The organism is Micromonospora sp. LZ37, assembly GCF_059359015.1.
Genome location: NZ_JCADBL010000007.1, coordinates 113,131 through 319,146, shown reverse-complemented (window position 1 = coordinate 319,146; position 206,016 = coordinate 113,131). Strand labels below are relative to the sequence as shown.

Genomic DNA, 206,016 nt, shown 5'->3' with positions numbered 1-206,016 from the left:
CCAGTCCGGGGTATAAATCATAATTGGCACTGGCTTATCTAGCACCCTGTTGAGTTCTCAAAGAACAACCACACACCGCCGAGAAACCCCACACCGTGGAGCCCCCGTCCGGGGCATTTCCGCTCTGTCGTGACCGCCGCTTCCCGCGCCGGGCACTTTTACTACGTTACCCGCCGGTCTCCGCCGTGTCAAACCGCCCTATCAGCGATCCGCACCACATCCACCTAATTGCAGGCACCACAATTCCACCGGCCTACGCCGACGTCCTCATGGAATTCGACAGGCCGGCCGTCCGCGGTCACCCGCGACACCGTCCGTTTCCCTGCCGGCGATGAACCATACCCGGTCGGCTCCGCCTCACCAAATCCGCCTCACAGCGAATCCGGGGCACCACCCGGTCCAAGCTCACATGGGACTCAACCCACCCGACCCTGGAGTCATTCCCGGCACCCCCGGCCTGCCTTCACAGACCTAGAGGAGCCCGGTCCCAAGCTCGTACCCGATGACAACCGAGCCGCGCCTCAGACCATTCCCGCGCTCCGGCCTCGCAAGCATTCGCCTGTTTCGTCCGTTCCGCGCTGGCAGAGAGAAAGTTACGCGCCACGCGAGTTGATCGTCAAATCCGCTGGGAGCGTCCCCCGTCACATCCCCCGCTGACCGCTGGCGCCGTGCCCACGGGCGCCACCCGAAGGTCCGGGAGCGGTCGGAAGGAAGGCAGGAAGGCGTCGTGCCCGTCGTCCGACTCAACCCCGGGCGCCGCCAGCGGAAGGCACAACGGCGCGCCGCCAATGCCTCGCGCGTCGGGGGTCACCGCCACCGGCTCACTCGCCCCAGAAGGCGAGCCCGGGAGAGCAGCACAGGAGAGGCTCGGAAGGACCAGCTCGGGGTAAGCCCGGAAGCAGCCCCGGATGGGCAGAGGGAGGCGGAGCCGACGGGTTTCGACGACAGCAGCGGCGGTGCCCGAGCAGCGGCGGTGCCCGAGCGGGTTGCCACCTTTCCCGTGCCTCCGCGGACGTCCAAGCCCTTCACCGAGCTGAACGCGCGCAGTTGGCTGTCGCGCCCACCCAGCAAGCCAGGCCGCGAGTGCGCGCGCCCGGCGGGCCGAACTACCCGCTGTGCCGCCAGCGCCAGGCCGACGCAGCACGTCACGACGTCAGACGCGTGTTGAGGAGCCGTGGGCCGCCGTGGCACACCGACCGGGAAGGTACTACCCGACGGTCGGCGCACCGGGAGCCGACGGGGCGCCGAGGTCCCACACCGTCCACTGCGGCGGGCCCACGCCCTTGTCTCGCCGCTTCAAGGGACGGCCGACCTGACGCCGGCGGCAGCGGGTCATCCCCGCCCGCTGGGCAGCCGGGCCTGGAGACAGCACCGACGTCCCGGGTGCGGAGTCGCCACCGGGACCCGTCCCGATCGCCGGGGCGGCTCTATTGCCCACGGCGCGACGGCGGTAGCGTTGCGCCACACCATGGCCCGTGGACGATCGACCGCGTGGCGCTCGCACAGTACGGAGGGTGCTGCAATGTCCAACGGCGACGAGCCGTTCGCGCTGCGTGACGACGCGGCCGGGCGGCCGCATTTCGAGACCGGCCTGCGCGGCTACGACAAGCGGCAGGTGGACCGGTACGTCGAGCAGACCGGCAGCCGGCTCGCCTCGTTGACCGGTGAGTGCGCACAGTCGGCCGGGCAGATCCAGGGCCTGACCGCGCACATCCAGCGGCTGCAGGCGGAGCTGACCGAGCTGCGCCAGCGTCCGGCGCAGGTGGAGCGGGCGTCGTTCCGCGACCTGGGGCCGGTGGTGGACCAGATCCTGGCCCTGGCCGAGAAGCAGGCCGGGATGATCACCGATACGGCGACGCAGCGGGCGGCCGGCCTACAGGGCGAGGCGGAGAAGCTGCTGGCGGAGGCGCGGGAACGAACCGCCCAGGCGCTGCGCGACCTGGACGAGGAGCTGACCGCCCGGCGTACCGAGCAGGAGAAGGCGTACGAGGAGCGGCGGGCCGCGGTCGACAAGGAGCTGACCGAGGTCCGCGAGCGGGCGGAGAAGCTACGGGCCGAGGGCGAGGCGGCGCACGAGCGCGCCCAGCAGGAGGCGAAGCGGATCAGTGAGCAGACCGCCAAGCAGATCACGCAGACCCGGGCCGCGGCCGAGGCGCTGACCAAGGCCGCCCGTACCCAGATCCAGCAGGAGATCCAGGCGGCGCGGACGCAGAGCCAGCAGGAGCTGGCCCAGTGGCAGGCCAACGCCGAGAAGGAGATCGCCGAGCGGCGGGCCGCCGCCGAGCAGGAGCTGGCCGAGCACCGGTCGGCGGCCGAGCAGGAGCTCACCAACCAGCACAGCGCCGCCGAGCAGCAGATCCAGGCGCTGATCGCGGAGGCGCAGCAGTACGCGACCGAGGTGCGCCAGCGCGCGGACGAGCAGGTGGCCGCGCACCAGGAGCAGCTCGCCTCGGTGCAGCGGGAGATCGCCGAAGGGCAGCAGCTCCTGGCGCAGGTCAACGAGGAGCTGGCCACCGCACGCGACCAGCTCGCCGACATCCAGCAGGAAGGGGACACCGCCGAGCGGGACCTCGTCCAGACGCAGCGGCGGCTGGAGGAGGTTCGTCGCAACCTCACGGCCGAGACCAAACGGTTGGACGAGGCGCGGCAGGCGGCGGATTCGGTGGAGCGGCACGCCAAGGACGTGCGGGTGCGGGTCCAGCGCGAGGCCAAGCGGGTGGCGGACCTGGCGGCTGCCGCGGTCATGGCGGCCGCGGCCGGTGGCGGGGAGACCGCCGAGTATCCGATGCTCGCCGTCCGGCCGGAGCGGCCGGCGGAGGAGGCGCCGAAGCAGCCCGCCGCCGAGCGGCCCGCCCCGGAGCCCTTCGTCCCAAACCGGTCGGCCTCAGACCGGTCCGAGGCCGACCGGTCCGTCCCGGAGCAGTACGCCCCGGAGCAGTACATCCCGGAGCAGTACGCCCCGGAGCGGCCCGCCCCCGAGCCGTACGTTCCGGCGGCGGCGCACCGTCCCGAGGCGGTGGCGAGCAGCTGACCGGACGGGTCGCTGACGCCTCAGCGACCGGCAGGACCGGCTACGGCGAGGACGTTCTTGCCGCGGGCGTGGCCGCCCCACACGTGCAGCAGGGCGGCGGCCGCGTCGGCGAGCGGCCAGGTGCGGTCGAGGACGGGTCGCAGCCGACCGGCGTCGACCAGCGCGGCCAGCGCCGCCAGGTTCTCGCTGCTCTCCCTGGCCACCAGCGGGACCAGCCGCTGACCGACCAGCGGGGAGAGCAGCAGCGCGCGGAGCTGCCGATCGAAACCCTGGAGCCACCGTCCGGTGGCGGCCTCGCCGCCGACCAGCACGAGTGTCCCCTTCCGGGTGAGGGCGCGGCGTAGCGACGACAGCGGGCGGTTGCCGGCGGTGTCGACGATGACGTCGTAGCGGATCCCCCGGTCGGTGATCTCCTCGTGGGTGTGGTCGACCACCTCGTCCGCGCCGATCGACCGGACCAGGTCGAGTTTGGTGGGGCCGCAGACGCCGGTGACGTGGGCGCCGGCCGCGGCGGCGAGCTGCACGGCGAAGCAGCCCACGCCGCCGCCGGCGCCGATGACGAGGACGCGCTGGCCGGGACGGACCTTCGCGGCGTCGCGGACGGCGGTGAGCGCGGTCTGCCCGGAGACCGGCACCGCGGCGGCCTCCTCGAAGGTCAGCGCGGCGGGTTTCGAGGCGAGCTTCCCCTCGGGGGCGAGGGCGTACTCGGCGTAGCTGCCGGTGCCGGTGCCGAAGACCTCGTCGCCGGGGGCGAACCGGGTGACGTCCTGGCCGACCGCCTCGACCACGCCGGCCAGGTCCATGCCGGGGACCCGGTGGCGCGGGCGGCGCAGGCCGTAACCGAGGCGGACCGGGTAGGGCAGCCCGGTGGTCAGGTGCCACACCCCCGGGTCGACGCCGGCCGCCCGTACCCGGACCAGGACGTCGGTGTCGCCGACCGTGGGAACGTCGACGTCGCGCAGTTCGAGCACCTGGGGTGGGCCGTAGCCGTCCTGGGCGATGGCTTTCATGATTCCTCCTGCGGGTAGTGGAAGACCTCGGTGAGGGGTACGCCGAAGACCGTGGCGATCTGGAAGGCCATCTCCAGCGACGGCGAGTAGCGGCCCTGCTCGATGGCGATGACGGTCTGCCGGGTCACGCCCACCCGCCGGGCCAGCTCGGCCTGGGTCATGTCGTCGTGCTCGGCGCGCAGGGCCCGGATGCTGTTGGTGACCCGGGTCGGCTTCACCATGACTGGAAGCCCCGGCGGTAGGCGACGATCTTGGCGGTGGAGCCGACCACGGCGGAGAGCACGAAGCAGAGGTAGACGACGTTGGCGATCCAGAAGTGGTCCCAGCGGGCCAGGGCCATGGCGAGTGCGGCGACCCCGCCGACGACGACGAACGACTGGCCGATGTGGTCGCCGAGCCGGTGGATCTCCCGGTCCCGCTGGTCGGCCTGGTTGGCGCCCTCGGGCTGGACGATCGAGATGACGATGTGCAGGCCGATCGAGGTGAGGATGGCCGCGCCGATGGTCCAGAGCAGGGCAGCGACGTACGGGACGTCGACCAGGGCGACGCCGTCGGCGCGGCCGAGGATGACGGCGGCGTAGGTGGCGTAGGCGGCGACGGCGACCAGCGCCATGGTCCAGGCGCGTTTCTCCTCGAAGGCCACGATCACTCCTCGTCATGTAAAGAATTCTTGACACGCCGACGGTAGGCCGGGGCGGGGACCGCTGTCAAGAATTCTTTACATGCCCGGAGGCCGACAGCCGCTACCCGTGGTCGTACACCGTGACGGGGACGTCCCGGTCGCAGAGGGCGCGGGTGATCAGCGGCTCCACCCGGTGCCAGCTGCCGCCGGCGAGGCCGCACCCGATCCGCGGCATGTGCACCGACGCGCCCAGCGCCCGCGCCTCGTCGCCGAGCGAGGTCAGGCACCGCGCCAACGCGTCGTAACGGATGGGCGGACCGCCGCTGCCCGTCCTGATCCCCCGCTGGCCGATCATGTTCGCCACCCACAGGTCGTCGGCGACCCGTACCAGGCGGACCGCGCCGAGCCCGAAGTCGTTGCGCGCCCGGTGCCGGTGCCAGTCGCGGTAGTCCCGTTCCGGCTCCGGCCAGCGCCGGGAGACGGCCAGCACGAAGCCCTTGCCCCAGCCGCCGAGGTCGTTGCAGACGTGCGCGATCACCTTCCGGCCCTTGGCCTGTGGGCTGGTCGCGTCGCCCTTGATGATCACCAGCGGGGTCATGCGGTCATGATGACCGTCGGGTACGACCGTCCGACAGCCGATTACGGCCAGCCGTCAGCCGTCGGCCGCGATCTCGCTGAGCACCTGCCGCTGGAAGGCCCGCGCCTCGGCGCCGCTGGGCGGGGTGCCGCCGGCGCGGGCGGCGACGCAGCGGCGGATCAGCTCCGGCCGGTAGCCGGCGGCGGCGAGCCGGTTACCCGCGGCGACCTTCGAGAGCCACACCCCGTCCCGGACGCGGACCAGGGAGCGACAGGCGCCGAGCACCGCGTCCTCGGCGCCGGGCGCGGGGGCGTCGTCGGCGGGCGTCGGCAGGTCGAGCCACCAACGCAGGGCGGTGACGATCAGCCGCCGCAGGTCGTCCGGGGAGGGATCGGCGAAGACCTCGGCGGCCGGGGCGCCGAGCAGGGCGTACCCGTGCTGGTGCAGGATGCTGCGGTCCAGGGCGTACCAGAACCGGCCGTCCTCGACGGGCCGCTCCCCGGCCGCCCAGGTCACCCGGAACGGCATCCGCGCCCCGGTGTTCAGCTCCACCTCGAAGCCCGGGTCGGGGGTGCCCGAAGCGGCGACCGCGGCGGTGTAGACGACCAGTTCCAGGCCGCGCGCCGGGCACGGCAGCGCCTCGTGCCGCAGCCGGGCCACCAGGTCACGCTTGGTGTGTTCGGGCAGGGCGTGGGCGCAGACCAGCGCCACGTCCACGTCGCTGCGGCCGGGCTGGTAGGCGTCCAGCGCCACCGAACCGGCCGCGTACGCGCCGACGAGATCCTCACCGAGGACGTCCCGGGCGGCGGCGACCAGGTCGGCGAGATAGCGGCGTACGACAGGATCCATGCCGCCATCCTGCCAAGGCCGGAATTCAGCCCGCGTCCCGGATGATCGCGTCGCCCTTCACCAGCCAGGCGACGCCGAAGGCGAGGACCGCGACCATCTCGCACCAGAAGACCGGCCTCGTGGCGTCCCGTACGGATTCGGGGAGCAGCGTGCTGACCGGCGCGAGCGCGACGGCGGTGACGATGACCGCGCCGCAGGCCCGGTAGACCCGGTTGCGGACCAGCTTGCGCGGGGTGACCGGGCCGGCGGCCGGGTCGGTCCGGGTGAACAGGAAGAGGCAGAACCCGGCCAGGAGCAGGAACAGGGTGGCGGCGCAGACCTGGTGGACCCGGCCGACCAGGACGTCGGTGGCGCTGACCGGGCCGTCCTGGGCGCCCGAGGCGGTGGGGAACAGCGCCACCGCGATCGCCAGGGCGCCCGCGAAGCTGCTCAGCACGTCGTCAACCCGGCGGTAGCGGTAGCAGACGAGGAAGACGCCGATGGCGCACATGCTGCCGACGAAGACGTCCCGCATCCCCGTGTGGTACGCGCCGCTGATCGAGTCCAGCAGGACGAGGCGCCCGACGAACAGGGCGTTGCCGAGGGTCACCACGAACGGCAGGGCGATGCCGACCACACCGATGCCGAGGCGCAGGCGGCGCACCGTCACCACGTCCTGTGCCGGCCTCATCCGCCCTCCCCCGGGTGCGACGGGCTCGCCGCTCAACTCTGCGGCTTCGGGCAGCAGACCGTCAACGCCCCCGGCGCCACCCGGACCTTCATCCGGGTGGTCCGCGTCCGCGCGCCGCCGTCCAGCTCGTACGTCCTCGGCGCGGCGAAGCGGACCTTCACCCGGCGTCCCCGGGTGATCCGGACGAACGGCGAGTCCTCCGAGCGGCCCGCGGCCATCCGGCCCAGGGTGCGCGCCCAGTCGACCGCGCCGCTGGCGGTGGAGACGCCGATCTCCAGGGCGCCGTCGTCGGGACGGGCGTCGTCGAAGGCGGGCACGCCCCCGGTGATCGTGCCGACGTTGCCGAAGAGCACGCAGCTGGCCTCGCCGTCGAACCAGTCCGCGCCGTCGACCCGGATCCGGGTGTGCACCAGCTCACCCCGAACGTGGCGCAGGCCCGTCCAGAGGTACGCGACCCGGCCGAGCCGGCCCTTGAGCTTGCGGTCGGCCTCCCGGATCAGGTCGCCGTCGAAACCGGCGCCGGCCATCACCGCGAAGTGTTCGCCGTTGAGCCTGCCGAGGTCGAGCTTGCGGCGGCGGCCGTGCAGGCCGATCCGCACCGCCTCGGCGAGGTCGGTGGGGATGCCGAGGTTGGCGGCGAAGAGGTTGGCGGTGCCGGCCGGCAGGATGGCCATCGCCGCGTCCGCGCCGGCCATCGCGTCCGCGCAGCGCTGCACCATGCCGTCGCCGCCCCACACGAAGATCAGCTCGGCGCCCTTCTTCATCGCCTTACGGGCCTTCTTGGGCGCCTTGCGGCTCTTGGGCACCTCGTACCAGAGGAGGTGCTCCACCCCGGCGGCCACCAGCGTGGCGCGTAGCTGGTCGAGGCCGCCGCCCAGGGTCTTCTTCCGGTGGGCGACGACCGCGACGGTGCCGGGCGGCGCGGCGCGGTCACGGTCGGGGCGGGCGACGGTGCTGCTGCTCATGGGCGGGGGTGTTACCCACCCGCCCGCGGGTCCACGCACCGGGTGACGGCCGCCCCCACACCGGCCGGTTCGCGGGTGGGGACCGCCGCTGGCGCACGGGCGGTCGGTCAGACAGACTTGAGGCCCGACACGGCAGGGACGGGGGCATGGGCGGCTCCACACAGGACGGCGCGGCCGAGGCGTTCGTACGGGAACTCACCCACTGGCGCCACCAGCGGGGACTGTCCAAGAAGGAACTCGCCGAGCGCACCGGCTTCGACCCGTCGTACGTCAGCCACATCGAGAACGGCCGGCACCAGCCCACGGAGGAGTTCGCCCGACGGGTCGAGGTGGTCCTCGACAGCGGCAACCGCATCTGGCAGCGCTTCGTGGCCTTCGCCGGCACCCGGGGCCAGGGCGGGCGGTTCGCCAGCCTCGGCCCGACCGCGGTGCCCCCACCCACCGGGTCGCACCTGGTGATCGACGACGAGACGGCGCAGCTCGCACTGCGCGACGGCGCGTACGAGTGCCGGTTCCGGCGCGTGCTGCACAGCGTCGGCACCGAGCCGATCACCCGGCACACCGTGCAGATCGACATCGACCGGTTCCCCGACGACCCGGCCCGCTCCACCGCGTTCCACGGCCGCCATCCGCTCACCCTCGACGAGGTCGGCTTCCGGGCCACGATCGGCGGCGAACCGATGCGGTGGCGGGTCACCCGGGCGCGGGACGCCTTCCTGAAGATCGTCCTGATGTTCGAGACCGGCGACACCCCGGTGCCCCTCTACCCCGGCCAGCGCACCGTCGTCGACTACGGCTACCGGGTGCCGGTGTGGAAGTTCGGCGACTGGTTGCAGCGCGACATCCGGCTGCCGACCCGGCGCCTCGCCATCCGGCTGGAACTGCCCGCCGCGGCGGGACCCACGGTGTGGGGCAGCGAGACCTCCTTCACCTCCGAGAGCACCGCCGAGGTCACTCCCCGGCGGCGGGACCGCGCCGGCACGGTGGCGTACGACTGGGAGGTGCCCCGCCCCCGGCTGCGGGCGCAGTACCGGGTGACCTGGCGCTTCGGAGACCCCTCCGCGATCGGGGCCGGGGCGGGCGCGGCGGAGGACGCCGCGCCGTGGCCGGTGGGCGGCGGATCGCCGGCGGCCCGGTGACCCCCGAACCCCCGCGCCGACGCCCGGCGGGCCGCCGGACGGAAGTTCCGCCCGGTGTGGCCGGACGGTGTCGTTTCCGACAGATCCGGCCGGTTGTCGATCCGGTCCATAGCGACGGGAGGGGCTCGACCGTTAGGCTCGAATGCTGAGTGGGGCAGCCGGGCCAGCGCCTCCACTCGATGCCGGGTTACGGATATTGGCTGGTGGTGGCACCGGAAAGCAGGCTGCAGTGACCCGAGACGGCGAGCCGGGGATCGAATTCGCCCACCGCGCGGACCACAAACGCGTGGCCTTCGAGGTGACCGGCGCGCCCGACGGGTTTCCCGTCTTCCTCATGCACGGCACACCCGGAAGCCGACGGGGCCCGAAGCCCCGCAGCATCGTGCTGTACCGGATGGGGGTGCGGCTCATCGCGTACGACCGCCCCGGGTACGGCGACTCCGAACGGTTCGAGGGGCGCGACGTCGCGGACGCCGCCCGCGACGTCGAGGCGATCGCCGACCAGCTGGGGCTGCGGCGGTTCGCGGTCGCCGGGCGGTCCGGCGGGGGCCCGCACGCCCTGGCCTGCGCCGCCGACGAGCGGCTACGCGGCCGGGTGACCCGGGTGGCGGTGCTGGTCAGCCTCGCCCCGTCGGACGCGATGACCCTGGACTGGTTCGCCGGCATGAACGCCGACAACATGCGCGGGTTCGGCTCCGGCAGACCGGACACCCAGTCGGTGGTCGAGGAGATCCGCCAGCGCGCCGAGCGGGCGATCGGGGACCCGCGCCTGCTGCTGGAGGACCTGATCACGCACATGGGGCCGCCGGACCGACGGGCGATCAACGACGCGGCGCTGCGCCGGCTGATCACCGACACCTACGAGGAGGCGCTGAGCGCCGGGCCGTACGGGTGGATCGACGACGTCCTGGCGCTGCGACGCAGCTGGAAGTTCGACCTCGGCGCGATCGACACCGCGGCCACGCCGGTACGCCTCTGGCACGGCGCGGAGGACACCTTCGCCCCGGCCAGCCACGGCCGCTGGCTCGCCGCGCAGATCCCGGGCGCCCAGATCGAGGTGCAGGCCGGCGCGGCGCACTTCGACGCGATGGGGCAGCTGCCCCGCATCCTGAGCTGGCTCACCGCCGCCGACGACGAGGCGACCAGCCGGGACCTGCTCATCGGCGCGCGCCCCGGTCAGTAGGGGTGCGGGTCGAGCACCCGGCGGACGAACCGCCCGTCGCGTAGCACGACGACGCTGGGGTGGTGCTGCCCGATCCGGTTGGCGAGCCGGTCGGCGATGCGCATCCGCCCGATGCTCACCACTCCCCCGGACGCCATCTGGTTGGCCAGCTCCAGGTTGCCCAGGCCGCGCAGGGTGTCGGGATGCTCGGGGCCGAGCACCTCGGCCAGCCGCGCCACCACCGCCCGCAGCCGCTCGTGGCCCTCCCCCGGGTCGCCGGCGAGGATGGTGAAGACGGCGATGTTGTTCGCCGCGCCCATGGTGAACGGGTGGGCGTCGCCCAGGACGTCGCGCAGCGACCCGGCGGTGGCGTCGGCCAGCGCCGCGGCGTCGGCGGTGTCACCGGCGTCCCACAGCGCCACCGCCAGGTTGTTGCGGGAGACCAGCGTGTACGGGTGCTCCGCGCCGAACACCCGGACGAGCATCTGCTCCACCTCGGCCAGCTCCGCCCGGGCCCGGACGCCCTGCCCCTGCAACATCAGGTTCGCGGTACGGCTGAGCCAGGCGAACAGGGTGTCCGGGTTCTCCGGGCCGAGGCTGGCCCGCAGCCGCTCGTACGCGTCGTCGAGCAGCTGCGCGGCCCGGACCACCTCGCCGGTGCTGCGCAGCGACACGGCGAGGTTGGCCTGGGCGGTGAGCACGTCGCGGGACTGGTCGCCGAAGAGGTTGCGGTAGCCGTCGACCACGTCGTGCAGCAGCGCCACCGAGCCCTCGTAGTCGCCGGTCTCGCGCAGGTCCCGGGCCAGGTTGTTGGCCGAGACCAGGGTGCGCGGGTGGTCGGGGCCGAGCACCACCCGCAGCCGGCGGTAGGTGTTCTCGTCACCGTCGAGGGCCTTGCCGAACAGGCCCATCAACCGGTACGACGCGGCGAGGTTGTTCGCCGAGTTCAGGGTGCGGCGGTGGTCCTCCCCGAACACCTCCACGGAGGCCGCGTAGGTCGTCAGGTCCCGCTGGAGCGCCTCGGCGTAGCGGCCCAGGGCGCGCAGGTCCGCGGCGTACCCGCCGGCGGTCATCAGGGTGTACGGGTGGCTGTCCCCGATCAGCTCCTCCTGCTGGCGCAGGGTGTCCGCGTCGAGCTGGCGGGCCTGCTCGAACCGGCCCAGGCTGCGCAGCAGGTTGGCCCAGTTGAACCGCAGGTGCAGCAGCTGGACCCGCAGGGCGCGGTGCGCGGCGCCGTCGGCCGGGAGGTCGGCCAGCAGGGCCGACCAGATGGCGTCGGTCTGCCGCGCGTACTGCTCGCCCTGCTCGTAGCCGCCGTTGAGGTAGATGTAGCGAATCCGGTCGATGACCAGCTGCCGGACGTTGTCGTCCTGGCAGGAGATCGCGTCGGAGCCGTCCAGGTGCGGCCAGAGGATCCGGAAGCGCTGCTGGTTGGCCGGGTCCTCCACCTCGCCGGGCGGCCGGGACCCGGCGAGGATCCGGTGCACGTCGTGCTTGGCCTCGGCCAGCTCACGCTCGGACATCCGGGCCCGCAGGGCCGCCTGGAGCAGCCGGTGCACCTGCACCCGCTGGGCGTGCGGGTCCAGCTTGATCAGGGCCAGCTTGTTGATCCGCTGCACCAGCGCGGCGGCGATGTCGCGCTCGGAGACCCGGTCGGCGACCCGCGCGGCGACCACCGGGTCGTGCGGCGCGATCACCCGGGCCACCTGGTCGCCGTAGAGCAGGTCGAGGGAGATCTCCGGGGCCAGCACCGAGGCCAGCTGGAGCAGCCGGTACGCGCCGGCGGAGCCTTCCCGCAGCCGTTGCAGGGAGAGGTCCCAGATGTCGGCGCCCAGGCCGGTGCGGCCGAGCCCGGCCAGGTAGTCGGCGACCGGGGTGCGGGTGTCGGCCAGCCAGGCGCCGGCCATCGCCACGAAGATCGGCATGTTCTCCACCGCGTCGGCGACCCGCTCGGCCTCGGCGACGCTCATCAGGTGCTCGCCGATGCGGGCCCGCAGGTGCGTGACGCTCTCCGCCCGCTGGAACGCCTCCACGTCCAGCGTCCGCGCGACGTCGGCCCAGTCCGGGTTGCGGGTGGTGACCAGGACGTGCCCGTTGCCCTGCGGCAGGAAGGGGCGCACGTGCTCGTACTGGTCGGCGTTGTCGAAGATGAGCAGCCAGTGCGGCGGCGGGCTGCCGTCGGGGCGGCGCTCGGTCTGGCCGAGCCGCTGCCGGACCGCCCGGGTCGTCTCCGGGATGGTGGCCTGGGTCGGCAGGCCGAGCTCCTCGCTGAGCTCCACCATCGCCACGTCGACGAACTGCGGCGGGTCGGCCGGGATCCACCAGACGATGTCGTAGGCGCCGCGGAAGCGGTGCGCGTACTCGATGGCGAGCTGGGTCTTGCCGAGGCCGGGACCGCCGCGCAGCGCGACCGGGGTCCGCTCACCGCCCCCCGCCTTCAGCTCCTCGCGGAGCCGGCCCAGCAGCTCCTCCCGTCCGGTGAAGCGGGCGTTGCGGCCCGGCGGGTTGAACACCCCCGCGGTGACGCCCGGGTAGCGGGCGACGCGCAGGCCGGGCCCGCCCTCCACGGCCGACCGCCCGACCAGCTTGAGCAGCTGCGCGGCGGCGTCCTCGGCGGTGAGCTCGTGCACCGAGGCCCAGCTGCCGATCGGGACGTCCGGCGCCGGTGGGGTGTCGTCCACGTGCAGCGCCAGCCAGTCCGCGCCGCCCCGGCCCGCGTCCAGGCCGTGCCGGGCCCGCCGGGCGGCCAGCCAGGCCCGGGAGACCAGCCGCAGCTCCCGGGACGCCGTGCCGCCCGGCACGGGCGCCGCACCGCCCGCCGGCACGGTCACCACCCGCAGGTCGGCGGCGCTGAGCACGGACTGCACCCACTCCGCCCAGACCTGGTCCTCGGGTACGTGGCGCAGCACGATCAGCTCGTCGACGATCACCGGCTTGCGCTCGAAGCGCTGGACGGTCTGCCGGCGCAGCGCCTCGTCGACCCGGGGCAGGGCGGCGATCCGCCCGTTGGTGATGTGGCTGGTCAACGTCTCGTACGCGGAGAGCAGGCTGGTCCGGCTGCCCGGCTCGTCGCCGAACGTGGCCAGCGTCTCCTCGTAGGCGTAGTACGCCCGGTAGGGCACCTCGACGGTGAGCCAGTACTCCTGGCGCTCGGCGTCGGTCATGCCGCCCGGCAGCCCGGCGAACCGCTGCATGGCCAGCGCCCGGCCGGCGTCCCGCTTGCTCTTCTCCCCCTCGTCGACCCGCATCGGCACCGGCAGGACCCGCCGCGCCCGCCGCCCCTCGTAGCCGCGGACCCGGGCGGCGACCGCCGCCGCGCCGTCGATGCCCTGGTCGCTCAGGGTGAAGCAGTCGACCAGGACGTCCGGCAGGTGGATGGTGCAGATCTCGGCGACGTCGCTGATCCCGGTGCGGCTGTCGATCAGGGTGTAGTCGTAGTGCCGCTTCATGTCCTCGCGCAGCGCGTCGAAGAACTGGGCGCCGCCGAGCCGGTTGTAGAAGTTGTCCCAGTTGAGCCCGGTGACGCTGGTGGCGTAGTCGGGGTTGTGCCGGCCGGCCAGCAGCAGGTCCAGACTGCCGCCGCCGGGGAACTCCCAGCTCACCGAGAAGGCGTACTTGTGCACCCGGGCGAACTCGCGGTGCCAGTCGCCGGGGCGCCGGACCGGGTCCGCGCCCTCCTTGCGCCGCCGCGCGTTCTCCCACTCGTACTCCAGGATCAGGTCCATCACCCCGCCGGTGGAGGCGACCTGGTCGGGGTCGAGGAACGGCGCGTAGAACCGGTGCAGGCCGGGTGACTCCAGGTCCCAGTCGGCGACGAGCACCCGCTGGCCGTTGGCCGCCAGGATCCAGGCGGTGTTGGCCAGGGCCATGGTGCGGCCGGTGCCGCCCTTGTAGGAGTAGAAGGTGACGACCTGGCCGTCGCGCGGTGCCGTCATCGCTCGTCCTTCCCTCGCCGTACGTCGGATTCCCCGGGCTGTCGCAGGCTCGGTCTCGGGGTGGGTGGGCCCTCCGGCGGATCGACCGGACCGTGCCGGAGGAACTGCTTGCGGGCCTCGGTCACCAGCAGCGGCGTGCAGCGTTCGAACTCGTCGATGCCGCGCACCGGCAGCACCCGGGGGAACCCGGCGTCCTGCAACGTACCGGCGATCGTCTCGGGGGTCTGCTCGCCGCGATCGTGGTCGGCGGCGATCACCAGCGGGACGACCCACTGCGGCAGGCCGTGCAGGGCGGCCCGCGCGGCGGCCCCGCCGACGGCCGCGTCGACCAGCACCACGGTGGGGCTCTCCGGGACCCGGTCCCGGGCCCGGTCCAGTTCGACGACGGCGGTGGGCAGGCCGAGCCGCTCCGCGGTGGCGGCGACGTAGTCGGCCACCGTGAGCTCGTGCTGGTCGCCGTACGGGCGCCAGCGGGCGCCGTGCGGGGTGAGGGTGGCGACCACCAGCGCGGGGCCGCCGGCGTCGGTGACCGGGCTGCCGGTCAGGGGCGCGGCCCGGGACCGGGGCAGTGGTTCGGTCTCGGCCACGGTGACGATCCGCTCGGCCAGCGCGGTGAGGACGCTGCGGTACTGCCGCCGGTAGGCGCTCAGCTTGCACAGCGCGCGCAGCCCGTTCTCGGCGTAGTCGGCACGGTCGCCGCCGTCGCGGACCAGCTCCAGGGCGGGGGCCGTCTCCGACCGGTCGCTCCACGACGGCAACGGCATCCAGAGCACCGGCAGGATGTGCCGGGCGGCCCGGGACGGCGACAACCGGCTGAGCCGGCTGCGGAACGAGTCCCGCTCCCCCACCGCCCAGGCGTTGCGGAAGTAGTTGGGCGAGTACAGCGGCACGAAGACGTGGGCGAGGCTGAGCGCCTCGGTCAGCGTCTGCTTCAGGTCCGCGCCCGGGTTGACCAGGCCGTCGAAGAACCCGACGTCCATCTCGCCGGTCCGGCTCGCGCCGTCGCGTACCGCCGTGCCCAGGTCCTGGAAGAACCGGGTGACCCAGAAGTCGGTGTCCGGGCGGGCCGCCGCCGACAGCGGCACCGAGTGGGCGTAGCTGAGGAAGAAGTAGGTCTCCCGCCCGGCGACCGCGCTGGTCGAGGAAGCGTCAGCCCAGTTCATGCCCGGCCTCCTCGAAGCTGTCGCGCAGCTCGCGTACGTCGTCCGGGACCCGGGCGGCGACCCAGTGGGTCTGGTACGCCTTGGCGATGCGCTGCGCCAGGCGCCACACCACCGCGTCGTAGGCGTCCTTGCCGTTCTTGCCGAGGCTCAGCAGCCCGTAGATGCCCTCGTCGTGGTACTGGGGGGCGATCTCCGAGGGTAGCCGGGTGGGGCTGAACATCTGCCGCTGCGACACGACCGGAGGCACCCGCCGGCGCTCCACCACCGACCAGTTGACCGGGATCAGCGGCGTCTCCCCGGCCGACGCCTCCGCGCCCGGCCGCAGCAGGACCGGCCGCCGGGAGAACGCGTCCCACTCGCGGGCGCACCACTCGCTGCGCAGGTACTGGGGGGAGATCAACGGGATGAAGACCTGGCAGTGGCCGGCGGCGAAGGCCAGATCCTCCGTCCACAGTTGACCGCCGTCGAGCACCCGGTCCATGAAGCCGGCCGTCCGGCCCGGGCGCAGACCCAGCAGCTCGACGACGTGGTCGGAGAGGTCGACGAAGAGCTGGAAGACCTTGCTGTTGGTGTCTCGCGGGGGCGCGGCGACCCGGTTGCGGGTCCGGGCGTAGCTGAGGAAGAACACGGGGGCGCTCTCGTCCACCCGGAACTCGTCCTCCGCCACCTACCGCTCCTGCCCGGCGCAGCCACCCTGGGCCGCCCACAGTATCGACATCCGCCAACCGCCGGCTGCCCCGCTCACGGCCGCCGGTGCTCATCCATCCACCCACGGGCGAAGTCCACGGCCGGCCGCAGCCGGACCAGCCGGCCCACCGCCGCGCCCACCGGCCCGGTACGCACCGGCACCGATCCCTCCAGCGCGGCGCCGATCACCGCGAAGTCCGTGTCGTCCAGGTGCGGGGCCCGGAAGTCGCGCCGCAGCCGGCGACCGTCGGCCCCGCGCACGTAGCAGCGGTAGGCCCGCTCCGGGGTGGGGCGGCGCAACCGGTACTCGGCGAGGTGGAACGCGGTGCACACCGACCAGTCCACTCCGAGCAGCAGCACGACGGCGTCGGCCGCGTGCAGGGCGCCCAGCGGTGACCGCTCGCCCAGGTGGCAGTCGAGGTCGTGCACGGCCGTCACGGTGGCCGCGCCGGGGCCGACGGCGGCGAAGGACGCCTGCGGGTGGTGGCTGCGCCGCGCCGCGGCCTGACGGCGGACGTGCTCGGCGAAGGCGCCCGTCCCCTCCGCCGGGCTGTGCTCCGGGTCGAACGGCGCGATCGCCGCCTCCGCCGCCGCGACCTGGGCGGGGCTCATCCCGGCGGTGGCGGCCCGGAACGCCCGGGAGGTGACCGAGTTGCCCGGGGTCTGGGTGCCCACGACCACGGTGCCCTCCGGGCCGAGCACGTCGCGCAGCGCGGCGAGCAGGGTCGCGGGCCCGTGCCCGACCCGGGACAGGGCGCTGTGCACCAGCACCGTCGCCCCGGCGGGCAGCCCCAACCCGCGCAGCTGCGCCGCCAGCGTCTCCCGGCCCGCGGTCAGCTCCACCCGTCCACCGTCTCCCGCATCCGCCGGACGAAGCGGTCGCCGGTGGGGGTCAGCGCGCCGAGGCCGAGCAGGGCCTCAAGCGCCCCGACGGTCCAGTCCCGGTAGCGGCGGTGGTGGGCGGCGGCAGCCGGGCCGGGTCGGGTGCGCCACACATCGGCAACCGCCAGGTGGGCGTAGACGCCGTGCAGGGCGCCCTCGACGGGACGGGGGTCGTCGCGCCACGGCACGGTCAGCGTCCGGGGGTCGGCCCGGTCGAACAGGTCTCCGACGTCCAGCACCGCGTCCAGCTTGAGGTGCTGCACCTCGTGGACGAGCAGCACCGCGAGGGCGGCGTCGTCGGGGGTCGGCGTGACGGCCACCGCGCCGAAGGCGGCCCCGGCGGCGGCGCTGCGCTGCCGGCCCGTCTCCTCCGGGCGCAGCGGCACCACGGCCCGCAGCAGCGCGCGCAGGCCGGGGGCGTACCCCGCCGACTCGGTGCCGACCCGGTGGACCGCCCGCTCCAGCCGCCGCGTCCACCGCCCGGCGGTCACCCGGTCCAGCCGCGGCGCGACCGGCAGCCCGTAGCAGTCCCGGTACGGGTCGGTGTCCTCCAGCAGCAGGTGGTGCCCGCCGAGGGGCAGCCGGCGTACCGGCCGCCAACCGGGCGGGTCGGCGGCGCCGCCGGGTCGTACGGCGACGCGCTGCCGCCCGGCGCGCACCGCGAAGCCATCGGTGGTGACGGAGATCGACGCGTCGCCGTCGGCGGTGTCGAGGGCGACGGCGCCGAGGGTCGGCAGGTTGACCAGGCCGTGGCGGACGGGCACGACGAGTTCGGCCTCGACGCCGGCGTGCACCGCGGCGGCGGCGGCCACGCAGCCGAGGTACGCCAGATCGACCTCGGCGCCGTCCCGGCAGGACCGCGCCCACCGGCGGACGAAGGGATGGGCGAGGACCGTCCGCACGGCGTCGGGCGCGGTGACGTCGAGAGCGGCCAGCAGCTCCCAGCCCGGCGCGGCGACCGGGTCGGCGGCCGCCTCGGGGCTCAGCGCGACCAGCAGCGCCCGGACCATCGCCTGGTGGACGGCGGCCAGCTGGCGCACCGAGTCCTCGCTGCCGTGACCGGTGCCGAGGTCGTCGAGGACCGCCGGGCCCAGCGCGTCCGCCGGCGGGTCGGGTGGCTCGGCGGCCGGCACGCTCACCGCGTCGATCAGCTCGCGCAGGTCAGCGCAGTAGACGGAGGGGTTGTCGAAGCCGTTGCCGGAGCGGTACCGGTGGGCGAAGAGCCCGCCGCCGCACCGGTGGACCACCGGGCAGGCGCGGCACGTCGCGCAGAGCCCCTCCAGGCCGGTCTGCCGGACGGCGATCATCGGGTGCGCCGCCGCGTCGTCCACCCGGTGGCGGAAGACGTCCAGCCCGGTGGCGGCCGCGCCGTCGAAGGCGGACTTGAGGGAGTCGACCTGTTCGAAGGTGCCGTCGGTCTCGACGACGACCAGGTCGGCCGGGCCGAGTCCGACCGCCTCCGTCCGGCTGGCGCCCCCGGCGGCGGTGGCGAGCAGGGACTCCAGCAGCCGGATCGGCACCGGACGCCCGTCGGCCAGCCAGCGCCGGTGCACCGCCAGCAGCCAGTCGGCGTACGGGGTGGCGGTGCCGTCACCCCGCTCGGGTGGACGGTCCCAGTTGGCGTGCGGCAGCAGGAAGTCGACGTGCGGGGGCTGCTCGGCCAGCACCGCCTCGTACACCCGGACGGGATCGTTGGCGAGGTCGACGGTGCAGAGGATGCCGGCGTAGCTGGGGCGGTATTCCGGGCGGCGCAGCAGAGCCAGCGCGCGGCGCACCGCGGCGTGGCTGCTGGCCCCGTTGGCGTGGCGGCGGTGCCGGTCGTTGGCGGCCAGGTCGCCGTCGAGGGAGATGCCCACCTTGACGTCGTGGGCGACCAGCACGTCGGCGATCGCCGGGGTGAGCAGCACACCGTTGGACTGCATGCGCAGGTCGAGCCGGGCCACCGGCTCGATCCGCCGGCGCAGCTCGGCGGCGGTCGCGTCGAGTCGGTCGGCGCCGGCGAGCAGCGGTTCACCGCCGTGCAGGACGACCCGGACGGCGCCGAGCCGGTGCGCCGCCGCGTGCTCGGCGATGCGCCGCGCGGTGGCGGAGACGGTCGAGGGGGCCATGACGTGCGGTTGCCGCCGCCAGGACTGGTCCGGGTGCTGGTAGACGTAGCAGTGGTCGCAGGCGAGGTCGCAGCGGCTGGTCAGCTTCAGCACGTACTGACTCAGCGGGGCGACCCGACCGGTCCGGTCGCGACCCGGCGTGTCAGGCTCAGATCGAAGAAGAGAAGGCGGCGACATCGACACGGGCCGGCTGGTCCGCCCGGCGGTCGGTGACCCGGACGACGGCCCGGGCCCGGTCGAGCGGGATCTGGCCGAGCGGCGTGTGCCGCAGGTCGTCCAGCGGCGGCGGGGTCGGGCCCGGCTGGCGAGCGATGAGATCCACGGAGGCTCCCCCATCTGAGTCGAAGGTGGACGGACCTCCACCCACGGCGACGGTCAGTGACCACTATCGACGATGCTATATGCCACAGCCGGTGATGTCACTGCTGCGCTGCGCCATCGAGCTCGATCATCCGGGCCATCCACCCCTCGTTGGAGAGCGAGATGATCCGCTCGGCCTCCGCCACGACCGCGTCGTCGTCGGTCCAGCCCTGACCGGCGGCGCGGACGGCCAGCAGCCGGGTGAGCTGGTCGGCCGTGCGGGCGTACTCGATCTGCTGGTGCTCGTAGCGCTGGGCGGCCCCGTAGCCGACCAGCGCAGTGGTGACGGTGGCGGTGACGCCGATCCAGGCGGTCAGCCCCAGCGGGTCGCCGAGCACGGCCACCGTCGCGGAGAGCAGCGCGCCGGCGACGGTCACCGCGGTCGCGGCGCGCCCGACCCGCTCGGACCGGGTCGCCATCCGGCGCGCCATCGGCAGGTAGTACCCCTCGACCTGCCCGCGGACCCGGGCCGTCAGGTAGCTCCGCACGTCCGACACCGCGGGCAACGGCCGCGCGTCCGGCGCCGGGTCGACGACGTGCCCCATCAGGTCGCTCACGTCGTCCATCAGGGCGTCCAGGCGACGCAGCAGCACGGCGTCCCGGTCGGCGCCGGCGAACGGCGCGACACCGGCCAGGCGGCGGTGCACGTCGGCCTTCAACGCCTCGGAGACCGACCGCAGCCGGGTCCAGGCCTGCACCGACTCCCGGGACGCCGCCCGGGCCACGATCGGCACCAGCAGCAGCGCGGCGGCCGCGACGACGGCGAGCACCCGGGCGGGCATGGTCTCCCCGATCCCCGCGGCGGCGGTGCCGGCGACCGCGGCGCCGATGGTGAGCCCGGCGACGGCGCGGCGGGCGGCGACGATCCGCCGTTTCGCGTCGCCGGCCGCCCGGGACCAGACGCCCTGGCGTCGCCAGACCAGGTCGACGGCGGCTTCCGCATCGAAGGTCGTCACGCCAGGCATGGTAGCCAGCGTCGCCCACCCGCCACCGGCGGCGCTGCCGCACCTGCGGCCGTTTTCCCCACCGTCCCCTCCGGTACGCGGGCACTTCGCTCCCTTCCGCCACGCAGATGCGGCCCGCTAGGGTGACCGGGTGAGCGTCTTCCGGATCAGCGAGGCCGCCGAGCTGCTCGGCGTCAGCACCGACACGGTGCGCCGCTGGGTGGACGCCGGCCGGCTCGCCGCCACCCGCGACGCGCAGGGCCACCGGCTGATCGACGGCGTCGACCTGGCCGGCTTCGTCCGCGCGCAGGCCGCCGAGCCGGACCGGGCGGAGTTCTCCTCGGCCCGCAACCGGCTGCGCGGCATCGTCACCGCGGTCGTCCGGGACACCGTGATGGCGCAGGTCGACATCCAGGCCGGACCGTTCCGGGTGGTCTCGCTGATGAGCCGGGAGGCGGTCGACGAGCTGGACCTGCGGGTCGGCTCGGTGGCCGTCGCCGTGATCAAGTCGACCACCGTCGTGGTGGAGCGCGTCGCCCCCGGTGGCGGCAGGGGGAGGAGTTCGTGACCGCACGGTGGATCCGGTCCGCCCTGGCCGCGCTCGCGGCCCTGGCCGTCGTCGGCGGCACCGCCTGCGGCAGCGGGGCCGAGGACCGGCGAGCGGCCGGCGGCGGGAGCGCGGTCACCGGCACCCTGACGGTGTTCGCGGCGGCGTCGCTGACCGAGTCGTTCACCGCCCTGGGCAGGGCGTTCGAGGCCGCCCACCCCGGCGCCGAGGTGAGCTTCAACTTCGCCGGCAGCTCCGCCCTGGCCGCCCAGATCAACCAGGGCGCGCCCGCCGACGTGTTCGCCTCCGCCGCTGCGAAGAACATGGCCACGGTGACCGAGGCCGGCAACGGCGCGGGCACCCCGACCACCTTCGCCCGCAACCAGTTGGTCATCGCCGTGCCGAAGGGCAACGCCAGGAAGATCACCGGGCTGGCCGACCTGGCCGGACCCGGGATCAAGGTGGCGCTCTGCGCCGAGCAGGTGCCCTGCGGGGCGGCGGGCACCCGGGCCCTCGCCGCGGCGAAGGTGACGCTCACACCGGTCACCCTGGAGCAGGACGTCAAGGGCGCCCTGGCGAAGGTGAGGCTGGGCGAGGTCGACGCCGCGCTGGTCTACCGCACCGACGCCAGGGCCGCCGCCGACGCCGTCGACAGCATCGAGTTCCCCGAGTCCGCGAGCGCGATCAACGACTATCCGATCATCGTGCTCCGGGGAGCCCCGAACCCGGCCGGCGCCCGGGCCTTCGTGGCGTACGTGCTCTCCGCGGCGGGCCGGACCGCGCTCACCGACGCCGGCTTCCAGCCGCCAGCCGGATCATGACGCCCCCGCTCGTCGAGGAGCCCGCCGCCGCGGTCCGGCGACCGCGCGGGCCCGGCCGACGGGTGCCGGTGGCGCTGCTCGTACCCGCCGGCCTCGGGCTGCTGTTCCTGGTGCTGCCGCTGGCCGGGCTGCTGGTCCGGACGCCGTGGGCGACCCTGCCGCAGCGGCTGACCGCGCCGGGGGTGCTCACCGCGCTGCGCCTGTCGGTGCAGTGCGCCACCCTGGCCACCCTGCTCTGCCTGCTGCTCGGCGTACCCCTGGCCTGGTTGCTGGCTCGGGCGGAGTTTCCCGGCCGGCGGCTGGTACGGGCGCTGGTCACCGTGCCGCTGGTCCTCCCGCCGGTGGTCGGCGGCGTGGCGCTGCTGCTGGTGTTCGGCCGCAACGGGCTGCTCGGCCGGTGGCTCGACGCCGCCTTCGGCGTCACCCTGCCGTTCACCACCACCGGCGTGGTGCTCGCCGAGGCGTTCGTGGCGATGCCGTTCCTGATCATCGCCGTGGAGGGGGCACTGCGCGGCGCGGACCACCGCTACGAGGAGGCCGCCGCCACCCTGGGCGCGAGCCGTTGGACCACCTTCACCCACGTCACCCTGCCGCTGGTCGCTCCCGGGGTCGCCGCCGGCGCGGTGCTCTGCTGGGCCCGGGCGCTGGGCGAGTTCGGCGCCACCATCACCTTCGCCGGGAACTATCCCGGACGCACCCAGACCATGCCGCTCGCGGTCTACCTGGCCCTGGAGACGGACGTGGAGGCCGCGATCGTGCTCAGCCTGATCCTGCTCACCGTCTCGGTGGCGATCCTCGCCGGGCTCCGCGACCGCTGGATCACCGGCCCGTGACCGCGCCGCTGCTGGACGGTCACCTCGTCGTCGACCGGGGCGCGTTCCGCCTCGACATCCGGATGCGGGTGGCCGCCGGCGAGGTGGTCGCCCTGCTGGGCCCGAACGGCGCCGGCAAGACCACCGCGCTGCGGGCCCTGGCCGGGCTTCGACCGCTGACCGGCGGACACCTCCGGCTCGACGGCGTCGACCTGGACCGGCCCGACCGGGGACACTGGGTCCCGCCGGAGCGCCGACGGATCGGCGTGGTCTTCCAGGACTACCTGCTCTTCCCGCACCTGAGCACCCTGGACAACGTCGCGTTCGGCCCGCGCCGGCAGGGCCTCGACCGGCGGGCCGCCCGCCAGCGGGCCGCCGGCTGGCTGGACCGGGTCGGGCTCGCCGGGTACGCGGAGCGCCGGCCACGGCAGCTCTCCGGCGGCCAGGCCCAGCGCGTCGCCCTCGCCCGCGCGCTCGCCGTACAGCCGAGGTTGCTGCTGCTCGACGAGCCGCTCGCGGCGCTGGACGCGCGGACCCGGCTGGACACCCGGGCGCAGCTGCACCGGCACCTGGCCGACCACGACGGGGCGACCCTGCTGGTCACCCACGACCCGCTCGACGCGCTGGCGCTGGCCGACCGGCTCGTCATCGTCGAGGACGGCCGGGTGGTCCAGGACGGCGACGCGGCGACGGTCACCGCCCGGCCGCGCACCGACTACGTCGCCCGGCTGGTCGGCCTCAACCTCTACCGGGGCCGCGCAGACGGCCACCGGGTACGCCTCGGCGACGGCTTCGTCCTCACCACCGCCGAACGGCTCGACGGCGACGCCTTCGTGGTGTTCCCCCCGGCCGCGGTGGCCCTGCACCCGCACCCGCCCGAGGGCGACCCCCGCAACACCTGGCCGGCCACGGTCTCCGGCGTCCAGCGGCACGGGGACAACCTGCGGGTGCAGCTCGGTGGGCCGGTCCCCGTCGCCGCCGACGTCACCCCGGCCGCCGCCGCGCGGCTGCGCCTGGGACCGGGCCAGCAGGTCTGGGCGGCGGTGCGGGCCAGCGAGACCCGGGCGTACCCGGCCGGGTCGGCGTAGCGGTCGAGGCGCTCTGCCCGGCCGCGCTACCTCGGGCCGGCCTGGTCGTCACCGGCGGGGCGGGGCTCGACCGCCTCGCCGCGCGGTCCCGACGGCGCCATCGGCCGGCGGGCCCCCCGGACCCGGCGCAGCACGCCGTACCAGGCCGGGGCCTCCCGGGCCTCGTCGAAGGCCCGGGCGATCACGACGTCGGTGGAGGAGTGCGCCAGGATCGAGACGACGATGGTCAGGGCCACCAGGTGGAACACCTCGTCCCCGGCGGGGATGCCGGACTCCAGCACCAGCAGTCCGTAGACCACCGAGGCGAACCCCTTCGGGCCGAACCACATGGCGGCGGCCTGCTCCCGGAGGCTCAGCCCGGAGCGCAGGAAGGAGATCCACAGCGCGACCGGACGGGCGACCACGATCGCCAGGACCGCGAAGACCCAGCCGGTCCAGCTGATCTCGCCGAGGAACTCCACCGAGATCAGCGCGCCGAAGACCAGCAACGCGGCCAGCTTCAGCAGCTCGGCGACGTTCTCCCCGAGGTGCTCGAACGCCGCCCGCTCCCGCGGCCCGAACGTCGCCACGGTGATGCCGGCGGCGAACGCGGCGAGGAACAGGTTCCCGTGGGTCGCCTTGCCCAGGGCCAGCACCAGCAGGCCGATCGCCACCCCGTTCAACGGGGCGTACGCCACCGACGCGGCGAACCAGCGGGTCCGCTCCAACGCGATCGCCAGCAGCGGCACCAGCACACCGATCAGCAGCCCGAGTGCGAGCTCGGTGGCCAGCTCCGCCAGGTGCAGGTCGGAGCCGGCTGCGACGGCCAGCAGGAGCACCACGAACGGCAGGGCCAGGCCGTCGTTGACGCCGGACTCGACGTTGAGCAGGTGCCGCAGCCGGGCCGGCACCTTGTCGTTGCCGACCAGCGCGGCGGCGAACACCGGGTCGGTGGGGGCCAGGATCGCCCCGACCAGCAGAGCCTCCGGCCAGTCCAACCCGGCCACGTAGTGCGCCAGCACCGCGGTCACCAGCAGCGTCAGCGGCAGACCCCAGCCAAGCGCCCGGCCGGGCAGCCGCCACGCCGAACGCAGGTCGGCCCAGCCCACCCGCATCCCGTCGGTGAAGAGCACCGCGAACAGCGCCAGCTCCGCCAACTGCGCCACGATCGGGGAGTCCGCGCGCAGGTGCAGCACCCCGGTGGTGTCCTCGCCGAGCACGAAACCGGCGACCAGGAACAGTGCCGCCGTGGAGAGGATGGTGCGATGCGCCAGGGCCGACACGAGCACGGCGGCCAGGAGGACGGCGGCGAAGGAGAGCAGCAGCACGGGTCAGCCTCCAGGGGCAGGGGTCAGCACGTGCCGACCAGACTTCCCGGCGCTCCACGGTTCCCGGTGATCATAACGGTCCGGGCACCCCCGACCGTCGCGATGGCCGGACGGACCTCGCCCGTCCGGCCATCGCCGTGCTCACCGACCGGTGGACCGGTCGGCCTCGGACTCGTAGACGTCCGGCACGCCGTCCTGGTCGAGGTCGACCCGCTCGGCCTCGTGGACCCGGCGGTAGACGCGGCTACGGGCGCGGAGGATGACGGTCGCCAGGAGCGCCGACAGCAGCGACCCGGTGAGCACGGCGACCTTGACGTGGTCGTCACGTTCGCTGCCCAGGCCGAAGGCCAGCTCGCCGATCAGCAGCGACACCGTGAAACCGATGCCGCCGAGCAGTGCCAGGCCCAGCACGTCGAGCCAGTTGAGGCCCTCGTCGGGGGCGGCACGGGTGAACCGGGACACCAGCCAGGTGGCCACCAGGATGCCGATCGGCTTGCCCACGACCAGGCCGACCACGATGCCGATCGCGACCCGGTCGCTCAGCGAGGTGACCAGACCGGAGAGACCGCCGACGGTGACGCCGGCGGAGAGGAACGCGAAGATCGGTACGGCGAACCCGGCGGAGATCGGCCGGAACAGGTGCTCGAAGTGCTCGGCCAGGCCGGGGCCGGCGGCCGGGCCACCGGCGTCCGCGCTGCGGATCACCGGGACGGTGAAGGCCAGCAGCACTCCCGCCACGGTGGCGTGCACCCCGGACTCGTGCACCAGCGTCCAGGTCACCGCCGCCAGCGGCAGCAGCAGCCACCACGAGTGGACCCGGCGCTGCACCAGCAGGGCGAAGATCACCAGCGGCACCAGCGCGCCCAGCAACGGGGCCACCGAGAGGTCGGCGGTGTAGAAGACGGCGATGATGACGATCGCCATCAGATCGTCGACGACGGCGAGGGTGAGCAGGAAGGTGCGCAGCGCCGACGGGAGGCACCGGCCGACCACGGCGAGCACGGCGAGGGCGAACGCGATGTCGGTGGCGGTGGGGATGGCCCAGCCCCTGCCGGCGCCGGGGCCCGCGCCGGCGGTGATCAGGTAGTACAGCACGGCGGGTACGACCACCCCGCCCGCGGCGGCGGCGACCGGCACGGCGGCGCGGCGCGGATCGCGCAGGTCACCGGCGACGAACTCCCGCTTGAGTTCGAGCCCGGCGACGAAGAAGAAGATGGCGAGCAGGCCGTCGGCCGCCCAGGTGGCGAGGCTGAGGTCGAGGTGCAGCGCGGACGGGCCGACCGTGAGGTCGCGCACCCACCGGTAGCCCTCCGCCCAGGGCGAATTCGACCAGATCAACGCAAGCAGCGCCCCGATGAGGAGCAGCGCGCCGCCCACGGTCTCCTTCCGGAGGATGGCGGAGATGCGGCTGGTCTCGCCCCACGAGTGTCGGGCGAACAGGCTGGTACGGCGCCGGGTGGCGTCGGTCACGGAAACTCCTCGTCGGCAGGGGTCGCGTCATCCATCGCCGACCAGACTTCCCGGCACACCTCGGCCAACCCTATCCGCCACCGCGGCGGACACATCGACCGTCGCGACGACCCGCGCTCGTGGTCGGGCGCGGTGACTCCCCTGGTACCCGGCGGCCGCCCGGCGAACCATGCCGGAACCTGGTCCATCCCCCGACCGGGGGCGGCGGCTTACCCGGGGGCGAGTCGGGTATGCCCCCGCGTGGGCCAGTGGTGGGTGCTCCTCGTGGTGGTGGTCTGGCTGGCGACCGGGCTGCTGACCGCGGCCGTCTTCGTCACCCGAGGCGGGCACCGCAACCTGCTCTGGTACCTGGTCGGGGGGCTGCTCGGGCCGATCTTCGTACCCATCGCTCTGGAACGTGGCCGGGCGGGCATTCGGCGGGTCGAGGTGCGGTCCCGGCCGCCCGCGCCGACCGGGACGGGGTTGCGGGTCCTCGTCGGCCTGGACGGCTCCCCGGACTCCGACCGGGCCCTGCGCGCCGTGGTGCGCACGCTGAGCGGCACCGCCAGCGAGCTGGTGCTCGTCGCGGTGACCAGCCCGGACCTGGTCGACGCCGAGGCGACCGACGAGGAACGGCGGGCCCGCCGGATGCTCGACGAGCGGGCGGACGGACTGCCGGCGGAGTTGCCGCGGCCGAGCATCGAGGTGGTCGTCGGTCATCCCGCGGACGGGCTGCTGGCGGTGGCCGACTCCCGCGACGTTGACCTGCTTGTCGTGGGTCGGGGCGGTCACGGGCTCGGGGAGCGACTGCTGGGCAGCGTCGCGGAGGACCTGGCACACCGTTCTCCCCGCGCCGTGCTGCTCGGCAGTCTGCCCGACCGGGCGGCGTCGTCTCCGCCTCGGGAGGGGTGAACGGGCGCGCGACGGGCACCCGGCGGCGAGGCGTTGCCGGGCCGGCGCGGAAGCGTCAGCGCCCGGCCGCGGGCGGCGGCCGGGCGCTGACGTGTTCGGGTGTCACCTGCCCGTCCGGTCCCCTGCGGGGCCGGACGGGACGGGATCAGAGGGCGAGCTTCTGACCCGGGAAGATCAGGCCCGGGTCGGCCCCGACGATCCCCCTGTTGCGCTCGTACAGCGCGCGCCAGCCACCGGTCAGGTCCCGGGCGTCGGCGATCTTCGCCAGGGTGTCGCCCGGCTTGACGACGTGGACCTTGCCCGTGCCGGCCGGTGCGCTGCGCCGCTGGCTGCGGCTGCTGGGCTGTTCCCCACGCGAGGAGCGCTCCTTGGTGGCGGCTCGCGTGGCGCGCCGCTCCGACTTCTGCGACTTCTCCGAGGCGGCGTAGCTCCGGGTCGAGCCGCCCTTCTTGCCGCAGGTCGGCCAGGCGCCGATGCCCTGGCCGTCGAGCACCTTCTCGGCGATGGCGATCTGCTCGCCACGGCTGGCCAGGTCGGCGCGGGCGGCGTACTTCTTGCCGCCGTAGCCGGCCCAGGTGCTCTGCGAGAACTGCAGGCCACCGTAGTAGCCGTTCCCGGTGTTGATGTGCCAGTTGCCGCTGGACTCGCACTGGGCGATCGCGTCCCAGTTGACGCCGGCGGCGCTGGCCGGGGAGGCCGGGGCGAGGATGGCCGCGACCCCGGTGACCGCGCCGACGGCGAGCGTGCCGACGGCGATGCGGCGCGAGCTGACCCGTCGGTGACGGGCGGTGTATTCAGTTGCCATGTGGATTCCTCCACGCCGACGAGGTGAGCTGTCGGGTTCGGGCCGAGGAGCCCGGCCGCCGCTGGCGGCTTCACCCCGAGGTGACGTGCACCGAGGAACTAGTGGGTCCCCCGCTCCATGCCTGGTGACAGGGTCGCGCGGCCAGCGGCATGGATTAGGCGTTACCGACCGTGGTGTCCGCGATCGCGGACCAGAACGACGTTAGGGAGAGTTTCGGCCGATTGCCCACTTCTTGTGAAGTTCTTCACCCGGTCAGGCGAAGGGCCCCCGCGCCGGGCTGCGGACCGTGCGGGCGTGTCGACAATGCCCCGCCGTAGCGGCCGGGGATGAGCGACGTCACCGGGTCCCCGAACCGACCGAGGTGGCAGCGGGTGTCAGGATGGGTAGGAACGCCGGCAGGGTCGACCGGCCCGGGAACTGGAGGGCCGAATGGGGTTCGGTCACAGGTGAGCGCGCCTACGGGGGACCTGTTCGCCGCCGGTGGCGACACCGGGCGGTTGATGGCTCGCCTCGACTGGTCCGGCACCCCCCTGGGGGCCGTCGACGGCTGGTCGCAGAGCCTGCGCGCGGCGGTGCGGATGGTGCTGTCGTCCCGGTACCCGATGCTGCTGCTCTGGGGTGACCGCTTCACCCAGCTCTACAACGACGCGTACTCGGCGCTGATCGGGGACAAGCATCCCGCCGCGCTCGGCGACGACGTCCGGATCACCCTCGCCGAGGGCTGGGACGTGCTGCGGCCCCTCATCGAGGAGGCGATGGCGACCGGCGTGGCGAGCTGGGTTCCCGCCCTGCGGCTGCTGCTCGACCGGGCCGGCTACCGCGAGGAGGCGTACTTCAGCGTCTCCCACGCGCCCGCGCGTGACGACGACGGCCGCACCGTGGGCATCCTCACCGTGTGCAGCGAGGTCACCGAGCAGGTGGTCGGCGAGCGCCGGCTGCGCCTGCTGCGGGACCTGTCCGTGCACGGCGGCGGGCAGACCGTCGACACGGGGGCCACCTGCGCCGGTCTGGTGGAGGCGATCGCCGGGCATCCGCTCGACGTCCCGTTCGCGGCGATCTACCTGCGCGAGGACGGCCGGCTGCGGCGGGTCGCGCACGCCGGCGCGGCCGTGGTCGGCGCCACGCTTCCCGCCGTGGTCGAGGCCGCCGGCGACACCGGCGGGTGGGGGCTGCCGGCCGCCGCGTCGGGTACGACCACCGAGGTCACCGACGTCGCCACGCGGATGCCGCTGCCGGCCGGGGCGTTCGACGATCCGGTCCGGGTGGCGCTGGCCCTGCCGCTGCCCTCGGCCGAGTTGGACCAGCCACTCGGGGTGCTGCTGGTCGGGGTGAGCCCCAGCCGCGGCCTCGACGAGGCTTACCGGTCGTTCTTCCAGCTGCTCGCCCAGCAGGTCTCCTTGGCGGTACGCAACGCCCGGGCGTACGAGGAGGAGCGGCGGCGGGCCGAGGCGCTGGCCGAGCTCGACCGGGTCAAGACCACCTTCTTCACCAACGTCAGCCACGAGTTCCGCACGCCGCTGACGCTGATGCTCGGTCCGCTCGGTGACGCCCTCGCCGACACCGACGAGCCGCTGCCGCCCGCGCAGCGCGAGCGGATCGACCTCGCCCGGCGTAACGCCGGCCGGTTGCTCACCCTGGTCAACAGCCTGCTGACCTTCTCCACCCTGGAGGCGGGGCAGGCCCGGGCCGTCGCCCGCGAGGTCGACCTGGCCGCCGTCACCGGGGAGTTCGCCAGTGTCTTCCGGGCGGCCGTGGAGCGGGCCGGGCTGCGGTTGGTGGTGCAGTGCCCGCCGCTGCCCCGCCCGGTCGCGGTCGACCCGGCGCTCTGGGAGCAGATCGTCACGAACCTGCTGTCCAACGCGTTGAAGTACACCTTCGTCGGGCGGATCCGGGTGGCGTTGGAGCACGACGAGCGCGAGGTCCGGTTCACCGTCTCCGACACCGGTATCGGGATTTCCGAGGAAGACCTGCCCCGGCTCTTCGAACGCTTCCACCGGGTGCACGGGGCCCGCTCCCGCAGCCACGAGGGCACCGGCATCGGGTTGGCGCTGGTCCGCGAGCTGACCCGGTTGCAGGGCGGCGAGGTGCGGGTGGCCAGCGCCACCGGCGTCGGTACGACCTTCACCGTCGCCCTGCCCTGGACGGCGCTCACCGCGCCGGCCACCCCGCCCGCCGGGCCCGAACCGGCCGGGCTCGGCGAGGTCGCGCAGGTCGCCGCCCAGGCGGCGTTCGGTTGGCTCGCCGGATCCACGGACGGGCCGGCCCCGGCCGAGCTCGACGGGTCGGCGGCGGGGGCACCGAGCGGTGCGGCGCGGTCGACGCCGGCCGGCGAACCCGTCCCGCCCGGTGCCGGCCCGGCGGGCGACGAGCCGCGCGAGGCGCGGATCCTGGTGGCCGACGACAACAGCGACATGCGCGGCTACCTGGCTCGGCTGCTGGCCGCACAGGGCTGGCGGGTACGGACGGTCGGTGACGGTCGCCAGGCCCTCGACGAGATCCGCCGGAACCCGCCGGATCTGCTGCTCACCGACGTGATGATGCCCGGGCTGGACGGCTTCGAGCTGGTCCGCGCGCTGCGCCGCGAGGAGGCCACCCAGGCACTGCCGGTGGTGGTGCTGTCGGCCCGGGCCGGCGGTGAGGCCAGCGTCGAGGGGTTGGACCTGGGCGCCGACGACTACGTGGTGAAACCGTTCACCGCCGCGGATCTGGTGGCCCGGGTCCGCGTCCTCCTGCGCCGGGCCGGGCTGCGCACCCACCCCGACGAGCCGGCCACCGGACCGCCGACCGGGGAGTCCGCGCCGTCGGCCCTGCCGACCGGTCCGGGAAGCACCGGCGGGGGCGCGGTGGCCGCCCCACCCCGGCCGACGAACGGCACCGTCCGGCCGAGGAGCGCGGCCCCGGAGGACGGCCCCCCGCCCGCGCCCGCGGAGCCACCCAGCCGTCCGTCCGCGGTACCCGATGTCGACCTCGGCTGGACGTACCTGTCGGATCCCACCGCGGCGCAGGCCATGCGCCGCGACCTGCGGGTGGTCCTCGACCACCCGCAGGTCGACCCGGACGTGGTGCAGGACCTCCTGGTGGCCGCGTCGGAGGCGGTCAACAACGCGGTGGAGCACGCCCAGCGACCGAGCCGCCCGGAGGTGCGGGTCCGGCTGGAGGTCGACGCCGGCACCGTCCGGATCTCCGTGCGGGACTTCGGGACGTGGCGCGACCGGCGGCCGGCGATGGACCGGGGACGCGGCGCGATGTTGATGGACGCGTACGCGCAGGTGCGGATGTCCTCCACCGACGAGGGCACCACCGTGGTGATCGAGCGGCGGTTGACCGACCCGGTCGGCGGCCCGCCGGTCGACTGACCGACGGGCCGCCGGGCCGATGGCCTAGAGGGTCCTAGCCAGTCGCTCGGCCAGCACCCGGGCGAACCGGGCCGGGTCGGCCAGGTCGCCGCCCTCGGCGAGCAGCGCCATGCCGTACAGCAGCTCCGCCGTCTCGGTGAGGGCCGGCTCGTCGTCGCCGCGCTCGTGGGCGGCGCGCAGGCCGGTGACCAGCGGGTGGGTCGGGTTGAGTTCGAGGATCCGCTTGACCGGCGGCACCTGCTGGCCCATCGCCCGGTACATCTTCTCCAGCGTCGGGGTGATGTCGTGCGCGTCGCCGACGACGCAGGCCGGCGAGGTGGTCAGCCGGGAGGAGAGGCGGACCTCCTTGACGGTGTCGGCGAGCGCGCCGCCGAGGAAGGCGAGCAGGTCGGCGTACTCCTTGGCCTGCCGCTCCCGCTCCTGCCCGGCGTCGGAGCCCTCCGTCGCGGCGTCGAGGTCCACCTGGCCCTTGGCGATCGAGCGCAGCGGCCGGCCGTCGAACTGGCCGACCCGCTCCACCCACACCTCGTCGACGGGGTCGGTGAGCAGCAGCACCTCGTAGCCCCGGGCCCGGAACGCCTCCATGTGCGGCGAGTTCTCCAGCGTCGCCCGGGTCTCACCGGTGGCGTAGTAGATCTCGCTCTGGCCGTCCTTCATCCGCTCCACGTAGTCGCGCAGCGTGGTGAGTTCGGCGGCGTCGTGGGTGGAGGCGACGGAGACGACGTCGAGGATCGCCTCGGCGTTGTCCGGGTCCTCGATCAGCCCTTCCTTGACCACCCGGCCGAACTCCGACCAGAAGGTGCGGTACCGCTCGGCCTGCGCGGTGCGCATCTCCTTGAGCGTGGCGAGCACCTTGCGGACCAGCCGGCGGCGCACGACCTGGATCTGGCGGTCCTGCTGGAGGATCTCCCGGGAGATGTTCAACGACAGGTCGTGGGCGTCCACCACGCCCTTGACGAAACGCAGGTAGTTCGGCATGAGCGCCGCGCAGTCGTCCATCACGAAGACCCGCTTGACGTACAGCTGGACGCCGCGCCGGGCGTCGGCCATGAACAGGTCGAAGGGGGCGTGCGAGGGGATGAAGAGCAGCGCCTCGTACTCGAAGACGCCCTCACCGCGCATGTGGATGGTCTCCAGCGGGTCGGCCCAGTCGTGGGCGACGTGCCGGTAGAAGTCGCGGTACTCCTCCTCGGCGACCTCGTCGCGCGGCCGGGCCCAGAGCGCCTTCATCGAGTTGAGGACGGCGGGCTCGCCGTCCGGGGTCGCCAGGCGGATCGGCCAGGCGATGAAGTCGGAGTACTTCTTGACGATCTCCCGGATCTTGCCGGGGTCGGTGTAGTCGTGCAGGTTGTCCTCGCTGTCGACCGGCTTGAGGTGCACGGTCACCGAGGTGCCCTGGGGCGCGTCGTCCACCGTCTCGACGACGTAGGTGCCCTCACCGGTGGACTCCCAGCGGGTGCCCTCGGTCTGGCCGGCGCGGCGGGTCAGCAGGCTCACCCGGTCGGCGACCATGAACGTCGAGTAGAAGCCGACCCCGAACTGGCCGATCAGGTCCTGGCTCGCGGCCTCCCGGGACTCCTTCAGCTTGCGCAGCAGCTCGGCGGTGCCGGAGCGGGCGATGGTGCCGATCAGGGAGACGACGTCCTCGCGGGACATGCCGATGCCGTTGTCCCGGACGGTCAGGGTGCGGGCCTCGGGGTCGGCCTCGACCGCGATGTGCAGGTCACCGGTGTCGACGTCGAGGTCCTTCTCGACCAGCGCCGCCAACCGCAGCTTGTCCAGCGCGTCGGAGGCGTTGGAGACGAGTTCGCGCAGGAAGACGTCCTTGTCCGAGTAGATGGAGTGCACCATCAGCTGCAACAGCTGACGGGTCTCCGCCTGGAACTCCAACGTCTCGGTCCGGGTGCTCACACCAACCTCCTCATCCGTTCGCTGCCGATCCACCACAAGGATCCGCCGGATGAGGATACGAGCCGCGGTGGCCGCCCGGTCACGGGCGGTCGCCGACCCGACGGGCCATCAGGTACGCCTGCGGCGTCGGTTCGAGCTGGCCGGCGTGCGGCTCCGGTTCCCGCCGCATCTGCGCGTGCACGGCGAGCCCGGCGGCGCGCAACAGCTCCGCCACCGCCTCGGGGCGGCGGCGGTGGAAGGTCAGCGAGACCGGCAGGCCCGAGGCGTCGGTGCGGTGGACCGGTTCGTCGCCGAGCTGGAAGGCGAGCAGCACGTGCCCGCCCGGGGCGAGCACCCGGTGGAACTCGGCGAAGGCGTCGGGCAGCCGGTCGTCGGGGAGGTGGATCACCGAGTACCAGGCGACCAGGCCGGCGAGCGTGCCGTCGGCGGTCGGCAGCTCCAGCATGGAGCCCTCCGTGAAGCGCAGGTCCGGGTGATCGCGGCGGGCCCGGGCCACCATCTGCGGGGACAGATCGAGACCGGAGACGTCCAGGCCGAGGTCGCTCAGGTGCCGGCTGATCCGGCCCGGGCCGCAGCCCACGTCGAGGACGGGGCCGCCCCCGCTGGTCCGGACCAGCTCGGCGAAGGCGGCCAGCATCGCCCGGTCCAGCGGGCGGGCGGCGAGCTCGTCGCCGACGTACTCGACGTAGAGGTCGACGATCGTGTCGTACGAGGTGCGGGTGTCGGTGAGGAAGGCGGGTTCGGTCACCGCGGCACCCTACCCGCAGCGACCCCAGCCCACGGCCGCGTCGATCATGCAGTCGTGGTGGGCGATTCGGAGGATCTCGCGGCTTTCATCCACCACCACAACTGCATGATCACGAAAGGTGAGCCGGGGCGGCGGGGCGGGAGACGTCGTGGACGTGGTGCGCGATGTCGTGCAGGAAGTAGACGGCGAAGGTGCGCACCGTGAACCGGGAGCCGTTGCCGCGCCGGCCCGGCCGTTCCCACTGCTCGGGGCGGACCGCGTCGAAGGCCGCCGCGGTCGCCTCCGCCTCGCCGGCCAACTGGTCGGCCACCGCCTTCGGTGCCTGGTGGAAGTAGTCCTCCGCGACGGCGGTGGCGTCCTGGTCCCAGTTCGGGAAGACCGGATCGTCGTGGCCCAGCATCAGCTCCAGCCGCCCCCGGAAGATCCGGCAGGCGTCGCGGACGTGGCAGGCGTACTCGACCGGCGACCAGACCGTCGGCGCCGGCCGGGTGGTGGCGTCGGGGCGCGAGAGCCGCTCCCGCCAGGTCGGCACGGTGGCGCGCAGCCGCGCGCCGGTGGTGGTGACGTCCTGCGGGGAGAAGCCGCACTCCGCGCAGCCGTCCTCGATGACGAACGTCCAGTCCATGTCCTCGGGCGGGATCGCCGGCGGCCGCTGCTGCATGGCCCGAGTCTGCCACCGGCGCGCGCCCCGGCCTGGATAGGGTGTACGCCGTCGAGCAGGTGGCCGGGGTCGTCGGGAGGTGGTCGTGTCCAGGGACACGGAGCGCAAGCTGATCGCCGCCAACAAGAAGGCCCGTCACGACTACACGGTCCTCAAGACGTACGAGGCGGGGATCGTGCTGGCGGGCACGGAGGTCAAGTCGCTGCGGGAGGGACGGGTGTCGCTGGTCGACGCGTTCGCCCAGGAGCGCGACGGCGAGATCATGCTGTACGGCCTGCACATCGCCGAGTACGGCTACGGCACCTGGACCAACCACCAGCCGCGCCGGACCCGCAAGCTGCTGCTGCACCGGGTGGAGATCGCCCGGATCCTGGAGAAGCTGCGTGACGGCGGGATCACGCTGGTGCCGCTGTCGATGTACTTCAGCAACGGCTGGGCCAAGGTCGAGATCGGCCTGGCCCGCGGCAGGAAGTCGTACGACAAGCGGCAGGCGCTCGCCGAGCGGGACGCCAACCGGGAGATCGCCCGTGAGCTGGGCCGCCGCCTGAAGGGCCGCCGCCCCGCCTGAGCCCCAGCCCGCCCGGGGTGGTGGCTGATGACGCCCATATCTACAACGTCTCTTGTACATCATGTCTTGTGCTTCTAGTCTGTCGACATGACGGAGCAGCCCACCACCGTCCACCTGACCGATCCGGGCGCCATGCGCGCGCTCGCCCACCCGACCCGGCTACGCCTCCTCGGCGAGCTGCGCCGGCGTGGTCCGCAGACCGTCGGCATGCTCAGCGACGTCATGGACGAGGCGGTCGGCTCGGTCAGCTACCACCTCCGCCGGCTCGCCGAGCACGGCTTCGTGACCGAGGCCCCCGAGCGCGCCCGGGACCGGCGGGAACGATGGTGGCGGGCGGCCCACGAGCGCACCTCCTGGAACCTGGTCGAGGCGCTCGAGGACCCGGAGCGCCAGGCCGCCTCCACTCTGCTGCGCCGAGCGGTCCTCGAACGGTACGTGGAGCGGCTGCGGGCGTACCTCGACGCCGAGGCGACCCTGGAGCCGCGGTGGGTGCGCGGCACCGCCAGCAGCGACTCCTGGCTGCATCTGACCAGCGACGAACTGGTCGAGCTGCGCGCCGACCTGGAGGCGCTGGCCGAGCGCTGGCGGGCCCGCAGCGACCCGGACCGGCCCGACGCCGGCACCGTCACCCTGATGTACCACGCCTTCCGGGACCCGCGGTGACCCCGCCGGCACGCCGCCGGGCGCCGCTGACCGGGCTGCTCCTCGGCCACGCGGTCTCCCTCACCGGCAACATGCTCACCCTCATCGCGCTGCCGCTCTACGTCCTGGCCGAGACCAGCTCCCCCACCGCCACCGGCCTCACCGCGGCGTTCGCCACCGCCCCGATGGTGCTCGGCGGCGCCCTGGGCGGGGTGGTCGTCGACCGGATCGGCTACCGCCGGGCCAGCGTCCTGGCCGACCTGATCTCCTGCGGGACCGTCGCCGCCGTCCCCCTCCTCGACGCCACGGTCGGCCTGCCGTTCTGGGCGCTGCTCGGCCTGGTCTTCACCAGCGGTTTGCTCGACACCCCCGGGCAGACCGCGCGGATCGCCCTGCTGCCCGAGGCGGCGACCGCCGCCGGCGTGCCGGTGGAGCGGGCGATCGGCTGGTTCGAGGCCACCGAGCGGGGTGCCCGTCTGGTCGGCGCGCCGGTGGCCGGCCTGCTGGTCGCCGCGTTCGGGGCACTGCCCGTGCTCGCCGTCGACGCGGCCACCTTCGCGCTCTCCGCGCTGGTCGTCGCCGCCCTGGTCCCCCGGGCGATGCGCCCGGCCCGGACCGCCGGCGAGGAGTCCCACGGCTACTGGCACGACCTCGCCGCCGGGCTGCGCTTCCTGGTCCGCGAACCCCTGCTGCGTGCGATGGTCCTGCTGATCCTGGTCACCAACCTCTTCGACGCCACCAAGAGCAGTGTGCTGCTGCCCGTGGTGGCCGAGCGGGAACTCGGCGGCGCCACCGCGTTCGGGCTGCTGGTCGGCGCGATGGGCGGCGGCGCGATGGTCGGGGCGCTGCTGTTCAGCGCCGTGGGGCACCGGCTCCCGCGCCGCGCCACCTTCGTCACCAGCTTCGCCGTCGCCGGCGCCCCGCCCTTCTGGGCGCTGGCCGCCGCGCCGCCGCTGCCGGTGCTTCTCGCGGTCTTCGCGGTCTCCGGCCTCGCCGCCGGCGCCATCAACCCGCTGGTCGGCACGGTCGAGTTGGAACGGGTGCCGGCCACCATGCGGGCCCGGGTGTACGGCGTGATCGGCGCGGCCTGCTGGGCGGCCATGCCGCTGGGCGCCCTCGGCGCCGGCCTGGCCGTCGACCGGTTCGGCACCACGACCACCCTGCTCACCGTGGGCGGCTGCTACCTGCTGGTGGTGCTCACCCCGCTGGCCGGCGGCCCCTGGCGGACGATGTCCCGCCTCCCGGCCCCGCCACCACAGGAGGCGAAGCTGACCCCGACCACGACCTGAGCCGCCGGGGGCACGCGCGGATCCCGCCCGCCCTTCGGGCCGGCATAGACTGCACGCATGGGGCTGCCAGCGTGACCAGCGGATCGACGTCGCCGCGCCACGTCTGCTGGACCTACGACGACCGGGCGGCCTTCACGGCGCGGGCCCGGGACTTCCTCCTCGCCGGGCTCGCCGCCGGCGAGCGGGTCCGGCACACCTCGACCGAGCCGCCCGAGGCCGTCGCCGCGCGATGGCAGGACGTCCCCCGGCTGCGCGAGGCGTTGCGTACCGGCGCCGCCGAGATCGTGCCGATCTCGGACGCGTACGGCCACGGCCTCGTCGACGCCGAGGCGCAGGTCGCGCGGTACGGCGCGGCGACCGCGGCGGCGCTCGCCGACGGCCACGCCGGGCTGCGGGTGGTGGCCGACGCCACCACACTGGTCCGGACCGCCGCGCAGCGCGCGGCCTTCGCCCGCTACGAGCACCTGGTCGACCGGTTCCTGCGGGCCCACCCCATGACCGCCGCCTGCGCGTACGACCGGGGCCTCCTCGGCGACCGCGCCGTCGAGGAGTTGGCGTGCCTGCACCCGGCGGCCGACCCCGACGTCGTCCTGTTCCACCTCTACGGGGGTGACCCGGGCGAGCTGGTGCTCACCGGCGAGCTGGACGCGTCCAACGAGGACGGCTTCGCCGCCGCCCTGGAGCGGGTCGACGTCGCCCAGGGCGAGCTGGTGGTCCGCGCCGACGAGCTGCGGTTCATCGACTACCGCGCCCTGACGCACCTGCACCGGCACGCCGCCCGTCGCGACGCGACGGTGGTGCTGCGGACCAGCCTGGCACCCGCCGCCCGACTGGTCGCGATGCTGGGCCTGTCCCGGGTCCGGATCGAGGCGCCCCGATGAGGACCGGAGCGGCCGCCGGGCACCACGGCTACTACCACGAGGCGATCGTCTACGACTCCGACGAGGAGCTGCTCGCCGTCGTGCTGCCCTTCCTGCGGGGCGGGGTCGCGGCGGGCGAGCCGACGATGGTGGCGTTCGGCGACGAGCACGCCGCGCTGGTCCGGGCGGCGCTGCCCGCCGACAGCGGGGTGGTGTTCCTCGGCGGCGGCGAGGTGTACGCCCGACCGGCGGGGGCGATCCGGGCGTACCGCGAGCTGCTGGCCGAGCACACGGCCGCCGGCGCGACGCAGATCCGGATCGTCGGCGAGCTGCCCCCGGCCGTGTTCGGCCCGACCTGGGACTGGTGGGCCCGCTACGAGTCGGCGATCAACCACGCGTACGACGAGTGGCCGCTGTGGAGCATGTGCGCCTACGACCGCCGGACCACCCCGGCCCGGGTGCTCGCCGACGTCGCCCGCACCCACCCGCGTACGGCCACCGCGGACGGCCGGCACCTGCCGAACGAGGCGTACACCGAGCCGCGTGCGTACCTGCGGGAGAACCGCCCGATGGTCGTCGACCCGCTCGAGCGCACCACCCCGGCGGTGGAGCTGACCGACCCGACCCCGGTCGAGGCCCGCCAGGCCGTCCACCGGGTGGGCTCCGACCGGCTGCCGATGGACGACGTCGACGACCTCGCGGTGGCGGTCAGCGAGATCGTGACCAACGCGCTGCGGCACGGGTTGCCGCCGGCACGGTTCCGGCTGTGGGCGGACACCGACCGGGTGGTGGTGACGGTCAGCGACGGTGGCGCCGGCCCGAGCGACCCGTTCGCGGGTCTGCTGCCGGCGGACGGCGCGACGTCCGGCGGGCTCGGGCTCTGGATCACCCACCAGTCCTGCGACCACGTGGCGATGCGCCGCGCACCGGACGGCTTCACCCTGCGGCTGACCGCCGGGAACCCGCACTTCACGGGCTGACCCGCTCCGGCCGGGACGCCGCCGGGTCAGTCGCGCAGCAGGTCGGTGTGGGCGGCGCGCAGCCGGTCCAGCTCCCGGTCGGTGCCCGGCGGGACGCGGCGGTCCAGCTCCGCCCACGCCTCGGCGAGGGCGTCGGTGAGCACCCTCAGCTCGGCGGCGTGCCGGCGGGCGCCCTGCCGGTGCGACTCCTCGAGGCGGCGGGCCCAGCCGGCGGTGACGGCGGCGAGCCGGTCGGCGTCGGCCCGCGCCTGGGCGGCGCTGCGCGCGCCGCCGACCGGCACGAGCGCGGCGACCGGGCGGGGATCGCCGTCGCGGGTGACCAGGGTGACGGTGTCGGTCAGCTCGGCCATCGCGATCAGCTGGGTGAGCCGCGTGCGCAGCTCGCGCAGCGGCACGGAACGGGGTTGACCACTGTGGTGGGTCAGGGCGGGGGCAGCCATGACGCCATGCTGCGCGGCGGGTACGACATTTACCGTCGTGAGCCTCCGCGGGGTGTCGCCGCCCGCGGATCGCGGGACGGCGACGAGCCGGGTGGGACGGGCGACCCGCCCCACCCGGGTCGCCTCAGCCGGCCTGCAGGGTGACGTCGTCGATGACGAAACTGGTCTGCAGGGAGGAGTCCTCGGTGCCGGTGAACTTCAGGGTGACCGTCTGGCCGGCGAACGCGGCGACGTTGAACGACCGCAGGACGTAGCCGCTGGCGGCGTTGAGGTTCGAGTACGTCGCCAGGGTGGTCGTGCCGAGCTGCACGGTGAGCTTGTCGTAGGCCGTGCCGGTGGTGGTCTCGGCGGTGTCGATGTGCAGGTGGAAGGCGAGGGTGTAGGTCGAACAGCCGGCCGGGACGGTCACCGACTGGGAGAGCGTGTCGGTGTGGGTGCTGCCGTACCCGTCCAGCCACGCCTTGTACGTGCCGGTCCGGGCGGGCTGGTTGGCCGAGTTGGTGATGACGCCCGAGCTGGCGGTCCACGGGGCGGTGCCGGACTCGAAGCTGCTGTTGCCGATCCGCTGGCCGCCGGAGCAGCCGCCGGTGCCGGTGACGGTGAGGCTGTAGGCGGCGGTGCGGGTGACCGATCCGGTGCCGGTGACCGTGATGGTGAAGGTGCCGGTGGCGGCCGCCGACGAGGCGGTGACGGTCATCGTGGCGGAGCCACCGGAGGTGACCGACGACGGGCTGAACGTCACCGTCACCCCGCTGGGCACGCCGGTGGCGGTCAGCGCCACGGTCTGGGCGCTGCCGCTGGTGGTGGCGGTGCCGACGGTGGCGGTGGTGGAGGCGCCCGGCGCGACGCTGCCGGCGGTCGGGCTGACCGACACCGAGAAGTCGTTGGTCGGGGTGCCGGTGCCGACCGCGAGCTGCCAGATGGCGTACGCGATGCCGTCCGCGCTGCGGTTCAGGTGGGTGGCGCTGACGTTGGCGGTGGTGTCGCAGGACCGGTGGTAGCAGGGGTCGTACGCGGCGCCGGCGGTGCCGCCCCACTTGCCGGCCTGGGTGCTGGTCTTGCGGGCGCTGGCGCCGGCGGCGTACCCGGAGGTGGGGATGCCGGCCTGCTGGAACGGGTAGTCGTCGGAGCGGCCCTGGCCCTCGACGTTCTCCTCCGGTTGGAGGTTGAGCGAGTCCCAGTACGCCTTCAGTGGCGCGGCCGTGGTGGAGGTGATCCGGTTGATGAAGTAGCCGCCGTTGGTCGAGCCCACCATGTCGAAGTTGTAGTAGCCCTTGATCTGGCCGCGCTGGGTGGCGGTGAGCGAGTTGACGTAGAACTCGGAGCCGTTGAGCCCCTGCTCCTCGTCGGTCCACCAGGCGAACCGGACCCGCTTGGTCATGGTCGGGTTCTGCTGCGCGAGCACCAGCGCGTTCTCCAGCAGGCTGGCCGAGCCGGTGGCGTTGTCGTTGATGCCCGGCCCGGCCGAGACGCCGTCCAGGTGGGCGCCGAACATGACCACCTGGTCGGCGGGGCCGCCCGGCCACTCGGCGATCAGGTTGTTGGACCGGTACACGCAGCTGGTGCAGACCTGCTCGGTGACCGTGTAGCCGGCGGCCTGGAGCCGGGTCTTGAGGTAGCTGACCGAGGCGGTGTAGCCGGGCGACCCGGCCCGCCGGTTGCCGCCGTTGCTGGTGGCGATGCTGTTGAACTGGGTCAGGTGGGCCTGCAGGTTGGTCACCGAGATGTCCGGCGCCGCCAGCGCGGCGACGGGTGCGGCGGTGACCGGCGCGACGGCCGTGGCCGGTTGCCCGGTCAGGGTGATCGTCACGGCGGCCAGGACGGCCAGCGCGAGGCCGGCGGTCGGCGTGCTGCGTCTCATGCGAGCTCCTCGGGGGTCGGCGGGGCAGCGCGGGCGTGACCTGATCCGGGTACGGGGGTGGTCGGGTTGGTCGGATCTCGGCGGCCCGGGGGTGGGGTCGCGACGGGTCAGGCCGGGGAATGAAACACTGACATGTATCAATCTCTCGGTCAATCGGCCGGACGTCGTCACATGCGCCGGCCGGCCGGGGTCGATCCGCGCCGGATGGGCGGCCCGGGGCAGGATGGGGGCATGCGCCTGGTCTCCCTGCTCCCCTCCGCGACGGAGATCGTCTACGCCCTCGGCCTCGGCGACGACCTGGTGGGCGTGACCTTCGAGTGCGAGGTGCCGGCCGCCGACCGGGCCGGCAAGGCCGTCGTGGTCGGCGGCACCGACACCCGGGGCATGACCCCCGGCGAGATCGAGGCGCACGTCCGGGCCCGGCTGGCCGCCGGGGCGGACCTGTACACCCTGCACGCCGACGCGCTCGCCGGGCTGGACGCCGAGCTGATCCTCACCCAGGACCTCTGCCGGGTCTGCGCCCTGCCCTCCGGGCACGTCTCCGACGCCCTGGAGCACCTCGGCTGCCGCGCCGAGGTGCTGTCGCTGGACCCGTACACCCTGGACGAGGTGCTCGACAGCATCGTCGCGGTGGGCGACGCGGCGGGCGTACCCGAGCGGGCCCGGACGCTCGTCGCCGGCCTGCGCGCCCGGCTCGCGGCCGTCGCCGCGGCGGTCGCCGGGCGGCCACGGCCCCGGGTCGCGGTGGTGGAGTGGACCGACCCGCCGTTCACCGCCGGGCACTGGATCCCCGACCTGGTGGTCGCCGCCGGCGGACAGCCGGTGGCCGCCCGACCCGGCGCCCGCTCGGTGCGGGTGCCCTGGTCGGAGCTGCGCGACGCCGCGCCCGACGTCGTGCTGGTCGTACCCTGCGGCTTCCACCTCGACGGCGCCGTGGCGCAGGCCCGGACGGTCGCGCCGCGCTTCCCGGGCACACCCGTCTGGGCGGTCGACGCGGACGCCCTGGTGGTCCGCCCCGGACCACGCCTGGTCGACGGTGTCGAGGCGATCGCGGCGCTGCTGCACCCCGACGCCGTGCCCGCCGCGCCCGCCGGCACGGTCGCCCGGGTCGCCTGATGCCGCCGCCGGACCGGACCGACCCGCCGCCGATCGAGCCACGCGCGGTGGACGAGATGATCTCCGTGCCGGGCGGTCGGGTGACGCTGTCCGACCGGCGGACCCGCAGCACCTGGTCGGTGGCGCTCGCGCCCTACCAGCTCGCGATCTTCCCGGTGACCCGGGAACGGTACGCCGAGGTCACCGGCGAGCGGCCGTTCGGCGCGCGGGGCGACCGGCTGCCCGCCGATTGTGTCTCCTGGTGGGACGCGATCCGGTACTGCAACACCCGGTCCCGTCGTGAGGGGCTGACGCCCGCGTACCACCTCCACGACGACGGCAAGGGCGTCGCCTGGGACGCCTCCGCCGACGGGTACCGGCTGCCGACCGAGGCCGAGTGGGAGCACGCCTGCCGAGCCGGCACGACCGGACCGCGGTACGGGCCGCTCGACGAGATCGCCTGGTACCGCGACAACTCGCAGGAGCGGATCCACGACGTGGGCGGCCGGCGGCCCAACGCCTGGGGCCTGTACGACATGCTGGGCAACGTCTGGGAATGGTGCTGGGACGTCTACGACGCCGAGGTCTACGGCACCTACCGGGTGCTGCGCGGCGGTGGCTGGTTCGACGAGCACTGGAGCTGCCGGGCCTCGGTGCGGCGACGCAGCCACCCGACGTTCCGGATCGACGACGTGGGGTTCCGCGTCGCCCGCTCCCCCTCGCCCTGACCCGGGGCCGGCCGCCGACCCCGTCACGCCCGCGATGTCCACTGTAACCGTGCTGTTACGCCCCGGCGAGGCCACGGTGGCACGACCGGCCGACCGTCGACCTCAGCACCGCCCCCGTCGGGGGGCGGGACGGTCTACCGGGAGGACATCATGAGACTTGCGAGGACACTCACCGCGGCGCTCCTGCTCAGCGGGCTGCTCGCCGCCACCACGGTGAGCGCCGCCGCCAGCGCCCCGCGGGTCGGCGGGGCCACCACCAGCGCCGTCGCCGGGCCGTACTGCGGGATCACCTGGGGCAGCGTGGAGAAGTCGGCCGGCACGCTCAGCGGCGCGCCGCTGGTAGACGTGCGTACCGGTCGGCACGACTGTTTCGATCGGGTGGTGTTCGAGTTCGCCGGGCCGGTGAACGGCTACTCGGTCGGCTACGGCGAGACGTGGACCGAGGGCGAGGGGCTGGCGCTGTCGCCGTACACGGCCGGGGACGAGCTGCTGCGGGTTTCGCTGCGGGCCCCGGCGTACGACGACGAGCACCTGGCCACCGTCCCGTACCGGGTCGGTGAGCACGCCGCGAACGTGCTGCGCTCCTCGACGCTGCGGGACGTGGTCTTCGGGGGCAGCTTCGAGGGCTACACCACCTTCGCGGTCGGCGTGCGGGCCCGGCTGCCGTTCCGGGTGCTCGTACTGGCGGGACCGGGCACGCACAGCCGGATCGTGCTCGACGTGGCGCACCAGTGGCAGCAGTGACCACCCGTCGGGACGGGGGCGCGGCACCGGCCGGGCCCCCGTCACCGGCCGTTGCGCCAGGGTCGCCGGGCGCCGTCCCGGGACTACCCTGAGAACGTCATGGAGGGCCGCGTGCTGGTCGTCGAGGACGATGCCTCCATCAGGGAGGTCACCGCCCTCGGTCTGCGGCGGGCCGGGTTCCGGGTGAGCACCGCCGTCGACGGCCGGGCCGCCCTGGCGGCCTGGCGGGCCCAACCGGTCGACCTGATCGTGCTGGACGTGATGCTGCCCGGGGTGGACGGCCTGGAGGTCTGCCGGGAGGTGCGCCGCAGCAGCCAGGTGCCGATCCTGATGCTCACCGCCCGCACCGACACCATCGACGTCGTGGTCGGCCTGGAGTGCGGCGCCGACGACTACCTGCGCAAGCCGTTCGACCTGCCGGAGCTGGTCGCGCGGGTCCGCGCCGGGCTGCGCCGGGCCGCCGCCGTGGTCGAGGAGGCCACCCTGACGGCGGGACCGCTGGAGATCGACCCGGCCCGGTTCGTGGTCCGCAAGGCCGGTCGGGAGCTGACCCTCACCGCCACCGAGTTCCGGCTGCTGCTGGAGCTGGCCCGGCGCCCCGGTCAGGTCTTCACCCGGGAGCTGCTGCTGGACCGGGTGTGGAACCACTCCCACCTCGGCGACTCCCGCCTGGTCGACGTGGCCGTGCAGCGGCTGCGGGCCAAGGTGGAGGACGACCCCGCCACACCCCGGCTGGTTCGCACGGTCCGCGGCGTCGGCTACAAGCTCTCCACCGGATGACGGGAGGCACGCCATGCCCACGGACGCCGTGGCGCCGGGCCGCCTCCGGTACCGGTTGACGGTGGCGTTCGTGCTGGTGGCCGGGGTGTCCGCCGGGGCGCTCGCCAGCGGGTCGTACCTGCTGCTGCGGCAGGCCCGGCTCGACGGCTCGGTGCAGCGGGCCGCCGCCGACGCCCGCTACCAGCTGGTCCTGGCCGGGCAGTTCGTGCCGCTGACCGACGCCCGCCGGGCGGAGCTGCTGGCCAGCTTCGAGGGCAGCGGCCGGCACGTGCTGCTGGTAGCCGGGGAGACCGAGGCGTCCAACCCGGCGTACGCCCCGACGCCCGGCCGTACCCTGCGCGCTGCCGTCGCCGACGGTCAGCTCGGCTACGAACGCTCCCGCGCCGGCCGGCACCTGCTCGTCGTCGGCGGGCGGATCCCCGGCTCCACCGCCGAGCTGTACGCGGTCACCGACGAGACCGACCTGGTCGAGGGCCTGACCCAGCTGCGCACCGCGCTGGCGCTCGGCTGGGTGGCGGTGGTGGCGCTGGCCGCCGGGGTCGGGCACACCCTGGCCCGGCGCACCCTGGAACCGGTGGGGCGGGCCAGCCGGGCGGCCCGGGCGGTCGCCGAGGGGCTGCTCGCCACCCGGCTGCCGGTGCGCGGGCGGGACGAGTTCAGCGACTGGGCGGCCGCCTTCAACGAGATGGCCCAGGCGTTGCAGACGAAGATCGACGACCTGTCCCGCGCCGAGGCACGGGAGCGGCGGTTCACCGCCGACGTCGCGCACGAGCTGCGTACCCCGGTCACCGCCCTGGTGGCCGCGGCCTCGCTGCTCGGCGACGAGTTGGACACGCTGCCGCCCGGCGCCCGGCGCACCGCCGAGCTGCTGGTCGCCGATGTGACCCGGCTCCGGACCCTGGTCGAGGAGCTGATCGAGATCTCCCGACTGGACGCCGGCCGGGAAGCGGTGGTGCTCGCGCCGGTCGACGCCGGCGCCCTGCTGGGCGAGGTGGTCGCCGCGCACGGCTGGACCGGCCGGGTCCGGGTCACGGGCGACGGGATGACCGTGCGCACCGATCGGCGCCGGCTGGAACGGGTGCTGGCCAACCTGGTCGGCAATGCGGTCGCGCACGGGGCGGGCGAGCTGCGGGCCGGCGTCACGGCCGCCGGCGCGCGGCTGGTCTACGAGGTCAGCGATCAGGGGCCGGGGATCGCCGCCGCGCACCTGCCGCATGTGTTCGAACGCTTCTACAAGGCCGACCCGGCCCGCTCGGGTCCTGGCAGCGGGCTCGGCCTGGCCATCGCCCGGGAGAACGCCCGGCTGCTCGGCGCCCAGCTCACCGTCAGCAGCACGGCGGGCGTGGGGACGACGTTCCGCCTGGTGCTGCCCGTGACGCCGGACGGGCCCGAGGTGCCGGACGGTGAGCCGTGAACCGCCTGCCGCTCCTGCTCGCCGCGCTCGTCCTGCTCCTGGCCGGCTGCGGCGACGACCGCTCGGGCACCCTCGGCCCGGCGCCGACCGCCGCGTCCCCGACCACCGCGGCGCCCACCCCGTCGACCCGCCCGGTCAGCCCGGCCGCCCCGACGCCGGCGGCCACCGTGGGCCCGCCGTCCGCGTCGCGGGCACCCACGCCCGGTGTGACGCCGCGGCCCACCGGCACGCCGGCGACGACCACCGTCCAGCTCTGGTTCGTCCGCGACGGCACGTTGGCGCCGACCCGGCGTACCCGGGCCGCCACCGTCGCCACCTCCCGCCTGGCGCTGACCGAGCTGGCCGCCGGACCCACCCGGGCGGAGGCCCGCACCGGGATGGGCAACCTGGTTCCCGGCCCGGTCGAGGTGACCCGGATCGCCGGCGGCACCGCGACCGTCGTCCCGCCGCCGGCCTTCGCCGCCGGCGACGAGCGGACGCTGCGGCTGCGCCGCGCCCAGGTGGTCTGGACCCTCACCCAGTTCCCCGCCGTACGCCGGGTCGCCTTCGCCGGTGGCCCCGTCGAGCTGGTGCTCACCCGGGCCGACCTGGACGACCTGCTCGCGCCGATCGTGGTCACCGAGCCGGTGGTGGGGCAACGGGTCACCCGGCCGGTCACCGTCGCCGGGACCGCGAACGTCTACGAGGCGACCGTCTCGATCCGGGTGCTCGACGCGAGCGGCCGGGTGGTCGGCACCGGCTTCACCACCGCCAGCTGCGGCACCGGCTGCCGGGGCGACTACCGCGCCACCGTCACCTACCGGCTGCCCACCGCCGGCGCCGGCACCGTCGAGGTGTACGAGGTCTCACCGCAGGACGGGTCGCGTGCCCACGTGGTGACGATTCCGGTTCGGCTCGCCGCCACCGGCTGAGACCTCAGCGGTACGAAACGTTCTCGTTTCGTCCAGCCGTTGCGATGGACGTCATAAAACGCTGCTGTGGCTGGGCACCGCAACTAGTATCGGTACGACATCGTTTCGTTGGAGGAGTTCATGGCCGTGGGGACGGACCCGGACCCGACCGGTCCCCCGGTCGGCGGGGAGCGCCATCCCGAGCTGCTGGAGATCGTGATCCAGCTGCTCCGCCAGGTCGGCTACGACCGGATGACCATCGACGCGGTGGCCGCCCGGGCCCGGGTCAGCAAGGCCACCATCTACCGGCACTGGCCCGGCAAGGCGGAGCTGGTGGCCGCCGCCCTGCGGCACCGGCAGGTCGCGGTGCAGGTCCCGGCCGACACCGGCTCGCTCCGCGGCGACCTGCTGGAGCTGCTGCGCACCACCGCCGCCATCTGCACTGCCGACAGCGACCTCATGCAGGCGCTCACCCTGGCCATGCGGACCAGCCCCGAACTGGCCCACCTGATCCGGCAGCAGGTGATGCCGGGCGGCCGGGTCGCCAGCGTCGCCATCGTGGTCCGCGCCGCCGCCCGCGGCGAGATCCCCGCCGAGGCCGGCGAGCGGGACCTCTTCCACGACCTCGCCCCGGCGATGGTGATGTCCCGGATCCTCGCGCACGGGCTGCCGGCCGACGACACCTTCCTCACCCAGCTCGTCGACCAGGTGCTCATCCCCGTGCTCCGCCACCGCTCCGCCTGAACCCGACCGCGTTCCGCAACGCAGGCTCTCGCATCCACGGAAGGCCCACCATGCCCAGTACGACCTCGACCGCGCCCGGCGCGCCCAGCGCTGGGACGTCGACCGCACTCCACCCACGCCGGTGGCTGGCCCTCGCGGTCCTCGCGCTCTCCCAGCTGATGGTCGTCCTCGACGCCACCATCGTGAACATCGCCCTGCCGAAGGCCCAGGCCGACCTGGGCATCTCCGACGCCGACCGGCAGTGGGTGGTCACCGCCTACACCCTCACCTTCGGCGGCCTGCTCCTGCTCGGCGGCCGGATCGCCGACTACTGGGGACGCAAGCGGACCTTCCTCGTCGGCATGGTCGGCTTCGCCCTCGCCTCCGCCATCGGCGGTCTCGCCACCACCGGCGGGCTGCTCTTCGCCGCCCGCGCCCTCCAGGGCGCCTTCGGCGCGCTGCTCGCCCCGGCCTCGCTGGCCCTGCTCACGGTGCTCTTCACCGAGGCGACCGAGCGCGCCAAGGCGTTCGCCGTCTACGGTGCCATCGCCGGCGGCGGCTCCGCCGTCGGCCTCGTCCTCGGCGGGGTGCTGACCGAGTACGCCGACTGGCGCTGGTGCCTGCTGGTCAACATCCCGATCGCCGCCGTCGCCCTGTTCGCCGCCATCCCACTGGTGCCGGAGAGCCGCGCCCACGGCGACACCCGCTACGACGTGCCCGGCGCCGTCGTGGTCACCGCCGGCCTGGTCTCCCTGGTGTACGGCTTCACCAAGGCCGCCGAGGACGGCTGGGACGCCACCGCCACCATCGCGTTCATCGCCGCCGGTGTCGTGCTGCTCGCCGCCTTCGTCGTCATCGAGCTGCGCTCCTCCCACCCGCTGCTGCCGCTGCGCATCCTGCTGGACCGCAACCGGGGCGGCGCGTACCTCGCCTCGACGCTGGTCGGCGCGGGCCTGTTCGGCGCGTTCCTCTTTCTCACCTTCTACTTCCAGCAGGCGTTGCAGTACACCCCGCTGGAGGCCGGTCTCGCCTCGCTGCCCGTGACCGCCGGCGTGCTGGTCAGCGCCGGTGTCGCCAGCCAGCTGCTGCCCCGCGTCGGGGCCAAGCCGCTGATGGTGGCCGGCGCGGTGCTCGCCGCCGCCGGCATGCTCACGCTGACCCAGATCGACCTGGACACCTCCTTCGTGTCGCACCTGCTGCCCGCGCAGGTCGTCCTGGGCCTGGGCCTCGGCTTCACCTTCGTGCCGCTGTCCAGCCTCGCCCTGGTCGGGGTGCCCGAGCACGACGCCGGTGCGGCCAGCGCCACCCTCAACGCCACCCAGCAGATCGGTGGCTCGCTCGGCACCGCGCTGCTGAACACCTTCTTCACCAGCTCGGTCGCCGCGTACCTGGCCACCCGGATCCCCGACCCGGCCACCCAGGCCCAGGCGGCGATCCACGGCTACACCGTCGCCTTCGCCTGGGGCGCCGGGCTGATCCTGCTCGCCGGCCTGGCCACCCTCCTGCTGATCAAGGTGCGCAAGGAGGACCTCGCCACCGGCGGGGCCGTACACATGGGCTGAGTCCCGCACGCACGACGGCCGCCGGTCACCCGTGGGGGGTGGCCGGCGGCCGTCGTCGTGTCGGCCTCGTACGGAGCGGGACCAGTTGCCCTCGGTGACGAGCGCCGCCACGGCCTGGGTGATCCGGCCGACCACGGGGTCTCCGGTCACCTGTCGCAGCTCCACCTGCCCGGGCCGGCGACGCTCTCTCCGCTGAGCCACCGGCGCGGACGACCGGCGCCCACCCCCCAGGGGCGCCGGTCGCTTCAACCCTTCACGCAGACCACCTGCTTGAGGTGCGCCACCACCTCCACCAGGTCGTCCTGCTGCGCCATCACCTCGGTGATGTCCTTGTACGCGCCGGGGATCTCGTCGACCACCCCGGCGTCCTTGCGGCACTCCACCCCGGCGGTCTGCCGGGCCAGGTCGGCCGTGGTGTACGTCCGCTTCGCCTGCCCCCGCGACATCCGCCGCCCCGCGCCGTGCGACGCCGAGCAGTACGCGTCGGGGTTGCCCCTGCCGCGCACGATGTACGAGCCGGTGCCCATCGACCCCGGGATGATGCCCAGGTCCCCCCGACCGGCCCGGATCGCGCCCTTGCGGGTCACCAGCACGTCCACCCCGTCGTAGCTCTCCTCCGCCACGTAGTTGTGGTGGCAGCTGATTGGCTCCCCGTACGCGACCTGCGGGAACTGCTCGCGGACAACGCCGCAGAGCAGGGCCAGCATGACCGCCCGGTTGCGCCGCGCGTACTCCTGCGCCCACCACAGGTCCCGGCGGTAGGCGTCCATCTCCGGGGTGCCGGCGAGGAACACCGCCAGATCGCGGTCGGGCAGGTCGGCGTTGTGCGGCAGGCGCCGGGCCACCCCGATGTGCCGCTCGGCGAGTTCCTTGCCGATGTTGCGGGAACCGGAGTGCAGCATCAGCCAGACCTGCCCGGCGTCCGGGCCGTCCTGCTCGACACAGACCTCGATGAAGTGGTTGCCGCCGCCGAGGGTGCCCATCTGGTGCCGGGCCCGGCTCTCCAACTGCGCCACCCTGCGGTCCAGCTCGCCGAACCGCTGCCAGAAGTCGGCCCAGCCGGCCTGCTCCAGGCCCCGGATCCGGCGCGGGTCGACCGGGTCGTCGCGCTTGGCGAAGCCAACCGGGACGACCGCCTCGATCGCCGAGCGCAGGGGCGCCAGGTCGTCGGGGAGGTGGGCCGCGGTGAGCGAGGTACGCACCGCGGACATGCCGCAGCCGATGTCCACGCCGACCGCGGCCGGCGAGACCGCCTGCCGCATCGCGATCACCGAACCGACCGTGGCGCCCTTGCCGAAGTGCACGTCCGGCATCACGGCGACGCCCTGCACCCAGGGCAGCGCGCCGATGTTGCGCAGCTGCTGCGCGGCCTGCGGCTCGATGCCGTACGGGTCGGTCCAGACCCGTACCGGCGCCCGGGTGCCCGGCAGCGGGGTGAATGCCATCGTCTTCTCCTGGTGTCGTGGGATGCCGCCCCGGGCCGGGGCGGCGGAAGGCTCGTGGACCGCCCGGGAATCGAACCCGGCGGGAGTGGCGTGCAAGGCCTCTCTGCGCCCCAGCGCGCAGCCCGTGCCTGTGGGATGAAGGTGTTCCGAGCGGCTGGCCGGATTCGAACCGGCGATCTTCGCCTTGGCGAGGCGACGCGCTACCCCTGCGCCACAACCGCGTGTCGTCACTGCGTAGGCCGTACGGGGCTCGAACCCGTAACCGCCCGGCTGAGAACCGGGTGAGCTGCCAGCTTGCTCCAACGGCCCGTGCGCGAGGTGGTGGTGCCACCCCGCGTCGTACCCCCGGCCGGCGCGCTGTCGACGCCGGCCGGGGTTCGTATCATCCACTGTGGAATTGAAAAGGAGCGACGTCGCCGGCGGTGCCGGGACAGCGGGCAGGGGTGACAGGACTCGAACCTGCAACCGTCGGGTTTGGAATCCGGTGCTCTTCCGGTTGAGCTACACCCCTCGGACGGGTACCGGGTGACGAAAAAGCCGCCCGGTCCCCGGTGGGGTGGGCGGCTGCGCGTACTGCGCTGGCGCTATCCGCGCCGCCACCCTCGTCGCCGGCCGCACCAACCCTGAGGCTGGGCCAGGGCTCGTTCGCCGGCCGACAGCATGGCACCACCGCGCGGCGCGGGCCGCGTGGTCTCGGTGCTGGTGTGCTGCTGCACGGCGGGCTCCCCGGTCAGATCGGCGTGACGTTGCCGTTGAAGGTAGGCGAGGTTCCCGGGGTCCGCAACGGATAATCCGAGGACTTGTCGGCGGTGCCCCGTTCGTGGTGCCGGCCTGACGGGCGCGCCCGCTTCCTCGCCCGGCGGAAGGGTGGCGGGAGCGGGCTCCGGTGGGCGGCTCGCGCTCAGTCGGCGTGGTCGGCGGACTCGGCGGGCACCGCGGCCTGCCGGGCGGGCTCGGTCGAGGAGGCACCCTCCAGCCGCGGGCGCAGAAAGTCGGACTGGGCCAGGAACGACGCGACGCGCCGCGCCGACCGGTGTCGGGCGCGCCGCGTCGCGTCAGGTCGCGCGGCTCAGCAAGCGCCGCCGCCGGACCGCTACGGCAGGTCGTCCAGGTGGAGCCGGTACCAGCCGGCCTCGTCGAGCGCGTGCAGCACCGGACCCCGGCCGACGACCCGGGCGCGGCTCGGGAGGGCACCACCGTCGGGCAGGGCCAGCCGGTACTCCCCGACCCGGCGGACCCGGCCGCCAACGAGCTCACCGACGATGAGGCGGTCCTCGGCGCCGTAGCCGCCGAGGAACGCCACCCGGGAGCCGTCGGTCACCAACGCCCGGGCCCCTTCCGCGACGTCGTTGCGCCAGCCGGTGAGCTCGTCCTCCCGCACGCGGACCAGCGGAAATCCGGTGTAGTAGCAGGTCCACACGGCGTCATCGGCGACGTTGAGCGCATAGCAGTCGTCGATGGCGCCCCAGAGGTTGTCCACGTGCGACGGATAGTGCCACTGCGGCTCGAAGTCAGCCGAGAAGCGCACCAGGCCCCGCGAGCCGACCGGCGGCGGACCATCCGGCCCGCCCCAGCCGAAGTTCCCGTAGACCCCCTCGTCGAAGTAGCCCACCCAGACCTGACCGTCCCGGGTGGTGGCGACATGCTCGATGCCGTCCCCCAGGATGTGCGCGGCCACCGGCCGCCCGTCGCTGTCGTAGACGACGGCGTTGCGGTCCGGTCCGTCCGGCCGCCACCGCGCCCGGGCACCCACCAGCAGGATCCGGCCGCCGGGCAGCGGCTGCAGCTCCGGAAAGGTTACGTCCAGCTCGGTGAGGTGGACGACCGCGACCGTCTCCGGGGCGTGCACGGTCACCCGGGCGGTCACCGGTCGGGGCGGCCGCGGGTCGGGAAAGATCGCCCAGCCGGCCTGCGCGGTCTGCGCGGTCAGCGCCGCCAGGTCGTCCGGCGTCGCCCAGAGCACGAGCGCCGCACCGTCCGGCCCGACCGACGCCGAGACCAGCACGTCGCCGCCGTGTGCGGCGGCGAGCACCGCGTGCGGACGCAGGCGTACGGCGGGGAGGTCCGCCGCCCGCCCACGGGCGGGCCCGGCCGGCGCGGGACGGTCCTGAGGTTCAGTCATCCGGACACCTCAGCACGGGGCAGCCCACCTGACCACCGGGTTTCCCGGCCGATGTTGCATCGGTGCCGCAGCGGGTACGCCGCGGCGATGAGCCGGGACGACGTGAACGTCGACGAGCCGCTCGCCGTCGACGTACCTCCGGCGCCGCACGACGCCAGCGGCGAGCGGGTGCCGATCCGCGACCTGGCCGGGCTGGCCCCGCCGCCCCGGCCCGCGCGGCGCTGGACCCCGCGCCGGGTGGTGGCCACCCCGGCGGCGCTGGAGCACCCGCACGGCCGGCGGATCGCCGCCCGGGTGGAGGCGCTCGGCATCGAGGTCGAGCGGCTGCGCGCCAACCGGCTCACCGGGCTGCGCGGCGAGACCGAGCGGGAGACGTACGCCCGGGCGAAGTCGACCATGGCGATCGTGGTGAGTCCGCCGTCGCGGCGGAAGCTGCAACCGATCGCGCCCAGCGCGGACTGGCGGGTCGACCTGGCGGAGGGGTGCCCGGCGCACTGCCAGTACTGCTACCTGGCCGGTTCGCTCTCCGGCCCACCCGTGACCCGGGTCTACGCCGACCTGGACGACATCCTCGCCGGGCTGGCCGACTACGCCGGTCGCGGCACGGTGACCAGTCGCAGCGCCGCCCGCGCCGACGAGGGCACCACCTTCGAGGCCTCCTGCTACACCGATCCCCTGGCGCTGGAGCACCTCACCGGCAGCTGGCGCCGGGCGGTGGAGCACTTCGCCGCCTGGGACGCCCCGGTGCAGCTGCGCTGGACCACCAAGTTCGACGACGTGGGTGGCTTCGTCGGCCTGCCGCACGCCGGGCGTACCCGGGTCCGGTTCAGCGTGAACTGCCTGCCGGTGAGCACCCGGCTGGAGGGGGGCACCAGCCCGGTGCCGGCCCGGCTGGCCGCGCTGCGCCGGCTCGCGCTCGACGGCTATCCGGTCGGGTTGACCATCGCGCCGATCATCGCGCTGCCGGACTGGCGGGACCACTACGGGCAGCTGCTGGGCATGGTCGCCGACGCGGTGGCCGGAGTGCCGGGGCTGGACCTCACCGCCGAGCTGATCACGCACCGGTTCACCCCGGGCAGCAAGGAGGTGCTGCTCGGCTGGTACCCACGCACCCGGCTGGAGATGGACGAGTCGTCACGCAGTCGCAAGCACGGCAAGTTCGGCGCGGTGAAGTACGTCTACCCGCGCGAGCTGATGGCCGAGCTGCGGTCGTGGTTCACCGCGGAACTGGCCGCCCGGGTGCCGTCCTGCCGGGTCCTCTACTGGACCTGACCCACCGCGGACGGATCATCAGGTCCGCGTCACCGTCGGCCACCCGCACGCCACCGCCGGAGCCGGTACGGTCTACAGACCATGGCTCTGGTCCGCTGCGACTTCTTCTCCGAGGCGCTCGGCCTCAACACCTCGATGACGGTGCTCCTGCCGCAGCGCGCCCCGTCCCAGATCGGCCTCGCCGGTGGCGCGGGCGACGACGCGCCGCCCGTGCTCTACCTGCTGCACGGCCTCACCGACGACGAGACCATCTGGCTGCGGCGCACCTCGATCGAGCGGTACGTGGCACCGCTGGGCCTGGCCGTGGTGATGCCCCGCGCCGAGCGGAGCTTCTACGCCGACGAGGCGCACGGCAACCGGTACTGGACCTTCCTCAGCACCGAGTTGCCCGAGCTGTGCCACTCGTTCTTCCGGCTCTCCGCCCGTCGGGAGGACACCTTCGTCGCCGGCCTGTCGATGGGTGGCTACGGCGCGGTGAAGTGGGCGCTGCGCGAACCCGGCCGGTTCGCCGCCGCCGCCAGCCTCTCCGGGGCGCTGAACGTCACCCACCGACGCGACCACCCGACCAGCCCGGTCGACCCGACCGTCTGGCACACCGTCTGGGGCGACCGCCCGGCCACCGACACCGACGACGACACCGTCGCGCTGGTCGGCCGGGCCGGCCCGGACGCCCCCGCGCTCTACGTCGCCTGCGGCACCGAGGACTTCCTGTACGACGACAACCAGCGCTTCGTCGACGCCGCCCGGGGACGGGGGGTGCCGGTCACCGTGGACTTCTCCCCCGGCGCGCACGACTGGGCGTACTGGGACGCGAAGATCCAGGACGTGCTGGCCTGGCTGCCGCTGCGCGCCGGCGGCGCCGACGCCCCCCGCTGAACACGCCGTCCACGGGGCGTGGACCTCCGGGCGCCGGACCGCGCGGCGCTCAGACGCCGACGGCGCCGTCGACGCCTTCCCGCAGGAAGTCGGCGTGGCCGTTGTGCCGGGCGTACTCGTGCATCATGTGCAGCATCACCAGGCGCAGCGAGACGTCCTCGCCCCAGCGTGCGTTGTGGCCGGTGACGTCGAGCGACTCGGCCTCCCGCTCGATCCGGCGGGAGTGCTCCACCTCGCGCTGCCAGACCTCGAACGCCTCCGCGCCGGTCGAGCCGCCCGGGTCGTACGCCTCCTGGAAGTCGCCGGTCTCCGACCAGATCAGCGGGACGTCCTCGCCGTCGATGACCCGCCGGAACCAGGTCCGCTCCACCTCGGCCAGGTGCCGCAGCAGGCCGAGCAGGGTCAGCGTGGACGGTGGCATGGAGCGCCGCCGCAGCTCGTCGTCGTCCAGTCCGGCGCACTTCATGGCGAGGGTGGCCCGGTGGAAGTCGAGGAAGGCGCGCAGGGTCTCCCGCTCCCCCGCGCGCAGCGGCGGTCCGATCCGTTCAACGTCCATGGTGGTCCTTCCCCCGCTGAGCCTCGCCGTCGACGGGGAGCCTAGACGGGACCACCGTGCGGCCGGCCGCGAGGGACGCCACGGCCCGGGGAGGTGCCTACCGGCCGCGCGCGGCGGAGGCACGGTCGACGAAGAGCCCCTCCGGCGTCACCGGTCTCGACGTGGCCGGGACGGGCCGGCGGTCCGGCGACGGCGGACGAGCAGCGCGGCGACCGCCACGGCGGCGATCCCGGCGCCGGCCACGGCGAGCCCGGCGGCGAGCAGTGGGCCGGGACGGGCCGAGCGGTGCTGAGCGTCCCGCAGCCCCGGCCCCGCGGCGGCGGCCAGCGCGGGCGCGGTGCCGGCCGCCGACGCGGGCGCGGCGTCCAGCTCGCCGGGGCGCACCAGCCGGCCCACGGACGCGTCCCGGGGCAGGCGGAAACCCCAGTCCAGCAGGGCCGCGCCCTGCTGCCAGCCGCGCCGCTCGTCGACGATTTCGGCGCCGAGCAGGGTGACCACCAACCGGCGGCCGCCACGCTCGGCCGCACCGACGTACGTGTGGCGGGCCAGGTCGGTGAAGCCGGTCTTGCCGCCCAGCGCCCCGGGATAGCGGTAGAGCAGCTGGTTGTCGTTCTGGATCTGGTATCCCTTCTTGCGCTGCGCCGGTTGGGCCGGGACCATCGCGGTCAGGGTGGCGTCGTAGCGGCGGAACATCGGGTTGGCGAAGCAGGCCCGGGCGATCAGCGCCAGGTCGTAGGCGCTGGTGAACTGGCCCGGCCCGTCCAGCCCGGAGGGGGTCACCGCGTGGGTCTGCAGCGCGCCGAGGCGGCGGGCCTCCTCGTTCATCGCCCGGACGCCGCCGGCCTGGCCGTCGGGTCCGCCACCCAGTCGGGCGAGGGTGTTCGCGGCGTCGTTGCCCGACTGGAGCAGCAGTCCCAGCCAGATCGTCGCGATCGGGTACCGGCCGCCCTCGGCCAGGCCGACGGCGGAGCTGCCCGGCTCGATGTCGACGTCCTCCGCCGTCACGGTGACGACCCGCGTCGGGTCGAGTTTCGGCAGGACGGCCGCGGCGAGCAGCAGCTTCTGCACGCTGGCCGGGGTGGCGTACTCGTGCGGGCCGCAGCCGCCCAACACCGCGCCGGTGTCGAGGTCGGCGACCAACCAGGAGGTCGCCGGCACCGGGGGCGGGGTCGGGGCGTCGGCGGGGACCACCAGGCCGGCGGTGGCCAGGGCGGGCCCGCCGACGACGCGCTGCGCCGGGTCCGCCCGGGGTGGCGCGGGTCGCGGCGGCCGGGACATCGACGGTACGGGCGCGCACGGCCCGGTCCGGACGGCGGGAGCGGCGACCGCGGCGACCGGTACGGCGGCCGGCGACAGCAGGACGGCGACGAGGGCGGCGGTGGTCAGGCCGTGGACTCTCACTCTGACGCACGGTAGCGAGGCCACCGGAGCCGCTCCGGCGATCCGGCGAATCGGCCCGCCGGGCCGGACGGGCCGCTATCCTGCCCGACCCGACGATCGCACCCCGGTGGCCCGCCCCGAGCTCAGCGGCCCCGGCTGGCGCGGCAGATCTCCACCGGCTGGGCCGGCGCGCCGTCGACCGGCGCCGGGTCCTCCGGGGTGGCCGCGATCCCGCCGGCGGCGATCCGGTCGAGGGTGGCCAGGCCCGCCTCGTCGACGCTGCCGAAGACGGTGTAGTTGGGGCGCAGCGCCGAGTCGGCCTGGACCAGGAAGAACTGGCTGCCGTTGGTGTCCGGACCGGCGTTGGCCATGGCGAGGGTGCCCCGGGCGTACAGCCGGCGGACGCCGGTCGGGTCGGTCGGCGCCGGCGGCAGGTCGGTGGGAAGTTCGTCGGCGTACCGGTAGCCGGGGCCACCCTCGCCGGTGCCGGACGGGTCGCCGCACTGGAGCACCTTCAGCGTGGGGTACGCGGTCAGCCGGTGGCAGGGCGTCCGGTCGTAGAACCGGTGCCGGGCGAGGTGCAGGAAGCTCTGCACGGTGCAGGGGGCCTGCTCCCGGTCCAATGTCAGCCCGATGGGGCCCTGGTTGGTGCGCAGGGTGACCCGGACGGTGCCCCGGTCGGGCGTGCGCCGGGGATCGGGGGGCAGCGGCACCGGCCGGGCGGCCGGCTCGTCCGGGGTCTGCGTGTACGCGCAGGGCCCCTTGGTGCTCCGGGGCGGCGCGGACGGGTCGGTGCCCGGGGCGGCGACGGCGGCGGTGCCGCCGACGGCGACCAGCGTCGCCGACACCAGCGCCACACCGGCGAGGCGGTACGGCATGGTGGCGGCGCGGGGTGGCTGCGGGTTGGCGTGCGGTCGGGGTTCGCTCGACACGTGGGATCCTCCTGGACTCGTGGCACCAGAACGACCGGAGTCTATGGAAGCGGCGGGCGGTTGTCGACGCGGATCAATTCCTCGCGCGGCGGGTCCGGCGGGTCCGCCGTCGCCGGCCGACCGCCAGCAGCGCGGCGAGCAGGCCGACCAGCCCGGCCGAACCGCCCACCACCGCCCCGCCCAGCCACTGCGGCGCGCCGCCGGCCGGGGAGGCGGCGGCGCCCGGGACGGCGGTGGGCGGCGCTGGCGGGCCCGACGCGGGAGCCCGGTCGGCGTCGACCTCCCCCGGCTCGACCAGCCGGCCCACCGAGGCGTCCCGGGGCAGCGCGAAGCCCCAGTCGAGCAGCCGCGCGCCCTGCTCCCACGCCCGCACCGGGCGTGCCTCCGCGCCGAGCAGGGTGACCACCAGGCGGCGGCCGCCACGCTCGGCGGCGCCCACGTAGGTGTGCCGGGCCAGGTCGGTGAAGCCGGTCTTGCCGCCGAGCGCCCCCGGGTACCGGTAGATCAACGGGTTTTCGTTCTGGATCTGGAAACCGCCCTTGCGCAGGGCCGGCTGGGCCGGGATCCGGGTGCGCTCGGTCAGCGCGTACCGGCGGAAGGTGGGATCGGCGAAGCAGACCCGGGCGATCAACGCCAGGTCGTACGCGCTGGTGAACTGGCCGGGCCCGTCCAGCCCGGACGGGGTGACCGCGCGGGTCTGGAGAGCGCCCAGCCGGCGCGCCTGCGCGTTCATCTCCCGGACCCCGGCCGAGGCGCTGCCGGCGCCGACCCGCGCCAGCAGGTTCGCCGCGTCGTTGCCGGACTGGAGCAGCAGCCCCAGCCAGACGGTCTCCACGGCGTACCGCCCGCCGTCGAGCAGCCCGACCGCCGAGCTGCCCGGCTCGATGTCCAGGTCCGGCCGGGTCACCGTGACGACCTGCTTCGGGTCGAGCTTCGGCAGCATGGTGGCGGCCAGCAGCAGCTTCTGCACGCTGGCCGGGGTGGCGTACTCGTGCGGGCCGCAGCCGCCCAGCACCGCGCCGGTGTCGAGGTCGGCGACCAGCCACGAGGTCGCGGTGACCGGTGGTGGCACGGGCGCGCCGGGCGGCACCACCAGGCCCGGGGTGGCCAACGCCTCGCCGCCCACCGCGCGCTGCTCGGGCACCGACGGCGGCGGGGTCGGCCGGGGCGGCCGGGTCACCTTCGGCGCCGGGAGCTTGGGGCAGGGCACCGCCGCCGGCGGGGCGGCGGCGCTCGGAGCGGCGCTCGCCGGGACGGGCGTCCCGGTGGTGAGGAGTACGGCGGCGGTGGCGGCTGCCAGGACCCGGGCTCTCATGGAGAGGCACCCTACCGAGGCCGGATCCGCGACCGGCGCGGCGGCTCACCGGCCGGGCGACCCACGGCGGTCACCCGGTCAGCGGCGCCGTGGGGCCGGTCTGGTGAGAACGGACATGTCGCCTCCTGATCGTGTCGGGCGGTGATCTGCTCCGCCGCTGGCGGGCGTACTGCCGGGGGTGGTGGGGCCCTCAGGTGCCGGCGGGGGTGCGCGGGGCGCCGTGCTCGGCCGCGTCGGCACGGCGGGCGGCGAGCAGGCTCCAGAGGATCGAGCCGGCGAGGGTGGCGACGATGACGCCGAGGGTGAGCGGGATCGGCAGCTTGCCGACCGGGGTCTCGGAGAGGATCAGCTTGACCCCGGCGAAGGCGAGCAGCAGCGCCAGCCCGTAGTGCAGGTGGGTGAAGCGGCGCAGCAGTCCGGCCAGGCAGAAGTAGAGGCTGCGCAGGCCGAGCACGGCGAAGGCGTTGGCGGTCCAGACGATGAAGGTGCTGGTGGTGATGGCCAGGACCGCCGCCACGGAGTCGATGGCGAAGACCAGGTCGGTGGCCTCGACGGCGATCAGCACGACGAAGAGCAGAGTCGCCACCCGGCGGCCGTCGATCCGGGTGAAGAACCGGTTGCCGTGGTACGCGGGGTCGGTGGGGACCAGCCGGCGGACCAGCCGGACGACGGGGTTGCGCTCCGGGTGGACCTCCTCGTCGTGCCGGAAGGCCATCTTCCAGCCGGTCCAGATCAGAAAGACGCCGAACAGGTACGCCGTCCAGAAGAAGGTCGCCAGCAGTTCGGCGCCGACGAAGATGAAGACCAGCCGGAAGGCGAGCGCGCCGACCACGCCCCAGAAGAGCACCTTGTGCTGGTACGCGGCGGGCACCGCGAAGTAGCTGAAGACGAGAGCGAAGACGAAGACGTTGTCGATCGAGAGCGCCTTCTCGATGAGGTACCCGGCGTAGTAGGTCCCGGCCGCCTCGTCGCCCTGCCAGGCCCAGAGCAGCACGCCGAAGGCGAGGCCGGCGACGATCCAGATGCCGGACCAGATCGCCGCCTCGCGAAAGCCGATGACGTGGTCGTCGCGGTGCAGCAGCAGGTCCACGGCGAGCATGGCGGCGATGCCCACGGTCAACACGACCCAGGCCCACCACGGTACGGACAACGACGACATCGCGCTCCCTCCGACCGGGCCGGCGCGGCGCGCCGGCGTACGGGTCGAAGGTCTCCCCGAACCGCCCGGTGTGCGGCGGCCCGCGCCGCCGGGGCCCGGTGGGCCCGTACTGACGGTGGCGCGTCCGGTGGCGGGTACTCCCCCTCGAACTACGATCCATTATTCACGAAGTGCAGTTCGCCCGTCCAGGGCTTGCCCGGAATTCCCCGAGCGTGGTGTCAGCGCAGGCGGCGCAGCCATCGGCGCTGCCACGGCGTCTCGACGGCCCGCGGGTGGTACCGCTCGCGTACCCACCGCACCGCGTCGGCCGCCGGGAGGCCGTCGAGGATCGCCAGGGCGGCCAGGGCGGTCCCGGTACGTCCGACCCCGCCTCGGCAGGCCACCTCGACCCGGGCCCCCGCGTGCGCCCGCCGCAACGCCTCGTCCAGGGCGTCCAGTGCGTCGGCACGGTCCACCGGCACCCAGAAGTCGGGCCACCGGATCCGCCGGTGCGGCCAGGACGGCGCCGGGCCGGGAGCCAGCAGCAGGGCGAAGTCGGCGGGTGAGGCGGGGTCACCGACCCGGCGGCCTCGCACCGTCGCGCCGCTGGGCAGTACGACCACGCCGGTCCGCTCCACCCAGTTCGTCATGCCGTGATTCTGCCGGTGTCCGGTGCACAAAAAGCGCCGCCCCCGGCCCTGTCGGGTCGGGGGCGGCGCCGGGGTGTCGGTGTGCAGGTCGCCTCTCGGCGAGTGGCACGACGCGGCTCCAGCCGAACGGTATTCCGCGAAGGCAATTTATAGGTGAGGCCCGGGGACACTGGACACACCGACACCTGACTCAACAGGCTACCCCCACCCCCTGTTCCACGCCCCGCAGTGACCGCCACCACCCCGCGCCCTGCGCCCGCCCCCGGTGCACCGCAACCTCAACCCCGACTGCTCCCTGTTCCGGAGCACCCGGGCCGGCGAGCAGACCGCAAATCCGGCCGCCGGCCGATGCGGGCCGGCTGCTGGCAGAGCGTGGCCTGATCGCCACGGGCAACCGAAGACGGCCGGGCGGCTGCGTCAGGTGAGAGCCACCAGCACGGCCTGGCCGGTCGCGGCTGCGGTGCGGTGAAGGCGGCTACTTCTTGTTGAGGTTGACGATCACACCCTGATCCGCGCACGCCGTCTGCAATCCCGACATGTGCGTCGACAGCGGCCCCATGAACGCCAACGCCCCCATCTCCTCACCCTCGTCCAGCGACGACACCTGCCATGCCACATCGATCAGCGCGGTGCCGTGCTCCCGGATGTCTTCGTGGCGGGAATCCTCGAACAGCTTCCGCGCCTCCCGGTACTCGGCCTCGGTCATCTTGTCGTCGTCGTTGGCCTCAGTGCTGCCGTCGATGTTCTTCCCGTCGCGCATGGCCTTGCAGGCGGCTACGCCGGTGTCTTCCTTGATGAATCGGTCCCAGACGGCGTACCCGCCGACGGCGAGGACGAGGACCGCGAAGACGGCCGCGGCGGCGACGATGACGGTGGTGCGGTTCTTCCCGGCCGGCGGCGGGCTGGTCGGGTCGCCGGCGGCGGGCAGCGGCTGCCCGTCCGTCCCCTGCCACTGCTGCGGCTGGGTGTGCGGCTGCTGCGGCCGGACGGTGTCGTTGGCGTCGCCGGGGTGCTGCGGGTGGGTCAAGACTGTCTCCTTGGTTGAGGTGTCGCCTGCTAGATGGTGCTGCTTGGGATGGCGGCAACCTGCGTACTGTCGGGTGGGCGACAGGATTGTGGCCGGTCAGGTGGTACGCCGCTGCTTGCCCTTCTCGGATGGCGGTGGCCTTCTTCAACCACTCGTCTCGGTTGAGGTGGCTGACTCGCGGGTCGGTGCGCGGGGGTGAGGCTGGGGCTGTTGCGGCCGGCGAGGAGTCCAGCGTCGGCGAGGTCCTGGGCGTTGTTCTCGGTCCGCCCGTCGCGCTCGAAGCTGCCGTTGACGTGCAGCCAGGGCCTCGTGGCGGAACCGCATCGAGGCACCAGTTGACCCCTGCGCTACTTCACCCTCGACGGAGTCGCCCGGGCCGACGTCGCTCGAATCCGGTGACGACCAGGCGGAAGACCTGCCGGGAACCGCCTTCCGGACCGGGATCGACGGCCTCAGCAGCGGCGAAACCCAGGCGCTCGTAAAAGACGCGTGCACCGCTGGTGACAGCGCCAGGGTGGTCGGCCCCGAAGGTGACCACCTCAACGGCGCCTGGGCCACGCACGAACCTGCGCATCGCCTCCGCCATCAACGCACGACCAACGCCCTTCCCCCGTGACTGCTCAGATACGACAAGCCAGTGAACGTGGTAGGTCGGGGCCTTCGCCGCGAACAACAGCCCACCCAGGAGACCCGGCCCCGAGGAAACGGCGGCGATCGCCGTGGACCGACGAATGTGTTTGCGCACAGCGTCATGGAAGCCGGGATCCTCGACCATTGGGCCGAACCAGCACTCGACCTGGGCCGCCAAGCCAAGGAAGCCATGGAGGTCGTGCTCTCCCGCAAGTCTGACGATCACCCGAGCAGTCTGACAGCACCGTGACGCGGCACTAGACGTTGGCGGGGTCTTCGCCCGGTGCGGGCAGGTAGCAGGCGCTGGCCAGAATCAGCCCGATGCCGTCTCTGTTCTTCGTACTGAAAAGGCTCATCGTCATGGCCGTTTCGCGATCACGCATCGAGACGGCGCCTCCCCCGTCGTCGAAGGTGCGGTCTTCGGTGATCTCGTAGCCGTTCTCTCGCCACATGTCTCGGATGCGGTGAAGGGTGGTGGCCTGTTCGGCCGGGGCGACTCCAGCGAGTCCGGCGAAACCAGTCAGCTTCCAGCGTCCGTCCTCGGCGATCTCACCACCCTTGCCTACACAGGGCGAGGTATTGGTGCGCCAGTCGTCCAAGGGGATTGCCACGGCGGTAGCGACGGCCTGAGCGCGAGACTCGGCGAGGGTTTTCACCTCGGAGACGGCCTTGGTCTGCAACGGGTCGTCCTTTCCTGACGGCGAGCCGGGTTCATTGCCGGTGCAAGCAGTGGCGAGGACAAGCACTGCGGTGAGTGCGGCAGTGCGCCGCCAGGACATCCGGTGCGGGAGGGTCATGGCCTCTTCCCCTGGTCGAGTACGGCTCTGTCGTAGACGCCGACGATGACCGCCGCCTGGGAGCGCAGCACCTGGCTTCCTTCGTCCCAGTATCCGCTGTGCCCGGAGGTGTCGACGTGCAGGACGTTGCCGCCGAACTCCGGGTTGTGCGGCGCGGGTCCGTGGATGCCGACGGCGCCTTCGGCCAGCCACCCGCCGACGACTGGCACGCCGGTGAGCCATCTGGCGTTGTCTTCCGGTCGGGCCACGAGAGTGTCGTCGGCTGCGGCGCCGGCCCACACATGCCGGGCGTCGAGGCTGAATTCGCCGACGTCGTCCACGCGCATGCCGGGGCTACCGACGGCGATCATGTCGTCGGCGGCGAGGCCGTCACCGGTGCTGGCCGCCTCCCCCAGTACGGTCGAGCCGTAGCTGTGCCCGACGACGGTCAGGTGGGAGGCAGTGCCGTCGTGGGAGGTGCGCAGCCCATCGACGAAGCCGTCGAGCGCGCGGGCGCCAGCTTCGGACTTGGCGCCGAAGGGTGCGGTGACGATGTCGGTGTCGACTGACGGGGTGTCGTAGCCGAGCCACGCCACGACCGCGACGCTCTCGGTGGGCGCAACCTGGAACGCAGCGTCCTGCAGGTCGTTGGCCCGGCCGATCAGACCGCGGATGCCGTCGAGTTCGGTGCCGACGCCCGGGACGAGCACCGCGGTGTGGGCGGCGGTGTCGGGGTTGCCGATGGCGACGGCCGCCTTCCCGTCGCCCATGGGGTCGACCGAGAGCAGGTACAGCCGTTTGTGAACCGGGCCGCTCTCCGCCCCTTCGAGCTTGTCGAGCAGCACCGTCGCGGTGGCGTGCTGCGGGTTGTCCTGGTCGCGGTGTTGGTTGACGTTGTCGCCGATGAAGGTGCGCAGCGCCAGTTGGTTGGCCGCGTCGCGGTCGGTGGCAGGCAGCCCGTCGAGAGCGCCGATGCGTTCCGGGTAGGCGGTGAGGTAGATCTGCCGCTCGTCGTCGGAGAGGCCACGCCACCAGGCGCGTGCGTCCGCGGGGTTGCCGCCCGGGGCCGGGATGTCGTCCACGCGGAGACCGAGCGCTGCGGCGGCGGCCCGGGCGCCGTCGTGGGCCTTGTTGTACTCCCACGCGTACTGCCCCGGCACGCTCGCCTTCAGCTCGGTCAATGCCCGGGCGATCCGGTGGTCGGTCTCGGTGGCCTCGGCGATGATCTTTGTCATGAGCTCGGTGTAGATGCCGGCGTTCTGCACGTCCCGGCGGTGGATGAGTTCCGCGTCCGGGTCGTTCCGGTGCGCTGCCGCTATCGGCGGGGTGGACACCCGGCCGGTGTCGTCGACGGCCAGGCCGACGGAGCGGGCGGCGCCGACGGCTGACTCCAACCGCCGCTGCAGATCCGCGAACTCCTCTGCCGCTTCCCGCAGTACGCTGGCGGCGCTGCGGGTCTGCAGGCTCGCGACCTCGAACTCGTCATCGAGATCGTCGAGTCGGCGCAACGCGGCGTCGGCGGCCGGTCCCTGCCAGCCCGAGCTGCGTAGCGGCCCGGTCAGGTCGGCGCCGCACCGCTCCTCCAGCTTCGCGCACGCTCGCGACAGATCCGTCCAGGCTTGCGCGGCATACCGGAGCGGGGCGAGGCGCGCCTCGCGTAGGTCGGCGTAGGTGACCACGGCGCGATCACCGTCCGCGGATGTCGAAGTGGGCGGCGCTGGCCTGGTCGCTGTAGCGGTAGTCCCCCGCGCAGCCGCGGAGAGCTTCGCCGATTTTCGACAGGTAGCCGGTCAGCTTGGTCAGATCGTCCGACCACGACCACCGGAGCTGCTCCAACGCCATCCCCGTCTGCCACCCGGGCAGGCCCGAGACAGCGGCCTGCGTCTCGTCTCCAATGTCGGCCCCGCTGCGTCGCAGGTCGTCGCGCAGGTCGTCACAGACACGCGACGCCTTCTCCAACACGTCTGGTTCGACACGAAGCTCCGTCACCGGCTGGCCTCCCCCGAGATCGATGCGAGCCTAGCGTAGTGACGCCATCGCGAAGCGCACCGAGAACGGTGCCGGGGCGGCCGTGGCGATGCAGCCACACCGCGGCGGAGCCCAGGTGCAGCTGCGTCCCGGCACGGCTGTGGTTGCAGGGCTCGGGGTCAGCGACCGCCGGCAGATCCTCCGCGAGCAGGTGCGCCAGTCGCGGGTGAGCACGGCGAACACGCACGGCGCTGAACCTTCAGCTGATGAGGAACCGGTCGACTCAGGAAGCCGGCAGGCCGACGGCGGGGGTGTCGAAGGATCCCGGGCGGCGCCGGGCCGCCCATCGCGTCACCGGTACGGTCGCCAGCCCGGCCGCCGCGATCAGGACGCCGAGGACGAGCCAGCCCGTCGCTCCGTACCCGAGGATCAGCCCGGTCAGGGCGGCCGGCCCGAGGACGCGGGCCAGCGGGATGCCGCTGCTGTACATGCCCTGGTAGAGACCGTGCCGGCCGGCCGGGGCCAGATCGAAGCTGAGCTCCCAGCTCCCGGCCGCCTGCAGCATCTCGGCGAGCACCTGCAGCAGCGCGGCCGTGACCAGCGCCAGGCAGGTCAGCCATGGGGAGCCGGTGCCGGCCGTGGTGGCGAAGAGCGCGCACGCGGCGAGCATGACCAGCCCGGCGGTACGGATGGTGCGCGCGGCCGATGACACGTCGGTGACCCGGTGGGCCACCCGCGTCTGGAACAGCATCACGCTGACCGTGTTGATGGTCAGCACCACCGCGGCCAGCCAGGTCGGCGCCTTGGTGGCCTCCGCGATCCACAGCGGAATGACGAGACTCAGCAGCGGCATGTAGAGCAGCATCACGGCGTTCAGCAGGGTCAGTACCGCGTACGGCCGATCACGCAGGACGGTCAGCGCCCGCTCGGTGCCGGCCGCCCGCGCCGGCGCCGATCCCGTCGGGAGCCGGTGCAGCAGCAGCGCGGCCACGCCGAAGGCCACCGCGTCGAGCGCCAGCACCGCCACGTAGGCCGAACGGGTGTCGACCGCGAGGGCGAGCGCGCCGACCACCGAGCCGAGGGCCAGGCCGCCGTTGGTCCGCGACTGCAGCCGCGCCCGGACCCGGGTGCGCTGGGCGGGCTCGACAAGCCGGGCCAGCAGCGCCTGCCGCGCGGCGATCAGCCCGGACTGGCAGACGCCGTACGCGCAGATCGCCGCCAGGTAGGCCGGGTAACTGCGGGCGGCCGGCAGCACCGCCACTGCCGCCGCCGTGCCCGCCGCGAGGACGACCGCGGCGCGCCGCGGGCCGATCCGGTCGGCCAGGTGGCCCAGCGGCATGCTGGCCAGGAAACCGGCGGCCCAGGCCAGCGACATGCCGAGCCCCAAGCGGGTCGCGGAGAGCCCGACGACGTGCGTGAAGTACAGGGCGAACGTGACGTAGAAGGCGCCGTCCCCGATCGAGTTGACCAGGTGTGCGCGCCCCAGCGTGGTGGTGACTCGGGCGGTGGCGGGATTCGTCCCGGCCCGGACAGTGTCGGCGCTCAATTCTCCCGCCTTCGGTACAGAGGGTATGTCGGATTCATCCTTCGGTCGACGACCAACGGGACAAGTGCCAATGCGCACCGTTCCGATCGGGCACCGGTGGCCCGACCTGACGGGGCTGCGCGAGCAACACGGCGATGATGATCACCACGGTGCCGACCAACTGGAGCATCGACAGCGTCTGATCCTTGAACACATACCCGAGGAAGGTGGCGACGATCGGGCTGCCCAGGGCAAGGAAGGAGACCGCCAGGGCCGGCAGCCGCTCGATCCCCCGGAACCACAACAGATAGCTCAGCACGGCGCCGAGGGTGACCAGGTAGGTGAACCCGATGAGGTTGGTGCCGGTGAGGGAGCCGGGGAGCCCCTCGAGGACCAGCGTGAACGGCAACGACACGAGGCCGCCGGCGGCGAGCTGCCAGCCTGTGAAGCTGAGGAGTCCCACGCCGTCCGGGCGGCCCCAGAACTTGGTCAGGGTGATGCCGACGGCCATGCAGGTGGCGGCGGCCAGTGCGGCCACCACGCCAACGGCGTCCAGGGCTGCCGATCCGCGGAACACCAGGAGGACGACACCGGCCGCGCCAAGGAGGCAGGCCAGCACGTGGGTGAACCGGATCCTGTCACCGATCAGCAGCGTCGCCAGCATCAGGACGATCATCGGCTGTACCGCCATGACCATCGCTGCCACACCACCCGGAAGGCGGTAGGCCGCCATGAACAACAGGAAGTTGAAGGCACCGATGTTCAGCGTGCCGAGCACCACCGCGCGCCATTGCCAGCTCCCGGTCGGGAGCACGCGGGTGAACAGCAGCATGATCAGGCCGGCCGGAAGTGCCCGCACCGTGGTGGCCAGCAGCGGGCGATCCGCCGGCAACAACTCGGTTGTCACCAGATAGGTGCTGCCCCAGATCGCTGGCGCGAGCGCGGTCACCCCCGCGGTCAGCAGTGGTCTGGCAGTCCTCATGCCGCCGCCCTCAGCCGAAGATGGGGTCGCGGGTGCGGGCGCGCTTGAGCTCGAAGAATCCGTCGGCGCCGGCCACGGCGAGGACACCGTCCCAGAGCCGGGCTGCGGCCTCGCCCCTGGGGGCCGGGGAGATCACAGGGCCGAAGAATGCGATGAGGTCACCGCCGGGCCCGGGAACGTGGATGACCGGAGTTCCGACCTCGGCGCCGACGGGGTCCATGCCGGCGTGGTGACTCTCACGCAGGGTCTTGTCGTAGTCCGTCCCGTCCGCCACGTCGGCGAGCTCGGCTGGCAGGCCGGCGTCGGCGAGGGAGGCGAGCAGCATGTCGCGTCCCAGGCCGGCCTTCCGGTGATGTATTCGGGTGGCCATGGCGAGGTACAGGGGCCGCAGCACCTCGGGACCGTGCTGCTGCTCGGCCGCGATGCACACCCGAACCGCGCCCCACCCCTCCACCATGGCCTTGCGGTACTTCTCCGGAACCTCGCGTCCCTGGTTGAGCACCGACAGGCTCATCACGTGAAAACGCAGGTCGATGGAGCGCCTCCGCTCGACCTCCAGCAGCCACTGCGAGGCGATCCACGCCCACGGACAGCGTGGATCGACCCAGATGTCAACGCGGGTTGCGGTGCTGGTCATGACGGATTCGGTCCTCTCGAGTGATCACACAAGCTGCGATCCGGTTCCCTCGCAGTCTCACTCGACAGTGATCCATGAGTCCAACACATCTTTGTCACCCGATTGATTTATGAGGAAGATGGATCCATGGAGCTCCAGCAGATGCGCTACGTCGTCGCGGTTGCCGAGACCAACAGCTTCACCCGGGCTGCGGAACGGTGCCTGGTCGTCCAGTCCGCCCTCAGCCACCAGATCGCCCGCCTGGAACGCGAACTCGGTGCACGTCTCTTTGAGCGCACCAGCCGTCGGGTGCGGCTGACGCCGGCCGGAGCGGCGTTCCTCCCCGCCGCCCGTCAGTGCCTGGACGCCGCCAGTCGCGCGGCAGCCGAGGTCGCTGCCGCCGTTGGGGAGGTTCGCGGACGGCTCGCCGTGGGCCTGATCCCCACCGTCGCCGCGGTCGACATCCCGGCCGCCCTGCGAGTTTTCCGACAGCAGTATCCGGGCGTACGCATCAGCTTGCGGGTGGGTGCAAGCGAAGAACTCGTCGAGCAGGTCAAGCAAGGCGCCATCGAAGTGGCCTTCCTCGGGCTGCCGACCAGCGCGCGACCGCAGGGCGTCCACGCTCAGGAACTCGCCCGAGACCGACTGGTCGCCGTGGTCGCGCCCGACCACCCACTCGCCCAGGAACGGACGGTCAGCCTGCGCCGGCTCTCCACCGAGGTGTTCGTGGACCTGCCGGCCAAGACCGCCGGACGGGCGCAGTCGGACCAGGCATTCTCCGCCGCCGGTCTGACCCGCGACGTCGCCTTCGAGGTGACCAGCGCCTACCTCATGACCCAGTTGGTCGCGCAGGGCCTCGGCATCGCGATGCTTGCGTCCGCCTACGTGCCGCAGCTCACCGGCGTGACCACCATCGAGGTCACCGACGCGCCAACCCGCATCGAGTACGTCATCTGGAGCTGGGCCAGCCGCACGCCGGCGGCCAGTGCCTTCCTCACCCTCCTCGACATCCCCCCACCTTCGAGGAGTTGAGCCAGGCAGCTCCGTAGCGGTCAGCCGGCGTGCGCCACCAGCCGCCCGGCCGTACCGTGACCGACGGGCCGGGACGCCCCGCCGTTACCGCAGGCCCGCTCCACCGGCGCCTGCATCGCACTTCGAGCACCACGCCGGCCGCGGGCATGGCCCCTGGCGGTGGCAGCCGGAGGCCACTCCGACGTCTCGCCAGGGTGTTCAGGTCAACCCGTTCCTGATCGCCTCGGGGGCGAAGTTGTCGATGAGGGCAGACGAAGACGTGCCGCCCGGTCGGTGCACCGGGCGGCACGTCCGTGGGTGGGTCAGCTCAGGGGTTCGATCCAGATGTTGCGGTAACGCGGGTTCTCTCCCGGGTCACCGTGGTCCTGCAGGCGGATCGGCCCGGCGGTCGGCCCTTCCGGCGCACCGGCGCCGGTCGGGCCGTCGATCTCCACGTCGTTGTGGACGGTGGTGCCGTTCCACACGACCGTGACGCGCGCGTTCGCGGTCTTGTTGCCGGCGCCGTCGAAACGGGCCGCCCGGAAGGTGATGTCGTAGGTCTGCCAGGTTTCCGGCGCCGTGGCGGCGTTGCTGTCCGGAGCGCGCTTGTCGTAGATCGCGCCGGCCTCGTCGTCGGAGAGCGTGGTGTCGCCGTACGAGTCGAGGACCTGGATCTCGTACCGGTCCTGGAGGTACACCCCGCTGTTGCCGCGGGCCTGACCGGTCACGTTTGCCGGGTACGTCGGCTGCCACCATTCGATGTGCAGCTTGAAGTCGCCGAAGGAGTCCTTGGTGCGGATGTCCCCGCCCAGGGACTCCATGGAACCGTTGGCGACCGGCCAGGTGGCGGCGCTGTCGTCGGTCTTCTCCCAGGCCCCGAGTCCGGAGCCGTCGAAGAGGGTGACCCGGTTGGTCGCGGTGACCGTGAGCTGGTCGAGGTTGACGTTGCCGCTGTCGCCGCTGTCGTACTTGTAGGCGATGGTGTTGGCCCCGGCGTTGAGGGTCACCGACTCGGTGTGGTCGGCCCAGGTCTCCCAGTCGCCCGTGCTGGCCAGGTTGACCTGCCGGACCTTGCTGCCGTTGACGTAGAGGCTCAGCGACTTGGTGCCGGAGAACGGGTTCGGACCGTTGGAGTAGCGCAGCTTCACGTCGTGCGCGCCCGCCGCGGCGGCGGTGACGTTGAACGTCGTGGTCGCCCCGGAGTTCCAGTAGCCGTCGACGAAGCCGGTGCCCGAGTAACCCGAGTGGTCGGTGTTGACCGACGCGCCGCCGGCGAGCGTCGCCGCCTCCGCCTGGTAGGTGCTGCCTCCCGGGTTCTGCGAGCCGACCAGCGTGTTCAGGGTGTACCAGGCCTCGGTGCTCCACAGCGACTCACCGCTGTTCGAGGTGAACGGCCGCGGCGAGCGCAGGTGCACCACCCGGCCGGCCTCGAGGCCGTCGATGGTCAGGGTGACCTTCTTGCTGTCGGCGGAGAGGCTCGCCGAGGTGACCGTCAGCGTCTCCTCGTCGAGCTTCGGACCGCCGTAGCCCGCGGTCGGCTCGTACCGCCACTGCTTGACCTTGTAGCGCGAGGCCAGGTTCGTCGCGGTGTCGGCGGAGACCGGTTGGGTGTACTCCACCTCGAAGCCGTTCGGCTTGGCCCGCATCGCCAGGATGTCGAAGTGGTTCTCGCCGTTGGGCGTCAGCTTCTGCAGGCCGTAGCTGAGCTTGCCCTCCTGGCCCCAGTTGCCGCCCGCGCCCAGACCACCGGCGTAGATGGCGCCGTCCGGGCCCTGGCTGATCCGCGTGACACCGGCCTCCAGGCCCTGGGTGAGGCGGAAGACCGCGCCCTGGTACTCGCCGCCGACCTTCTCCAGGTAGGCGCGCTGGATGCCGCCGTAGGTCACGTCGCCGAAGAGCATCTGCCCGGCGAAGGTGCCCTCGGTCAGCTGCAGCGGGGTGCTCGGCGAGTTGGCGATCTCGTTCTGCGGCAGCCAGAGCACCGGCGGGGTCACCGGGTTGGCGTCGAACGGGCCGTCGGGGTTGGTGTAGTGGTTGAAGAAGCGGCCCTGCTTGACGTGGACCAGCTTCGACGACGGCAGCCAGCCGCCCTGGTTGTCGGTGACGAAGATGCCGCCCTCGGGGCCCCAGCCGATGCCGTTGGGCGTACGCAGGCCGCCGGCGACGTAGGAGACCGCGCCGGTGTTCTTGTTGACCTTGATGGTGGTGCCGCGGTTCTCGGCGGGCTGCGGGTCGGTGGTCGCGCCGCCGTAGTTGATCGACACCGACAGGTTCAGGTAGAAGAACCCGTCCTGGTAGAGCAGACCGAAGGCGAACTCGTGGAAGTTGCCGCCGAACGGCCAGGTCGCGACGGTCTCGTAGTCGTCGGTGACGCCGTCGCCGGTGGTGTCGACCAGGCGGGTGAGCCGATGCTTCTCCGACACGTACATGGTGCCGTCGACGATCTTGATGCCCATCGGCTCCTTGAGGCCGCTGGCGACCTTCTTCGTGGTGACCTGGCTCGGGCCGGTGTCGCCGGTGACCTCGTCGAGGATCCAGACCTCACCGGAGGTGTTGTCGGTGCCACCCCACGTGGTGATGGCCAACCGACCGTCGGAGAACCAGTCCATCGCGCTGACCTGCGGCTGGAACCCGTCGGGACGAAGGTTCGTCAGCTGGTAGTTCGGGTGCACCCCGGTCAGCGGCAGGCCGTCACCGGGCGAGTCCGTGACACCCTCGCACTCCTTCTTGCCCGGCGCGGTCACCCGGACCACCCCGGCGTCCGTGCTGAGCACCGAGTTCGGCACCAGGGCGAACGACGACGAGCCCGGGGTGCGCCACTCCAGCCGGACCTGCTGGCCACCGTCGCGCTCGAAGTGGTCGATGCGCAGTGAGTGGTAACCCGCGCTGAGGTTGACGGTCCCGTCCTTGGGCGTCGCGGGGTGCAGTCCGTCGTGGTTGACGACCACCGAGTCGTCGATCAGCAGCCGGGAGCCGTCGTCGCTGATCAGACGGAACGTGTAGTCGCCCGCCGAGGGGATGTTGACGTTGCCGAGCACCTGGGCCACGAACCTGTCCTCGAAGCCGAAGTCGGCGGAAGAGGTCCAGTTGATCTCCGACATCAGCTTGTCGACGTTCGGAGTCTGGCCTGGCTTGAGGGTGCAGATCTCGCTGAGGTTGGTCTGCACGTCGAAGACGCGCAGCGTGACGCCGGGCTCCTGCTCGGGCGGGTCCGCGGCTGCGGGGGTCGCCCAGAGGGTCCCGGCGAACAGGAGGGCCGTCAGGGCGTACGCGCCCCGGCGTCGGCGGTGCCGTGTGTCCATGCGTTCTCTCCAGGGGTGGGAGTACGGCCGCCCCCTGCCGTGCCACCGGCGAGCGACCGCCATCCACGCGGTCCCGTCGGGGGACGGTGCCGATCCCGTCCCACGACACGGATGGATGGTGCCGGAAACGGTAGACACATTTCGATACTTGGTCGAGAGCTTCGCGTAACATCTCGACAACTTTCGCTCCATCAAGCAAAAGTTGCGTCCGGTTCAGGGAAAGTCCTTGACAGACGGTAGCCGCCTCAGACACCGGCGGCGCCCCGGCCGCCGACGGTGCTCCGCTCCCCTCACGACGCATGACCACCTGGGACGACGTATGCCGCATCGCCCCGAGACCAGCGACCACCCCGCACACCGGGGGCCGTCCGCAGCGCGGGTGCGGAGCATCGCGGGTGGCCTGCGCCCTTGAGTCCCTTGGCTCGCCGGTGGGCGTCCTGGTCGGTCCTACTCGGGATCATGGCGGGCGACCGGCGACGAGGCGGTGCACGCGGGTGGCGGCCGGGACCGCGATGAACTGCGGGTCGCCCTGGCGACGACAACTCTTCACACTGCTGGGTGCGCAGACGCCGCTGGCCGGCACCCCGGGGTGGGGGTGCCGGCCAGCGGGTGGTTCGTGTGCGTCAGTTCCAGTGCTTGGCGACGAGGTCGGCGGCCTGCTGCTCCCACTGTGCGTAGTGGAAGGGGTAGGCCGAGACCTGCACGGTCTGGGCGGCCTCGGTCAGCGGCATGTCCTGCCACCCGTCGACCTGCTTCAGACCCTTCAGGAAGGCGAGGGTCGAGTACTCCGGGTCGGTGATCTGCTCGACCGTGCCCCAACCCGAGCTCGGGCGCTGCTGGAACAGGCCCTGCGAGTCGTGGTCGTTGCGCTCACCCAGGTGACCCAGGTTCTCCAACTTCGACTCCTGCAGCGCCGTCGCGATCGCCACGACGGCGGCGCGCTCGTCCATGTCGGCCTTCTTCGTCGCCGCGATGATCGCCTTGACATTCCTGGTCTGCTCGGCGCCGAGGTCGATGCGCGACTGCTTGCCCTGCACACCGTGCGGGATCAGCTTGCTCTTGTCGGCCTTGTCGGCCTGCACCACGGCGACAGCCTTCGCCTCCACGGTCGGGGCGGCGTGAGCCTCGGTCACCGGGCCGGCGAAGATGCCACCGGCGAAGGCCAGACCCGCGATGCTCAGCATGCTCTTACGCAGAATGTTCGTGTTCATCAGAGAAGCTCCATCCGGGGGTTGGCGACGCGTCCCAATGGGGGTCGGAACACGGCGCAAGCACCACGATCAGGCGCTCAAAAGATCAGAGGAAAAAAAAGAAAGTCCTCGACCGGCGGGCCAGCAAGCCGGGGGCTCGCGGCGCCGGGACTGTGTGTAACGACCGGCGGCCGGCTGTCATTCCGCCGACGGGGCGGAGGCTGCTCGGTCGTGAGACCGGGCCGGGGGATGTAACGACCACCGGCCTGCCGTCATTCCGCCAAGGGAGGCGGGGCTGCTCGTGCGATCCAGGGTGTGTAACGACCGGGGGCCCGGGGTCATTCCGCCGAGGGCCGGACCATTGGCCGGCAGCGGAAGTCACTGCTGCGGTCGTACGTAGGTATAACGGCCCGCGCACGGCCACGATTCCGGGGCCAGGGGTGCGACGGGTCACGGGACGCTGACGCCTCTGCGTGCGAAACCGGACACGGGGTACATCCGTACCGAATCCGAGACGCGGACATCGGACGCATGGCGGTCGGGGCGTACCCCGGGGTGTCAGGACGGTGGCTGCACGCGGGCCTGGACCTTCGCCGCACAGGACGACACCACGGTCCGGGCGTCGTAGCCAAGGCTCTCGATGGCGACCAGGGCCGTGAGGACGACGTCGGCCAACTCGGCGGCCACCTCGTCGCGGGTGTGGGTGACGCCCTTGCGCGGGTTCTGGCCGAGGAGCCCGATCCAGGCGCCGGCCACCTCCCCCGCCTCCTCGGTGAGCTTCAGGATGCGGCAGGTCAGCTCGGCCCGGTCGGTGCCGTTGGCGGCGTCGAGCCACCCACGTGAGGCGCGGACCGCGTCCCAGATCAAGTCGTCCATCCGAGCAGTGAACCGGACGGGGGTGACGATCCGTACTCGGGGACGGTCGGCGGTGACGCCGGCCCGGTGACGGCGACGAGGCCGCCTCCGGAGGCGGAAGGACGTGTCGGTGATGTCGGAGACCGTCGAGTCGGTGTTCGCCAGTGTGGTCAGCCGGAACCCGGGCGAACCGGAGTTCCACCAGGCGGTACGGGAGGTGCTGGAGAGCATCGGGCCGGCGCTGGCCCGGCACCCCGAGTACGCCCGGGCGCGGATCATCGAGCGGATCTGCGAGCCGGAGCGGCAGATCATCTTCCGGGTGCCGTGGGAGGACGACCACGGCCGGGTCCGGGTCAACCGCGGCTTCCGGGTGGAGTTCAACAGCGCGCTCGGCCCGTTCAAGGGTGGCCTGCGCTTCCACCCCTCGGTCTACCTCGGGATCGTGAAGTTCCTCGGCTTCGAGCAGATCTTCAAGAACGCGCTGACCGGACTGCCGATCGGCGGCGGCAAGGGCGGCTCGGACTTCGACCCGAAGGGCCGCTCCGACCGCGAGGTGATGCGGTTCTGCCAGAGCTTCATGACCGAGCTGTACCGCCACATCGGCGAGCAGACCGACGTGCCGGCCGGGGACATCGGCGTCGGCGGCCGGGAGATCGGCTACCTGTTCGGTCAGTACAAGCGGATCACCAACCGGTACGAGTCGGGGGTGCTCACCGGCAAGGGCCTGTCGTACGGGGGCGCGCAGGCGCGCACCGAGGCGACCGGGTACGGGGCGGTCTTCTTCGCCGAGGACATGCTCCGGCAGACCGGTGACAGCCTGGACGGCAAGCGGGTGGTGGTCTCCGGCTCGGGCAACGTGGCGACCTACGCCATCGAGAAGGTCCACCAGCTCGGCGGCACGGTGGTGGCCTGCTCCGACTCCGACGGCTACGTGCTGGACGAGAAGGGCATCGACCTGGAACTGCTGCGGGAGCTGAAGGAGGAGCGCCGCGCCCGGCTCGACGACTACGTACGACACGTGCCGCACGCGGTGGCGGTTTCCGGTCGTACCGTCTGGGAGGTCCCCTGCGACCTGGCGTTGCCGTGCGCCACGCAGAACGAGATCGGCGGCGCGGAGGCCGCGTCGCTGGTGGCCGGCGGCTGCGTCGCGGTGGTCGAGGGGGCGAACATGCCGACCACGCCGGAGGCGGTGCGCATCCTCGGCCGGGCCGGGGTGCGGTTCGCTCCGGGCAAGGCGGCCAACGCCGGCGGGGTGGCGGTGAGCGCGCTGGAGATGCAGCAGAACGCCAGCCGGGACTCGTGGACCTTCGCCCATTCGGAGCAGCGGCTGCGGGAGACGATGCGGGACATCCACGCCCGCTGCTGGGCCACCGCCGAGGAGTACGGCCTGCCGGGCGACTACGTGGCCGGGGCGAACATCAACGGCTTCCGGCGGGTCGCCGAGGCGATGCTGGCGCACGGGCTGGTCTGAGCCCGACCGGACGGCCGACCCGGGGTGACTGACTGACCGTCCGGCCAGCAAGGCATTGACATCGTTCGACCGGTCGGCCTAGCTTCAGGACGCTACCGGCCGGTAGGCACCGTCCCGCCTGGCCGCCCCGATGGGCGGCACCGTCCCCGGGGGAGCATCGATGCTGTCCTCACCCACCCGTCTCGTACGCCGCCTGCTCGCCGCCGGCGCGGTCCTGACCCTGACCGTCGGGCTCACCGGCGCGGCACCCGCCGTCGCCGCCGGCGGCGACGGCTCCCAGCCGCTGCCCGGCTACACCATCAGCAATCCGCCGCTGGCGCCGCTGGTCGTCGACGGCGCCCCCACCACCGTCCGGCAGGGGGTGCACCGGCACGCCGGCTACATCATCGAGATCCCGCCGAAGTGGAACGGCGAGCTGGTCATGTGGGCGCACGGCTACCGCGGCCAGACCACCGTGCTCTCGCCGGAGGCGCCGGGCTTCGGCCTACGGCAACGCCTGCTGGGGCAGGGGTACGCCTGGGCCGCGTCGTCGTACACCACCAACGGCTTCGACATCCGCTCCGGGGTGGTGAGCACCCGGGAGCTGGCCGACTTCTTCGCCGCCACGGTGATGCGTCCACAGCGGACGTACCTGAGCGGGGTGTCGATGGGCGGCTACATCATCGGCCGCTCACTGGAGCAGTACCCGGGTCGCTACGACGGCGGGCTGCCGATGTGCGGGGTCATGGGCGATCACCAGCTGCTCGACTTCTTCCTCGACTACAACCTGGTCGCCCAGGCGCTCGCCGGGGTGCGGGCCTACCCGACGCCGCCGGACTACCTGAGCAACGCGGTGCCGAGGATCCAGGGCGCCCTCGGTCTCGCCGGGCTCACCCCCACCGGCCCGGACACCACCAACGAGCGCGGCAAGCAGCTGCGGGACATCACCATCAACCGCTCGGGTGGCCCGCGACCCGGCGCGGCGGCCTCGTTCGCGATCTGGAAGGACTTCCTCTTCGCGATCAGCACCACCAGCGGGGGTGACTCCCCCGCCCAGCGTCCCGGTCAGCTCGCCACCAACCTGCTCACCCGCTACCGCCCGAACAGCCCGGTGAACGTCAACGCCGAGGTGCAGCGGGTCGCACCGGAGAACCTCTGGCAGCGCCTCTCCCCCACCCTGACCGAAGTGCCGCGCATCGCCGGCCGACCCACCGCACCCGTGCTCAGCCTGCACAACCTCGGTGACCTGTTCGTGCCGTTCTCGATGGAGCAGGCGTACGCGCGGGACGTCGCGTGGCACGGCCGCAGCCGGCTGGTCGTCCAGCGGGCCGTCCGGGCCGCCCAGCACTGCGAGTTCAGCCCGGCGGAGGCCGGCGCCGCCTGGGACGACCTGGTCTCCTGGGTACGCACCGGGAGCCGCCCGGCCGGCGACCGGGTGACCGATCCGAAGGCGGTGGCGGCGCCCGACTTCGGCTGCCGGTTCAGCGACCGCTCCGCGTACGCGGCGGGCGCGGGCACCCGCCGGCTCTACGCCGAATGCCCCTGACCTGACCGGAACACGCCGCTGGCCGGCACCCCTTGTGGGGTGTCGGCCAGCGGTCGGTTCGTGTGCGTCAGTTCCAGTGCTTGGCGACGAGGTCGGCGGCCTGCTGCTCCCACTGTGCGTAGTGGAAGGGGTAGGCCGAAACCTGCACGGTCTGGGCGGCCTCGGTCAGCGGCATGTCCTGCCAACCATCAACCTGCTTCAGACCCTTCAGGAACGCCAGGGTCGAGTACTCCGGGTCGGTGATCTGCTCCACCGTGCCCCAACCGCTGGAGGGACGCTGCTGGAACAGGCCCTGCGAGTCGTGGTCGTTGCGCTCACCCAGGTGACCCAGGTTCTCCAACTTCGACTCCTGCAGCGCCGTCGCGATCGCCACGACGGCGGCGCGCTCGTCCATGTCGGCCTTCTTCGTCGCCGCGATGATCGCCTTGACATTCCTGGTCTGCTCGGCGCCGAGGTCGATGCGCGACTGCTTGCCCTGCACACCGTGCGGGATCAGCTTGCTCTTGTCCACGCCCGGCTTGTCGGCCTGCACCGCGGCGGCGATGGTCGTGGCGTTCGGGGTGGTGGTGGGCTCGCCGTGGTTCAGCGGGCCGGCGGCCAGGCCACCGGCGATCGCCAGACCCGCGATACCCAGCATGCTCTTACGCAGAATGTTCGTGTTCATCAGAGAAGCTCCATTCGGGGGTCGACGACGCGTCCCAATGGGGGTTGGGGACACGCGTGAGCACCACGACAGGCGCTCGAAAGATCAAAGGGGAAAGTCTTCAACCGGCGGGCTTCACCAGCTCGGCACCGGGACTGTGTGTAACGACCGGCGGCCGGCCATCATTCCGCCGAAGGGGCGGAGGCTCTCGCTCGTGAGACCGGGCCGCGGGATGTAACGACCACCGGCCTGCCGTCATTCCGCCAAGGGGCGGGGCTGCTCGTGCGATCGTCCAAGGGATGTAACGACCGGGGGCCCGGGCGAATTCCGCGGGGCGGGGCCACCGGGCCGGCAGCGGGACTCGCTGCTGCGGTCGTACAGGTGATGCAATGCCCGCGGTCATTCCGCCGGGGGCGAGCCACGCGCCGGCAGCCCAAATCACCGCTGCAGCGCGTCGTACAGGAGTTGTAACGACCTCGGCGCCGCCACGATTCCAGCTCTGGGGTGCCGCCCGCCACCGCACATCACCCCGCATGGGAACAGCGGACAATCGACGCCCGGAAACCGACAATCCACCCGAACACCTCAGCCGAGCACGGTCGCCACGCCTCAGGCGCCACCGGTAGGCAGGGTCGGCACATGACCCGGGGGCACGGCTGCGCGTAGCCCGGCGCATCCCCCACATGGCCGACACCACCGCCCCGCCGTGCGGACCAGGCCGGCGGGGGACGGCCGGCCCCCGGACGGGGCGCCGCGCCCGAGCGTCGTGAAGAGTTGTTGCCGCTGGGGCGACAACAACTCTTCACACTCCCACCCCGCGACCCGATCGTGGGGTGACCATGAAGTTGGCGGCGGTGTCGATCTCCGTTGCTGGCGTCAACTTCATGATCACTGAGGCGGGGCGCGGGCGGGTGATATCGGCTGGAGTCGGGGCGCGCGCCGGTACTACGGTGCGGGGGTGCCGCTGACGCCGGATCCCGTAGACCCAGCCCTGTCCCTGCTGTCCAGCCCGGACGGTCGACCGCTCGCCCGGCTGCGCCTGTGCGATGACGACGGCAGCCCGGTCGCCGCCGCGGTAACCCCCGTCGCGGGCGGCGACCGGGGGCGGGTGGCCGACCAGGCGCGCCGGGACCTCGCCGGGCACCGGCTGGAGACGGCGGACGACGCGCTGGTGGACGCCCTGGTCGGTGGCGGCCTCGCCCTGCGCCGGGCGGCGACCGAACTGCGGCACGATCTGTCCGGCCTGCCGGAGCCGGCGGAGCTGCCCGCCGGCTGGTCGCTCGCCGCCGCTGGCTGGGACGACGACCTGGCCGAGGGCCTGCCGGCGGCCTACGGGCCGGGGCATCCGGACGGTTCGTGGCAGCCGGGCGACACCGCGGAGATCCGCGCGATGTTCGCCGACGGCGACCCGGTGCCGCCGCTGCTCGCCGCCTCGGCGCGGCTGGTCGGCCCGGACGGGCGCAGCGCCGGCCACGTCCTCTGCGCCGGCCCGGTGCCGTGGACCACCGACGGGTGCGGCTGGATCCTCAACCTGGCGGTGGTGCCGACCGGGCAGGGCCGCGGGGCGGGGCGGGCGCTGCTGGGGCACGCCCTGCGCGGCACCCGGGCGGCGGGGCTTCCCTCGTTGGGTCTGGAGGTCACCGACGGCAATCCCGCGCGCCGCCTGTACGACGCCGCCGGGTTCCGGCCGGTGGGCCGGGTGCTCTCGGTGGACCTGCCGGCGCCCGCGACCACCGGCTGAGCGGTGCCCACGGGTACGGCGGACGCCCGCCGGACCGGTGGTCCGACGGGCGTCCGTCTTGTCGCAGTCGTGCCGCTGGGGTCAGTTCACGTTGAAGCGGTTGCGACGCCGCCAGGCGAAGGTGGTGAGCATCAGCACCATGCCGGCGCCGACCAGACCGCCACCGACCTTGAGCGGCGTGCCCATGTCGTCGCCGGTCACCGGCAGCTTGCCCCCGTCGTGCGGGGCCCGCTTCTTCTTGAGCACCGTGATGGTCGCGCTGGCGACCTTCCGGGACGTCAGTCCGGTGGCGGTGAAGGTGAGCTGGCCGACCACGGTCGGCCGGTACCGGACGGTGAACCGTCCGTTCTCGTCCGTCTGGACGGTGAACTCGCGCGGGGCCGGCTGCGGCGCGTAGGCGACCGCTGCCATCGCGACGGTGCTGCCGTCGCTGCGGCGCGCCGGCGCCTGCCCGGGTACCGAGGCCGCGAGGGGGGCCACGGTGACGACGATCCGCACGGTCTCGTTGGGACCGAAGCCGGTACCGGTGAGCAGCACGGACTGGCCGAGGAAGATCGTGGTCGGTTCGGCGATGAGTCTCGCCGGTCCCGGCACATAGTCCGGTGGTGGCTGTGGCACGCCGGGCCCTGGCTGTGGCACGCCGGGCGCTGGCTGCGGCTGCGCCGCCCCCGCCGCGGTCGGCGCCGCCACGACGGCCAGACCGACCGTGAGCGCCATGATGATGCGGGATAGCCGCATGGTGGTCTCCTCCTACTGGTTGCAGCTTGTTGCGGGAACTACTTGGGTGGTCCATGGGGTGGCGGTCGGAGTGAGCCGAAGCTCGGGCGTGCCGGCGCTGTTGCGGCCGGTCAGCAGGTCGACCTCGAGGGTGCGGGTCGCGCCGGGGCGTACCTCGACGTTGGCGAGGACGACCTGCCGGCGGCGCTCGACGCCGCTGCCCACCGGGGTGGGCTGGCCGTCGAGCCGGGCGGCGAGCACCGCGCCGCCGGTCGGGGTGTACACCGACACGAGGGTGCGAGCGGTGTACGGGTCACCGGCCTTGCCGAGCCCGAGCACGGACTCGCTGAGGCCGGACTTCGGGGCGGCGGAGTGCAGGGTGAACCGGAGCCGCAGCTCCCGGCGTCCGTCCTCGACGCAGTTGCCGACCGTGAGGGTCGCCGCCTGCCGGAGGTAGTAGCCGAGCTTGGCCCCACTGCCGTCGTTGAGGTACACGCCCACCGACGGCGCGCTCTCCTGGTCGGGGAGCGCTCCGGCGAGCCGGCTGTCGCCGAGCGTCTGCTGTTCCTCAGGTCGGGCACTCCAGAACAATATCCGCCGTTCACTGATAGAGCGGTCGAAAGCCGACAAAAGCGCCCTATGGTCGACATTCTTCGTGAGGAACGCGTCGAAGACCGCGGAGGCGGAGGCCGCGAAGAAGGCGTCCTGGCCGCCGCCGTCCAACTTCTGGTACGCGTCGCTGAGCAGCGTGCGCACGACCCGGTCGCCGGTCAGCGTGGTGCCGCCGGGCACCCGCACCGGACCGGTGGCCTGGAGCAGATAGGACAGCACGACCGGGTCGACGGCCAGCACCCCGTCGACCGTGCCGCCGGCGTTCCGGCGGTACATCTCGCGGTAGAGCTTCGCCGCGGTCGGGAAGTGCGGGGTCAGGTTGACGTCGGCGGGATACGTCCCGGGCAGGTCCGCCCAGAGGGCCCGCACCTCGGGATCGACCGGCAACGGCCGCTTGAGCATTCCGATCTGGGCGCTGGTGCCCTGCTTCTCCATCCGCACCCGACCGCCCTCGGCGTGGATCACCGCGTACGCGCCGAACATGCCGCCGGTGGCCCGCAGCTCGGCGAGGTTCTGCGAGACCAGCAGGTAGGTGCGGGGCCCGTCCGCGCCGAGCAGCGCGGGCAGCAGCTTCGCGCCCTTGTCGGCCGCGCCGGTGAGGCCGACCAGCCGATTGATCTCGGCCCGCAGGTCGGTCAGGGCGGTCCGGATCTGGTCGACCAGGTTCTCCGTCGGCACCGCGTCGAGGCTGGCCCGGGTCTGCCGGACGGCGGCGTCCGCCGCGGTCAGCTCCGCCGACACCGCCCGCAGCCGGGCCACGTCCAGGCGGCCCTGCGTGGGCAGCAGGGTGGCCAGGTCGGTCCGGAGCAGCGTGGGGAACGCCCGCCGGGCCAGGTCGTCGACCGCCACCGCGATCTGGCGCACCGCCCCGAGGTCGTCCCCCGCGTACGGGGTCCGCTGGCCCAGCCACCAGCCCGGATCGCCGGTGGCGTCCCGGGCGGCACCCGCCTGCTCCTGGAGCGCGGCCAGGGTGCGCTGGGCCCGGTCGAAGTCGCCGCCGACCACCTGCGCGCTGAGCTCCCGGGCGAGCCCGGCCGCGTTCAGCAGGTGGGCCCGCGCCTGCCAGCCTCGGAAGCCGACCCAGCCGGCCCCCGCCACCAGCAGCGCGCCGGCCACGAGACCGGCGAGCAGGGCCCGTCGGATCCGCGCCCGGCTCCGTCGCCGGGACCTGCGCCGGCCCCGCCGCGACACTCCGCTCTCCGTCACACCACTCTCCCGCTCAGAAACGGACAGAAATGACCATTCGTCGCTTTCTAGCATGAACAACGATGCTTGCGTCGGGAAATGACCCTCTGCGGCGGGTAAAGACCGGTCGCGAGCTTCGCTCGGCTCCTCAGCGAGGCTGAAGACGGCCGGTGGCCACCTCGCTCAGCATCTCCTCGATCCGGTCCACCCCCGCCCGCAGCGACATCTCCCGCAGGTACGCCTCGCGTCCCCGTCGCCCCATCTCGGAGCGGGCCGTTGCCGGGATCGTGGAGGCCAGCCAGAACCGGTCGGCCAGGGTGGCCCAGTCCTCGGGCGGGCAGGAGAGCCCCGCGCGCGCCCGCTCCACCAGCTCCACCGTGTCTCCGGCGGCCGAGGCGATCACCGGCGCGGCGCAGGAGAGCGCCGCCTGCAACTTGCCGGGCACGCTGCCCCGCAGCTCCGGCAGGTTGCGCAGCATCACCAGCTGGTAGTCGGCGGCGGCGTACAGGTCCGGCATCTCGACCGGGGACCGGCGCTCCACGAAGCGGACGTTCTCGGCGCGCAGCTCGGCGGCGAGCCCCCGCACCCGCCGCTCCTCCGCGCCCGACCCGACCAGCACCAGGTCCGTCCGGCCGTCCAGCGCCGCGGCCGCCCGAACCGCGGTCTCCAGGCCCTGCCGCACCCCGATCGTCCCGGCGTGCATGACCACGCACCGGTCGTCGCGGCGGATCAGCTGCCGCGCGGCACGGCTCGGCCGGACCGGCTGGAAGATCCGCTCGTCCGTCCAGTTGAGCACCGTGCGGACCCGGTCCGGGCCGACGCCGTCGGAGAGCACCCGTTCCTCCATGGACGGTGCGCTGACCGCCACCGCGTCGGCCTCGCGCAGCACGCGACGCATGGTGGTGGCGATCCGCCCCGGCCAGCCCCGCCGCTCGGCACCCTCACCGACGGCCTCCTCCTCCGTCCAGAGATCCTGCACGTGCAGGACGGTGGGCACCCGATTGAGCAGGCGGAGCAGGCCGGCGGTGGCGAAGGTGGTCGCCGGCAGCTGGAAGACGTAGAGCACGTCCACGTCGGCCAGGTAGCGGCGCCCGACCACCGCCGCGCTGCCGGCGAAGGATAGGTAGCTGGCCATCCGCGCCCCCGTGGAGCCGTCACCGCCGGCGTAGCGCGGCACCCGGCGTACGGAGAGCCGTTCACTGCGGGTCAGGTGCCGCCACCGCTGCCGCCAGCCCGGGTAGACGTGCCCGCCGGGGTAGTCGGGGAAGCCGGTCAGCACCCGGACCTCGTGCCCGCGCGCGGCCAGCTCCTCGGCGAGGCTGCCCGGGATGAACGCCGGTTCCGGCGGAAAGTGGTACGACAGGATGCCGATCCTCATCAGCGGGTCCCCGTCCGCCGGTTCGGCGCGGCACCGACGCGGCCCGGCCGTGCCGGCGCATAGGATGCCGGCATCCCCTCTGTGTCCGGCCGCGACCGCCGGAGAACGACCGCCGTCGCGGCGCCCCCTCCCGCGACCCCACCGACGAGAGGGACCGAGATGGCCGACGAGCTGCTCATCGTGTGCCACGCCAACATGTGCCGCTCACCGATGGCCGAGTACATCGTCCGGCGCCTGCTCGGCGACCGGCCGGTCACCGTGACCAGCGCCGGCACCCACGCCGTCGACGGCCGGCCGATGCACCCGTACGCGGCGGACGTCGTCGCCGACGGCGGGGCCGACCCCACCGGCTTCGTCAGCCGCGAGCTGCGGGCGGAACACCTCACCTCGGCCGCGCTGGTGCTGACCGCCACCCGCGCGCAGCGGTCCCGGTGCACCGCGCTCGCCCCGGCGGCGCTGCACCGGACGTTCACGCTGCGCCAGTTCGCGCGGCTCGCCGTGGCGGCCGACCCGCCGGAGCGGGTCGACACGCCACTGCGAGACGCGGTGCGGGCGGCCGCCCGCGCCCGGGGGCGGCTGCAACCGGCCACCCCCGACGCGGACGACCTGGGTGACCCCGTCGGCGGCACCCCGGCGGACTTCCGGCGCTGCGCCGAGGAGATCGAACGGTCGATGGGGTCGGTGCTGACGCTCATCGGGGCAGCCGGGTGAGTTCCTGCGTCCGATCCACCGTGCCGTTGACGCCGCCCGCGGCGGTACGCCGCTCCGACGGGGCCGCCCGGTCCGCCGGGACCGCGGGCGGGGTGGCGGTCGCGATCCGGTAGGCCTCGTACTGGTACGCGTCGGCCTTGGCCACCTTGGTCATGTTGAGCACGCAGCCGAGCAGGCGTACCGAGACCGAGTGCAGCGCGCGGGCCGCCGCGGCCACCTGCGTCCGCGAGGTCCGCCCCTGCTGGGTGACCAGGAGCGCGCCGTCGGCCTGCACCGCCACCACGACGCCGTCGGTGACGGCCAGCAGCGGCGCGGTGTCGATCACCACGATGTCGGCGGACTCGCGCAGCGCGAGCAGCAGGTCGGCCATCGCCTTCGAGCCGAGCAGCTCGCTCGGGTTCGGCGGGGTGGACCCGCTCGGCAGCACCAGCAGGGACTTGTCGCCCCAACGCTGCACCACGTCGCCGACCTGCACGTCGCCGACGAGCACGTCGGTCAGGCCCACGCCGCCGTCGAGGCCGAGGTAGTCGGCGACCTTCGGCCGCCGCAGGTCGGCGTCGACCAGCAGCACCCGCCAGCCGGCCTCGGCCAGGGCGATCGCCAGGTTGCAGGAGAGCGTGGTCTTGCCCTCGCCCTGCAGGGCGCTGGTGACCGCGATGGCCCGGGCCGGCTCGTGCACGTCCACGAAGCGCAGGTTGGTGCGCAGTTTGCGGACCGCCTCGGCGCGGGCGGAGGTCGCCGACTCGCCCACGATCAGCGGGGCCGACTTCGCCCCCGCCTCGAACGGGATCTCACCCAGCAGCGGGCTGCCGGTGACCCGTTGCAGGCCGGCGGCGTCGCGCAGCCGGACGTCGGCCACCCCGCGCAGCACGGCCAGCGCGGCGCCGAGCAGCAGCCCCACCAGGCCCCCGATGACCAGGTTGCGGGTGGGCTGCGGGGAGACCGGGCGGGAGGTGACCCGGGGGCCGCTGACCACCTCGATCTTGACCGGCGCCGACCGACCCTCGGCGGGCGTCTCGATCTTCTGCACCAGTTCGACGAAGTTGGCGGAGAGCGATTCGGTCACCCGCATCGCCCGGGTCTGGTCGGTGTCGGTGACGGTGGCCCGCAGCAGCACGGTGCCGGTCTCGGTGGAGGTGCTCACCCGGCGCTGGACCTCGTCGGCGGTCAGCCCGAGCGGGGCCTCGGCGACCACGCTCTGCGCAAGTCGGTCGCTGCGGAGCAGGTCGGCATACGACTTGACGCGTTGTTGGAGGAAGAGGCTGCCCTGGTACGCGTCGGTGACGCCCTGGCTCGGCGTGGTGACGAAGAACGTCACCGAGGCGTCGTACCGGGGCGGCGTGCGGACGGTGATCAGGGCCGCCGAACCGACCGCGACCATCAGCGTGACCAGGACGATCCACCAGTGTCGGCGGACCAGGCGCAGGCAGGTGCGAACGTCCATCACGCCCTCCGTTCCGGCGGGACAGCTAGCCGGTGAAACTGCACGAAATCCCCCTATACTCCGCAAACGACGTGTCAGGATCTATTCGTCGCGAGCTTGCCGTGAAGTGACTAAACGAATGTAGACGATCCGATCTCCCAAGAGCCCTGAATCCTCGCAATCAGGAACAAAAGCAGAGGACACCCATGGACCATGCAGCCCTCCCGGCCGATCCGGCGACACCTCGGCGTGACTGGGTCACCCGACGAGCGAAGACTCTGTCTCTGCTAACGCTCGACACCGGCGCCTGGTGCGCCGGATTTCTGATCGCCACCTGGGCCCGGTACGAATTCGGGCTCACCCCGATGCAGACCGCGGCGGCGCTGGGCACCGCGCTCGTCTGCGCGGTGGTGCACGCCGCGATCGAGCAGGTGCGCTCGACCGTGCGGGGTCGGCACCCGATCGGCAGCGTCGGCGAGGCCCGCAACCTGGCCGGCACCACGGTCCTCACGGCGATCGTGGCGCTGGTGGCGCTGGCACCGATGGCCGCCCGGCCGGTGCCGGCGAGCGTCCCGGTGACTGGCGGAGCCGTCGCCCTGGTGCTGATGGCCAGCGGGCGGGCCGCGTACCGGTGGCGCCGGGACCGCGACGACCGGCCGGTCCCCTCGGCGAACCGGACCCTGATCTACGGCGTGGACGCCGCGAGCGAACGCCTGGTCCGGGTGCTCACCGGTGATCGCGGGGGGAGCTACCTGCCGGTGGGTCTGCTCGACGACGACCCGGAGAAGCAGTGGCTGCGCCTGGAGGGGCTGCGGGTGCTCGGCGGCCGGGAGCAGCTCGAACAGGCGGTGCAGCGGACCCGCGCCACCACGGTGATCTTCTCGCTCAACAGCTCCGACCCCGAGCTGATGCGGGACGTGCGCCGCCGCACGCTGCGGGCCGGCGCCGCGTTCAAGGTGCTCCCCCCGGTCCGCGAGTTGCTGGACCGTCCGGTCGCCGCCACGGACGTACGCGACCTGCAGATCACCGACCTGCTCGGGCGGGCGCAGCGGGTGGCCGAGCTGGCCGTGGAGCGCAACGGCCTGGCCGGCCGGCGGGTCCTGGTGACCGGGGCGGGCGGCTCGATCGGCTCGGAGCTGTGCCGGCAGATCGCCCGCTGCGACCCGGGTGAGCTGATGATGCTGGACCGGGACGAGTCGGCCCTGCACGCGCTGCAGATGTCACTGCACGGCCGGGCTCTCCTGGACGGGCCGGAGCTGATCCTCGCCGACATCCGCGACGCCGAGGGCATCGCCCGGATCGTGGCCGACCGGCAGCCCGACGTGGTGTTCCACGCCGCCGCGCTGAAGCACCTGACGCTGCTGCAACGCCACCCGGGCGAGGCGATCAAGACCAACGTCCAGGGCACCCTCAACGTCCTCGAGGCATGCCGGGACGTCGCCGAGTTCGTCAACATCTCCACCGACAAGGCCGCCAACCCGGTCAGCGTGCTGGGCTACTCGAAGCGGATCACCGAGCGGCTGACCGCCCACTACGCCAGCCGGTTCGACGCGGCGTTCCTGAGCGTCCGCTTCGGCAACGTGCTCAGCAGCCGGGGCTCGGTGCTCACCGCGTTCCAGGCCCAGGTCGAGGCCGGGTTGCCGATCACCGTGACGCACCCGGACGTCACCCGGTACTTCATGACCGTGCAGGAGGCGGTCCACCTGGTGCTGCAGGCGGCCTCGATCGGCCGGGGCGGGGAGGCGCTGGTGCTGGACATGGGCGAGCCGGTGCGGATCGCCGACGTGGCCCGCCGGCTGGCCGCCGAGGCGTCCCACCCGACCGAGATCGTCTTCACCGGGCTACGCCCCGGCGAGAAGCTCCACGAGGACCTCTTCGGCGCCGACGAGGTGGACAGCCGGCCGCTGCACCCGCTCATCTCGCACGTCCGGGTGCCGTCGCTGGTCCCCGACGAGGCCCGCCTCCTCGACCCGTATGCCGACGCGGCGGAGCTGGTCAAGCGGTTGGCGGTCCTGTGCGAGGAGACTCCGGCCCGGTTGTCGGTGCTGCCCTCGCCGCGCTGACGGTCCCGATGGCGGCGGCGGACCCGAGGGGGTCCGCCGCCGCGGGCGTGCGGGGCTCAGTGCCGCCGCTCGACCGTGCGTTCCTCGTCGGTCTCCTCGGTCTCGTACAGCGCGTCGCTCAACGGCTCGGTGAGGTCGTCGCCGGGCACCGCCACCGCCTCGGCCCGGTCCTGCTCGTCCGCCCGGCCGCCCGCCGGGGGCTCGGGCGCCGTGGCACCGCCGGCGAAGCCGAACTCGTTGGGCTCGTCATGCCTGCTCATGGGGTCATCCTCCCGCTATCTGCCGTTTCGCGCCTTACCGCTGACGGTAGGTCGTGATCGTCTTACCCGCAGAGGCCCCGCCATAGTCGGCGGCAGGCCGGACCCGCCGGCGGACAGGCTGACCCAGAGCAGTTGGCGCAGCGCGATGACCGCCGCGGCGCCGGCCAGCGCGGTCCAGCTCCGCCCGGCACCCAACTGGAGCAGGCCGGCGGCGATCAGCAGGTCCAGCAGCACCCGCAGCGCCGTACGCCCGCGGCCGCCCGTGGCCAGCACGACGGCCCCGGACAGCAGCGCCAGCGCGGCCACGGCGGCGGCGAGAGCACCGCTCACCCGTCCGTGCCAGCGCGCTCGGCACGAACCTGGCGCTGCTCGTGTTCGATCTCCCGGCGGAGGAAGAAGTTCAGCGCGGTCCGGATGGCGGCGATGGCCGCGAGCTGCCCGATCTGGTCGAAGGTCGGGGAGACCGCGGTCCGCAGGATGTCCGCGGCGAGCTGGAACTCCAGCCCGAGGGCGAGGAAGCGGCCGAGGGAGAGCCGGATCGGGGTGAACACGGCGGCGCTGCGGTGCCGCAACCCCTCGGTCACGAACCGCAGCGCCGCCCAGAGCGCGCCGACGAAGATGATCAGCGCGCCGACGATCTCGACCAGGGCGACCGCCACCTGGACGCCCTGGTGCAACAGCTCTTCCCACCTCACCCCGGGGCGTTACCCCACGCCGGCGGCGCTAGTCGGCGCGGGGCGTCACCGGTCGACGCCGGTGGCTCAGAGCTCGCCGACCGCCTCGAGGATCAGCCAGAGCCCGCAGATGGCGAAGAGCACCGCGGCGCCGTACCGGATGGTCCGCTCCGGCAGGTGCCGGCCCAGCATCCGGCCCACCAGGATGGCGAGGGCGTCGGCGGCCACCATGCCCAGCGTGGAACCGAGCCAGGTGCCGAACCAGCCGTACTTGGTGGCCAGCGTGATGGTGGCCAGCATGGTCTTGTCGCCCAGCTCGGCGAGGAAGAACGCCACGCCCACCGCGACGACGGCCGACTTGCCGGTCTTCTCCGCCTTGCGCCTCTCCTCCTCGGTGAGCTTGTCCCCGCGCAGGGTCCACGCGCCGAAGCCGAGGAACGCCAGACCCGCGATCAGCGAGATCCAGCCGGTGGGCAGGGCCGCGTTGAGGCCGTAGCCGATCGCCACCGAGGCCAGGTGCACGATCGCGGTCGCGACGGTGATCCCGATCAGCACCGGCACCGGCTTGAAGCGGGTGGCGAAGGTGAGCGCCATGAGCTGGGACTTGTCCCCCAGCTCGGCGACGAAGATGACACCGAAGCTGATCACCAGCGCGGCGAGAAACCCGTCCATGGAAACCTTTCCCGATCATGCCGGGAGGAGGTACAGGGGCGCCCTCGACCCGGCTGTGACAGCCAGAGTCGAAGGTCTCGCCCGCCTCACCATCGGTGGGGCCGCGTGGCCGGATGCGGAACGCACCAGTGTGTCGACCACGACATTGGGGGCTACTCCCCTTCGCACCGGCCAGCCTAGCCCACCGGGCCACGGCTGCCGGCCGGGGGTGGAGAGGCTCACCCGTGGCGCGGGCCCGCGGATCGGGGCCGCCGGGTCACTCGGCCCGGGCCAGCGTCACCCCGAACAGGTCGTCGGCATCGGTCCAGAACCGCTGCCCCGCGAAGCCGGCCGCCGCCAGCTCCGCGGCGAGGCCCTCCCGGCGGAACTTCGCCGAGACCTCGGTACGCAGCTCCTCACCGGCGGCGAAGTCGACCTGAAGGTCCAGCACCCGGACCCGCATCGGCCGCTCGGCGCGCAACCGCATCTCGATCCACTCCCGCTCCGGGTCCCAGCGCGCCACATGGGTGAACGCCTCCGGGTCGAAGTCCGCGCCCAGCTCCCGGTTGATCACCCGCAGCACGTTGCGGTTGAACTCGGCGGTCACCCCGGCCGCGTCGTCGTACGCCGGCACGATGACCCTGGGATCCTTGACCAGGTCGGTGCCGATCAGCAGCCAGTCCCCCGCCTCCAACGCCGCGCGCATGGCGGTCAGGAACGCGGCGCGCTCGGCCGGCAGCAGGTTGCCGATGGTGCCGCCGAGGAAGACCACCAGGCGCCGACCACCGGTGGGGAGCCGATCGAGCTGAGAAGTGAAGTCGCCGACGATCCCCCGTACCCGCAGCCCCGGGTAGTCGGCCGCGATCCGCGCGGTGGACTGGCGCAGCGCGCTGACCGACACGTCCAGCGGCACGAACGTGCCGAGGCCGCCGCGCCGGGTGAACGCGTCCAGCAGCAGGCGGGTCTTCTCCGACGAGCCGGAGCCCAGCTCAATCAGCGTCTTGGCGCCGGTCAGCTCGGCGATGTCCGCCGCCCGCCCGGCCAGCACGGCGCGCTCGGCGCGGGTCGGGTAGTACTCCGGCAGCCGGGTGATCTCCTCGAACAGCTCGCTGCCGCGGGCGTCGTAGAACCACTTCGGCGGCAGCCACTTCGGGTCGGCGGTCAGCCCGACCCGCACGTCCTCCCGCAGCCCGCGCCCCAGGTCCTGCTCCTCGAGGTAGATCTCCAGTGGCTCCGCGCTCATCAGGTGTCCCTTCCGTTGGGCGTGCGTCCCTGACTCCCCTTGCGAGACCTTCTCCGGCCTCACGCTCCCGCCAGGGCGCGCGTGCGCACCCCGGCCGGCGTGGCGACCACCAGCTGCCCGTCCGGCACCTCTCGCCAGCCGGGGTCGTCGTCCAGCGGCTCCGAGGCCAGCAGCACCGCGTCCGCGGTGTCCCGCACCGACAGCGCGTGGCCGACGGCGGTGGCCACCACGCTGCGCCCGTCGGTCAGCAGCAGGTTCAGCCGGGCGCCGGGGGCCGCCTTGGCCACCTCGGTCACCGTCTGCCCGACCGCGTCGGCGGGGTCGGCGCCGGTCCGCAGGCGGTGCCGGACCAGCGCCCACAGCAGCGCCGAGTCCGTCGGGGCGTCGAGGGTGAGCAGGTCCCGCACGGGCAGCCCGGCGGCGAGCGGGACCAGCGGGTCCGGCCAGCCGGGGACCACCCCGTTGTGGCTGAACAGCCACCGCCCCTCGGCGAACGGTGCCGCCGCGGTCTCCGAGACCGGCATGCCCACGGTGGCGGAGCGGACGGCGGCCAGCACCGCGCCGCTGGTGGTCACGTCCGCGAGTTGCGGCAGGGCGGTGTCGCCCCAGATCGGGGTGCCCCGGCGGTAGCGCAGCGGCGCCCCGTCCTCCCGAGGTGTCGGGGTGCCGGGGATCGGCCCGGAGGCCGGGTCGGGTGCGGCGGGGTACCAGCCGACACCGAAGCCGTCCGCGTTGATCGTGCCACCGGCACGCATGTCCCGGGGCGCCCAGGACTGTCGCACCAGGGAGTGCGGCGGGTCGTACAGCAGGGCGCGCAGGGGCACCGGCGACCCGAGATAGGCCAGGTGGCGGCACATCAGGCGGCGCCCCGGGTCATCCGTGCGCCTCCTCGGGCCGGGCGTCGCGGGCGCAGCGGAAACCGCTGAAGATCTGCCGCCGGATCGGGTAGTCCCAGTTGCGGAAGGTGCCCCGGCAGGCGGCCCGGTCGGTGCCGAACGAACCGCCGCGCAGCACCCGATGATCGTCGCCGAAGAAGACCTCTGAGTACTCCCGGTAGGGGAAGGCGGCGAAGCCGGGATACCCGCGGAAGGGCGTCGACGTCCACTCCCAGACGTCACCGATGAGCTGGTGCACGCCCAGCGGCGAGGCGCCGTCCGGGTACGCCCCGACCGGGGCCGGCCACAGGTGCCGCTGCCCCAGGTTGGCGTGCTCGACGGTCGGCTCGTCGTCGCCCCACGGGTAGCGGCGGGACCGGCCGGTCGCCGGGTCCCACCGGGCCGCCTTTTCCCACTCCGCCTCGGTGGGCAGCCGGCGGCCCGCCCACGCCGCGAAGGCCTCCGCCTCGAAGAAACAGACGTGCACCACCGGTTCGTCGTCGCGTACCGGCGACCACCGGCCGAACCGCCGGTAGGCCCAGCCGTCGCCGTCACGGGTCCAGTGCATCGGCGCGGTCAGGCCCGCCTCGGTGCGGTGCCGCCAACCGGCGTCGCTCCACCAGCGCGGGTCGTCGTAGCCGCCGTCGGCGATGAACTCCCGGTACCGGCCATTGGTGACCGGCGCCGCGTCGATCACGTACGCCGGCAGGTCGACGGTGTGCGCGGGTCGCTCGTTGTCCAGCGCCCACGGCTCGGTGGAGGTGCCCATGGTGAACGGGCCGGCCGGCACCAGCACCTCACCGGCGACCCGGACCCTCGGCCCCGGCGGTGCCGGCGCGTCCAGCGCGGCGGGACCGGAGCGCAACTGGTGGGTGGCGAGCATCGTCTCGTCGTGCTGCTGCTCGTGCTGCACGATCATGCCGAAGGCGAAGCCGTCGGCCAGCAGCGGACGGTCGGTGAACGGCACCCGGTCGAGCAGGTCGTGGACCTTGTCCCGGACCGTGGCGAGGTAGGCGCGCGCCTCCCCGGGCGGTAGCAGCGGCAGCGCGGGGCGGTCCTTGCGGGGCTGCTTGAACGCGTCGTACAGGTCGTCGATGTCGTGCCGGACGGGCTCGCGGCCACCCACGTCGCGGACCAGCCAGAGCTCCTCCTGGTTGCCCACGTGGGCGAGGTCCCAGACCAGCGGCGACATGATCGGCGAGTGCTGGCGCATCAGGTCGTCGTCGTCCACCGCCCCGGTCAGCAGCGCGGTACGGGCCCGGGTCCGTTCCAGCTCCGCCGCGATCCGGCTGCGCAACTGCTCGGCGCCCAGCTGTTCGGTGGTCGTACCGGTCACCGGTGTCCCCTCTCCGCGGCGGTGCGCCGCCGCCGGATTCCTCGGTTCGTCTCGTCGTGCATGCCGGCCGGCAGGTCCAGCTCGGGCAGCGCGGTCAGGGCCAGGTCGAGCAGCGCCGCGGCGGCCGTGGCCAGCGGCGGGTCGGCCAGGCCGTACCGGGCCGCCGCGTGCCACCGGTCGGCCACCGGCGCGGCGATGGCCCGGGCCGCGCGCGCCGTCTCCGGCCGCCGCAGCAGCGCGGTCAGCACGGCCAGCGGGAGGGTCCAGTCCCGGCCGGGCTGCGCGTCCAGGTAGCGCACCTCCAGGTAGCCCCGGGGTCGCACCGGTGGGAAGAGCGTGCTGACGTGGTAGTCGAGGTCGTCCGTGGTGGGTGGGCGGGGCAGCGCGCCGTCGAGCCAGTCGGCGAAGGTGACCCCGGGCGGCGGCGTCCAGTCCGGACCGTCGTGCCGCAGGCAGAGCAGCGGTGCGGCGAGGACGTAGCGCGTCCAGGCCGCGACCGGGTCCTCGTCGGGACGGTACGGCGACCAGACCGGCCCGGTGCGGGCCGGGTCGATGCTGAGCCAGGCGGCCATCCGGGCGGACGCCCAGCGGGTCCGCCGGCCGGCGTGCCGGTCGGCGGTGGCGAACGCGGCGACCAGGGGCGGGCCGACCGCGTGCACCGCCGTCCAGCGGTCGGCCAGTTCGGCGGGCTCCCCGACGTCGAGGCAGACCTGCAGGCCGGCGGTGCTGTACATCATGGTCCGGCCGGCCGGTCCGCGCCGGTCGAAGACGCATCGCATGGCGCGGTAGCGGGGGGTCTCGACCACCGGACGGGGCGGACGCCACGGGTCGATGCCGGTGCGGCCCAGCACCAGCCCGGCACGGTCGAGCAGGGCACCCACCTCGGCGATGTCGGCCTCGGTGGCCTGGATCAAGGCGGCGACGGACGGTCGCGGCGGGGTGGAGACCTCCACCTGCCCGCCCGGCTCCACGGTCACGCTGCTGCCGTGCCGGAGCGGTGCTGCGGGGCTGGTGTCGTCGAGGGTGACGGGGCTGTGCGGCCCCAGCGCCGCCCGCAACCGCTCCCGGTCCACCGGTCGAGCGGGGTCGGCGGCGTCGTGCACGGTCCATTCCAGTTCGACGCCGGTGAGGACCGGTGGACCGGTCTTGAAGCAGATCCGGGCGAGATGGCCCGCGGCGGCCGACTCCTCCCGCAGCACGGTCGTCCGGTCCAACTCCGGCGACGTCACCACGAGTGGTCCCCCTCCCGACGCTGGGATCCGGCCCGGCGCACCGCGCCGTCGGCCGTCACCGGCGAATTCGCGGTCAACCCATCTTCTGTCTAACAGATGGAATCCGCAGACCCGGGCGGGAAGAAGTTTCTGTGAAGGGTTTTCGACTACTTTTTCTTCTTGCTGGGCTTGGCGTCGGGCGTGGGAGCGGGAGAGCTCGGGGCGGCCTGCGGGTCGGAGGAGGCGGCGGGTGCCGGCTCCGTCAGCAACTCCCGGCAGTACGCCTCCACCCGCTCCGCGCCGCCCGCCGCCGCCACCAGGTCAGCGAACCCGGGGGTCCGCAGCGCCTTCTCCCGGTTCCGCGGTGATTTGGCCAGGTACGCCCGGCACTTACCGGACAGCTTGCCGTTCGAGGACGGCTTGCCCGGCTTGCTCGGCTTGCCCGGCTTGCCACCTTCGGCGGGCCCGCCCTGGGTGGTCGTGGGCGAGGGGACGGCGCCGGGCGTGCCGGAGGGGGCACCGGAGGTCGACCCGCCGGAGGAGGGCGTCGGCCGGTCGGGGGTGGTCGGCGCGGGTACCGAGGGGCGGGGCGGGCGCTCCGGCTCGGCCGGGCGGTCGAGGGTGACGGCGGCGAAGGCGGCGCCGGCGGTGGCGGTGGCGGCGATCCCGGCGATCCAGGCCACGACGCCGGTGGTGAGCCCGCGACGTCGTCCGGGCGGGGCGACCGGTGCGACCGCGCCCGACGCGCGGGCGGCCCGGAACGCGGCCAGCGCCGCCTGCTCACCGGCCAGCTCCCCGGGACGGGGCGGGGCGGCGGCCGCGGAGAGCAGCTGGGCGAGGGGGTCGGCGGCGCCGGCCGGGGTCGCGCCGGCGCGGGCCGCGTCGAGCAGCCGCTCGGACTCGGCCCGGTCGCCAGGCCGGTCGGACCGGCGGAAGTTCATCCCGTTTCCCTTCACGTCAGCCGTCCGCCGGTTCGGTCCGCGGCCCACTCGACCCCTGCCGTCCGCCTCGGGGCCGGGGCGGGGCGGGGCGGGGCTCGCCGTCGGACGCCGGGGAGAGGTCCCGGCGTTCCAACAACCCGGCCAGCCGCCGCAGACCCCGGTGGGCGGCGGTCCGGACGGCGCCGGGGCGTCGCCCGAGCACCCGCCCGGCGGTCTCGGCGTCCAGCCCGATCACCGCCCGCAGCAGCACCGCCTCCGCTTCCCGCGGCGGCAGGGTCGCGATCAACGCCAACGCCGCCTCGGTGCCGATGGTCTCACCCGCCCGCTCCTCGGTGTCGGCGTCCCCGGCCAGCTCGCTGAGGGCCTGGACAGGTACCGGCAGCGACGGCCGGCGGCGCTGGCGGCGCAGGTGGTCCATGGCCCGGTTGCGGGCGATGGTGACGGTCCACGCGCGGAACTCCCCACCGGTGAAGCTGGGCAGGTCCCGCGAAACCTGCAACCACGTCTCGGAGGCGACGTCCTCGGCATCGGCGCCGACCAGGGCGGTGAGATAGCGCAGCAGGCCGGGCTGGAGGCTGCGGTAGAGGAAGCGGAACGCCTCCTCGTCGCCGGCCTGCGCCGCGGCGACCGCCTCGGTCAGCTCACCGGTCATGGATCCGCCGTTCTCGCTGTCCGACCTGGGCCCACGCCGTCTGGGCACGCGGGAAGCGCCTCCGGCCCGGCAGCCGGACCTCTTCGCGCACCATCAGCCCCCCGCTGACCCGATCGCGCCCGTACCGAACGCCCGGGCGGCAATGACTGGACCTTCTCGCCGCGACAGTACGGCGGTCCGCGTGGCGCCGCATCTACACCAGGGGCCGGCCCGAGTCGGGCTAACCGTAGGAGCGGATGCGCTAAGGGACAAGCCGACCAGGTGCCGGGAAAGAGTGAGAAATATCTACCATAGATTGCGGCGGGTCGCTGTAACGAGGGGCGCGAGGCGGACGCTCCGCCCGTCGGTCTCGGCCACGACGGGCCGGTTCGCCCAGCTTACGGGCGGCCCGACCGCACAGGGTGACAGGCCGTCTCCGTACCGTCACCGAGGCCGGGCGGCCGGCGGCCCGCAGCCGGCGGTCACGGGGAGATCGGGATGAGCCGTCGCCGACGGCTCTGGGTACGGTATCCGGGTGTTGTCATCGGAGATCGTGCTCAGCGGTCGCTACCGGCTGGACGAACGTGTCGCCACCGGCGGCATGGGCGACGTCTGGCGCGCCACCGACCTGGTCCTCGGCCGCCAGGTCGCGGTGAAGGTGCTGCTGCCCGCGCTGGTCTCCGACCCCGACTTCATCGCCCGGTTCCGCGCCGAGGCCCGGATCATGGCCGCCCTGCGCAACCCGGGCATCGTGCAGGTCTTCGACTGCGGCGAGGACCAGCTTCCCGACGGCGACCGGGCCGACTACCTGGTGATGGAGTTCGTCGAGGGTGAGCCGCTGTCCCGGCGGATCGAGGCGGCCGGCCACCTGGACGTGACCGAGACCCTGTCGGTCGTCGCGCAGGCGGCCCAGGCCCTGCACGCGGCGCACGCCGGCGGCATCGTGCACCGCGACGTCAAGCCGAGCAACCTGCTGGTCCAGGCGGACGGCACGGTCGTGCTGGTCGACTTCGGGGTGGCCCGGTCGACGAACGTGACGAGCATCACCAGCACCAACGCCGTTCCCGGCACGGCGCTCTACATGGCGCCGGAGCAGGCGTCCGGGCGGCCGGTCTCCGCGGCGACGGACATCTACGCCCTCGGTGCGGTCGCCTACTGCTGCCTCACCGGCGGCCCGCCGTTCACCGGCGACAACCCGTTGCAGGTCGCCGTCCGGCACCTCGACGACGAGCCGCCGGAGCTGCCCGCCGAGATCCCGGCGGCGGTCCGGGCCCTGGTGAGCCGGGCGCTGGCGAAGGACCCGGCGGACCGGTTCGCCACCGGCGCGGAGATGGCCGCGGCCGCCCGGGCCGCCCTCGGCGACGGCGGAGCGACCACCGCGCTCGTGCCGCCGGCACTGCGCGGCGCGGCGGCGCACGGCACCACCCGCGACGACCTGCCGGTGGCCCCGGCGGCCACGGTCGCGCCGGTCCGGCGGGGCAGCCGCCGCGGCTCCCTGGCGGGCGCCGCCGCGGCGGTGCTGGTGGCGCTCGGCGCGCTCGGGGCCGCGCTGGGCGCGGCCGGTCAGCCCGACGACGGCCGGGCCCCCAACATCAGGAGCACCGCTCCGTCCACCGCGCCCAGCGGCGCGGCAGTGGCCCCGGCGGGGACCGAGGAGGCCGGCGACGACCACCCGGGCCGGCCGGACCGGACCGGGAAGCCGGGCACCCGGCCCTCGGCCACGCCGTCGGCGTCGGTGTCGCCGGCGCCGACCGGCCCGGTCCAGCCGTCGCCGATCACGACGCCGACCGCCACCCCGTCGCAGACCCCGCCGACCACCCCGTCGACGCCGGCCAACCCGCCGCCGACCACCCCGTCGACGCCGGCCAACCCGGTGCCGACCACCGAGTCGACCCCACCCGAACCGCCCACGAACAACAACTGACCGCGACGCCGACGCGACGCTCCGATAACGCGAAAACGGACTTTAAGTCCAATAAGCCCTCTAGGCTCCCCTCAAGGCACTTCCTTCTGCCCACGGGAGCCCGGGTGAACGCAGAGAAACTCGTCGTGATCGGTCAGGGGTATGTCGGCCTGCCCCTGGCCATGCGCGCCGTCGAGGCGGGTCTGGACGTGGTGGGGCTCGACGTCGACTCCGACCGGGTCAAGCGTCTCGCCTCCGGTGAGTCGTTCGTCGAGGACATCCCCGCCGACCGGCTCGGCCGGGCGCTGGGCAGCGGCCGGTACCGGCCGAGCACGGAGTACGCCGACGCCGAGGGCTTCGACATCTGCGTCATCACCGTGCCCACCCCGCTGCGCGACGGCACCCCGGACCTGAGCTACGTGGAGCAGGCCGGCCACGGCATCGCGCGGTACCTGCGGCCCGGCTGCACGGTGGTGCTGGAGTCGACCACCTACCCGGGTACGACGGAGGACCTGCTCCGCCCGCTGCTCGAGGCGGAGAGCGGGCTGCGCAGCCCCGGCGACTTCCACCTCGGCTACAGCCCCGAGCGGATCGACCCGGGCAACCCGACCTGGCGGCTGGAGAACACTCCGAAGGTCGTCTCCGGGGTGGACCCGACGTCGCTGCGACGGGTGGACGACTTCTACCGCCGGCTGGTGGAGCGGACCGTGCCGGTGGACTCCACCCGGGTGGCCGAGCTGACCAAGCTGATCGAGAACACCTTCCGCCAGGTCAACATCGCGCTGATCAACGAGCTGGCGGTGGTCTCGCACCATCTGGGCATCGACGTGTGGCAGGCCATCGACGCCGCCGCGTCCAAGCCCTTCGGGTTCATGCCGTTCCGGCCCGGGCCGGGCGTGGGCGGGCACTGCCTGCCGATCGACCCGTGCTACCTGTCCTGGCAGGTGCGGCGCACCCTCGGGCGGCAGTTCCGGTTCATCGAGCTGGCCGACGACATCAACCACCAGATGCCCGAGCACGTCGCCCAGCGGGTGATGGCCGGCCTCAACCGGGCCGGCCGCTCGGCCAACGGGGCCCGGCTGCTGCTGCTCGGCCTGGCGTACAAGAGGAACACCGGGGACCTGCGGGACTCCCCCGCCGTGGACGTGGCCCAGCGGCTGCTCGCCCTGGGCGCCGAGGTCCGCGCCGTCGAGCCGTACGCCGAGCCGCAGCACATCCCCGGCGGGGTGACCGTGGTCGACCTCACCGAGCAGGAGGTCACGGCGGCCGACGCGGTGGTGGTGGTGACCGACCACGACAGCTTCGACTACGAGCTGGTCACCCGGCACGCCCGGTACGTCTTCGACGCCCGCGACCGGTGTCGGGGCCCGGTGGTGGAGCGGCTCTGACGGACGCGGCCCGCACCGGCCCACGCCGATCCGGACGGGGCACCGGCCGGGTCGGAGACGCGGTACTGTCCTCCGGTTTCCCGATCACCGTGGAACGGAGCGGACGTGACCGTCACCGGATCGCAGGCCGAACCGCCCCGGGTGGCCGAGGCCCGGGAGTTGCTGCTGGGCGGAGACGCGCCGGCCGCGGTGCGGCTGCTGCGCGCGCACCTGGCGGACGAGCCGTCCGACGCCCGCGCCTGGCACCGGCTCGCCGGGGCGTTGATCGGCGACGACCGGCCGGACGAGGCGGTGCGCGCCGCCACCCGCGCCGTCGAGCTGGCACCCGACCTGGCCAAGGCCCATCACTTCCTGGCCCTCGCCGAGCACCTCCGGGGAGATCACCGGGCGGCGCTGACCGCGGTCGTGCGGGCCCTGGAGCTGGACCCGACGGACGCCCAGAGTCACGCCCTGCGGGCCGACGTCCTGCTCGCCCGCGGCGCCGACCGGTCCGAGGTGCTGCTCGCCCACCGCGCCGCCGCCGCGATCGCCCCGGACCACCCGACCGTCCGCGCCGTCGGCGCCCGGGTGCGCGCGGCCGGGGCGTTTCCCTTCGTGACGACCGGGTTCGCCGCCGCGGCGGGTCCGGCGTTCGTGCTGGCACTGGTCGTCCTGCTGGTCGGTCCCGCCCCGGACGCCGGCCCGGTGCTGCCGCTCGCCACGGGCGGCTGCGCCCTGCTCGCCGCCGGTCTGCTCCGGCCGGTGCGGCGGGCCCGGCGTCGGGGCGAGGTCCGGTACGGCGTCGGGCCGACGCTGGCCGCGTCGCTGCTCGGGGCCGGGACGGTGGCGGCCACCCTCGCCGCCGTCGGGGGAGCCGCCGGGGCGGTGGCCGGGTTCGCCGCGCTGACCGCGCTGCTGTCGGCGTCCCTGGCGCTGCCCGGTCGCCGGCCCGCCAGGGGGTGACGGCGGGCGCCGACGGCGGACGGCGGTGAGATCCCGCCGGGGGTCGGCACCCGCGTTGGACGTCAGAGCAGGGCGCGCATCCGGTCGATCTCGACGGTCTGCTCGGTGGCGACGGCGTTGGCGAACTCGTTGAGCTGCTGGTCGACGCCGACCCGGAGCAGGTCGGTGGCCATGGTCACGGCGCCCTGGTGGTGCGCGGTCATCATCTCCACGAAGAGCCGGTCGAACTCGGCGCCCCGGGCGTCGGTCAGCCGCCGGATCGCCTCGGGCGACTGCATCCCGCGCATGGTGCCGTGGTCGTGACCGGGAACCTCGGCCGGCAGGCCGCGGGCGCTCAGCCAACCGCGCATCAGGCCGATCTCCGGCCCCTGCGCGGCCCGGATCCGGTCGGCGACCGCTCTGATTCCCGGGCTGGCGGCCCGGTCGGGTGCCAGCTCCGCCATCTCCAGGGCCTGCTGGTGGTGCGGGATCATCATCCGCACGAACCAGACGTCGAGGGAGTTGTGCCGGGGCGAGGCTGTGTCGCGGACCTCCTGCGCCGGGCGGACCTGGGCCGACTCGCCGGGCCGGCCGGGCACGAGCACCGGGGGGCCGGCCGGGCTCGGGGCGGCCGAGCCGGTCGCGCCGACGGTCACCGGGGCGGCCCGATCGGCGGGCCGCAGGGCGAGCCACAGCACCGCCAGCAACACGGCCGCGAGTGTGACGACGAGCAGGGTCCGTCCACGTCGGGCGGTCATGCGACTCCCCCTCCGGTCGAGGTCGCAGCGATCGTATCCATTGAAGACGAGGCGAGAGTGTGACACAGATCACATCGACGATCCTCGTAGGACGATAAGGTGTCGAGCATCACCCTCCCCTTTCGAAGGGCCTCGCCGATGATCAGATTGCCCCGTTCCCGAGGACGGCAGTTGAAGATCGTGAGCCTGGCGGCGGTCGGCCTGCTGCTCGGCAGCGTCGCCACCGCCGCACCCGGACACGCCGCGCAGACCCCGGTCGCGCAGGCTCCTGCCGCGCAGAGCCCGGCCGCGGCGCCCCCGCTCGGCGTGGACGAGATCTCCAGCAGCCCCAACCTGCGCCAGATCGCCAACCTGCCCAAGCAGGCGCCGTTCGACACGGCGGCCGCGTTCGGCACCGACATCGCCTTCCAGGGCCGCTACGCCTTCGCCGGCAACTACAACGGGTTCGTCATCTACGACATCGGCAAGCCGAGCGCGCCGAGCATCGTGTCGCAGGTGCTCTGCCCCGGCTCGCAGAACGACATCTCCGTCTACGGCAACCTGCTCTTCCTCTCCACCGACTCCTCGCGTAGTGACGACTCCTGCAGCAGCGTCGCGCAGCCGGCCTCGGTCAAGGAGTCCTGGGAGGGCATCAAGGTCTTCGACATCAGCGACAAGGCCAACCCGCGCTACGTCAAGGCCGTCGAGACCGCCTGCGGCTCGCACACCCACACCCTGGTCCCGGGCAAGGACCGCAAGACGGTCTACCTGTACGTCTCGTCGTACAGCCCGCGGGCCGAGTTCCCGGACTGCCAGCCGCCGCACGACTCCATCTCGATCGTCAAGGTGCCGGTGAAGTCGCCCACCGACGCGGCCGTGGTGGCCACCCCGAACCTCTTCCCGGACGGCGGGTACGAGGGCGTCCCGGGGCAGGCGTCGGCGACCAGCGGCTGCCACGACATCACCGCGTACGCGTCGAAGGACATCGCCGCCGGCGCTTGCATGGGTGACGGCGTCCTGATGGACATCTCCGACCGCGAGTCCCCCCGCATCATCAACCGGGTGCGGGACACGGTGAACTTCGCCTTCTGGCACTCGGCGACGTTCAACAACGCGGGCACCAAGGTCGTCTTCACCGACGAGCTGGGCGGCGGCGGCGCCGCGACCTGCAACGAGACCGTCGGCCCGAACCGGGGCGCGAACGCGATCTACGACATCACCGGCCGGGGCGACGCCCGGACGATGGTGTTCCGCAGCTACTACAAGATCCCCCGGGTCAACGCCGACAGCGAGAACTGCGTGGCGCACAACGGCTCGCTGATCCCGGTGCTCGGGCGGGACATCATGGTCCAGGCGTGGTACCAGGGCGGCGTGTCGGTGTGGGACTTCACCGACTCGACCAAGCCCAAGGAGATCGCCTACTGGGAGCGGGGTCCGCTGTCGGACACCCTCACCACGGGCGGCGCCTGGTCGTCGTACTACTACAACGGACACATCTACTCCAGTGACATCCAGAAGGGCCTGGACGTGCTGAAGCTGACCGACTGGCGGACCTGGTCGGCCGAGCTGGTCCGGCTCCGCGAGCTCAACGTGCAGACCCAGGCCGGCTACCTGAGCTGGTAGGGCCACGTCGAAGGGCCCGGCCCCCGGTGGGGGTCGGGCCCTTTCGCGTACCCGGTCAGCTCATCGGCAGCCGGTAGCGGCGCTCGCCCCCGGTCGCGGTGACCAGCCGCACCTCGCCGTCGCGCAGGCCGTACGTCACCGACCACCGGGTGTGGCCCTGCCGGACCTGGTCGAGGATCCGCAGCGCCGCCGGGGCGTCCACCACCGCCCCGGTCCGGTCCATGGCCGCGGCGATGAGACCGTAGCGCCGGTCGGCGCGCAGCGTCCGCTCGGGTACGCCGATCACCGGCACGTTGGTCAGCGCCTGCCAGCGCCCCTCGCCGCGCTGGACGCGCATCTCGCCGTCGACGAACTCCACCACCGCCGAGCGTCCGCCCGCGTCGGCGAGCAGGTAGTGCAGCGCCGGCCCACCGCCGAAGTCGAGGTTGTGCTCGGTGAAGAGGGCGACCGCCTCGTCCACCGTGGCCGCCCGGTCCAGCACCAGGCGCAGGATGCGCACCGAGCCGACCGTGGGGCGACCCGGCACGGGTTTCGCGGTGGCGCTGTCGTCGGCGGCCAGCCCCACCGCCAGCCCGCGCTCGTTCATCCCGTCGAACGGCAGCAGCGGCGCGTCGAGCAGCCGCCGGTCACCGGTCGGGTCCGGTCCCACCCCGAGGTACGACAGGTCCACCAGGGACACCGCCGCGTAGCCGTCCGGCGGGTCGGTGCGCAGCACCATCGCCGGGTTGTCCTCCCAGTCGAAGTTGCGGGCGAACAGCGGGCGGGCCGGGTCACCGCCGGCGGCGAAGAGCGAGCAGCCGAACGGGCTCGCCGCCGGCCGGGCGTCCGTGCCGACCGTGGGGTCGTAGCGGCCGGCGTAGGTCATCTCGTACAGCGGCAGGTCGTCGACCCGGCGCAGGCTGGCCAGCGTCCGGGTGACCTCGTCGGCGTTCTGCCGGGAGGCGGGGGGCCGACCGGTGGCGGCCGGCGCCGACGGCGCCGGCTCGACGGCGGCACAGGCGGTGGTGGCGAGCAGCAGAGCGGTACCGGCACTGAGCAGACTCTTCCGCATGTGCAGTAGACGCGCGGGCAGGCATCGACGGTTGCCGACTGTCCGGAGCTGACACCGGTTTTCCGATTCCGGCACCGGGGTACCCCGATCGGGACGAAGGGAGAACGCCTGATGAAGCGCAACGAGTACCACGTGGTACCGAACGGCGGCGGCTGGAAGGTGGAGCAGGGCACCAAGACCTTCGGCACGTACGACACCAAGCACTCGGCGGTCGAGCAGGGGCGCAAGGTGGCGCACGCCAACGAGCCGAGCCAGCTGGTCGTGCACACCGCCGACGGCAAGATCGAGACCGAGTACACGTACAAGGACGACCCGTTCCCGCCCGCGGGCTGACCACGCTCCCCCTCCGGCGGCCTGCCGGGACCACCTGTTCGCAGGCGGTTCCGGCAGGCCGCCGCCGTACGGTCGGCCCGGGCACCAGGGGCGGCTCAGGCGTGCCGGGCCGGGCTCACCGCACCGGGGCCTGCCGGACGGGGCGCGGTCTGACCAACCGGCGGACCAGCGGCGCGGCGTTCCACCTCGCGGCGCCGACCAGGTCCCGGGCGTGCTCCAGCACGGTGTAGTCGGGCCGCGCCAGACCGTCGGCGATGGCCCGGTCCAGGTCGTTGCCGCATCGGGTGAGCACCGTGTCGAAGTCGCGCCGGACCGGCTCCAGCAGGTGGTAGCCGAAGGAGCGGTGCAGCCGGGCGAAGAACGGCTTGTACAGCCGGGCCCGTTCGTGCAGCCCCGAGGAGTACGACATGGGGTTCTTGGGCCGCCGCCGGATGTAGTCGGGCAGCACGTCGGCGAAGGCCTGCCGGACGATCCACTTGTCCTGGCCGTCGCGCATCTTCAACCCCAGCGGCAGGCGCAGGGCCAACTCGACCACGCTGAGGTCGAGGAAGGGCACCCGAGCCTCCACCCCGTGGCCCATGCTGGCCCGGTCCACCCGCTGCAGGTCGGTACGGCAGAGGTTGCGGATCCGGTGCAGGAAGAGCCGCCGGGCCCGATCCGGGCCGACCTGCTGGTACATCGGGTAGCCGCCGAAGAGCTCGTCCGAGCCGTCCCCGGTGAGCACCACCCGGATCCCCAGCTCGCGCAGCCGGCGGAAGATCGGCACCGTCACCACCGCGTTGATGATGTCGCCGTACTCGGTCAGCTCGGAAATCCGGATCGCCTCCCGGACGTCGGCCAGCCGGACGTCGCGCGGGCGCAGCTCGACCACCTCGTGCGGCACGCCGAGGTCCGCGGCGAGCCGCCGGGCGTACCTCACGTCGGGGCTGTCCGGCACCCCGACGGTCACCGCCACGCAGTCCGGGTGCACCTCGCGGGCCGCCAACAGCGCCAGCGAGCTGTCCAGGCCGCCGGAGAGCACCACGCCGACCGTCAGGTCGGTGTCGACGCGCATCCGGATGCTGTCGGTCAGCGCGACCCGGACGAGCAGCGCGGCCTCGTCCGGGTCGTCGATCACGGGCAGCCCCTCGCCGAGGGTCAGCAGGTCGACGTACGGGCGCAGCCGCACCGGTCCGTCGGGCTCGGCCCAGCCGTGGTGGCCGGGCGGCACCTCGCCGACCGGGGCGCGGTGGCCGACCAGGGCCTTGATCTCGGAGGCGACGTGCAGGCAGCCCGGCGTCCGGGCCCAGTAGAGCGGTTTGACCCCGAGCGGGTCGCGGGCCAGGTAGACCCGGCCGGTGGCGCGTTCGACCACGGTGAGGGCCCACTCGCCGCGCAGCCGGTGCACCGCGTCCTCGCCCCAGCGCAGGAACGCCGCGAGCACCACCTCGGTGTCGCTCTCGCTGCGGAACCGGTGACCGGACCGCGCCAACTGCCGGCGCAGCTCGTAGTGGTTGAAGACCTCGCCGTTGTAGCAGAGCACGTACCGGCCGTCGTCCGAGGTCCAGGGCTGCACGGCCCGGTCCCGGTCGACCACGCGCAGCCGCCGCACGCCGGTGAGCAGGCCGGTCTCCTGGCGGGTCTCGGTGACCTCGCCGCGGGCAGCCAGGATCGTGAGCATCCGCCGGAAGACCGCCGGGTCGGCCTCCGGGCCGACGCTCAGCGCGATGCCGCACATCCTCAGACCCCCAGCTCCGCCTCGTACGCCGAGCGCAGCCGGGCCCGGGCGGCGGGCGCCGGGCACAGGTGCCAGGCCTGCCCCTCGTCGATCACGTTGAGCTCGCCCGCGGCCTGCCGGGCGAGCAGGATCCCGGCGAGGGTGTCCCGGACGCCGAAGCGTTCGAGCCAGGCCATCTCCACGTCGGCCGCCCAGCCGAGGCAGTGGCCGCTGGGGACCATGGCGGCGTAGCCGAGCCGGCGCAGCCGGTGCTGGTGTTCGGCGCTGCGGACCAGGCTGGTCACCCAGAGCGGCGGGGCGCCGACCCGGGTGGCCCGGTCGAGCTCGCCGGCGATGTCGTTGAGCAGCGCGACGATCTCCCGCCGGGCGCGGGTGAACTTCACCCCGGCGGTGCGCGGGGTGGCCTCCGGCAGCAGCCGCCGACGTACCGCGTGGGCCGCACGGCCGAACACGGTGGCGGGCTGTTGGCGGTAGCGGAAACCGAGCAGCCGGCGCCGGCGCAGCCATTCCAGGTCGACCAGGTCGGGATGGGTGTGGACCTGCTCGTCGGTGAGGAAGGTCGGCGCGTCGCGCCACCACATGACGTCGATCCGGGAGAGCAGGTAGATCCGGACCAGCGCGGTCAGGTCGCGCGCCGAGCTGCGCGGGTTGGGCTGGTAGCGGGCCATCTCCAGCAGCAGCGTCTCCCGGGCGCCGATGAAGCCCTGCGGGGTGGCGTCGAGCACGGCGGTGATCGCCGGCTCGCGTAGCCGCTGGTCGAGCAGCACCTGGCGGGCCGGGGTGGACGCGGCGTCGGCGAGCGCGCCCACCTCCACCAGCAGCTCCGCCACCGCGTCGCGGTACGCGTCCAGGTCGGGTTCGACGCGCGGGACGCGGGCCGTGGCCCGGGCGGTCGGTTGGCGGGCGGGTACGGGCGAGGTGACACCGGGCTGGTGTCCCGGGCTACGGCTGGGCACGCGCATGGTCGGTCCTCTCCCGGTACGACACGGTGCGGATGAACCTGAAACAGACCGTAAGCACCCGGAGGGCAGCGAGAGCGAGCATTTCTCCCATTTACTCCGAAGGGCGACCAGACTCCCCCGCCGTCAGCCTCCGCACGTCGGCGTACGACGGCATCTGCGGATCGGGGTCGACGCCGGCCCGTACCGCGGCGGCGGTCCGGACGACCGCGGCGAGCGCCGCCCGGAACAGCAGGGAGCCGGTGCTGACCCGGGCCACCCCGAGCCGGCCCAGCGCGTCGAGGCCCGGCCCGCCGGGTTGGTGCAGCACGTTCAGCGGCGCGTCGATCTCCCCGGCCAACCCCCGGATGGTGCCCGGGTCGGCCACGCCGGGCACGAAGACACCGTCGGCCCCGGCCCGTCGACAGGCCCGCGCCAGGGTCAGGGTCGCCGCGCCCGCGTCGGGCACCCCGAGCCAGAACCCGTCGGTACGGGCGTTGACGAACACCTCCGGCGTCCGGGCCTTCACCGCCTCGACCTTCGCCACGACCAGCGCCGGATCGTCCAGGGTGCCGTCCGGTCGCCCGTCCTCCAGGTTGATCCCGACCACACCGAGCGCGGCCAGTTCGGCGACGAGGTCCGCGACGGTGGCCGGGTCGTCGGAGAAGCCGGCCTCGACGTCCACGGTGACCAGCACCGGCAGCCGGGTCAGCAGGGCGGCCAGGCGCACCGTCTCCCCGGCGGTGGCCGCCTCGGCGTCCGGCTTGCCGCTCGCCGCCGCCACCCCGAGGCTGGTGGTGCCCAGCGCCGGGTACCCGGCGGCGGCCAGGGCCGCGCCGGAGGCGTGGTCCCAGGCGTTGGGGAGCAGCAGTGGCCGCCCGGGACGGTGCAGGGCCCGGAAGGCGGCGCAGCGGTCGTTCATTGGGGCGTCACCGCCAGGCCGGTGGGGACGCGCAGCAGCGGGTGCGGTTCGTGGCGCGGCGCGGCCACGATCCGCAGCCCGCGCTCGCGCAGCACCTCCAGCACGCCGACGGCCAGGGCGAGCGCGTGCCGTTCGCCGGGGCAGCGGTGCGGGCCGGCACCGAAGGTCAGGGCGGGACGGCCGGGCACGAACCGGTCCGGAGCGGCGGAGACCGCCGGATCCCGGTTCGCCGCGTCGAAGCGGAGCAGCACCGTCGCGCCGGCGGCGATCGACTGGCCGCCGACCCGGGCGGCGGTGGCGGCGATCCGGCGGGTGCCCCGCACGGGCGGATCGAGTCGGAGCACCTCGGCCAGCAGCGCTGTCGTGGGGACCGACGGGGACAGCGGCAGGGCGTACCGGGTGGCGGTGCCGATCAGGCCGGCGGTGGCGTCCCCCGCCTGCACGAGCAGGCCGAGCCGGTTCGCCAGCACCTCGGGTGGGTCCGGCGGGGCCATCGCCACCAGGGTCGCGACCGCGTCGTCCGCGCGCCGCGTCGCCGCCGGGCCGGCGCCGGGCTGGTAGGCGGCGGCCACCGCGGCCACCGCGGGCACGGCCGCCGCCGGGTCGGTCAGCCCGAGTCGGGCCGCCAGCACCCGCAGCGGTACGTCCCGGGCCAGCCGGGCGGACACGTCCAGCCGGTCGCGGCTGCGGTCCAGCTCCTCGGCGGTGAGCCGGGCGGCGTCGCTCCGCAGCAGGTCCGGATCCAGGGTGGTGAGCGTGACGACGGCGGCGGCCCGCCGGACCGGATGCCGGTCCGGGCCGCTGAACCGGGCGACGGCGCCGCGTAGCCAGGCGAGGGTGCCTGGCGCTCCGGGCGCCGCCCGCGGCACCCGGAAGGCGGGGTCGGTCAACCCCGCCCGTACGTCGGCGTGCCGGGTCACCGACCAGACTCCGTCGGTGTCGTCGAACGTCGGTGGGGCACAGCGGGGCGTGCCCGGGGCGGGAGCGATGACGAGCGCGGGTTCGGTCACCCGGCCGACGCTAGGGCCGCAGCGCTTCGCCCCACGCCGAAACGACCCCGGCGGGCGGGCGCGGCGGGCGACGGCCCCGGACGACGTGATCGCTGCGGGGCGGGGTCAGGCGCGTCCGCCGCGCCCGGGATCCGGCGGGACAGGGGTCAGCTCGGCGGCGGAGAGGCCCAGGTCGGCGAGCGCGGTGACGCCGGTCGGGGTGACGCGCACCGCCCGGCCGACGCCGGCGACGGTCCAGCCCAGCTCGGCGAAGCGGCGGCAGAGCGTGGCGCCGACAGCGCCGGCCAGGTGGGGGCGGCGCTCGGTCCAGTCCAGACAGTCGCGGAGCAGGGGGCGGCGGCTGCCCCGCAGCTCCTCGACCGGCACGCCGAGCTCGGCCAGCCAGTCGCACCCGGCCCGGGTCAGCGCCAGGCCGTCGGCGTCGGTGAGCAGGCCCCGGTCCAGCAGCGCGTCGCGCAGTCGTACCCCGAGGCGGCCGGCGAGGTGGTCGTAACAGGTGCGGGCGTGCGCGAGCGCGGCGTCGGCGGTGGCGGCGCGCAGCGACCGGGCGGGACGCGGCGCGGGCGGGTGGTGCCCGGCCAGGTCCTCGATCAGCTGCGCCGCCGCCGGGCCGGCCAGCCGGACGTAGCGGTGCCGGCCCTGGCGCTCCTCGACCAGCAGCCCACCGCGGACCAGCCGGGTGAGGTGGTCGCTCGTCGTCGACGGGGCGACCCCGGCGACGCGGGCCAGCTCCCCCGCCGTCCAGGCCCGACCGTCGAGCAGGGCGAGACAGAACCGGGCCCGGGTGGGGTCGGCGAGCAGGGCGGCCAGGCCGGCGAGCTGGTGGCCGTCGGAGGCGGCGGTGGTCACCGCGCCATGGTCGCACGGGACCACTTCGATGCCGATCGACAGGCCAAGGGTCTTTACAACGTTGTATCCATCGTTGTAGAAACGGACGGAGTGATGCACCACCGCCCACACCCGGCACCCCCACCCGAGGCAGGTCTGATGGGTCATCTCCGCCGCGGCGGCACGCTCGCCGCCGTACTCGGTCTGCTGCTGGCGGCGTCCGCGCCGGCCACCGCCGCCCCCGACACCAACCGCTACCGCAACCCGATCTCCGCCGAGTTCGCCGACACCTTCGCCGACCCGGTCATCGTCCGCGGCGAAGACGGATTGTGGTACGCCTACGGCACCACCGACCCGCTGCGCGAAGGCGAGAAGCAGTTCCACCGGGTGCCCACCGCCCGCTCCGCCGACCTGGTCGACTGGACGTACGTCGGGGACGCCTTCGGCCCCGACCAGCGCCCCTCCTACGCGGCCGCCGGCGCCGGCTTCTGGGCTCCCGACGTCCGCCGGGTCGGCGACCACTGGGTCATGTACGTGACCGTCACCGACACCACCGTCTCGCCGGACGGCGGCGACTTCGCCGTCGGGGCGGCGACCGCCCCCACCCCCACCGGCCCGTGGACCTTCTCCGACGAACCGGTCGTGGCGCCGCGCCCCGGTGGCGGCGGAGGCTGGCTCTGGACCATCGACCCGACCCAGTTCACCGACGTCGACGGCAGGAAGTACCTCTACTACGGCAGCTACTACGGCGGCATCTCGGTCACCGAACTCTCCGCCGACGGGCTGCGCGCGGTCGGCGAGCCGACCCTGGTGGCCGTGGACAACAAGTTCGAGGGCAGCTACGTGCTGCGCCACGACGGCTGGTACTACCTCTTCGCCTCCACCGCCAACTGCTGCGCCGGCCCGGCCACCGGCTACTCGGTGCACGTCGGCCGGTCGACCAGCCCGCGCGGGCCGTTCGTGGACCGCGACGGCCTGTCGCTCACCGCGTCCCGGGCCGGCGGCACCCCGGTGCTCACCCAGAACGGCAACCGGTGGATCGGCGCCGGGCACAACGGCTTCCTCACCGACCTGTCCGGGCAGGACTGGATCGTCTACCACGCGATCGACCGGGCCGACCCGTACCTCGACGAGCCGTTCGGGATCAACGAGCGGCCGATGCTCATCGACCGCCTGGACTGGGTCGACGGCTGGCCGACCGTGAACGCCGGCGCCGGCCCGTCCGAGGGTGCCCGGCCCGCGCCGGTCACCACCGCCCGGCTCGACGAGCGCTTCGACACCGCCGGCCTCACCGGCTGGCGCGGCGCCACCGGCTCCTGGCGGGTCGCCGACGGCCGGCTCACCGGCAGCGGGACGCTGACCAGCCGTACCGTGACCGGCGGCGACATCCGGGCGGAGGCCGACCTGCGACTCGTCGGCGCCACGTCGGCCGGGATCACCCTGGACCGGGTCGAGGTCCGGGTCGACACCGCCGCCGGCCGCCTCGTCGCCCGGCAGCCCGACGGCGGCACGGCGAGCGCGCCGCTGCCCGCCGGCTTCGACGCGGCCGACCCGCACAACCTGGCCGTCGAGATCCGCGGCCGGCAGCTCGTCGCCGAGCTCAGCCCGGCCCGGCTGGGCGACCAGCTGGCGGTGGTGTCGTTGCGGCTGGACCGGCCGGTGGCCGGTCGGCTCACCCTCGCCGCGACCGGCGGCGACGCCCAGTTCGACAACGTCAGCGTCGCCCGGCTGTACCGGCCGGTGCGGCACACCGTCGCCGCACCGCGCGTCGGCGCGCCGCTGCCGGCCTGGTCCGACGAGTTCACCGACGGGCTCGACCCCGCCTGGCGGTGGGTGCGCCCCGACCCGGCGGCCACCGTCTCCGGCGGCGCGCTGCGCTGGCCGGTGCAGGCCGCCGACCTGACCGGCACCGGCAACACCGCCGGGGTGCTGCTGCGCGACGCCCCGACCGGAAACTACGTGGTGGAGACCAGGGTGAGCCTCGACCTGGGCGAGGAGACGGTCCGCAACTACCAGCAGGCCGGCCTGGTCGCCTACGTCGACGACGACCGGTTCGCCCGGCTGGCGCAGGTGGCGATCTGGAACACCCGCCAGGTCGAGTACGGCTACGAGCTGCCCTTCGCCGGCCGACCGGTGTACGGCGGCAACATCGTCGGCACCCCGGCCACCACCACCTGGCTGCGGCTGGCCCACCGGGTCGACCCGGCCAACGGGGAACACGAGTTCCGTGCGGGCTCCAGCCGGGACGGGGAGACCTGGACCTGGGGCGGGGTGTGGACCTTCCCGGCCGACACCACGCCGCGGATCGGGCTCGTCGCGCACGGCGGCTCGGAGCCGCCGGTCACCGCCGAGTTCGACTACGTCCGCTTCTACCGCTGAGCGCTTCCCCGCACCTGCCCGCCGAGGCGCCGCGCACCCGTGGGGTGCGCGGCGTCCCGGTGCGGCAGCCCCGCCGCCCGCCGCCGGTGGTCAGACCGGGTGCGGCGTACGCGGGGATGGCTCGGGCGCACGTCGGATCAGGATGACGCTGTACGCCACGATCCACACCAGCCAGAGCAGCCAACCGGCGAGGCCGAACAGGGCCAGCGGGTTGACCCCGTCGAGCCCGTACGGACTCGTCGTCGCGGTGGCGAACAGGAGCGCGGCGGCGAGGAAGCCCGTGCCGGCGTGCCACCGGGCCATGACGCCGGTGCGGACGCCGAACATCGACAGCCCGACGAGGGCGGTCGCCAGGAACACCTGGTTGAAGCCGAACAGGGCGGTGTACAGGCCCCACAGCCCGGCGACGCCGTCGGCGTCGTGCCGCGCGGCGGACGCGAGCGCGAGCCGGGTGGCTTCGACGCTGGTGAACACCACCGACTGCATGAGCACCCCGGCGAGGCCGACCAGGGACCACGGGTCCGTCCGTGCCCGCTCGTCGCGTCGGAGGCAGACACACACCCCGACGGCGAAGACGGTGGCCAGCAACCAGGCCGCCGGCAGGAGTGCCGAGGCCAGCCGCAGTGACCCGGATCCGGCGGCGAAGACGGTGGTGATCTCGTCGAGAGACGCGGTCTCGGACGGGGTGGGAAGACCCGCGGTGGCCAGCACCAGGTTCGCCGCGATCAGGAGGACGACGAAGCCGATGCCGGCGCCGCCGGCGAGGCGGGAGAAGCGCATCTCGGGGTCCGTCCGGTGGGGGTCACGCCGACTCGTGGACGAGCCGGTGGAAGGCGGGCAGGGCGTGCATCCCGTGCGCGTCGAGGGTGGCTCGCACGAAGCGGTGGAAGCTCGGCCGCGCCAGTTGCCCGGCCAGGAAACGGATCGGTCCGACGGGCAGCCGCGCGTAGTTGACGAGCGCGAACGGCGACGGCCCGGTGGGGCGCAGGGCGGTGGAGTTGTCCACGCCGGTCTTCGTGGTGTACCAGCCGGTGACGGAGCGCCAGATGGCTTCGGCGTCGGTGCCCGGCGCGGCGGTGAAGTGGTTGAACAGGAAGGTGCCGTCGGTCCGGGCCTCGGTCTCGCCGATCCGGGCCACGTTGACGCCGGCGAGGACCTGCTCGCCGCCGAGGGCCGAGACCTCCGCGCAGGCGCGCACCGCCGGCAGGTGGTCCGGGCGCGCGGTCCGGATGAGCGTCACGAGGTCGTACCGGGGCGCGCCCGGCAGTGGCGGGATGAACACCGCCCGGTAGACGCGGACGGACACGACGTCCGGGCGGCGCAGGAGCGCCGGAACGGCCTGCACGAGCCGCGCCGCGGCCCGTCTCCGTCGCGGGGTGCGGGTGTGGACCGGTGCCCGTCGTGGGCGTTCGGCCTGGAAGCCCAGATACAGGAACCCGTGCGGTTCCGGCTCGGTGAACTGAGGCAACGGGTGGGGGGTCATGCGTCCTCCGGCTTCGACGGCGACAACGACCGGTCAGTACGCGATGCCGACCGGCTGGCGGATGGTCGCGGGGTCGCCGACGGCGGCGAGCATGGCGTGGGCCACGTCGGCCCGCGAGATGGTGTAGCCGCGCGCCACGTTGCTGCCGACCGCGGTGCGGTACCGGCCGGTCAGCGACCTGTTGGTGAGCTTGGGCGGTCGCACGACGGTCCAGTCCACGGGGCTGTCCGCCAGGGCGTCCTCCATGGCACGCAGGTCCGCGTAGAGGTCCTTGAGCAGGGCGCTGATGCCGGGCAGGACGACGCGGCGGTTGAGGAAACTGTCCCCCTCCGGTGTCGGGCCGACCGGGGCGGCACTGACCGCGACCAGACGCCGCACGCCTTCAGCCCGCATGGCCTCCAGGATCGTGCGTGTGGCGGTGGAGGCGACGGGCCCGTCGTGGCGTCCGCGGGGGCCCACCCCGGACAGGACCGCGTCGCTGCCGCGCACCACCGGGCTCACCACATCGGCGTCGTCCAACGCCGGCACGGTCACGAGTTCCAGCGTCGGATGGCGCACGTCGAGGCGGGCCGGGTCGCGGACGACGGCGGTCACGTCGTGTCCGAGGTCCAATGCCTGGCGTACGACCTGGCTGCCGATGCCGCCGGTCGCCCCGAAGACGGTCACCCGCACTGTCGCCTCCAAGGTAGGGATGGTTAGTTATTGTTACCCTAGACGACAATTACCGTGTCGTACAATAGTGGGGTGTCCGACCACCCCACACCCGGTGCCGACCGGCCGCTGGCCGGCCGGGCCAACTTCCTGTTGTCGCAGCTCGGGTTCCACATCGCGCAGACGTTCGCCGCGCGGCTGGCACCACTGGGCATCGCGCCGAACCACTTCGGCCTGCTGATGCACCTGGAGCGCGGCGAAGGGAGCACCCAGCAACAGCTCGCCGACGCCCTCGGCATCCACCGCAAGGTCATGGTCGGCCTGCTCGACGACCTCGAGCAGCGCGGGCTGGTCGAACGTCGACGACACCCCGGCGACCGCCGCGCCCACGCCATTCATCCGACGGCAGCCGCGCGCGAGCTGCTACCCCGCGCCCGCAGGATCGCCGACCAGCACGAGGAAGAGATCCTCGCCGCGCTGGGCGGCGACGAACGGGCCCGGTTCATCGCCGTCCTGCAACGGCTCGCCGACCACACCGGGAACCCACCGGGCGTCCACCCCGGCCTGCGCCACGCGGCCGCCCGGTCCGCTCACCCCCCGGTCGCCCCGGCCGGTACCGGGTAACGCGTCAATCTCGCGACCGTACGGAAGCGCCGTGTGGCGCAGCGGTTCGGCCGGCGACGGCGACCGTGGCGCCGCCGCGACCGTCGCGGCCCGCCACGGCCTGCCGCGTGCTCACCGAGAAGCGCCGAGCGGGCCGACCGTACGGGTGTCGCCGTCGTAGCTGCGCGCCGCCACGAACTCCCCCGCCGGCCGCTCGACGCCGGCCAGCGCCCGGGCCAGCCGCCGGTCGTTGTCGCGGAACCGCAGCGCGAGGCTCAGGTGCGGAATCCACCGCCCCGGCGCGTGCCACGGGTTCTGCCCGTCGGCCCCGGCGAGCACGTCCCAGACGGCCGCGTGCAGCGCGATCAGCTCCGGTGTGGGCCGGACCAGCCAGACCAGCGGGGCACTGCCGTCGAGCACCTCGACCCGGTCGAGGCGTACCGGCAGGGGCAGGGCCGCGTCGACCAGGTCGGCGAGGCGCTCGGCCGTCCCGGGTGGGAACGCGTCGACGGAGGCCAGGGTGAGGTGCGGGCGGTTGGTGGGGTGGGTGTTGCGGGCCAGGCTGGGCAGCCCGGCGACGGCGAGCCGGTCCCAGGCGGCGCGCACGGTCTCCTCCAGCCGCGGGGAGCAGAGCAGTTCGACCGTACGCACGCCCGTCAGGCTAGTCGGCGTGTGCGGGGCCGTCCGGCGGGGAACCCGGTCCGGATGAGCGTGCTGACCGACACCGACGAACGCCATCTGCGCCGTGCGATCGCACTGGCCGAGGCGGCGCGGGCGACCGGGGACGGCCCGTTCGGGTCGCTGCTGGTCTCCGCCGACGGGCAGGTGCTGGCCGAGGAGGTCAACACCGAACGGACCGACGACGACATCACCGCGCACCCGGAGCTGAAGCTGGCCCGCTGGGCGGCCCGGCGGCTCGACCCCGACGAGGCGCGCCGCGCCACCCTGTACACCAGCTGCCAGCCGTGCGGCATGTGCGCCACCGCCATCGACCACTCCGGCCTGGGCCGGGTGGTCTACGCGCTCAGCGCGGAGCAGCTCGCCGCACTGCGGCCGGCGGAGGCGACGACACCGGTGGCGTACGCCGGCCCGGCCCTGCTCGACGAGGCGCGGGCGCCGGTCGAGCGGGCCTAGGTTCTGTCGTCAGAGGTCACGCCCGCGCCCATGCCAGCGGACAGCGTGGCGACCTGACACTTCACCCACCGCCCCGGCAGGCCGGCGGCTTGCTCATGCGATCATGCGCGCGGCTCTCGATCGACCCGTGCCAGGCAACCGATCAGACGGTCGAGCGATCGAGCCATCGGGCATCGAGCAATCGAGCGAGAACGGAAGTGCGGTGTGAGCGGGGCTGGTGGGCAGGACGGGTCGTTCGCGTCCGATGAGGAGTGGGACCGGTTCCTCCGTGAATCGGTGGCGGGTGCGGCCGGGGCCCCCGTGGAGCCGTCCGCGCGCGCCCGTGAGGTGGAGCGGCGGCTGCGGGAGCGCTCCGGGCAGCCGGAGGGCTGGCGTACGTACTCACCGGCCCAGCCCCGGCGCAGGACAGGCTGGTACGTGACCGGACTGGCGACGGTCGTGGCCCTCCTGGTCGTGGGGTTCTTCCCGCAGCAGGTCGTCGGCGGGTTCGGTGGCAACGACGGTGGGCAGGACGGGGCCCCGTTGGCCGCCGAGTCGGAAGTCCCGCGGGAGGCGCCCGGCGCCGAGCCCGATCTGCGCCCTACCCTCGCCGAACCCTTCCGGGGTTCACCTGCCGCCCGCTGGGCCGACGGAGCGGCAGGGATCACGGTGCCACCGGCCAGGGCGACCGGCTGGATGGACGCCGCCCAGGTCGAGCGGGCACTGCGGCAGAGCCGGGACTTCCTGGTGGCCGCGGGGCTCGACTCCCGCGTGCTGCGTGGCGAGCGGCCCACGAAGGCGATCGCGCTGTTGAACCCGCACCAGAAGGACGTCCAGGAGTACCTCCGTACCGCCCTGTCGTCGACGGCGCCCACTCCCGAGACCAACCCGCTGCTGTTGTTCAGCCGCTTCCGGCCAGAGCAGGCCCGGCTGGTCGGTGACGTGGTCAAGACGCGCGGTCGGCTCACGTATCGGGAGGGAAACGGGGGGCGGTCGAGGTGACGGCGGACGTCACCTTTGTGTACCCGGTCACGCCGGCGGGCGACGGCGGGCGGGACGAGGTCGTCCGTACGATCGTGCGGCGCGAGGTGGTGATGAGCTGGGACGACCCGGCCAAGGTCATCACCGAACCGGGCACGATGTCCCTCGTCTCGTACGCGCTCGACATGACCAACGGCGGCTGCTCCGCCCCGACCGGCTACTTCGTGCCGCCCTTCGGCACGGCCGACGGGCAGCCCGCCGACCAGGCCCGCCAGGTCGATCCGTACGACCGCAGCAAGCCGATCGACACGAGCAACGGCACGACGGCCACGGGCAACGGCTGCGCGACCGCGACCCGCTCCTAGAGCCAGCCCGCCGCGCGGGCGATCCGCACCGCCTCGGCGCGGTCGCCCGCCCCCAGCTTCTGCACGCACGCCGCCAGGTGGTTGCGGACCGTGCCGGCGGCCAGGTGGGTACGCCGGGCGATCACCGCGACCGGGGTGCCGTACTCGGCCAGCCGGAGGGTCTCCAGCTCGCGTGGGGTGAGCGGGCACTCGGGCTGGCTCAACGCCTCCGCAGCCAGCGCCGGGTCGACGTACCGGGCACCCGAGTGGACCCGGCGGACCACGTCGGCGAGCGCGCCACCCGGGGCGCCCTTGGCCAGGAAGCCGCGGGCGCCCGCGGCCAACGCCCGGCGCAGGTGGCCGGGGCGGCCGTGGCCGGTGAGGATCACCACCGCGCAGCCGGGCAGCGCACGGCCCAGCTCGACGGCGAGGTCGATGCCGCCGGGCGGGGGCATCTCCAGGTCGGCCACGGCGACGTCCGGCCGGTGGGCCCGCGCCGCGTCGAGCGCCGTCCGCCCGTCCGGGGCCTGGGCGACCACCTCGATGTCCGGCTCGAGGGCGAGCAGCGCGGCGAGGGCCTGCCGGATCAGCTCCTCGTCGTCGGCGAGCAGGACCCGGATCACGAGACCACCGGCGCGGTGGCGGTCAGGGTGAAGACGTCGCCGTCCCGCCGGGTACGAACCGTCCCGCCCACCGCGGCCAGCCGCTCGGTCAGGCCGCGCAGCCCGTGGCTGTGGTCGTCCGGGCCGCCGTCACCGCCCGCCCCGTCGTTGCGGACCGTCATCGTCGCCACGCCGTCCTCCCGGGTGATCTCGATCCGGCACCAGCCCGCCCGGCTGTGCCGCAGCACGTTCGTGCCCGCCTCGCGCAGCACCGCCGCCAGCTCCGTGGCGACGCCCGCCGGCAGCTCCTGCGCCGCGGGTACGACGGTGCACCGCACGCCGCATGAGCCGAGCACCTCGGCCAGCGCGGCGAGCTGCTCGGTCAGGTCCACCGCGCGGTAGCCGTGCACCGCCTCGCGCACCCGGTGCAGCGCCGACCCGGCGAGCCGCTGCACCTCGGCCGCCTCCCGGCCGGCCCGCACCGCGTCCACGGGTGCGAGGCGGGCGGCCAGCTCCGCCTTCAACGCGATCACCGTGAGGTCCTGGCCGAGCAGGTCGTGCACGTCCCGGGCGAAGCGCAGCCGCTCCTCGGCGGCGGCCAGCCGGGCCCGCGCCTCCTGACCCTGCCGGGCCGCCACCAGCAGGTCCCAGAACCAAACCTGCACCCCGTTCACGGCGGCGATCCCGACGCCGACACCCCCGGTGACCGCCAGGTGGGTGCCGAGCTCGCCGCCGGTCGCGGCGGCCACCGCGAGGGAGGTCGCCACGCACCCCACGGCGGCAACGACGGCGGCGCGGGGCCGGAACAGCAGCGGGGTCATCCCGACCAGTGAGGCGCCCAGCCAGGCCCAGGTCGGCCAGGCGCCGGCCGCCACCGGGCCGACCAGTGGCACCGACAGCGCGGCCACCGCGGCGAGGCCGAGCTGGAACCGGCGTCGCCACCGCTGGGCCAGCCAGGGGGTGACCGCCGCGTAGAGCACGGCGGTCTGCGCGGCGGCGAACGCGACGACGACCGCCGTTCCGGTCGCCAGCCGCAGCGCGTCGGGCTCCCGGGCCAGGCCGACGCCGGGCAGCAGCAGGCTCGTCCAGAGCCCGCTGGCCAGCGACACGAGGGTCACCAGGCGGGCCCGACGCAGCCGCCGGTCCGCCCCCGCCGCCCCGTCCGTCATGCCCGTCGATCCTAGGGGTCCACCCGGGCCGCCCCACCCCCGTGTCGCGCACGGGTCGGCCGTGCGTTGCGCACGGTTTTCCCGTGCGGAACGAGCCTGTCGTACGCTGCCGGCAAGTGGCAGCGTCGACGGCATGACGGAGAAGACGCTCGCCGTACCCTCGCCCCCGCCGACCCCCACGGACCGCGCCGGCCGTCGCCTCCTGCGGCACCTGGCCGAGATGGCCGCCGCCATGGTGGTCGGGATGCTGCTGCTCGGCCCGCTCTGGCGACTGGCCGGCGACGCCGCCGGCCGGGCCGACCTGCTGGCCCGGCCGGTCGTCGCCGCGCTGGTGATGGCCACCGACATGTCGATCGGAATGGCGGTGTGGATGTGGCACCGGGGTCACGGCGCCCGGGCCACCGCCGAGATGGTCGCCGCCATGTACGTGCCGTTCCTGCTGCTGCTCGTCCCCTTCGCCGCCGGGCTGGTCGGCGGGGACGCCCTGATGCTCGGCGGCCACCTGCTGATGGTGCCGGCCATGGTCCTGGTGGCGCTGCGGCACCGGCACGCCCACCCGACGCCGGCGCCCCGCCACCCGACGGTGGCCGCGCTGGCCCGCCGCTGGCCGACCTGGCTGGCGCTGCTGGTGACGTTCGACAGCTGGTTCGCCCCGGTGGTCCTGCCGCCGTGGAGCCTGCTGGTGCTGCCGGGCGGCTACCTGCTGATCGGCACGGTGCGCCGGCAGTGGCGGGACCGGGGCGCGCTGGCGGTGCAGCTGGCCGGGCTGGCCGGCTGGTCCGCGCTGGCCGGGGTGGCGGCGCTCGCCGACGACGGCCCGGCGCGGTGGCTGGTCGCCGCCGGCTGGCTCGGGCACGCGGTCTGGGACGTCGCGCACCACCGTGCCGGCCGGGTGGTGCCGCGCGGGTACGCCGAGTGGTGCGCGGTCTTCGACATCGCCGTCGGGCTGATCATCGTGCTCGCGATCGTCACCTGAGCGTGTCGCGGGTGACGGTTGTGCCGGTCGCCGGAGCGAGCCGGCGGAGGTGATGAAAAGCTTTGCCCATGAGTTCCGCACCCGTACCGACCGACCCCACCACGCCCGGCGACCCCGACGAGGGGACCGCCTTCGCCGATCTCGGGCTGCGCGCCGAGCTGCTCGGCGCGCTCTCCGCCCTCGGCTACGAGGAGCCGACCCCGATCCAGCGGGAGGCGATCCCGCCGCTGCTGGCCGGCCAGGACCTGCTCGGCCAGGCGGCCACCGGTACGGGTAAGACCGCCGCGTTCGCCCTCCCGCTGCTGCAGCGGATGCCGGACGGCCGCGGCGGGGGCGACCCGATGTCGCTGGTGCTGGTGCCTACCCGGGAGCTGGCCGTCCAGGTGTCCGAGGCGTTCCACCGGTACGGCAAGGACCTGGGCACCCGGGTGCTGCCGATCTACGGCGGGCAGCCGATCGGCCGCCAGCTGCGCGCGCTGGACGCCGGCGTGGACGTGGTGGTGGCCACCCCGGGCCGAGCGCTGGACCACATCGCCCGGGGCACCCTGCGGCTGGGTTCGCTGGCCACGGTGGTGCTTGACGAGGCGGACGAGATGCTCGACATGGGCTTCGCCGAGGACATCGAGGCGATCCTGGAGCACGCCCCGGCCGAGCGGCAGACGGTGCTCTTCTCGGCGACCATGCCGTCCCGGATCGACGGGATGGCCCGCCAGCACCTGACCGACCCGGTGCGCATCCAGATTGGCCGCGAGCAGCCGGTCGCCGGGGAGGCGCCCCGGGTGCGGCAGAGCGCGTACATCGTGGCGCGGGGGCACAAGCCGGCGGCGCTGGGCCGGGTGCTGGACGTGGAGTCGCCCACCGCGGCGATCGTCTTCTGCCGCAGCCGGGAGGAGGTCGACCGGCTCACCGAGACGATGAACGGCCGCGGTTACCGGGCCGAGGCGCTGCACGGCGGGATGAGCCAGGAGCAGCGCGACCGGGTGATGGGTCGACTGCGGTCGAGCACCGCCGACCTGCTGGTCGCCACCGACGTGGCCGCTCGGGGCCTGGACGTCGAGCAGCTCACCCATGTGGTGAACTACGACGTTCCGTCGGCCCCCGAGTCGTACGTGCACCGGATCGGCCGGGTCGGCCGGGCCGGGCGGGAGGGCGTGGCGATCACCCTCGCCGAGCCGCGTGAGCACCGGATGCTCAAGACCATCGAGCGGGTCACCGGGCAGCGGATCACCATCGACAAGATCCCGACGGTGGCGGACCTGCGGACCCGGCGGCTGGAGCTGACCCAGGCGGCGCTGCGGGAGTCGCTGCTGGAGGACGACCTGGACCCGTTCCGGGTCATCGTGGAGACGCTCTCCGACGAGTTCGACATGATGGAGGTCGCGCTCGCCGCGGTGAAGCTGGCCCACGAGGCGGCCGGACCCACCACCGAGGACGAGGAGGAGATCCCCCAGGTGGCGGTCCGCGCCCCGCGCGAGGGCGGCCGGCCGGAGACCGGTGGTCGGGGGGACCGGCGCGGCGGTGCCCGGCCCCGGTCGGGCAACACCACCCAGGTCTTCATCGGGCTGGGCCGGCGCGCCGGTGTCCGGCCGCAGGACCTGGTGGGCGCGATCACCGGGGAGACCGGGCTGAACGGGCGGGACATCGGCTCGATCGAGATCGCGGACCGGTTCTCCCTGGTCGAGGTGCCGGTCGCGGTGGCCGACGACGTGATCGCCGGGCTGCGCGGCAGCACCATCAAGGGCCGTCGCACCACGGTGCGCCGGGACCGCGACCGCTGATTCCGGTACGCCGAGGGCCCCGGCTGGCGCCGGGGCCCTCGGCGTGTGTGGGGTCACCAGGGGCCCCGCGTCCGACGGCCGTCAGGCGGCGATGAGCGTCGGTCCGATGAGGTGTCGAGGTCAGCCGGGCACAGCGGGAGGGCGTGGACGGCCGCCGTGGCGCGGCGGGTGCCGAGCGCGGCGCCGGATCATCGGCGTGGGCGGGCGCCGAGCCGCTCGGTGTGCTCCTGCTGCACCGCGCGGGCGGTGGCCAGGAAGTCGATGATGACGTCCAGTTGGGCGCGGTCGTAGCGGTCGAGGGCGCGCAGGCCCGCCTCGCCGACCGGCCGGTAGATCTCCCGCTCCGCGACGCGGGCCGCATCGGTGGCCGCCACCAGCACCCGCCGTCGGCTCTCCGGGTCCCGGGTACGCGCCACCAATCCGGCCCGTTCCAGCCGGTCGATGACGGTGGTGGTGGCCGCCGGGCTGAGCCGCAGTGCCGCCGTCAGGTCGCCGGCGGTCAGCGGCCCGACGCCGAGAACGATGTCGAGGGCCCGCAGGTCGGTGCGGTTGATGCCGAGCCGGGCCGCCGCCGCCTCGTCGAAGGCGTCGAAGCTCTGCTGCAGAAGCCGGATCTGCCGGGCCACCTCACGCGGCAACTCACTTTTCGACATTCGAACCTTTCTGCTAGTGTTCATTTCGACGATCGAACACTAGCAGGAGGCTTCCGTGACCGACGACGACCGCACCGAGATCCGCCAGCTCTTCCACCGGCTGTTGGCTGCCTGGACTGCGAACGACGCGACCGCCTACGGCGCCTGCTTCACGCCGGACTCGGATTACGTCTCCTACGACGGCACCCGGGCGGCCGGCCGGGCACCGATGCAGGAGGCGCACGACCAGCTCTTCCGGGGCGTCCTCGCCGGCTCGGCGCTGGTCGGCGAGGTGGAGTCGATTCGCCCCGTCAGCCCCGACGTGGCGGTGGTGCACGGGACCGGTTCGGTGCTCATGCCGTGGCGCACCCGGCTGCCCCGGCGCCGGCTGTCCCGACAGACCCTGGTCGTGGTCCGGACCGCCGAGGGGTGGCGGTTCACCGCCCTGCACAACAGCCGGGTCCGCCCGGTACGGATCCCCACCCCCGACTCGGTGCCCGCCCGGCTCTCCCAGGCCATGGGCCGGTGCGCGCGCACGCTCGGACTCGGTCGACCCGTCCGCTGACCGGCCCGACCAGCGAGGCGACAAACCGGGGGCGCGGAATGCCCGCGCCCCCGGTCATGCCCCGCCACGGTCAGGCGACGGTGAGCGTCGGTCCGGTGAGGGTGTCGGCGTCGGCCGGGCGCAGCGCCAGGGCGAGCACGTCGGCGACGTCGGCGAGGGTGTGGATGGTCAGCGCCTCGCGGACCTCGGTGGGCAGGTCGTCCAGGTCCGGCTCGTTGCGCGCCGGGATGATCACCTCGGTGAGGCCGGCCCGGTGCGCGGCGAGCAGCTTCTGCTTCACCCCGCCGATGGGCAGCACCCGACCGGAGAGGGTCACCTCGCCGGTCATCCCGAACTCGGGGCGGACCGGCCGGCCGCTGGCCAGCGAGGCCAGCGCGGTGACCATGGTGATGCCGGCGCTGGGGCCGTCCTTGGGCACCGCACCCGCCGGGACGTGCAGGTGGATGCGCCGCCCGGCGAGCGCGTTCGGGTCCAGCCCGAGCCGACGCCCGTTGGAGCGCAGGTACGACAGGGCGATGTGCGCGGACTCCTTCATCACGTCACCGAGCTGGCCGGTCAGGGTCAGCCCCGGCTCGCCGTCCATGCTGGTGGCCTCGATGAAGAGCACGTCGCCGCCGGCGCCGGTGACGGCCAGGCCGGTGGCCACGCCGGGCACCGCCGTCCGCTCCGCCGACTCCGGGGTGAACTTCGGCCGGCCCAGGTAGCGAGCCAGGTTGCCGGTGTCCACCCGGACCGGGGCCGGGTCGCCTGCCAACTCGACGGCGACCTTGCGCAGGATCTTCGCCAGGCCCCGTTCGAGCTGCCGGACGCCGGCCTCCCGGGTGTACTCCCCCGCGATCCGCGCCAGGGCCTCGTCGGCCACGGTCACCTCGTCGGCGGTCAGCCCGGCCCGCTCGCGCTGCCGGGGCAGCAGGTGGTCCCGGGCGATCGCGACCTTCTCGTCCTCGGTGTAGCCGTCCAGGCCCACCAGCTCCATCCGGTCCAGCAGCGGGCCGGGGATGGTCTCCACCACGTTGGCGGTGGCCAGGAAGAGCACGTCGGACAGGTCGAGGTCGACCTCCAGGTAGTGGTCCCGGAAGGTGTGGTTCTGCGCCGGGTCGAGCACCTCCAGCAGGGCCGCGGCGGGGTCGCCGGCGTACCCGGCGCTCAGCTTGTCGACCTCGTCGAGGAGCACGACCGGGTTCATCGAGCCGGCCTCGCGCAGCGCCCGCACGATCCGGCCGGGCAGCGCGCCGACGTAGGTGCGCCGGTGACCGCGGATCTCCGCCTCGTCACGGACGCCACCGAGGGAGACCCGGACGAAGTTGCGCCCGAGCGCCCGGGCGACCGACTCGCCGAGGCTGGTCTTGCCGACGCCGGGCGGGCCGGCGAGGGCGAGCACGGCACCGGAGCCACGGCCGCCGACCACGCCGAGGTCGCGCTCGGCGCGGCGGTTGCGCACCGCCAGGTACTCCAGGATGCGGTCCTTCACGTCGGCCAGGCCGGCGTGGTCGGCGTCGAGCACCGCGCGGGCCGCGGCCAGGTCGGTGTTGTCCTCGGTACGGGTGCCCCACGGCATCTCCAGCACCGTGTCGAGCCAGGTACGGATCCAGCCCGCCTCCGGGGAGGCGTCACTGGCCCGCTCGAGCTTGCCGACCTCGCGCAGCGCCGCCTCGCGGACCTTCTCCGGCAGGTCGGCGGACTCGACCCGGGCCCGGTAGTCGGCGGAGCCGTCGGGTTCGTCCTCACCGAGCTCCTTGCGGATGGCCGCGAGCTGCTGGCGGAGCAGGAACTCCCGCTGGGACTTCTCCAGCCCCTCGCGGACGTCGGTGTTGATCTGCTCGGTGACTTCCTGCTCGGCGAGGTGGTCCTTGACCCAGCCGACGAGCAGTTCCAGCCGGGCGGTGACGTCCGGCGCGGCGAGCAGTTCGGTCTTCTGGGCCAGGCTCAGCCAGGGCGCGTAGCCGGCCGCGTCGGCCAGCTCGGAGAGGTCGGTCATCCGCTCCATGGCGTCGATGACCTGCCAGGCGCCGCGCTGCTGGAGCACCGAGGTCATCAGCGCGCGGTACTCGCGGGCGAGTTCGCGCGCCCGGCCGGCCGGAGCGGGTTCGTCGAGTCGGGTCGCCTCGACCCAGAGGGCGGCGCCGGGGCCGGGCACGCCGGAGCCGATCCGGGCCCGGGAGAGGCCGCGGACCACGGCGGCCGGTTCGCCGTCGGGCAGCCGACCGACCTTCTCGATGGTGGCGATCACGCCGACGGGGCCGTACTCGCCGTCGATGCGGGGCACGGCCAGGAGGGTCTTGTCGCCGCTGGCGCGCGCCGCGTCGACCGCGGCCTGGGTGGTCGGGTCGAGGGTCACCGGGATGACCATCCCGGGCAGCAGGACGGCGTCGGTCAGAGGAAGTACCGGAAGAGTTGCCATCGAACACCTGCTATCGCGTTGAGTTGAGCGTGTCTGGCTCAAGTCACAAAGCGTTCCCCTTGTTCCGGGCCGTGGTCCAGGTCACTCCGGGCGTCCGGGCCGGGCCGGGGAGCAGCAGCTGGCGCAGTCGGCCGCCGCCCACCACGACGGCGACCGGGATCGCCAGGCTGACCAGCGCCAACGCGGCCACGGTCGGGGCGGGCAGGCCGAGCAGCAGCGCCACCACGGTCAGCGCGGCGAAGGCGACGAGCTTGCGGCGGGCACCGGCAACGAAGCTCAGCGACATCGTTTCCTCCTCGCGGGACGTCGGCCGGTCGGCCGGGGGTAGGGACACCGCGCCTCGCGGACCCGGGCCGCCCCGGGTCCGCGGCGTGGTCAGAGCAGGACGAGCAGGGCGGCGCCGACGGCAGCGGCCGGCACGGTGGTGATCACGGTGGCCAGCGCGGCCGAGCGCCGGCGCAGGGCGGCCAGCGGGATGAGCGCGTCGCCGTCCTGGCTGATCGCGTTGGCCACCAGCGTCGGCAGCGGGAGACCGCCGCTGATGAACAGCCCGGTGAAGACGATCTGCACGGCGCAGCCGGGGATGAGCCCGATGCCCGCGCCGACCAGCACCCCGAGCAGCCCGGCCAGCGCCAGCTCCGAACCGTCGAAGCCGGTCGTGGTGCTGAACAGCTGCCAACCGAGGTAGGCCACGGCCACCCAGACGGTCACGAAGGACGCCTCGTGCGCGCTGTGCCGCAGCGTCTCCCGCAGCGAGGCGGGCTGCGCCGTCTCCAGCGTGTCGTCGGCCAGCCGCCCACGGCCGGCCAGGAAGATCATCAGCGCGATCAGGGTGCCGAGCACCCCGAGCGCCAGGTACGGATCGACGCCGCCGGTGGCCCGGGTGAGCGCACCCGGGTCGACCAGCTGGAACACCACCGGCACCGACACCGCGAAGGCGGGCGTGGTCAGCCCCCAGAACGCGGCGGCCGGATCCCGCCGGCGCAGCCCGTCGAGCAGGCCGACCCGACCCCCGCGCGGGACACTCCCGGCGAGCGCCGGCACCGCCGCGGCGACGGCACCCGACCCGGCGCCGCCGGTCCCCGCGACGGTCGGGGCGCCGGCGGTCGCCAGCGCCTGACCGGCCCGCTCCCGAAGCCTTGGCCGGGCCACGGCCCGGGCCGGGTCGATCCCGAGCGCGTCCACGACGTAGCCGGTGACCAGACCGACCGCGAAGAGCAGCAGGTGCAGCCGGAGGGCGAAACCGGGATTCCAGGCCAGCACCACCCAGGAGGAGTCGCCCATGGTCGCGGTCAGCGCCGCGACCACGGTGCCGAAGGAGACCTTTCCCCGGGCGTACAGCGGCATCAGCACGATGGCGCCGCCACACCCGGGGCTGACCCCGAGCAGCGCGCCGACCAGCGGCCCGAGCCGCGGGTGCCGGGTCAGCCCGTCGGTGACCCGGTCGCCGTGGCGCCAGCGCAGCCAGCCGAAGAACGCCACCATCACGGCGACGTAGACACCCACCTGCATGAAGGCGTCCGCCAGCGGACGCAGCACGAGTTCGGTCACGGCACACCTCCTGGGCGTACGGGCGCCGCCGGGCCGTCCACCGCGGGCGGACGGCCCGGTGCGGACGGCATCAGGTGAGCTTGCTCTTGACCTTGGTGACCACGCCCGCGGCCATCCCCGGGTTCGTGCCGTACAGACGCGGGTCGCCCGGCGGCAGCACCGGTTCGGGGGCGTGGGCGCGCGGGCTGTGCTCGTACTTGAACTGGCCCTTGCCGTCCGGGGCCGGGCCGGAGGCCCAGCGCCCCTCGGCGGCGTCCTGCCCGGGCGAGAAGTCCAGGTACGTGTAGCTGAACTCCTCGGTGAGCTCCTTCGAGTCCGGGAAGGCGTCCGGCACCGGCATCTCCTCCAAGCCGTCCTCCTTGAGCTGCTCGATCGCCGCGAGCCACATGTTCTGGTGCATGGTGTCGCGGGCCAGCAGGAAGCGGAGCATCTGCTTGACCCCGGGGTCGTCGGTCATGTTGAACAGCCGGGAGACCTGGAGCCGGCCCTGGGCCTCGGCCGTGACGTTGAGCTGGAAGTCGGCCATCAGGTTGCCGCTGGCGGTGATGAAGCTGGCGTTCCAGGGCACCCCGTTGCTGTCCGTGGGCAGGGCCCCGCCGCCGCCGTGGATGAAGTGCGCGGGGTTGGACCCGCCGTAGATCGCGCCGACCATCGGGTTGTCGTCGGCGGCCTCCTGGAGCGAGAGCGGGGCGTTCTCCAGCAGCCGGGTGATCATCGTCGAGATCATCTCGACGTGGCCCATCTCCTCGGTGCCCACGTCGAGCAGCAGGTCCTTGTACTTACCGGGCAGCCGGCAGTTCCAGCCCTGGAAGAGATACTGGTTGGCGACGGTCATCTCGCCCCACTTGCCGCCCAGGATCTCCTGGAGCCGGCGGGCGAACGCGGCGTCGGGGCCGTCCGGCTTGGCCTCGAACTGCAGGTCCTTGACGTGGCTGAACATCGGGTCCTCCTCGGTGCCTGATGGGCTGACACCGGGGCAGTTCCCGTCGCCGTGACCCGCCGGGGCCAACCACCGTCCCCCGGGGGTCAGACCCGCGACCGGCCCGGGGGCAGCAGCACCTCCACGCCGACGCCGCCCGGGCGCAGCCGGTGCGCGCGCACCGTCCCGCCGTCGACGGCCACCAACTGCCGGACGATCCACAGGCCCAGGCCGTGCACGCCGCTGCCGGGGGCGGGGCGGCGCAGGGCCTGCGCCAGCGCGGCGACGGACCGCCCCTGGTCGGTGACGAGAAGGCTCAGCCCGTCCCGCCGCAGCGCCGCGTAGAGCCCGATCTCCCCGTCGTGCGGGCCGTGCCACAGCGCGTTCTGCACCAGGTTGACCAGCACCTGCCGGACCCGGCGGGCGGGCACCGGGCAGCGGCCGGCGCGGCGGGTGACCCGGGTGCGCAGCCGGTGCGCCGGGACCAGCGCGGCCACCGCGGGCAGCACCTCGCCCAGCGGCACGGTCGGCTCCGCCCGTACGGCCAGGGGAAGCCCGCCGCCCCCGGCGGCCGCGTCGCGCAGCAACCCGTCCAGGTGGGCGGCCTGCTCGCGGGCCAGCTCGGTGATCGCCCGGCGGTCGGCGTCGGTGAGCCCGGCGCGGTCGTCGGCGAGCGCGCGGGTGAGCGAGGTCAGGGTGCTGACCGGGGTACGGAACTCGTGGCAGAGCACCCGCACCATCAGCGCGGGATCGGCCCGGTCGTCGAGGTCCGCCCGTCGCCACCGCAGCAGCATGGCCCGGAGACCCTGTGGTGACCGCATCCGCTCGACCCCCCTCGATCGGTGCATATCCGCATGATCCGTACCCGCCCGGGAAGGGATCAGGCATGCTCGGCTCCCCCATTCGCCTCGCCGTCGTCGACGACCATCCGCTCTTCGTACGGGGGCTGGAACTGCTCCTGCCGATCAGCACCGAGGGCCGGGCCCGGGTGGTCGGTTCGACCGGCGACGCCTCCGCCGCCGCGTCGCTGGTCAGCCGCTGCCAGCCGGATCTGGCCCTGGTCGACCTGCACATGCCCCCGCCCGGCGGGATCCGGGCGGTCGCCGCGATCCGCCGCACCACCCCCCGGGTGCGGGTGGTGGCGATGTCGGGCGGGGACGACCCGGCGCCCGCTCTGGAGGCGCTGCGGGCCGGCGCCGAGGGGTTCCTGCCGAAGAGCAGCGAGCCGGAGGAGCTGCTGCCCCCGATCGTGGCCATCCTCGACGGCTGGGCGGTGCTGCCGGCGGCGCTGCTGCGCGGCCTGCTCCGCCCGGTGCGGAGCCACTCGGTCGACCTGGACGAGGAGGAGCGCCGGTTGCTGCGGTCGATCGCGGCCGGCCGGAGCAACGTGGAGATCGCCGATCACCTGCACGTCTCGGAGCGCACGGTGAAGCGGATGACGGCCGCGCTGCTGCGCAAGCTGCGGGTGTCGAGCCGGGCGCAGGCGGCCGCGCTGGCCGGCCACGCCGGCCTGCTCACCGACTGACGCCCGAGGTCGGTCCCCCACCTTCCCCGTGTGAAGCCGGCGGCGGGTGGATCTCCGTTCCTGCCGCCCAACCTCATGATCATCGGCGGGAAGAGGCGAGGGGGCGTTCGGTCTTTGTGCGTACGGGATTTTCCACGATTGGGGCGACCCGCCAACTGAAATGGGCGCATATTGTTGCGGATTTGCCATGGGATGGGCCAAACTCTTGGACACACCCCGCCCGACACAGGGAGCAATGGCGATGGCAAGGAAAGTAATCACCGTTCTGACGGATGACCTCGACGGCGGAAAGGCCGACCGGACCGTCGAGTTCAGTCTGGACGGGGTGGCGTACACCATCGACCTCTCCGACGAGAACGCAGGGGTCCTCCGTAAGACGCTGGACCCGTACATCGGCGCTGGCCGCCGGATGGGGCGGGGACCGGTGGACGCCGGCCGTCCGGCTCGCCGGCCGGCCCGGCCCGCGCCCTCTGGAATGGATCGCGAGCAGAACCGGGCCATCCGCGAATGGGCCGTCAAGAACGGGTACGAGATTTCCGAGCGCGGACGCATCCCGGTCTCGGTCGTGGAGGCGTGGAAGAACCGCTGACCGATCCGGCCGGGTCACCATCCGAGGCGCCGGGGTCACGCTGAGAAATCAGCGGGGCCCCGGCGTTTTCGTGCCGTTCACAATTACCACCCGCCGGAGGGGCCCCGACCCGCGGCGCCGACGATGAGCCGCCGGGGTGCGTCACCTCGACGTGGTGTTCGCGCCCGAGCCGCTCCACCGCCGGCATCGGCCTGGTCACCGGGTCCGCCCCGCGGGTGTCAGCGGCTCGCCGTCCCGGTGCCGGCCGAGCACGCGTCGCGGGCCGTCCGGGGATCTCCCGGACGGCCCGCGACGATCACGTACCTGCCCCTAGTTGACCTGGATCCGCACCGCGTCGAAGGCGGGGGTCTGGTTGGCCCGCTCCATCATCGGGATGCGGTGCGAGCCGTCGCCGGCCCAGACCGCGCACTGCGCCGTACCCTCCTGCGGCAGGCCCGGAACCTGGATGACCACCTCGTCGGCCTGGGCGCCGCCCCGACCGTCCTCGGTGGCGACGAAGAAGGCCGGCACGTCCTGCGGGTTCGCCGGCGCCTCGTCGGTGCTCTGCAACATCCGGCAGGCGGTGTGGAAGTGGCCCCGGACCAGACCCTGGTCGTTGAGGAGCGAGCTCTCCACGTAGTAGCCGCCCTGGCCGGCGGCGAGGAACCGGTCCCGGACCAGGTTCTTCGTGCTGACCCGCAGGGTGAAGCCCTGGTTGGCCTGGACCTCGTTCGGGAACTCGGTGATCAGCAGCGACGGGTTGTTGGCCGCCGCGCCCACCTCGCCGAACGCGGTGCTGACGCAGCGGTTGCCATTCTGGAAACCGTCGTGCGGTTGCAGCCGGGTGTTGGCGCAGTCCTTGGCGAGGACGCCGAGCGCGTTGCCGTTGTTGTTCCCGCCGTTGTTGTTGCCGCCATTCTGGCCGCCGTTCTGGCCACCGGTCGGCGTGCCGGTGGGGCCGGCCGTCGGGGCGCCGGTCTGACCGTTCTGGCCACCGTTCTGACCGCCATTCGCGCCACCGTTGTTGTTACCGGCGGCCAGCGCGCACTTGGCGAGCTGGTCCAGGCCCTGGGGCCGCTCCCCCACCCGGTCGATGGCGGTGGCGATGCGGTTCAACGTCGCGCGCCGCTTGTCCTCCAGCGGTCGGAGGATGGCGTTGTTGACGAAGTCCTGGCCGCGGCGGCTGCCCTCGGCGGCCAACCGCCGGTTGGCCTCGGCGATCTGGCTCTGCAGCAGGGCCAGGTTGCGGTCCACCTCGGCCCGGGCCCGGGCCGGCACCTGCGGGAGCTTGCTCGTGACGTCCGGGCAGGCCACCGCCGACCCCGCCGTGGTCACCGGGGCGTTGCCGGCCTTGACGGCCTGACACTCGGCGACCGACATCTGCCCGTCGCCCCAGTGGTTGCGCACCCAGCGGCCGTTCTGCCACGTCTGGGTGGTGCTGACGCGGCCGCTCGGCGAGGTTGCGCCGGGGCTCGGCGCCACGCAGGAGGAGGACACCGTGCGGGTGGTCCTCGGCCGGTCGTGGGCCGACGAGATCTGGGTGACGGCGGCGATGGCGCCGAAGACCGCGAGCGCGCCGACCGCCGCCAGCAGCCGCTTGCTCCGCGCGTTACCGGATGACCGGCGCGCCCGTGTGGACCTGCGCATCGAATTGCTCTCCTTCTCGATCCGGTACCTGACTCGTAATCCCGAAGGGCCGACGGAATACGGGGTGGCCCGCCCCGTCGGGATCACTGCGACGTTCCGGTGGCACGTCGATGGCCGACGATGCCCTTTCCGCACCGTCCGCCGCGTCGGGTGGCGCGGCTGGAAAATCCTGCCCATTCCCGCTTAGGTACGGAGCGCCGACCGGGAAGGTTCAAAGCAGGGCGAGGAATTCCGCGGCGCAGGTACGGCACCCGAGCGCGACGTGGCGGCGGCGCTCGGCACACCGCCGCCGGGGCGGGTCGTCAGTCGACGCAGAGGTGCTCGAAGGCGAAGCCGCCGACCAGCTCCTCACGGCGGGCCCGCAGGGCGCGGATGTCCCGGCGGAGCTCGTTCCGCGCCACCAGCGCGGGCTCGGCGGCCGGCAGGTCGCGCAGCCGCTCCCCGATCGCGACCGCCGCGAGGTCCTCGGCCAGCCGGGGCGCGTCCACCCCGCACCGGAAGCGGTGTTCGCGGACGACCACCCGCTCCACCAGGCAGCGCCCGGGACGCACCTCGACCCAGCTCCACCCCTCGGCCGCCCCGTCGGCCCACCGTACGTGCAGGCCCCGGACGATCGGGTCCGCCAGCTGCCGGGTGACGTACGCCTCGACGGCCGCCGCCCGAGCCAGCGCGCCGAGGTCGTTGACCGGACCGGTCCGCCCGTCGGGCAGCCGGCCGACGATGTCGCGGAACCCGACCGGGGTATCGTCCCGGTCCGCCGGCTCCCCGTCGGCCGGGCCGGCGTATTCCCGGGCGTCGATCAGGTAGGCGAGGATCCGCCGGCCGTGCGGCTCCGGGCGCAGGGTCGGCGACTCGATGCGCAGCACCGGCAGGCCGACCGCCGCGCAGACCGCGTCGCGCATCCGCTCGGCCCGCTGCCCCGCCGAGCCGGCCGGGGCCGCTGGCCCGATCCGCACCGCGACCACCGGCTCGCCGGTGTCGGCGGCGCCGACCACGAGATCGAACTCCTCGCGGGTGGCGGCGCTCCACTGGTGCCCGGTGATCCCCTCCGGACGCCTCGGCACCAGATCCCCGAGCCGGCGGCCCGCGTGCACCACCTGCCCGGCCCGGGTGAGCAGCCCCGGGTCGCCGACGGCGAGCGGTCGCAGCCGGAGGCCGTCGTCGCTGGCGGAGTGCGTCATCTCGGGGCGGATCCATCCCTGGGTCGGTCGACCGGCCGAGTCTAGGACTTCGATCATGGTCGCCGCCTCGGCGGTGCGGGCCGATGTGGCGGCACCCCTCGTCGGGTGCGCCGAACGACCGTTTTCTCTAGGCTCACGGCGTGCTGCACAACGGAACCGGCCCGGAGCGGTTGACCAAACGGCACCTGGTCGCGGTCTCCCACGCCATCGAACGGGCCGCGCTGGCCACCGCCGAGGACGGTCCGCTGCTGGTGATCGCGCTGTTCCAGCGGATGCCGTACTTCGCCCGGGAGCGGGCGCGCTACCAGCGGATCGCCGCCGGGGCGGCGGTGACGGTGGTCGGCCTGGTCGGCGACGCGCCGCCGGAGCTGCCCGGGGCGTACGGGGTGCTGCTCGACGACGCCGACGAGCTGGCCCGGGAGTGGAGCCTGGTGGCGTTGACCCCCCGCTTCGGCGCGGCGCTGGTCGCCCGGGACCGTCGCGAGGTGGAGGTCGCCGCGACGTTGGAGGCGGGCCGGCTCTTCGACGGCCGCTGGGGCTTCCGCCGCGACGAGGCCCTGCACGAGGCGCTCCGGCTGCGCACCCGGCTCGCCGACCGGCTTCCCGGGCCGGCCCTGCGGACGATCGACGAGGTGCTGGGCCGGGTGCGGGAGCTGCCCGCCACCCCCGGCGAGAGCCGGGCGGAGGCGGCGATCCGGCTGCTCGCCGAGCGCGCCGGACGCGCCGCGACCGCAGGGCGGGCAGAGGAACCCGCGGAGGCCGGTTTGGTGGACGAGCCGACCCTGCGCCGGTGGACCGGGCTCGACGGGGTCACCGCCTCCGGCACCCTGCCGGTGGCGCTGATCGGGGTCCGGGTGGCCGAGCCGGCCGGCACGCCGGAGCGGTTCGGCCGGCGCAGCGCGGCCCGCGAGGCGCAGGCGGTGATCGGCGCCCTCACCGCACCGCTGCGCCCGGTCGACCGGGCGGTACGCCTCGCCCCGGACGAGTACCTGCTGGTGCTGCCGTCGGTGACCGAGGAGGAAGCGCTGGCGACGGCCGGCCGGGTGCACGCCTCCCTGGCCGGCCTGGCCCGGTCGTACCCCTTCGTGGCGTTCGCGGTGCACGCCGCCGTCACGGTCACCGACCGGCGACCGCTGCCGGTGGCCGACGTCCGGCACGCGGTCCGCTGGGCGGTCCGGGAAGACGTCCCGGTGGCCAGCCTGGCCCGGGGGAACGCGCCGGCCGGCCGCCGCTGACCCACCCCGCCGAAGCGACCGGCGCGGGCCGGGCCGGGCGACCGGCCGGGGGTGCGGTCAGGCCGCGCCCATCACCAGGCCCTCGATGGTGTGCTTCTGCGTGATCGGCACCAGTTCGTCGACGATCGGGCAGCGCAGGTGGGCGCGGGCCAGTTCGGGCAGGTTCGCCCAGTAGTCCCGGGTGACGGCCATGTCGTGGCGTTCGGCGTTGCCCGCGCCGGGCGCGTCCACGCCGAGCACCAGCACCGGCCGGGCCAGCGCGGAGCGGTTCGGGGTGCCCCGGTGCACGGTGAGCGCGGAGCGGGCCGAGATGTCGCCGCGCTGCGGGTACTTGCGCACCGCCCGCCGCTCGTACCGGTCGTAGCGCTCGCGGGACGGGAACATCTCGTGGTCGAAGTCGGCGCCGTCGTCCCACTGGGTGCCCGGGGCGATCTCGAACGGGCCCATCTCCTCGACGGTGTCCACGGTCGTCAGGTTGAACGCCAGCGAGGTCAGCCGGCGCTGCCGGCGGGTCTCCTCCGGCATCGGGAAGTCCCGGTGCCAGGGCTGCATGGCCGCGCCGGGGAACGGGATGTCGAAGCCCAGCTCGACGATCTCGTACTCCGGGCCGAGCACCGCCCGGCTGACGGCGACCACCCAGGGGTGGGTGACCAGGTCGGCGAAGCCGCGCAGCTGCTCCGGGTGGATCTCCACGTACCACCGCTCGGGCCCGCGGCCGACGGCGCCGTCGGGGCGGGAGCGGGCCTCCCGGAACGCGGCGTCGATGTCCTCGCGGACCTGGTCGACCCAGTCGACGGAGAAGGCGCCGCGGCAGGCGGTGATGCCGTCGCGGTAGAGGTCGCCGAGCGCCTCCACCGGCGTCTCATCCGGGTCCGTGGGCAGGGTGGTGGTGGCTGGGACGGTCATGGGTCCTCCTCGGGGCGACGGACCTACCGAGTATTACAACGTTGTAGAGGACGGGGCAAGAGAGAGTGCCGTGCGGCTCAACGCCAGCCCACCACCTCCGACAGCGGGCAGCCCGGCAGCGCCTCGTCGGCGACGACGCCGTACCCGGGGAGGGGAAGGATGGGGGGTGGTGGGGCCGTCCGCCTGCGGGGCGGCCCGCCGATCGGGAGGGGGAACGCCGTGCGCGTGGTGTCGCTGGTGCCGTCGCTGACCGAGGCGGTCGCGGTGACCGTGCCGGAGGTGCTGGTCGGGGCCACCGACTGGTGCACCCGACCGGAGGGGCTGGACGTGGCCCGGGTCGGCGGCAGCAAGTACCCGGACCTGGACCGGGTGCTCGCGCTCCGCCCGGACCTGGTGCTGCTCAACGTCGAGGAGAACCGCCGGGCCGACGCCGACGCGCTGGCCGCGGCCGGGGTGCCGGTCCGCGTCACCTACCCGCGCACCGTCGCGCAGGCGCTCACCGAACTGGCCGACCTGCTCGCCGCGCTCGGCGTCCCCGGCGAGCCGGCCTGGCTGGTCGCCGCCCGGCGGGCCTGGGCCGCGCCTCCCGTCCCGGTCGCCGCCCGACGCGCCGTCGTGCCGGTCTGGCGCCGGCCCTGGGTGGTGCTCGGTGGCGACACCTTCGCCGGCGACGTGCTGCGCCGGCTCGGCGTGGTCAACCTCTACGCCGACGACGCGGAGCGGTACCCGCGACCCGACCTCGACGCGCTGCGCGCCCGGCACCCGGAGCTGGTGGTGCTCCCCGACGAGCCGTACGCGTTCACCGCCGACGACGGCCCGGAGGCCTTCCCCGGCACCCCCTGCGCGCTGGTCTCCGGCCGCCACCTCACCTGGTACGGCCCCTCGCTGGCCGAGGCGCCCACGCTGCTCGCCGCACAACTCGCCGACCCGGTGACCTGAGGCGCCGGGCCTGGACGGCCGACCGGACCGCCCGGGCCGGGCCGAAGGTCCCGGACGGAGGCCGCCGTCAGGGGTCGAAGGTCCCGCCCCGGGACGGCCCGGTCGGCCCTGACCGGCACGCCCCGGCCGGAGTGGAATGGAGGTGCCACCGGGAAGCGCGGTGCCAGGCAGAGAGAGGACGTGGACATCATGACCGCGACGACACAGCGGACCGCCGCCGCCGACACCAACGCTCCGCCGGCCGAGACCACCCGCGAGCGGGCCGCCCGGTACGTCTGGGCCGGCACCCGGATCGCGCTGGGCTGGGTCTTCCTCTGTGCCTTCCTCGACAAGGTCTTCGGCCTCGGTCACGCGACCGGGTCGAAGAACGCCTGGATCAACGGGGGCAGCCCCACCAAGGGCTTCCTGACCTTCGGCGCGGCCGGCCCGTTCAAAGGCGTCTACCAGGACATCGCCGGCGCGACGTGGGCGGACTGGCTGTTCATGACCGGTCTCGCGGGGATCGGCGTGGCCCTGCTGCTCGGCATCGGGATGCGGCTCGCCGCCTCGGCCGGTGGGCTGCTGCTGGTGCTCATGTGGACCGCCGTCCTTCCTCCCGAGAACAACCCCTTCATGGACGACCACCTGATCTACGCCGCGGTGCTGGCCGGCCTGGCCCTGGTCGGCGCGGGCGACACCCTCGGCCTCGGCCGGACCTGGGCGAACCTGCCCCTGGTCAGGAAGTACGGCTGGCTCAGGTAGCCGATCCGCCCGGCAGGGCGCCACCGGTCGGTGGCGCCCTGCCCGCGCGTCCGGGTGCCGGCTCAGTCCGATCCTCGTTCGATGGCCGGCCGGGTGCCGCGCCCGGCCGGTCGCGTTCGGGGACTGGCGGGCATTCGCCGCTCGCGATCCGGCAGGATCGACAGCGACACCGACGATGCAGGGCCGTGGCCGCGCCCGACGGGTGGGGCCGCCGCCACTACGGCAGGAGAGCAACAGATGAGCATGCCCCAGGCAGCCAAGCCCGAGGTCGGCCCGATCGAGGGCGCGCCCCCGGCCGACCTCGTCATCGAGGACATCACCGTGGGCGAGGGCCCCGAGGCGAAGCCGGGTCAGCTGGCCAGCGTCCACTACGTCGGGGTGTCCCACTCGACGGGGCGCGAGTTCGACGCGTCGTGGAACCGGGGCGAGAGCTTCGAGTTCCCGCTCGGCGGCGGCCAGGTCATCGCCGGCTGGGACCAGGGCGTCGTGGGCATGAAGGTCGGCGGCCGGCGCCGGCTGACCATCCCGCCGCACCTGGGCTACGGCAGCCGCGGCGCCGGCGGCGTCATCAAGCCGAACGAGACCCTGGTCTTCGTCGTCGACCTGCTCGACCTCCGCTGACCGGCCGCGGGGTCGCCGGTGGTGCCGGCGGCCCCGCCACCAGCGGCCGGACCGTCGCCGGTCCGGTCGCCGCACCGGCTCCCCCGGGGGCCTCGGCGGCCCTCGGTCAGGCCGCTACCAACGGGGCCCGGCCGGCCGACGGCAGCGGCACGCTCGGCACCACCGGGATGACCCGGTGCAGGCCGGTGGCTCGCAGCACCCGGGCGACCGTCGGGTCGGGGTCGACCAGGACCAGCTCGCCGCCACGGGCCCGGACCCGCAGGTGCGCGGCGACGACCGCGCGGACGCCGGCGGCCGAGAGCACCCGCACGCCGGAGAGGTCGAGCCGGAGCACCGGACGGGCCGGCGCGGCCCAGAGCGCGGCCCGGAGAGCGCCGACCGAAGCGACGTCGATCTCGCCCGCCACCCGCACCTCGACCGCGTCGTCACCCACGTCGAGCCGCACCCGCAGCCGGTCACCGCACTGTTCCACGAGGACGAACCTAACCGCCGCCACCGACACTTCCGGCCCTGCCGGGGTCGGGTTCCGGGTACGTCCAGGGTCGACCCCCGGGTGGTCCCGGATCCGTCTCAGGGTGACGCCGCCGGCCCGCCGACACGCCGGCGGGGACGACGGAACCGCATCGGCGGGTGAGAATGATCCGATGGTCGTACCGCGGCAACGCCCGCCCCGCCTGATCCGGCCCGTCCGCGAGCCGGCCACCGTCCCGCCGCCGCTGGACGGCGCCTGGGCGCCCACCGACGTACGGCTCGACCGGGTTGAGGTGCTTCCGCTGCCGCCGGGGGCGCGCGGCCCCGAGGACGTGCTCGTCGATCCGGACGGCCGGGTGGTCAGCGGCGACGAGGACGGCCGGCTCTGGTGGTGGCCGGCGGACGCGCCGGCGGGCACGCCGCCGCGGCTGCTCGCCGAGACCGGGGGCCGCCCGCTCGGCGTCGAACTCGACCCGACGGACGGCACGCTGGTGGTCTGCGACGCGTACCGGGGTCTGCTGCGGGTCACCCCGGACGGCGCGGTGCGCGAGCTGACCGGCGCCGCCGCGCCGGTGCACCTGGCCGACAACTCCGCCGTCGCCCGCGACGGCACCATCTACTTCACCGACTCCTCCGACCGCTGGCCGCTGTCGCACTGGAAGCACGACCTGCTCGAACACCGTCCCAACGGTCGGGTGCTGGCGTACCACCCGGGCAGCGGGCGCACCGAGGTGGTCGCCGCCGGGCTGTACTTCCCGAACGGGATCGCGCTGACCCCGGACGAGTCGGCCCTGATGCTGGTCGAGACGAGCACCCACCGGTTGGTCCGGGTCGGCCTGCCCGACGGGGTGGTGACCGTGCTCGCCGACCTGCCGGCGTACCCGGACAACGTGGCCGCGGTGGGCGACGGGACGTACTGGATCGCGCTGCCCAGCCCGCGGCTGGCGGTGGTGGAGAAGCTGCTGCCGCACCCGCGGCTGCGCCAGCTGGTGGCGATGCTGCCCGACGTGGCCCGTCCCCAGCCTCAGCGGTACGGGCTGGTCGCGCTGGTCGACGGCGCGGGGACGGTGCTGCGGACACTGCACGGGCCCACCGGCGCGTACCCGATGGTCACCGGCGTCCGCCAGCACGGCGACCAGCTCTGGCTGGGCAGCCTGACCGGCACCGGGATCGCCCGGGTCGACCTGTCCTGAGTCCGACGCCACCGCGTACCCGCGGACGTGGGCGACCGGCCCGCCGGCTGGCGGACCGGTCGCACCCGGCCGTTCCTCCCCGTGTCGTCAGCCGCCGCTGGCCGACGGCGCGGGCGCGGGCGCGGATCCCCCGGCCACCGCCCCCGGGTGCCCCGGGTGCAGGGTGGGCGTCGGCTTCAGGCCGGGCGGCACGGGCAGCGCGCTGCCCTTGACGAACTCGTCCCAGCTGACGTTCCAGGCGGTGAAGCCGTTGCCCTGGTCCAACTTCACCTCGGTGCCCTTGATGGTCACCAGGTCGCCGACCTTGGTGATGCCCATCAACCAGTCCGCCGCCGTCGCCGACACGTTGGTGCAGCCGTGCGAGACGTTGGTGTTGCCCTGATCCCCCTCCGACCACGGCGCGGCGTGGATGAACTCGCCGCCCCAGGTGAGCCGCTGGGCGTCCTCCACGTCGACCACGTAAGGGTCGGCCGAACCCCGGGTGTCGAACGTGGTGAAGTCGTGCTTCTCCATGATCACCATTTTGCCGCTCGAGGTCGGGGTGCTCGGCTTGCCCATACTCACCGGGATCTTGCGCACCAGCTTGCCGTCCTGGAGGACCGACATCTGTTTGGTGGCGTTGTCGATCTCGAGGGCCACCTGCCGGCCGATCTTCGAGGTGGACCGGTGGTCCTCGTCACCGACGAACTCCTTGCCGATCGGGAGTCCCGCCAGTCCCGACCGCACGCTGATCTTGGTGCCGGGCTTCCAGAAATCCGGCGCCCGGTACTCGACCTGCTTGCCGTCGGCCACCCAGGACCAGGTACCCGGCTGCGGCGGGTCGGTCTTCACGAACAATCGCCGTTGCACCACCGCCCGGGCCTCTTTGGGAATTGGCGGATCGAACGCGACCGTCACCGGAATAGCGGTGCCGTACGTCTGGTTCCCGGTGAAATACAACGTGCTCTTTATCGCCTGTCTGGTCGATTTGGGCGACGTGGTGAAGGTCGTCCGCCCGACGGTGGTCCGCCCCTTCTTCCCGGTGGCGGTCACCTCCGCGGTGTAGGTCCGACCGTTCTCCAGCGGGGTGCTCGGCACCCAGCTCGACCCGTCCTCGCGCGGCTCCCCCGAGACCTGCTTGCCCTTGTCGTCGGTGAGCTTGACGCCGGTGACCTTCCCGTGGCTCACGCTCGTCCCGACCTCCGCGCTGATCGGGACGTCCCTCGTCCGGTCGGCCGGGCTCAGCGCGACCGCGGGGTCCACGGCCCTGCCCGGCGCCTCGCCGGCGGCCTCCTTCCGGTCCGCGGTGCACCCGCCGAGGATCAACGGCGTGGCTGCGATGGTCACCGCCAATAGCGTCAGTCGCCGCCTCACATCCATATTCCGCCCCCCCGTTTCAATTCCCCTTGGCCACATTCTGTACGGCGCTTCTGCGCCCGTGGCGCACTTTCGCGGGAAATACTCGGAAACGGTCTGGCTTTTGGTCGCCGATGTGCTCGACCGCGATTACGCGGCCCGCCCGTCCCGGATCAGGGGCGCTGGGTGGTCCGCGTCCCGCCGTCCCGACTCGGGCCGGTCAGTCCAGTCCTGGTCACCGTGGTCGCGGTCCCGCCCCGGCAGCCGGGCCGGGAGACGTCCCGAACCGGACAGCACGGGCTGAGGCGGCGGAGCCGGCCTGCCCGGCCGGCTCCGCCCCTACCGCTCAGACGTTGGCGACCAGCAGCGCCGGCTGCTCGACGCAGTCGGCGACGTGCCGCAGGAAGCCTCCCGCCACGCCACCGTCGCAGACCCGGTGGTCGAAGGTCAGGCTGAGCTGGGTCACCTTGCGCACGGCCAACTGCCCGTCGACCACCCAGGGCTTGTCCACGATCCGGCCCACCCCGAGCAGCGCCGCCTCCGGGTGGTTGATGATCGGGGTCGAGCCGTCCACCCCGAACACGCCGTAGTTGTTGAGCGTGAACGTGCCGCCGGTGAGCCGCGCCGGCGGCAGGGTACCGGCCCGCGCGGCGGTGGTGGTCTCCACCAGCGCGGCGGCCAGCTCACGGGTGGTGAGCCGCTGGGCGTCCCGCAGCACCGGGACGATCAGGCCCCGGTCGGTCTGCGCGGCGATGCCCAGGTGCACCCCGGCCGACTGGACGATCCGCTGACCCTCGGTGTCGACGTGGGCGTTGAGCTGCGGGAACCTCCGTAGCCCGCTGAGGCAGATCCGGGCCAGCAGGGCCAGGATGCTCACCGGCTCGTCCGGGGTGGCGGCGTTGATCGCGCGGCGGGTCTCCAGCAGACCGGTGGCGTCCACGTCCACCCAGATGGTCACCTCGGGGATCTCCCGCCGGCTGCGGGAGAGCTTGTCCGCGATCACCTTGCGGATGCCGGTGAGCGGGATGACCACGTCGCCGTCGCCGGCGGGAGCCAGGCCGACGTGCGCGGCCGGCTCATCCGGCACGACGGCGAGCCGGGTGGCGGGGGCGCTCCGGGCGGCCTCGACGTCCGCCCGCCGGATCACGCCACCGGGACCGGTGCCGCGCAGCGTCGCCAGGTCCACGCCGTGCTCCCTGGCCAACCGGCGGACGATCGGCGAGATGACCAGCGGGGCGGTGCCGCCGGTCGGGGCCGGGTCGCCCGCTCCACCGGCGGCGCTCGACGCGGCCGGGTCGCCCGTCGTCCGCCCGACGGCGGGACCGCCGCCCGGCTGTCCGGCCACGCCGGCCCGGTCCGTGGCGGCGGTGTCCGGGGTGGGCGCTCCGGGGGCGAGGGCCAGCCGCGGACGACGCCGCCGCCGGCCGCCGCCGTGACCGGTGCCGTACCCGATCAGGACGTTGCCGGAGCCGGCCCGCTCCTCCTCGCGGTAGGTGGCGTGCCCGGCGGGCTCGTCGCCGCCGTCCAGCGGCGCGATGGTGATCAGCGGCTGGCCGACCGGGCGGACCTCACCGGCCGCGCCGTGCAGGGCGACGACCCGACCGGCGTACGGGCAGGGCACGTCGACGACAGCCTTGGCGGTCTCCACCTCCACCACGCTCTGGTCCACCGTGACCACGTCGCCGACGGCGACCCGCCACTCGACGATCTCGGCTTCGCTCAGCCCCTCGCCCAGGTCGGGTAGGAGGAAGACCTGCGTCCGGTCGACGGTGGTCATGCGGCGCTGCCCTGGGGCAGCCAGCGGGAGTCGGGCCGGTCGTCCCACTGGAGGCGGGCCACGGTGTCCAGCACCCGGTCCACCGAGGGCAGGTGGGTGTGTTCCAGCATCGGCGGCGGGTACGGGATGTCCAGGCCGGACACCCGCAGCACCGGCGCGTGCAGGGCGTGGAAGCAGCGCTCCTGCACCCGGGCGGCGATCTCCGCCCCCACCCCGGCGAAGCCCTGCGCCTCCTGGATCACCACACACCGGCCGGTCCGCCGGACCGAGGCGGCGACGGTCTCGTCGTCGAACGGCACGATGGTGCGCACGTCCACCACCTCCAGGTCCCAGCCCTCCTCGCGGGCGGCCTCGGCGGCCTCGAGGGCGACCGGCACCGCCGGGCCGTACGCGACCAGGGTGGCGTCGGTGCCGGGCCGGCGCACGACCGCCCGGCCGAACGGCGCGGTGGCCGCGGGCAGCTCCGCCTCGGCGCTGGAGAAGTAGAGCTTCTTCGGCTCCAGGAAGACCACCGGGTCGGGGTCGGCGATCGCCTCGCGCAGCAGCGAGTACGCGTCCTCCACGGTGGCCGGGGTGACCACCTTCAGCCCGGGGGTGTGCGCGTAGTAGGCCTCCGACGAGTCGCAGTGGTGCTCGACCCCGCCGATGCCGCCGGCGTAGGGCACCCGGATGACGATCGGCACGCTGAGCGCGCCCCGGGTGCGGTTGCGCAGCTTCGCCACGTGCGAGGCGATCTGCTCGAACGCCGGGTACGCGAACGCGTCGAACTGCATCTCGACCACCGGGCGCAGCCCGGACATGGCCAGCCCGACGGCGAAGCCGACGATGCCGGCCTCGGCGAGCGGGGTGTCGAAGCAGCGCTTGTCGCCGAACCGGGCCTGGAGCCCGTCGGTGATCCGGAAGACGCCGCCGAGCTGCCCGACGTCCTCGCCGAAGACGAGCACCCGCTCGTCGTCGAGCATCGCGTCGGCGAGCGCGGCGTTGAGCGCCTTCGCCATGGTCATGGTGGCCATCAGGCGTCCCCCTCCGCGTCGCGGTCGGCGGCCAGCTCGGCACGGACCTGCTCACGCTGCTCGACCAACTGCGGGGTCGGCTCGGCGTAGACGTGCTCGAAGAGGCTGAGCGGGTCGACGGTGGGCTGCGCGTTCATCCGCTCGCGCAGGTCGGCGGCGTACGCCTCGGCCTCCTCGGCGATCGCGGCCACCGCCGCGTCGTCGAGCACGCCGCGGGTCCGCAGGTACGTCTCCAGCCGTGCGACCGGGTCGCGGTCCCGCCAGGCCTCGACCTCGTCGGCACCCCGGTAGCGGGTGGCGTCGTCGGCGTTGGTGTGCGCCTCCATCCGGTAGGTGTGCGCCTCGACCAGGTAGGGGCCCTTGCCGGCGCGGGCGTGCGCGACCGCGCGGGTGAGCACGGCGAGGACGGCGACCGGGTCGTTGCCGTCGACCTGCTCACTGGGCACGCCGTACCCGACACCCTTGTACGCCAGGCTCGGCGCGGCGGTCTGCCGGGACAGCGGGACGCTGATCGCGTACTTGTTGTTCTGCACGAAGTAGACGACCGGGGCCTTGAACACGGCGGCGAAGTTGACCCCCTCGTGGAAGTCGCCCTCGCTGGTGGCGCCGTCGCCGATGAAGGCCAGCGCGACGGTGTCCCGCCCCTGGTACGACTCGCCGTAGGCGAGGCCGGCGGCGTGCACGCACTGGGTCGCCAGCGGGGTGCACTGCGGCGCGGTGCGCACCCGGGTCGGGTCGTAGCCGCAGTGCCAGTCGCCGCGCAGCAGGGTGAGCACCTCGACCGGGTCGAGCCCCCGGGCGGTCAACGCCATCGACTCGCGGTACGTGGGGAAGACCCAGTCGTCGTCGCGCAGGGCGAGGACGGCCCCGACCTGGCAGGCCTCCTGGCCGCGCGAGGACGGGTAGACGGCGAGCCGGCCCTGCTTGGTCAGCGCGGTGGCCTGGGTGTCGAAGCGGCGCCCGACCACCATCCGCCGGTACATCTCGCGCAGCGCCTCGACGGGCGGCTCGGGGTAGTCGTCGCGGGGCGGCAGCGGGGTGCCGGTGGGGTCGAGCAGTCGGACCGGCTCGGCCTGCGGGAGCAGCCCGGCGGACGGGTCGGGCGGGGCCGGGGTGGCCGGCCGGCGGGTGCGCGGGGATGCCCTGCGGACCGCCTGGGGTGTGGTCGTCACGGCGGGGACCTCCTGGACGTGTGGTGCCCCTATGCTCGTGCTGTCGGATGATTGACTCAAGATCCACGGCGAACGTGGGACGAATGGCACCGCGTGGAGGCCGATGTGAGCCAGGAAACCCCTCCGGGACAGGACGTGACGGGAGCGGCGGGACGTTCGGCCGGCCCCCTCGACGAGGTCGACCGGCGGATCCTCGGCGAGCTGGTCCGCGACGGCCGCATCTCCATCCGCACCCTCGCCGAACGGGTGCACGTCTCCCGTACCAACGCGTACGCCCGGGTGGAGCGGCTGCTGCGCGACGGCGTGATCACCGGCTTCCGGGCCCAGGTCGCGCCGGAGCCGGCGGGGCTGGGCACCTCGGCGTACATCTCCCTGACCATCGAGCAGAACACCTGGCGGGAGGTCTCGGCGGAGCTGGCCCGGGTGCGCTACATCGAGCACGTCGCGCTGCTCAGCGGGGAGCACGACGTGCTCGCCCTGGTCCGCGCGCCGGACAACGCCACCCTGCGGGACGTGGTGCTCAACCGGGTGCAGAGCATCGCCGGGGTGCTCTCCACCCGGACCTGGCTGGTCTTCGAGGAGTACGACGGCTCGCGGAGCCCCTGGGAGTAGGCGTCAGCGCTCCGGCGGGGCCTCCAGCCCCTCCCGGTCGGCCAGCTCCAGCAGCGGCTCCAGCGAGAACCGCCGTTCGTCCAGCCCGGCGTGCGGGTCGCCGCGTTCGGCGAACCGGGCCGGCATGCTCACCACGTCGAAGTCCTCGGGCCGCGCGTGGTCCAGCTCCGACCACTCCAGCGGCGCGGAGACCAACGCCGCGGGCGTCGGCCGGATCGAGTACGCCGAGGTCATGGTGTGGTCGCGGGCCATCTGGTTGTAGTCGACGAAGACCGGCCGGTCCCGCTGCTCCCGCCACCAGGTGGTGGTGACCAGGTCGGGGCGGCGGCGCTGCATCTGGCGGCCCAGCGCGAGCACCGCCCGCCGGCACTCGCCGAAGCTCCACCGCGGCTCGATGGAGAGGTAGACGTGCAGGCCGCGCCCACCGGTGGTCTTCGGGTAGCCGACCAGCCCCAGCTCGTCGAGGAAGGCGCGCACCTCGTGGGCCACCGGCACCACCTGGTCGAAGCCGACGCCCGGCATCGGGTCCAGGTCGATGCGGAGCTGGTCGGGGCGTTCCACGTCGGCGGCCGAGACCGGCCAGGGGTGGAACCGCAGGGTGCCCAGGTTGGCCGCCCAGGCCACCACCGCCAGCTCGCTCGGCGCGACCTCGTCGGCGGTCCGGCCGCTGGGGAAGGTGATGTGCGCGGTGCGCACCCAGTCGGGAGCGCCGGCGGGCAGCCGCTTCTGGTAGAAGGCGTCACCCCGGTTGTCCTGCCGGGTGCCGATCTTCGCACCCTCGAAGACACCGCGCGGCCAGCGTTCCAGCATGGTCGGCCGGTCCCGCAGCGCGCGCAGGATGCCGTCGCCGACGGCGAGGAAGTAGCGCACCACGTCCAGCTTGGTCAGGCCCCGCTCCGGGAAGTAGGGCTTGTCCGGGCTGGAGACCCGGACCAGCCGCTCCCCGACCCGGATCTCCTCCGCCGCCGTCGTCGCCACGCCTCACACCGTAGCGGCCACCGCCACCGCGCGCGCCCGGCTCACCGGGACGCCACGGCAGCCGGGGTGGCCACCGATGCCGCGCACCGGCGACGCCGCTTCTAAGCTTCCGCCATGGCGACGTACTTCGACGTGCACCCGGACAACCCGCAACCGCGGACGATCAGCCGGGTGGTCGACCTCGTCCGCTCCGACGGGCTGATCGCCTATCCGACGGACTCGTGCTTCGCGCTGGGCTGCCGGATGGGCAACCGGGACGGCATCGACCGGATCCGGGAGATCCGCCAGCTGGACAGCCGGCACCACTTCACCCTGGTGTGCCGGGACTTCGCGCAGCTCGGCCAGTTCGTCCAGATCAACAACGCCCTGTTCCGGTCACTGAAGGCGGCGACCCCGGGCAGCTACACCTTCATCCTGCCGGCGACCAAGGAGGTGCCGCGCCGGCTGCTGCACCCGAAGAAGAAGACCGTGGGGGTCCGCATCCCCGACCACACCGTGGCGCAGGCGTTGCTGAGCGAGCTGGGTGAGCCGCTGGTGTCGAGCACCCTGCTGCTGCCCGACGAGACCGAGCCGATGACCCAGGGCTGGGAGATCAAGGAGCGGCTCGACCACGTGGTCGACGCCGTGATCGACTCCGGCGAGTGCGGCACCCTGCCGACCACGGTGATCGACTTCTCGCAGGACGAACCGGAGATCGTCCGTCGGGGCGCCGGGGACCCGACGCGCTTCGAGTAGGGCACCGCGCCTCGGCATGCCGCCACCCGCCGCAGACCGTGCTGAGTGCGCCCGGTGAGCGGTGGGTCAGGGCGTCCGGTCGTCCAACGACGGCAGCGGCAGCAGCACGGCCGTGCGGCCGGCGCCCCGCTCGGAGTGCGCGGGCGGCGGCGGGCCGCCGCCGGGTGCCCGGCTGTGCAGCCGACCGGCCGGCCCGGCGCGCCGGGAGACCTCGCAGGTGACCTGATGGATCGGCGCGGGCGGTACGCCGAAGCGGCCCGGTCCCCAGCGCACCCAGATCGCGACGCGGCCGGCCGCCGCCTCCGCCGCCAGCTTGTCCCAGGTGCGCCGCCGGTCGGTGTGGTCGACCTCGACGACCACGGGCGGCCCGTCCGGTCGGGCACACGCCACATCCAGCACCGAATACTGGTGGGCCAGCGGCGGCGGCAACGGCACCACGCTCGGCGCCCGGCGGTAGACCCGCCAGCCCTGGTCGCCCGCCCAGCCGCGCACGGACTCGATGATCAGCGCCGTCACCGCGTCGGTGGTCAGGTCGACGAAGGTCAGCCCCGCGAGAACGCGCCCGAGCGACGCCGCCAACTGTTCCCCGTCCTGCCCGCCGTTCATGGACGCAGGGTAGCGACTCGCCGTCCGGCTCGGCACGCGCCGTGGTCGCCCCGCGGCGGCCGCTCACCGGGACTCCGCGGCGACCAGCAGCCGCAGTTGCGCGTCCACCCAGGCGCGGACCGCCGCGTCGCCCGGCGCCGGACCGAGCGTCCCGGCCAGCGCGCGCAGCGCCGCCCCGCACCGGTCCAGCCCGGCCGCGGCCAGCGCCGCGCCGGAGGCGCGCAGCCGGTCGGGAAACCCGCCCGGCAGGTGCCGCAGCCCCGCGTGCGCGGCCTGCGCGAGCAGTCCCAGCCCCTCGCGCAGCGCGGCGTCGACCGGGTCCGGCGGCTCGATGTCCGCGCCGGCCAGCGCGCCGTCGCCGGTCCCGGCGGCGAGATCGGGTACGACCACCGTCTGCTCGGCCACCACGGCGAAGGGCTCGATGACCAGCCCACCGGGACCCCGCCGGACGGCGCCGCTGACGTACCGGGGGGTGCCGTGCGCGCCGGCCAGGGCGGCGGCGAGGGTGTCCAGCGCGGCCGGACAGACCGAGCGGTGCACCGCCGAGACGGTCGCGGTGCCGCCGGACGGGTCGGCGACCACCGCGTCGAGGCGCTGCTCGCCCGCGGCGTACCCGACGGCGCGTACCTCGGCGATCTCCACCACCCGCACCGACTCGGCGTCCGCGCGCGGGCGCAACGGTCGGGGCGGCAACTCGGCCAGGGCCGCGCCGAGCGCGGCGAGGTCCCGGACCAGCACGCCCGGTGGCAGCTCGCCCCACGAGCCGGCCCCCGGCGAGACGGTGGTCCGGGCGATCCGGCCGGCGGCGAACCGGATCCGCCCCGAGGGGCCCCGCACGGCGGACTCGGTGACCACGTTGCCGCCGGCCAGGGCGCCGACGGTGGTGCCGGCGACCCGACGGCCGGCCAGGTCGTGACCGGTGACCCGCCCGACGTCGGCGCGCGGCCAGTCCCGGCGCAGCACGAGCACGCCCGCCCCGGCCGGCTGGGCGAGGAAGACCTCGACGCCGAACTCGTCGGCCGACTCGCGTACCCGCGCGCCGAGCCCGGTGAGCCGCTGTCTGCGCAGCGGCGTCTCGGCGGGCTCGTCGGTGCCGAGCACCCGCTCCACCGGGCTGGCGCCCCGGTTCACCACCGCGCGTCGCCGGGCGGGCAGCTCCGCGAGCACCTCGGCCAGCTGGGCCGGTCGGTAGCGGGCGCCGCGGGCGGCGTACGCGTCGAGCTGCGCCGCCAGCTCGTCCAGGGCGAGCAACGGCCAGCGCAGCCCCGCGGCGTCCAGGTCGCGCCGGGCGGTGGCGAGGGGGGCCGCCGCGCCGGCACCGGTGTGCACCGCCCCGGCGAGCAGCACCTCCCCGGCCAGCGCGACCGCCCGGTCGAGCGCCGCGATGTCCACCTCGGCCGTCCCGCCGCCGACCCGGACCTGGGCCTCCCACAGCCCGGGCCGGTCCCGGTCCGCCACCCGGTACGCCCAGACCGCCAGCGCGACCGACTCCGGGCCGCCGTCGGCGGCGTCGGCGTGGGCGAAGGCGATCTGGTGCGGCACCAGGAACCGGACCGTGCCGGTGGGGAGCTCCACCTGCGGCACCGGGTCCTCCGCGGTGGGCCGGCGGACCCGGGCGACGTACCCGCGCCGGTGCCGGCGGCGGGCGGCGGCGAGCGCGGAGTCGCCGACCGCCTCGGCGAGTTCCTCGTCGGTGACCTCCCCCGGCGACCAGGTCTCGAACCGCCCCGCCGGCTCCGCCGCCTCGGCCGTGGGGACCGGGGTGCCCGGGCCGTCCGTGGGACCGGAGGCGCCGTCCGGGGCGGCCCCGGCGGGCGCGCCCGGTGCCGCCGGTGCGGCCGCACCGATGTGCCGCTGGTAGGCGAGGACGAGGACGAGCAGGTGACGGCAGATGCCCGGCGCGCCGCAGGAGCAGCTGCCCGCGCCGAGGCCGCCGCCCGGCGGCAGGCTGCTGCGGACGCCGTCGGGGTGCTCGGCGTACACCGTGCCGCCGTCGTCGGTGCGCAGCGCGGGTGCCTCGCCCCCGTCCACCGCCCTGCCGGCCCGCTTCACCAGGCCCCGGTTGGCGAGGGTCGCGAGCACCTCCGGGGTGAGCGCCAGCAGGTCGGCACGGACCACCGTCGCCCCCTCGGGCCGCCCGGTCACCGGCTGACCCGCTCGGCGACGAAGGCGGCCAGCTCGCCCGGAGTCATCGCGCCGACCCCGGCCCCGACATCGGCCAGCCGCTGCGCCATCGCCCGGTCGTACGCCGGGTTGGCCTCCTCGTCCAGCGCGGCCAGGCCGAGCACGTGGGTGCCCTGCTCGACCAGCTGCTTCACGGTCCGCACCAGCCGCGCCTCACTGCCGCCCTCGTAGAAGTCGGTGATCAGCACGACGATGGCCCGGCGCGGGTTCTCGATCAGCTGCGCCCCGTACGCCACCGCGCGGGCGATGTCGGTGCCGCCGCCGAGCTGCACCTTCAGCAGCAGCTCGACCGGGTCGTCCACGTCGGCGGTGAGGTCGACCACCTCGGTGTCGAAGGCGACCAGGTGGGTGCGGACGCCGGGCAGCCCCCACAGGCAGGCGGCGGTGACGGCGGCGTGGATGACCGAGCCGACCATCGACCCGGACTGGTCGACCAGCAGGATCACCTGCCACCGGTCCAGGTGCCGACGGGTGCGGGAGAAGAAGTGCGGGGTACGCACGTGCAACCGCCGCTCGTCCGGGCGCCAGTGCGCCAGGTTGGCCCGGATGGTGCGCCGGACGTCGAAGTTGCGGGCCTGCCGGAACCGGCTGGGCCGGCGGGCCCGGGCGCCGGAGAAGGACTGCCGCACCTCGGTGGCCATCCGCTCCATCAGCTGCCGGACCACGGTCTCGACGATCCGCCGGGCCAGCCGCAGCACCTCCGGATTCATCAGGTGCTTCGTCCGCAGCACCGCCCGCAGCAGGGTCGCGCTGGGCTCGACCCGGGCCAGCACCTGCGGATCGGTCACCACGTCGTGGATCTCGTAGCGCTCGACGGCGTCACGTTCCAGCCGTTCCACCGTCTCCCGCGGGAAGAGCCGGGTGATCTGGTCCAGCCAGTCGACCGTGGTCAGCAGCGACGGGCCGCTGCCGCCGCGGCGCACGTCCCGCCGGTCGAGTTCCTCGTCGCGTCCGTAGAGCCAGTCGAGGGCGGCGTCCCGACCCGCGGCAGCCTCGCCGAGCGCGCCGAGGCTGGCCTGGGCGGGCTCGCCGAGCACCAGCCGCCACCGTTCCAGTGCGGGGTCGGTCATCACGGGCCTCCGTGCGGGTCGGGCCCGTCGGAGAGCAGACCCTCCCGGGCGAGCAGGGCGTCGACCCGGGCGTCCAGCGCCCGGGCCCGGGCGACGAGCAGCGGGTCGACGTCGAGGCGCAGCAGCGTACGGGCCGGGTCGGCCGACCCGCGCAGGTCGATCACGTGCCGGGCGACGGCCTCCCGCTCGCGGGGCGGGAACCAGCCGAACGCCTGTCGCAGCGCGGGCAGCGCCACCAGGAAGTCGTGCGGGGACATCGCGGCGAGCAGGCCGTCGAGCACCGCGAGCAGCGCCCGGTCGCCGTCGACGACCTCCTCACGGGCCAGCGCGAACAGGCCGGCCAGCCAGTCGCCGAGCACCGTCGGGGCGGCGACGGCCCGGACCGCCCGGACCGCGTCGCCCCCGGCGCCGAGCGACCAGCGCAGGCCCAGGGCGGCGCCGCGCAGGTCCGGCGGGGCGGTCGGGTCGGCCGCGATCCGGGCGGCCACGGCCAGCGCCGGCGCGGCGTCGATGCCGAGTGTCGGGCCGGCGTACCGCAGGGCGTCGCGGACCGCGACCAGCGCCGCCAGCCGGCCGGGATCGGCGGGCGCGGTGGCCCCGCGCACCCCCTCGGCCAGCCAGAGCGCCCGGTCGACAGCGGCCGTGACCACCGCGCCGAGCGGCGCGGCGCCGGCGCTGCCGAGCAGCCGGTCGTGCCGCCAGAGGCCGAGCGCCACCGCCAGCGCCCGGCCCAGCGTGCGCAGCTCGGTGACCGCGCCGACGGCCTCGGCGATGGCCGCGAGCGCCCGCGTCGAGTGCGCGCGCAAGCCGCAGAGCGCGGTGTCGAAGAGCAGCCCGGCGAGGGCGTCGACGTCCCCGGCGACCAGGCTGATCCGCTCCTCGACCCGGGCGGTGACCGCGTCGAGCACGGTCGGGCCGTACCCGCCGGCCTCGATCAGCTCGGACAGCCGGTCCGGCGCGGGTCGGGCCGACCAGTGTTCGCTGAGCACCACGTCCGCGCCGACCCGCGGGCCGCGCTCACGGACGTGGCCGGCGACGCCGAGCAGCCGGAGCCGGTGCAGCAGCCGGCTGCGGTCCAGGTCGGCCGGGTCGGTGAGGTCGAGGTCGAGGTCGGCGGAGAGGTCGATCCCGTGCCGACGCAGCTCGACCTCGACGTCGCGCACCAGGGGCGGCAGCGGGGTGTCCGGGTGCAGCCGACCGGTCCGCCGGCCGCTGAGCGCGGCCACCATCTCCACCACCGCCGGGTGGGTGCCGGCGGCGAGCCGCCCCCGGGCGGTCCACGGCAACGGCTGGTCGAGCGCGTCGGAGACCAGGGCGGAGACCAGTCCGTCGAGCACGTCGACGCGGGCCGGGTGGGCGTGTCCACGCAGCCGGGCCAGGCCGCCGGCCATGGTCCGGGCGGCGACCAGGTCGGCGGTGGAGACCGGCTGCCGGCGGGCCCGCAGCCGGGTGGCGACCGTCTCGACGAGGGCGTCGGCGGCCCGCTCCGGGCCGTCCTCCCAGAGCCGCTGGTAGTACGCGGGCGAGGGCATGCCGGACTGGTAGCCGTCGAAGGCGTCCAGCCGTTTGAAGGAGTACGGCACCAGGTAGCTGCTGGCCACCGCGCCCGCGTCCGGCGCGGGCACCGCGGGCCAGCCGGCCTCGTCGACGTCCGCCCCGGCGGCGGCGGACCCGGCGGGCGGGGCGGCGTCGACCAGCCGGATCAGCGCCGGCCGGTGGAAACCGCCGGTGACCACCAGCACCGGGCGACCGCCGGCCCGGGACCGGGCCGCGCGCACCCAGCGCGCCATGTACGCCTCCCGCGCCGCGTCGTCCTCCCCCGCCTCGGACTCCCCACGCAGCAGGTCGAAGTAGGTGGCCAGCCGTTCGGCGAGCCCGTCGTCCGACCCGATCTCGAACAGGTGGTCCCAGAGGGCGTCCACGTTGTCCACGGCCAGGGTGGCGCAGAGCCGGGCCACCGCGTCGGCGTACCGCTGGTCGGCGTCGGCGTACCGGTTGGCGCGCCGGGCGAAGGCCGGATGCCAGGCGGGCAGGTCGATGAAGCGGACCTCCGCCCCGGCGGCCCGTCCCTCGGTCAGCGCCACCCACTCCGGGGAGTACCCGCAGAACGGGCTCCACGAGGCGTGCCGCCGCCCCGAGTCCCGGTACGCGGTGAACACGGCGATCGGCAGTTCGTGGCCGAGCAGCAGCTCGTCCAGCCGGTCGTTGAGGTCGACCGGCCCCTCCACCAGGACGTACGCCGGGCGCAGCGCCGCGATGGTGGCCGCCACCAGCCGGGCGCAGGCCGGGCTGTGGTGGCGGACTCCGAGGAACGTGACGCCGGCCGGATCACTGGTCGCCATCAGCCGGGCAGCAGGTGCCGGGCGTCGTGCAACGCCTGCCACTGCGCACCCCTGCGCCGGGGAACCCGCTGCTCCAGGTAGCGGCGCAGCCGGGCCAGGTCCTCCGGGTCGTCCTTGGCCGCGGTGCCGGCCAGGCAGGCGACCACGTCGGCGGCGTCGCCGGCCTCGCCGCGCAGGAACCAGCCGCGCAGCCCGACCGCGTGGGCGACCGAGACGGCCTCGGCGGTGCTCATCACCGCCGAGAGCCGCTCCATCGCCTCGCCCCGCTCGGTGAGCCCGGTGCGCAGCTCGCGGAACGTGGTGACCAGCACCTCCAGCACGTCGCGCCGGGGCGGCACGGCCACCCCGGAGCGCTGGAGCAGCACGGCCGCCTCCGCCTCGACCAGGTCCAGTTCGGTGGAGAGGTCCGGGATCGGAAAGACGGTCTCGAAGTTGAACCGTCGCTTCAGCGCGGCGCTCATCTCGTTGACGCCCCGGTCCCGGGTGTTCGCGGTGGCGATCACGTTGAAGCCCTCCCGGGCGAAGACCATCGCGTCCGGCCCGGGCAGCTCCGGCACGGCGAGGACCCGGTCCGACAGCGGGGAGAGCAGGCAGTCCTGCACCTCGAGGGGACAGCGGGTGATCTCCTCGAAGCGGACCACCCGGCCCTGCGCCATGCCGCGCAGCAGCGGTGCCGGCACCAGCGCCCGTGGCGACGGGCCGTCCGCCACCAGCAGGGCGTAGTTCCACGAGTAACGGATCTGGTCCTCGGTGGTCGCCGCGCCGCCCTGGATGGTCAGCGTGGAGTCCCCGCTGACCGCGGCGGCCAGCAGCTCCGACAGCAGCGACTTGGCGGTGCCGGGCTCGCCGACCAGCATCAGGCCGCGGCTGGTGGCGAGGGCGACCAGCGCGCGGTCGATCAGCGACGGGTCGCCGACGAACTTGCGGCTGACACCGGCCGCCGGGTCGCCCAGGATGAACCGTCGGGCCGCCCGCAGGCTCAGCGCCCAGCCGGGCGGGCGCGGGTCGGCGTCGTCGGCGCGCAGCTTCGCCAGCTCGTCGGCGTACCGCAGCTCGGCCGGGGGGCGCTGGGCCCGCTCGGCCGTCGGGTCGGTGGTGGTCACCGGACCACCTCCGCGAGGTCGCGCAGCACCTCGGAGGCGGTGACCTCGTCGAGGTCGCCGAAGCGCAGCCCACCGTCGCGCGAGTGCCACTCGCCCTCCGGGCGGTCGTTCACCCAGATCTCCTCCAACTTCTGGTCCGGGAACATGTCGACCACGCCGACCGCGATGCCCGGGTCGATGTTCACCACCACCGCCCGGTTGCCGGGCAGCTCCCGCTCCAGCCAGCACTGGACACCGGCGTCCTGCGGCTGGCCCCGGCGCCAGCCGCGCCGCTCCAGGCCGAGCAGCCGGCCGGCCGGGACGCTGAGCCCGACGTACCGCTTCAGCTGCCGCCCGTCGCGCTCGGCCGGGTCGAGCCGGTGCACCTCGCGGCCGAGCTGGGCGAAGGGCTGGAGGATCTCGTAGTCGGCGAAGAGCTCGGCCCAGGCGGGCAGCCCGCCGCCCAGGTGCAGCGGGTGGGCGATGCCGATCACCGCCTCCTCCGGCAGCGCGTACGCCTCGTCCTCGACGTCGGCCAGGCTGCGGTCCTCGGCGACCCGGAACGCGGTGCCCACCGCACCGGCGTCGTCGAAGGTCGCCCACACCAGCCGCCGGACGACGTGCCAGAGCAGCGGATGCTCCAGGAAGTGCCGCCGGAAGTCGGCCGCCGACCAGCGGCGCTGGGCGACCATCGCGGCCTCGAACCGGCGGATCTGGTCGGCGGCGAGGGTGCGCACGTCCTTCTTCAGCCCGCTGAAGCGCTGGTACGCGACCGGCGCGAGCGCCTGGTCGTCCCGGGCACCCGGCTTGGGCAGCTCCTTGCGCCGCGTTCCGGCACCGTCCACCACGTACGGCTTGAGCTGTTCGTCGAAGCCGACGGTGAACCGCCGCGGGCCGTAGTCGAGGACCAGGCTGCCGTCGGCGTCCAGCCCGAGGTCGGGGACCAGCCGGTCGCCGAGCTGCTCGGCGTCGAGGCCGAGGTCGGCGGCGACCTCGGCGACCTTCTGCGCGGCCCGCTCCCGCAGCCCGCGGAACTTGACCTTCTGCGAGATGCCCCAGAGGTGCATCAGCGCCACGTCGGTGCCGATCGCGGCGAGCACGTCCAGCCCGGTGACCGCCCGGGCGTGCCCACCCTCACCGGGCCAGGCCCGGATCACCGGGGCGAGCCGGCGGGCGGTCGCGTCGTCGCCGATCCAACCGAGCGCCAGCAGCACCCAGCCCTCCTTGGACGGGGCCCCGGCGGCCTGCCAGCGTTCGAAGAGCGCCCAGCCGAACTCGGCCAGCGACGCGCGGTCGCAGGCCTCGCGCACCCGGACCACGCCCGGGTAGACCTCACCCGGCTTGGAGATGGCAAGCATGGTGCAGAGGTGCCGCAGCGCGTCGGCGGGCAGCGCCGCCGAGCGGTCGCGCAGCAGCACCGGCGGCAGCAGCACCGGGTCCAGCCACTGTGGCAGGGCCGGGATGCGCTTCGGCAGCTGCTCCAGCGGGTCGGCGTCGAGCAGGGTGACCGTGGCGGCGACCACCGGCTCGCCGTACGACCGGGCGGCGTCCAGGACCAGCTCGCGGTGGTCGGTGGCGACCAGGCGCAGCGCGCGCTCGGCGGCCCGCCGGGCAGGGCCGGGCTGGCCGAGGGCCGCCGGGAGCAGCGCCCGCGCGGCGAACGCCGGGTGCCGCCGGAACCAGGCCAGGGCGGTGGTGCGGGCGGACTTGAGCCGCTCCAGCCAGTCGGCCATCAGGTCCGCGACCTCACCCGCGGCGTACGGCAGCAGCACCTCGCCGAGGGTGTGCGGGGCGATCCGGGCGACGTGCAGGGCGGTCGGCAGCGCGTCGGTCTCGAAGCGTCCGATCAGGCAGCGCAGCCACTCCTCGCCGTACCAGGTGGCCTCCGGGCGCCACCGGCGCAGCGACGGGCGGGCCACCCCCTCCGGGGCCCGGGTGTAGAACGGAATGGCCTCGCTGTCGCGCAGCCTGCCCTGCGCCGCCAGCGGCGCGAGGTCGGAGAGGTCCTCGCCGCGACGCCAGTACGCCAGGTACGCGGTCCTGGTCGCCGCCCACCGCTCGCGCTCCCCGGGCAGCCACTGCGTCGTGGCCTGGTCGGGGCGGGACAGGCCCGGCAGCGCCGGCGGGTCGGTCCGCTGGGGCCGGCCCAGCCACGGCGGGTCGACCAGCACCGGGGGCAGCCGGTCGGGGTCGGCGGGCGGGACCTCCGGACCCTGCTCGGCGCGGACCTGCTCCACCCGCTGCCGCTGCGCCTCGTCGAGCAGCGGCAGCGCGGCCTCGACCGCCGCCGGGTTGGTGATCACGTGCCCGCGCAGCAGGGTGGCGGCGTCCCGGGCGGCGGCGGTGTTCCCCCGCGCCGCGTCGGCGAGCAGGCGCACCCCGCGCACCGGATAGCGCCGGAGCATGTCCAGCACGCCGGCCTGGACGTACTTGCGGTCGAGGCGGTCCAGCAGCAGCCGCATCGCCTCGTCGCCCGGGAAGGCGGCGAGCAGCGACACCAGGCGCTGCCGCTCCTCGGCGCCGAGGTACTCCGTGTCGAACCACTCGGCCAGCACGGGGGCGAGCGCCGGCCCGATGGCGGCGGCGGCGGTGGTGAGCTGCGTCGCGTCGTACAGGAAGGAGTACACCGAGGAGTGGGCGGCGAATCGCGTGAACTGCGCCGCGTCGCCCGTGACACCCATCATGACCTCGATGAGTTCCCGGCCGGCGGACCGCTCGACCTCGGCGCAGTCCGCCGCCACCCAGTCGTCCTCGGTGGGCAGCAGGAACGAGCTGATCACCCGGTTCATCAGGCCGAGGTCACGGTACCCGGCCAGCACGGCGCGGGCGGCGGCGTACTCCTCGTCGGAGGCCACGGCGAGGTGGGCCCGGACCCGGACGAGCGCGCCCATCCGGGCGTGGCGGTGGGTCCAATCCGCGCTGCCGGCGGGGACCCGCAGCAGCTCGGGAGGGCGGATGCCGCGCGGATTGCCGGTGGTGAGCAGCGCCGATTCGGCCATCGCGTGGGTCGTGGCGACCAGCCCGTCCGTGGCGACCAGCAGGTCGGCGAGGACGCGACCCCGGTTGTCGCGGTCCCACCAGCCGCATTCGTGTGCGACGGCCACCAGCAGCACGGCCGCGCCCAGTGGCGTGTGGTCGCCCGCCCGGTAGGCCCGCAGCGCCGCGATCAGCTCCGGATCGCCATCGGTGGCCGAGAGCGCGTCGAGCTCCGGGGCGAGCGAGGCCAGCAGTTCCCCGCCGGCCTTGCGGGCCTTGTCGGCGGTGGGCAGCGTGGACCCGTGCGGGCCGCCACGGCGTGGCATGAGGGTGCGCCGCCAGGCGGCCGGCACCACGAAGGTCTCCTCGTCGGGCAGCTCGGCGGCGGGGTCGGCCGGGGCCGACGCGACCGGGGCGGCAGTCGCGGCGGTGGCAGTGGCGGCGGCCGTCCCGACGGGGGCGCCGGTCTCGACGTACCCCTTGCGGAGCTTCTCCGCGATCAGCTTGTCGGCGTGCCCGGTGGCCTCGGCTTCCGAGCCGAACTCCTTGACCTGGGTCCGCCCCTCGGTACCGATCCGTCCGTATCGGACGGTGACCGTCGCACCGGCCGCGACCACCTCCCAGAACTTCGCCGCGCTGCCGCTGACGTAGTCGAATCTGCGCACGCCGTCTCCTTGATCACCCGCGTTGTGCGGGGACCATAACCACACCCACCGACAGCGTCGGGTGGCGGCCGGGCGACCTCGGTCGGCCCGCCGCCGCCCCGGCTCGGAGGCGGCGGCGGGCCGGTCGGCGACCGTGGTCAGGACCGGTCGGGCAGCTGGCGCCGGTCGGGCGGGGCGGCGCGGCCGGTCGACGGGGCGGGAGCGGTGACCACGTCGGGCGCGACCGTGACCGGCGGCAGGGCGGCCGCGCCGGTGACGGGCAGGGTCAGCGCGCTTCGCCCGAGGTCCACCGTGACGGTGGCGTCCCGGTCGTCGGTCTCGGTGAAGCCCGGGTCGCTCTGGGCCAGGACCAGACCGAGCACGTGGCCGGCCGGCAGCACCGCGTCGTACGCGTTGAGCGGCAGGGTGACGGTGTACCAGCGGTCCGGGCGCAGTGGACTGGCGAACCGCAGGGACCGGTGGTGCGCCGCGTCGAGCCAACCGCGGGTGAGCACGCCGTGGTCGGTGACCGCGGTGATCTCGGCGGTGTCCCGGTAGCAGGCGTCGTCGACCTCGGTGGACTCCCCCCAGCACGACTCGGTGGCCAGCGTCCGGACCCCCTCGGAGGTGCGGTACTGGATCCGTTCCGCGGTGCCGTAGTCGACGAGTCGCGCGCTCAGCGCGGTGGTCGGCCGGTCGACCTTGATCCGCAGGCGCACCGAGGGGGTCCCGGAGATCCGCAGCGGCGTGGTCAGCGCGCCGGAGAGGAACACCAGCCGTCCGGCGCGGGCCGTCGTCGGCTCGGTGACCACCTGCGGCTCGGTCAGCGACTCGTCGGTGTACGCCCGCACCACGCCCCGGCTCGCGCCGCGACCGCCGAGCGTGCCGGTCGTGCCGTCGCCGGCGCCCAGGGCCACCCGGACGTGCCGGGTGCCCGGGGCGGGCCAGTCCCGCTCCTCGGTCCAGACCCCGGGGGCGGTCTCCAGGGTGGCCCGCGGCTCCCGCATGACCCCGTTGGACAGGCCCTGGAGCCAGTAGTCGAACCAGCGGTGCAGGGTGGCCACCCACTCGGCCCGGCGGACGTCGAACGGGTCCTCGTGCCCGGCCTGGTAGAGCCAGAGCTTGCGCGGCACGTGCCGGTCGGCGAGCGCGTCCCACCAGCGGGCGAACTGGCCGGTGGTGACGTTGAGGTCGTTGACGCCGTGCGCGACCAGCACGCTGGCCCGGACCTGCCCGACCGAGCGGCGGTAGTCCCGCTCCGCCCAGTAGGCGTTGTAGTCGCCGGTCTCCTCCGCGCTCTCCGCGCGCAGCCGGGCGAGCAGTGCGGCGCACGCCTCGGCGGGCCGGCCGTTGACCACCTGATGCAGGTAGGCGGGGTAGTCCGACGCCCGCAGCAGGCCCCGGTAGCGCTGGTAGTCGTACCAGCTGGAGATGGCGGAGATCGGCACGATGGTCGCCAGGCCGCGCACGCCGGTGGCCGCCACCCCGTTGGCGACCGAGCCGTCCCACGACTTGCCGATCATGCCGACCCGGCCGGTGCTCCACGACGCGGTGACCGGCCGCCCGTCCAGGGTGAAGCCGCGGGCCCGGCCGTTGAGCCAGTCCACCACCGCCTTCGCCCCGGCCACCTCGGCCCGGCCACCGACGTCCTGACAGCCGGTGGAGCGGGCGGTGCCGGCGAGGTCGACCGCGGCGAAGGCGTACCCGCGGGGGACGAACCAGTTGTCGTAGAAGAGCGGTGCCTTGGCGATCACGCCGTTCGCGTCGTACGTCTTGCGTTCGCTCTCGTTGCCCCGGCCGCAGCAGTGGTAGTACGGCGAGGCGTCCATGATGACCGGCACCCGGACGCCGGCCTGCGCCGCCTCGCGGGGCCGCACCAGGTCGACCACGACCCGGTCGCGCACCCCGTCGCCGTCGGCGTCGGTCGGCGTCTCGACCTGGACGCTCTCCCGGACGGCGTCGGCGTAGGAGTAGACCGGCACCGTGTGGTCGCCGACGATGTGCGGCGGGTCGGGCGCGGCGTGGGCGGGGGCGGTGGGGGCGGCCGTGACCAGCAGCGCCGTGAGGGTGGCGGCGGCCAGCGCCCGGCTCCGGGCAGGCGTCATCGTGGTCCTTCCGACGGGTACGGCAGGTCAGGCCATTCCACCTCATCGATGCCACTCCTGCCTAGTGTCCCGTGTCGACCCGGTCACTTTCGGCGACGCCGGAGGGTTGACCATCGACATCCGCCTTCGTAACGTTCGGCGGGACCGTCGACCCTCCCTCCACCGGCGAAGGGACCTCCGTGGCACGACGACGTACCCTCTCCCTGATCCTCGCGGCGACGCTGCTCTCCGGCGGCGCCGCGGCCCTCTCCCCCACCGGCGCCGGCGCCTCGCCGCCGCGGCCCGACGACGAGTACCGGCCGGTGCGCGGGCCCTCCGCCCCCGCCGAGTACCGCTACCTGCAGAAGACCGTGCGCGGCGAGGCGCTGCCCCGGCACGCGTACGACGCCGCGGCGCGGGCCGCCACCCGACTGCCCGCCGTCGGTGGCCGGTGGACCCCGATCGGGCCGACCAACATCGGCGGCCGGATCACCTCGCTCGCGCTGGACCCGCACCGCCCCGACACCGTCTACGCCGCCGCGGCCAGCGGCGGGGTCTGGGTGAGCCGCGACGCCGGCAACCGCTTCGCACCGGCCTGGCCGGACGGCTGGACCCAGGCGATGGGCGCGGTGGCGACCGGCCCGGACGGCACCCTGTACGCCGGCACCGGCGAGGTCAATCCGGGCGGCGGCAGCATCACCTACGAGGGCACCGGCCTCTACGCCTCCCGCGACGGCGGAAAGAACTGGCGGTCGCTGGGCCTGCGGGACTCCGGCGCGATCGGCGCGATCACCGTCGACCCGGCAGACCCGAAGCGGATCTTCGTGGCCGCGGCCGGTTCGCTCTACAACGGCGGCGGCGACCGGGGCGTCTACCGCTCCACCGACGGCGGGGCGACCTGGCAGCGGATCCTCGCCGGGGCCAACGAGTTCACCGGCGCGACCGAGGTGCTGATCGACCCGCGCGACGCCGACCGGCTCTACGCCGTGCTCTGGGACCACCGCCGCACCCCCGACCTGCGCACCTACGGCGGGGTCGGCTCAGGGGTCTACCGCTCCGTCGACGGCGGGACCACCTGGGCGCGCCTGGGCGGTGGGCTGCCGGCGGCCGGGCCGGAGGTGGGCCGGATCGGCCTGGGCCAGTCCGCCTCGGACCCGGACCGGCTCTACGCGATCGTCAACTCCACCGCCGGCCCGTTCGCCGGCTTCTACGGCAGCGACGACGGCGGCGACGCCTGGACCCGGCTGCCGGACACCCCCGAGCTGACCACCTCGCAGTCCACCTTCGGCTGGTGGTTCGGCAAGGTCTGGGTAGACCCGGACGAGCCACAGCACGTGCACGTCGCGGGCGTGCCGCTGCTGACCACGAAGGACGGCGGGCGGACCTGGACGGCCGACAGCAGCTCCATCCACGTCGACCACCACGCGATGATCTGGGACCCGCGCCATCCGCAGCGGGTCTACCTCGGCAACGACGGGGGGACGTACCGCTCCGACGCCGACGGGGACGGCGGCTGGGTGAAGGCCACCCACGAGCCGTACACCCAGTTCTACAGCGTGGCGATCACGCCGCAGGACGTCAGCCGGATCTCCGGCGGCACCCAGGACAACGGCTCGCTGCGCTCCTGGGGCGGCCCCGCCTTCAACGAGTACCTGGGCGGGGACGGCGAGGAGAACCTGATCAACCCGACCGACAAGGAGAACGTCTACGCCTGCTACCAGTACGGCAACTGCTTCTGGTCGGTCGACGGCGGCGAGACGATGACGTACTTCGGCAACAAGGTAACCGGGGCCCGGCGCAACTGGTTCACCCCGGTGGTCTTCGACCCGCGGAACCCGGCGGTGATGTACTACGGCGCGAACGTGCTGAACCGGTCGACCGACGGCGGCCGGACCTGGACGGCGATCAGCGGCGACCTGACCGGCGGACCGGGGCGCGACCCGATCTACACCAACTACGGCACCATCACCACGATCGCGCCGGCCGGGGACGGCCGGACCGTCTACGTCGGCACCGACGACGGCCGGGTCTGGGTGACCCGGGACCTGGGCGGCTCCTGGCAGCTGCTGCTCTCCGGGCAGCCGTGGGTCACCCGGATCGTGGTCGACCCCCGGCGGGCCGACCGGGTGTACGTGACGCTGTCGGCGTACCGGTCCGGCTCCCAGCGGCCGTACGTGCTCGGCTCGCTCGACGGGGGCCGGCACTTCCACGACCTCAGCGGCACCCTGCCCAAGGCGCCGGTCAACGACCTGGCGATCGGCAAGGGGCTGACCCTCTACGTCGGCACCGACCAGGGCGTGTTCGTCAGCCCGACCGGCGGCGGGGTCTGGCTGCGCCAGGGCCGCGGCCTGCCGCTGGTCCCGGTCGACGACATCGAGTACGACGGCACCAACCACCGCCTCGTGGCGGGGACCTTCGGCCGGGGCATCTACGCCGTCCGGGTTCCCTGAGTGTCGCGGCCGCCGGGACCGGACGCGACGAGGCTGCCGCGTCCGGCCCCGGCGGCGCGGGTGCTCAGCGCCCTTCCTGCTGCATGCGCGTCATGAGCATCTGCTTGGCCTGGTCACCCGCCTTGCGGTTGTTCTCCTGGATCTTGCGGAACCAGGTGGCGAGTTCCGTGTCGCCCCGCTGCTCCGCGTCCGCGATGTAGGTGTCCATCCGGTAGATGTTGTCCAGCGACAGCTGCAGCGTGTGGATCAGGTCGTAGTTCTTGTCCTTCACCGGGCTCTTCTGTTCCTTCACCGCGGTCGCCACGGCGTACCTCCCCTGTCTCGGTTTCCGAACGGGCCAGCGCTTACCCGGCCCCGGCCCGTTCACGCCCGGGAGCCGGTCGCGGACTGCCGGCCGCGCCGAACGGTTACCGGGCGGCCCGCTCGGGTACGGGTGGCCGCATGGCGGAACTGGCAGCCCTCTGGATCGTGCGGCACGGCGAGAGCACGGCGAACGTCGCCGCGACGGCGGCGGAGACGTCCGGCGCGGACCTGATCGACCTGACCCATCGGGACGCCGACGTGCCGCTCTCCACCACCGGCGAGGAGCAGGCCCGGGCCACCGCCCGCTGGCTCGTCGGCCTGCCCGAGCAGCGCCGCCCGGACGTCGCGGTGGTCTCCCCGTACCTGCGAGCGGTGCGGACCTCGGAGCTGGCGCTGGCCGGCACCGGCATACCGGCCAGCCAGGACGAGCGGCTGCGCGACCGGGAGCTGGGCATCCTCGACGGCCTGACCGGACACGGCGTGCAACGCCGCTTCCCCGAGGAGGCGGACCGCCGCCGGCGGCTCGGCAAGTTCTACTACCGCCCGCCGGGCGGCGAATCCTGGACCGACGTCGCGCTGCGGCTGCGGGCGCTCCTGGGCGACCTGCGCCGCGACCACGAGGGTGGACGGGTGCTGCTCTTCGGCCACGACGCGCTGGTCTTCCTGCTTCGCTATCTGGTGGAGGGGCTGACCGAGGCGGAGCTGATGGCGTTGACCCGGGAACACGTCATCGCCAACTGCTCGGTGACCGGCTGGTCGGCCGACGCCGACGGCCGGCTCACCCTGGACACCTTCAACGACGTCCGTCACCTGCGCCAGCAGGGCGCCCGCCCCACCAGGGAGGACGAGGTCCATGCCGAACCGGTCTGAGACCCGGGTCATCACCCCGCAGGTGCTGCGGGACTGGGCGCTGCCGGTGCCGACCGGCGGCAAGGAGCACCGCGGCACGGTGCTGGTGGTCGGGGGTTCCCGGTTCACCCCCGGCGCGGTGCTGCTGGCCGGGGTGGCCGCGCTGCGGGCCGGCGCCGGCGTACTACAACTCGCCGCCGCCGAGTCCACCGCCGCCGCGCTGAGCATCCAGGTGCCGGAGGCGCTGGTCGTCGGGCTCCCCGAGACCCCGGACGGGGCCGTCGCCGGGGATCCCGGGGAGCTGCTCGGCGGGCTGGTCGGCAAGGCCGACGTGGTCGCGGTGGGCCCCGGCCTCAACGACATCGACCAGACCCGGACGCTGCTGCACCTGCTCCTCGACGCGGCCGGGCCGCAGACGGCACTGGTGCTCGACGCGTACGCCCTGGGTGCGCTCAGCCACGAGCCGGACCTGCTGGTCGGCTCGGGCCGGCCGGTGGTGCTCACGCCGAACCTGACCGAGGCGCGGCACCTGCTCGGCCGGGAGCCCGGCGCCGACCTCGACGCCGACGCACGCGAACTGGCCACCCGGTACGACGCGGTGGTGTCGCTCTACGGCCACATCGCCACCCCCGAGGGGGACTGCTGGCGGGAGGAGAGCGGCGACGCCGGGCTGGGCACCTCGGGCAGCGGCGACGTGCGCTCGGGGCTGCTGGCCGGGCTGCTCTCCCGGGGCGCGGGGCCGGCGCAGGCCGCCTGCTGGGCGGCGTGGGCGCACGCGGTCAGCGGGCAGCGGCTGGTCCCCCGGTACGGGCGGATCGGCTTCCTCGCCCGCGAGCTGCTCGACGAGATCCCGCACACCCTGGCAACCGTGTGACGGTCGCCGCCCGACCCAACGGGTGTGTGTAACGCCACACCATCGGCGCGCGCTGTAATCCCGGAAGGGGCACCCTGCCCTCTTCCCGCCGGTCGCTCCCCCGCCAGGGGTCGCACCCGGCTGGAAACAGCCCCCTGGGAGTCTGTGTGAAGAACCTCCGTCGCAAGACACTGGCTGCCGCGTCCGCCGTGGCCCTGGGTGTCGGCCTCGCCGTCACCGGCGGGCTGGCCCCGGCGGCGGCCGCCGGCCCGGACACCACCTTCCTGGTCCTGGCCCCGCAGGGCGCCACCACCGGGAAGGCGGCGGCCCGGGTGGCCGCCGCCAAGGGCACCGTGGTGGCCAGCTACGACCGGATCGGCGTGCTCGTCGTCCGCTCGACCAACCCCACCTTCGTCACCGACGTGGCGGGCGCTGGGGTCGAGTCGGTGGCGTCCACCGCCGGCCTGGGCACCGCTCTCGACGAGGGCGAGACCGTCGAGGTCTCCGCGGCCGAGGCGGCGAACGCCACCGCCGACCCGACCAAGGAGCCCCTCTTCGGCCAGCAGTGGGACATGCCGATGATCGACGTCCCGCAGGCCCACGCCGTCAACGCCGGCAGCGCCGACGTGGTGGTGGGCGTGCTGGACAGCGGCATCTCCAGCAGCCACCCCGACCTGGCCACCCAGATCGCCAAGGACAAGAGCACGTCCTGCATCGGCGGCACGGTGGACACGACCGAGGCCGCCTGGAACCCGACCACCTCCGACCACGGCACCCACGTGGCCGGCACCATCGCCGCCGCGGTCAACGGCGTCGGCGTGACCGGTGTCGCCCCGGGCGTCAAGGTCGCCGCGGTGAAGGTGGTCAACGACGACGGCTACATCTTCCCCGAGGCCGCGGTTTGCGGGTTCATGTGGGCCGCCGAGCACGGCATGCAGCTGACCAACAACAGCTACTACATCGACCCGTGGGAGCTGAACTGCCGCAACGACGCGCGCCAGCGTCCGGTGTGGCAGGCGGTCCAGCGGGCCATCCGTTACTCGTCGAGCAAGGGCGTGCTGAACGTGGCGTCCGCGGGTAACTCGAACTACGACCTCGCGCACAAGATCTCGGACTTCGGCAGCCCGAACAACGGGACGCCGGAGGAGCGGGAGAACCTGACCAACGCCTGCCTCGACCTGCCGGCCGAGGCGCCGGGCGTGGTGACCGTCTCGGCGGTCGGCCCGACCGGGGAGAAGAGCTACTACTCCTCGTACGGCCAGGGCGTCATCGACGTGACGGCGCCGGGTGGCGACACCCGCTTCCGCACCCAGGGCGCGCGCTCGACCCTCACCGACGGGATCCTGTCGACCACCTTCAACACGACGACGAAGACCAACGGTTGGGGCTACAAGCAGGGCACCTCGATGTCCGGCCCGCACGCGGCCGGCGTCGCGGCGCTGGCCGCGTCGGCGCACCCGGGCATGAGCCCGGGCCAGCTGGCGGCGTTGCTGGAGCGTACGTCCGAGGCGCGGTCCTGCCCGGAGGGCGTCTACAACCCGGTGCCGCTGATCGCGGCCGGCCCCACTGCCTACAACGCGACCTGCTCCGGCGGCGAGCGGAACGGCTTCTACGGCGCCGGCATGGTCAACGCGCACAACGCGGTGAAGTAGCAGCAGCACGGCACGACCAGTGGTGGGGCCCGGCGGAACACGCCGGGCCCCACCCGTTTTCGCAGCTCACCCTCGGGGTACCGGGTCAGACGTCAGCCGAACAAGGAGGTCAACCGGTGTCCACCGATGCCATCGTCCTGCTCAAAGAGGACCACAAGGAGATGCGCCGTCTCTTCAAGGAGTTCCAGAAGGCCGAGGACGGTCCGGCCAGCAAGCGCCAGCAGCTGGTCACGCAGATCCTGGAGGCCCTCACGGTGCACACCTACCTGGAGAACGAGGTGATGTACCCCGAGGTCCGCAAGCTGCTGCCGGATCTGGAGGACGACATCCTCGAGTCGTACGAGGAGCACCACGTCGCGGACGTGCTCTGCGCCGAGCTGGCCACCATGGACGCCTCCGACGAGCGCTTCAACGCCAAGACCACGGTGCTGATCGAGAACGTCGAGCACCACGTCGAGGAGGAGGAGCAGGAGTGGTTCCCGAAGGTGCGGGAGGCGCTCGGCCGTAACCAGCTCCAGGAGATCGGCCAGCGGATGATCGACATGCGGGCCGACGCGCCGCGCACCCCGACCGCCCCCAAGGCGATCAAGAAGTCCGTCGACGCGATGACCGCCTGAGCCGGTGCGACGTGATCCGAGGCCCGGCCGCCGGCCGGGCCTCCTCGCGTCTCACCAGGCCGTGGGCGGCGTACCGGCCGGCGCCGGCAGGATCCGGCGCACCCGCCCCGGGGGCACGGACCGACGCCGCCACTCCCGGGGGTAGCCGACCGACACCTCCTCGAAGCGCACCCCGTCGTACCAGGTGGTGCGGGGGATGTGCAGGTGCCCGTAGACCACCGCGGCGGCGGCGTAGCGCCGGTGCCAGTCGGCGGTGGCCTCGGTGCCGCACCACTGCGCGAAGATCGGGTAGCGCAGGACGTCGGTGGGCCGGCGTACCAGCGGCCAGTGGTTGACCAGCACCGTCGGCAGCTCCGGGTCCCGCTGGTCCAACCGGCGGGCCGTCTCGGCGACCCGCGCCGCGCACCAGTCCTGACGACTCGGGTACGGATCGGGGTGCAGCAGCATCTCGTCGGTGCAGACGATCCCCGCGCGGTACGCCTCGGCCAGCGCCGCCGCCCGGGTGTCGAACCCCGGCGGCCGCCAGCTGTAGTCGTAGAGCAGGAAGAGCGGGGCCACCAGCGCCGGCCCGCCGGCACCCCGCCACACCCGGTACGGGTCCTCCGGCGTGACCACGCCGAGGCGTCGGCACACCTCCACCAGGTGCCGGTAGCGCTCCACCCCCCGCAGGGTGACCGGGTCCGCCGGTGGGGTCCAGAGCTCGTGGTTGCCGGGCGCCCAGATGACCGTGTCGTACCGCTGCGCGAGCAGGCCGAGCGCCCACTCCACGTCGGCGACGGTGTCGGCCACGTCCCCGGCGACCAGCAGCCAGTCCCGCGGCGACTCCGGTCGCAGCGCCTGTACCAGGGCCCGGTTCTCCGCGTACCGGATGTGCAGGTCGCTGATGGCGACCAGGCTGCCGTCGCCGTCCTCCCGCATCCGCCGATCGTACGCAGGCCGCCCCCGCAGCGCGGGGCACGCGGGGCGGCGCGGCGGTATCAGTCGGCCGAGCCCGGCTCGGCCATCTTCCGGTGCTGCTCGGACTTGAGCCGGTCCGGGGTGAACCGGGCGGCGGCCGCCTGGACCTTGTTCTTCAGCGAGCCGGCGACGACCTTCTGCTCGCCCTTCATCATCGCCTGGAAGCCCTGCGCGGCGACCGTGGCCGGGTCGTCCTTGCTGCCGGCGCCGACCCGGGTGTCCTCCATCTCGGCCCGCTCGAAGAACTTCGTGTCGGTCGGGCCGGGCATCAGCGACGTGACGGTGACCCCGGTCTCCTTCAGCTCGTTGCGCAGCGCCTCGGCGAAGGACTGCACGAACGACTTCGAGGCGTTGTAGACCGCCTGGAAGGCCCCCGGCATGGTCGAGGCGATCGACGAGGTGAACAGCACCCGGCCGGCGTCCCGCTCGACCATCGCCGGCAGCAGCCGCTTGGTCAGGTGCACCGTCGAGGTGACGTTCACGTCGATGATGTTCAGCTCGTCCCGCAGGTCGGTGTCGCCGACGAACGCCCCGCCGGCGCCGCGCCCGGCGTTGACCGCGAGGGCGTCGACCGGGCGGCCGGTCGCGCGGACGGCCTCGGCGAGCGCCTCGACGCCGGCGTAGGTGGCCAGGTCCACCCGGACCGGCCGCACCTGGGCCCGACCGTCCCGGCGCAGGTGCTCGGCCGCCTCCTCGATGCCGGCGTCCTCGGCGGCGATCACCACGTCGTACCCGTGCGCGACGAACTGGCCGGCCAGCTCGTACCCGATGCCGCTGAAGGCGCCGGTGACCACGGCCAGCGGCCGCCCGTCGGTCGGTGCGCTCATCTGCCTGTCCCCTCTCGTCCACAAACCGCTCGTGCCGGACGGCCCTACCGGTGCAGTGCCCTGCACACGGGCGGCCAACCACGCGGGCGGCCGACCATGCCGGCGGGTCCCGGAGGCGGACCGGAGCCGCCCATCGGCGACCCGGTAGGATCGTCGGCGGGCCGTGACTGGCGCGTGGGGATGGAGCACCATCGGGAAGCGGTCCCGTCATGAGGACGCACGCCGAGCGCCTGGGCCTTCCGCACGTAACTGGAGGTCGCATGTCGCTGAACGCCGAATCCACCGCTTTCCGCAGCGCGCTCGAGGTGATCCGCGCCGTCGAGCCCCGGGTGGCCGACGCCATCGGCGCCGAGCTGGCCGACCAGCGCGAGTCGCTGAAGCTGATCGCCAGCGAGAACTACGCCTCCCCCGCCACCCTGCTGGCGATGGGCAACTGGTTCAGCGACAAGTACGCCGAGGGCACCGTCGGCCGCCGCTTCTACGCCGGCTGCCAGAACGTGGACTCCGTCGAGGCGCTCGCCGCCGAACACGCCCGCGAGCTGTTCGGCGCGTCGCACGCGTACGTGCAGCCGCACTCCGGCATCGACGCAAACCTGGTCGCGTTCTGGGCGATCCTGGCCGACCGGGTGGAGTCCCCCGCCCTGAAGAAGGCCCAGGTACGCCAGGTCAACGACCTCACCGAGGCGGACTGGTTCGCGCTGCGCCGGGAGCTGGGCAACCAGCGGATGCTGGGCATGTCGCTGGACGCCGGCGGCCACCTCACCCACGGCTTCCGGCCGAACATCTCCGGCAAGATGTTCGACCAGCGCAGCTACGGCACCGACCCGGCCACCGGGCTGGTCGACTACGACAAGGTCGCCGAGGCGGCGCGCGAGTTCAAGCCGCTGATCCTGGTCGCCGGCTACTCGGCGTACCCGCGGAAGGTCAACTTCCGGATCATGCGGGAGATCGCCGACTCGGTCGGCGCCACCTTCATGGTCGACATGGCGCACTTCGCCGGCCTGGTCGCGGGCAAGGTCTTCACCGGCGACTTCGACCCGGTGCCGCACGCGCACATCGTCACCACCACCACCCACAAGTCGCTGCGCGGCCCGCGCGGCGGCATGGTGCTCTGCGGCCCGGAGCTGGCCGACCAGGTCGACCGGGGCTGCCCGATGGTGCTCGGCGGCCCGCTGCCGCACGTGATGGCCGCCAAGGCGGTCGCCCTGGCCGAGGCGCGGCGCCCCGACTTCGCCGATTACGCCCAGCGCATCGTCGACAACGCGCAGGCCCTCGCCGAGGGGCTGACCCGTCGGGGCGCGAAGCTGGTCACCGGCGGCACCGACAACCACCTGGTGCTCATCGACGTCACCGGCTACGGGCTGACCGGCCGGCAGGCCGAGCAGGCGCTGCTCGACTCGGGCATCGTCACCAACCGCAACTCGGTCCCGCAGGACCCGAACGGCGCCTGGTACACCTCGGGCATCCGGATCGGCACCCCGGCGCTGACCAGCCGTGGGCTGGGCGTCGCCGAGATGGACCAGACCGCCGAGCTGATCCACACCGTGCTCAGCCAGACCACCTCGGGCGAGTCCAAGGCGAAGTACGTCCTCGACCCGGCGCTGGCCGACAAGGTCAGCAAGCAGGCCAACGAGCTCCTCGCCGGTTTCCCGCTCTACCCCGCCGTCGACCTCGGCTGACCCGCACCACCTCCCGACGCCCCGCCCGGCCCCGCCCGGCGGGGCGTCGCCGTCCCGCCTCCACTCCCCCACCGCCCCACAGCCGCTGCGGTGATCAAGAGGTTCTGGTCAGGGAACGCGCTCTCCCCGGACGCGAACCTCTTGATCACCGAGCGGGACCGACCCGCGGCCGGGCCGGGCCAGGGTGGGCGGGGTCAGGGGGTGGTCAGGGCGCGGTGGCGGAGGGCGCGGAGGTGGTGCAGGACGTCGGTGCCGCCGCGGCCGAAGTGGTCGTGCAGGGCCCGGTACCGCGCGTACAGGTCGTCGTAGGCGGCGGCGCGGGCCGGGTCGGGGTGGAACGTCTCCCGGTGTCCGGCGCCCATCACCTCCGACGCCGTCTCCACGTCCGGATACACCCCGTCGGCCACCGCCGCGTGCACGGCCGCGCCCCGAGCGGCCGGGTGCTCCGCGTCGAGCACGTGCAGCGGCCGGCCCAGCACGTCGGCGTAGATCCGCAGCAGCAGCCGGTTGGCGGTGAGCCCGCCGGCCGCGGTCAGCTCGTCCACCGGCACCCCGGCGCCGGTGAACGCCTCCAGCACGGTGCGGGCGCCGAACGCGGTCGCCTCCAGCAGCGCCCGCCAGATCTCCTCCGGCCGGGTGGCCAGGGTCAGCCCGACCAGCACCCCGCTCAGCTCGTGGTCCATCAGCACCGACCGGTTGCCGCTGTGCCAGTCCAGCGCCAGCAGGCCGTGCCCACCGACGGGCTGGTCGGCGGCGAGCGAGTCGAGCAGCGCGTACGGGGTGATCCCCCGCCGCCGCGCCTCGTCGGCGTACGCCGCCGGCAGGTTGCGGTCGACGTACCAGGCGAAGATGTCACCGACGCCGCTCTGCCCGGCCTCGTAGCCCCACCGGCCGGGCGTCACCCCACCGTCGACCACCCCGCAGACGCCCGGCACCTCGTGGCAGGCGTCCGCGTTCATGATCAGGCAGGTGGAGGTGCCGAGCACGGCGAGCATCCGCCCGGGGGCCACCGCGCGGGCCGCCGCCGCGGTGACGTGCGCGTCGATGGCGCCGACCGCCACCGGGGTGCCCACCGGCAGACCGGTCCAGCCGGCCGCCTCGGCGGTCAGCCCGCCGGCCCGGCCGGCGGCCGGAGCGACCGGCCCGTCGACCCTGGGCAGCAGTCCGGGCAGGGCCGGGTGCAGCGCGGCGAGGAATTCGGGGGCCGGGTAGCGGCCGTCCTGGCGCAGCCCCTTGAATCCGGCGGCCGGGGCGTTGCGGGTCTCCCGGCCGCAGAGCCGCCAGACGATCCAGTCCGCCGCCTCGATCCAGCGCTCCGCCCGGTCGAAGACCTCCGGGTCCTCCTCCAGCAGTTCCAGGGCCTTGGCCAACTGCCACTCGGCGGAGACCCGGCCGCCGTAGCGGGCCAGCCAGGTCTCGCCGCGCTCACGGGCCAGCGCGTTGATCCGGTCGGCCTGCCGCTGGGCGGCGTGGTGCTTCCAGAGCTTCGGCCAGGCGTGCGGCCGGTCCCGCAGGTCGGGCAGCGCGCAGAGCGGGGTGCCGTCGGCCAGCGTGGGCAGCACCGTGCACGAGGTGGCGTCCACCCCGATGCCGACCACCTCACCGGGGTTGATCCCGGCGGCGGCCAGCGCGGCGGGCACCGCGCTCCGGAGCACGTCGAGGTGGTCGTCCGGGTCCTGGAGCGCCCACTGCGGGGGCAGGGCCGGGCCGTCCGGCAGCCGGGTGGTGAGCACCCCGTGCCGGTACGCGTGCACCGCGCTGCCCAGTTCGGTGCCGTCGTCGACGTCGACCACCACCGCCCGGCCGGAGAGCGTGCCGAAGTCCACGCCGACGGCGTACCGGCGGCCGGTCGTCGCGCGCCTGGTCACCGCGCCTCCTCTCGCCGACGGCAGGGACACCGGCGGCGGGAGGAGAGGCTAGCAACCGGCGGGACGGCGGGCTCGCAGGCCCGGCACCGGGCGGGTCAGGCGAGCTGACGCTTGAGGTGGTAGCGGTGCACCTCCGTGCTGCCCTGGACGTTGTTGACGTCCTCGGCGGCGGAGACCAGCTCCCAGCCTTCCCGGCCGGCGCGGTTGAGGTGGGCGATCGCCGTGTCGCCGTACGCGGTGATGTCGGCGCGCGAGCCATCCGGGCCGTACCAGACGAACGAGACGTGGAAATTGCGGCCCTGCCCCTGGTAGCGGCGGACCAGCAGGGCGTACTCCCAGGCAACCATCGGTCCATTATGGTGGCCGACCGCGGGCCGTCGGAACCGACCTGCGACATCGACCCGCGCCCGGGGCCATCGGTGACCGGGGCCGGGTCAGCGGGCCGGGGCCGCCGCGGCGGAGCGCAGCTCGTCGGTGACCAGGGCGGCGAACCGGTCCAGCCCGAGGTCGATCTGCTCCGGGGTGACCGCGCTGATCGACAGGCGCAGCGCGCCGACCGGCGCGCCGTCGTCGTAGAAGTGCGCCATCGGGGTCCAGAGCACGCCGTACCGCTCGGCGGAGCGGCGCAGCAGCGCGTCGTCCACGGCGAACGGCACGGTGACCACCACGAAGAACCCGCCGGCCGGGGCGTTCCAGCGCACCGGCGAGGGGGCGGGGAATCGGCGGTCCAGGCCGTCGAGCAGGTGACGCAGGTTGCGCCCGTACGCCGCGCGTTCGCGCTGGTTGGCGGCGGCCAGCGAGCAGTCGTGCTCCAGCAGCGCCCCGCCGACCATCGCCTGGGCCAGCGGCGAGGTGTTCACCGTGACCATGCTCTTGATCTTGGCGAGCTGGTCGGCGAGGAGCCCCACCGTCCCGTCGGAGCCGGCGACCCGCTGGTCGGCGACGACGTAGCCGACCCGGGCGCCAGGGAGCACGGTCTTGGCGAACGACCCCAGGTAGACCACCCGGCGCCGGGTGTCCAGCGCCTTGAGGGTGGGCAGCCGCTCGCCGTCGCCGGCCGGGAAGAGCCCGTACGGGTTGTCCTCGATCAGCAGCAGCTCCTCCTCGGCGGCGAGGTCGAGCAGCCGCCGCCGGTCGGCGAGGTCGATGCGGGCACCGGACGGGTTGGCGAAGTCCGGCATCACGTAACAGGCGCGCGGGCGCAGCCCCTCGGCGCGCGCCCGCCGTGCCTGCGCGCGCAGGTCGGCCAGGTCCACCCCGGCGGCTCCCCCGGCCACCGGGCGCACCGGCAGGTCCAGCAGCCGGGCCGCCCCGGTCAACCCGACGTACGTGGGGGCGACCGCGAGCAGCACGTCCCCGGGTCCGGCCCGCAGCGCGCGCAGCACCAGCAGCATCGCCTCCTGGCAGCCCACGGTCACCACGACCGCCTCCGGGTCGACGTGCACGTCCTCGTCCACCGCGAGGTGGCGGGCGACGAGGTGGTGGATGATGCCCTTGGTGCGGCCGTACTGGAACAGGGTGCGCCGCGCCTGCTCCGGGCGCTGCCCGAGGTCGTCGGCGAGGTGCCGGCGGAACCGGTCCAGCCACCGGCGCGGCGCCTCGTCGTCGAAGAACTCCTCGTAGGGCCGGCCGGCGGCCAGCGACACCGCGTCGGGCCAGTGCTGGGCCACCTCGTTGAGGAAGTTCATCGAGTTCAACGCCGGGTCGTCGACCGCCGGGTGCAGCGAGTCGACGTCCAGGTCCACCGACGCGTCCACGGCTCAGCCTCCGGTCAGGGTTCGCAGCCGGCGGGCCGCCGCCGGGTCGGCGCAGCCGGCGAGGGTGAGCGCGTCGCGCAGTTCGGTGGCGAGCAGCGCCAGCGCCGCCTCCGCGCCGGCCCGCCCACCGGCGGCGAGGGCCCAGAGCATCGGGCGGCCCAGCAGGACCCCGGTCGCGCCGAGGGCGAGCGCCCGCAGCACGTCCGTCCCGCTGCGCACGCCGCTGTCCACCAGCACCTCGGCGCGCCCGTCGACGGCGGCGACCACCTCGGGGAGCACGGTGGCGGTGGCGGGAGCGCCGTCGAGCTGCCGGCCGCCATGGTTGGAGACCACCACGGCGTCCGCGCCGACCTCCACCGCCCGCACCGCGTCGCGCGGGTCGAGGACGCCCTTGACCAGCAGGGGCAGCGGGGTACGGTCCCGCAGCCAGTCGAGGTCGGCCCAGGTCAGCGCGGGGGCGAAGACCGCCTGAGTGTGCGCGGCGATCGCTGAGACTCCGGGCGTACCGGTGTGCGCGAGGTCGTCCCGGCTGCCGGGCAGGTTCGCCGCGCCGACGTGCGGCGGCAGCACGAAGCCGTTACGCACGTCGCGCCGCCGACGGCCGAGCACCGGCACGTCGACGGTGACCATGAGCGCGGCGCACCCGGCGCGGTGGGCCCGGTCCAGCAGGTCGGCGACCAGCCCCCGGTCGCGCAGCCAGTACAGCTGGAACCAGACCGGGCCGTCGCCGGCGGCGGCGCCGACCTCCTCGATGCTGGTGCTGCTCAGCGTGCTCAGCACGTAGGGCACCCCGGCCGCGCCGGCCGCCGCCGCCAGCGCCGACTCGCCGTCGGGGTGCAACAGCCGCTGGTACGCCATCGGCGCCACCGCCACCGGCATCGCCTGCTGCCGGCCCAGCAGCGGCGCCGCCGTCCGGGGATCGTCCACCCCGGTGAGGACCCGGGGCAGCACGGCGACCCGGTCGAAGGCGGCCCGGTTGGCGGCCAGGGTGCTCTCCGACCCGCTGCCGCCGTCGACGTAGTCCCAGACGTCCGGCGGCAGGACGGCCCGGGCGGGCCCGGCGAAGTCCCCCAGGCAGACCGGCGGCGGGGCGTCGGGCGGGACCGTGCGGGCGGACCGGGGCGACGGCAGGTCGGCGCGCACCCGGTCAGCCATCGGCGGGCTCCGCCCCGGCGCGGGCCGCCGAGGCTGGGGCGGACCAGCCGCCGGCCCCGCCCGGCGCGGCGCCGGCGGCCCGAGCGCCGTCCGCCCGCGCACCGGCGGCCGGGCCGTCGTCGGTCCGCGCCCCGGGTGACGATCCCGGGCCGGGGAGCGCGAAGCATTCCCGCAGGAACGCCGCGGCCTCGTCCTGCGCGCGCCGGCCGGCGTCGAAGACGCCGGGCATCGCGAAGAACCCGTGGATCATCCCGGGATACCGGCTGAGGGTGACCGGCACGCCCGCCTCCCGCAGCCGGGCGGCGTACCGCTCCCCCTCGTCGCGCAGCGGGTCGTGCTCGGCGGTGACGACGAGGGCCGGCGGCAGGCCGGAGAGGTCCTCGGCGAGCAGCGGCGAGGCCAGCGGGTCCGCCGCGTCGGCCGGGTCGGCCAGGTAGTGCCCCCGGTACCACTCGACGGAGTGCCGGTTGAACAGCAGCGGATCCTCGTCGCCGCCCGGGGCGCGGTCGGCGCGCTGGTCGGTGTTGGGATAGACCAGCAGCTGCCCGGCCAGCCGGGGACCGCCGGTGGCGCGGGCGAGCAGGGTGACCGCCGCCGCGAGGTTCCCCCCGGCGCTGTCGCCGCCGACGGCGAGGCGGTCCGGGTCGGCCCGGAACTCCCGCGCGTGCGTGGCGATCCACCGGGTGGCCGCGTGGCAGTCGTGCACGGCGGCCGGGAAGGGGTGCTCCGGGGCGAGCCGGTAGCCGACGGTGACCACCTGGCAGCCGGCGGCGTTGGCCAGCCGCCGGCAGATCCCGTCGGCGGTCTCCACGCTGCCCAGCGTCCAGCCGCCACCGAAGAAGTAGACGAGCGTGGGCATCGGGTCCTCGCCGGCCGGTCGGTGGACGCGTACCCGGAGGTGGCCGGCGGGGCCGGGAACGTGGGTGTCGCGTACCTCGTGCACCGGCTCGACGTCGCCGCCGCCGGCGCGGATCGCGGCGAGGTCGGCGGCGCGGGCCTCGGCCAGGGTCTGGGTGTACAGCGGTGGGGTGCCGGTCGCGGCCCGCGCGGCCAGATACGCCCGCACCTGGGGGTCGAGGGTCATGCCGTCTCCTATCCGCCGGTCGAGACGAAGAGCTTGTCGATGCCGCGCAGGAAGAGGCTCCCGCTGTAGGTGGGGGTCCTGGTGACGGCGAGCCGGGGGAACCGGGCGAAGAGCCGGGGCAGGGCGAGCCGGCCCTCCGTCCGGGACACCGCCGCGCCGAGGCAGAAGTGCGGGCCGAGGCCGAAGGCGAGCGACGGCGGGCCGCCCCGGTGCGGGTCGAACCGGTCCGGGTCTGCGAAGCGGGCCGGGTCACGGTTGGCCGCCGCGATCATCAGCAGCACGTTCTCGTCGCGCCGCACCGGCACCCCGCCGAGCGTGGTGTCCTCGGGCGCGGCCCGGGCCAGGAAGTGCACCGGGCTCTCCAGCCGCAGCACCTCGTCCACGCAGCCGCCGGCCAGCTTCTCGTCGGCGGGGAGCGCCGCGACGACGTCCGGGTGGGCCAGCAGCACCGGCAGCCCGTTGCTGAACAGGTAGACGGTGGTCACGAAGCTCGCGTTGAACAGCACGATGAGGTTGCTGACCAGCTCGTCCTCGGTCAGCTCCACGTCGCCGGAGTCGAGCGCCTCGACCAGCCCGCTGACCAGGTCCTCGCCGGGATGCCGGCGCCGGTGCGCGATCAGCTCCCGGTACCAGGCGCGCAGCTCCGCGGCGGCCTGGTTGGCCCGGGCGAGGCGCTGCGGGGTCTTGCCGGCCACGTCCAGGAACTCGTCGATGCGGTCCACCCGCTGCCGGTACCAGGACAGGTCGGCCTCGGGCAGTCCGATGAACCGGGCCATCACCAGCGCCGGGACCGGGTAGGCGAAGTCGGCCACGAAATCCACCTCGCCGCCGTCGGCCCCCGCCTCGGCCATCCGCTCCAGCTGCGCGTCCACCACCTTGACGATCACCGGTTCCAGGGCGCCGAGCCGGCGCGGCGTGAAGGTCTTCGCGAAGACCGCCCGCATCCGGGTGTGGTCGGGCGGGTTGACGAACATCATCGAGGACTGGAGCGTGCGCAGGATCTCCTGCTCCTGCCAGCCCGGCGGGGCCTGCTTGGACCACGCCGGGTCGCGCAGCACCTGGCTCACCAGGTCGTATCCGCCGGCGACGACACCGATGGCGCGGTGTTCGGGGCGGGGCGCGATGGCGCTGACCGGACCGTGCCGGTGCAGGGCCGCGTACCACGGGTAGGGGTTCTGCCGACCCGGCTCGCGGTAGAGCCCGGTCAGGATCTCGTCGACGTCCACGGTGCTGCCTCTCCCGGCGATGGACGTGGGGCGGCGGGTCGCCCCGCCGCCCCACCGGTGTCACAGTCCGAGCAGTCGGAGCGGCACGGCGTCCGCCATCGCCTGGTTGCCGGCGTCGTTCGGGTGGATGTGGTCACCCGAGTCGTACGCCGGCAGCAGCCGGCTCGGCTGCGCGGGGTCACGCAGCACCGCATCGAAGTCGAGCAGCCCGTCGAACTCACCCGCGCCCGGGCCGCGCAGCCAGGCGTTGACGGCCTGCCGGGTGGCGTCCTTCTCCGGCGTCCACACGCCCGGGTTGCCGTGCCCCTCGTACGGGGTCAGGGTGGCCGCCAGGCTGCGCAGGCCGCGGGCCTTGACCTGCTGGTTGACCTGGCGCAACGAGGCGATGATCCGGTCGGCGGGGTCGTTGGACATCCAGATGTCGTTGATGCCCAGGTGGGTGACGACGGTCCGCACCCCGGTCTGCGGGAAGACGTCCTCGTTGAGCCGGGCCAGGGCGTTCGGGCCCAGCTCCGGGTAGCCGGGGAAGCCGCCGGCGCCGGGCTCCGTGCCCTCGTGGTTGAGCCGGTTGCCGGCGAGGCTCAGGTTGAGCACCCCGGGCGTCCGCACCTCCGGCCGGGCGTCGACCAGCCGGTCGGCGAGCAGGTCCGGCCAGCGCTTGTTGGCGTTGACCGTGCTGCCGTTGCCGTCGCCGATCGAGTCGCCGAGGACCACCACCGCGCCGGGGCTGTGCCGGCGCTGGACGTCGATGCCGGAGAGGAACATCCAGCAGCAGTTGGGCTTGATGGTGAAGCCGGCGCCATCGGCGGCGGTGGTCAGGTCGGTGGCGCCGATGAAGGTGGTGGCCTTGGACTGGCCGTGGAAGGTCACCGGCCCGGTGAGCACCGGGAAGTGCAGGGTGACCAGCAGGTCCTCCTGCTCCCGGACCGGGAAGTCCAGCGGGTCGCTGAGCAGCTCGGCGCCCTTGTTCATGGTGGCGGCGGTGGCGCCGCCGAAGGTCAGCTCGCGCAGCGAGCCGGCGTCGATGTCGGACCGGTCGTCGACGGTGGCGGTGTTGGGGCGGGCGACGGTGGCGTGCCCCACCTGCACCGCCTGCTCGCCGTAGAGGTTGCTCAGCCGTACCCGCAGCCGGTCCCCGCCCACGCTGGTGTGCACGGTCATCCGGATGCTCTGGTTGTTCAGCCCGGTGTTGGTCAGGCCGACGGTGTTGCCGCGGGTGACCGCCGCGGCCCAGCTGCCCGCCCACTCGGCGCGGGGGTGCCGGCGGTCGGTGTCGGACGGGCCGGCGCTGGCCACCACCGCCGGGGCGGCCACGACCAGGGCCGCGGACGCGGCCGCTATGACATGCCATCTCTTCGGGGTCGACATGGAACCTCCATCGTTGGCAGCCCAGAACCGGCATCCATTGACGGTGCCGACTGGACGATGGTCCGGAAACTAGCCGCTGGCGCTGACGGGCGTCAATCAACCTGATCGACATGGTCAAATGCCTTCGGGGCGGGGTCGGACGCCGTTCGGCTCTGTCCACCGGCGCCGCCGCCGACCTAGGCTCGCAATCGGCGGCGGCGCGGTCGCCGACCCGCGCACCCGTCGTCGCGTCCCGGCGGCGACCTGCCGGGGCGTCCTCTCCCGCCGGTCGCCACGGCGCGTCCCACCGGGCCGCCGCGTCGACCGCCACCGCATCGACTGGGGGCTGTGCGATGACCGACGGGTCCGCTCGACCGACGAACTACGTGCACGACGCGCTGGAGCTGTTCGCCGGGTTCGGCGACCGGGAGGCCCTGGTCGGCGACGGCCGCCGGCTCAGCTACGCCGAGGTCGCCGCCGAGGTACGCGGGCTCGCCGCGGCGCTGACCGGGCACGGGGTACGCCCCGGCGCGGCGGTGCTGGTGATGCTCGGCAACGCGGTGGAGGGACCGCTGCTGCAACTGGCGCTGCACCTGCTCGGCTGCCGGACGATGTGGATCGCCCCGGTGACCTCCCGCCGCGAGATCGACGAGTTCGTCCGGCTGGCCCGCCCCGACGTCTTCGTGCACCACGCCCGCGCCGGCGACGGCCTCGGCGGGGACATCGCCGCCTCGCTGCCCGGGACCCCGGTGCTGCGCCTCGGCGCGGAGCTCGTCCCGGCCGCCGGCGTCGCACCGCCCGGCGAGGTCCCCACCCCGGAGTCGTTCCTGCAGACCAGCGGCACCACCGGCACCCCGAAGCTGGTGCACCACACCGAGAGCTTCTACCGGCAGATCCTCGCCCTGGCCGCCGACTTCCGCGCGGCCGGCTTCCCGCTGCTGCGGCACCTGTCGCACTCGCCGATGTGGCTGGCCAGCGGGCAGATCACCACCCTGTTCAACCTCTTCACCGGCGGCGTGCTCTTCCTGCGCCAGCAGTGGGACCCGGCGACGTTCATCCGCACCGTCGACACCGAACGGATCAACTCGACCTTCGTCACCCCGCCGATGCTCTACGAGGTCCTCGACCACCCGGCGCTGGACGGCGCCGACTTCTCCGCCATGTTCATGTTCAACGTGGGCGCCGGGCCCGCCGCGCCCGCCCGGCTGCGGCAGGCGATCGCCCGCTTCGGCCCGGTCCTGCGCATCGTGTACGGCCTCAGCGAGGCCGTCGTCATCACCGCGCTGCCCGGGCTCACCGACGACCCGGAGCACCCGCAGCGGCTGCGCTCCTGTGGCCGGCCGTACGGCGACGTGACGGTGGAGATTCGGGACGCCGACGGGCGGGTGCTGCCGGCGGGGGACGACGGCGAGGTGTGGGTCCGCACCGACCTCAGCTTCGCCGGCTACCACGGGCAGCCGGAGCTGACCGCCGAGACGCTGGTCGACGGCTGGGTCCGCACCCGCGACGTCGGGCACCTCGACGACGACGGTTACCTCTACCTGGTGGACCGGTTGCAGGACCGGATCCTCACCCGGCAACGCAGCTGGCCCATCTACTCCCGACCGATCGAGGACGTCCTGGCGGGCCATCCGCAGGTGCGCGCCGCCGCCGTCGTCGGCGTACCCGATCCGGTCGCCGGCGAACTGCCGTACGCGTTCGTGGTGCCGGCGCCGGGCGCCACCGTCACCGGGGAGGAGCTGATCGCGCTGGTGACCGCCGAGCTGAGCGAGACCTGGGCGCCCGGCGCGGTGGAGTTCCTGGACCGGCTGCCGCTGAACCGCTCGGCGAAGGTCGACAAGAACGCCCTGCGGGCCCGGTACGCGGCGGCGCACCCACCGGTGGAGGAGGTCACGGCGACCGGCGGCCGGCCGTGAACCCGCGCCGGGAGCTGACCGTCCTGGTCGCCGCCGACCTGATCTCCAACCTGGGCAGCCGCATCTCGGTGGTGGCGATCCCCTGGCTGGTGCTGGAGAGCACCGGCAGCCCCACCAAGATGGGCGTGGTGGCGGCGGCGGAGACCCTGCCGTACCTGCTCTCCAGCGCGCTGGCCACCCCCTGGGCCGACCGGTTCGGCCTGCGACGCACCTCGATCGTGGCGGACGCGGCGAGCGCCGCGGCGATGGCGGTGGTGGCCCTGGCGCCCTGGCTGGGGTTCGGGACGCTGGTCGTGCTGGTGGCGGTCGCCGGCGGTCTGCGCGGCATCGGCGACCGGGTCAAGCACGTGATGTTCCGGCCGGCCGCGCAGCGGGCCGGTGTGCCGCTGATCCGGCTCACCTCCGCCTACGACGGGCTGACCCGTGGGGTGACCCTCTTCGGCGCGGTGCTCGGCGGACTGCTCATCGACTGGGTCGGGGTGACCCGGGCGATCTGGATCGACGCGGCCACCTTCGCGCTCTGCGCGCTGCTGATCGGGGTGCTGGTGCGCCCGCCGGCGCCGGCTCAGCCGGCGCCCCGGGAGAGCTACCTGCGGGCGCTGCGCGGCGGCTTCGCCTACCTGCGCACCGACCGGACGCTGCTGACCATGCTGGTGGTGATCTCGGCGCTGAACATGTTCGCCAATGCCAGCGTGGCCGTCTACATCCCGCTCTGGGTGGCCGAGGTGTTCGGCGACCCGGCCGGCTTCGGGCTGGTGCTGGGGGTCTTCTCCGCGGGCGCGCTGCTGGGCAACGTGCTGTTCACCATGGCCGGGCCGCGGCTGCCCCGACGGCTGACCTTCGCGGTGGGCGCGGCGGCCAGCGGCACGCCCCGGCTGCTGGCGCTCGCGGTCAGCGACGAGCTGGCGGTGGTGCTGGTCGTGACGTTCCTGTCCGGGGTGGCCATCGCCACGGTGAACCCGCTGCTCGGCGCGACGCTCTACGAGCGGGTGCCGGAGGCGTTGCAGACCCGGGTGATCGGCCTCTCCGGCTCGCTGGCGTTCGTCGGGCTGCCGGTGGGGGCGCTGCTCGGCGGCTGGTCGGTGGCCGCCCTCGGGCTGGTCCCGGCGCTGTGGGTGATGTCGGCGGCGTGCCTGGTGCTGACCGTGGCGCCGCTGCTGGTGGGGGCGCTGCGGGTGGGCGGGCGGGAACCGGAACCGGCGGTGTCGGCACGGCCCTGACCAGCGCACATCGGTAGGCAGTTGGCGTGGCTTTGAGATCGGTCAGGGGCCCGTCTGAGCCGGTCCGCGGGGGCGTCGGCACCGTCTGGCAGGCTGACCGGATGGACGCAGACGAGGTGACCGTGCTGCTGGCGGAGTTCGCCGCGCACGGGCTACGGGCCTGGGTGGCCGGCGGCTGGGCGGTGGACGCGGTGGTCGGCCGGCAGACCCGACCGCACGGCGATCTCGACCTCGCCATCGACTCCGCCCAGCAGGCGGAGGTCCTGGCCCTGCTGCACCGGCTCGGCTTCGCCGTGACGGTCGACTGGCTGCCGGTCCGCGCCGAGCTGACCGCGCCGGACGGCCGGCGGGTCGACCTGCACCCCGTGGCGTTCCGGCCGGACGGCAGCGGGGTGCAGGAGGGGCTGGACGGCACCAGCTTCGACTACGCCGCGGACGGCTTCACCGTGGGCGCCCTCGACGGCCGGCCGGTGCCGTGCCTGTCAGTGGCCCAGCAGCTGCGCTTCCGGGAGGGCTACCCGCCACGCGCCGTCGACCAGCACGACGTCACCCTGCTCCGGGCTGCGGTGGGCTGAGTCAGCCCACCGTCCCCTGGCGCTCGTCGCCGGTGTCGAAGAACCGGGTCAGGTACGCGTCGGGCGGCAGGTCACTGTCCCGCAGCTGCGAGTAGACCTCCGCGCCGTGGCCCGGCTCGTCGAACAGCCGGTACGCCTGGGCGAGCCCGGAATAGGTGAAGGAGACTCCTCGGTGTACTCGACGGCCTCCGCCTCGGCCAGGGCTGTCGCCTCGTCGATGCTGCCCGCCCGCCAGAGCGTGATGCGCTCCTCGTAGACGATCGGCGCACCGGCGTCGTTGTGGAACACGCAGCGGACCGCGTACCACTGCCGGCCGGCGATCTCGTCCACCGGGCCAGTCTGCCACCGCGTCTGCGGGCCGGCAGTCAGAGGTACGTCCCGCCCTGGTCGGTGATGCGGGCGATCAGCAGACCGGTTCGGGCGGGGCCGGGGAGCCAGGGACCACTCCCGGCCACCTCGGCACGCAGGTGCTCGGTCGCGACCCGCGCGCCGCCGTTCCACGGTGCCGGCCAGGTGGTGAACCGGCGTACCTCCACCAGACCGTCGGCGGTCAGGCCGACCAGCGCCCCGGCGAGCGCCGGTACGGCCTCGTCGACGGTCGGCGACATCGGCCCGGTGTCGAGCCAGGCACCGGCGATCTCGGGCAGGGGCGCGTCGCCGTCGGACTCGCGCAGTACGAAGTACTCCACCTCGGTCAGGCCGGCCCGATTTCTCATTCGTCCATTTTCTCCTCTTCGCCACCGCGCCCGACACCAACCCACCCCTGCCGGCACGGCACGGGGCCGCCCGGCAGCCACGGAGCAGGAAGTTCGCCCCGATCGGGGCGGGGCGCTCGCCGCTCGCGGGCGACGGCGACGCGGCCGACACCCGGCCGCCGATCAGGCAAGGGATCAGCTGGTAGGACCTTTTCGGTGTGAAGAAACCATCGCCAGCCGACGAACTGCGCGGCCGACAGAGCTGACCTGCTCGAAGGGACCGTAGGCGTCCGCCTTCGCTCGCCTCGGTCATCACCCGGCCAGTCACTCAGTCGGCGGGCGGGCTTCCGGCCCTCCCTGTCTGAGTTGGGTTCTAATGACGTCGTGCCCAAGCCGTCCGCCCCCTCGCTTGTCTACTCCCTGCGGTTCCCCACATGGCTCTTCGTATTGCCCGTGCTGCTGTTCGCTGGTCCTCCTGCTCTGATGTTGGCTGGCCACGGCGAGTTCGGCGCAGCTGCCCTGATCTTGGTCAGCAACATCTACGCGGTCATCCTCGGCCGCCTGCTCCTTGCCAAGAACCTTCTCGGGAAGGGGAGGGTGAAGCCCGAGGACCTGGCGTGACCGGCTCACCAGCACGTCCTCATTGGTCCCGACGGACGCCTGGTCGCCATCGACCACGGCTACTCGTTCCCCCAGTCGAACGCCGAACCGTTGCGCTCCGACTTTGTGCAGCAGCAGATGAATCGGCCGCTCGGTCCGGAGACGATGGCCCGGATCCAGGCCACCGATCCCGCCGTGCTCGCCGACCGGTTACGCGCCACCGGCCTGGACGAGAGGGCGGTCTCCGGCGCGATGGACCGCTGCAACGAGATACGCAGCCGAGGCACGATCACCGGCGAGGCGTGGACGGCGTTCCGTCCGCCGAGCCCGTGGTGACCGAAGGAGCAAGGGTGAACCAGGAGGCAGGAATGACGGAGCCGGCACCGACCCGCGTGGCGCTGTACACGTTCGCGCAGCACACCAACCGACGCGTGGCCGAGTTCCGGTGGCAGCCGGGCCAGGTGGTGTCGCTGGCCGTTCTCGATCCCGAGTGGGGGGCGCTGGCGCAGGACTTCTACGACAACGGCGTACCGGCCGGGTCGGGGCGGGTGCCGCCGCAGTCCGGTGCGGAGTTCATGCGCGCGCTGCTGCAGCGGTTCCGCATGAGCTACTACAAGTTCGTGGACGAGAGCGACTGAGGCGGGTCGTCTGACCCGGGTGGCCGCACCTCGCGGTCCCCTGGCTGCCGGCGGCGGGCCGGCCTCGACACTGCTGCCGCCGCCGGCAGCGGTGTGCGGGCTCGGCCACGGGCCGGCCCGTCGTCAGGTCAGCAGCCGCACGAGACGACCGGGGGCGGGCGCGGACAGGTCACCGGCCGGACGTCGGGTAAGCCCGGGCGCGGTCTGCACCGGCAGGCACGGGCGCTTCTCGGATCGAACCAGTGACCTCTTCGGTGTGAACTCTCCGAGCGGGTCGGATCGGGCTCGATGCTAAGTCAGACGGCTTGGTGGCACGCTTCTCGGTCCGGTCCGGTCCGGTCCGGTTCGGCTGGCTCGGTTGCTGTACTTCGCTGCTGTACTGCTGGCATCACATCAGCCGCTGGATGCGGACCTTTGGACGCTCGTTGCTGAGGTGGCCTTGCTTGTGCTGGCGGACCTGCTCGTCCCAGACCTCTTGGTCGTAGTCCGGGTTTGGTGGGATCCACTTGTGGGAGCCGTCGCTGTAGTGGAACTTCTCGTCGCCGGGCCGCAGGATGCTCACCGCAGCCAGCCGAGGATGCGTTGGTGCAGCACCCCCGCCGGCACCCAGGTCAGGTCTTCGGAGGCGCGCACCAGTTGAGCACCCAGGTAGAGGGCCAGGGATATCGGAGCGCCGTCGAACTCCGCGCGCAGCTCTCGCTGACGGGTGCGGCAGGGCCAGGGCGCGTCGCAGCCGCCGCAGCTCCAGATCGGCAGCACCGGTCCGTGCGTGGTCATGCGCAGCCTCCGAGCAGCGCCGCCGTCAGCGACCGCGCCTGCCGGCTGGTCGCCCACTCGACCTGCCAGCACGGGTACGGCGTGAGCCGCGACCAACAGCCCCGGCAGCCGGTGCACAGGCCGTCCTCGCCCGGCAGATGTACGACGAGGATCTGCTGCTCCACCTCGTTGCTCACTGCTCCTCCTGGGCGGGCCAGTACTTTCGGTTGATCGGGATGCGGTGTCGGCTGCGGCAGGGCAGGTCGACGCCGCAGCGGCAGATCCAGCTCCACTTCCGCCACGACCATGCCGGGCGGTGTCGCCGGACCATGGTCATCGCGACGGCGATCAGGTACTGGTCGTAGGACACTCGTCGCCACGGTGGTGTTCTGTCTCGCATCACTGCCTCCCTCCGCCGGGCAGCGCTCCATAGCCGACCCCGAACCACGGGATCAGCTCTGGAACGTTCGGTAACTGCGACGCTACGATCACGACGGCGGCGGTTGGACTCACCCGTAGTACGAGTGAGCAGGCCATATGTACTGCCGCAGCGCTGGTTTCAAGGCGGGAACGTCGACCACCGGTCAACGTAGGGATGACGCATGGCAGGTCGCGGACGATCAGCACTACAGCGCGGCGAGGTAACCGGCTACCTGCTCAAGCTGATCCGTGAGTCCATCCCGCTGACGCAAGAGCAGCTCGCCGTCGACCTGGGCGTCGACCGCGTGACCGTACAGAGCTGGGAAACCGGGCGCCGGCCTTTCACCGCAGTGCCGCTCGGGCAAGTGATCGCCGTCCGGAACCGGCTCAGACGGCTCGGCGCGAACGCAGCCCTGCTCGCCGCGCTCGACGACGCCGCCGAGGCAGACTTCATCCTCGCCGCAGTCCTCGACGATCAGGTGGACCGCTGCGACATCGCTGAACAACCGCTGGGCTGGTCCGTGCTCACGCACCGCCTGACCGATCTGATCCTCTGGGCCGTCCTCGGACAGACACCCACCTTCGCCAGAGGGCTACCCATCGCCCACCCGCGGCGAGGTCCGGTCGCATCCGGGCCGACACTGGCCACTGACGAGCAGCGCACGTTCTTCGCGCACCTTCACGTGCTCGCCGAACGCGCAGCCGCCGGACGGAATCCGTACGTACTTCTGCACCGGCAAGCCTGCTTCCTCGCCGGCATGGACCCCACCAGGGCGGCGGCGGGATGGCTCACCCAGACCACCGCCCGCGCCCGCCGAATGACCACCTTCCGCACCTGGTCACCTCTGTGGCCCGACGTCCGCTCCGTCGTCACGTCCCTCGCCAACCAGGGCAACCCCGAACCGCTGCGATACTTCATTGCCCGGGCACATCCGGACGACGCCTGCGAACGAGCGGCCCTCAACTACTCGGCCTACTGGGTAGGCGAAATCCCGTACCGCCACCGCGACGACTGCTTCATGCCCGGGACGCTCGCGGACTGGCACGGCTCGATCCTTCTTCGGCACCTGGTCCAGCGCCTGGACCCAGCGCATCCCTTCGTCGACCTCAACATCCACAACGTCTGGGCTCTACTGGCCGCACGACGCGGCCTCGCCCTCGACAACCCCACCGCGACCCGGTCACTCCTCAACCGCAGTGTCCCGCTCCTGGACAGTGACCGGATCTCCGTCCAGTCGCGGCAGGAACTAACCTCTATCGTCTACAGCCTCCGGGCGGACGGACTCACCGGCACAGGGACGGACAGATGAGCGACGACCACGACGCCGCCGGAGCAATGCGCTTCATCTTCGAAGCCGGCGTCCTCAAACGCGCCGCCCGCACCGGCTGGTGGTTCGCCGGCGTCAAACACCCCGAGTCCATCGCCGAGCACTCCTTCCGGACCGCGCTCATCGGAATGATGCTCGCCGCCATGGAAGGCGCCAACCCGGCCCGGGTGTCGATGCTCTGCGTCCTGCACGACACCCAGGAAACCCGGATCACCGACATCCCCCACATCGCCAAGCGCTACCTCACCGCCGTACCCAACACCGCCGTCACCGCCGACCAGATCGCCGCCTGCCCACCGGCCATCGCCGACGTCATCACCGCCGCCGTCGCTGAATACGAAGCCGGCGAGACGCTGGAAGCCGTCGTCGCCCGCGACGCCGACAAGCTGGAATGCCTCGTCCAAGCCGTCGAGTACCGCCATCAGGGCATCGACAACGTCCAGCGCTGGATCGACAGCTCACGAGCGGCACTCAAGACCGCGAGCGCGCACCGCCTCGCCGACGCCGCCCTCAGCGGACAGCCCCTCGCATGGCTCAGTCCCCCGCAGCCGAAGTGAGTGCTAGCCAGCCGATTCGGTGCTGCACGAAGCTACCGTAGGGCAGCAGAAAGGCCACCTCCCGTTTCCGGGAAGTGGCCTTTGACGTGCGTGGGCGATACTGAGATCGAACCAGTGACCTCTTCGGTGTGAACGCGGGTGCCGCACATCGCTCGCGGCTAGCCGATGCCGTTTCATGTTGCAGAACTAGGCGAATTTACCGTGCTGCATCGTTTCGTGCTGTCCGTTGCTGACTCTCTCGCTGCCTCCTGGCTGCCTTGTAGCGGCTGTGACCGGTGCAGCAGGGGCGAGGTCAGGCGGGTTGCTCGTCGGTCTTACCGCTAGCAGGTCCGGTGTAGCCCTGGGCGAGGAGATGACCATCAAGGACCGTGTACAGAGCGTTGCCCTCGTCCACGTAGAGGCGTCGCTCCCCGCCGCCAGCCTTGGCCGCAACGTAGTGGATCCGGCCAGACTCCCCGCTTTGACGCCACGCCCTGAGAACTACGCGGTCAGGGATATGAGGCATGGCGGCCCTCCTTGCGCGGCGATATTCGCCTCCTATCCCAGGGGACCCGAGCAGGCATGTCAACTCCCGGCTGGCGCGTTCTGCCGCTGATGTCTCGCTGCATGCCCCCGGGCGCCCGCAAAGCCATGGGCTCCTTGACCCCCAGGCAACCAACACGGCTCGCCGACCTGGGGCGGCAGGCACTCTTGGCAGCGGTCACCGTCCACCGACATGCGTGGTTCGTTCCTTGCCGATTGCACCCGTCGTCACTCAGTTGGTCACCCGGGCTGGCCGGCCCTCGGGCACGGCACCATGCCTCTACTACCAGCCCAGCATCTCTGGCATAGGAAGAGATGCTCGTCGCGCCAGCCACGCCAACGTCCTACCCGCGGAACCACCCGATCGCTGGCGCACCGGCATGATCGGGCCGCATGTCCCATGGATGGTTGCGGTACCAGCCAGCCGCCGCGTCGGCATTACCAGGGCCGCGGGCGCAAGCAGGCTTGTGCATGCACCCCGGCCCACCCACCACAGCCACAAACTCACGGTGCTCCACCCACTCTGCCTGAACCTGCTCGTCAGAGATCGCATGAAGCACGTAGCGGCGCCATCGCTGATCATCGGGATTGCCGCGCTCATCGGTAACGGCGATGAACCAGTACTCCCGGCCGTCGTACAGTGCCAGACCATCCAATGGCCCGTCGTAGTAGTCGCTGAACCACAGCATCTGCACGCCGGTCAACTCTGCCAAGCCGTCCGACACAGAAGAGTCATGCACCGAAGCACCGTAGGCACCATCGCAACGACCTGACCAGACTTACCATCAAACAGACACCTGGTCAGCACCGCCCAATCGATCATGACCTGGTGTCAAGGATCCTCCGACGCCGATCCGTCAAACATGATGCGAGACCAGGCATCGCCGGCAGTCGGCCTGCCCTCCGTCGACTGATGCGCGGAGCAGCCATCGGCCACGGGAACTGCGACCGTGGACCACGCCTTGCCGACGGCACGAGCGTGCACCTTCGTCGGACACGATGGCAGGCGCATGACACCCGCGGACCATGTGCGTATCCGTACGTTCTGACGCGGCAGCGGGTGTATTGGTGTGCGCGACCGCCGTAGGGTCGTGGCCGTGACGATCACCGTGCGCCGCGCCGCCGAGGACGACGTGATGGCGTTGGCAGCGTTGTACGCCGACCTGAATCCGAGCGATCCGGTGCTGCCCGCCGAACAAGCGGTCCGGATCTGGCGGGAGATCGTCAGTCAGGCGGGACGCGCTGCGCTGATCGCCTCCCGCGACGGCGTGCCGGTCGGCACGGTGGATTGCCTCGTGGTGCCGAATCTGACCCGCGGCGGCCGACCGCACATGCTCGTGGAGAACGTTGTGGTCGCCGGCGGCGCCCGTCGGCAGGGGGTGGCCAGCCGACTGTTCGACGCGCTGACCCAGCTGGCTCGCGACACCGGCTGCTACAAGTGCAGCTGCTTTCCCGCGCTGACCGCGCCGATGCCCACGCGTTCTACGCCTCACGTGGCCTTCAGCCCAGCGCCCAGGGCTACCGCCTCTATCTCCGCTAACCACCGCTCACCCGCACGAGGTCAGGTGATAGCGATGGAAAATCCTCGAACAAATTCAACCGGGCACAGGTCGGGCACGGCAGCGCATCGACAAGAGATGCTGATCCCCTAACCCGTTGATCGCTGACCGGCGGATCGAGCCACCGAACGCCAAGCGTCGAAGGCCCAACTGAGGTCGGCCGTGTCCGCGCTGATGAAGATCGTTTCCAGGTACGTATCGTCGATGAAGTTGTAGCCGTGCAGGGTGAACTTGACATCGCCGTCTTGGCGGTAGAGCTAGGCGGCACGATGACCGACCCCGTCTCGGCCGCCCTCACCCACCTTGCCTGCTGGGTCCGGTGGCAGTTCGGCATCGAGTGAGGCGATGATGTCGACCCCATCGGCGCACCGCCATGGATTTCCTGGCGACACCCGCATCAAACGGCCGGGCGCGCCACGTTGTGACACCGTCCTTGGTGCGTTCCCGCGTCAAAGCAGCGGAAAGCGCGATCGACCAACCACACCCAGAGACCTTCGCACGCCCCCTGTGTGACCCAGGGCTGGCGTCCCTGGATCGACCACCCGGGACACGTCAGAGGTGACCTCTTCGGTGTGAACTTTCGGCGTGCTGTTGGGGTCGAGGGTCATCCCGGTCATCCGCCCTGCGTCGGCTCGTTGCGGCCGGATTTCGCCGCCTTCAAGATCAGTCCGGGTACAGTCGGTGGCTTCCGGTGCCACGCTCGGCCGACGGAAGTCGCGGCATCAATGCACTGCTCGCACCTAAGCTGCGTGCTGCCAGACAACGGGGGTGCTGTGTCAGCGGCCATCGAGGCTCAACGGGTATGGCGGCCGTCGACCGCGGATATCTGGGCAGGGCGACGCCCTCTGTGGTGGACAGTCGGCCCGACAGGCGATCTTGCCGTCCTGTTCGTCCATCGACGTCACCTACGTAAGAGCCGCTACGTCAAGGGCTGGGTGGGACGGAGCCCGGAGGTCCCCTTCGACGGCGTACTGGTGGTCCGTCGAGCTGACGGCCGAACTCGCCGCCAGACGATCAAGGACATACCGCTATCACCCGCTCACATCGCTCTTCTTCCTGATTCACGACTCCTGGTGGCAAGCGGACGCGCAGGCAGGGGGGAGGACGCCGGCTCGTGGAGACCGAACGCCCTGGTGTGCTCCCTGGAGGGCGAGCATCAGAACGCCTTCTGCATCGGCGACGACATTCCAGTCCTGGTGACCGATCCCGGTGGGTCGATCTGGACGGCCTACGGTGACGAAGGGATCTACGGGAGTCACCCGGCGTCCCAAGCCGGACTGACTGGCTGGAGTACGGACGGTCAGGTGACATGGACCCCGGAAGGCCGTCTCCCTGAGTGGCCGTTGGGCGGCTGCGCCGCTGCGACGGAGGGCGAGCAGGTATGGCTGGTCTGGTATTCCGGTACCAGCCGCGGCGGCACGTTCCTGACGCGGATCACCCCGTCCACGGGTGAGGTGACCAGCTGGCCCAGCCCTGTAACTCAACCGGACGGATTCGCCGTACGGGGCAACCGCGCGGTCCTGACCATACGCGACCACAATCAGCGATCAGTCGAAGTGGTCCGCGCCGAGTTGGTCGACGCCGGGTGGAGTGTGACCAACCGAGGCAAGATGCGCGTACCCGGCCGGGTGGTCCTGCGCTGCGGACAGGGCCGCGACGGCATGCTCTGGCTTCGCGCCGGTGACCACTGGCTTCGCATCGATGTCTGACGCCAGCCAACTGGCCGAGAAGTTCGTCCTGCTGCACCCTCGCTGTGGAGGATGGTTCTCGGCTGTCGTGATCTGCCCGGAACGCCGGGTCAGCCGGGCTCGCTCGCAGTCTCCTGCACCTTGCTGAGCACGGCGTCGATGTCGCCGGATCGGATCAGCTCGCCGACAGCCGCGACCATCGTCCGCACCCCGGGCGACGGGACGATGACCAGGTCGGAGCACCAGAAATATCGTCCGCCCCCGCACTCCCCCGAGCCGGTCCAACGCCTCAGGACGCGGGCGATCTCGTCGGTCGTCATGAAGGTCGCGTAGTAGCCCACGCCGTCCCTGCGGTAGATGCGGGCATCGATGTTCTCCACCGTTGCGGGGTCGCCACCGGCGCCCGGCAGGAACTCCACCCTCGCGCCTGCGGTCGTGGCCGCCCAACGCCCCGTGTCTCGCACGCCATCATCGTCTCGACGCAACGGTCCTACCGCGGCCCCTCGCTGGTGAGCCTGCCCCCGGACGCCCGGCCCGACAGCGCCACACCAGCGGTCGCCCGTCGGCTCACCACAGCTCCGACGCCGAGTGCGCCGCGGCGAGCAGCCAGAACAGGATGACCCGGTGGTAGACCAGCGCAAGGCCGAGCAGCACGATGCCGGCGACCGTCACGGCGACCATCGCCCCGAGAGCGCCCGCGTTCGTGGCCGCGTACCGCCAGGCGGGTCCGGGCGGTGGCTCCTCGGCCGGCGCGTCGGTCTCCTCGAAGAAGATCACGGCGGGATGCTACGCCCGCCGGCCGCCGGTGCCGCCCCCGCGCACCGGCCGGTCCGCCAGGGCCACCCGCACCGCCTCCTCCGGCGTGTCGACGTGGCGCGGACCGGGCACCGGCTCGCCGGTGGCGTCGACCACGCGCCAGCCACCGAGCACCACCACCGGCACCTGACCGCGGCGCATCGCCAGCGCCACCTCGCTGAGGGTGCCCCAGGAGCCGCCGACCGCGATCACCGCGTCGGCGCTCCACACCAGCACGACGTTGCGGGCCTGGCCCAGGTTGGTCAGCAGCGTCACCGAGGCGTCGGCGACCGGGCCGGGGGCGGTGCCGTCGTCGGGGCGTACCGCGATGACCAGGCCGTGGTGGGCGCGGGCGCCGGCGGCGACCGCGGCCATCACCCCGCCGCCACCTCCGCAGAGGACGGTCGCGCCGCGCGCGGCGAGCAGCTCCCCCACCCGGCGGGCGTGGGCCAGCTCGGCCGGCGTCGCGGACGCCGGGCCGCAGACCGCCACCTGCACCACCCGGCCTCACCCCCACGGCGAGGTTAGCGCCGGGCGCAGCCATCCCGCCGGTACGCCACGGGAAGCGCAGCCTGGACCGGCGTCCGCCCACCTCGGCCGGATGTGAGGCTTCTGCACTTTGCGATGCGGCCGGAGAGCGGAGGCGGCCATCCGGTACGCACTCGGCGCGCGGATGCGGGTCCGGCCCGCAGCGGCGAGTGAAGGGGATAAATGGCTTGCACAGGCGTCGGGTTGAGCTTTCGACTGCTCCCCATGCCTTCCCCCTCACCGGTCTTCGTTGCGGGTACGGGTCGTTCGGGTACGTCACGGATCGCCGACATCATCGGCGAACATCCGCTGATCCACCGGATTCCCATGGAGACCAAGTTCCTCATCGACCCGGGTGGCCTGCGGGACCTGGCCGACGCGCTCACCGATCGGTACGACCCCACCGTCGGTGAGGACGCCCTGCACCGGTTGAGCGACTTCCTCACCGTACGAGTGCCCGGCCGGCGCGACGATCGCGGCAAGACCGTTCCCGAGCTGATCGGTGAGCGGCGCTACCGGGACGCGGTGCAACAACTCTGGCCGCAGTTGATCGCGTACACGTTCGACGAGCCTGCACCCGCGGAAGGCTTCGCGAACGCCGACCGGCCGGCCGGGCCGTTCGCACCGTCGAGCCTGCGCCGGGTGCTTCCCAGGTATTTCAGCGACCGGGGCGACCTGCTCGGAATCCTGCGGGGCCTGATCGACACCATGTTCGGCGGAGCGGCCGCCGACGCGGGCAAGCCGACCTGGTGCGAGAAGACACCGTTCAACCTGCTGCGCATGGACTTCCTCTGGGAACTGGTCCCCGAAGCGACCATCGTGCACATCAAGCGCCACCCGGTCGCAGTGCTCGCATCCCACCTGGCCCAGCCATGGGCACCAGCCACCGTCGACGGCGCGCTCGCCTACCTCAAGCCGGTGTACCACCGATGGCTCACCTGGAAGAACACGGCCGACCTGACGGGCAGGCGATTCATCGAGGTGAAGGCGGAAGATCTCGCAGCCGACTGGCCCGGGCAGCGCCGCGCCCTCTTCGAACGGCTCGACGTCGACGACTTCGCCACCCCTTCCACGTTTCAGTCGCACAAACTGAGCAGCCGTGACGACCAATTCGACGACGAGACCCGCAAGTTCATCAGAGCAGCACTCGGCGATGTCATCCCGGCCATGGGATATGAGTGACGTACGACGACAGGAGCACGGCCCATGTCATTTGTCCGCGAGCGAGGGCTACGGACTGGTCGGTGGCATCGGCGAGTACGAGGGTGCCTGGCGAATGGCCTACGTCCGGGGGCCCGAAGGGATCATCGTCTCGCTGGCCGAGCGCATCGGCTGAACGCGCGACGCCCGGATCTGCCGCAGAGCTGCGTCACGGCCGGTGACGGAGCGGCGGGTTCGTGCGTGAGGGGACGTTGCGGGAAGACTGCGTCGTGAACGGCGAGGTCTCGGACTCGTGGGTCTACGGGCTGATCAGGCGGGAGTGGCGGCCGTCATCCGAGCCGGTGCCCGCCCGCTGAGTCCTCGCGCCCTCGCGGGAGGCCGCCCGGCACCGGGACGAAATGGGTGGCCTGGCGAGCCTGTCGCGCCCTACCTTGTGCTGCATCATCTTCTCCGCACCGTTCACGAGAGGACTCCCCCCGCGTGACGCCGCCTGCTCTGTAGACCTGACACCTTCCCCGCGCATCGGTCGCTGACGTCGCCGTCGGCTCTTCACCCATGCCTCCCGTCAGGCCTCAGGAGGAGATCATGTCTGCGCATCCTCAAATCGTGCTGTCCTGGGCCGCCCGGCCCACGCGACTTCCCCAGCTCCCGAACCGCTGCGTCCACCGCCATTCCGGCTCCGCCAATGCCGGCGACGGGAAGTTCCGCGCCAGCGCCCACGGCACCCTCCTCGACGTCGGGCTCCTGGTCACCCGCATCGAGCGGCTCTCCGCCGCACCGCCGAGCACCCGGAGACTTCTCGTCGGTCCTGCCATCAGCCGCCGCCGTGGGCCCGAGCTGGGGCGAGCGGCACGGTGGCCGTGCCCCGGACTGCATCACGCGGCGGTCCGCACGCGGTCGCTCCTGACCGAGCGCGAACGGAGTTCAGGGCCGGCCCGGTACCGGCGACGAAGGTGAAAGCCCGGGTGCATCCATCAGCGCGGGTGTCTCCGGTGGCCGGCGTTCCCTGACCGCAGCGCCGCGTCCGCCGTCGACATCCGGCGGAACCCCGACGACCCGGCCCGCAGGCAGCGAACGACGCGCTGCCCGCAGGCGGGTGCGGGCACTATCGTGCTGACGTGCACATCCGTTTCGACGTCCCCGCCGATCCCGCCTACCCGGGCCGTGTGGCCGCCGCCCTCAGCAGTGTCCGGCTGCGCAGGTACGGCTACATCGGCGCGGTGCTGACGGCGGTCGGGGCGATCGGTGTCGTCGCGTCGCAAGGATTCGGGTGGGGCGACCGGATCACGCCGCTGTGCATCGCGCTGATCGTGAGTGGTCTGCTCTCGATGCTCTACGCACCGTCGGTGCGGTGGCGCGCCCGGCGCCGCTCCAGTCGCTACGCCGTCGAGGGCGGCTACGACATCACCGACGACAACATCATGATGCGCAGCGGATCGGAATCCGGTGGCATCGCCTGGGACGGGGTCACCGAGGTGAGGGACACCCCTGAGTTCTGGGTCCTGTACGTCGGCCGGATGCCGGCGACCGTGATCCCGCGCCGATTGATGTCCGCCGAGGACGCCGAGACGCTGCGCGCCCACATGGTCGAACGCGGGTTGCTTCAGCCGCGGTGAGCCTGGTCGCCGCGGAGCGGCAACGTGCGTACCGCGGTCGACGACACCGCGGCCAGCTCGGGCTGCGCGGGCAGGAACACCTCCACCGCGAGGGTTACGCGGGCCGGACGTGGCGGCGGCTCCTCCGGTACGCGCCGAAGGAGCCGCCCGATCCGTCGGTCAGAAGACGGCGACGCCGTACTTGCTCAGGGCCTCCTTGACCGGCTGGAAGAAGGTCTGCCCACCGGTACGGCAGTTGCCGCTGCCGCCGGAGGTCAGGCCGAGCGCGGTGCTGCCGGCGTAGAGCGGGCCGCCGCTGTCGCCGCCCTCGGCGCAGACGTTGGTGGCGATCATGCCGCGTACGGTGCCCTCGGCGTACCGGACGGTGGCGTTGAGGCCGGTCACCGTGCCGGTGCGGGTGCCGGTGGTGCTGCCGCTGCGGGTCACGGCCTGGCCGACGTACGCGTCACCGGCGGCGGTGATGTCCTGCGAGCCGACGGAGCCGTTGATGGCGACCGAGGTGTTGGTGTAGCGGACGATGCCGTAGTCGTTGCCGGGGAAGCTGCTGCCGGTCCGGTCGCCGAGCTTGGTGCTCAGCGTCGAGTTGGCGTACCAGGCGCTGGCCAGGTTGGTGCAGTGCCCGGCGGTGAGGAAGTAGTAGGTGCTGCCGCTGCGCACGTTGAAGCCGAGGGAGCAGCGGTAGCCGCCGCCGTAGATGGCGTCGCCGCCGGAGGTCCGCATGCTCAACTTGCCGGCCAGGTCGGTGGTGCGGGCGCTGCCGCCGGAGGCGGCCACGGCGTCCCGGATGCGGGCCCGGTCGGCGGCGCCGACCGTGCTGTCCACCCCGACGACGACCTGGTTGGTCACCGGGTCGAGGTACGTCGCGGTGCCGGTGACGCCGAGGTCCACCCGGGACTGCGCGCGCTCCAGCGCGGCGGTGCTGCGGGTGACCAGGCGGGCCTGCCCGCCGGCGACGCGGACCGCGGCGGCGGCCCGCGCGTCGGTCACGGCGACGACGGTACGCCCGGAGGCGTCGAGGTAGGAGCCGGCGGTGCGCTCGGCGCCGAGCGAGGCGGCGAGGGTGGCGGCCCGTTCGGCGGACAGGGGTGCGGGGGCGGCGTGCGCGGGTGCCGCGGCGACGGCGCCGGTGAGCAGGGCGACGGTGACGGCGGACAGCACACCACGTCGAGTGAGTCTCACGCGTTCCTCCCGGGGAGGGCTGGACGGCCGGGTCGGCCGATCGATCAGCGCCCATGTTTGTCGCGGCACCCCGGGCGGATCCAGACCGTCGGCGCGGTTGTTCACCCGAGGTCGGACCGGACGTGGCCGCGTAACGCACCGAGATCGATCGACGCTGGTGGAATCAGGGCCACCGCCGGCTCGCGGTCGGGCTCCCGACGGGATCTCGACGCCCGCCGCCCGGGTCGGTTAGCCTGCCCGCCATGTCATCGACGCTCACCGAAGCGACCGACCCGTACTGCCTGCGCGAGGGCGAGAGTGCGGAGCTGCTGGCCGGGCATCCGTGGCGCCGGTTCGTGGTGCTGGGCGACAGCGTCGCCGAGGGGATGTGCGAGCCGGTCGACGGGTACCCGCCGGTGCAGTGGGCGGACCGGATCGCCGCCGAGCTGCGCGCGGCCCGCCCCGGGCTGGCGTACCTCAACCTGGGCCGGCGGGGGCTGCGGGCGCACGAGGTGCGCGCGGCGCAACTGGACGCGGCGCTGGCCTTCGACCCGGACGTGGCGCTGGTGGTCTGCGGCGGCAACGACGCGTTCCGCTCCTCGTTCGACCCGGACGCGGTGGACGCCGAGCTGACCGCGATGGTCGCCGCGCTGCGGGCGGCCGAGGCGGACGTGGTCACCGTCGGCATGTTCGACGTCTCGCACAGCCCGGCCGTCCCGGCGCAGGTCCGGCCCGGACTGCGTGCGCGGATGCGGCGTCTTTCCGCGCACACCGGGGCGCTCGCCGCGCGGCTGGGGACGGTGCACGTGCACCTGACCGACCACCCGGCCGGTGCGGAGGCGTCGCTGTACAGCAGCGACGGCCGGCACGGCAGCGCCCGCAGCGACGCCATCGCGGCGGCGGAGACGGTACGCCGCCTCGGCGCCCACCTCGCCGCCCGACCGTGATCGTCTGTCGTTTTCCGACGCGACACGCGGGGACGGGCGTCGGAAACCGACAGACGATCGTCGGCCGGGGTCAGTCGGTGAGCAGCATGCCGGTCATCAGGACGCCGCGGGCGAGGTTGAGCACCCCCTCGCAGCCGGGGTAGCCGACCCGGGCGAGCGCGCCGGAGCCGGTGCGGCCGAACAGGTACGGGGCGATGCTGTACGGCACCTCGGCGGTGACGACCTCCCCGGTCTCGATCTGCACGAAGTCCATCGCCACCCGGTCGGCCGGCATGTACCGCTGGAGGATGTTGCCGCCCCGCGCCACGGCGGCGCGCACCCCGTCGGCCCAGGCCGCCGCGCTCAGCTCCGGGCCGATCAGCACGTCGTGGCCGGCGGAGCCGTCGGCGGGCTTGGCGACCAGCTCCGCCTGCCCGGCCAGCGCCCGGTCCAGCTCGGCCTCGGTGAGCACCACGGTGTGCGGCACGTACCGGCGGACCAGGGCCCGGTCGTCGGCGGGCAGCAGGTCGAGGTCCTCGTAGAGCCAGGCGAAGTTGACCTTGTTGCCGAGCAGCCAGGCGGCGGTGCTGACGAACATCGGCAGGGTGCCGGCGGCGAGCGCGTTCGCCACCGCCTCCAGGCCGGCGCTCGGGGTGACCCGGTTGGGCACGAAGAGCCGGAACAGCGCGTCCACCGGCGCGCCGCCCACCACCAGCCGCCGGTCGGCGTCCAGGGTGGCGGTGGCGACCGGGGCGATGACCAGGTCGATGCCGAAGTGCCGGGCCCGGTCGGCGAGCGGCGAGAGGATGCGGATGAACGTCTCCGGGTCGTCCAGTCCCGGGTAGTCGGCGTCGAAGTCCATCAGCAGCGCCACCCGGGCCCCCTCGGCCAGGCCCAGCTCGTCGCGGATCGCCACGAACCGCTGGTCGAGCAGGGACGGAGCCGGCCGGGCCGGCACGCCGTCGAGCAGGCCGCGCTCGGTGTAGAGCTGGGCGAAACGTTGAATCACCGTGTCAGCGTCGAAGCCACCGCCCAGGCTGCTGTCGATGTTGTACTCGACGATCCGCGGCTCCCCGCCGGAGAGCAGCACGTCCGGCCGGTACGCGGCCAGCAGCGCCTCGGTCAGCGGTTCGTCCTCGTCGAGCAGGCGGGTCTCCCCCAGCGGCACGCCGAGCAGCGCGCGCAGCTCGCCCGCGGTGCGGGCACGCCGCCGGCAGGCGTCCAGGACGAGCTGGGCGATCCGGTCGCAGACCTCGTTGAGCTCGCGGAACGAGTCGGCGGTCATCACCGTCGGCCGGGCCAGCCGCCACTGCTTGTTGTACGTCGCCCGGCCGTGGAAGACCCGCTCCCACTCCTGGGCGCCGGCCTGCACCATCGCCCGGCGGGCGGCCTCCGGCAGGTCGGTCCACGCCCGGCCGGCCGCCGGCCACGGGTAGTTGACGTCGATCATGTTCCGTCCTTCACTACGTGGTGGATGGCGGCGGTGAGGGCCGGTCGGCCCGGTTGCACGGCCCGGTCCAACGCGGGCGCGAACGGCAGCACCGCGCCGTCCGGGCGGGTGACCCGCCGGGGCGGCGCGGCCAGCCGGACCCGCTCCACCACGCTGGCGATGATCTCCGCGGCGATGCCGCAGGACCGGTTGGAGTCGTCGACCACCACCAGCCGCCCCGTCCGGGCCACCGAGTCGACCAGCCCGTCGAGGTCGAACGGGTAGAGCGTGCGCGGGTCGAAGACCTCCACCGACACCTGGTCGGCCAACTCCTCGGCGACGGCCAGCGCGTCGTGCACCAGGTGGCCGACGGCCACCACCGTCACGTCGTCGCCGCCCCGGCGCACCACGCCCCGGCCCAGTGGCACCGGGCCCAGGGCGGCGAAGTCGACGTCCTCCCGGACGTCCAGCGCACCGGCCGGCGCGAAGAGCACCACCGGGTCGTCGTGCCGGATCGCCGACACCAGCAACCCGTACGCGTCGGTCGGGGTGGCCGGCACCGCGGTGACGATCCCGACGTGGGCGAAGAGCGAGTACGGATGGTCGGAGTGCTGCCCCGCCCAGCCGGTGCGGGAGCCGGAGCCGGGCACCAGGTAGGTGACCGGGGCGGCGCACTGCCCCCCGGTCATCAGCGGGAACTTGTGCGCGTGGTTGACGATCTGCTCGAAGACCAGGAAGAGCAGCGACGGGATCTGGAACTCCACCACCGGGCGCAGCCCGGCCAGCGCCGCCCCGGTGGCGAAGCTGGTGAACGCCTGCTCCGACAGCGGGGTGTCCCGCACCCGCTCCGGCCCGAAGCGCTTCAGCAGGCCGGCGGTGACGTTCGACGCGGCCACCCGGATGTCCTCGCCGAGCAGGAACACGTCCCCGTCGCGCTCCAGTTCGTCGGCGAGCGCCCGGGTGAGCGCCCTGCGGTAGGACAGCCGTGGCATCAGCCACCTCCCGTCCGGGCGGTCAGCCCGCTGGCGTACAGGTGGTCCAGCGCGCCGGCCGGGTCCGGCTCGGGGCTGGCCAGGGCGAACGCGACGGCCGCGTCGAGGGTGGACTCGACCTCGGCGTCGACGGCCGCCCGCTCGGCGGCGGGCAGCCGGGCGCCCTGGATGTCCACCGGGTCGCGGGAGCGCCCCCGCGCCACCTCCTCCGGCGGGCGGTAGTCGAGGCGTACCGCGTGTTCGAAGGTGTGGTGGGCGTCGAAGCGGTAGGTGCGCGCCTCGACCAGCTCCGGGCCGCCGCCGGCGCGCATCCGCGCGACGGCGGCGGCCGCGGCGTCGCGTACCGTCTCCGGGTCCTGGCCGTCGACGACGGCGGCCGGCATGCCGAACGCCCCGGCGCGGCCGGTGATGGTGCCGGCCACCGCGCCGGCGACCGGCATGGTGGTGGCGTAGCCGTTGTTCTCGCAGACGAAGAGGACCGGCACCCGCCAGAGCGCGGCCAGGTTGAACGCCTCCAGCAGCATCCCCTCGTTGACCGCCCCGTCGCCGAAGAAGGTCGCGCCCACCACGTCGTCGCCGCGCCGCCGCCGGGCCCAGACCGCGCCGGTGAGGATCGCGCCGGACGCGCCGACGATGGCGTTGGCGCCGAGCACCCCGACCGAGAGGTCGGCGGCGTGCATCGAGCCGCCCCGGCCCCGGTTCAGCCCGGTCTCCCGGCCGAGCAGCTCGGCCATCATCCGGGCCGGGTCGGCGCCCTTCGCGAGCACGTGCCCGTGCCCGCGATGGGTGCCGGTGGCCAGGTCCTCGGCGCGCAGCGCGGCGCACACCCCCGCGGCGATCCCCTCCTGCCCGAGGTACGGGTGGATGCCGCCGACGATGTGCCCGGAGTGGACCAGCTCGACGGCCCGCTCCTCGAACCGGCGGATCAGCCGTACCGTGCGGTAGAGCCGGACCGGGTCGGCGGCGCTCACGTGTCGCGCCCCTCCTTCACCGCGGCGAGGATGTCGTCCCAGAGCCGGGCCCGGGCGGCGAGCGCGGTGTTGACGGTGTCCGCGCACTCCTGCCACTTCACGTCGTCGTCGCCGCACAGGTCGGCGAGCATCTGCATCGCCATCGGGGTGTGCTGCTCCCCGTCGACCTCGATGTGCCGCTCCAGGTAGTCGACGAAGGTGTGCAGCCGGTTGCTGCGTTCGTTGACGGCGACGACCTGGGTGAACATGTCGGGGATCAGGTCCTCCCGGCCGAACGCGAACGCGGCGGCCTGGCAGTGCACCGGGGTGGACTCGATGATTCGCCAGGTGGTGGCGGCGAACCGGGCCGACGGCGCGGGCACGCTGGCCTCGGCCAGCGCCTCGGTCACCGGGCGGCCGGCCCGCAGCAGCTCGACCAGCGCGTCCACGGCGCGGGTGTCGGCGCACGCCTCCCGCATGCCGCGCACGTAGAGCTCGAAGTGGCTGATGAAGCCCTCGCCCAGCTCGTCGCTCTCCTCCACCATCACGATGTCGTTGATCAGGCGACGGCTGCCCGTCGGGCCGGTGGGGATCCACGGGACGGTGACGCAGGTGAGCTGCCGCTGCAACGACTTCAGCAGGGACATGAAGTCCCAGACCGCGAAGACGTGGTGCTCCATGAAGGTGACCAGCGCCTCATGGGTGTCCAGGTTGGCATAGAGCGGGTGCTTGACCACCGCGTCGCGGCGGTCGGTCACCGCCTGCTCCAGCCGCTCGATGCCCGGATGGGTCCCACCCCAGTCGTACCGTGACATGTCAGCCTCCCTGCTGGGCGCGGTCGCGCCAGATGACCGGGCAGTATTCGGGGTCCGCGTAGTCGGGCCGCCCCTCGTGGGTGCGGCGGACCAGCACGTCGTGGTTGTACGCGGCGAGCGTGCCGTCGGAGAGCGGATACTCCCGCCAGGCGTTGTCGCCGTCCTGCAGGTGCAGCGAGATCGCCTGCCGGGGGCGACCGCTGACGTTGGCGCCGCTGCCGTGATAGGTGCGGCAGTGGTGGAAACTCATGTGCCCCTTGGGGATCACCATCGGGATCTTGCGGATCTCCGCGCCGTTGTAGGCGGCGTTCTCCGCCAGCATCTCCTCCAGCTGGCCGCGGTCGCGGTCGGCGAAGTGCCGCACCACGGTGTCGTCCGCGCCGATCTCCTTCCACCGGTGCGACCCGTCGACCATGGTGATGGTGCCCATCTCCTCACCGCAGTCGTGGAACGGGATGAAGGCGGTGAGCATCCTCTCCGACGACGAGGACGCCCAGTAGTGCTTGTCGAAGTGCCAGGGCACGATGTTGGACGGCTCGCCGGAGACCGGCGGCTTGTGGATCAGCGTGGACTGGAAGATCCGGATCTCGTCGGCCTGCGCCAGCCGGGCGGCGACCGCGCCGATCAGCGGCTTGCGCAGGATCGCCGCCAACCCGTCGTGCTCGTGGTGGACGTAGTCGTTGTGCCGCTGCACCGCGCCCGACGACGGCTCCCAGTAGGCGAGCTTCGGCGGGCGCACCGGCAGCCGGCGGTCCCGCTCGCCGGCGTAGTACCGGTCCGCGGCGGCGGCGAGGGCGTCCACCTCGTCGTCGGTGAGCAGCTTCTTCGACAGGTACCAGCCGCGTTCGGCGTAGCCGCGCACCTCGTCGTCGGTGGGGAGCAGCGCCTCCTCCTCGGCGGTGAGGGTCGGCTCGGTTCCGGTCGTCGTCACGCGGTCACCCCCTGAGGTACGGCCGCCGCGGCGGCCAGTTCCCGTTCCTTGGCCTCGTAGAGCGCCTTGATGTTGCCGCTGCCGAAGGTGCGCGCCCCCCGTCGCTCGATCAGCTCGAGGAAGAGGGTGCGGCGCACGTGCACCGACTCGGTGAAGATCTGCAACAGCTGCCCGCCGTGGTCGGAGTCGACCAGGATGTTCAGGTCACGCAGCCGTTCCAGGGGCGCGTCGACCGGGCCGACCCGCTCCTCCAGCGCGTCGTAGTAGCTGCCGGGGGTACCGGCGAAGCGCACCCCCCGCTCGCCGAGCGCGCCCACCGCGGTGACGATGTCGTCGGTGCGCAGGCCGAGGTGCTGCACCCCGGCGCCGTGGTGCTCGGCGAGGAACGCGTCGATCTGGCCGGGCCGCCGGGTGGCGTCCGGTTCCAGCAGCACCAGGGTCACCCGCCCGGAGGGGCTCTGCACGACGGTGGAGTTCATCGCCTGACCGGCGACCTCGATGTGTTCGGTGAAGATCTGCGCGAAGTCGAAGACCCGCTCGTAGTACCCGACGGTCTCGGCGAGCTGCCCGGGCGGCACGCAGACCGCCAGATGGTCGATCTCGGCGAGCAGCGGGGGCTGCGCCGCGGCCGGGGCGGTCAGCTCGATGCCGCCGGGCAGGAACTCGCCCCGGTCGCCGCGCCGCTCGACCAGCCGGTGCAGCACGTCGCCGAAGCCGCCGACCTCGGCGGTCACCACCTCGGCGTGCGCGCCGGTCCAGGTGCGCGGCGGGCTCACCCCGGTCGCGCCCCGGGCCACCAGCTCCGCGTACGCCCCGGCGGCGTCGTCCACCTCCAGCGCCACCACGGCGATCCCGTCGCCGTGCCGGCGCACGTACTCGGCGGCCGGGTGGTCCGCCGTCAGGCCGGTGGTGAGCACCATCCGGATGTCGGCGTGGGTGAGCAGCAGCGAGCGCTGACCGGCCAGCCCGGTCTCCGGGCCGCCCTGGCCCCGAAGCTGGAAGCCGACCGCGGTGCCGAAGTAGAAGGCCGCCTGCCGCGCGTCCCCCACGTAGAGTTCGATGTGGTCTGTTCCACGGATGTCCATCTGTTCCCAGGTCCTTCCCCATGTCCCCCGTGACTGCCGTCCGGGCGCGTGCCGCCCGGGGTCCAGCGCCGGTCACCCCCTCGCCGGGGAGGTCCGGGCGCCCGCACCGACGGTGCGCCGCAGCAGCAGGCTGACGTTCTGCCCGCCGAACCCGAACGAGTTGGTGAGCGCGAGGTCCGTCCCGCTCGCCCGAGGTCCGCCGCGGACGTGGTCCGCCGGGCAGTCCGGGTCCGGGTCGTCCAGGTGGTACGTCGGCGGCAGCAGCCCCGCGCCGAGCGCCAGCGCGCAGGCGGCGGCCTCCACCACCCCGGACGCGCCGAGCAGGTGCCCGGTGAGCGCCTTGGTGGAGCTGACCGGCACCCCACCGACGCCGAACACCTTCGCCAGCGCGGTGGTCTCGGCGACGTCACCGAGCTTGGTCCCGGTGCCGTGCGCGTTGACGTAGCCGACGTCGGCCGCCGACACTCCCCCGCTGGCCAGGGCGCGGCGCATGCACTCGGCCGCGCCCGCGCCGTCGGGCCGGGGCGCGGTCGGGTGGTACGCGTCGGTGGTCGCGCCGTAGCCGGCCACCTCGGCGTAGGCGGTGACGCCGCGGGCGGCGGCGTGCTCGGCGCGTTCGAGCACCAGCAGCGCCGCCCCCTCGGCGAGCACGAAACCGTTGCGTCGGGTGTCGAACGGCCGGCTCGCCTCGGTCGGGTCGTCCCAGCCGCGGGCCAGGGCGCGGGCGTTGCCGAAGGTGTCGGCGAAGGTCGGGAAGAGCGGCGCCTCGCTGGCCCCGCAGAGCACCACGTCGGCCTCCCCGGCGCGGATCAGCCGGACCGCGTCGGCGACCGCCTGGGCGCCGGACGCGCAGGCCGTGCCGACCGAGGAGCTGTAGCCGCGGATGCCGTGGGCGATGGCGATCCGCGCCGACGGCATGTTCGGCAGGATGCCGGTGAGCAGGTACGGGCTGACCGCGGCCCGACCCCGGGCGGTCCGGGCGACGACCTGGGCCTCCAGGGTGGACATCCCGCCCACCCCGCCGACGATCACGCCGACCCGGTCCGGGTCGACGTCCCGGCCGACCTCGATGCCGGCGTCGGTGAGCGCGTCGGCGGCGGCGAGCAGGGCGAGCACCACGATCCGGTCGAGCACCTTCGTCTCCGGCCCGGAGGCGACGGTGCGCGGGTCGATCGGCGGGAGCAGCCCGGCCACCTCCAGCGACTCCCGGACCGGGTGGCCCTCGGGCGGCCGGGCCAGGCCGGAGCGCCCGGTGGTCAGCGCGGTGAAGGTCTGCTCCACTCCCCGCCCGACCGGGCTGAACAGCCCCATCCCGGTGATGACGACGCTCATGACGTCGCCTCGGTCAGGTAGCGCTCCCGCAGCGCCACCTTGCGGACCTTGCCGGTCACGGTGACGGGGATGTCGTCGGAGCGGACCGGCACCACCCGGCGCAGGGTCGCCCCGACGTCGGGGCCGAGCGCGGCGCGCACCGCCTCGGTGCGATCGGCGCCCGGGTCGGCGCCGGCGGCCAGTTCGAGCAGCACGTCCGTGACCACCCCGTCGCCGACCCGGACGATCACCACGGTGCAGTCGGTGACGTCGGGGCAGGCGGCGAGGATCCGCTCCTCGGACAGCGCGGTGAAGAGGCGCCGCCCGTCGCCGGCGTCGACCGAGTCGACCGCCCGGTCCAGGTGGTAGTAGCGGCCGTCGGTGTCGGCGTACACCAGGTCGCCGGTGAGGTACCAGCCGCGCAGCCGGGACCGGTAGGTGGTCACCGAGTCGTTCCAGTAGCCGCGGAACAGCGACGGGGAGTCCACACCCAGCCAACCCACCTGGCCCGGGGGCAGCTCGTCGCCGTCCAGGTCGAGCACGGCCACCCGGGTGAACCGGTACGGGCGGCCGACGCAGCGGCCGTACCGGTCGGTGTCGACGGTGTGGGTGATGTGGAAAATCGAGTGCCCCATCTCGCTGGAACCGAGCCCGTCGATGAAGACCGACCCGGCCACCCGGACCACGCCGTCGCGGGTCACGACGTCCCGGGAGCCGACCGCGACGAGGCGGCGCACGTGCGGCTCGTGCGAGCAGTCCCCCGTGTTGAACCACAGCCGCACCGAGTCCAGGTCGTACCCGGACAGGTCGAAACGGGCCAGCTCGGCCCAGGTGACGGAGAAGCCGAACACCCCGTCGGGCCGCCAGCGCTGGATGGCCTCGAGCACCCGCTCGCCACCCTGGTCGGACAGGAGCAGCATCTCGGCGCGGTTGCCGAGCGCCTGGTTGACCATCAGCACGGTGGCGGTGTGCGGGGCGGGCAGCGCGTTGAGGATCCGGCGGGTGCCCTGGGCCTGCGGCATGGACAGCAGGTGCCGGGTGGCGGCGAAGAGGCTGGCGTGCGAGTGCAGCACCGCCTTCGGCACTCCGGTGGTGCCGGAGGTGTGGGTGATGACGATCGGGTCGTCGTCGTGGTGGCGGTAGTGCGGCGGGGCGGCGGCCGGGTCGCCGGCGCCGGCCTCGTCGGGCCGGCCGAGCAGCGGCGCGCCCAGCTCGTGGCCGGCGAGCAGGTCGGTGTGCGCGGCGTCGGCGAGCACCCCGGCGGCGCGCAGCCGGCGGATGTACTCGGCGGCGATCTCCGGGCGCAGCCGGCCGTTCATCAGCGCCGGGACGGCGCCGAGCCGGGCCAGGGCCAGGAAGCTGAGCACCATGTCGGCGGCGTCGGTGGCCCAGACCGCGACCGGGTCACGGGGCCGCACCCCCCGCCCGTGCAGCCAGGCCGCCCGGGCGGCGACCCGTTGGTCGAGCTCGCCCAGGGTGAGCGCCTGCCCGGCGGGGTGCCCGTCTACCGGGGTGTCGAAGGTCAACCCCGGTCCGTGCGGGTCGGCGCCGTGGGCCAGCACCCGGGCGAGCACGTTGCCGGCGCCCAGTTCGGTGTCGGCGGCGAGTGCGCCGCGCAGTCCCTTGGTCTTCATCGTCCTGCTCCTCCGCCCAGCAGCGCCGCGACCGCCCCGGTGGGGGTGCCGTCGGGCGCCTCCTCGATTGCGACCAGCAACACCTCGTCGGCGTCGCCGTCGTACAGCAGCAGTTCCGCCTCGGCGGTGCCGTCCTCCCCCGCCGGTCCCGTCGGGCTCAGGCACACCACCGGGCCGTCCAGTCCCCAGCGGGCCGCGACGTGCCCGGCGACGCTGTTCGGCACCGACTGGAAGAAGAACAACGGCCCGACCCGGCCCCCGGCGGCCACGGTGGCCCGGACGTGGTCGGCGCTCGGCCGGTCTCCCGCCGCGCTGACCAGCACGATCGCCGTGCCGGTGCCGACCGGCGCCGGGCCCTGCCCGTACCGCCGCCGCAGGCAGCGGTCGGCCACCGCCACTACCAGCGGCGCGAACGCCGAGTGCACGAACCCGGGCACCCCCGGCGGCGTCCCGTCCCCCGCCTCCGGCCACCGCGC

Annotated in this window: 192 protein-coding genes, 3 tRNA genes, 2 pseudogenes and 2 riboswitches (1 of these 199 only partly in view); of the genes and pseudogenes, 73 read left to right on the top strand and 124 right to left on the bottom strand. The window is 73.8% G+C overall.

Going from position 1 to position 206,016, the window contains the following annotated elements:
* Positions 1-1,522 precede the first annotated feature (1,522 nt).
* Complete coding sequence (locus tag AC5L3Z_RS17345) at positions 1,523-3,031, top strand: DivIVA domain-containing protein (protein ID WP_494843234.1); 1,509 nt, start codon at positions 1,523-1,525, stop codon at positions 3,029-3,031.
* A gap of 20 nt (positions 3,032-3,051) precedes the next feature.
* Here the strand turns inward: AC5L3Z_RS17345 and AC5L3Z_RS17340 are convergent, their stop codons facing one another.
* From AC5L3Z_RS17340 to AC5L3Z_RS17310, 7 genes are all read right to left on the bottom strand, one after another.
* A complete protein-coding gene (locus tag AC5L3Z_RS17340; protein ID WP_494843232.1) occupies positions 3,052-4,041 on the bottom strand; it encodes an NAD(P)-dependent alcohol dehydrogenase in 990 nt (329 codons plus the stop codon).
* Positions 4,038-4,262 carry a helix-turn-helix transcriptional regulator gene (locus tag AC5L3Z_RS17335; protein WP_494843230.1) on the bottom strand — a complete coding sequence of 75 codons (225 nt, stop codon included), beginning with the start codon at positions 4,260-4,262 and terminating at the stop codon, positions 4,038-4,040. Before AC5L3Z_RS17335 ends, AC5L3Z_RS17340 begins: the two co-directional genes overlap by 4 nt.
* Positions 4,256-4,684: a hypothetical protein gene (locus tag AC5L3Z_RS17330; RefSeq protein ID WP_494843228.1), complete on the bottom strand. Its 429-nt coding sequence runs from the start codon at positions 4,682-4,684 to the stop codon at positions 4,256-4,258. Before AC5L3Z_RS17330 ends, AC5L3Z_RS17335 begins: the two co-directional genes overlap by 7 nt.
* Before the next feature lie 100 nt (positions 4,685-4,784).
* A complete protein-coding gene (locus tag AC5L3Z_RS17325; RefSeq protein ID WP_494843226.1) occupies positions 4,785-5,261 on the bottom strand; it encodes a macro domain-containing protein in 477 nt (158 codons plus the stop codon).
* A 54-nt stretch (positions 5,262-5,315) separates the two neighbouring features.
* Positions 5,316-6,089, bottom strand: coding sequence for a nucleotidyltransferase domain-containing protein (locus tag AC5L3Z_RS17320; protein ID WP_494843225.1), 774 nt, complete (start codon positions 6,087-6,089; stop codon positions 5,316-5,318).
* Positions 6,090-6,114: 25 nt separating this feature from the next.
* Entirely contained in the window at positions 6,115-6,759 is a 645-nt protein-coding gene (locus AC5L3Z_RS17315) for a hypothetical protein (protein ID WP_494843224.1), read from the bottom strand.
* A 32-nt stretch (positions 6,760-6,791) separates the two neighbouring features.
* Positions 6,792-7,724 (bottom strand): diacylglycerol/lipid kinase family protein, encoded by a 933-nt coding sequence (locus AC5L3Z_RS17310; RefSeq protein ID WP_494843223.1) that lies wholly within the window; start codon positions 7,722-7,724, stop codon positions 6,792-6,794.
* Positions 7,725-7,870: 146 nt separating this feature from the next.
* Here AC5L3Z_RS17310 and AC5L3Z_RS17305 point away from each other — a divergent pair, with 146 nt between their 5' ends.
* Together AC5L3Z_RS17305 and AC5L3Z_RS17300 are read left to right on the top strand one after the other, a co-directional pair.
* The gene (locus AC5L3Z_RS17305; protein ID WP_494843221.1) at positions 7,871-8,863 is read left to right on the top strand and encodes a helix-turn-helix domain-containing protein; all 993 of its coding nucleotides are present in this window, start codon (positions 7,871-7,873) and stop codon (positions 8,861-8,863) included.
* 229 nt (positions 8,864-9,092) lie between these two features.
* Positions 9,093-10,046: an alpha/beta fold hydrolase gene (locus AC5L3Z_RS17300; protein WP_494843220.1), complete on the top strand. Its 954-nt coding sequence runs from the start codon at positions 9,093-9,095 to the stop codon at positions 10,044-10,046.
* On the opposite strand, the gene fxsT is transcribed toward AC5L3Z_RS17300, so the two are convergent.
* The 7 genes from fxsT to AC5L3Z_RS17265 all read right to left on the bottom strand — a co-directional run bounded on the left by fxsT (position 10,040) and on the right by AC5L3Z_RS17265 (position 20,116).
* On the bottom strand, positions 10,040-13,960 hold the full coding sequence (gene fxsT, locus AC5L3Z_RS17295; RefSeq protein ID WP_494843218.1) for an FxSxx-COOH system tetratricopeptide repeat protein: 3,921 nt from the start codon (positions 13,958-13,960) through the stop codon (positions 10,040-10,042). The two genes, AC5L3Z_RS17300 and fxsT, sit on opposite strands and share 7 nt — an antisense overlap.
* Complete coding sequence (locus AC5L3Z_RS17290) at positions 13,957-15,123, bottom strand: TIR-like protein FxsC (protein ID WP_494843217.1); 1,167 nt, start codon at positions 15,121-15,123, stop codon at positions 13,957-13,959. The genes fxsT and AC5L3Z_RS17290 overlap by 4 nt, the downstream gene beginning before the upstream one ends.
* Positions 15,110-15,790, bottom strand: coding sequence for a TIR-like protein FxsC (locus AC5L3Z_RS17285; RefSeq protein WP_494843216.1), 681 nt, complete (start codon positions 15,788-15,790; stop codon positions 15,110-15,112). The genes AC5L3Z_RS17290 and AC5L3Z_RS17285 overlap by 14 nt, the downstream gene beginning before the upstream one ends.
* A 74-nt stretch (positions 15,791-15,864) precedes the next feature.
* A complete protein-coding gene (locus AC5L3Z_RS17280) occupies positions 15,865-16,647 on the bottom strand; it encodes an AAC(3) family N-acetyltransferase (RefSeq protein ID WP_494843250.1) in 783 nt (260 codons plus the stop codon).
* Positions 16,644-18,977, bottom strand: a complete 2,334-nt coding sequence (locus AC5L3Z_RS17275) for an FxsB family cyclophane-forming radical SAM/SPASM peptide maturase (protein WP_494843214.1) — start codon at positions 18,975-18,977, stop codon at positions 16,644-16,646. The genes AC5L3Z_RS17280 and AC5L3Z_RS17275 overlap by 4 nt, the downstream gene beginning before the upstream one ends.
* Positions 18,949-19,122, bottom strand: a complete 174-nt coding sequence (locus AC5L3Z_RS17270) for an FxSxx-COOH cyclophane-containing RiPP peptide (protein WP_494843213.1) — start codon at positions 19,120-19,122, stop codon at positions 18,949-18,951. The genes AC5L3Z_RS17275 and AC5L3Z_RS17270 overlap by 29 nt, the downstream gene beginning before the upstream one ends.
* 97 nt (positions 19,123-19,219) lie before the next feature.
* Positions 19,220-20,116 (bottom strand): DUF4231 domain-containing protein, encoded by an 897-nt coding sequence (locus AC5L3Z_RS17265; protein ID WP_494843212.1) that lies wholly within the window; start codon positions 20,114-20,116, stop codon positions 19,220-19,222.
* A gap of 139 nt (positions 20,117-20,255) precedes the next feature.
* On the opposite strand from AC5L3Z_RS17265, the gene AC5L3Z_RS17260 reads away from it, so the two are divergent.
* Genes AC5L3Z_RS17260 through AC5L3Z_RS17245 form a run of 4 tightly spaced genes read left to right on the top strand, consistent with a single transcriptional unit; the run spans position 20,256 to position 23,372 of the window.
* Positions 20,256-20,672 carry a TOBE domain-containing protein gene (locus AC5L3Z_RS17260; RefSeq protein WP_494843210.1) on the top strand — a complete coding sequence of 139 codons (417 nt, stop codon included), beginning with the start codon at positions 20,256-20,258 and terminating at the stop codon, positions 20,670-20,672.
* A complete protein-coding gene (modA, locus tag AC5L3Z_RS17255) occupies positions 20,669-21,472 on the top strand; it encodes a molybdate ABC transporter substrate-binding protein (protein WP_494843209.1) in 804 nt (267 codons plus the stop codon). The genes AC5L3Z_RS17260 and modA overlap by 4 nt, the downstream gene beginning before the upstream one ends.
* Positions 21,469-22,305, top strand: a complete 837-nt coding sequence (locus AC5L3Z_RS17250; RefSeq protein ID WP_494843208.1) for an ABC transporter permease — start codon at positions 21,469-21,471, stop codon at positions 22,303-22,305. Before modA ends, AC5L3Z_RS17250 begins: the two co-directional genes overlap by 4 nt.
* On the top strand, positions 22,302-23,372 hold the full coding sequence (locus AC5L3Z_RS17245; RefSeq protein ID WP_494843207.1) for an ABC transporter ATP-binding protein: 1,071 nt from the start codon (positions 22,302-22,304) through the stop codon (positions 23,370-23,372). The genes AC5L3Z_RS17250 and AC5L3Z_RS17245 overlap by 4 nt, the downstream gene beginning before the upstream one ends.
* A gap of 26 nt (positions 23,373-23,398) precedes the next feature.
* Here the strand turns inward: AC5L3Z_RS17245 and AC5L3Z_RS17240 are convergent, their stop codons facing one another.
* Together AC5L3Z_RS17240 and nhaA are read right to left on the bottom strand one after the other, a co-directional pair.
* Positions 23,399-24,679, bottom strand: coding sequence for a cation:proton antiporter (locus AC5L3Z_RS17240; RefSeq protein WP_494843205.1), 1,281 nt, complete (start codon positions 24,677-24,679; stop codon positions 23,399-23,401).
* Between the two features lie 141 nt (positions 24,680-24,820).
* A complete protein-coding gene (gene nhaA, locus AC5L3Z_RS17235; protein WP_494843204.1) occupies positions 24,821-26,149 on the bottom strand; it encodes a Na+/H+ antiporter NhaA in 1,329 nt (442 codons plus the stop codon).
* Between the two features lie 240 nt (positions 26,150-26,389).
* Here nhaA and AC5L3Z_RS17230 point away from each other — a divergent pair, with 240 nt between their 5' ends.
* On the top strand, positions 26,390-27,040 hold the full coding sequence (locus tag AC5L3Z_RS17230) for a universal stress protein (protein WP_494843202.1): 651 nt from the start codon (positions 26,390-26,392) through the stop codon (positions 27,038-27,040).
* A gap of 145 nt (positions 27,041-27,185) precedes the next feature.
* Here AC5L3Z_RS17230 and AC5L3Z_RS17225 read toward each other — a convergent pair whose 3' ends face one another.
* Positions 27,186-27,845, bottom strand: coding sequence for a LysM peptidoglycan-binding domain-containing protein (locus AC5L3Z_RS17225; RefSeq protein WP_494843200.1), 660 nt, complete (start codon positions 27,843-27,845; stop codon positions 27,186-27,188).
* Positions 27,844-28,016: riboswitch (cyclic di-AMP (ydaO/yuaA leader) on the bottom strand. (Overlaps the previous gene by 2 nt.)
* 275 nt (positions 28,017-28,291) lie before the next feature.
* Between AC5L3Z_RS17225 and AC5L3Z_RS17220 the strand changes: the two genes are divergently transcribed.
* Positions 28,292-31,201, top strand: a complete 2,910-nt coding sequence (locus tag AC5L3Z_RS17220; protein ID WP_494843198.1) for an ATP-binding protein — start codon at positions 28,292-28,294, stop codon at positions 31,199-31,201.
* A gap of 24 nt (positions 31,202-31,225) precedes the next feature.
* On the opposite strand, the gene htpG is transcribed toward AC5L3Z_RS17220, so the two are convergent.
* The 3 genes from htpG to AC5L3Z_RS17205 all read right to left on the bottom strand — a co-directional run bounded on the left by htpG (position 31,226) and on the right by AC5L3Z_RS17205 (position 34,521).
* Positions 31,226-33,112: a molecular chaperone HtpG gene (gene htpG / locus AC5L3Z_RS17215; RefSeq protein ID WP_494843196.1), complete on the bottom strand. Its 1,887-nt coding sequence runs from the start codon at positions 33,110-33,112 to the stop codon at positions 31,226-31,228.
* A gap of 79 nt (positions 33,113-33,191) precedes the next feature.
* Positions 33,192-33,860, bottom strand: a complete 669-nt coding sequence (locus AC5L3Z_RS17210; RefSeq protein ID WP_494843194.1) for a class I SAM-dependent DNA methyltransferase — start codon at positions 33,858-33,860, stop codon at positions 33,192-33,194.
* A 109-nt stretch (positions 33,861-33,969) separates the two neighbouring features.
* On the bottom strand, positions 33,970-34,521 hold the full coding sequence (locus AC5L3Z_RS17205) for a DinB family protein (RefSeq protein WP_494843192.1): 552 nt from the start codon (positions 34,519-34,521) through the stop codon (positions 33,970-33,972).
* Between the two features lie 85 nt (positions 34,522-34,606).
* On the opposite strand from AC5L3Z_RS17205, the gene smpB reads away from it, so the two are divergent.
* From smpB to AC5L3Z_RS17180, 5 genes are all read left to right on the top strand, one after another.
* Positions 34,607-35,089: an SsrA-binding protein SmpB gene (gene smpB / locus AC5L3Z_RS17200; RefSeq protein WP_494843190.1), complete on the top strand. Its 483-nt coding sequence runs from the start codon at positions 34,607-34,609 to the stop codon at positions 35,087-35,089.
* Between the two features lie 87 nt (positions 35,090-35,176).
* Complete coding sequence (locus AC5L3Z_RS17195) at positions 35,177-35,752, top strand: helix-turn-helix domain-containing protein (protein WP_494843188.1); 576 nt, start codon at positions 35,177-35,179, stop codon at positions 35,750-35,752.
* Positions 35,749-37,020, top strand: coding sequence for an MFS transporter (locus AC5L3Z_RS17190; RefSeq protein WP_494843186.1), 1,272 nt, complete (start codon positions 35,749-35,751; stop codon positions 37,018-37,020). The genes AC5L3Z_RS17195 and AC5L3Z_RS17190 overlap by 4 nt, the downstream gene beginning before the upstream one ends.
* 71 nt (positions 37,021-37,091) lie before the next feature.
* Positions 37,092-37,901, top strand: coding sequence for an MEDS domain-containing protein (locus tag AC5L3Z_RS17185; protein ID WP_494843184.1), 810 nt, complete (start codon positions 37,092-37,094; stop codon positions 37,899-37,901).
* The gene (locus tag AC5L3Z_RS17180) at positions 37,898-38,860 is read left to right on the top strand and encodes an anti-sigma factor RsbA family regulatory protein (protein ID WP_494843182.1); all 963 of its coding nucleotides are present in this window, start codon (positions 37,898-37,900) and stop codon (positions 38,858-38,860) included. Before AC5L3Z_RS17185 ends, AC5L3Z_RS17180 begins: the two co-directional genes overlap by 4 nt.
* Positions 38,861-38,886: 26 nt before the next feature.
* Here the strand turns inward: AC5L3Z_RS17180 and AC5L3Z_RS17175 are convergent, their stop codons facing one another.
* A complete protein-coding gene (locus tag AC5L3Z_RS17175) occupies positions 38,887-39,300 on the bottom strand; it encodes a type II toxin-antitoxin system Phd/YefM family antitoxin (RefSeq protein ID WP_494843180.1) in 414 nt (137 codons plus the stop codon).
* 124 nt (positions 39,301-39,424) lie between these two features.
* Positions 39,425-41,161: a M28 family metallopeptidase gene (locus AC5L3Z_RS17170; RefSeq protein WP_494843178.1), complete on the bottom strand. Its 1,737-nt coding sequence runs from the start codon at positions 41,159-41,161 to the stop codon at positions 39,425-39,427.
* Positions 41,162-41,392: 231 nt separating this feature from the next.
* Here AC5L3Z_RS17170 and AC5L3Z_RS17165 point away from each other — a divergent pair, with 231 nt between their 5' ends.
* From AC5L3Z_RS17165 to AC5L3Z_RS17130, 8 genes are all read left to right on the top strand, one after another.
* A complete protein-coding gene (locus tag AC5L3Z_RS17165) occupies positions 41,393-42,277 on the top strand; it encodes an ABC transporter substrate-binding protein (RefSeq protein ID WP_494843176.1) in 885 nt (294 codons plus the stop codon).
* A complete protein-coding gene (locus AC5L3Z_RS17160) occupies positions 42,277-42,984 on the top strand; it encodes a formylglycine-generating enzyme family protein (protein WP_494843174.1) in 708 nt (235 codons plus the stop codon). The genes AC5L3Z_RS17165 and AC5L3Z_RS17160 overlap by 1 nt, the downstream gene beginning before the upstream one ends.
* A 150-nt stretch (positions 42,985-43,134) precedes the next feature.
* Positions 43,135-43,728, top strand: coding sequence for an AMIN-like domain-containing (lipo)protein (locus tag AC5L3Z_RS17155; protein ID WP_494843172.1), 594 nt, complete (start codon positions 43,135-43,137; stop codon positions 43,726-43,728).
* A gap of 99 nt (positions 43,729-43,827) precedes the next feature.
* Positions 43,828-44,508 (top strand): response regulator, encoded by a 681-nt coding sequence (locus AC5L3Z_RS17150; protein ID WP_494843170.1) that lies wholly within the window; start codon positions 43,828-43,830, stop codon positions 44,506-44,508.
* 13 nt (positions 44,509-44,521) lie between these two features.
* Positions 44,522-45,922 carry an ATP-binding protein gene (locus tag AC5L3Z_RS17145; protein ID WP_494843168.1) on the top strand — a complete coding sequence of 467 codons (1,401 nt, stop codon included), beginning with the start codon at positions 44,522-44,524 and terminating at the stop codon, positions 45,920-45,922.
* Positions 45,919-46,833: a Gmad2 immunoglobulin-like domain-containing protein gene (locus tag AC5L3Z_RS17140; protein WP_494843166.1), complete on the top strand. Its 915-nt coding sequence runs from the start codon at positions 45,919-45,921 to the stop codon at positions 46,831-46,833. The genes AC5L3Z_RS17145 and AC5L3Z_RS17140 overlap by 4 nt, the downstream gene beginning before the upstream one ends.
* A gap of 120 nt (positions 46,834-46,953) precedes the next feature.
* Positions 46,954-47,556 (top strand): TetR/AcrR family transcriptional regulator, encoded by a 603-nt coding sequence (locus tag AC5L3Z_RS17135; protein ID WP_494843164.1) that lies wholly within the window; start codon positions 46,954-46,956, stop codon positions 47,554-47,556.
* Positions 47,557-47,606: 50 nt separating this feature from the next.
* The gene (locus AC5L3Z_RS17130; RefSeq protein ID WP_494843162.1) at positions 47,607-49,097 is read left to right on the top strand and encodes an MFS transporter; all 1,491 of its coding nucleotides are present in this window, start codon (positions 47,607-47,609) and stop codon (positions 49,095-49,097) included.
* Between the two features lie 245 nt (positions 49,098-49,342).
* On the opposite strand, the gene AC5L3Z_RS17125 is transcribed toward AC5L3Z_RS17130, so the two are convergent.
* The 5 genes from AC5L3Z_RS17125 to AC5L3Z_RS17105 form a co-directional block, all read right to left on the bottom strand.
* Positions 49,343-50,542: an RtcB family protein gene (locus AC5L3Z_RS17125; RefSeq protein WP_494843160.1), complete on the bottom strand. Its 1,200-nt coding sequence runs from the start codon at positions 50,540-50,542 to the stop codon at positions 49,343-49,345.
* Between the two features lie 149 nt (positions 50,543-50,691).
* Positions 50,692-50,763: transfer RNA gene (locus AC5L3Z_RS17120), tRNA-Gly, on the bottom strand.
* Between the two features lie 14 nt (positions 50,764-50,777).
* Positions 50,778-50,851, bottom strand: a tRNA-Glu gene (locus AC5L3Z_RS17115).
* Between the two features lie 129 nt (positions 50,852-50,980).
* Positions 50,981-51,053 (bottom strand) — tRNA-Trp (locus AC5L3Z_RS17110).
* Between the two features lie 582 nt (positions 51,054-51,635).
* A complete protein-coding gene (locus AC5L3Z_RS17105; protein WP_494843158.1) occupies positions 51,636-52,664 on the bottom strand; it encodes a YxiH-YxzG fusion protein in 1,029 nt (342 codons plus the stop codon).
* Positions 52,665-52,751: 87 nt separating this feature from the next.
* On the opposite strand from AC5L3Z_RS17105, the gene AC5L3Z_RS17100 reads away from it, so the two are divergent.
* A complete protein-coding gene (locus AC5L3Z_RS17100) occupies positions 52,752-53,936 on the top strand; it encodes a spore photoproduct lyase family protein (RefSeq protein WP_494843156.1) in 1,185 nt (394 codons plus the stop codon).
* Between the two features lie 81 nt (positions 53,937-54,017).
* Positions 54,018-54,812, top strand: a complete 795-nt coding sequence (locus AC5L3Z_RS17095; RefSeq protein ID WP_494843154.1) for an alpha/beta hydrolase — start codon at positions 54,018-54,020, stop codon at positions 54,810-54,812.
* A 49-nt stretch (positions 54,813-54,861) separates the two neighbouring features.
* Here AC5L3Z_RS17095 and AC5L3Z_RS17090 read toward each other — a convergent pair whose 3' ends face one another.
* From AC5L3Z_RS17090 to AC5L3Z_RS17025, 14 genes are all read right to left on the bottom strand, one after another.
* Positions 54,862-55,368: a DinB family protein gene (locus AC5L3Z_RS17090; protein WP_334530991.1), complete on the bottom strand. Its 507-nt coding sequence runs from the start codon at positions 55,366-55,368 to the stop codon at positions 54,862-54,864.
* 147 nt (positions 55,369-55,515) lie between these two features.
* Positions 55,516-56,769 carry a D-alanyl-D-alanine carboxypeptidase family protein gene (locus tag AC5L3Z_RS17085; RefSeq protein ID WP_494843152.1) on the bottom strand — a complete coding sequence of 418 codons (1,254 nt, stop codon included), beginning with the start codon at positions 56,767-56,769 and terminating at the stop codon, positions 55,516-55,518.
* Between the two features lie 122 nt (positions 56,770-56,891).
* Entirely contained in the window at positions 56,892-57,680 is a 789-nt protein-coding gene (locus tag AC5L3Z_RS17080; RefSeq protein WP_494843150.1) for a peptidylprolyl isomerase, read from the bottom strand.
* A 73-nt stretch (positions 57,681-57,753) separates the two neighbouring features.
* Entirely contained in the window at positions 57,754-58,995 is a 1,242-nt protein-coding gene (locus AC5L3Z_RS17075; protein WP_494843148.1) for a D-alanyl-D-alanine carboxypeptidase family protein, read from the bottom strand.
* Positions 58,996-59,185: 190 nt separating this feature from the next.
* Positions 59,186-60,145 (bottom strand): TerC family protein, encoded by a 960-nt coding sequence (locus AC5L3Z_RS17070; protein WP_494843248.1) that lies wholly within the window; start codon positions 60,143-60,145, stop codon positions 59,186-59,188.
* Between the two features lie 227 nt (positions 60,146-60,372).
* Positions 60,373-60,783, bottom strand: coding sequence for a protein-tyrosine phosphatase family protein (locus AC5L3Z_RS17065; protein WP_494843146.1), 411 nt, complete (start codon positions 60,781-60,783; stop codon positions 60,373-60,375).
* A gap of 475 nt (positions 60,784-61,258) precedes the next feature.
* The gene (locus AC5L3Z_RS17060; protein ID WP_494843144.1) at positions 61,259-61,810 is read right to left on the bottom strand and encodes a hypothetical protein; all 552 of its coding nucleotides are present in this window, start codon (positions 61,808-61,810) and stop codon (positions 61,259-61,261) included.
* 352 nt (positions 61,811-62,162) lie between these two features.
* On the bottom strand, positions 62,163-62,666 hold the full coding sequence (locus AC5L3Z_RS17055; protein WP_494843142.1) for a GNAT family N-acetyltransferase: 504 nt from the start codon (positions 62,664-62,666) through the stop codon (positions 62,163-62,165).
* A 31-nt stretch (positions 62,667-62,697) separates the two neighbouring features.
* Entirely contained in the window at positions 62,698-63,237 is a 540-nt protein-coding gene (locus AC5L3Z_RS17050) for a hypothetical protein (protein ID WP_494843140.1), read from the bottom strand.
* Positions 63,234-64,895 (bottom strand): alpha/beta hydrolase, encoded by a 1,662-nt coding sequence (locus tag AC5L3Z_RS17045; protein WP_494843138.1) that lies wholly within the window; start codon positions 64,893-64,895, stop codon positions 63,234-63,236. The genes AC5L3Z_RS17050 and AC5L3Z_RS17045 overlap by 4 nt, the downstream gene beginning before the upstream one ends.
* 7 nt (positions 64,896-64,902) lie before the next feature.
* Positions 64,903-65,205, bottom strand: a complete 303-nt coding sequence (locus AC5L3Z_RS17040) for a WXG100 family type VII secretion target (protein ID WP_494843136.1) — start codon at positions 65,203-65,205, stop codon at positions 64,903-64,905.
* 262 nt (positions 65,206-65,467) lie between these two features.
* A complete protein-coding gene (locus AC5L3Z_RS17035) occupies positions 65,468-66,730 on the bottom strand; it encodes an MFS transporter (protein WP_494843134.1) in 1,263 nt (420 codons plus the stop codon).
* 34 nt (positions 66,731-66,764) lie between these two features.
* Entirely contained in the window at positions 66,765-67,691 is a 927-nt protein-coding gene (locus tag AC5L3Z_RS17030; protein WP_494843132.1) for an EamA family transporter, read from the bottom strand.
* 10 nt (positions 67,692-67,701) lie between these two features.
* On the bottom strand, positions 67,702-68,328 hold the full coding sequence (locus tag AC5L3Z_RS17025) for a mycothiol-dependent nitroreductase Rv2466c family protein (protein ID WP_494843130.1): 627 nt from the start codon (positions 68,326-68,328) through the stop codon (positions 67,702-67,704).
* 126 nt (positions 68,329-68,454) lie between these two features.
* Between AC5L3Z_RS17025 and AC5L3Z_RS17020 the strand changes: the two genes are divergently transcribed.
* On the top strand, positions 68,455-69,339 hold the full coding sequence (locus AC5L3Z_RS17020) for a LysR family transcriptional regulator (protein ID WP_494843128.1): 885 nt from the start codon (positions 68,455-68,457) through the stop codon (positions 69,337-69,339).
* A 302-nt stretch (positions 69,340-69,641) separates the two neighbouring features.
* On the opposite strand, the gene AC5L3Z_RS17015 is transcribed toward AC5L3Z_RS17020, so the two are convergent.
* From AC5L3Z_RS17015 to AC5L3Z_RS17005, 3 genes are all read right to left on the bottom strand, one after another.
* The gene (locus AC5L3Z_RS17015; RefSeq protein WP_494843126.1) at positions 69,642-72,620 is read right to left on the bottom strand and encodes a 3-keto-alpha-glucoside-1,2-lyase-like domain-containing protein; all 2,979 of its coding nucleotides are present in this window, start codon (positions 72,618-72,620) and stop codon (positions 69,642-69,644) included.
* A gap of 623 nt (positions 72,621-73,243) precedes the next feature.
* Positions 73,244-73,831, bottom strand: coding sequence for a hypothetical protein (locus tag AC5L3Z_RS17010; RefSeq protein WP_494843124.1), 588 nt, complete (start codon positions 73,829-73,831; stop codon positions 73,244-73,246).
* Between the two features lie 537 nt (positions 73,832-74,368).
* Complete coding sequence (locus AC5L3Z_RS17005; RefSeq protein ID WP_494843122.1) at positions 74,369-74,686, bottom strand: MazG-like family protein; 318 nt, start codon at positions 74,684-74,686, stop codon at positions 74,369-74,371.
* A 112-nt stretch (positions 74,687-74,798) separates the two neighbouring features.
* On the opposite strand from AC5L3Z_RS17005, the gene gdhA reads away from it, so the two are divergent.
* Positions 74,799-76,136: an NADP-specific glutamate dehydrogenase gene (gdhA, locus tag AC5L3Z_RS17000; protein WP_494843120.1), complete on the top strand. Its 1,338-nt coding sequence runs from the start codon at positions 74,799-74,801 to the stop codon at positions 76,134-76,136.
* A gap of 160 nt (positions 76,137-76,296) precedes the next feature.
* Positions 76,297-77,661: an alpha/beta hydrolase gene (locus tag AC5L3Z_RS16995; RefSeq protein ID WP_494843118.1), complete on the top strand. Its 1,365-nt coding sequence runs from the start codon at positions 76,297-76,299 to the stop codon at positions 77,659-77,661.
* 67 nt (positions 77,662-77,728) lie between these two features.
* Here AC5L3Z_RS16995 and AC5L3Z_RS16990 read toward each other — a convergent pair whose 3' ends face one another.
* Positions 77,729-78,325 (bottom strand): hypothetical protein, encoded by a 597-nt coding sequence (locus AC5L3Z_RS16990; RefSeq protein WP_494843116.1) that lies wholly within the window; start codon positions 78,323-78,325, stop codon positions 77,729-77,731.
* Positions 78,326-79,262: 937 nt separating this feature from the next.
* Between AC5L3Z_RS16990 and AC5L3Z_RS16985 the strand changes: the two genes are divergently transcribed.
* Positions 79,263-80,045 carry a GNAT family N-acetyltransferase gene (locus AC5L3Z_RS16985; RefSeq protein ID WP_494843114.1) on the top strand — a complete coding sequence of 261 codons (783 nt, stop codon included), beginning with the start codon at positions 79,263-79,265 and terminating at the stop codon, positions 80,043-80,045.
* Positions 80,046-80,126: 81 nt separating this feature from the next.
* On the opposite strand, the gene AC5L3Z_RS16980 is transcribed toward AC5L3Z_RS16985, so the two are convergent.
* The 3 genes from AC5L3Z_RS16980 to AC5L3Z_RS16970 form a co-directional block, all read right to left on the bottom strand.
* On the bottom strand, positions 80,127-80,783 hold the full coding sequence (locus tag AC5L3Z_RS16980; RefSeq protein WP_494843112.1) for a hypothetical protein: 657 nt from the start codon (positions 80,781-80,783) through the stop codon (positions 80,127-80,129).
* Between the two features lie 12 nt (positions 80,784-80,795).
* Complete coding sequence (locus tag AC5L3Z_RS16975; RefSeq protein ID WP_494843110.1) at positions 80,796-82,580, bottom strand: DUF4012 domain-containing protein; 1,785 nt, start codon at positions 82,578-82,580, stop codon at positions 80,796-80,798.
* A 127-nt stretch (positions 82,581-82,707) separates the two neighbouring features.
* Complete coding sequence (locus tag AC5L3Z_RS16970) at positions 82,708-83,937, bottom strand: glycosyltransferase family 4 protein (RefSeq protein ID WP_494843108.1); 1,230 nt, start codon at positions 83,935-83,937, stop codon at positions 82,708-82,710.
* Between the two features lie 159 nt (positions 83,938-84,096).
* Here AC5L3Z_RS16970 and AC5L3Z_RS16965 point away from each other — a divergent pair, with 159 nt between their 5' ends.
* Positions 84,097-84,648 carry an arsenate reductase/protein-tyrosine-phosphatase family protein gene (locus AC5L3Z_RS16965; RefSeq protein ID WP_494843106.1) on the top strand — a complete coding sequence of 184 codons (552 nt, stop codon included), beginning with the start codon at positions 84,097-84,099 and terminating at the stop codon, positions 84,646-84,648.
* Here AC5L3Z_RS16965 and AC5L3Z_RS16960 read toward each other — a convergent pair.
* Positions 84,629-86,092, bottom strand: a complete 1,464-nt coding sequence (locus AC5L3Z_RS16960) for a tyrosine-protein kinase domain-containing protein (protein WP_494843104.1) — start codon at positions 86,090-86,092, stop codon at positions 84,629-84,631. The genes AC5L3Z_RS16965 and AC5L3Z_RS16960 overlap by 20 nt on opposite strands.
* Before the next feature lie 185 nt (positions 86,093-86,277).
* Here AC5L3Z_RS16960 and AC5L3Z_RS16955 point away from each other — a divergent pair, with 185 nt between their 5' ends.
* Complete coding sequence (locus AC5L3Z_RS16955) at positions 86,278-88,134, top strand: polysaccharide biosynthesis protein (RefSeq protein WP_494843103.1); 1,857 nt, start codon at positions 86,278-86,280, stop codon at positions 88,132-88,134.
* A 56-nt stretch (positions 88,135-88,190) separates the two neighbouring features.
* On the opposite strand, the gene AC5L3Z_RS16950 is transcribed toward AC5L3Z_RS16955, so the two are convergent.
* The 10 genes from AC5L3Z_RS16950 to AC5L3Z_RS16905 form a co-directional block, all read right to left on the bottom strand.
* The gene (locus tag AC5L3Z_RS16950) at positions 88,191-88,394 is read right to left on the bottom strand and encodes a hypothetical protein (protein ID WP_494843101.1); all 204 of its coding nucleotides are present in this window, start codon (positions 88,392-88,394) and stop codon (positions 88,191-88,193) included.
* 15 nt (positions 88,395-88,409) lie between these two features.
* Positions 88,410-88,724 (bottom strand): hypothetical protein, encoded by a 315-nt coding sequence (locus AC5L3Z_RS16945; RefSeq protein ID WP_494843100.1) that lies wholly within the window; start codon positions 88,722-88,724, stop codon positions 88,410-88,412.
* On the bottom strand, positions 88,721-89,089 hold the full coding sequence (locus tag AC5L3Z_RS16940; RefSeq protein ID WP_494843098.1) for a DUF1622 domain-containing protein: 369 nt from the start codon (positions 89,087-89,089) through the stop codon (positions 88,721-88,723). The genes AC5L3Z_RS16945 and AC5L3Z_RS16940 overlap by 4 nt, the downstream gene beginning before the upstream one ends.
* A 66-nt stretch (positions 89,090-89,155) precedes the next feature.
* Positions 89,156-89,740, bottom strand: a complete 585-nt coding sequence (locus tag AC5L3Z_RS16935; RefSeq protein WP_494843097.1) for a TMEM165/GDT1 family protein — start codon at positions 89,738-89,740, stop codon at positions 89,156-89,158.
* A gap of 256 nt (positions 89,741-89,996) precedes the next feature.
* Positions 89,997-90,962: an L-histidine N(alpha)-methyltransferase gene (gene egtD, locus AC5L3Z_RS16930; RefSeq protein WP_494843096.1), complete on the bottom strand. Its 966-nt coding sequence runs from the start codon at positions 90,960-90,962 to the stop codon at positions 89,997-89,999.
* A gap of 59 nt (positions 90,963-91,021) precedes the next feature.
* Positions 91,022-91,819 carry an ergothioneine biosynthesis protein EgtC gene (egtC, locus tag AC5L3Z_RS16925; RefSeq protein WP_494843094.1) on the bottom strand — a complete coding sequence of 266 codons (798 nt, stop codon included), beginning with the start codon at positions 91,817-91,819 and terminating at the stop codon, positions 91,022-91,024.
* 16 nt (positions 91,820-91,835) lie between these two features.
* Positions 91,836-93,173 carry an ergothioneine biosynthesis protein EgtB gene (egtB, locus tag AC5L3Z_RS16920; protein WP_494843092.1) on the bottom strand — a complete coding sequence of 446 codons (1,338 nt, stop codon included), beginning with the start codon at positions 93,171-93,173 and terminating at the stop codon, positions 91,836-91,838.
* On the bottom strand, positions 93,170-94,405 hold the full coding sequence (gene egtA / locus AC5L3Z_RS16915) for an ergothioneine biosynthesis glutamate--cysteine ligase EgtA (protein ID WP_494843090.1): 1,236 nt from the start codon (positions 94,403-94,405) through the stop codon (positions 93,170-93,172). Before egtA ends, egtB begins: the two co-directional genes overlap by 4 nt.
* A 146-nt stretch (positions 94,406-94,551) precedes the next feature.
* Complete coding sequence (locus AC5L3Z_RS16910; RefSeq protein ID WP_494843088.1) at positions 94,552-95,325, bottom strand: hypothetical protein; 774 nt, start codon at positions 95,323-95,325, stop codon at positions 94,552-94,554.
* 16 nt (positions 95,326-95,341) lie between these two features.
* Positions 95,342-95,977, bottom strand: coding sequence for an RNA polymerase sigma factor (locus tag AC5L3Z_RS16905; RefSeq protein WP_494843086.1), 636 nt, complete (start codon positions 95,975-95,977; stop codon positions 95,342-95,344).
* A 514-nt stretch (positions 95,978-96,491) separates the two neighbouring features.
* Here AC5L3Z_RS16905 and AC5L3Z_RS16900 point away from each other — a divergent pair.
* The 3 genes from AC5L3Z_RS16900 to AC5L3Z_RS16890 all read left to right on the top strand — a co-directional run bounded on the left by AC5L3Z_RS16900 (position 96,492) and on the right by AC5L3Z_RS16890 (position 100,189).
* Positions 96,492-97,880 (top strand): serine/threonine-protein kinase, encoded by a 1,389-nt coding sequence (locus AC5L3Z_RS16900; protein WP_494843084.1) that lies wholly within the window; start codon positions 96,492-96,494, stop codon positions 97,878-97,880.
* Between the two features lie 104 nt (positions 97,881-97,984).
* Positions 97,985-99,247: a nucleotide sugar dehydrogenase gene (locus AC5L3Z_RS16895; protein WP_494843083.1), complete on the top strand. Its 1,263-nt coding sequence runs from the start codon at positions 97,985-97,987 to the stop codon at positions 99,245-99,247.
* A gap of 105 nt (positions 99,248-99,352) precedes the next feature.
* A complete protein-coding gene (locus AC5L3Z_RS16890; protein ID WP_494843082.1) occupies positions 99,353-100,189 on the top strand; it encodes a hypothetical protein in 837 nt (278 codons plus the stop codon).
* A gap of 62 nt (positions 100,190-100,251) precedes the next feature.
* On the opposite strand, the gene AC5L3Z_RS16885 is transcribed toward AC5L3Z_RS16890, so the two are convergent.
* Complete coding sequence (locus AC5L3Z_RS16885) at positions 100,252-100,926, bottom strand: DUF305 domain-containing protein (protein ID WP_494843081.1); 675 nt, start codon at positions 100,924-100,926, stop codon at positions 100,252-100,254.
* Positions 100,927-101,064: 138 nt separating this feature from the next.
* Between AC5L3Z_RS16885 and AC5L3Z_RS16880 the strand changes: the two genes are divergently transcribed.
* Complete coding sequence (locus AC5L3Z_RS16880; protein ID WP_494843079.1) at positions 101,065-102,528, top strand: LVIVD repeat-containing protein; 1,464 nt, start codon at positions 101,065-101,067, stop codon at positions 102,526-102,528.
* 55 nt (positions 102,529-102,583) lie between these two features.
* On the opposite strand, the gene AC5L3Z_RS16875 is transcribed toward AC5L3Z_RS16880, so the two are convergent.
* Complete coding sequence (locus AC5L3Z_RS16875) at positions 102,584-103,579, bottom strand: carcinine hydrolase/isopenicillin-N N-acyltransferase family protein (protein ID WP_494843078.1); 996 nt, start codon at positions 103,577-103,579, stop codon at positions 102,584-102,586.
* Positions 103,580-103,690: 111 nt separating this feature from the next.
* Here AC5L3Z_RS16875 and AC5L3Z_RS16870 point away from each other — a divergent pair, with 111 nt between their 5' ends.
* On the top strand, positions 103,691-103,912 hold the full coding sequence (locus AC5L3Z_RS16870; protein WP_334614657.1) for a DUF2188 domain-containing protein: 222 nt from the start codon (positions 103,691-103,693) through the stop codon (positions 103,910-103,912).
* A gap of 115 nt (positions 103,913-104,027) precedes the next feature.
* Here the strand turns inward: AC5L3Z_RS16870 and AC5L3Z_RS16865 are convergent, their stop codons facing one another.
* The 5 genes from AC5L3Z_RS16865 to AC5L3Z_RS16845 all read right to left on the bottom strand — a co-directional run bounded on the left by AC5L3Z_RS16865 (position 104,028) and on the right by AC5L3Z_RS16845 (position 109,348).
* Positions 104,028-105,629 carry an asparagine synthetase B family protein gene (locus AC5L3Z_RS16865; protein ID WP_494843077.1) on the bottom strand — a complete coding sequence of 534 codons (1,602 nt, stop codon included), beginning with the start codon at positions 105,627-105,629 and terminating at the stop codon, positions 104,028-104,030.
* Positions 105,630-105,631: 2 nt separating this feature from the next.
* Positions 105,632-106,591 carry a hypothetical protein gene (locus tag AC5L3Z_RS16860; protein ID WP_494843076.1) on the bottom strand — a complete coding sequence of 320 codons (960 nt, stop codon included), beginning with the start codon at positions 106,589-106,591 and terminating at the stop codon, positions 105,632-105,634.
* Positions 106,592-106,682: 91 nt separating this feature from the next.
* Positions 106,683-107,489: an isocitrate lyase/PEP mutase family protein gene (locus AC5L3Z_RS16855; RefSeq protein ID WP_494843074.1), complete on the bottom strand. Its 807-nt coding sequence runs from the start codon at positions 107,487-107,489 to the stop codon at positions 106,683-106,685.
* Positions 107,486-108,499 (bottom strand): cytochrome P450, encoded by a 1,014-nt coding sequence (locus AC5L3Z_RS16850; RefSeq protein WP_494843072.1) that lies wholly within the window; start codon positions 108,497-108,499, stop codon positions 107,486-107,488. Before AC5L3Z_RS16850 ends, AC5L3Z_RS16855 begins: the two co-directional genes overlap by 4 nt.
* A 105-nt stretch (positions 108,500-108,604) precedes the next feature.
* Entirely contained in the window at positions 108,605-109,348 is a 744-nt protein-coding gene (locus AC5L3Z_RS16845) for an ArsR/SmtB family transcription factor (protein ID WP_494843070.1), read from the bottom strand.
* 138 nt (positions 109,349-109,486) lie between these two features.
* Between AC5L3Z_RS16845 and AC5L3Z_RS16840 the strand changes: the two genes are divergently transcribed.
* Complete coding sequence (locus AC5L3Z_RS16840) at positions 109,487-111,706, top strand: glycoside hydrolase family 43 protein (protein WP_494843068.1); 2,220 nt, start codon at positions 109,487-109,489, stop codon at positions 111,704-111,706.
* A 90-nt stretch (positions 111,707-111,796) separates the two neighbouring features.
* Here the strand turns inward: AC5L3Z_RS16840 and AC5L3Z_RS16835 are convergent, their stop codons facing one another.
* The 3 genes from AC5L3Z_RS16835 to AC5L3Z_RS16825 all read right to left on the bottom strand — a co-directional run bounded on the left by AC5L3Z_RS16835 (position 111,797) and on the right by AC5L3Z_RS16825 (position 113,873).
* The gene (locus AC5L3Z_RS16835; RefSeq protein ID WP_494843066.1) at positions 111,797-112,486 is read right to left on the bottom strand and encodes a hypothetical protein; all 690 of its coding nucleotides are present in this window, start codon (positions 112,484-112,486) and stop codon (positions 111,797-111,799) included.
* Positions 112,487-112,508: 22 nt separating this feature from the next.
* Entirely contained in the window at positions 112,509-113,051 is a 543-nt protein-coding gene (locus tag AC5L3Z_RS16830) for a hypothetical protein (protein WP_494843064.1), read from the bottom strand.
* Positions 113,052-113,222: 171 nt separating this feature from the next.
* Entirely contained in the window at positions 113,223-113,873 is a 651-nt protein-coding gene (locus AC5L3Z_RS16825; protein WP_494843062.1) for an NAD(P)-dependent oxidoreductase, read from the bottom strand.
* Positions 113,874-113,933: 60 nt separating this feature from the next.
* On the opposite strand from AC5L3Z_RS16825, the gene AC5L3Z_RS16820 reads away from it, so the two are divergent.
* Positions 113,934-114,464 (top strand): MarR family winged helix-turn-helix transcriptional regulator, encoded by a 531-nt coding sequence (locus AC5L3Z_RS16820; RefSeq protein WP_494843060.1) that lies wholly within the window; start codon positions 113,934-113,936, stop codon positions 114,462-114,464.
* Between the two features lie 111 nt (positions 114,465-114,575).
* Here the strand turns inward: AC5L3Z_RS16820 and AC5L3Z_RS16815 are convergent, their stop codons facing one another.
* A complete protein-coding gene (locus AC5L3Z_RS16815; RefSeq protein ID WP_494843058.1) occupies positions 114,576-115,094 on the bottom strand; it encodes a 2'-5' RNA ligase family protein in 519 nt (172 codons plus the stop codon).
* Between the two features lie 54 nt (positions 115,095-115,148).
* Between AC5L3Z_RS16815 and AC5L3Z_RS16810 the strand changes: the two genes are divergently transcribed.
* From AC5L3Z_RS16810 to AC5L3Z_RS16800, 3 genes are all read left to right on the top strand, one after another.
* Positions 115,149-115,577, top strand: a complete 429-nt coding sequence (locus AC5L3Z_RS16810; protein WP_494843056.1) for a nucleoside deaminase — start codon at positions 115,149-115,151, stop codon at positions 115,575-115,577.
* Positions 115,578-115,877: 300 nt separating this feature from the next.
* Positions 115,878-116,558: a hypothetical protein gene (locus AC5L3Z_RS16805; RefSeq protein WP_494843054.1), complete on the top strand. Its 681-nt coding sequence runs from the start codon at positions 115,878-115,880 to the stop codon at positions 116,556-116,558.
* Positions 116,555-116,902: a hypothetical protein gene (locus AC5L3Z_RS16800; protein ID WP_494843052.1), complete on the top strand. Its 348-nt coding sequence runs from the start codon at positions 116,555-116,557 to the stop codon at positions 116,900-116,902. The genes AC5L3Z_RS16805 and AC5L3Z_RS16800 overlap by 4 nt, the downstream gene beginning before the upstream one ends.
* Here the strand turns inward: AC5L3Z_RS16800 and AC5L3Z_RS16795 are convergent.
* Both AC5L3Z_RS16795 and AC5L3Z_RS16790 read right to left on the bottom strand, forming a co-directional pair.
* Entirely contained in the window at positions 116,899-117,504 is a 606-nt protein-coding gene (locus AC5L3Z_RS16795; protein WP_494843050.1) for a response regulator transcription factor, read from the bottom strand. The two genes, AC5L3Z_RS16800 and AC5L3Z_RS16795, sit on opposite strands and share 4 nt — an antisense overlap.
* Positions 117,501-118,652 carry a sensor histidine kinase gene (locus AC5L3Z_RS16790; RefSeq protein WP_494843048.1) on the bottom strand — a complete coding sequence of 384 codons (1,152 nt, stop codon included), beginning with the start codon at positions 118,650-118,652 and terminating at the stop codon, positions 117,501-117,503. Before AC5L3Z_RS16790 ends, AC5L3Z_RS16795 begins: the two co-directional genes overlap by 4 nt.
* A gap of 133 nt (positions 118,653-118,785) precedes the next feature.
* Here AC5L3Z_RS16790 and AC5L3Z_RS16785 point away from each other — a divergent pair, with 133 nt between their 5' ends.
* Together AC5L3Z_RS16785 and AC5L3Z_RS16780 are read left to right on the top strand one after the other, a co-directional pair.
* The gene (locus AC5L3Z_RS16785; protein WP_494843046.1) at positions 118,786-119,628 is read left to right on the top strand and encodes a hypothetical protein; all 843 of its coding nucleotides are present in this window, start codon (positions 118,786-118,788) and stop codon (positions 119,626-119,628) included.
* Between the two features lie 68 nt (positions 119,629-119,696).
* Complete coding sequence (locus tag AC5L3Z_RS16780; RefSeq protein ID WP_494843044.1) at positions 119,697-121,406, top strand: DEAD/DEAH box helicase; 1,710 nt, start codon at positions 119,697-119,699, stop codon at positions 121,404-121,406.
* Between the two features lie 188 nt (positions 121,407-121,594).
* Here AC5L3Z_RS16780 and AC5L3Z_RS16775 read toward each other — a convergent pair whose 3' ends face one another.
* Entirely contained in the window at positions 121,595-122,059 is a 465-nt protein-coding gene (locus AC5L3Z_RS16775) for a MarR family winged helix-turn-helix transcriptional regulator (RefSeq protein WP_494843042.1), read from the bottom strand.
* Positions 122,060-122,114: 55 nt separating this feature from the next.
* Between AC5L3Z_RS16775 and AC5L3Z_RS16770 the strand changes: the two genes are divergently transcribed.
* Positions 122,115-122,603 carry an SgcJ/EcaC family oxidoreductase gene (locus AC5L3Z_RS16770; RefSeq protein WP_494843040.1) on the top strand — a complete coding sequence of 163 codons (489 nt, stop codon included), beginning with the start codon at positions 122,115-122,117 and terminating at the stop codon, positions 122,601-122,603.
* Between the two features lie 70 nt (positions 122,604-122,673).
* Here the strand turns inward: AC5L3Z_RS16770 and lon are convergent, their stop codons facing one another.
* The 5 genes from lon to AC5L3Z_RS16745 all read right to left on the bottom strand — a co-directional run bounded on the left by lon (position 122,674) and on the right by AC5L3Z_RS16745 (position 128,295).
* Positions 122,674-125,004, bottom strand: coding sequence for an endopeptidase La (gene lon / locus AC5L3Z_RS16765; RefSeq protein WP_494843038.1), 2,331 nt, complete (start codon positions 125,002-125,004; stop codon positions 122,674-122,676).
* Between the two features lie 43 nt (positions 125,005-125,047).
* The gene (locus AC5L3Z_RS16760) at positions 125,048-125,290 is read right to left on the bottom strand and encodes a hypothetical protein (protein WP_494843037.1); all 243 of its coding nucleotides are present in this window, start codon (positions 125,288-125,290) and stop codon (positions 125,048-125,050) included.
* An 89-nt stretch (positions 125,291-125,379) separates the two neighbouring features.
* A complete protein-coding gene (locus AC5L3Z_RS16755; RefSeq protein WP_494843036.1) occupies positions 125,380-126,555 on the bottom strand; it encodes a putative manganese transporter in 1,176 nt (391 codons plus the stop codon).
* Positions 126,556-126,625: 70 nt separating this feature from the next.
* The gene (locus AC5L3Z_RS16750) at positions 126,626-127,495 is read right to left on the bottom strand and encodes a manganese catalase (protein WP_494843035.1); all 870 of its coding nucleotides are present in this window, start codon (positions 127,493-127,495) and stop codon (positions 126,626-126,628) included.
* Between the two features lie 86 nt (positions 127,496-127,581).
* Complete coding sequence (locus AC5L3Z_RS16745; protein ID WP_494843033.1) at positions 127,582-128,295, bottom strand: sensor histidine kinase; 714 nt, start codon at positions 128,293-128,295, stop codon at positions 127,582-127,584.
* A gap of 65 nt (positions 128,296-128,360) precedes the next feature.
* Here AC5L3Z_RS16745 and AC5L3Z_RS16740 point away from each other — a divergent pair, with 65 nt between their 5' ends.
* Both AC5L3Z_RS16740 and AC5L3Z_RS16735 read left to right on the top strand, forming a co-directional pair.
* On the top strand, positions 128,361-128,999 hold the full coding sequence (locus AC5L3Z_RS16740; protein WP_494843032.1) for a response regulator: 639 nt from the start codon (positions 128,361-128,363) through the stop codon (positions 128,997-128,999).
* Positions 129,000-129,240: 241 nt separating this feature from the next.
* Positions 129,241-129,588 (top strand): histone-like nucleoid-structuring protein Lsr2, encoded by a 348-nt coding sequence (locus AC5L3Z_RS16735; protein ID WP_334526695.1) that lies wholly within the window; start codon positions 129,241-129,243, stop codon positions 129,586-129,588.
* Between the two features lie 309 nt (positions 129,589-129,897).
* Here the strand turns inward: AC5L3Z_RS16735 and AC5L3Z_RS16730 are convergent, their stop codons facing one another.
* Positions 129,898-130,974: a hypothetical protein gene (locus AC5L3Z_RS16730; RefSeq protein WP_494843031.1), complete on the bottom strand. Its 1,077-nt coding sequence runs from the start codon at positions 130,972-130,974 to the stop codon at positions 129,898-129,900.
* Between AC5L3Z_RS16730 and AC5L3Z_RS16725 the strand changes: the two genes are divergently transcribed.
* Complete coding sequence (locus AC5L3Z_RS16725) at positions 130,967-131,401, top strand: hypothetical protein (RefSeq protein WP_494843030.1); 435 nt, start codon at positions 130,967-130,969, stop codon at positions 131,399-131,401. The two genes, AC5L3Z_RS16730 and AC5L3Z_RS16725, sit on opposite strands and share 8 nt — an antisense overlap.
* A 115-nt stretch (positions 131,402-131,516) precedes the next feature.
* Here the strand turns inward: AC5L3Z_RS16725 and AC5L3Z_RS16720 are convergent, their stop codons facing one another.
* Entirely contained in the window at positions 131,517-132,395 is an 879-nt protein-coding gene (locus AC5L3Z_RS16720; protein WP_494843028.1) for a hypothetical protein, read from the bottom strand.
* Between the two features lie 140 nt (positions 132,396-132,535).
* On the opposite strand from AC5L3Z_RS16720, the gene AC5L3Z_RS16715 reads away from it, so the two are divergent.
* On the top strand, positions 132,536-133,630 hold the full coding sequence (locus AC5L3Z_RS16715; RefSeq protein ID WP_494843026.1) for a DICT sensory domain-containing protein: 1,095 nt from the start codon (positions 132,536-132,538) through the stop codon (positions 133,628-133,630).
* Between the two features lie 57 nt (positions 133,631-133,687).
* On the opposite strand, the gene AC5L3Z_RS16710 is transcribed toward AC5L3Z_RS16715, so the two are convergent.
* Positions 133,688-134,536, bottom strand: coding sequence for a phytanoyl-CoA dioxygenase family protein (locus tag AC5L3Z_RS16710; protein WP_494843024.1), 849 nt, complete (start codon positions 134,534-134,536; stop codon positions 133,688-133,690).
* Between the two features lie 219 nt (positions 134,537-134,755).
* Between AC5L3Z_RS16710 and AC5L3Z_RS16705 the strand changes: the two genes are divergently transcribed.
* From AC5L3Z_RS16705 to AC5L3Z_RS16695, 3 genes are all read left to right on the top strand, one after another.
* Entirely contained in the window at positions 134,756-135,475 is a 720-nt protein-coding gene (locus AC5L3Z_RS16705; protein ID WP_494843022.1) for a helical backbone metal receptor, read from the top strand.
* Positions 135,476-135,655: 180 nt separating this feature from the next.
* Positions 135,656-136,216 carry a hypothetical protein gene (locus AC5L3Z_RS16700; RefSeq protein WP_494843020.1) on the top strand — a complete coding sequence of 187 codons (561 nt, stop codon included), beginning with the start codon at positions 135,656-135,658 and terminating at the stop codon, positions 136,214-136,216.
* Between the two features lie 243 nt (positions 136,217-136,459).
* Positions 136,460-136,837 carry an FKBP-type peptidyl-prolyl cis-trans isomerase gene (locus AC5L3Z_RS16695; protein WP_334526821.1) on the top strand — a complete coding sequence of 126 codons (378 nt, stop codon included), beginning with the start codon at positions 136,460-136,462 and terminating at the stop codon, positions 136,835-136,837.
* A 106-nt stretch (positions 136,838-136,943) separates the two neighbouring features.
* Here the strand turns inward: AC5L3Z_RS16695 and AC5L3Z_RS16690 are convergent, their stop codons facing one another.
* The gene (locus AC5L3Z_RS16690) at positions 136,944-137,309 is read right to left on the bottom strand and encodes an anti-sigma factor antagonist (RefSeq protein ID WP_494843018.1); all 366 of its coding nucleotides are present in this window, start codon (positions 137,307-137,309) and stop codon (positions 136,944-136,946) included.
* A 172-nt stretch (positions 137,310-137,481) separates the two neighbouring features.
* Between AC5L3Z_RS16690 and AC5L3Z_RS16685 the strand changes: the two genes are divergently transcribed.
* Complete coding sequence (locus AC5L3Z_RS16685; protein WP_494843016.1) at positions 137,482-138,501, top strand: SMP-30/gluconolactonase/LRE family protein; 1,020 nt, start codon at positions 137,482-137,484, stop codon at positions 138,499-138,501.
* An 87-nt stretch (positions 138,502-138,588) separates the two neighbouring features.
* Here the strand turns inward: AC5L3Z_RS16685 and AC5L3Z_RS16680 are convergent, their stop codons facing one another.
* The 4 genes from AC5L3Z_RS16680 to pdhA all read right to left on the bottom strand — a co-directional run bounded on the left by AC5L3Z_RS16680 (position 138,589) and on the right by pdhA (position 143,831).
* On the bottom strand, positions 138,589-139,860 hold the full coding sequence (locus AC5L3Z_RS16680) for a L,D-transpeptidase (RefSeq protein ID WP_494843014.1): 1,272 nt from the start codon (positions 139,858-139,860) through the stop codon (positions 138,589-138,591).
* 322 nt (positions 139,861-140,182) lie between these two features.
* A complete protein-coding gene (locus tag AC5L3Z_RS16675; RefSeq protein ID WP_494843012.1) occupies positions 140,183-141,613 on the bottom strand; it encodes a dihydrolipoamide acetyltransferase family protein in 1,431 nt (476 codons plus the stop codon).
* On the bottom strand, positions 141,610-142,626 hold the full coding sequence (locus tag AC5L3Z_RS16670) for an alpha-ketoacid dehydrogenase subunit beta (protein WP_494843010.1): 1,017 nt from the start codon (positions 142,624-142,626) through the stop codon (positions 141,610-141,612). The genes AC5L3Z_RS16675 and AC5L3Z_RS16670 overlap by 4 nt, the downstream gene beginning before the upstream one ends.
* A complete protein-coding gene (pdhA, locus tag AC5L3Z_RS16665) occupies positions 142,626-143,831 on the bottom strand; it encodes a pyruvate dehydrogenase (acetyl-transferring) E1 component subunit alpha (RefSeq protein ID WP_494843246.1) in 1,206 nt (401 codons plus the stop codon). Before pdhA ends, AC5L3Z_RS16670 begins: the two co-directional genes overlap by 1 nt.
* Positions 143,832-143,903: 72 nt before the next feature.
* Between pdhA and AC5L3Z_RS16660 the strand changes: the two genes are divergently transcribed.
* A complete protein-coding gene (locus AC5L3Z_RS16660; protein WP_494843008.1) occupies positions 143,904-144,410 on the top strand; it encodes an Lrp/AsnC family transcriptional regulator in 507 nt (168 codons plus the stop codon).
* A 3-nt stretch (positions 144,411-144,413) separates the two neighbouring features.
* Here AC5L3Z_RS16660 and AC5L3Z_RS16655 read toward each other — a convergent pair whose 3' ends face one another.
* Positions 144,414-145,388, bottom strand: a complete 975-nt coding sequence (locus AC5L3Z_RS16655) for a DNA polymerase domain-containing protein (protein WP_494843006.1) — start codon at positions 145,386-145,388, stop codon at positions 144,414-144,416.
* Positions 145,389-145,502: 114 nt separating this feature from the next.
* On the opposite strand from AC5L3Z_RS16655, the gene AC5L3Z_RS16650 reads away from it, so the two are divergent.
* Positions 145,503-146,123, top strand: coding sequence for an L-threonylcarbamoyladenylate synthase (locus tag AC5L3Z_RS16650; RefSeq protein ID WP_494843004.1), 621 nt, complete (start codon positions 145,503-145,505; stop codon positions 146,121-146,123).
* 66 nt (positions 146,124-146,189) lie between these two features.
* Here the strand turns inward: AC5L3Z_RS16650 and AC5L3Z_RS16645 are convergent, their stop codons facing one another.
* The 7 genes from AC5L3Z_RS16645 to AC5L3Z_RS16615 form a co-directional block, all read right to left on the bottom strand.
* Positions 146,190-146,729: a hypothetical protein gene (locus AC5L3Z_RS16645; protein ID WP_494843002.1), complete on the bottom strand. Its 540-nt coding sequence runs from the start codon at positions 146,727-146,729 to the stop codon at positions 146,190-146,192.
* 63 nt (positions 146,730-146,792) lie between these two features.
* Entirely contained in the window at positions 146,793-148,874 is a 2,082-nt protein-coding gene (locus tag AC5L3Z_RS16640; protein ID WP_494843000.1) for a YehQ family protein, read from the bottom strand.
* Positions 148,871-149,983, bottom strand: coding sequence for a VWA domain-containing protein (locus AC5L3Z_RS16635; protein WP_334526650.1), 1,113 nt, complete (start codon positions 149,981-149,983; stop codon positions 148,871-148,873). The genes AC5L3Z_RS16640 and AC5L3Z_RS16635 overlap by 4 nt, the downstream gene beginning before the upstream one ends.
* Positions 149,983-152,325: a DUF5682 family protein gene (locus AC5L3Z_RS16630; protein WP_494842998.1), complete on the bottom strand. Its 2,343-nt coding sequence runs from the start codon at positions 152,323-152,325 to the stop codon at positions 149,983-149,985. Before AC5L3Z_RS16630 ends, AC5L3Z_RS16635 begins: the two co-directional genes overlap by 1 nt.
* Positions 152,325-153,428, bottom strand: coding sequence for an ATP-binding protein (locus tag AC5L3Z_RS16625; protein WP_494842996.1), 1,104 nt, complete (start codon positions 153,426-153,428; stop codon positions 152,325-152,327). Before AC5L3Z_RS16625 ends, AC5L3Z_RS16630 begins: the two co-directional genes overlap by 1 nt.
* Positions 153,425-157,048: a DUF4132 domain-containing protein gene (locus AC5L3Z_RS16620; protein ID WP_494842994.1), complete on the bottom strand. Its 3,624-nt coding sequence runs from the start codon at positions 157,046-157,048 to the stop codon at positions 153,425-153,427. Before AC5L3Z_RS16620 ends, AC5L3Z_RS16625 begins: the two co-directional genes overlap by 4 nt.
* Before the next feature lie 137 nt (positions 157,049-157,185).
* Positions 157,186-159,132: a Xaa-Pro dipeptidyl-peptidase gene (locus AC5L3Z_RS16615; RefSeq protein ID WP_494842992.1), complete on the bottom strand. Its 1,947-nt coding sequence runs from the start codon at positions 159,130-159,132 to the stop codon at positions 157,186-157,188.
* Between the two features lie 179 nt (positions 159,133-159,311).
* Between AC5L3Z_RS16615 and AC5L3Z_RS16610 the strand changes: the two genes are divergently transcribed.
* Positions 159,312-161,561, top strand: a complete 2,250-nt coding sequence (locus AC5L3Z_RS16610; protein WP_494842990.1) for a WD40/YVTN/BNR-like repeat-containing protein — start codon at positions 159,312-159,314, stop codon at positions 161,559-161,561.
* Positions 161,562-161,625: 64 nt separating this feature from the next.
* Here AC5L3Z_RS16610 and AC5L3Z_RS16605 read toward each other — a convergent pair whose 3' ends face one another.
* Positions 161,626-161,853, bottom strand: coding sequence for a hypothetical protein (locus AC5L3Z_RS16605; protein ID WP_334526633.1), 228 nt, complete (start codon positions 161,851-161,853; stop codon positions 161,626-161,628).
* A gap of 149 nt (positions 161,854-162,002) precedes the next feature.
* Between AC5L3Z_RS16605 and AC5L3Z_RS16600 the strand changes: the two genes are divergently transcribed.
* From AC5L3Z_RS16600 to AC5L3Z_RS16585, 4 genes are all read left to right on the top strand, one after another.
* Complete coding sequence (locus tag AC5L3Z_RS16600) at positions 162,003-162,734, top strand: histidine phosphatase family protein (RefSeq protein WP_494842988.1); 732 nt, start codon at positions 162,003-162,005, stop codon at positions 162,732-162,734.
* Complete coding sequence (locus AC5L3Z_RS16595) at positions 162,718-163,587, top strand: NAD(P)H-hydrate dehydratase (protein ID WP_494842986.1); 870 nt, start codon at positions 162,718-162,720, stop codon at positions 163,585-163,587. The genes AC5L3Z_RS16600 and AC5L3Z_RS16595 overlap by 17 nt, the downstream gene beginning before the upstream one ends.
* A 146-nt stretch (positions 163,588-163,733) precedes the next feature.
* Positions 163,734-165,218 (top strand): S8 family peptidase, encoded by a 1,485-nt coding sequence (locus AC5L3Z_RS16590; protein WP_494842984.1) that lies wholly within the window; start codon positions 163,734-163,736, stop codon positions 165,216-165,218.
* Positions 165,219-165,334: 116 nt separating this feature from the next.
* Complete coding sequence (locus tag AC5L3Z_RS16585) at positions 165,335-165,835, top strand: hemerythrin domain-containing protein (protein WP_494842982.1); 501 nt, start codon at positions 165,335-165,337, stop codon at positions 165,833-165,835.
* A 51-nt stretch (positions 165,836-165,886) separates the two neighbouring features.
* On the opposite strand, the gene AC5L3Z_RS16580 is transcribed toward AC5L3Z_RS16585, so the two are convergent.
* Together AC5L3Z_RS16580 and AC5L3Z_RS16575 are read right to left on the bottom strand one after the other, a co-directional pair.
* On the bottom strand, positions 165,887-166,753 hold the full coding sequence (locus AC5L3Z_RS16580) for a metallophosphoesterase family protein (RefSeq protein WP_494842980.1): 867 nt from the start codon (positions 166,751-166,753) through the stop codon (positions 165,887-165,889).
* Positions 166,754-166,812: 59 nt separating this feature from the next.
* Positions 166,813-167,619: an SDR family NAD(P)-dependent oxidoreductase gene (locus AC5L3Z_RS16575; protein WP_494842978.1), complete on the bottom strand. Its 807-nt coding sequence runs from the start codon at positions 167,617-167,619 to the stop codon at positions 166,813-166,815.
* 153 nt (positions 167,620-167,772) lie between these two features.
* Positions 167,773-167,862, top strand: a riboswitch (ZMP/ZTP riboswitch).
* Between the two features lie 17 nt (positions 167,863-167,879).
* Here AC5L3Z_RS16575 and AC5L3Z_RS16570 point away from each other — a divergent pair.
* Positions 167,880-169,298, top strand: a complete 1,419-nt coding sequence (locus AC5L3Z_RS16570; protein ID WP_494842976.1) for a glycine hydroxymethyltransferase — start codon at positions 167,880-167,882, stop codon at positions 169,296-169,298.
* Between the two features lie 194 nt (positions 169,299-169,492).
* On the opposite strand, the gene AC5L3Z_RS16565 is transcribed toward AC5L3Z_RS16570, so the two are convergent.
* The 7 genes and pseudogenes from AC5L3Z_RS16565 to AC5L3Z_RS16535 form a co-directional block, all read right to left on the bottom strand.
* Positions 169,493-171,166, bottom strand: a complete 1,674-nt coding sequence (locus AC5L3Z_RS16565) for a ribulokinase (RefSeq protein ID WP_494842974.1) — start codon at positions 171,164-171,166, stop codon at positions 169,493-169,495.
* A gap of 95 nt (positions 171,167-171,261) precedes the next feature.
* Entirely contained in the window at positions 171,262-171,513 is a 252-nt protein-coding gene (locus tag AC5L3Z_RS16560; protein WP_494842972.1) for a hypothetical protein, read from the bottom strand.
* 87 nt (positions 171,514-171,600) lie between these two features.
* Positions 171,601-172,978: pseudogene (locus tag AC5L3Z_RS16555) on the bottom strand (aminotransferase-like domain-containing protein).
* Positions 172,927-174,078, bottom strand: coding sequence for an alpha-hydroxy acid oxidase (locus AC5L3Z_RS16550; protein ID WP_494842970.1), 1,152 nt, complete (start codon positions 174,076-174,078; stop codon positions 172,927-172,929). The pseudogene AC5L3Z_RS16555 and the gene AC5L3Z_RS16550 overlap by 52 nt, the downstream one beginning before the upstream one ends.
* Positions 174,079-174,247: 169 nt before the next feature.
* A pseudogene (gene lipP1, locus AC5L3Z_RS16545) lies at positions 174,248-175,162 on the bottom strand (LipP1 family hormone-sensitive lipase); the annotation flags it as partial.
* An 8-nt stretch (positions 175,163-175,170) separates the two neighbouring features.
* Positions 175,171-176,388: a cytochrome P450 gene (locus AC5L3Z_RS16540; RefSeq protein WP_494842968.1), complete on the bottom strand. Its 1,218-nt coding sequence runs from the start codon at positions 176,386-176,388 to the stop codon at positions 175,171-175,173.
* Positions 176,389-176,448: 60 nt separating this feature from the next.
* Complete coding sequence (locus tag AC5L3Z_RS16535; protein ID WP_494843244.1) at positions 176,449-177,729, bottom strand: SGNH/GDSL hydrolase family protein; 1,281 nt, start codon at positions 177,727-177,729, stop codon at positions 176,449-176,451.
* 359 nt (positions 177,730-178,088) lie between these two features.
* Between AC5L3Z_RS16535 and AC5L3Z_RS16530 the strand changes: the two genes are divergently transcribed.
* The 3 genes from AC5L3Z_RS16530 to AC5L3Z_RS16520 all read left to right on the top strand — a co-directional run bounded on the left by AC5L3Z_RS16530 (position 178,089) and on the right by AC5L3Z_RS16520 (position 181,446).
* Positions 178,089-179,651, top strand: a complete 1,563-nt coding sequence (locus AC5L3Z_RS16530; RefSeq protein ID WP_494842966.1) for a class I adenylate-forming enzyme family protein — start codon at positions 178,089-178,091, stop codon at positions 179,649-179,651.
* Positions 179,648-180,871, top strand: coding sequence for an MFS transporter (locus AC5L3Z_RS16525; RefSeq protein ID WP_494842964.1), 1,224 nt, complete (start codon positions 179,648-179,650; stop codon positions 180,869-180,871). The genes AC5L3Z_RS16530 and AC5L3Z_RS16525 overlap by 4 nt, the downstream gene beginning before the upstream one ends.
* A 101-nt stretch (positions 180,872-180,972) precedes the next feature.
* The gene (locus tag AC5L3Z_RS16520; protein WP_494842962.1) at positions 180,973-181,446 is read left to right on the top strand and encodes a nucleotidyltransferase domain-containing protein; all 474 of its coding nucleotides are present in this window, start codon (positions 180,973-180,975) and stop codon (positions 181,444-181,446) included.
* 48 nt (positions 181,447-181,494) lie between these two features.
* On the opposite strand, the gene AC5L3Z_RS16515 is transcribed toward AC5L3Z_RS16520, so the two are convergent.
* Complete coding sequence (locus AC5L3Z_RS16515) at positions 181,495-181,776, bottom strand: hypothetical protein (RefSeq protein ID WP_494842960.1); 282 nt, start codon at positions 181,774-181,776, stop codon at positions 181,495-181,497.
* A 35-nt stretch (positions 181,777-181,811) separates the two neighbouring features.
* A complete protein-coding gene (locus AC5L3Z_RS16510) occupies positions 181,812-182,162 on the bottom strand; it encodes a hypothetical protein (RefSeq protein WP_494842959.1) in 351 nt (116 codons plus the stop codon).
* A 363-nt stretch (positions 182,163-182,525) separates the two neighbouring features.
* Here AC5L3Z_RS16510 and AC5L3Z_RS16505 point away from each other — a divergent pair, with 363 nt between their 5' ends.
* From AC5L3Z_RS16505 to AC5L3Z_RS16495, 3 genes are all read left to right on the top strand, one after another.
* Positions 182,526-182,762: a hypothetical protein gene (locus AC5L3Z_RS16505; protein WP_494842957.1), complete on the top strand. Its 237-nt coding sequence runs from the start codon at positions 182,526-182,528 to the stop codon at positions 182,760-182,762.
* 117 nt (positions 182,763-182,879) lie between these two features.
* Complete coding sequence (locus AC5L3Z_RS16500) at positions 182,880-183,077, top strand: hypothetical protein (protein ID WP_494842956.1); 198 nt, start codon at positions 182,880-182,882, stop codon at positions 183,075-183,077.
* A 32-nt stretch (positions 183,078-183,109) separates the two neighbouring features.
* Positions 183,110-183,379 (top strand): hypothetical protein, encoded by a 270-nt coding sequence (locus AC5L3Z_RS16495; RefSeq protein ID WP_494842954.1) that lies wholly within the window; start codon positions 183,110-183,112, stop codon positions 183,377-183,379.
* A gap of 388 nt (positions 183,380-183,767) precedes the next feature.
* Here the strand turns inward: AC5L3Z_RS16495 and AC5L3Z_RS16490 are convergent, their stop codons facing one another.
* From AC5L3Z_RS16490 to AC5L3Z_RS16475, 4 genes are read right to left on the bottom strand one after another with little or no spacing between them, the layout of a single operon-like run.
* Positions 183,768-183,941: a hypothetical protein gene (locus tag AC5L3Z_RS16490; protein ID WP_494842953.1), complete on the bottom strand. Its 174-nt coding sequence runs from the start codon at positions 183,939-183,941 to the stop codon at positions 183,768-183,770.
* Complete coding sequence (locus AC5L3Z_RS16485) at positions 183,938-184,156, bottom strand: hypothetical protein (RefSeq protein ID WP_494842952.1); 219 nt, start codon at positions 184,154-184,156, stop codon at positions 183,938-183,940. The genes AC5L3Z_RS16490 and AC5L3Z_RS16485 overlap by 4 nt, the downstream gene beginning before the upstream one ends.
* The gene (locus tag AC5L3Z_RS16480) at positions 184,153-184,332 is read right to left on the bottom strand and encodes a hypothetical protein (RefSeq protein ID WP_494842951.1); all 180 of its coding nucleotides are present in this window, start codon (positions 184,330-184,332) and stop codon (positions 184,153-184,155) included. The genes AC5L3Z_RS16485 and AC5L3Z_RS16480 overlap by 4 nt, the downstream gene beginning before the upstream one ends.
* On the bottom strand, positions 184,329-184,535 hold the full coding sequence (locus AC5L3Z_RS16475) for a hypothetical protein (protein WP_494842950.1): 207 nt from the start codon (positions 184,533-184,535) through the stop codon (positions 184,329-184,331). The genes AC5L3Z_RS16480 and AC5L3Z_RS16475 overlap by 4 nt, the downstream gene beginning before the upstream one ends.
* Before the next feature lie 202 nt (positions 184,536-184,737).
* Here AC5L3Z_RS16475 and AC5L3Z_RS16470 point away from each other — a divergent pair, with 202 nt between their 5' ends.
* Positions 184,738-185,865, top strand: coding sequence for a helix-turn-helix domain-containing protein (locus AC5L3Z_RS16470; protein WP_494842949.1), 1,128 nt, complete (start codon positions 184,738-184,740; stop codon positions 185,863-185,865).
* Positions 185,862-186,440, top strand: a complete 579-nt coding sequence (locus tag AC5L3Z_RS16465) for an HD domain-containing protein (protein ID WP_494842947.1) — start codon at positions 185,862-185,864, stop codon at positions 186,438-186,440. Before AC5L3Z_RS16470 ends, AC5L3Z_RS16465 begins: the two co-directional genes overlap by 4 nt.
* An 866-nt stretch (positions 186,441-187,306) precedes the next feature.
* Here AC5L3Z_RS16465 and AC5L3Z_RS16460 read toward each other — a convergent pair.
* A complete protein-coding gene (locus AC5L3Z_RS16460; protein ID WP_494842945.1) occupies positions 187,307-187,702 on the bottom strand; it encodes a hypothetical protein in 396 nt (131 codons plus the stop codon).
* Positions 187,703-188,059: 357 nt separating this feature from the next.
* Here AC5L3Z_RS16460 and AC5L3Z_RS16455 point away from each other — a divergent pair, with 357 nt between their 5' ends.
* Positions 188,060-188,614, top strand: coding sequence for a GNAT family N-acetyltransferase (locus tag AC5L3Z_RS16455; protein ID WP_494842943.1), 555 nt, complete (start codon positions 188,060-188,062; stop codon positions 188,612-188,614).
* A gap of 1,040 nt (positions 188,615-189,654) precedes the next feature.
* Entirely contained in the window at positions 189,655-190,230 is a 576-nt protein-coding gene (locus tag AC5L3Z_RS16450; protein WP_494842941.1) for a hypothetical protein, read from the top strand.
* A gap of 89 nt (positions 190,231-190,319) precedes the next feature.
* On the opposite strand, the gene AC5L3Z_RS16445 is transcribed toward AC5L3Z_RS16450, so the two are convergent.
* The 3 genes from AC5L3Z_RS16445 to AC5L3Z_RS16435 form a co-directional block, all read right to left on the bottom strand.
* Entirely contained in the window at positions 190,320-190,628 is a 309-nt protein-coding gene (locus AC5L3Z_RS16445; RefSeq protein WP_494842939.1) for a hypothetical protein, read from the bottom strand.
* Between the two features lie 148 nt (positions 190,629-190,776).
* Positions 190,777-190,986, bottom strand: coding sequence for a hypothetical protein (locus AC5L3Z_RS16440; RefSeq protein ID WP_494842937.1), 210 nt, complete (start codon positions 190,984-190,986; stop codon positions 190,777-190,779).
* A gap of 9 nt (positions 190,987-190,995) precedes the next feature.
* The gene (locus tag AC5L3Z_RS16435; RefSeq protein WP_494842935.1) at positions 190,996-191,505 is read right to left on the bottom strand and encodes an SLOG cluster 4 domain-containing protein; all 510 of its coding nucleotides are present in this window, start codon (positions 191,503-191,505) and stop codon (positions 190,996-190,998) included.
* Between the two features lie 354 nt (positions 191,506-191,859).
* Here AC5L3Z_RS16435 and AC5L3Z_RS16430 point away from each other — a divergent pair, with 354 nt between their 5' ends.
* The 3 genes from AC5L3Z_RS16430 (at position 191,860) to AC5L3Z_RS16420 (ending at position 194,309) form a co-directional block, all read left to right on the top strand.
* Positions 191,860-192,714, top strand: a complete 855-nt coding sequence (locus AC5L3Z_RS16430) for a sulfotransferase family protein (protein ID WP_494842933.1) — start codon at positions 191,860-191,862, stop codon at positions 192,712-192,714.
* A gap of 31 nt (positions 192,715-192,745) precedes the next feature.
* Entirely contained in the window at positions 192,746-192,868 is a 123-nt protein-coding gene (locus AC5L3Z_RS16425; protein ID WP_494842931.1) for a hypothetical protein, read from the top strand.
* Between the two features lie 943 nt (positions 192,869-193,811).
* A complete protein-coding gene (locus AC5L3Z_RS16420) occupies positions 193,812-194,309 on the top strand; it encodes a YcxB family protein (RefSeq protein WP_494842929.1) in 498 nt (165 codons plus the stop codon).
* Between the two features lie 159 nt (positions 194,310-194,468).
* Here the strand turns inward: AC5L3Z_RS16420 and AC5L3Z_RS16415 are convergent, their stop codons facing one another.
* Complete coding sequence (locus tag AC5L3Z_RS16415; RefSeq protein WP_494842928.1) at positions 194,469-195,488, bottom strand: S1 family peptidase; 1,020 nt, start codon at positions 195,486-195,488, stop codon at positions 194,469-194,471.
* A 242-nt stretch (positions 195,489-195,730) separates the two neighbouring features.
* Here AC5L3Z_RS16415 and AC5L3Z_RS16410 point away from each other — a divergent pair, with 242 nt between their 5' ends.
* Entirely contained in the window at positions 195,731-196,414 is a 684-nt protein-coding gene (locus AC5L3Z_RS16410) for an SGNH/GDSL hydrolase family protein (RefSeq protein WP_494842927.1), read from the top strand.
* Positions 196,415-196,484: 70 nt separating this feature from the next.
* Here the strand turns inward: AC5L3Z_RS16410 and AC5L3Z_RS16405 are convergent, their stop codons facing one another.
* The 9 genes from AC5L3Z_RS16405 to AC5L3Z_RS16365 all read right to left on the bottom strand — a co-directional run.
* A complete protein-coding gene (locus tag AC5L3Z_RS16405) occupies positions 196,485-197,843 on the bottom strand; it encodes an ATP-grasp domain-containing protein (protein ID WP_494842926.1) in 1,359 nt (452 codons plus the stop codon).
* Complete coding sequence (locus AC5L3Z_RS16400) at positions 197,840-198,814, bottom strand: alpha-ketoacid dehydrogenase subunit beta (RefSeq protein ID WP_494842924.1); 975 nt, start codon at positions 198,812-198,814, stop codon at positions 197,840-197,842. Before AC5L3Z_RS16400 ends, AC5L3Z_RS16405 begins: the two co-directional genes overlap by 4 nt.
* Positions 198,814-199,785 (bottom strand): thiamine pyrophosphate-dependent dehydrogenase E1 component subunit alpha, encoded by a 972-nt coding sequence (locus tag AC5L3Z_RS16395; protein WP_494842923.1) that lies wholly within the window; start codon positions 199,783-199,785, stop codon positions 198,814-198,816. The genes AC5L3Z_RS16400 and AC5L3Z_RS16395 overlap by 1 nt, the downstream gene beginning before the upstream one ends.
* Positions 199,782-200,579 carry a DUF3050 domain-containing protein gene (locus AC5L3Z_RS16390; protein WP_494842922.1) on the bottom strand — a complete coding sequence of 266 codons (798 nt, stop codon included), beginning with the start codon at positions 200,577-200,579 and terminating at the stop codon, positions 199,782-199,784. The genes AC5L3Z_RS16395 and AC5L3Z_RS16390 overlap by 4 nt, the downstream gene beginning before the upstream one ends.
* Position 200,580: 1 nt before the next feature.
* Positions 200,581-201,510, bottom strand: a complete 930-nt coding sequence (locus AC5L3Z_RS16385; protein WP_494842921.1) for a phytanoyl-CoA dioxygenase family protein — start codon at positions 201,508-201,510, stop codon at positions 200,581-200,583.
* Positions 201,507-202,595: a 4-hydroxyphenylpyruvate dioxygenase gene (hppD, locus tag AC5L3Z_RS16380; protein ID WP_494842919.1), complete on the bottom strand. Its 1,089-nt coding sequence runs from the start codon at positions 202,593-202,595 to the stop codon at positions 201,507-201,509. The genes AC5L3Z_RS16385 and hppD overlap by 4 nt, the downstream gene beginning before the upstream one ends.
* A 72-nt stretch (positions 202,596-202,667) precedes the next feature.
* Positions 202,668-203,927 (bottom strand): beta-ketoacyl-[acyl-carrier-protein] synthase family protein, encoded by a 1,260-nt coding sequence (locus AC5L3Z_RS16375; RefSeq protein WP_494842917.1) that lies wholly within the window; start codon positions 203,925-203,927, stop codon positions 202,668-202,670.
* Positions 203,924-205,540 (bottom strand): class I adenylate-forming enzyme family protein, encoded by a 1,617-nt coding sequence (locus tag AC5L3Z_RS16370; RefSeq protein ID WP_494842915.1) that lies wholly within the window; start codon positions 205,538-205,540, stop codon positions 203,924-203,926. The genes AC5L3Z_RS16375 and AC5L3Z_RS16370 overlap by 4 nt, the downstream gene beginning before the upstream one ends.
* A protein-coding gene (locus tag AC5L3Z_RS16365; protein ID WP_494842913.1) for a beta-ketoacyl synthase chain length factor crosses the window boundary here: on the bottom strand, positions 205,537-206,016 show its 3' portion. 12 nt of this gene lie beyond the right edge of the window; only the last 480 of its 492 coding nucleotides appear in the window; its start codon lies off the right edge, out of view; its stop codon occupies positions 205,537-205,539. Before AC5L3Z_RS16365 ends, AC5L3Z_RS16370 begins: the two co-directional genes overlap by 4 nt.

Bases quoted from the DNA above. Each gene is read 5' to 3' on its own strand.
- AC5L3Z_RS17345 (WP_494843234.1), top strand. From the start codon at position 1,523: ATGTCCAACGGCGACGAGCCGTTCGCGCTGCGTGACGACGCGGCCGGG.
- AC5L3Z_RS17340 (WP_494843232.1), bottom strand. From the start codon at position 4,041: ATGAAAGCCATCGCCCAGGACGGCTACGGCCCACCCCAGGTGCTCGAA.
- AC5L3Z_RS17335 (WP_494843230.1), bottom strand. From the start codon at position 4,262: ATGGTGAAGCCGACCCGGGTCACCAACAGCATCCGGGCCCTGCGCGCC.
- AC5L3Z_RS17325 (WP_494843226.1), bottom strand. From the start codon at position 5,261: ATGACCCCGCTGGTGATCATCAAGGGCGACGCGACCAGCCCACAGGCC.
- AC5L3Z_RS17320 (WP_494843225.1), bottom strand. From the start codon at position 6,089: ATGGATCCTGTCGTACGCCGCTATCTCGCCGACCTGGTCGCCGCCGCC.
- AC5L3Z_RS17315 (WP_494843224.1), bottom strand. From the start codon at position 6,759: ATGAGGCCGGCACAGGACGTGGTGACGGTGCGCCGCCTGCGCCTCGGC.
- AC5L3Z_RS17310 (WP_494843223.1), bottom strand. From the start codon at position 7,724: ATGAGCAGCAGCACCGTCGCCCGCCCCGACCGTGACCGCGCCGCGCCG.
- AC5L3Z_RS17305 (WP_494843221.1), top strand. From the start codon at position 7,871: ATGGGCGGCTCCACACAGGACGGCGCGGCCGAGGCGTTCGTACGGGAA.
- fxsT (WP_494843218.1), bottom strand. From the start codon at position 13,960: ATGACGGCACCGCGCGACGGCCAGGTCGTCACCTTCTACTCCTACAAG.
- AC5L3Z_RS17290 (WP_494843217.1), bottom strand. From the start codon at position 15,123: ATGAACTGGGCTGACGCTTCCTCGACCAGCGCGGTCGCCGGGCGGGAG.
- AC5L3Z_RS17275 (WP_494843214.1), bottom strand. From the start codon at position 18,977: ATGTCGCCGCCTTCTCTTCTTCGATCTGAGCCTGACACGCCGGGTCGC.
- AC5L3Z_RS17250 (WP_494843208.1), top strand. From the start codon at position 21,469: ATGACGCCCCCGCTCGTCGAGGAGCCCGCCGCCGCGGTCCGGCGACCG.
- AC5L3Z_RS17225 (WP_494843200.1), bottom strand. From the start codon at position 27,845: ATGGCAACTGAATACACCGCCCGTCACCGACGGGTCAGCTCGCGCCGC.
- AC5L3Z_RS17205 (WP_494843192.1), bottom strand. From the start codon at position 34,521: ATGCAGCAGCGGCCGCCGGCGATCCCGCCCGAGGACATGGACTGGACG.
- AC5L3Z_RS17195 (WP_494843188.1), top strand. From the start codon at position 35,177: ATGACGGAGCAGCCCACCACCGTCCACCTGACCGATCCGGGCGCCATG.
- AC5L3Z_RS17180 (WP_494843182.1), top strand. From the start codon at position 37,898: ATGAGGACCGGAGCGGCCGCCGGGCACCACGGCTACTACCACGAGGCG.
- AC5L3Z_RS17175 (WP_494843180.1), bottom strand. From the start codon at position 39,300: ATGGCTGCCCCCGCCCTGACCCACCACAGTGGTCAACCCCGTTCCGTG.
- AC5L3Z_RS17170 (WP_494843178.1), bottom strand. From the start codon at position 41,161: ATGAGACGCAGCACGCCGACCGCCGGCCTCGCGCTGGCCGTCCTGGCC.
- AC5L3Z_RS17165 (WP_494843176.1), top strand. From the start codon at position 41,393: ATGCGCCTGGTCTCCCTGCTCCCCTCCGCGACGGAGATCGTCTACGCC.
- AC5L3Z_RS17160 (WP_494843174.1), top strand. From the start codon at position 42,277: ATGCCGCCGCCGGACCGGACCGACCCGCCGCCGATCGAGCCACGCGCG.
- AC5L3Z_RS17155 (WP_494843172.1), top strand. From the start codon at position 43,135: ATGAGACTTGCGAGGACACTCACCGCGGCGCTCCTGCTCAGCGGGCTG.
- AC5L3Z_RS17150 (WP_494843170.1), top strand. From the start codon at position 43,828: ATGGAGGGCCGCGTGCTGGTCGTCGAGGACGATGCCTCCATCAGGGAG.
- AC5L3Z_RS17145 (WP_494843168.1), top strand. From the start codon at position 44,522: ATGCCCACGGACGCCGTGGCGCCGGGCCGCCTCCGGTACCGGTTGACG.
- AC5L3Z_RS17135 (WP_494843164.1), top strand. From the start codon at position 46,954: ATGGCCGTGGGGACGGACCCGGACCCGACCGGTCCCCCGGTCGGCGGG.
- AC5L3Z_RS17130 (WP_494843162.1), top strand. From the start codon at position 47,607: ATGCCCAGTACGACCTCGACCGCGCCCGGCGCGCCCAGCGCTGGGACG.
- AC5L3Z_RS17125 (WP_494843160.1), bottom strand. From the start codon at position 50,542: ATGGCATTCACCCCGCTGCCGGGCACCCGGGCGCCGGTACGGGTCTGG.
- AC5L3Z_RS17105 (WP_494843158.1), bottom strand. From the start codon at position 52,664: ATGACTGAACCTCAGGACCGTCCCGCGCCGGCCGGGCCCGCCCGTGGG.
- AC5L3Z_RS17100 (WP_494843156.1), top strand. From the start codon at position 52,752: ATGAGCCGGGACGACGTGAACGTCGACGAGCCGCTCGCCGTCGACGTA.
- AC5L3Z_RS17095 (WP_494843154.1), top strand. From the start codon at position 54,018: ATGGCTCTGGTCCGCTGCGACTTCTTCTCCGAGGCGCTCGGCCTCAAC.
- AC5L3Z_RS17090 (WP_334530991.1), bottom strand. From the start codon at position 55,368: ATGGACGTTGAACGGATCGGACCGCCGCTGCGCGCGGGGGAGCGGGAG.
- AC5L3Z_RS17075 (WP_494843148.1), bottom strand. From the start codon at position 58,995: ATGAGAGCCCGGGTCCTGGCAGCCGCCACCGCCGCCGTACTCCTCACC.
- AC5L3Z_RS17065 (WP_494843146.1), bottom strand. From the start codon at position 60,783: ATGACGAACTGGGTGGAGCGGACCGGCGTGGTCGTACTGCCCAGCGGC.
- AC5L3Z_RS17050 (WP_494843140.1), bottom strand. From the start codon at position 63,237: ATGACCCTCCCGCACCGGATGTCCTGGCGGCGCACTGCCGCACTCACC.
- AC5L3Z_RS17030 (WP_494843132.1), bottom strand. From the start codon at position 67,691: ATGAGGACTGCCAGACCACTGCTGACCGCGGGGGTGACCGCGCTCGCG.
- AC5L3Z_RS17025 (WP_494843130.1), bottom strand. From the start codon at position 68,328: ATGACCAGCACCGCAACCCGCGTTGACATCTGGGTCGATCCACGCTGT.
- AC5L3Z_RS17020 (WP_494843128.1), top strand. From the start codon at position 68,455: ATGGAGCTCCAGCAGATGCGCTACGTCGTCGCGGTTGCCGAGACCAAC.
- AC5L3Z_RS17015 (WP_494843126.1), bottom strand. From the start codon at position 72,620: ATGGACACACGGCACCGCCGACGCCGGGGCGCGTACGCCCTGACGGCC.
- AC5L3Z_RS17010 (WP_494843124.1), bottom strand. From the start codon at position 73,831: ATGAACACGAACATTCTGCGTAAGAGCATGCTGAGCATCGCGGGTCTG.
- AC5L3Z_RS17005 (WP_494843122.1), bottom strand. From the start codon at position 74,686: ATGGACGACTTGATCTGGGACGCGGTCCGCGCCTCACGTGGGTGGCTC.
- gdhA (WP_494843120.1), top strand. From the start codon at position 74,799: ATGTCGGAGACCGTCGAGTCGGTGTTCGCCAGTGTGGTCAGCCGGAAC.
- AC5L3Z_RS16995 (WP_494843118.1), top strand. From the start codon at position 76,297: ATGCTGTCCTCACCCACCCGTCTCGTACGCCGCCTGCTCGCCGCCGGC.
- AC5L3Z_RS16990 (WP_494843116.1), bottom strand. From the start codon at position 78,325: ATGAACACGAACATTCTGCGTAAGAGCATGCTGGGTATCGCGGGTCTG.
- AC5L3Z_RS16980 (WP_494843112.1), bottom strand. From the start codon at position 80,783: ATGCGGCTATCCCGCATCATCATGGCGCTCACGGTCGGTCTGGCCGTC.
- AC5L3Z_RS16970 (WP_494843108.1), bottom strand. From the start codon at position 83,937: ATGAGGATCGGCATCCTGTCGTACCACTTTCCGCCGGAACCGGCGTTC.
- AC5L3Z_RS16965 (WP_494843106.1), top strand. From the start codon at position 84,097: ATGGCCGACGAGCTGCTCATCGTGTGCCACGCCAACATGTGCCGCTCA.
- AC5L3Z_RS16960 (WP_494843104.1), bottom strand. From the start codon at position 86,092: ATGGACGTTCGCACCTGCCTGCGCCTGGTCCGCCGACACTGGTGGATC.
- AC5L3Z_RS16955 (WP_494843103.1), top strand. From the start codon at position 86,278: ATGGACCATGCAGCCCTCCCGGCCGATCCGGCGACACCTCGGCGTGAC.
- AC5L3Z_RS16950 (WP_494843101.1), bottom strand. From the start codon at position 88,394: ATGAGCAGGCATGACGAGCCCAACGAGTTCGGCTTCGCCGGCGGTGCC.
- AC5L3Z_RS16935 (WP_494843097.1), bottom strand. From the start codon at position 89,740: ATGGACGGGTTTCTCGCCGCGCTGGTGATCAGCTTCGGTGTCATCTTC.
- egtD (WP_494843096.1), bottom strand. From the start codon at position 90,962: ATGAGCGCGGAGCCACTGGAGATCTACCTCGAGGAGCAGGACCTGGGG.
- egtC (WP_494843094.1), bottom strand. From the start codon at position 91,819: ATGTGCCGCCACCTGGCCTATCTCGGGTCGCCGGTGCCCCTGCGCGCC.
- AC5L3Z_RS16910 (WP_494843088.1), bottom strand. From the start codon at position 95,325: ATGAACTTCCGCCGGTCCGACCGGCCTGGCGACCGGGCCGAGTCCGAG.
- AC5L3Z_RS16905 (WP_494843086.1), bottom strand. From the start codon at position 95,977: ATGACCGGTGAGCTGACCGAGGCGGTCGCCGCGGCGCAGGCCGGCGAC.
- AC5L3Z_RS16885 (WP_494843081.1), bottom strand. From the start codon at position 100,926: ATGACCGCCCGACGTGGACGGACCCTGCTCGTCGTCACACTCGCGGCC.
- AC5L3Z_RS16880 (WP_494843079.1), top strand. From the start codon at position 101,065: ATGATCAGATTGCCCCGTTCCCGAGGACGGCAGTTGAAGATCGTGAGC.
- AC5L3Z_RS16875 (WP_494843078.1), bottom strand. From the start codon at position 103,579: ATGCGGAAGAGTCTGCTCAGTGCCGGTACCGCTCTGCTGCTCGCCACC.
- AC5L3Z_RS16870 (WP_334614657.1), top strand. From the start codon at position 103,691: ATGAAGCGCAACGAGTACCACGTGGTACCGAACGGCGGCGGCTGGAAG.
- AC5L3Z_RS16865 (WP_494843077.1), bottom strand. From the start codon at position 105,629: ATGTGCGGCATCGCGCTGAGCGTCGGCCCGGAGGCCGACCCGGCGGTC.
- AC5L3Z_RS16860 (WP_494843076.1), bottom strand. From the start codon at position 106,591: ATGCGCGTGCCCAGCCGTAGCCCGGGACACCAGCCCGGTGTCACCTCG.
- AC5L3Z_RS16855 (WP_494843074.1), bottom strand. From the start codon at position 107,489: ATGAACGACCGCTGCGCCGCCTTCCGGGCCCTGCACCGTCCCGGGCGG.
- AC5L3Z_RS16840 (WP_494843068.1), top strand. From the start codon at position 109,487: ATGGGTCATCTCCGCCGCGGCGGCACGCTCGCCGCCGTACTCGGTCTG.
- AC5L3Z_RS16835 (WP_494843066.1), bottom strand. From the start codon at position 112,486: ATGCGCTTCTCCCGCCTCGCCGGCGGCGCCGGCATCGGCTTCGTCGTC.
- AC5L3Z_RS16810 (WP_494843056.1), top strand. From the start codon at position 115,149: ATGAGCGTGCTGACCGACACCGACGAACGCCATCTGCGCCGTGCGATC.
- AC5L3Z_RS16790 (WP_494843048.1), bottom strand. From the start codon at position 118,652: ATGACGGACGGGGCGGCGGGGGCGGACCGGCGGCTGCGTCGGGCCCGC.
- AC5L3Z_RS16785 (WP_494843046.1), top strand. From the start codon at position 118,786: ATGACGGAGAAGACGCTCGCCGTACCCTCGCCCCCGCCGACCCCCACG.
- AC5L3Z_RS16780 (WP_494843044.1), top strand. From the start codon at position 119,697: ATGAGTTCCGCACCCGTACCGACCGACCCCACCACGCCCGGCGACCCC.
- AC5L3Z_RS16775 (WP_494843042.1), bottom strand. From the start codon at position 122,059: ATGTCGAAAAGTGAGTTGCCGCGTGAGGTGGCCCGGCAGATCCGGCTT.
- lon (WP_494843038.1), bottom strand. From the start codon at position 125,004: ATGGCAACTCTTCCGGTACTTCCTCTGACCGACGCCGTCCTGCTGCCC.
- AC5L3Z_RS16760 (WP_494843037.1), bottom strand. From the start codon at position 125,290: ATGTCGCTGAGCTTCGTTGCCGGTGCCCGCCGCAAGCTCGTCGCCTTC.
- AC5L3Z_RS16750 (WP_494843035.1), bottom strand. From the start codon at position 127,495: ATGTTCAGCCACGTCAAGGACCTGCAGTTCGAGGCCAAGCCGGACGGC.
- AC5L3Z_RS16745 (WP_494843033.1), bottom strand. From the start codon at position 128,295: ATGCGGTCACCACAGGGTCTCCGGGCCATGCTGCTGCGGTGGCGACGG.
- AC5L3Z_RS16740 (WP_494843032.1), top strand. From the start codon at position 128,361: ATGCTCGGCTCCCCCATTCGCCTCGCCGTCGTCGACGACCATCCGCTC.
- AC5L3Z_RS16735 (WP_334526695.1), top strand. From the start codon at position 129,241: ATGGCAAGGAAAGTAATCACCGTTCTGACGGATGACCTCGACGGCGGA.
- AC5L3Z_RS16720 (WP_494843028.1), bottom strand. From the start codon at position 132,395: ATGACGCACTCCGCCAGCGACGACGGCCTCCGGCTGCGACCGCTCGCC.
- AC5L3Z_RS16710 (WP_494843024.1), bottom strand. From the start codon at position 134,536: ATGACCGTCCCAGCCACCACCACCCTGCCCACGGACCCGGATGAGACG.
- AC5L3Z_RS16695 (WP_334526821.1), top strand. From the start codon at position 136,460: ATGCCCCAGGCAGCCAAGCCCGAGGTCGGCCCGATCGAGGGCGCGCCC.
- AC5L3Z_RS16685 (WP_494843016.1), top strand. From the start codon at position 137,482: ATGGTCGTACCGCGGCAACGCCCGCCCCGCCTGATCCGGCCCGTCCGC.
- AC5L3Z_RS16680 (WP_494843014.1), bottom strand. From the start codon at position 139,860: ATGGATGTGAGGCGGCGACTGACGCTATTGGCGGTGACCATCGCAGCC.
- AC5L3Z_RS16675 (WP_494843012.1), bottom strand. From the start codon at position 141,613: ATGACCACCGTCGACCGGACGCAGGTCTTCCTCCTACCCGACCTGGGC.
- AC5L3Z_RS16670 (WP_494843010.1), bottom strand. From the start codon at position 142,626: ATGGCCACCATGACCATGGCGAAGGCGCTCAACGCCGCGCTCGCCGAC.
- AC5L3Z_RS16650 (WP_494843004.1), top strand. From the start codon at position 145,503: ATGGCGACGTACTTCGACGTGCACCCGGACAACCCGCAACCGCGGACG.
- AC5L3Z_RS16645 (WP_494843002.1), bottom strand. From the start codon at position 146,729: ATGAACGGCGGGCAGGACGGGGAACAGTTGGCGGCGTCGCTCGGGCGC.
- AC5L3Z_RS16635 (WP_334526650.1), bottom strand. From the start codon at position 149,983: ATGACCGACCCCGCACTGGAACGGTGGCGGCTGGTGCTCGGCGAGCCC.
- AC5L3Z_RS16630 (WP_494842998.1), bottom strand. From the start codon at position 152,325: ATGGCGACCAGTGATCCGGCCGGCGTCACGTTCCTCGGAGTCCGCCAC.
- AC5L3Z_RS16615 (WP_494842992.1), bottom strand. From the start codon at position 159,132: ATGACGCCTGCCCGGAGCCGGGCGCTGGCCGCCGCCACCCTCACGGCG.
- AC5L3Z_RS16600 (WP_494842988.1), top strand. From the start codon at position 162,003: ATGGCGGAACTGGCAGCCCTCTGGATCGTGCGGCACGGCGAGAGCACG.
- AC5L3Z_RS16595 (WP_494842986.1), top strand. From the start codon at position 162,718: ATGCCGAACCGGTCTGAGACCCGGGTCATCACCCCGCAGGTGCTGCGG.
- AC5L3Z_RS16580 (WP_494842980.1), bottom strand. From the start codon at position 166,753: ATGCGGGAGGACGGCGACGGCAGCCTGGTCGCCATCAGCGACCTGCAC.
- AC5L3Z_RS16575 (WP_494842978.1), bottom strand. From the start codon at position 167,619: ATGAGCGCACCGACCGACGGGCGGCCGCTGGCCGTGGTCACCGGCGCC.
- AC5L3Z_RS16570 (WP_494842976.1), top strand. From the start codon at position 167,880: ATGTCGCTGAACGCCGAATCCACCGCTTTCCGCAGCGCGCTCGAGGTG.
- AC5L3Z_RS16560 (WP_494842972.1), bottom strand. From the start codon at position 171,513: ATGGTTGCCTGGGAGTACGCCCTGCTGGTCCGCCGCTACCAGGGGCAG.
- AC5L3Z_RS16550 (WP_494842970.1), bottom strand. From the start codon at position 174,078: ATGGCTGACCGGGTGCGCGCCGACCTGCCGTCGCCCCGGTCCGCCCGC.
- AC5L3Z_RS16530 (WP_494842966.1), top strand. From the start codon at position 178,089: ATGACCGACGGGTCCGCTCGACCGACGAACTACGTGCACGACGCGCTG.
- AC5L3Z_RS16520 (WP_494842962.1), top strand. From the start codon at position 180,973: ATGGACGCAGACGAGGTGACCGTGCTGCTGGCGGAGTTCGCCGCGCAC.
- AC5L3Z_RS16510 (WP_494842959.1), bottom strand. From the start codon at position 182,162: ATGAGAAATCGGGCCGGCCTGACCGAGGTGGAGTACTTCGTACTGCGC.
- AC5L3Z_RS16500 (WP_494842956.1), top strand. From the start codon at position 182,880: ATGAATCGGCCGCTCGGTCCGGAGACGATGGCCCGGATCCAGGCCACC.
- AC5L3Z_RS16495 (WP_494842954.1), top strand. From the start codon at position 183,110: ATGACGGAGCCGGCACCGACCCGCGTGGCGCTGTACACGTTCGCGCAG.
- AC5L3Z_RS16485 (WP_494842952.1), bottom strand. From the start codon at position 184,156: ATGACCACGCACGGACCGGTGCTGCCGATCTGGAGCTGCGGCGGCTGC.
- AC5L3Z_RS16475 (WP_494842950.1), bottom strand. From the start codon at position 184,535: ATGCGAGACAGAACACCACCGTGGCGACGAGTGTCCTACGACCAGTAC.
- AC5L3Z_RS16470 (WP_494842949.1), top strand. From the start codon at position 184,738: ATGGCAGGTCGCGGACGATCAGCACTACAGCGCGGCGAGGTAACCGGC.
- AC5L3Z_RS16465 (WP_494842947.1), top strand. From the start codon at position 185,862: ATGAGCGACGACCACGACGCCGCCGGAGCAATGCGCTTCATCTTCGAA.
- AC5L3Z_RS16430 (WP_494842933.1), top strand. From the start codon at position 191,860: ATGGAGACCAAGTTCCTCATCGACCCGGGTGGCCTGCGGGACCTGGCC.
- AC5L3Z_RS16410 (WP_494842927.1), top strand. From the start codon at position 195,731: ATGTCATCGACGCTCACCGAAGCGACCGACCCGTACTGCCTGCGCGAG.
- AC5L3Z_RS16405 (WP_494842926.1), bottom strand. From the start codon at position 197,843: ATGATCGACGTCAACTACCCGTGGCCGGCGGCCGGCCGGGCGTGGACC.
- AC5L3Z_RS16400 (WP_494842924.1), bottom strand. From the start codon at position 198,814: ATGCCACGGCTGTCCTACCGCAGGGCGCTCACCCGGGCGCTCGCCGAC.
- AC5L3Z_RS16390 (WP_494842922.1), bottom strand. From the start codon at position 200,579: ATGTCACGGTACGACTGGGGTGGGACCCATCCGGGCATCGAGCGGCTG.
- hppD (WP_494842919.1), bottom strand. From the start codon at position 202,595: ATGGACATCCGTGGAACAGACCACATCGAACTCTACGTGGGGGACGCG.
- AC5L3Z_RS16375 (WP_494842917.1), bottom strand. From the start codon at position 203,927: ATGAGCGTCGTCATCACCGGGATGGGGCTGTTCAGCCCGGTCGGGCGG.
- AC5L3Z_RS16370 (WP_494842915.1), bottom strand. From the start codon at position 205,540: ATGAAGACCAAGGGACTGCGCGGCGCACTCGCCGCCGACACCGAACTG.